The organism is Streptomyces sp. NBC_01622 (assembly GCF_045209635.1).
Classification (GTDB): Bacteria; Actinomycetota; Actinomycetes; order Streptomycetales; family Streptomycetaceae; genus Streptomyces.
The window spans coordinates 1,821,500-2,050,480 of record NZ_CP109293.1; the positions used below are offsets into that span (position 1 = coordinate 1,821,500).

General features: G+C 70.6%; 198 protein-coding genes, 3 tRNA genes, 5 pseudogenes and 1 riboswitch (2 of these 207 only partly in view). Of the genes and pseudogenes, 85 read left to right on the top strand and 121 right to left on the bottom strand.

Annotated elements, in window-relative coordinates:
* Positions 1-1,093, bottom strand: the 5' portion of a protein-coding gene (locus tag OH768_RS08435; RefSeq protein ID WP_406451616.1) for an MBL fold metallo-hydrolase. The gene continues 116 nt to the left of window position 1, outside the view; 1,093 of the gene's 1,209 nt are visible here — the first part of the coding sequence; its start codon is at positions 1,091-1,093; its stop codon lies off the left edge, out of view.
* Between the two features lie 255 nt (positions 1,094-1,348).
* On the opposite strand from OH768_RS08435, the gene OH768_RS08440 reads away from it, so the two are divergent.
* Positions 1,349-2,527 (top strand): Glu/Leu/Phe/Val dehydrogenase dimerization domain-containing protein, encoded by a 1,179-nt coding sequence (locus OH768_RS08440; RefSeq protein WP_406451618.1) that lies wholly within the window; start codon positions 1,349-1,351, stop codon positions 2,525-2,527.
* A gap of 44 nt (positions 2,528-2,571) precedes the next feature.
* Positions 2,572-3,186, top strand: a complete 615-nt coding sequence (locus OH768_RS08445; RefSeq protein WP_406451620.1) for a TetR/AcrR family transcriptional regulator — start codon at positions 2,572-2,574, stop codon at positions 3,184-3,186.
* Positions 3,187-3,288: 102 nt separating this feature from the next.
* Here the strand turns inward: OH768_RS08445 and OH768_RS08450 are convergent, their stop codons facing one another.
* The 4 genes from OH768_RS08450 to OH768_RS08465 form a co-directional block, all read right to left on the bottom strand.
* Complete coding sequence (locus OH768_RS08450) at positions 3,289-4,074, bottom strand: SGNH/GDSL hydrolase family protein (RefSeq protein ID WP_406465189.1); 786 nt, start codon at positions 4,072-4,074, stop codon at positions 3,289-3,291.
* Between the two features lie 189 nt (positions 4,075-4,263).
* A complete protein-coding gene (locus tag OH768_RS08455) occupies positions 4,264-5,181 on the bottom strand; it encodes a peptidoglycan DD-metalloendopeptidase family protein (protein ID WP_406451622.1) in 918 nt (305 codons plus the stop codon).
* Positions 5,182-5,185: 4 nt separating this feature from the next.
* Positions 5,186-5,348: riboswitch (cyclic di-AMP (ydaO/yuaA leader) on the bottom strand.
* Between the two features lie 301 nt (positions 5,349-5,649).
* Positions 5,650-7,722 (bottom strand): alpha-galactosidase, encoded by a 2,073-nt coding sequence (locus OH768_RS08460; RefSeq protein WP_406451624.1) that lies wholly within the window; start codon positions 7,720-7,722, stop codon positions 5,650-5,652.
* A gap of 121 nt (positions 7,723-7,843) precedes the next feature.
* Positions 7,844-11,005 carry an AfsR/SARP family transcriptional regulator gene (locus OH768_RS08465; protein ID WP_406451626.1) on the bottom strand — a complete coding sequence of 1,054 codons (3,162 nt, stop codon included), beginning with the start codon at positions 11,003-11,005 and terminating at the stop codon, positions 7,844-7,846.
* A 140-nt stretch (positions 11,006-11,145) separates the two neighbouring features.
* On the opposite strand from OH768_RS08465, the gene OH768_RS08470 reads away from it, so the two are divergent.
* The 3 genes from OH768_RS08470 (at position 11,146) to OH768_RS08480 (ending at position 12,905) form a co-directional block, all read left to right on the top strand.
* Entirely contained in the window at positions 11,146-11,439 is a 294-nt protein-coding gene (locus tag OH768_RS08470) for a winged helix-turn-helix transcriptional regulator (RefSeq protein WP_019069679.1), read from the top strand.
* A 123-nt stretch (positions 11,440-11,562) separates the two neighbouring features.
* A complete protein-coding gene (locus OH768_RS08475; protein ID WP_406451628.1) occupies positions 11,563-12,591 on the top strand; it encodes a zinc-binding alcohol dehydrogenase family protein in 1,029 nt (342 codons plus the stop codon).
* A gap of 95 nt (positions 12,592-12,686) precedes the next feature.
* Complete coding sequence (locus OH768_RS08480) at positions 12,687-12,905, top strand: hypothetical protein (protein WP_406451630.1); 219 nt, start codon at positions 12,687-12,689, stop codon at positions 12,903-12,905.
* 70 nt (positions 12,906-12,975) lie between these two features.
* Here OH768_RS08480 and OH768_RS08485 read toward each other — a convergent pair whose 3' ends face one another.
* The 6 genes from OH768_RS08485 to OH768_RS08510 form a co-directional block, all read right to left on the bottom strand.
* Positions 12,976-13,239 carry a hypothetical protein gene (locus OH768_RS08485; RefSeq protein WP_406451632.1) on the bottom strand — a complete coding sequence of 88 codons (264 nt, stop codon included), beginning with the start codon at positions 13,237-13,239 and terminating at the stop codon, positions 12,976-12,978.
* Positions 13,240-13,274: 35 nt separating this feature from the next.
* A complete protein-coding gene (locus tag OH768_RS08490; RefSeq protein ID WP_406451634.1) occupies positions 13,275-13,904 on the bottom strand; it encodes a catalase in 630 nt (209 codons plus the stop codon).
* 193 nt (positions 13,905-14,097) lie between these two features.
* Positions 14,098-14,673, bottom strand: a complete 576-nt coding sequence (locus tag OH768_RS08495) for a sigma-70 family RNA polymerase sigma factor (RefSeq protein WP_406451636.1) — start codon at positions 14,671-14,673, stop codon at positions 14,098-14,100.
* Positions 14,674-14,850: 177 nt separating this feature from the next.
* On the bottom strand, positions 14,851-15,117 hold the full coding sequence (locus OH768_RS08500; RefSeq protein ID WP_406451638.1) for a hypothetical protein: 267 nt from the start codon (positions 15,115-15,117) through the stop codon (positions 14,851-14,853).
* 48 nt (positions 15,118-15,165) lie between these two features.
* Positions 15,166-16,560 (bottom strand): FAD-binding oxidoreductase, encoded by a 1,395-nt coding sequence (locus OH768_RS08505; RefSeq protein WP_406451640.1) that lies wholly within the window; start codon positions 16,558-16,560, stop codon positions 15,166-15,168.
* 152 nt (positions 16,561-16,712) lie between these two features.
* The gene (locus OH768_RS08510) at positions 16,713-19,826 is read right to left on the bottom strand and encodes an AfsR/SARP family transcriptional regulator (protein WP_406451642.1); all 3,114 of its coding nucleotides are present in this window, start codon (positions 19,824-19,826) and stop codon (positions 16,713-16,715) included.
* Between the two features lie 137 nt (positions 19,827-19,963).
* Here OH768_RS08510 and OH768_RS08515 point away from each other — a divergent pair, with 137 nt between their 5' ends.
* The 3 genes from OH768_RS08515 to OH768_RS08525 all read left to right on the top strand — a co-directional run bounded on the left by OH768_RS08515 (position 19,964) and on the right by OH768_RS08525 (position 22,097).
* The gene (locus tag OH768_RS08515) at positions 19,964-20,260 is read left to right on the top strand and encodes a Dabb family protein (RefSeq protein ID WP_406451644.1); all 297 of its coding nucleotides are present in this window, start codon (positions 19,964-19,966) and stop codon (positions 20,258-20,260) included.
* 110 nt (positions 20,261-20,370) lie between these two features.
* Positions 20,371-21,165, top strand: a complete 795-nt coding sequence (locus tag OH768_RS08520) for an SDR family NAD(P)-dependent oxidoreductase (RefSeq protein ID WP_406451646.1) — start codon at positions 20,371-20,373, stop codon at positions 21,163-21,165.
* Positions 21,166-21,299: 134 nt separating this feature from the next.
* Positions 21,300-22,097 (top strand): tyrosine-protein phosphatase, encoded by a 798-nt coding sequence (locus OH768_RS08525; protein ID WP_406451648.1) that lies wholly within the window; start codon positions 21,300-21,302, stop codon positions 22,095-22,097.
* Positions 22,098-22,115: 18 nt separating this feature from the next.
* Here the strand turns inward: OH768_RS08525 and OH768_RS08530 are convergent, their stop codons facing one another.
* The 20 genes from OH768_RS08530 to OH768_RS08625 form a co-directional block, all read right to left on the bottom strand.
* A complete protein-coding gene (locus tag OH768_RS08530; RefSeq protein ID WP_019069690.1) occupies positions 22,116-22,241 on the bottom strand; it encodes a DUF6126 family protein in 126 nt (41 codons plus the stop codon).
* Complete coding sequence (locus OH768_RS08535) at positions 22,238-22,870, bottom strand: helix-turn-helix domain-containing protein (RefSeq protein WP_406451651.1); 633 nt, start codon at positions 22,868-22,870, stop codon at positions 22,238-22,240. The genes OH768_RS08530 and OH768_RS08535 overlap by 4 nt, the downstream gene beginning before the upstream one ends.
* A gap of 74 nt (positions 22,871-22,944) precedes the next feature.
* Positions 22,945-24,330 carry an aspartate aminotransferase family protein gene (locus tag OH768_RS08540; protein WP_406451653.1) on the bottom strand — a complete coding sequence of 462 codons (1,386 nt, stop codon included), beginning with the start codon at positions 24,328-24,330 and terminating at the stop codon, positions 22,945-22,947.
* The gene (gene dxs / locus OH768_RS08545) at positions 24,327-26,234 is read right to left on the bottom strand and encodes a 1-deoxy-D-xylulose-5-phosphate synthase (RefSeq protein WP_406451655.1); all 1,908 of its coding nucleotides are present in this window, start codon (positions 26,232-26,234) and stop codon (positions 24,327-24,329) included. Before dxs ends, OH768_RS08540 begins: the two co-directional genes overlap by 4 nt.
* A gap of 26 nt (positions 26,235-26,260) precedes the next feature.
* The gene (ispG, locus tag OH768_RS08550; protein ID WP_406451657.1) at positions 26,261-27,418 is read right to left on the bottom strand and encodes a flavodoxin-dependent (E)-4-hydroxy-3-methylbut-2-enyl-diphosphate synthase; all 1,158 of its coding nucleotides are present in this window, start codon (positions 27,416-27,418) and stop codon (positions 26,261-26,263) included.
* A 4-nt stretch (positions 27,419-27,422) separates the two neighbouring features.
* A complete protein-coding gene (gene hpnH, locus OH768_RS08555) occupies positions 27,423-28,445 on the bottom strand; it encodes an adenosyl-hopene transferase HpnH (protein ID WP_019069695.1) in 1,023 nt (340 codons plus the stop codon).
* A 5-nt stretch (positions 28,446-28,450) separates the two neighbouring features.
* Entirely contained in the window at positions 28,451-29,092 is a 642-nt protein-coding gene (locus tag OH768_RS08560) for a 1-hydroxy-2-methyl-2-butenyl 4-diphosphate reductase (protein WP_406451659.1), read from the bottom strand.
* On the bottom strand, positions 29,092-31,107 hold the full coding sequence (shc, locus tag OH768_RS08565; RefSeq protein ID WP_406451661.1) for a squalene--hopene cyclase: 2,016 nt from the start codon (positions 31,105-31,107) through the stop codon (positions 29,092-29,094). The genes OH768_RS08560 and shc overlap by 1 nt, the downstream gene beginning before the upstream one ends.
* Positions 31,108-31,219: 112 nt before the next feature.
* Positions 31,220-32,353, bottom strand: a complete 1,134-nt coding sequence (locus OH768_RS08570; RefSeq protein WP_406451663.1) for a polyprenyl synthetase family protein — start codon at positions 32,351-32,353, stop codon at positions 31,220-31,222.
* On the bottom strand, positions 32,353-33,786 hold the full coding sequence (gene hpnE / locus OH768_RS08575; protein ID WP_406451665.1) for a hydroxysqualene dehydroxylase HpnE: 1,434 nt from the start codon (positions 33,784-33,786) through the stop codon (positions 32,353-32,355). The genes OH768_RS08570 and hpnE overlap by 1 nt, the downstream gene beginning before the upstream one ends.
* Positions 33,783-33,923: a DUF6380 family protein gene (locus OH768_RS08580; protein WP_388104255.1), complete on the bottom strand. Its 141-nt coding sequence runs from the start codon at positions 33,921-33,923 to the stop codon at positions 33,783-33,785. Before OH768_RS08580 ends, hpnE begins: the two co-directional genes overlap by 4 nt.
* Positions 33,923-34,873 (bottom strand): presqualene diphosphate synthase HpnD, encoded by a 951-nt coding sequence (hpnD, locus tag OH768_RS08585; protein ID WP_406451667.1) that lies wholly within the window; start codon positions 34,871-34,873, stop codon positions 33,923-33,925. The genes OH768_RS08580 and hpnD overlap by 1 nt, the downstream gene beginning before the upstream one ends.
* Positions 34,870-35,772, bottom strand: a complete 903-nt coding sequence (gene hpnC / locus OH768_RS08590; protein ID WP_406451669.1) for a squalene synthase HpnC — start codon at positions 35,770-35,772, stop codon at positions 34,870-34,872. The genes hpnD and hpnC overlap by 4 nt, the downstream gene beginning before the upstream one ends.
* A 386-nt stretch (positions 35,773-36,158) precedes the next feature.
* Positions 36,159-36,965 (bottom strand): ABC transporter ATP-binding protein, encoded by an 807-nt coding sequence (locus OH768_RS08595; RefSeq protein WP_406451671.1) that lies wholly within the window; start codon positions 36,963-36,965, stop codon positions 36,159-36,161.
* On the bottom strand, positions 36,958-37,887 hold the full coding sequence (locus tag OH768_RS08600) for an ABC transporter permease (protein WP_400971548.1): 930 nt from the start codon (positions 37,885-37,887) through the stop codon (positions 36,958-36,960). Before OH768_RS08600 ends, OH768_RS08595 begins: the two co-directional genes overlap by 8 nt.
* Positions 37,888-38,037: 150 nt before the next feature.
* Positions 38,038-38,910, bottom strand: a complete 873-nt coding sequence (locus tag OH768_RS08605; protein WP_406465192.1) for a glycosyltransferase family 2 protein — start codon at positions 38,908-38,910, stop codon at positions 38,038-38,040.
* Between the two features lie 5 nt (positions 38,911-38,915).
* Entirely contained in the window at positions 38,916-39,695 is a 780-nt protein-coding gene (locus OH768_RS08610; RefSeq protein WP_078532484.1) for a CDP-alcohol phosphatidyltransferase family protein, read from the bottom strand.
* On the bottom strand, positions 39,673-40,734 hold the full coding sequence (locus OH768_RS08615) for an iron-containing alcohol dehydrogenase family protein (protein WP_406451674.1): 1,062 nt from the start codon (positions 40,732-40,734) through the stop codon (positions 39,673-39,675). Before OH768_RS08615 ends, OH768_RS08610 begins: the two co-directional genes overlap by 23 nt.
* Entirely contained in the window at positions 40,722-41,474 is a 753-nt protein-coding gene (locus OH768_RS08620; RefSeq protein ID WP_406451676.1) for a sugar phosphate nucleotidyltransferase, read from the bottom strand. The genes OH768_RS08615 and OH768_RS08620 overlap by 13 nt, the downstream gene beginning before the upstream one ends.
* Positions 41,471-43,264, bottom strand: a complete 1,794-nt coding sequence (locus tag OH768_RS08625; RefSeq protein WP_406451678.1) for a DUF5941 domain-containing protein — start codon at positions 43,262-43,264, stop codon at positions 41,471-41,473. Before OH768_RS08625 ends, OH768_RS08620 begins: the two co-directional genes overlap by 4 nt.
* Positions 43,265-43,702: 438 nt before the next feature.
* On the opposite strand from OH768_RS08625, the pseudogene OH768_RS08630 reads away from it, so the two are divergent.
* Positions 43,703-44,531 (top strand): annotated as a pseudogene (locus tag OH768_RS08630) (cation diffusion facilitator family transporter).
* Between the two features lie 200 nt (positions 44,532-44,731).
* Positions 44,732-45,325, top strand: a complete 594-nt coding sequence (gene idi / locus OH768_RS08635; RefSeq protein ID WP_406451680.1) for an isopentenyl-diphosphate Delta-isomerase — start codon at positions 44,732-44,734, stop codon at positions 45,323-45,325.
* 9 nt (positions 45,326-45,334) lie between these two features.
* Here the strand turns inward: idi and OH768_RS08640 are convergent, their stop codons facing one another.
* Positions 45,335-45,847 (bottom strand): ATP-binding protein, encoded by a 513-nt coding sequence (locus OH768_RS08640; RefSeq protein WP_406465194.1) that lies wholly within the window; start codon positions 45,845-45,847, stop codon positions 45,335-45,337.
* A 204-nt stretch (positions 45,848-46,051) separates the two neighbouring features.
* Here OH768_RS08640 and OH768_RS08645 point away from each other — a divergent pair, with 204 nt between their 5' ends.
* Positions 46,052-46,795 carry an enoyl-CoA hydratase/isomerase family protein gene (locus OH768_RS08645; RefSeq protein ID WP_406451682.1) on the top strand — a complete coding sequence of 248 codons (744 nt, stop codon included), beginning with the start codon at positions 46,052-46,054 and terminating at the stop codon, positions 46,793-46,795.
* Here the strand turns inward: OH768_RS08645 and OH768_RS08650 are convergent.
* Positions 46,788-47,423 (bottom strand): DJ-1/PfpI family protein, encoded by a 636-nt coding sequence (locus OH768_RS08650; RefSeq protein ID WP_406451684.1) that lies wholly within the window; start codon positions 47,421-47,423, stop codon positions 46,788-46,790. The two genes, OH768_RS08645 and OH768_RS08650, sit on opposite strands and share 8 nt — an antisense overlap.
* Positions 47,424-47,442: 19 nt before the next feature.
* The gene (locus tag OH768_RS08655) at positions 47,443-48,399 is read right to left on the bottom strand and encodes a GlxA family transcriptional regulator (protein WP_406451686.1); all 957 of its coding nucleotides are present in this window, start codon (positions 48,397-48,399) and stop codon (positions 47,443-47,445) included.
* Between the two features lie 113 nt (positions 48,400-48,512).
* On the opposite strand from OH768_RS08655, the gene OH768_RS08660 reads away from it, so the two are divergent.
* Positions 48,513-49,382 (top strand): SCO6745 family protein, encoded by an 870-nt coding sequence (locus tag OH768_RS08660; protein WP_406451688.1) that lies wholly within the window; start codon positions 48,513-48,515, stop codon positions 49,380-49,382.
* A gap of 68 nt (positions 49,383-49,450) precedes the next feature.
* Here OH768_RS08660 and OH768_RS08665 read toward each other — a convergent pair whose 3' ends face one another.
* A complete protein-coding gene (locus OH768_RS08665; RefSeq protein WP_406451690.1) occupies positions 49,451-50,185 on the bottom strand; it encodes a DUF6585 family protein in 735 nt (244 codons plus the stop codon).
* Between the two features lie 198 nt (positions 50,186-50,383).
* Between OH768_RS08665 and OH768_RS08670 the strand changes: the two genes are divergently transcribed.
* Together OH768_RS08670 and OH768_RS08675 are read left to right on the top strand one after the other, a co-directional pair.
* A complete protein-coding gene (locus tag OH768_RS08670) occupies positions 50,384-52,771 on the top strand; it encodes a Tex family protein (RefSeq protein ID WP_406451692.1) in 2,388 nt (795 codons plus the stop codon).
* A 135-nt stretch (positions 52,772-52,906) separates the two neighbouring features.
* Complete coding sequence (locus OH768_RS08675) at positions 52,907-53,518, top strand: DinB family protein (RefSeq protein WP_406451693.1); 612 nt, start codon at positions 52,907-52,909, stop codon at positions 53,516-53,518.
* A gap of 64 nt (positions 53,519-53,582) precedes the next feature.
* Here OH768_RS08675 and OH768_RS08680 read toward each other — a convergent pair whose 3' ends face one another.
* Both OH768_RS08680 and OH768_RS08685 read right to left on the bottom strand, forming a co-directional pair.
* Positions 53,583-55,226 carry an ABC-F family ATP-binding cassette domain-containing protein gene (locus tag OH768_RS08680; RefSeq protein WP_406451695.1) on the bottom strand — a complete coding sequence of 548 codons (1,644 nt, stop codon included), beginning with the start codon at positions 55,224-55,226 and terminating at the stop codon, positions 53,583-53,585.
* Between the two features lie 48 nt (positions 55,227-55,274).
* Positions 55,275-56,300 carry an oxidoreductase gene (locus OH768_RS08685; protein ID WP_406465196.1) on the bottom strand — a complete coding sequence of 342 codons (1,026 nt, stop codon included), beginning with the start codon at positions 56,298-56,300 and terminating at the stop codon, positions 55,275-55,277.
* 84 nt (positions 56,301-56,384) lie between these two features.
* Here OH768_RS08685 and OH768_RS08690 point away from each other — a divergent pair, with 84 nt between their 5' ends.
* Positions 56,385-57,344, top strand: a complete 960-nt coding sequence (locus OH768_RS08690) for an FAD-dependent oxidoreductase (protein WP_406451697.1) — start codon at positions 56,385-56,387, stop codon at positions 57,342-57,344.
* Positions 57,345-57,607: 263 nt separating this feature from the next.
* Here the strand turns inward: OH768_RS08690 and OH768_RS08695 are convergent, their stop codons facing one another.
* The gene (locus OH768_RS08695) at positions 57,608-59,560 is read right to left on the bottom strand and encodes a Xaa-Pro dipeptidyl-peptidase (protein WP_406451699.1); all 1,953 of its coding nucleotides are present in this window, start codon (positions 59,558-59,560) and stop codon (positions 57,608-57,610) included.
* A gap of 221 nt (positions 59,561-59,781) precedes the next feature.
* On the opposite strand from OH768_RS08695, the gene OH768_RS08700 reads away from it, so the two are divergent.
* A complete protein-coding gene (locus tag OH768_RS08700) occupies positions 59,782-61,269 on the top strand; it encodes a M1 family metallopeptidase (protein WP_406451701.1) in 1,488 nt (495 codons plus the stop codon).
* Positions 61,270-61,363: 94 nt separating this feature from the next.
* On the opposite strand, the gene OH768_RS08705 is transcribed toward OH768_RS08700, so the two are convergent.
* Together OH768_RS08705 and OH768_RS08710 are read right to left on the bottom strand one after the other, a co-directional pair.
* The gene (locus tag OH768_RS08705; RefSeq protein ID WP_406451702.1) at positions 61,364-62,275 is read right to left on the bottom strand and encodes a PfkB family carbohydrate kinase; all 912 of its coding nucleotides are present in this window, start codon (positions 62,273-62,275) and stop codon (positions 61,364-61,366) included.
* 72 nt (positions 62,276-62,347) lie between these two features.
* Positions 62,348-62,827 carry an Appr-1-p processing protein gene (locus tag OH768_RS08710; protein WP_406451704.1) on the bottom strand — a complete coding sequence of 160 codons (480 nt, stop codon included), beginning with the start codon at positions 62,825-62,827 and terminating at the stop codon, positions 62,348-62,350.
* A gap of 80 nt (positions 62,828-62,907) precedes the next feature.
* Here OH768_RS08710 and OH768_RS08715 point away from each other — a divergent pair, with 80 nt between their 5' ends.
* Positions 62,908-63,621: a MerR family transcriptional regulator gene (locus tag OH768_RS08715; protein WP_406451706.1), complete on the top strand. Its 714-nt coding sequence runs from the start codon at positions 62,908-62,910 to the stop codon at positions 63,619-63,621.
* On the opposite strand, the gene OH768_RS08720 is transcribed toward OH768_RS08715, so the two are convergent.
* Entirely contained in the window at positions 63,598-64,323 is a 726-nt protein-coding gene (locus OH768_RS08720) for an SDR family NAD(P)-dependent oxidoreductase (protein WP_406451708.1), read from the bottom strand. The two genes, OH768_RS08715 and OH768_RS08720, sit on opposite strands and share 24 nt — an antisense overlap.
* Positions 64,324-64,458: 135 nt before the next feature.
* On the opposite strand from OH768_RS08720, the gene OH768_RS08725 reads away from it, so the two are divergent.
* The 3 genes from OH768_RS08725 to OH768_RS08735 all read left to right on the top strand — a co-directional run bounded on the left by OH768_RS08725 (position 64,459) and on the right by OH768_RS08735 (position 68,171).
* Positions 64,459-65,508, top strand: a complete 1,050-nt coding sequence (locus OH768_RS08725; protein ID WP_406451710.1) for an ABC transporter permease — start codon at positions 64,459-64,461, stop codon at positions 65,506-65,508.
* An 82-nt stretch (positions 65,509-65,590) separates the two neighbouring features.
* Positions 65,591-66,655: a sugar ABC transporter substrate-binding protein gene (locus OH768_RS08730; RefSeq protein ID WP_406451712.1), complete on the top strand. Its 1,065-nt coding sequence runs from the start codon at positions 65,591-65,593 to the stop codon at positions 66,653-66,655.
* Position 66,656: 1 nt separating this feature from the next.
* Positions 66,657-68,171, top strand: coding sequence for a sugar ABC transporter ATP-binding protein (locus OH768_RS08735; protein WP_406451714.1), 1,515 nt, complete (start codon positions 66,657-66,659; stop codon positions 68,169-68,171).
* On the opposite strand, the gene OH768_RS08740 is transcribed toward OH768_RS08735, so the two are convergent.
* The 6 genes and pseudogenes from OH768_RS08740 to OH768_RS08765 form a co-directional block, all read right to left on the bottom strand.
* Positions 68,163-68,903, bottom strand: a complete 741-nt coding sequence (locus OH768_RS08740) for an IclR family transcriptional regulator (protein ID WP_406451716.1) — start codon at positions 68,901-68,903, stop codon at positions 68,163-68,165. The genes OH768_RS08735 and OH768_RS08740 overlap by 9 nt on opposite strands.
* Before the next feature lie 80 nt (positions 68,904-68,983).
* On the bottom strand, positions 68,984-70,615 hold the full coding sequence (locus OH768_RS08745) for a thiamine pyrophosphate-binding protein (protein ID WP_406451718.1): 1,632 nt from the start codon (positions 70,613-70,615) through the stop codon (positions 68,984-68,986).
* Positions 70,616-70,720: 105 nt separating this feature from the next.
* Complete coding sequence (locus OH768_RS08750; RefSeq protein ID WP_406451720.1) at positions 70,721-72,898, bottom strand: 3-hydroxyacyl-CoA dehydrogenase NAD-binding domain-containing protein; 2,178 nt, start codon at positions 72,896-72,898, stop codon at positions 70,721-70,723.
* 40 nt (positions 72,899-72,938) lie between these two features.
* Positions 72,939-74,153 carry an acetyl-CoA C-acetyltransferase gene (locus OH768_RS08755; RefSeq protein ID WP_406451722.1) on the bottom strand — a complete coding sequence of 405 codons (1,215 nt, stop codon included), beginning with the start codon at positions 74,151-74,153 and terminating at the stop codon, positions 72,939-72,941.
* 11 nt (positions 74,154-74,164) lie between these two features.
* Complete coding sequence (locus tag OH768_RS08760; RefSeq protein ID WP_406451724.1) at positions 74,165-75,346, bottom strand: CaiB/BaiF CoA transferase family protein; 1,182 nt, start codon at positions 75,344-75,346, stop codon at positions 74,165-74,167.
* Between the two features lie 136 nt (positions 75,347-75,482).
* Positions 75,483-75,897 (bottom strand): annotated as a pseudogene (locus OH768_RS08765) (MmcQ/YjbR family DNA-binding protein).
* Positions 75,898-75,987: 90 nt separating this feature from the next.
* On the opposite strand from OH768_RS08765, the gene OH768_RS08770 reads away from it, so the two are divergent.
* Both OH768_RS08770 and OH768_RS08775 read left to right on the top strand, forming a co-directional pair.
* On the top strand, positions 75,988-77,166 hold the full coding sequence (locus OH768_RS08770; protein WP_406451726.1) for a saccharopine dehydrogenase family protein: 1,179 nt from the start codon (positions 75,988-75,990) through the stop codon (positions 77,164-77,166).
* Positions 77,167-77,312: 146 nt separating this feature from the next.
* Positions 77,313-77,528, top strand: a complete 216-nt coding sequence (locus tag OH768_RS08775; protein ID WP_359613688.1) for a hypothetical protein — start codon at positions 77,313-77,315, stop codon at positions 77,526-77,528.
* Between the two features lie 218 nt (positions 77,529-77,746).
* Here OH768_RS08775 and mmpA read toward each other — a convergent pair whose 3' ends face one another.
* The 3 genes from mmpA to OH768_RS08790 form a co-directional block, all read right to left on the bottom strand.
* Positions 77,747-77,884: a morphogenic membrane protein MmpA gene (mmpA, locus tag OH768_RS08780; RefSeq protein ID WP_200709604.1), complete on the bottom strand. Its 138-nt coding sequence runs from the start codon at positions 77,882-77,884 to the stop codon at positions 77,747-77,749.
* A gap of 86 nt (positions 77,885-77,970) precedes the next feature.
* On the bottom strand, positions 77,971-78,660 hold the full coding sequence (locus OH768_RS08785) for an endonuclease V (RefSeq protein ID WP_406451729.1): 690 nt from the start codon (positions 78,658-78,660) through the stop codon (positions 77,971-77,973).
* A gap of 55 nt (positions 78,661-78,715) precedes the next feature.
* The gene (locus tag OH768_RS08790) at positions 78,716-79,810 is read right to left on the bottom strand and encodes a WD40/YVTN/BNR-like repeat-containing protein (protein ID WP_406451730.1); all 1,095 of its coding nucleotides are present in this window, start codon (positions 79,808-79,810) and stop codon (positions 78,716-78,718) included.
* A gap of 243 nt (positions 79,811-80,053) precedes the next feature.
* Here OH768_RS08790 and OH768_RS08795 point away from each other — a divergent pair, with 243 nt between their 5' ends.
* Positions 80,054-80,470, top strand: coding sequence for an SsgA family sporulation/cell division regulator (locus tag OH768_RS08795; protein ID WP_406451732.1), 417 nt, complete (start codon positions 80,054-80,056; stop codon positions 80,468-80,470).
* A gap of 10 nt (positions 80,471-80,480) precedes the next feature.
* Here the strand turns inward: OH768_RS08795 and OH768_RS08800 are convergent, their stop codons facing one another.
* Positions 80,481-81,305: an isocitrate lyase/phosphoenolpyruvate mutase family protein gene (locus OH768_RS08800; protein WP_406451734.1), complete on the bottom strand. Its 825-nt coding sequence runs from the start codon at positions 81,303-81,305 to the stop codon at positions 80,481-80,483.
* Positions 81,306-81,643: 338 nt separating this feature from the next.
* On the opposite strand from OH768_RS08800, the gene OH768_RS08805 reads away from it, so the two are divergent.
* From OH768_RS08805 to OH768_RS08820, 4 genes are all read left to right on the top strand, one after another.
* Positions 81,644-83,266: an ABC-F family ATP-binding cassette domain-containing protein gene (locus OH768_RS08805; protein ID WP_406451736.1), complete on the top strand. Its 1,623-nt coding sequence runs from the start codon at positions 81,644-81,646 to the stop codon at positions 83,264-83,266.
* Positions 83,267-83,400: 134 nt separating this feature from the next.
* On the top strand, positions 83,401-84,177 hold the full coding sequence (gene ddaH, locus OH768_RS08810) for a dimethylargininase (protein ID WP_406451738.1): 777 nt from the start codon (positions 83,401-83,403) through the stop codon (positions 84,175-84,177).
* Between the two features lie 214 nt (positions 84,178-84,391).
* A complete protein-coding gene (locus tag OH768_RS08815) occupies positions 84,392-85,366 on the top strand; it encodes an acyl-ACP desaturase (RefSeq protein WP_406451740.1) in 975 nt (324 codons plus the stop codon).
* Positions 85,367-85,435: 69 nt separating this feature from the next.
* The gene (locus OH768_RS08820; protein ID WP_406451742.1) at positions 85,436-86,284 is read left to right on the top strand and encodes a hypothetical protein; all 849 of its coding nucleotides are present in this window, start codon (positions 85,436-85,438) and stop codon (positions 86,282-86,284) included.
* 4 nt (positions 86,285-86,288) lie between these two features.
* On the opposite strand, the gene OH768_RS08825 is transcribed toward OH768_RS08820, so the two are convergent.
* A tRNA-Trp gene (locus tag OH768_RS08825) sits at positions 86,289-86,364 on the bottom strand.
* 91 nt (positions 86,365-86,455) lie between these two features.
* Between OH768_RS08825 and OH768_RS08830 the strand changes: the two genes are divergently transcribed.
* Together OH768_RS08830 and OH768_RS08835 are read left to right on the top strand one after the other, a co-directional pair.
* Positions 86,456-87,859, top strand: a complete 1,404-nt coding sequence (locus OH768_RS08830) for a DUF2201 family putative metallopeptidase (protein WP_406451744.1) — start codon at positions 86,456-86,458, stop codon at positions 87,857-87,859.
* The gene (locus OH768_RS08835; protein WP_406451746.1) at positions 87,860-89,686 is read left to right on the top strand and encodes an AAA family ATPase; all 1,827 of its coding nucleotides are present in this window, start codon (positions 87,860-87,862) and stop codon (positions 89,684-89,686) included.
* Here OH768_RS08835 and OH768_RS08840 read toward each other — a convergent pair.
* Positions 89,664-89,945 carry a hypothetical protein gene (locus OH768_RS08840; protein WP_406451748.1) on the bottom strand — a complete coding sequence of 94 codons (282 nt, stop codon included), beginning with the start codon at positions 89,943-89,945 and terminating at the stop codon, positions 89,664-89,666. The two genes, OH768_RS08835 and OH768_RS08840, sit on opposite strands and share 23 nt — an antisense overlap.
* Positions 89,946-89,958: 13 nt before the next feature.
* Here OH768_RS08840 and OH768_RS08845 point away from each other — a divergent pair, with 13 nt between their 5' ends.
* Positions 89,959-90,906, top strand: coding sequence for a hypothetical protein (locus OH768_RS08845; protein ID WP_406451750.1), 948 nt, complete (start codon positions 89,959-89,961; stop codon positions 90,904-90,906).
* Here the strand turns inward: OH768_RS08845 and OH768_RS08850 are convergent.
* From OH768_RS08850 to OH768_RS08865, 4 genes are all read right to left on the bottom strand, one after another.
* A complete protein-coding gene (locus OH768_RS08850; protein WP_406451752.1) occupies positions 90,885-92,237 on the bottom strand; it encodes an SDR family NAD(P)-dependent oxidoreductase in 1,353 nt (450 codons plus the stop codon). The genes OH768_RS08845 and OH768_RS08850 overlap by 22 nt on opposite strands.
* A gap of 30 nt (positions 92,238-92,267) precedes the next feature.
* A tRNA-Glu gene (locus tag OH768_RS08855) sits at positions 92,268-92,339 on the bottom strand.
* A 10-nt stretch (positions 92,340-92,349) separates the two neighbouring features.
* A tRNA-Ala gene (locus OH768_RS08860) sits at positions 92,350-92,421 on the bottom strand.
* A gap of 64 nt (positions 92,422-92,485) precedes the next feature.
* The gene (locus OH768_RS08865) at positions 92,486-92,731 is read right to left on the bottom strand and encodes a WhiB family transcriptional regulator (RefSeq protein WP_019069752.1); all 246 of its coding nucleotides are present in this window, start codon (positions 92,729-92,731) and stop codon (positions 92,486-92,488) included.
* Positions 92,732-93,019: 288 nt separating this feature from the next.
* On the opposite strand from OH768_RS08865, the gene OH768_RS08870 reads away from it, so the two are divergent.
* Positions 93,020-93,811 carry a VOC family protein gene (locus OH768_RS08870; RefSeq protein WP_406451754.1) on the top strand — a complete coding sequence of 264 codons (792 nt, stop codon included), beginning with the start codon at positions 93,020-93,022 and terminating at the stop codon, positions 93,809-93,811.
* A 22-nt stretch (positions 93,812-93,833) separates the two neighbouring features.
* Here the strand turns inward: OH768_RS08870 and OH768_RS08875 are convergent, their stop codons facing one another.
* The 3 genes from OH768_RS08875 to ligD form a co-directional block, all read right to left on the bottom strand.
* Positions 93,834-94,880 (bottom strand): LacI family DNA-binding transcriptional regulator, encoded by a 1,047-nt coding sequence (locus OH768_RS08875; protein ID WP_406451756.1) that lies wholly within the window; start codon positions 94,878-94,880, stop codon positions 93,834-93,836.
* A gap of 89 nt (positions 94,881-94,969) precedes the next feature.
* Positions 94,970-95,887, bottom strand: a complete 918-nt coding sequence (locus tag OH768_RS08880; RefSeq protein WP_406451758.1) for an ornithine cyclodeaminase family protein — start codon at positions 95,885-95,887, stop codon at positions 94,970-94,972.
* A 4-nt stretch (positions 95,888-95,891) separates the two neighbouring features.
* Positions 95,892-96,914 carry a non-homologous end-joining DNA ligase gene (gene ligD, locus OH768_RS08885; RefSeq protein ID WP_406451760.1) on the bottom strand — a complete coding sequence of 341 codons (1,023 nt, stop codon included), beginning with the start codon at positions 96,912-96,914 and terminating at the stop codon, positions 95,892-95,894.
* Between the two features lie 75 nt (positions 96,915-96,989).
* Here ligD and OH768_RS08890 point away from each other — a divergent pair, with 75 nt between their 5' ends.
* Together OH768_RS08890 and OH768_RS08895 are read left to right on the top strand one after the other, a co-directional pair.
* The gene (locus OH768_RS08890) at positions 96,990-98,060 is read left to right on the top strand and encodes an ATP-dependent DNA ligase (protein ID WP_406451762.1); all 1,071 of its coding nucleotides are present in this window, start codon (positions 96,990-96,992) and stop codon (positions 98,058-98,060) included.
* Positions 98,061-98,186: 126 nt separating this feature from the next.
* On the top strand, positions 98,187-99,191 hold the full coding sequence (locus tag OH768_RS08895) for a DUF3048 domain-containing protein (RefSeq protein WP_406451764.1): 1,005 nt from the start codon (positions 98,187-98,189) through the stop codon (positions 99,189-99,191).
* 17 nt (positions 99,192-99,208) lie between these two features.
* Here the strand turns inward: OH768_RS08895 and OH768_RS08900 are convergent, their stop codons facing one another.
* Entirely contained in the window at positions 99,209-99,673 is a 465-nt protein-coding gene (locus OH768_RS08900; protein ID WP_406451766.1) for a MarR family winged helix-turn-helix transcriptional regulator, read from the bottom strand.
* 234 nt (positions 99,674-99,907) lie between these two features.
* Here OH768_RS08900 and OH768_RS08905 point away from each other — a divergent pair, with 234 nt between their 5' ends.
* From OH768_RS08905 to pcaD, 7 genes are read left to right on the top strand one after another with little or no spacing between them, the layout of a single operon-like run.
* The gene (locus tag OH768_RS08905; protein ID WP_406451768.1) at positions 99,908-100,663 is read left to right on the top strand and encodes a CoA transferase subunit A; all 756 of its coding nucleotides are present in this window, start codon (positions 99,908-99,910) and stop codon (positions 100,661-100,663) included.
* Positions 100,663-101,307, top strand: a complete 645-nt coding sequence (locus OH768_RS08910; RefSeq protein ID WP_406451770.1) for a CoA transferase subunit B — start codon at positions 100,663-100,665, stop codon at positions 101,305-101,307. The genes OH768_RS08905 and OH768_RS08910 overlap by 1 nt, the downstream gene beginning before the upstream one ends.
* Positions 101,304-102,545 carry a thiolase family protein gene (locus OH768_RS08915; protein WP_406451772.1) on the top strand — a complete coding sequence of 414 codons (1,242 nt, stop codon included), beginning with the start codon at positions 101,304-101,306 and terminating at the stop codon, positions 102,543-102,545. Before OH768_RS08910 ends, OH768_RS08915 begins: the two co-directional genes overlap by 4 nt.
* 8 nt (positions 102,546-102,553) lie before the next feature.
* A complete protein-coding gene (pcaH, locus tag OH768_RS08920) occupies positions 102,554-103,327 on the top strand; it encodes a protocatechuate 3,4-dioxygenase subunit beta (protein ID WP_406451774.1) in 774 nt (257 codons plus the stop codon).
* Positions 103,328-103,333: 6 nt separating this feature from the next.
* Complete coding sequence (pcaG, locus tag OH768_RS08925; RefSeq protein WP_406451776.1) at positions 103,334-103,939, top strand: protocatechuate 3,4-dioxygenase subunit alpha; 606 nt, start codon at positions 103,334-103,336, stop codon at positions 103,937-103,939.
* Positions 103,936-105,270: a 3-carboxy-cis,cis-muconate cycloisomerase gene (gene pcaB, locus OH768_RS08930; protein WP_406451778.1), complete on the top strand. Its 1,335-nt coding sequence runs from the start codon at positions 103,936-103,938 to the stop codon at positions 105,268-105,270. The genes pcaG and pcaB overlap by 4 nt, the downstream gene beginning before the upstream one ends.
* On the top strand, positions 105,267-106,385 hold the full coding sequence (gene pcaD, locus OH768_RS08935) for a 3-oxoadipate enol-lactonase (protein WP_406451780.1): 1,119 nt from the start codon (positions 105,267-105,269) through the stop codon (positions 106,383-106,385). Before pcaB ends, pcaD begins: the two co-directional genes overlap by 4 nt.
* Positions 106,386-106,563: 178 nt before the next feature.
* Here pcaD and OH768_RS08940 read toward each other — a convergent pair whose 3' ends face one another.
* Positions 106,564-109,251: an ATP-binding protein gene (locus tag OH768_RS08940; protein ID WP_406451782.1), complete on the bottom strand. Its 2,688-nt coding sequence runs from the start codon at positions 109,249-109,251 to the stop codon at positions 106,564-106,566.
* Positions 109,252-109,581: 330 nt separating this feature from the next.
* On the opposite strand from OH768_RS08940, the gene OH768_RS08945 reads away from it, so the two are divergent.
* Positions 109,582-110,583, top strand: a complete 1,002-nt coding sequence (locus tag OH768_RS08945) for a DUF2510 domain-containing protein (RefSeq protein WP_406451784.1) — start codon at positions 109,582-109,584, stop codon at positions 110,581-110,583.
* 143 nt (positions 110,584-110,726) lie between these two features.
* Here the strand turns inward: OH768_RS08945 and OH768_RS08950 are convergent, their stop codons facing one another.
* Positions 110,727-111,350 (bottom strand): TetR/AcrR family transcriptional regulator C-terminal ligand-binding domain-containing protein, encoded by a 624-nt coding sequence (locus OH768_RS08950; protein WP_406451786.1) that lies wholly within the window; start codon positions 111,348-111,350, stop codon positions 110,727-110,729.
* Between the two features lie 224 nt (positions 111,351-111,574).
* Here OH768_RS08950 and OH768_RS08955 point away from each other — a divergent pair, with 224 nt between their 5' ends.
* Both OH768_RS08955 and OH768_RS08960 read left to right on the top strand, forming a co-directional pair.
* The gene (locus tag OH768_RS08955; protein ID WP_406451788.1) at positions 111,575-112,372 is read left to right on the top strand and encodes a phosphatase PAP2 family protein; all 798 of its coding nucleotides are present in this window, start codon (positions 111,575-111,577) and stop codon (positions 112,370-112,372) included.
* Entirely contained in the window at positions 112,369-113,334 is a 966-nt protein-coding gene (locus tag OH768_RS08960) for a hypothetical protein (RefSeq protein ID WP_406451790.1), read from the top strand. The genes OH768_RS08955 and OH768_RS08960 overlap by 4 nt, the downstream gene beginning before the upstream one ends.
* 6 nt (positions 113,335-113,340) lie before the next feature.
* Here the strand turns inward: OH768_RS08960 and OH768_RS08965 are convergent, their stop codons facing one another.
* The 5 genes and pseudogenes from OH768_RS08965 to OH768_RS08985 all read right to left on the bottom strand — a co-directional run bounded on the left by OH768_RS08965 (position 113,341) and on the right by OH768_RS08985 (position 118,612).
* Positions 113,341-114,159, bottom strand: a complete 819-nt coding sequence (locus OH768_RS08965; RefSeq protein WP_406451792.1) for a phospholipid scramblase-related protein — start codon at positions 114,157-114,159, stop codon at positions 113,341-113,343.
* Positions 114,160-114,211: 52 nt separating this feature from the next.
* Positions 114,212-116,266, bottom strand: coding sequence for a phosphocholine-specific phospholipase C (locus OH768_RS08970; RefSeq protein WP_406451794.1), 2,055 nt, complete (start codon positions 116,264-116,266; stop codon positions 114,212-114,214).
* Between the two features lie 144 nt (positions 116,267-116,410).
* Positions 116,411-117,582, bottom strand: a pseudogene (locus OH768_RS08975) (ABC transporter permease).
* The gene (locus OH768_RS08980; RefSeq protein ID WP_406465197.1) at positions 117,579-118,328 is read right to left on the bottom strand and encodes an ABC transporter ATP-binding protein; all 750 of its coding nucleotides are present in this window, start codon (positions 118,326-118,328) and stop codon (positions 117,579-117,581) included. The pseudogene OH768_RS08975 and the gene OH768_RS08980 overlap by 4 nt, the downstream one beginning before the upstream one ends.
* 35 nt (positions 118,329-118,363) lie before the next feature.
* Positions 118,364-118,612, bottom strand: coding sequence for a hypothetical protein (locus OH768_RS08985; protein WP_406451796.1), 249 nt, complete (start codon positions 118,610-118,612; stop codon positions 118,364-118,366).
* Positions 118,613-118,807: 195 nt separating this feature from the next.
* Here OH768_RS08985 and OH768_RS08990 point away from each other — a divergent pair, with 195 nt between their 5' ends.
* Together OH768_RS08990 and OH768_RS08995 are read left to right on the top strand one after the other, a co-directional pair.
* Positions 118,808-119,506, top strand: a complete 699-nt coding sequence (locus OH768_RS08990) for a response regulator transcription factor (protein ID WP_406451798.1) — start codon at positions 118,808-118,810, stop codon at positions 119,504-119,506.
* Positions 119,496-121,316 (top strand): sensor histidine kinase, encoded by a 1,821-nt coding sequence (locus OH768_RS08995; protein ID WP_406451800.1) that lies wholly within the window; start codon positions 119,496-119,498, stop codon positions 121,314-121,316. The genes OH768_RS08990 and OH768_RS08995 overlap by 11 nt, the downstream gene beginning before the upstream one ends.
* Before the next feature lie 4 nt (positions 121,317-121,320).
* Here the strand turns inward: OH768_RS08995 and OH768_RS09000 are convergent, their stop codons facing one another.
* From OH768_RS09000 to OH768_RS09010, 3 genes are all read right to left on the bottom strand, one after another.
* Positions 121,321-122,385, bottom strand: coding sequence for an NAD(+)/NADH kinase (locus tag OH768_RS09000; protein ID WP_406451802.1), 1,065 nt, complete (start codon positions 122,383-122,385; stop codon positions 121,321-121,323).
* A 21-nt stretch (positions 122,386-122,406) separates the two neighbouring features.
* Positions 122,407-123,378 carry an NADP-dependent oxidoreductase gene (locus OH768_RS09005; RefSeq protein ID WP_406451804.1) on the bottom strand — a complete coding sequence of 324 codons (972 nt, stop codon included), beginning with the start codon at positions 123,376-123,378 and terminating at the stop codon, positions 122,407-122,409.
* 167 nt (positions 123,379-123,545) lie between these two features.
* Positions 123,546-124,394, bottom strand: coding sequence for a helix-turn-helix transcriptional regulator (locus tag OH768_RS09010; protein ID WP_406451806.1), 849 nt, complete (start codon positions 124,392-124,394; stop codon positions 123,546-123,548).
* A gap of 194 nt (positions 124,395-124,588) precedes the next feature.
* Between OH768_RS09010 and OH768_RS09015 the strand changes: the two genes are divergently transcribed.
* A complete protein-coding gene (locus OH768_RS09015) occupies positions 124,589-125,467 on the top strand; it encodes a helix-turn-helix transcriptional regulator (RefSeq protein ID WP_406451808.1) in 879 nt (292 codons plus the stop codon).
* Positions 125,468-125,493: 26 nt separating this feature from the next.
* Here OH768_RS09015 and OH768_RS09020 read toward each other — a convergent pair whose 3' ends face one another.
* A complete protein-coding gene (locus OH768_RS09020; protein ID WP_406451810.1) occupies positions 125,494-125,958 on the bottom strand; it encodes a MarR family winged helix-turn-helix transcriptional regulator in 465 nt (154 codons plus the stop codon).
* A 174-nt stretch (positions 125,959-126,132) separates the two neighbouring features.
* Between OH768_RS09020 and OH768_RS09025 the strand changes: the two genes are divergently transcribed.
* The 3 genes from OH768_RS09025 (at position 126,133) to OH768_RS09035 (ending at position 128,528) form a co-directional block, all read left to right on the top strand.
* A complete protein-coding gene (locus tag OH768_RS09025; protein WP_406451812.1) occupies positions 126,133-126,972 on the top strand; it encodes an SDR family NAD(P)-dependent oxidoreductase in 840 nt (279 codons plus the stop codon).
* 76 nt (positions 126,973-127,048) lie between these two features.
* The gene (locus tag OH768_RS09030) at positions 127,049-127,831 is read left to right on the top strand and encodes an SDR family oxidoreductase (protein WP_406451814.1); all 783 of its coding nucleotides are present in this window, start codon (positions 127,049-127,051) and stop codon (positions 127,829-127,831) included.
* A gap of 145 nt (positions 127,832-127,976) precedes the next feature.
* Positions 127,977-128,528, top strand: coding sequence for a dinucleotide-binding protein (locus tag OH768_RS09035; RefSeq protein ID WP_406451816.1), 552 nt, complete (start codon positions 127,977-127,979; stop codon positions 128,526-128,528).
* 24 nt (positions 128,529-128,552) lie between these two features.
* On the opposite strand, the gene OH768_RS09040 is transcribed toward OH768_RS09035, so the two are convergent.
* A complete protein-coding gene (locus tag OH768_RS09040; protein ID WP_406451818.1) occupies positions 128,553-129,392 on the bottom strand; it encodes a GntR family transcriptional regulator in 840 nt (279 codons plus the stop codon).
* Between the two features lie 302 nt (positions 129,393-129,694).
* Here OH768_RS09040 and OH768_RS09045 point away from each other — a divergent pair.
* From OH768_RS09045 to OH768_RS09075, 7 genes and pseudogenes are all read left to right on the top strand, one after another.
* Positions 129,695-130,309, top strand: a pseudogene (locus tag OH768_RS09045) (carbohydrate ABC transporter permease); the annotation flags it as partial.
* Between the two features lie 55 nt (positions 130,310-130,364).
* Positions 130,365-131,897, top strand: a complete 1,533-nt coding sequence (locus OH768_RS09050; protein WP_406451820.1) for a beta-N-acetylhexosaminidase — start codon at positions 130,365-130,367, stop codon at positions 131,895-131,897.
* Between the two features lie 63 nt (positions 131,898-131,960).
* Positions 131,961-133,400 carry a cellulose binding domain-containing protein gene (locus OH768_RS09055; RefSeq protein WP_406451822.1) on the top strand — a complete coding sequence of 480 codons (1,440 nt, stop codon included), beginning with the start codon at positions 131,961-131,963 and terminating at the stop codon, positions 133,398-133,400.
* A 76-nt stretch (positions 133,401-133,476) separates the two neighbouring features.
* Entirely contained in the window at positions 133,477-134,142 is a 666-nt protein-coding gene (locus tag OH768_RS09060; RefSeq protein ID WP_406451824.1) for a winged helix-turn-helix domain-containing protein, read from the top strand.
* Positions 134,139-135,431, top strand: coding sequence for a sensor histidine kinase (locus OH768_RS09065; protein WP_406451826.1), 1,293 nt, complete (start codon positions 134,139-134,141; stop codon positions 135,429-135,431). Before OH768_RS09060 ends, OH768_RS09065 begins: the two co-directional genes overlap by 4 nt.
* A complete protein-coding gene (locus tag OH768_RS09070; protein WP_406451828.1) occupies positions 135,428-137,353 on the top strand; it encodes a glycoside hydrolase family 9 protein in 1,926 nt (641 codons plus the stop codon). Before OH768_RS09065 ends, OH768_RS09070 begins: the two co-directional genes overlap by 4 nt.
* Positions 137,354-137,425: 72 nt before the next feature.
* Complete coding sequence (locus tag OH768_RS09075; protein WP_406451830.1) at positions 137,426-137,761, top strand: hypothetical protein; 336 nt, start codon at positions 137,426-137,428, stop codon at positions 137,759-137,761.
* 55 nt (positions 137,762-137,816) lie between these two features.
* Here the strand turns inward: OH768_RS09075 and OH768_RS09080 are convergent, their stop codons facing one another.
* Positions 137,817-140,699: an MGH1-like glycoside hydrolase domain-containing protein gene (locus OH768_RS09080; protein ID WP_406451832.1), complete on the bottom strand. Its 2,883-nt coding sequence runs from the start codon at positions 140,697-140,699 to the stop codon at positions 137,817-137,819.
* Between the two features lie 340 nt (positions 140,700-141,039).
* Here OH768_RS09080 and OH768_RS09085 point away from each other — a divergent pair, with 340 nt between their 5' ends.
* Both OH768_RS09085 and OH768_RS09090 read left to right on the top strand, forming a co-directional pair.
* Positions 141,040-142,902: a glycoside hydrolase family 76 protein gene (locus OH768_RS09085; protein ID WP_406451834.1), complete on the top strand. Its 1,863-nt coding sequence runs from the start codon at positions 141,040-141,042 to the stop codon at positions 142,900-142,902.
* Positions 142,903-143,009: 107 nt separating this feature from the next.
* The gene (locus OH768_RS09090) at positions 143,010-143,780 is read left to right on the top strand and encodes an Atu4866 domain-containing protein (protein WP_406451836.1); all 771 of its coding nucleotides are present in this window, start codon (positions 143,010-143,012) and stop codon (positions 143,778-143,780) included.
* A 4-nt stretch (positions 143,781-143,784) separates the two neighbouring features.
* Here the strand turns inward: OH768_RS09090 and OH768_RS09095 are convergent, their stop codons facing one another.
* Genes OH768_RS09095 through OH768_RS09115 form a run of 5 tightly spaced genes read right to left on the bottom strand, consistent with a single transcriptional unit; the run spans position 143,785 to position 149,252 of the window.
* A complete protein-coding gene (locus OH768_RS09095; protein ID WP_406451838.1) occupies positions 143,785-144,780 on the bottom strand; it encodes an N-acetylglucosamine kinase in 996 nt (331 codons plus the stop codon).
* Positions 144,780-146,027 (bottom strand): 6-phospho-beta-glucosidase, encoded by a 1,248-nt coding sequence (locus OH768_RS09100; protein WP_406451840.1) that lies wholly within the window; start codon positions 146,025-146,027, stop codon positions 144,780-144,782. The genes OH768_RS09095 and OH768_RS09100 overlap by 1 nt, the downstream gene beginning before the upstream one ends.
* Positions 146,024-146,926 carry a carbohydrate ABC transporter permease gene (locus tag OH768_RS09105; protein WP_406451842.1) on the bottom strand — a complete coding sequence of 301 codons (903 nt, stop codon included), beginning with the start codon at positions 146,924-146,926 and terminating at the stop codon, positions 146,024-146,026. The genes OH768_RS09100 and OH768_RS09105 overlap by 4 nt, the downstream gene beginning before the upstream one ends.
* Positions 146,923-147,873 (bottom strand): carbohydrate ABC transporter permease, encoded by a 951-nt coding sequence (locus OH768_RS09110; RefSeq protein ID WP_406465198.1) that lies wholly within the window; start codon positions 147,871-147,873, stop codon positions 146,923-146,925. Before OH768_RS09110 ends, OH768_RS09105 begins: the two co-directional genes overlap by 4 nt.
* A gap of 5 nt (positions 147,874-147,878) precedes the next feature.
* Positions 147,879-149,252 carry an ABC transporter substrate-binding protein gene (locus OH768_RS09115; protein ID WP_406451844.1) on the bottom strand — a complete coding sequence of 458 codons (1,374 nt, stop codon included), beginning with the start codon at positions 149,250-149,252 and terminating at the stop codon, positions 147,879-147,881.
* 135 nt (positions 149,253-149,387) lie between these two features.
* Between OH768_RS09115 and OH768_RS09120 the strand changes: the two genes are divergently transcribed.
* Together OH768_RS09120 and OH768_RS09125 are read left to right on the top strand one after the other, a co-directional pair.
* Positions 149,388-150,215 (top strand): GntR family transcriptional regulator, encoded by an 828-nt coding sequence (locus OH768_RS09120; protein ID WP_359613630.1) that lies wholly within the window; start codon positions 149,388-149,390, stop codon positions 150,213-150,215.
* An 86-nt stretch (positions 150,216-150,301) separates the two neighbouring features.
* Positions 150,302-151,375: a glycosyl hydrolase family 18 protein gene (locus tag OH768_RS09125; RefSeq protein ID WP_406451846.1), complete on the top strand. Its 1,074-nt coding sequence runs from the start codon at positions 150,302-150,304 to the stop codon at positions 151,373-151,375.
* Positions 151,376-151,432: 57 nt separating this feature from the next.
* Here OH768_RS09125 and OH768_RS09130 read toward each other — a convergent pair whose 3' ends face one another.
* The 5 genes from OH768_RS09130 to OH768_RS09150 form a co-directional block, all read right to left on the bottom strand.
* The gene (locus tag OH768_RS09130; RefSeq protein ID WP_406451848.1) at positions 151,433-152,809 is read right to left on the bottom strand and encodes an amidohydrolase family protein; all 1,377 of its coding nucleotides are present in this window, start codon (positions 152,807-152,809) and stop codon (positions 151,433-151,435) included.
* 56 nt (positions 152,810-152,865) lie between these two features.
* A complete protein-coding gene (locus tag OH768_RS09135; protein WP_406451850.1) occupies positions 152,866-154,413 on the bottom strand; it encodes a Na+/H+ antiporter in 1,548 nt (515 codons plus the stop codon).
* Positions 154,414-154,425: 12 nt separating this feature from the next.
* Complete coding sequence (locus OH768_RS09140; protein WP_406451852.1) at positions 154,426-154,674, bottom strand: Atu4866 domain-containing protein; 249 nt, start codon at positions 154,672-154,674, stop codon at positions 154,426-154,428.
* Between the two features lie 69 nt (positions 154,675-154,743).
* Positions 154,744-156,366 carry an MFS transporter gene (locus tag OH768_RS09145; RefSeq protein ID WP_406451854.1) on the bottom strand — a complete coding sequence of 541 codons (1,623 nt, stop codon included), beginning with the start codon at positions 156,364-156,366 and terminating at the stop codon, positions 154,744-154,746.
* 80 nt (positions 156,367-156,446) lie between these two features.
* Entirely contained in the window at positions 156,447-158,360 is a 1,914-nt protein-coding gene (locus OH768_RS09150; protein WP_406465200.1) for an amidohydrolase, read from the bottom strand.
* A gap of 130 nt (positions 158,361-158,490) precedes the next feature.
* On the opposite strand from OH768_RS09150, the gene OH768_RS09155 reads away from it, so the two are divergent.
* From OH768_RS09155 to OH768_RS09175, 5 genes are all read left to right on the top strand, one after another.
* Entirely contained in the window at positions 158,491-159,435 is a 945-nt protein-coding gene (locus OH768_RS09155) for a LysR family transcriptional regulator (protein ID WP_406451856.1), read from the top strand.
* Positions 159,436-159,539: 104 nt separating this feature from the next.
* Complete coding sequence (locus OH768_RS09160) at positions 159,540-160,277, top strand: YoaK family protein (RefSeq protein WP_406451858.1); 738 nt, start codon at positions 159,540-159,542, stop codon at positions 160,275-160,277.
* Complete coding sequence (locus OH768_RS09165) at positions 160,274-161,044, top strand: MIP/aquaporin family protein (protein WP_406451860.1); 771 nt, start codon at positions 160,274-160,276, stop codon at positions 161,042-161,044. The genes OH768_RS09160 and OH768_RS09165 overlap by 4 nt, the downstream gene beginning before the upstream one ends.
* Before the next feature lie 381 nt (positions 161,045-161,425).
* A complete protein-coding gene (locus OH768_RS09170; protein WP_406451862.1) occupies positions 161,426-162,154 on the top strand; it encodes an NAD(P)H-dependent oxidoreductase in 729 nt (242 codons plus the stop codon).
* A gap of 394 nt (positions 162,155-162,548) precedes the next feature.
* The gene (locus tag OH768_RS09175; protein WP_406451864.1) at positions 162,549-163,853 is read left to right on the top strand and encodes a chloride channel protein; all 1,305 of its coding nucleotides are present in this window, start codon (positions 162,549-162,551) and stop codon (positions 163,851-163,853) included.
* Here OH768_RS09175 and OH768_RS09180 read toward each other — a convergent pair.
* From OH768_RS09180 to OH768_RS09200, 5 genes are all read right to left on the bottom strand, one after another.
* Complete coding sequence (locus OH768_RS09180; protein ID WP_406451866.1) at positions 163,804-165,621, bottom strand: glycoside hydrolase family 15 protein; 1,818 nt, start codon at positions 165,619-165,621, stop codon at positions 163,804-163,806. The genes OH768_RS09175 and OH768_RS09180 overlap by 50 nt on opposite strands.
* Positions 165,622-165,646: 25 nt before the next feature.
* Positions 165,647-167,065, bottom strand: coding sequence for a DUF2252 domain-containing protein (locus tag OH768_RS09185; RefSeq protein ID WP_406451868.1), 1,419 nt, complete (start codon positions 167,063-167,065; stop codon positions 165,647-165,649).
* Positions 167,062-168,648, bottom strand: coding sequence for a GMC oxidoreductase (locus OH768_RS09190; RefSeq protein ID WP_406451870.1), 1,587 nt, complete (start codon positions 168,646-168,648; stop codon positions 167,062-167,064). Before OH768_RS09190 ends, OH768_RS09185 begins: the two co-directional genes overlap by 4 nt.
* 100 nt (positions 168,649-168,748) lie before the next feature.
* On the bottom strand, positions 168,749-169,642 hold the full coding sequence (locus OH768_RS09195) for a YhjD/YihY/BrkB family envelope integrity protein (protein WP_406451872.1): 894 nt from the start codon (positions 169,640-169,642) through the stop codon (positions 168,749-168,751).
* A gap of 849 nt (positions 169,643-170,491) precedes the next feature.
* Positions 170,492-171,424 carry a cyclase family protein gene (locus tag OH768_RS09200; protein WP_406451874.1) on the bottom strand — a complete coding sequence of 311 codons (933 nt, stop codon included), beginning with the start codon at positions 171,422-171,424 and terminating at the stop codon, positions 170,492-170,494.
* A gap of 129 nt (positions 171,425-171,553) precedes the next feature.
* Between OH768_RS09200 and OH768_RS09205 the strand changes: the two genes are divergently transcribed.
* Positions 171,554-172,492, top strand: a complete 939-nt coding sequence (locus OH768_RS09205; RefSeq protein WP_406451876.1) for a DUF389 domain-containing protein — start codon at positions 171,554-171,556, stop codon at positions 172,490-172,492.
* 129 nt (positions 172,493-172,621) lie between these two features.
* On the opposite strand, the gene OH768_RS09210 is transcribed toward OH768_RS09205, so the two are convergent.
* The gene (locus tag OH768_RS09210) at positions 172,622-173,785 is read right to left on the bottom strand and encodes a hypothetical protein (protein ID WP_406451878.1); all 1,164 of its coding nucleotides are present in this window, start codon (positions 173,783-173,785) and stop codon (positions 172,622-172,624) included.
* Positions 173,786-174,073: 288 nt separating this feature from the next.
* Between OH768_RS09210 and OH768_RS09215 the strand changes: the two are divergent.
* Together OH768_RS09215 and OH768_RS09220 are read left to right on the top strand one after the other, a co-directional pair.
* Positions 174,074-174,372, top strand: a pseudogene (locus tag OH768_RS09215) (DUF6325 family protein).
* 440 nt (positions 174,373-174,812) lie between these two features.
* Positions 174,813-175,022 (top strand): hypothetical protein, encoded by a 210-nt coding sequence (locus OH768_RS09220; RefSeq protein WP_406451880.1) that lies wholly within the window; start codon positions 174,813-174,815, stop codon positions 175,020-175,022.
* Positions 175,023-175,214: 192 nt separating this feature from the next.
* On the opposite strand, the gene OH768_RS09225 is transcribed toward OH768_RS09220, so the two are convergent.
* The 5 genes from OH768_RS09225 to OH768_RS09245 all read right to left on the bottom strand — a co-directional run bounded on the left by OH768_RS09225 (position 175,215) and on the right by OH768_RS09245 (position 179,787).
* Complete coding sequence (locus tag OH768_RS09225) at positions 175,215-175,757, bottom strand: gluconokinase (RefSeq protein WP_406451882.1); 543 nt, start codon at positions 175,755-175,757, stop codon at positions 175,215-175,217.
* 17 nt (positions 175,758-175,774) lie between these two features.
* Positions 175,775-176,824: a cytochrome d ubiquinol oxidase subunit II gene (locus tag OH768_RS09230; RefSeq protein ID WP_406451884.1), complete on the bottom strand. Its 1,050-nt coding sequence runs from the start codon at positions 176,822-176,824 to the stop codon at positions 175,775-175,777.
* A complete protein-coding gene (locus OH768_RS09235) occupies positions 176,821-178,293 on the bottom strand; it encodes a cytochrome ubiquinol oxidase subunit I (RefSeq protein ID WP_406451886.1) in 1,473 nt (490 codons plus the stop codon). Before OH768_RS09235 ends, OH768_RS09230 begins: the two co-directional genes overlap by 4 nt.
* A gap of 44 nt (positions 178,294-178,337) precedes the next feature.
* Positions 178,338-179,177: an SDR family oxidoreductase gene (locus OH768_RS09240; RefSeq protein ID WP_406451888.1), complete on the bottom strand. Its 840-nt coding sequence runs from the start codon at positions 179,175-179,177 to the stop codon at positions 178,338-178,340.
* Positions 179,178-179,361: 184 nt separating this feature from the next.
* Entirely contained in the window at positions 179,362-179,787 is a 426-nt protein-coding gene (locus OH768_RS09245) for a hypothetical protein (protein WP_406451890.1), read from the bottom strand.
* 242 nt (positions 179,788-180,029) lie between these two features.
* Here OH768_RS09245 and OH768_RS09250 point away from each other — a divergent pair, with 242 nt between their 5' ends.
* The 3 genes from OH768_RS09250 to OH768_RS09260 all read left to right on the top strand — a co-directional run bounded on the left by OH768_RS09250 (position 180,030) and on the right by OH768_RS09260 (position 180,762).
* Positions 180,030-180,305: an SHOCT domain-containing protein gene (locus OH768_RS09250; protein ID WP_406451892.1), complete on the top strand. Its 276-nt coding sequence runs from the start codon at positions 180,030-180,032 to the stop codon at positions 180,303-180,305.
* A gap of 95 nt (positions 180,306-180,400) precedes the next feature.
* A complete protein-coding gene (locus OH768_RS09255) occupies positions 180,401-180,562 on the top strand; it encodes a hypothetical protein (RefSeq protein WP_406451894.1) in 162 nt (53 codons plus the stop codon).
* A gap of 17 nt (positions 180,563-180,579) precedes the next feature.
* Positions 180,580-180,762 (top strand): hypothetical protein, encoded by a 183-nt coding sequence (locus OH768_RS09260; RefSeq protein WP_406451896.1) that lies wholly within the window; start codon positions 180,580-180,582, stop codon positions 180,760-180,762.
* Between the two features lie 35 nt (positions 180,763-180,797).
* Here OH768_RS09260 and OH768_RS09265 read toward each other — a convergent pair whose 3' ends face one another.
* Together OH768_RS09265 and OH768_RS09270 are read right to left on the bottom strand one after the other, a co-directional pair.
* Positions 180,798-181,013: a hypothetical protein gene (locus OH768_RS09265; protein ID WP_406451898.1), complete on the bottom strand. Its 216-nt coding sequence runs from the start codon at positions 181,011-181,013 to the stop codon at positions 180,798-180,800.
* On the bottom strand, positions 181,010-181,294 hold the full coding sequence (locus OH768_RS09270; protein ID WP_406451900.1) for a hypothetical protein: 285 nt from the start codon (positions 181,292-181,294) through the stop codon (positions 181,010-181,012). The genes OH768_RS09265 and OH768_RS09270 overlap by 4 nt, the downstream gene beginning before the upstream one ends.
* A 211-nt stretch (positions 181,295-181,505) precedes the next feature.
* Here OH768_RS09270 and OH768_RS09275 point away from each other — a divergent pair, with 211 nt between their 5' ends.
* A complete protein-coding gene (locus OH768_RS09275; protein ID WP_406451902.1) occupies positions 181,506-183,572 on the top strand; it encodes a SpoIIE family protein phosphatase in 2,067 nt (688 codons plus the stop codon).
* 116 nt (positions 183,573-183,688) lie between these two features.
* Complete coding sequence (locus OH768_RS09280) at positions 183,689-183,943, top strand: EF-hand domain-containing protein (RefSeq protein ID WP_406451904.1); 255 nt, start codon at positions 183,689-183,691, stop codon at positions 183,941-183,943.
* 23 nt (positions 183,944-183,966) lie between these two features.
* On the opposite strand, the gene OH768_RS09285 is transcribed toward OH768_RS09280, so the two are convergent.
* A complete protein-coding gene (locus OH768_RS09285) occupies positions 183,967-184,764 on the bottom strand; it encodes a VOC family protein (protein WP_406451906.1) in 798 nt (265 codons plus the stop codon).
* Positions 184,765-185,638: 874 nt separating this feature from the next.
* Here OH768_RS09285 and OH768_RS09290 point away from each other — a divergent pair.
* Together OH768_RS09290 and OH768_RS09295 are read left to right on the top strand one after the other, a co-directional pair.
* A complete protein-coding gene (locus tag OH768_RS09290; protein WP_406451908.1) occupies positions 185,639-186,307 on the top strand; it encodes a hypothetical protein in 669 nt (222 codons plus the stop codon).
* 995 nt (positions 186,308-187,302) lie between these two features.
* Positions 187,303-187,779, top strand: coding sequence for a tautomerase enzyme (locus OH768_RS09295; RefSeq protein WP_406451910.1), 477 nt, complete (start codon positions 187,303-187,305; stop codon positions 187,777-187,779).
* Between the two features lie 28 nt (positions 187,780-187,807).
* On the opposite strand, the gene OH768_RS09300 is transcribed toward OH768_RS09295, so the two are convergent.
* The gene (locus OH768_RS09300; RefSeq protein WP_406451912.1) at positions 187,808-188,398 is read right to left on the bottom strand and encodes a TetR/AcrR family transcriptional regulator; all 591 of its coding nucleotides are present in this window, start codon (positions 188,396-188,398) and stop codon (positions 187,808-187,810) included.
* 113 nt (positions 188,399-188,511) lie between these two features.
* Between OH768_RS09300 and OH768_RS09305 the strand changes: the two genes are divergently transcribed.
* The 5 genes from OH768_RS09305 to OH768_RS09325 all read left to right on the top strand — a co-directional run bounded on the left by OH768_RS09305 (position 188,512) and on the right by OH768_RS09325 (position 192,509).
* Positions 188,512-188,943 carry a 4-oxalocrotonate tautomerase family protein gene (locus tag OH768_RS09305; RefSeq protein ID WP_406451914.1) on the top strand — a complete coding sequence of 144 codons (432 nt, stop codon included), beginning with the start codon at positions 188,512-188,514 and terminating at the stop codon, positions 188,941-188,943.
* Positions 188,936-189,946 carry a zinc-binding dehydrogenase gene (locus tag OH768_RS09310; protein ID WP_406451916.1) on the top strand — a complete coding sequence of 337 codons (1,011 nt, stop codon included), beginning with the start codon at positions 188,936-188,938 and terminating at the stop codon, positions 189,944-189,946. The genes OH768_RS09305 and OH768_RS09310 overlap by 8 nt, the downstream gene beginning before the upstream one ends.
* Before the next feature lie 43 nt (positions 189,947-189,989).
* Positions 189,990-190,673 carry a PaaI family thioesterase gene (locus tag OH768_RS09315; RefSeq protein ID WP_406451918.1) on the top strand — a complete coding sequence of 228 codons (684 nt, stop codon included), beginning with the start codon at positions 189,990-189,992 and terminating at the stop codon, positions 190,671-190,673.
* 191 nt (positions 190,674-190,864) lie between these two features.
* Positions 190,865-191,020, top strand: coding sequence for a hypothetical protein (locus OH768_RS09320; protein WP_406465825.1), 156 nt, complete (start codon positions 190,865-190,867; stop codon positions 191,018-191,020).
* Between the two features lie 19 nt (positions 191,021-191,039).
* The gene (locus OH768_RS09325) at positions 191,040-192,509 is read left to right on the top strand and encodes a CocE/NonD family hydrolase (protein WP_406465202.1); all 1,470 of its coding nucleotides are present in this window, start codon (positions 191,040-191,042) and stop codon (positions 192,507-192,509) included.
* A gap of 42 nt (positions 192,510-192,551) precedes the next feature.
* Here OH768_RS09325 and OH768_RS09330 read toward each other — a convergent pair whose 3' ends face one another.
* The 7 genes from OH768_RS09330 to OH768_RS09360 all read right to left on the bottom strand — a co-directional run bounded on the left by OH768_RS09330 (position 192,552) and on the right by OH768_RS09360 (position 201,373).
* Complete coding sequence (locus OH768_RS09330; protein ID WP_406451920.1) at positions 192,552-193,190, bottom strand: DUF6518 family protein; 639 nt, start codon at positions 193,188-193,190, stop codon at positions 192,552-192,554.
* Between the two features lie 172 nt (positions 193,191-193,362).
* Positions 193,363-195,153, bottom strand: a complete 1,791-nt coding sequence (locus tag OH768_RS09335; protein WP_406451922.1) for an RICIN domain-containing protein — start codon at positions 195,151-195,153, stop codon at positions 193,363-193,365.
* 132 nt (positions 195,154-195,285) lie between these two features.
* The gene (locus OH768_RS09340; RefSeq protein ID WP_406451924.1) at positions 195,286-197,049 is read right to left on the bottom strand and encodes an amylo-alpha-1,6-glucosidase; all 1,764 of its coding nucleotides are present in this window, start codon (positions 197,047-197,049) and stop codon (positions 195,286-195,288) included.
* Between the two features lie 84 nt (positions 197,050-197,133).
* A complete protein-coding gene (locus OH768_RS09345) occupies positions 197,134-197,973 on the bottom strand; it encodes a carbohydrate ABC transporter permease (RefSeq protein WP_406451926.1) in 840 nt (279 codons plus the stop codon).
* The gene (locus OH768_RS09350) at positions 197,970-198,941 is read right to left on the bottom strand and encodes a carbohydrate ABC transporter permease (RefSeq protein WP_406451928.1); all 972 of its coding nucleotides are present in this window, start codon (positions 198,939-198,941) and stop codon (positions 197,970-197,972) included. The genes OH768_RS09345 and OH768_RS09350 overlap by 4 nt, the downstream gene beginning before the upstream one ends.
* A 20-nt stretch (positions 198,942-198,961) precedes the next feature.
* Positions 198,962-200,209 (bottom strand): extracellular solute-binding protein, encoded by a 1,248-nt coding sequence (locus tag OH768_RS09355; protein ID WP_406451930.1) that lies wholly within the window; start codon positions 200,207-200,209, stop codon positions 198,962-198,964.
* 132 nt (positions 200,210-200,341) lie between these two features.
* On the bottom strand, positions 200,342-201,373 hold the full coding sequence (locus OH768_RS09360) for a LacI family DNA-binding transcriptional regulator (RefSeq protein WP_406451932.1): 1,032 nt from the start codon (positions 201,371-201,373) through the stop codon (positions 200,342-200,344).
* 299 nt (positions 201,374-201,672) lie between these two features.
* Here OH768_RS09360 and OH768_RS09365 point away from each other — a divergent pair, with 299 nt between their 5' ends.
* Positions 201,673-204,342, top strand: coding sequence for a cellulosome protein (locus tag OH768_RS09365; protein WP_406451934.1), 2,670 nt, complete (start codon positions 201,673-201,675; stop codon positions 204,340-204,342).
* Between the two features lie 72 nt (positions 204,343-204,414).
* Here OH768_RS09365 and OH768_RS09370 read toward each other — a convergent pair whose 3' ends face one another.
* On the bottom strand, positions 204,415-205,257 hold the full coding sequence (locus OH768_RS09370) for a dienelactone hydrolase family protein (protein ID WP_406465204.1): 843 nt from the start codon (positions 205,255-205,257) through the stop codon (positions 204,415-204,417).
* Positions 205,258-205,306: 49 nt separating this feature from the next.
* On the bottom strand, positions 205,307-205,960 hold the full coding sequence (locus OH768_RS09375) for a Tat pathway signal sequence domain protein (protein WP_406451936.1): 654 nt from the start codon (positions 205,958-205,960) through the stop codon (positions 205,307-205,309).
* Between the two features lie 301 nt (positions 205,961-206,261).
* Here OH768_RS09375 and OH768_RS09380 point away from each other — a divergent pair, with 301 nt between their 5' ends.
* Positions 206,262-206,963 (top strand): TetR/AcrR family transcriptional regulator, encoded by a 702-nt coding sequence (locus tag OH768_RS09380; RefSeq protein ID WP_406451938.1) that lies wholly within the window; start codon positions 206,262-206,264, stop codon positions 206,961-206,963.
* A gap of 31 nt (positions 206,964-206,994) precedes the next feature.
* Here OH768_RS09380 and OH768_RS09385 read toward each other — a convergent pair whose 3' ends face one another.
* From OH768_RS09385 to OH768_RS09445, 13 genes are all read right to left on the bottom strand, one after another.
* The gene (locus tag OH768_RS09385) at positions 206,995-207,771 is read right to left on the bottom strand and encodes an endo alpha-1,4 polygalactosaminidase (RefSeq protein WP_406451940.1); all 777 of its coding nucleotides are present in this window, start codon (positions 207,769-207,771) and stop codon (positions 206,995-206,997) included.
* Complete coding sequence (locus OH768_RS09390) at positions 207,768-208,430, bottom strand: spherulation-specific family 4 protein (RefSeq protein WP_406451942.1); 663 nt, start codon at positions 208,428-208,430, stop codon at positions 207,768-207,770. Before OH768_RS09390 ends, OH768_RS09385 begins: the two co-directional genes overlap by 4 nt.
* The gene (locus tag OH768_RS09395; RefSeq protein WP_406451944.1) at positions 208,427-209,326 is read right to left on the bottom strand and encodes an NAD-dependent epimerase/dehydratase family protein; all 900 of its coding nucleotides are present in this window, start codon (positions 209,324-209,326) and stop codon (positions 208,427-208,429) included. Before OH768_RS09395 ends, OH768_RS09390 begins: the two co-directional genes overlap by 4 nt.
* Positions 209,327-209,333: 7 nt before the next feature.
* Positions 209,334-210,047, bottom strand: a complete 714-nt coding sequence (locus OH768_RS09400; protein ID WP_405946450.1) for an NDP-sugar synthase — start codon at positions 210,045-210,047, stop codon at positions 209,334-209,336.
* 52 nt (positions 210,048-210,099) lie between these two features.
* Positions 210,100-211,101, bottom strand: coding sequence for a GDP-mannose 4,6-dehydratase (locus tag OH768_RS09405; protein ID WP_406451946.1), 1,002 nt, complete (start codon positions 211,099-211,101; stop codon positions 210,100-210,102).
* Positions 211,102-211,172: 71 nt separating this feature from the next.
* Positions 211,173-212,591 carry a hypothetical protein gene (locus tag OH768_RS09410; RefSeq protein ID WP_406451948.1) on the bottom strand — a complete coding sequence of 473 codons (1,419 nt, stop codon included), beginning with the start codon at positions 212,589-212,591 and terminating at the stop codon, positions 211,173-211,175.
* On the bottom strand, positions 212,588-214,090 hold the full coding sequence (gene pelF / locus OH768_RS09415; protein ID WP_406451950.1) for a GT4 family glycosyltransferase PelF: 1,503 nt from the start codon (positions 214,088-214,090) through the stop codon (positions 212,588-212,590). The genes OH768_RS09410 and pelF overlap by 4 nt, the downstream gene beginning before the upstream one ends.
* 87 nt (positions 214,091-214,177) lie before the next feature.
* Positions 214,178-216,304 (bottom strand): hypothetical protein, encoded by a 2,127-nt coding sequence (locus OH768_RS09420; protein ID WP_406451952.1) that lies wholly within the window; start codon positions 216,302-216,304, stop codon positions 214,178-214,180.
* Positions 216,305-216,813: 509 nt separating this feature from the next.
* Positions 216,814-218,052, bottom strand: a complete 1,239-nt coding sequence (locus OH768_RS09425) for a PucR family transcriptional regulator (protein WP_406451954.1) — start codon at positions 218,050-218,052, stop codon at positions 216,814-216,816.
* A 131-nt stretch (positions 218,053-218,183) separates the two neighbouring features.
* Complete coding sequence (locus tag OH768_RS09430; RefSeq protein WP_406451956.1) at positions 218,184-219,185, bottom strand: alpha/beta hydrolase; 1,002 nt, start codon at positions 219,183-219,185, stop codon at positions 218,184-218,186.
* A gap of 42 nt (positions 219,186-219,227) precedes the next feature.
* On the bottom strand, positions 219,228-223,295 hold the full coding sequence (locus OH768_RS09435) for a beta-ketoacyl synthase N-terminal-like domain-containing protein (RefSeq protein WP_406451958.1): 4,068 nt from the start codon (positions 223,293-223,295) through the stop codon (positions 219,228-219,230).
* Entirely contained in the window at positions 223,292-225,094 is a 1,803-nt protein-coding gene (locus OH768_RS09440) for a fatty acyl-AMP ligase (protein WP_406451960.1), read from the bottom strand. Before OH768_RS09440 ends, OH768_RS09435 begins: the two co-directional genes overlap by 4 nt.
* A 66-nt stretch (positions 225,095-225,160) precedes the next feature.
* A complete protein-coding gene (locus tag OH768_RS09445) occupies positions 225,161-226,780 on the bottom strand; it encodes an acyl-CoA carboxylase subunit beta (protein WP_406451962.1) in 1,620 nt (539 codons plus the stop codon).
* Positions 226,781-227,686: 906 nt separating this feature from the next.
* Between OH768_RS09445 and OH768_RS09450 the strand changes: the two genes are divergently transcribed.
* The 3 genes in view from OH768_RS09450 to OH768_RS09460 are tightly spaced (each overlapping or abutting the next) and all read left to right on the top strand, a layout consistent with a single transcriptional unit that may run on beyond the window.
* Complete coding sequence (locus tag OH768_RS09450) at positions 227,687-228,751, top strand: Rieske 2Fe-2S domain-containing protein (protein ID WP_406451964.1); 1,065 nt, start codon at positions 227,687-227,689, stop codon at positions 228,749-228,751.
* Positions 228,748-228,927, top strand: coding sequence for a hypothetical protein (locus OH768_RS09455; protein ID WP_406451966.1), 180 nt, complete (start codon positions 228,748-228,750; stop codon positions 228,925-228,927). The genes OH768_RS09450 and OH768_RS09455 overlap by 4 nt, the downstream gene beginning before the upstream one ends.
* On the top strand, positions 228,924-228,981 hold the 5' end (the start) of the coding sequence (locus OH768_RS09460; RefSeq protein WP_406451968.1) for a PDR/VanB family oxidoreductase. 956 nt of this gene lie beyond the right edge of the window; only the first 58 of its 1,014 coding nucleotides appear in the window; the start codon lies at positions 228,924-228,926; the stop codon falls past the right edge of the window. Before OH768_RS09455 ends, OH768_RS09460 begins: the two co-directional genes overlap by 4 nt.

Genomic DNA, 228,981 nt, shown 5'->3' on the forward strand with positions numbered 1-228,981 from the left:
GCCACCAACGGTCCGTCGTCAGCTCGGCGCCCGGCTCGAAGGGCTCGCCCGGCCTCGGGGTGGCCACCGCCTGGCCCGCCGCTTCGGCCGCGTCCGCGGTCCACTCGCCGGGCTCGGCCCACGCGTGCAGCGCCAGGTTGAACGTGCCCCAGTGGATGGGCAGCAGCACTCCGTGCGCCTGCCCGCCCTGGAGGTCGAGGTGGGCGCGCATGCCCTCCTCGGGCGTCATGTGGATGTCGGGCCAGAACTCGCTGTAGGCGCCGATCTGGATCATCGTGGCGTCGAACGGGCCGTGCGCCGCGCCGATGTCCTTGAAGCCCTCGAAGTAACCGGTGTCACCGCTGTGGTAGATCCGGTGCTCGTCACCGGCGACGACCCAGGAGGCCCAGAGCGTGTGCTGGGTGTTGCGCAGGCCCCGGCCGCAGAAGTGGCGGGCCGGGGTCGCGGTCAGGGTGAGGCCGCCGACCCTGGTCTCCTCGTTCCAGTCCAGCTCGCGCAGCCGGTCCGGGGAGACACCCCAGTGCTCCAGGTGGGCACCGACGCCCAGCGGCACGGCGAACAGGGTGTCCGTGTCGGCCAGCGCCTTGATCGAGGGCATGTCCAGGTGGTCGTAGTGGTCGTGCGAGATGACCACGACGTCGACGGGACCGAGGGCGGCCAGCGGCAGGGGCACCGGGTGCAGCCGCTTGGGGCCGGCGAACGGGAACGGGGAGCAGCGCTCGCCCCAGACCGGGTCGAAGAGGACCCGGTGGCCGTCGATCTCCGCCAGCACGCTGGAGTGGCCCATCCACGTCAGGCGCAGCCCGGTGGCGGCCGGCCTGGCCAGGTCGGCGAGGGTGGTGGCGTGCACGGGCAGCGTGCCGTCGGGGGCACGGCGGACCCGCGCCTCCTTGTCCAGGTAGGCCTTGCCCATCTCGCGCATCGTGCCGCCGGACGGGCGGACGTTCGTGTTGCCCCCGGGGTTCTGGAAGACCCCGTTCTTGAAGTGGGGCGATCTGCGGATGCGCGCCAGGCGCTCGCCGCTCGGGTCCGCGCCGAAGGCCGCGGGCTGCAGCGCGCGGAGCCCGGAGCTCAGGGTACGGATTCCGGTCACGGTGCCTCCAGGTGGAGTCGGTCAGGCTTTCCATTATGGTCGACCCCTGTGACAACGCCGGTGCATCGGCTTCGCGGGGCCGTCATTCCAAGGAAAGACCAAAGTTCCGGTCCCGGGGTCGACGCCGCGGGGTGGAATTCGATCTTCCGTTGACAGGACACGGCCCCACTTCCGATACTGACTCGCCGTTCAGTACCAGCCGCCCGGTACACGCTTCAGCACTCGTCCTGCCGGCCGACGCCGCGAGGAGTCCGTATGACCGCCCCCTTGATGTCGCTCACCTGGACCGACCACGTCACCGGACGCCAGGGCTTCCTGGTCGTCGACCGGCTGGTGCGCGGGGTGTCCAGCGGCGGGCTGCGGATGCGGCCGGGCTGCACCCTCGACGAGGTGGCGGGGCTCGCCCGCGGCATGACCATGAAGGAGGCGCTGCACTACGACCCGGCGGGCCGTTACATCCCGCTGGGCGGCGCCAAGGGCGGCATCGACTGCGACCCCCAGGACCCGGTGTCGTACGGCCTCCTCGTGCGGTATCTGCGGGCCATGCGGCCGTACGTCGAGAGTTTCTGGACGACGGGTGAGGACCTCGGGCTCAGCCAGGACCTGGTGGACCGGGCCGCCGCGGAGGCGGGGCTCGTGTCGTCGATCCAGGCCGTGTATCCGCTGCTCGACGACGAGGCCGCGGCGCGGCGGCGGCTCGCGGACGCGTTCGCGGTCGAGGTGGACGGCATCGGTCTCGACGAGCTGGTCGGCGGCTGCGGGGTCGCCGAGTCGGCGCTCGCGGCGCTGGACCGGGCGGGCGTGCCGTACGCGGGGACGCGGGTCGCCGTGCAGGGTCTGGGCACCATGGGCGGGGCCACGGCACGGTTCCTCACGCGCGCGGGGCTGACGGTGGTGGCCGTCGCCGACGTCAAGGGGACGATCGCCAACCCGGCCGGACTCGACGTGGACGCGCTGCTCGCGGCGCGGGACGCGTACGGCACCGTGGACCGGTCCGTGCTGCGCTCCGGCGACCGCGAACTCCCGGGCGGGGACTGGCTGTCCGTCGAGGCGGAGGTGCTGGTTCCGGCGGCGGTGTCGTACGCGGTCGACACCGTGAACCAGGGGGCGGTCACCGCTCGCTGGATCGTCGAGGCGGCCAACATGCCGGTACTGCCGGAGGCGGAGGAACTGCTCTCCGCGCGCGGGGTCGTCGTACTGCCGGACGTGGTCGTGAACTCCGGGACGAACGCCTGGTGGTGGTGGACCCTGTTCGGCGACATCGGTGCGGACGCGGACGAGGCGTTCGCCCACACCCGGCGTTCGATGCGCGCCCTGATCGAGCTGATGCTGGCCCGCGCGGAGGCCGACGGCACGACACCGCGCGCCGCCGCGCACGCCATCGTCGCCGACCGGCTGCCGGTCATCGCGGAGCGGTTCGGCTGGTACCGGTGAGGCACGGGGCAACAGCTTCGCGGGCCACGGAATAAGGTGGCCGGGTGGCGAGAGTGCGGTTGGGTGTGGCGGAGCGGCGTGCGGAGTTGCTGCGGGCCGCGGTCGAGCAGATCGAGGCGCGGGGTGTGGCGGCGGTCAGGATCGCCGATGTGGCCTCGGCGCTCGGGGTGAGCAACGCGCTGGTGCTCTATCACTTCTCGACCAAGGAGAAGCTGGTCGCCGCCGCGTTCGCTCATGCCGCCGAGGACGATCTCGCGCATCTGCGCAAGCTGCTCGGCCGGCGGACGACCGCGCTGCGCCGGCTGCGTGCGGCGGTGCGCTGGTACGCGCCGACCGGGCAGGCCAAGGGGTGGCGGCTGTGGATCGAGGGCTGGGCGGCGGCGCTGCGCGAACCCGCCCTGCTGGAGGTCACGCGCGATCTCGACCGGCAGTGGAAGCAGGCGCTCGCGGAGGTCGTCGCCGAGGGGGTGATCGCGGGCGAGTTCCACTGCGCGGACCCGAACGCCGCGGCCCTGCGCCTCACGGCTCTCCTGGACGGTCTGGCCGTACAGATGACGGCGTACGCGGGCGCGGTGTCGCGGACGCGGGCCCTGGAGTGGGTCGACGAGGCGCTCGCGCGGGAACTCGGCCTGGAGCGGGCGGCGTTGACCGCTCCCTGAAACGGGCGGTACCGGACGGAGTTCTCCGGCATCGGGGAACGGCCCGCGGTCGCTCTCACACCCCGGGCACGTCCTCCTCGGCGCGTCGCTCCCGTCGTTCCGTCAAGCGACCGACTCGATCCGCATCTTGATGTCGTCGGGCGACAGCGCGCCCTTGGCCTCCACGTGGTCGCCCGAGGACTCGCCGCGCAGTCGGCGTCCGATCCACGGCACCAGGTACTCGCGCGCCCAGTGCACGTCGTCGCGGCGGATGTCGAGCGTGCCGCGCGGCGGAAGCGGCGGCCAGGGCTGGTCCGGGTCGGCCGGGACCTCGACGCCGAGGACCTGACCGGCGCGGAGCGCCACGCGCGTGTGGCCCTCGGGAGAGAGGTGGAGCCGGTCGCCGTCCCAGGCCCGGCGGTCCTGGACCGTCTTCAGAGACCACAGGTCGAGCACCGGGCAGCCGTAGCGGTCGGCGATGGCACGCACATGCCCGTTGTAGGTGGCGATCTTGCCGCGCAGATGCTTGAGCACCGGCACACCACGGGTGTCGAAGCCGGTCGTCACCAGGACGGTGCCGACGGCGGAGGTGAGGTCGGCGACCGCGCGTTCGAAGCGCTCGGCCACCTCGTCGGGGTCGGTGCCGGGACGGATGATGTCGTTGCCGCCCGCGCAGAAGGAGACCAGGTCGGGGCCGATCTCCTTGGCCCGGGTGAGCTGGTCGGCCACGATCTGGTCGAGCAGTTTCCCGCGCACGGCGAGGTTGGTGTACTCGAAGTCGCCCTCGGGCCGCCGGTCCGCGAGCAGTACCGCGAACCGGTCGGCCCAGCCGACCATCGCCCCGTCGGGCCCGGGGTCGCCGACGCCCTCGGTGAAGCTGTCCCCCACCGCCACGTACGACCCGATCACTGATCTGTTGCCACTCTTCGAATCGTTAGCCACGGCAACCATAGTTCACCCTGGTGTGTGACCTACGCGATCGTAATATGGGGTTGACGGACGGTGAGATAAGCCACTTGTAAAGGGTTGTCCAAAGTCGGAATAAGCCCCTGGTCAGGGGCGTTGACCCCGGGAACTGCCCTGCACCGGGCCCTGATGTCAGCCGACGGTGACGCCGTGCGAGCGGAGGTAGGCGACCGGGTCCACGTCCGAGCCGTAGTACGGAGTGGTCCGGATCTCGAAGTGCAGGTGCGGGCCGGTCACATTGCCGGTCGCGCCGGAAAGGCCGATCTGCTGACCCTCGGTCACGGTCTGGCCGGCCGAGACGGACAGCTGCGACATGTGGGCGTACTGCGAGTACTCGCCGTCCGCATGCCGGATGACGACCTCGTTGCCGTAGGCGCCGTCGTAGGCCGCCGAGACGACCGTACCTGCGGCGACCGCCTTGACGGTGGTGCCGGTCGGGACGACGAAGTCGACGCCCGTGTGATAGCCGCTGGACCACATGCTGCCCGCGACGTGGTAGCCGGTACCGATGGTGCCGCCGGTCACGGGGAGGGTGTAGCCGCTGGAGGTGCTGGTGGTGTCGGCGCTCTGGGTGGCGGTCGTCTTCTTCGAAGAGGAGGACGAAGTGGACGAAGTGCCGGACGACTTGGCCGTGCTCGCCCCGGTGTCCGTGCTCGTGCTCGTCGTGGCCTTCTTGCCGAGGGAGAGCTTGAGGCCCGGGTGGATCAGCGAGGGGTCGGCGCCGATGGCCTCGCGGTTGTCCTGGTAGATCTTCTTCCAACCGCCGGTGACGTCCTGGTCCTCGGCGATCTTCGCGAGCCAGTCGCCCGCCTTCACCGAATACGTCTTGACGCCTTCGGTCTTGGCGGTCGCCGCCTTCTGCGTCACCGTCTTCTCAGTTGCCGGAACCGATTGAACGGCCTTTTCCGGAGCGGAAGTCGAAGTGGCCGCATGGGCGCCGGTGGCCCCCATGAGCGGAAGGGCGAGCGCGGCACCGCCGGTTCCGGCTAGGGCTATCGAGCGGGTGAGGCGCTGGGACTTGGGACGGCGGTGCTTACCCTTCGCGGGCATGACGAATTCCTCTCCGGCGCCTGCGGGGTGAGCTGTCGGGTGCGGGCTGGAGATGCCCGGCCGCGCGCTGGGCGCGGCTTTACCCCAAGCCCGTTCCGGAGACCGGAACAGGCGTCCTACCTGTGGGTCCCCCGCTCCTGCCGCATACGGGTGGGTGTGTGCGGAGTCCGGTCGGCGGCAGGATTGGGCGTCCGTCCGGATTGGTGGCGAACGTAAGCGAGGAAGACGCAAAGGGACAAGCAGGAGGTTCCACGGTTTTGTGTTTCTTGTGATCTCCTGTGGGAATTCACAGTCACCCTGCGTGAATTCCCACCCGACTTCGCCCTCAATTCCCCTGGAAAAGCATGTCAATTACGTGAACATGACGAGCGACGTACGGTCACGGATATGACGCTGCTCACGTACAACCCCTCAGCTTCCCTTATTCCAGAGCGAGTTGTAACGAAGGCTGCAATTCGGACAGAAGGCTCAGATGCGACGCAGCCGGAGAACCGTCGCATCGAGGTCACCCCGCAGCCCGGTCCGCAGCCCGTGGTGCAACAGGACAGCGCCTCGGTGGACTTCGCCCGTTTCGAGGCATTCGTACGACGCCGCCGGGTCGAGTCCGCGCAGCCGGAGCGCCGGTACCGGCTCGCCGTAGTGCTGCGCCTGGAGCAGGGCGAGGACGACGCTCTCGTCGCCGCGCGTGTACTGCACGGCGCTCAGTCCGCCGGTCGGCGGGCGCAGCCGGTGGAGGTCGCCGTGCTGCACGAGCGGCCGGATCTCCTTGTAGAGGCCGATCCACTCGCGGGCCTCGGCTAGTTCCTCCTCGGTCCACTCCGAGAGGTCGCCGCCCACGCCGAGCACCCCGGCCATGGCACTCACGAACCGGAAGCGCAGGCTGCTGACCCGGTCGTTGAGCTGGGTGTTCGGGCTGTCGGTGACCCAGGCGGCCATCACGCGCGCGGGGTGGATCTGGCTGAAGCCGTGCTGGATGGCGAGCCGGTCGAGCGGGTCGGTGTTGTCCGAGGTCCACACCTGGTCCGTACGGCTGAGGATGCCGAGGTCGATCCGGCCGCCGCCGCCCGAGCAGGACTCGAAGGCCACACCGGGGTGGGCCTCCCGCAGCCGGTCCAACAGGGCGTACAACGCGCGCACATGGTCGACCCAGAGGCGCTGCGGATAGGCGTCGCCGGGCCAGCCCGCGTCGGTGAAGCAGCGGTTGAAGTCCCACTTCACATAGTCGATGGGGGCGCTGGAGAGGAGGCCGTCGAGCTGCTCCCAGAGATACTCCTGGACGTCCTCGCGGGCGAGGTTGAGGACGAGCTGATTGCGGAACTCCGTCCGCTTTCGCCCCTCCTGGTACTGCACCCAGTCCGGGTGGGCGCGGTAGAGGTCGCTGTCCGGGTTGATCATCTCGGGCTCGACCCAGATGCCGAACTGCATGCCCAGTGAGTGGACGCGGTCGGCGAGCGGCTTGAGGCCGGCGGGGAAGCGGTCCGGGTTGGGGGTCCAGTCGCCGAGTCCGGCACGGTCGCTGGTGCGGGCGCCGAACCAGCCGTCGTCGACCACGAACAGCTCGACGCCGGCCGCCGCCGCACGCTGCGCGAGCACCTCCTGCTGCTCCTCGGAGATGTCGAACTGCGTGGCCTCCCAGGAGTTGTAGAGCACCGGCCGGTCCCGGTCGGCGTCCGGGATGACGTACGTCCGCTGGTAGTCGTGCCAGGTGCGGCTGGCGCCGCCGAAGCCGGCGTCGCTCCACAGGGCCGCGAAGAGGGGTGTCGTGAAGGACTCCCCGGCCGCGAGGCTCAGCAGCCCGGACTCGTCGTACCCGACGCCGCCGGTGATCTGCACGCGCGCGTCCGGGAGTTGGGCCACGGCGATCCGCCAGGACCCCGACCAGCCGAGGGCGCAGCCGTAGACCTCACCGCGTTCCTCGGTCGCGTCGGTGTCGAGCGCGACCCAGGGGAGGTACTGGTGTCCGGTGTGGCCGCGGCGGCTGCCGATGACCTTCTCACCGTAGGTGAGGGGGGAGCGCACCAGCCGTGACTCGGCGGCCCAGCGTCCGTGCACGTGCGACAGCTGCCACTCCTCCCGGTCGGGCAGCGTCCAGGTGGCGGAGTCGGCGCGCAGCAGCTCCAGCGGCTCGGACCCGTCGTTGTCGAGGACCGTCCAGCGCTCCACGACGTCGCCGCGCGTCCGGTAGTGCAGGGTGATCGCCAGTCCCGCGTCGCGGAAGCGGAGCCGCAGCTCGTCGCCGTCCGTTTCGTAGCGGTCGAAGGTCCACTCGGTGCCGCGCCGCTCCGGCGTGCGCACCGACAGGGCGGGCCGGACGAAGCGGGGGCCGCCCTCGACCGGGTACTCCTCGCGTCCGTCGAGCGGGGACTCGAAGGAGGAGCCGGCGGGGAGCGGACGGGCGGCGAGTTCCTCGGCGTCGGCGAGCGCGATACGGGGACCCCAGTGGAGATGGAGCAGTTCGTCGCGCTCGGTGAGATGGACGGCGTAACTGCTCGTGGGTCCGGACAGCACCCACGTACGGCCGTTCTCGGCGGTCTCCAGCATCAAGTCCCTCACAGATTCGAACAAGTCCACTCAAGCGCCAACATCATCAATGGTGCGGGACCTGCGGGGCAACGCCTGTGGAGAACTCATAACCTGTGGAAACCCGTGTCACGCGTCCGGGTCAGCGATGCCGGCCCGGTCCGGTCAGCACTCCGCTGAAGCCGGCCAGGACGGAGGGGTCGGCGGCGAGCCAGGCCCGTACCCGGTCCGCCCCGTGCCCGTCGGCCGGACCGGACCGGAAACAGGTGTCCAGGGTGTCGAGCAGGGCGCCGACCGCTCGGCGGGCCAGTGGCTCGCGCACCCGGTCGTGGGCCTTGGCGGCGCGGTCCCTCCACAGCCGTGTCTCGTCGGCCGCCGAGGGGGTGGGCGGGCCGAAGGCCGCGACGACCACCAGGCCCAGGGCGGACATCGCCCTGCGGTCGAGCGGTGCCGTGGGGCTGTCCCAGACGCCGGCGAAGATCGTCCGGGCCTCCGTGAAGCGGTCTCCGTGGAAGGCGAGTGCGCCGCGCAGGATGGCCGCGGCGGCGCGCAGGTCGTCCGCGCCCAGTTCGTCGGCGAGCCGTGCCACCTCCGCGAGCCGGTGTTCGGCCGTCGCGATCGCGCCCTCCCCGATGTCCAGGCAGACGATCCGCAGCGCGGTGTAGGCGTAGAGCGCACGTGCTCCGATGGAGCGCAGGAGATGGACCGCTTCGGTCCAGTGCGCGCGGGCCCGGTCGCGGAAGCCGCCGCTCTCGTCCGCGTCGCCGCAGAGCACGAGGGAGAACGCCCGCGCGTAGGCGTCGCCCGCGGCGCGCGCCGCCGCGACGGCGGTCCGGCCGTGGGTGCGGGCGCCGTCGATGTCGCCGCGCTGGAGGCAGTACGTCGTCCAGTTGGTCTGGAGGACCGCCCGGTCCCAGTGGAAGGCGGTGCCCGCGATGCCGTTCTCGGCCCGTACGAAGAGTTCCTCCACGTCGTCGTGGCGCCCGCTCAGCATGGCGTGGAACGGTTCGTGACAGGCTCCCAGGACGGCGAGGTCGGGGTTCTTCGCCCGTCGGCACGTCACCTGGTACTGGTCGATGAAGAGGCCGGCCTCGGCGTGCCGGCCGACGACGTGACTGAGCCAGACGAGCCAGGTGAGCGCGCGGAAGAGCGCCAGCTCGTCCTCCTCGGTGGGCTCTACGACGTCGTAGGCCCGCAGGCTGCGCCGGAGGCGGTCGATGCCTTCCTCCTCCCGGCCGCTGATGGTCCAGTAGTAGGCCCGTTCCGCTTCCAGGCCCAGTGCCTCGGCCGTTCTCGCCCGGGCCATCAGGAGGTCGGAGGCCGCCCTGACGTTGGCGGATTCCGCGGTGTGCCGGCTGATCCACTCCCCCTGGTCGCCGGGCGCGATGCCGGCGGCGCTGTCGTGCACGAAGCGCAGGGCCCACGCCATGAAGCGTTCCTCCGCCTCGGCCTCCCGGCCTTCGGCCCGGAGCCGGTCCAGCGCGTACTCGCGGACCGTCTCCAGCATCCGCAGCCGGCTCCCGTCGGGCGTCGGGACGGTGAACAGGAGGGATTTGTCGACCAGTTGGGCCAGCACCCGCAGGGTCTCGTGACGGTCCGCCCCTGGGCGGGAGAGCGCCGTCTCCGCCGTGTCGAGGGAGCAACCGCCTACGTACAGGGCGAGTTCGGTCAGCACCCGCTGCTCGGTGGTGTCCAGGAGGGCGTAGCTCCAGTCGAGGACGGCGCGCAGGGTGCGGTGCCGGGCGGGCGCGGTGCGCCGGCCCTTGGCCAGCAGGGTGAAGCGGTTGTCGAGGCGGCGTTCGATCTCGGGCACGGGCAGCAACCGCATGTGTGCGGCGGCGAGTTCGACCGCGAGCGGCAGGCCGTCGAGTCTGCGGCACAGTGAACGGATGTCGTCCAGCTCCGGTCCCTCCGCGCTGAAATTCGGGTCGATCATGAGGGCCCGGGTGCCGAACAGGTCGGCGGCCTCGCCGTCGGACATCGGCGCCAGCGGGAACAGCCGCTCACCCGCGACGGCCAGCGGCGCCCTGCTGGTGGCCAGGACGGTCAGCGCGGGGCACCGGCCGAGCAGGACCGCCACGAGCGGGGCGACCGTGTCGAGCAGGTGCTCGCAGTTGTCGAGCACGAGCAGAGCCTGACGCTCCGTCAGAAGCGAGATGAGCCGGTGCACATAGTCGTGCGGCGACTGGTCGGGCCGTACCGAGGCGTCCGACAGACCCAGCACCGCGGCGATCGCCGGAAGGACACCCGTGCCGTCCGCCGCGGCCAGGTCGACCCACCACATGGCGTCGTACGAGGACGTCAGCGCCGCACAAGTCTCCAGCACCAGGCGCGTCTTGCCGACCCCACCGGGCCCTACGACGGTCACCAGCCGCTCCCGCTCCAGGGCCGCCCGCAACCCGTCGAGGTCCGCCCCACGGCCGACGAACGGGCCGAGGGGATGGTCGGGCCCGCCCCGGCCGGGCGCCGGACGGGAGTCGGCGGGTACCGGGAACAGTCGTACGGCGTTCGTGGCCGCCGCCCCGGGAGACCGGTCGCGGGCGAGCAACTCCTCGTACAGGGACCGCAGTTCCGGGGAGGGGTCGACGCCCAGCTCGGAGCGGAGCAGTCGGCGGCCCGCCTCGTAGACGTCCAGGGCCTCGGCGTGGCGCCCGCCGCGGTGGAGGGCGAGCATCAGGCGTGCCCGGGACCGTTCGCGCAGGGGTGCGGCGGAGACAAGTGCCGTGAGTTCGGGGACCAGTTCGGCGGCGCGGCCGAGTTCGAGACCGGCGGCGGCCGCGTCCTCCCGTGCGCCCAGGCGCAGTTCCTCCAGACGCAGCCGCTCGGCGTCGAAGACCCGCCCCTTCAGATCGTCCAGGGCGCGGCCCCGCCACAGCTCAAGTCCCCGCCGCAGAGCGCCTTCCGCCTCCCGGTACGCGCCCGCCGCCAGGTGCGCGCGCCCCTCCTGGACCGTCGCCTCGAACCGGACCGTGTCGAGTTCGTCCTCCGGCGCCGGCACCAACTGGTATCCCCCGTAACGGGATTGGAGGCGCCGGTCCCCGCCGTGCGCCGCGAGTGCCGCGCGCAGCTTCGTCATCTGGACCTGGAGCGCGTTGACGGGGTCCTTCGCCCCGCGCTCCTCCCACAGTTCATCGATGAGTGTGTCGCGGTGCACCACCGCTCCCCCGGCGAGCAGGAGCCGGGCGACGATCGCGCGGGAGACGGCACCCGGCAGAGCGACGGCACCGCTCGCGTCGGCCAGTTCCAGGCGGCCGAGGAGTCGGAAGTGGATGCCGTCGTCGTTCATGTCTCGACCTTCGTGCACGTCGGCCACCGTACGGAAGCGGTGCCGGTTACCCGCAAGGGTTGCTGGTACCCGCTGGGTACCATCGCTGGATGACGAAGACATCGGGCCTCTGCGACGACCCCAAGAGCGTCTATCTTGCCGCCTGCCCCTGCCGCGACATGCTGGACCTGCTCGCCAACAAGTGGAGCGCCCTCGCCCTGGGCGCCCTGGAGGACGGCCCGCAGCGCTTCGGCGCGCTGCGCTCCCGGCTCCAGGGCGTGAGCCCCAAGGTTCTCACCCAGACGTTGCGCCGCCTGGAGGACTACGGTCTGGTCGACCGCCGGATCTACGCCGAGGTGCCGCCCCGGGTCGAGTACAGCCTGACCCCGCTCGGCCTGGACGCCTGCGCGCCGCTCGCCCATCTGCGAACCTGGGTGGAGCAGAACATCGACCGTTTTCCTGACGCCGCCTGACCTGAGCTGGATACTTCCCGATGGGAAGTAGAATCCCTTGATGGTTACTACCTCCCGATGGATACCTTTCGGAGTGTGGCCGCGGCCCTCCACCGGCCACCGCACGAATCGAGGAGATCCATGATGAGCGTGACCCCGAAGACGATGCCCGCCGTCGGCTACCTCAAGAGCCTGCCGATCGACGACGACGAGAGCCTGCTGGACCTCGAACTGCCCGTCCCGCAGCCAGGTCCGCACGATCTGCTGGTCCGGGTCGAGGCGATCGCCGTCAACCCGGTGGACTACAAGGTCCGGCAGGGCAACGACCCGGGCGGCGAGCCCAAGGTGCTGGGCTGGGACGCCGCCGGCACGGTCGTCGCGGTCGGCGACCGGGTGGAGCTGTTCGACGTCGGCGACGAGGTCTTCTACGCCGGCGCGATCGACCGGCCGGGCACCAACTCGCGCTTCCACACCGTCGACGAGCGCATCGTCGGCCGCAAGCCCACCACGCTCTCCTTCGCCGAGGCGGCGGCGCTGCCGCTGACCTCGCTCACCGCCTGGGAGGGCCTGTTCGAACGTCTGGGTCTGCGGCAGAGTCCGGAACAGACCGGCACGCTGCTGGTGACCGCGGCGGCGGGCGGGGTCGGGGCCATGGTGGCCCAGCTGGCCCGGGCCCTCACCGGCCTCACCGTGATCGGTACCGCCTCCCGCCCGGAGACCGTGGAGTTCGCCCGACGTATGGGCGTGACACATGTGGTCGACCACCATCACCCCCTGCCCGCGCAGGTGACTGGGGTGGCGCCCGGCGGGGTGGACCACATCTTCGGCACGGCCGGTACGGACCGGAACCTCGCCGCGTACGCCGAGATCCTCAAGCCGTTCGGCGGGCTGCTCGCCATCGACGACTTCGGTGCCGTGGAGATCGGCCTGCTGAAGTCGAAGAGCATCTCCTTCCACTGGGAGCTCATGTTCACCCGCTCCCTGTACCGGACCCCGGACCAGGCGGCGCAGCACCACATCCTCGGCGAGATCGCCCGGCTGGTGGACGCGGGCAGCCTGCGGACCACGGCCACCCGGGATCTCGGCACGATCAACGCCGCCCATCTGCGCGAGGCGCACCGCATCCTGGAATCCGGCGCCGCCATAGGCAAGGTGACGCTCACCGGATTCTGATCCGGGTGTGAACCTCCTCCTCCCTCGTCCCGTTTACCAAGCGGAAGAGGAAAAGGCTTTCTCGTAACCATGGAGAGGTGACGAGCATGCGGGTCATGAGGTTCACGCCGGAGCAGCGCATCGACCACCTGCTCCGCTGGGCAGCGGAATGGAACGGGCCGCGACGGGGCCGAAGTATGTGGGCCTACTCGCTCAGCCTGGGCGGCTCTCACGCCCTGCTGAACGACTGGGTCAACAACGAGCGGCTCATGGATCTCCTCACCTCCGAGGAGAGGAGATCCATAAATGAGGCACGTAAGCGGGCGAGACAATAGCCTTCCCCAGCATTCCGAAGAGCGGCCGATACCGGATGTCTCCGGTGCCGACCGCTCTTCTCCGTCCTGTTCAGCGATTCCGCCTGCGCCGACGGTAGGACTCGGCGTACGCCTGGGCTCTGAAGGCGAGCACCGGGTCGTCGGAGAGCTCCGTCCCGGCGGTGACCCGGGTGGGGTCGAAGCGCTGCGCGGCCCAGTAGTCCTGGTCGTCGACCGGCGCGATGAGTTCCAGGCGTCCGGCGGTGATCCCCTCGCGCTGTTCCGGCCAGGCGACGGCGGGGTCGTGCGTCGGATCGTCCTCCTCGGCCGGCTGGACCTGGAGCGTGAACGCCACCGGGCCCTGCCCGAGGCGCTGGTGGAGTTCCTCGGTCAGGTACTGGTCCGGCCGGCCGCCTCCTCGGCGGTCAGTTCCGCGCGGCCAGCCTCCGGCTCCCAGCGGTAGCGCACCGGCTGCCTGTTGCCCGCCGCGTCGGTCCGGACGAACGCGTGGATCGCCCAGTAGGCGGCGGTGCCGTAGCCGACCGGCACCGGTGGGCGCTGGGTGACGGCCTCGGCGAGGTGCGGATGGGCGGCGACGTAGGCCTGCACCCTGCTCAGGTCGGGCTCCCCGGTGGCGGGGTCCGGCCGCAGCGCCTCGGTCAGTTCGAGGAACTGCCCCGGGGTGGAGGCGACGAACAGCGGCACCGTCATGGCGACGAGGTCGGTGTCGCCGCCGTCCGGCAGCTGGAACCGTACCGCCGTCCCGCGGGCCACCGGCACGTTGTCGCGCGAGCGCGGATTTCCCTCCGAGTTCGAGAACCGCACGACGACGGGGGTCGGCGGGCCCTGGAGATGGGCCGCCGTGGTGGGACCCGCCGCGTCGCCGGTCGGGGTGAATGTCGCCTTGCAGCAGACGCCCCGTGCGCCGGAACGGCGGTGTCCCGGATACCGGCCGTGCATGCGTTCCATGCTGTCGACGACCTGCTGGGCGGTGGGCAGGGCTCCGGGGCTGCTCGACATTTCGTTCCTCCACGACGGAAGTGTGGTGCCGCGAACGCGGTGCCTGAGCGCCGCCGGGGTCCGGACGGGACGGCGGCCCCGAGGGCGTCGGGCGTGCCGGCTCGGACGAGCCGTTCGCCGGGCCCGTCAAATTCGGTACACGAGGAGGGCCGCAGAAACGGTTCACGCGTCTGAGGCACACGCCCGGCACCGCCTAGGGGGTGTAGCCCCGCTCCGCCAGCGCGGCCCGAAGTGCCTTGAGGGCCAGGTGTGTCCGGGACTTGACCGTGCCCGGCGGGATGCCCAGCATGCTCGCCGTGCGGGCCACGGACTGGTCCAGGAACTCGACGTGGACGAGGATCTCGCGATGCTGCAGCGTCAGGTCCGCCAGCGCCTCGCGCACGATCTTCCTGGTGAGCGCGGGGTCCATGTGTTCCGGACCGGGCAGGTCCTGCAGCGCGGTGTCGACCGTCTCCGGAGGGCGGGCCTGCCGGGCGCGGTAGCCGTCGATGACGAGGTTGCGGACCACGGTGACGAGCCAGGGCCGGATGCCCTCGGCCCCGGGGTCGAGGATGTCGGCGTGCTGCCAGGCGCGCAGGACCGCTTCCTGGACCAGGTCCTGGGCCTGGTGGCCGTCGCCCCGGAGCAGTCCGGTGGCCACTCTCAGCAGATACGCGCCGTGCTTGTCGTAGACGGCGCGGATGAACGCCTCGTCCCGTTCCCGGTCACGCGTACCGCCGTCCGGACGGGTCGGCCGTATGACCCGGATCGCTGCGCCGTGTTGCCTCATTGCCACGTTCCCCCAGTGCGCCGTGGGTCCTGCGCGGCGCACCAATTCGTTGAAAGCTGAACGGGGAAACCTTGGGAGGGGCCTCTTGCCGGCCGCTTGATGTCCGCTTTCCTCGCCCGCGCCCCTGAGGACAGGCGCGGGAAAGGAAGCGGACAGTGAGCACGCGCGCGTGCCGGGTCACTGCGGGCGGGGTACGGGCGGGTCCTCGGCCAGGGTGGCCCGGACCGCCGCCTCCCGCAGTTCGGCCAGTTTTCCGGACCAGTCGCCCACCAGCTCCTCGTCGGGCAGCAGCCGGACGGCGGCGAGCGCGGTGCGGATCTCGTCCACCTCACCCGCGCAGCCCGGGCACGCCCGCACATGGCCGCCGACGCGTACGGTCTCTCCGGGATCGAGGGCCGCCATGGCGTAGGCGGCCAGTTCGGTTGTCTCCTGCTCGCATGTCACCGCGGTCTCCAGCCTGCCGACGCCGTCCGTCCCTCCCTCGGCCGTGGTCTATTCCGGGGTGACGGTGTGGTTGTTGACCCGGAAGAGGTTCCGTGGGTCGTACTGCCGCTTCAGGCGGCGCAGCCGGGCCAGGTCGGCGTCGGTGAACAGGTTCTCCGCCCGGTCGTCACGGCCGGCGAAGTTCGTGTACGTGAGCCCCGTGGACCACGGGCGCAGCCGCTCGACCATGCCGCCCAGCATCGCCGTGCCGGCCTCGACGACCTCCGGCGGGCCGACCGTCGCTCCCCACACGTTGAACACCGCGTCCCGCGCGGCGACGGGGCTCGCCGCGGCCGGCCGGGCCGCCAGCGCCCCGCCGAGATGCCTCAGCTCCAGGACCGTGACAAGACCGCCGGCGGCCACCTGGGCGCTCTCCACGAGCGAGTCGACGGCGGCGGCCGGCAACTCGGCCAGCAGGGCGCCCTGTTCCTCGTACGGGAAGGGTTCCGCCGGGTCGGTGTGCACCAGGGCGTACGAGGCGTAGGGGTGCCGGGCGACCGTGTCGAGGATCCCCGCGCCGATGGCCCGGAAGGGGGCGATAAGCTTCTCGGCCTCCTCGTCGGTGCCGAGGTGGGTCACCCGGACGTGGGCGAGGAACCGGCCGCGCAGCGGTTCGGGCACCTGCGGGACCGGCGGGAAGTTCAGCAGCGCCACCGAGCAGGTGAAGGTGTCGGGCGCGTCCCGGACCACCTCGGGGAAGGCCCGGATCACGGCCTCCACATCCTCGGCGGGGAAGTAGATGCCGCCGCCGTAGAAAGAGGTCACGGGGAAGAGCCCGATCTCCAGTGCGGTCACCACACCGAAGTTGCTGCGTCCGCCGCGCAGGGCCCAGAAGAGGTCGGGTTCGTGCTCCGGCGTCACGCGGCGCAGTGTGCCGTCGGGCGTGACCACCTCGATCGCCACGACATGGTCGGCGGCCCAGCCGTAGGACCTGCCCAGGAAGGGGCTGAGTCCGCCGCCGAGGGTGAAGCCCACGACTCCCACGTCCGGGCTGGATCCGTTCAGCGGTGCGAGCCCTTCCGCCTGGGCGGGTCCTACGACGTCCGACCACCGCGCGCCCGCGGCCACGCGGGCCACCCCGCGCTCGATATCGATGTCGACCGTGCGCATCGCACCCGTCGTGACAAGCAGGAAGCCGTCCTCGGCCAGGAACGGCTGGTGTCCGGTGGCCATCACCCCGACGGGCAGGTCGTACCGGGCGGCGAAGGCGACGGCGGTCCGCACATCGGCGGCGCCGCCGGCCGCGACGACTATGAGGGGCCGCTGCCGCGACCGGAGGTTGAACCCCGCGATCGCCGCCTCGTAGCCCTCGTCGCCCGGGACGAACACGGATCCCTCGATCCGGCCGGCCAGTTCGGCGACGGCCTCTTCGCCGACAACGGTCCGGCCCTGGTACTCGGTCATGCTGCTGTGCCTTTCGTCGGAGCGGCGGCCACCCGGAAAGCAGGCGGAAACGGCTCCCCGACGCGACCGGGTGCCGTCCGATGGCTGCTACGGCGCACACCCCGAAGAGGTTCACGGCCGGCGCGGGCCGTGTCGGCGAGAGCTCGGGGCGGTCAGCAGAAGGCGGCGAGTACCGAGGGGCCGCCGGCGAGCCAGGCGCGCACCTGGTCCGTGCCGCCCTGCCCGCTCGCCCCGGACCGGTGGTGGGCGTCGAGCCGGTCCAGCAGTACGCCCACCGCGTGCCGGGCCGGCGGCTCCAGCAGTCCGCCCTGGATCCGGCGGACCCGGTCGGTCCAGGTCCGCGCGGCGGCGGGGTCCGGCGGGCCGAACGTCGCCAGGACCGCGAGTCCGACGGCCGAGACCGCTCTGCGGTCGGCCGGTGCCGCCGGACAGTGCCAGACCCCGTCGAAGATCGTCGCCGCGTCCGCGAAACGGCCGTCGTGGAAGGCCAGCACTCCGCGCAGGTTGGCCACGGCCGCCTGGAGGTCGTCCGCGCCGAGTTCGTCCGCGAGCCTGCTCACGTCCACGAGCCGCTGTTCGGCGGTGGCGCACTCCCCCTCGGCGATGTCCTGGCAGGCCAGTCTGAGCACGGTGTACGCCCAGCGGGTACGCGCCCCGACGGCTCGCAGGATGCGGGCCGCCTCGGTCCACTGCTCCCGGGCCCGGGCGCGGAGGCCGTCGCTCTCGTCCGCGTCGCCGCAGAGGGTGAGGGAGAAGACCCGGGCGAAGTCGTCCTCGGCCGCGCGGGAAGCCGCCACGGCGAGCAGACCGTGCCGGCGGGCCCCCTCGACGTCCCCGCGCCGCAGGCAGTAGGTCGACCAGTTCGTCTGCAGGACCGCCCGGTCCCAGTGAAATTCCGTGTCCGCCACGGCGGCCTCCGCCACGGCGAACCGTTCCTCCACGTCGTCGCGCCCGTCGAGCATCGCGTGCAGCGCGTCGTAGCACAGGCCCAGGACGGCGAGGTCGGGGTTCTTCGCGTGCTGCCAGGCCGCTGTGTGCCGTTCGCCGTAGGAACGGGCTTCCGTGTGGTGTCCGGCGACATGGTTGAGCCAGGTGAGCCAGGCGATGGTGTAGAAGAGCGCCCACTCGTCGTCCCCGGTGGGCTCCGTGGTCCGCCGGCCGGCCGCGGCGTCGTAGGCGAGCAGGGTGCGGTGGAGGCGGTCGATGCCCTCTTCCTCCCGGCCGCCGATGAACCAGAAGTAGCCCAGCCGCGCTTCCAGCAGCAGGGCCTCTGCCTCCCTGGACCTGGCCGTCATCAGGTCCGACGCGGCCCGGATGTTGGCGGACTCCTCGGTGATCCGGCGGGCCCACTCCTTCTGGGCGGGGGACGAGATGCCGGCGCTGCCGTCGCGGACGAAATGGGTTGCCCAGGCCATGAGGCGTTCCTCGGCGTCCGGTGCCCGGCCTTCCTCCCGGAGCCGGGCGAGGGCGTACTCGCGGACCGTCTCCAGCATCCGCAGCCGGGTACCGTCGGGGGTGGTGAACGGGACAACGAGGGACTTGTCGACCAACTGGGCCAGTACGTGCAGCAGTTCGGCGCCGTCGGCACCGTGCAGGGCGGCGGCGGATTCCACCATGTCGAGGGAACAGCCGCCGACGTAGAGGGACAGTTCTGTGAACAGCCGCTGCTCGGCGGTGTCGAGGAGGGCGTAGCTCCAGTCGAGGACGGCGCGCAGGGTGCGGTGTCTGGCCGGTGCGGTGCGCTCCCCCTTGGTCAGCAGGGCGAAGCGGTTGTCCAGGCGGGCCTCGATCTGCCGGACGGACAGCAACCGGACGTGCGCGGCGGCGAGTTCGACCGCCAGCGGCAGCCCGTCGAGCCTGCGGCACAGGGAGCGGATGTCGCACAGCGCCGCCTCGTCCGGGGCGAAGGACGGGTCGATCATGGCGGCGCGGGCACCGAACAGGTCGGCGGCCTCCTCGTCCGCCATCGGCGCCAGCGGGTACAGCACCTCGGCCGGGACCTCCAGCGGTGCCCTGCTGGTGGCCAGCACGGTCAGCGCGGGGCACCTGCCGAGCAGCGTCGCCACGAGCGGGGCGACGGCGTCGAGCAGGTGCTCGCAGTTGTCGAGCACGAGCACCGCCTGACGGACCGTCAGGAACGAGGTGATCCGGTGCACGTAGTCGTGCGGCGGCTGGTCCGGCCGGACGGACATGTCGGAGAGCCCGAGCCCGGCGGCGATCACGGCGAGCGCGTTCGCGTCGTCGGCGGGGGCCAGGTCGACCCACCAGACGGTGCCCCGGGAGGGCTGGAGGAGCGCGCACACCTCCAGTGCCAGCCGCGTCTTGCCGACGCCGCCGGGTCCCAGCACGGTCACCAGCCGCTCGCGGTCGACGACCTCCCGCAGCGCGCCGAGCTCCTTGTGCCTGCCGACGAACGGGCCGAGCGGCCGGATCGGACCGCCTTCACCGGCTGGCGGCCTGACGTCCGTACGCAGCGAGGCCAGCGCGGACGGGCAGCCGGACGCGGCGGTCGGCCCTTGGAGCGCCGGGTCCTGGCGGATCAGCGCGCTGTGCAGGGAGCGCAGCTCCGACGAGGGCACGGCACCGAGCTCGGACCGCAGCAGCAGACGGCCCGTCTCGTAGATCTCCAGTGCCTCCGCGGTCCGCCCGCAGCGGTGCAGCGCGAGCATGAGGCGGGCCCGGGACCGCTCGCGCAGCGGTGCGAGGGACACCAGGGCCGTCAGCTCGGGGACCAGCTCCCGCACGCGGCCGAGTGCGAGACCGGCGGTGGCCACGTCCTCAAGGGCGCCCAGCCGCAGCTCCTCGAGACGGGTCCGCTCGGCTTCGAAGACCCGGCCCTCCAGGCCGTCCAGGGCGCGGCCCCGCCACATCGCCAGCGCCGACCGCAGCTCGCCCTCGGCCTTCTCGTACTCCTCCGCCGCCAGATGCTCACGCCCCGCCCGGACCTCCGCCTCGAAAGCGGTTGCGTCGATCTCGTCGTCCGGCCCCAGAACGATCCGGTAGCCGCCGTGCCCGAACAGCAGGCGGGTGTCCTCGCCGCCGGCCGTGAGCGCGGACCGCAGCTTGGCCATCTGGACCTGGAGCGCGTTGACCGGATCCTTGGCCCCGCGTTCCTCCCACAGCTCCTCGATGAGAGTGTCGCGCCGTACGACGGCCCCGTGGGCGAGCAGCAGCCGCCCCACGATCGCCCGGGAGACGGCGCCGGGCAGGGCGATCGCGCCGTTGCCGTTCACCAACTCCGGGCGGCCGAGCAGTCGAAAGAGCATGGCGGTCATTCTGCCGTCGGCGGCCGACTGCGCCGAAAGGGCTTGTCGGCGCGTCGCTCCGGGAGGTGAACCGAGTCCTCGGACACCGCGTAGACGTCCACGTCCACCGAAACGCGACACCCACGGCAGGAGCGGAAATGATCCGGAACCTCGTCTTCTTCAAGCTGAACGACGGTCTCACACGCGAATCCCCGGAGGTCGTGGAGGGATTCGAGCTCGTGCGGAACCTGGAGCGGGACATCCCCGAGATCCGGCAGTGGGAAGTGGGGTGGCACGCGTTCGACGAGACCCCCGTCTCGTACGACTTCGCCCTGAACAGCCTCTTCGACGACACCGCCGCCTTCCAGCGGTACTTCAACCACCCCGCGCACCTGGCCGCCATCGCCCACTGGATGGAATACGCGACCTGGGTAGTCGTCGACATGCACGTCTAGCGGCTCGGGCAGCGGCCGAAGTGGCAGGCCGGTCGCCCTGCCGCCAGGCTGACGGCAGACGCACCGGCACGCGGGACGGACAGACGGACGCACGGAGGGACTGGTTCCACATGCAGATCGACCTGACGGGACGCACCGCGCTGGTGACGGGTTCGACCCAGGGCATCGGCGCGGCGATCGCCGCCGGACTCGCGCGCTCGGGCGCCCGGGTGGGGGTGAACGGCCGCACCGAACAGCGGGTCGCGGAGGGCGTGGCACGGCTGGCGGCGGAGGTGCCCGGCGGCGCCTTCGTTCCCGTGGCGGCCGACGTGACGAACGAGGAGGGTGCCGCGCGCGTCCTGGAGGCGCTGCCGGAGGTGGACGTCCTCGTCAACAACCTCGGTGTGTTCGGCGCCGCCGACCCGCTGGAGATCAGCGACGAGGAGTGGCGCCGCTATTTCGAGGTGAACGTGCTGGCCGCCGTACGGCTGATCCGTATGTACCTGCCGGGTATGACCGGGCGCGGCTGGGGCCGGATCCAGAACATCGCCAGCGACTCGGCGATCGTCATCCCGGCCGAGATGATCCACTACGGCATGTCCAAGACCGCGCTCCTGGCCGTCGGGCGCGGTTTCGCGAAGCAGGCGGCGGGCACGGGCGTGACGGTCAACTCGGTCATCGCGGGCCCCACGCACACGGGCGGCGTCGAGGACTTCGTCTACGAACTGGTCGACCGCGAGCTGCCGTGGGACGAGGCGCAGCGCGAGTTCATGCGGAAGCACCGGCCGCAGTCCCTGCTGCAACGGCTGATCGAGCCCGAGGAGATCGCCAACATGGTCGTCTACCTCAGCTCCGACCAGGCCTCGGCCACCACGGGCGGTGCGCTGCGGGTCGACGGGGGTTACGTCGACTCGATCCTGCCCTGACGACCGGATCCCACCCCTCGGAAGAGACCCAGGTCAGGGCCCCGAAGGCATCCCGGGCCGCAGCACGTATGTCGTATCGTCGACAGGGTGCCCGCCGGTGAGCCGCGCCGTCGGGCCGAGTGGGAGGAGCCCTCGTGACGCAGCAGATTCCGTCGACCGAGCCGGAGTTGTCCGGAGTGCGTAATTTCCGGGACGTGGGCGGGCTTCCGACGGTGGACGGACGGCGGGTGCAGCACGGCGTGCTGTTCCGCAGCGGGCATCTCGCGCACGCGACCGAGGAGGACGCCGCGTTCCTCGCCTCGCTGGGCCTGCACACGGTCTTCGACTTCCGCAACGCGTCGGACCAGAAGCTGGAGGGCCCCGACGTCGAGCTGCCCGGCGTGCGCAATGTGAACCTGCCGCTGAGCGACCCGGCGGACGGCTCCGAGTTCTGGAAGATGGTCCGCGACGGCGAGATGGAGCAGCTGCGCGAGATCCTCGGCGACGACAAGGGCGCTAACCGCATGATCGCCTCGTACCGCACGATCGTCACCCAGCGCACCGCCGAGCACTCCCAGGTGCTGCACGCGCTCGCCGAGGACAGTGTTCCCGCGCTGATGCACTGCGCGGCGGGCAAGGACCGCGCGGGCCTGTCCATAGCCGTGACGCTGCTCGCCCTGGGTGTGGAGCGCGAGGCGATCGTCGCCGACTACCTGGAGTCGAACGCCAAGCACCGCCGCTACAAGGTGCGCCGCAGCGCCTCTTCCGCCGCGGCCTACTCGCCCGAGGTGATGGAACTCCTCAGCCCCCTCTTCGACGCCCGCGCCGAGTACCTGACGGCGGCCTTCGACACCGTCGAGGAGACCTGGGGCGGCGTGGACGCCTATCTGGAACAGGGGTTGGGGATCACCCCGGAGATCCGTGAGCGGCTGCGCGAGCGACTGCTCGACTGAACTCGCGCCCGCGGCGGGCTACTTGGCACCCACGGAGAACAACAGGTAGATGAAGGCCGCGAAGAGGTGGCCGACGGCGATGTAGATGAGAAGCCGTACCCACAGGGCACGGGGGAACCTGTCCTCGATGTTGTTGCCGCTCATGGTGTGTCTCCGGTGATCGGGCCCAGGCACAGGGTGGCCGTGGGGCTCTGCAGCAGGGTGTGGACGAAGAGCACCTCGACACCGTCCTCGTCGGCGGCGGCGAGGCGGTGCGGGGTGAGCGAGTCGAAGTGGGCGCTGTCGCCCGGCGCGAGGAGGTGCGCGGTGTCGCCGAGCCGCAGCCGCAGTCGCCCCGTGAGGACGTACAGCCATTCCTCGCCGGGGTGCACGCGCACGATGTCGCCCTGGGAGCCGTGCGGGATACGGACGCGCAGCGACTGCATCCCGCGGCCGGGGGCGCCCGCCTGCCAGTACGTCCAGCCGCCCGCCCGGGTCGGTTCCATGTCGGCGGCGCGTACGACGGCTTCCCGGTCGGTGACCGTCTCGCCGAGCAGGTCGGAGACTGTCGTACCGTAGATGCGGGCGAGCGCGAGCAGCATCGGCAGCGAGGGCTGGCGCTGCCCGGTCTCCAGGCGGGAGAGATGGGCGGGCGAGAGTCCGGCCGAGCGGGCGGCGGCCTCCAGGGTGAGGGAGGCGCGGCGGCGCAGGGCGCGGAGCTGGGGTGCGACGGTGGCCGGCAGGTCGTCGGCCGGTCCGGCCGGCGGTTCCGGCTCGGTCTCGGAGGAGCTCATGCCCTCCATTCAGCCGCAGACGTGCCTCTGCGGCAAATTTCTTGCCACAGAGGCAAAAGCCCGGTGTCGACGGCTCAGCGGTTGGCGACCGCCTGCTTCACGAGCGTCCTGCTGAAGTCCCACATCAGCCCGCCACCGCTGTGCGCGTCGTCCATCACGGCCGTGAACGCCTCGACGAACCGGTCCACCTCGCGCTCTCCGACGACCAGCGGCGGGATCAGCTTGATCACCTCCAGGTGGTCGCCGGACACCTGGGTCAGGATGCGGTGCCGCTGGAGCAGCGGTACGACCACCATCTGCGCGAACAGCCCCTTGCGCGCGGCCTGCAGCATGGTCCAACGGCTGCGCAGCTTCAGCGACTTGGGCTTCCCGAACTCGATGCCGATCATCAGGCCCCGGCCGCGTACGTCGGCGAGCAGTTCGTACTTGTCGACCAGCGCGGCGAGCCGGGACCTCAACTGGTCCCCCGTGGCACGGGCGTTGGCCACGATCTGCTCGTTCTCCATGACGGACAGCACCGCGAGCCCTGCCGCCATGGCCTGGGCGTTGGACCCGAAGCTCGCCGAGTGGACCAGCACGCGGTCCATGGACGAGTAGACCTTCTTGAAGATCCAGTCCTTGCCGAGGGTGGCGCCGACCGGCACATAGCCGCCGGACAGCGCCTTGGCCACACACACCAGGTCCGGTTCTACGCCGTCCTCGTGCTGGTAGGCGTAGAAGTCGCCGGTGCGGCCGAGACCGGTCTGCACCTCGTCGGCGATGAGCAACGCCTTGTGCCGGCGCAGGAGTTCCTGCGCCGAGCGCAGATAACCGGGCGGCGCCTCGTGCACACCCTTGCCCTGGATCGGCTCCACGACGAGGGCGGCGACGTCGCCCTTCTTCAACTCCCGTGCCAGGGCGTCGAGATCACCGAGCGGTACCGCGGTGTCGGGCAGCAGCGGGGCGAAGCCGTCCCGGAAGCCGTCCTCGCCGTTGACCGAGAGCGAGCCGGTGGTCAGGCCGTGGAAAGCGTGGTCGCAGTACAGGACGCGGGGTTTCCCGGTGGCGTACCGGGCGAACTTGAGCGCGGTCTCCACCGCCTCCGTACCGCTGTTGCCGAAGAACACCCGGTCCAGGTGCGGGCTGTGGGTGAGCAGCTTCTCGGCGAGCAGGCCCGGCAGCGGCTGGCAGTCGAAGCGGGTGAGGTCGGCGAGCTGGGCGTCGAGGACGTCGTGCAGCGCCTTGCGGACGACGGGGTGGTGGCGGCCCAGGCCCATCACCCCGAACCCGGCGAGCATGTCCAGGTAGTCGTTGCCGTCCGCGTCCCAGAAGTAGGCGCCCTCGCCCCGCTCGTAGACCTTGTCGAAGCCGATGGTGTGCAGCATGCGCGGGAGCTGGTGGTTGAGGTACTTGGTGTGCAGCTCGTAGCGCTCGGCTCCGCGCTCGGCCAAGAGCGCGGTGAGGTCGAACTCCTTGGTCATTCGGGTTTCTCCTTGGCTGCGTGGCCGGCCGTGTCCTTGACCGCCAGGCTTGCGCTGATCCGTCCGGCGACCTCGACGGGTGTGAGGCCGATGTCGGCGAGCACCTCGCCGCGTTTGGCGTGCGCGAGGAACTGCTCCGGGATGCCGAACCGCCGTACGGGGACGTCGACTTCGGCGTCCCCCAGGGCCAGCGCCACGGCGGCGCCGACGCCGGAGGCACGGCTGTTGTCCTCGACGACGGCCACGAGGCGGTGTTCGGCGGCGAGGCCGGGCAGCGCCGGGTCGACGGGTTTGACCCAACGGGGGTCCACGACCGTGCAGTTGATGCCGCGGGCTTCGAGGAGTTCGGCGGCCTGGAGGCAGACGGGCGCCATCACTCCTACGGCGACGAGCAGCACCTCGGGCATCCCCGCGCCCCGGTGCAGGACGTCGAGGCCGCCCACCCGGTCGATCGCGGGGATCTCCGGTCCGACCGACTCCTTCGGGAAGCGGATGAGGGTCGGCGCGTCGTCGACGGCGACCGCTTCCCGCAGCTGGGCGCGGAGTTGGTCGGCGTCGCGCGGGGCGGCGATCCTCAGGCCCGGCACGACCTGGAGGATGGACATGTCCCACATGCCGTTGTGTGACGCTCCGTCAACTCCGGTCACTCCGGCGCGGTCCAGTACGAACGTCACCCCGCAGCGGTGCAGTGCCACGTCCATCAGGAGCTGGTCGAAGGCGCGGTTGAGGAAGGTGGCGTAGACGGCGACGACGGGATGCAGTCCGCCCGTCGCGAGGCCCGCCGCCGAAACGGCCGCGTGCTGTTCGGCTATGCCGACGTCCCACACGCGGTCGGGGAACTTCGCGGCGAACTTGCCGAGGCCGACCGGGTGCAGCATGGCCGCCGTGATGGCCACGATGTCGTCCCGCTCCTCCCCGATGCGCAGGATCTCGTCGCCGAACACACTGGTCCAGGGAGGGCCGTTGGAGGGCACGAGGGGCTCGCAGGTGAGCGGGTCCATCACGCCGACGGTATGGAAGTGGTCCTCCTCGTGGGCGAGAGCGGGTTCGTAGCCGCGCCCCTTCTCCGTGAGGCAGTGGACGAGGACCGGGCCGTGGAAGCGTTTCGCGCGGCGCAGCGCGGACTCGACGGCGCCGATGTCGTGTCCGTCGATCGGGCCGACGTACTTCAGGCCCAGGTCCTCGAACATGCCCTGCGGGGCGAACGCGTCCTTGAAGCCCTTCTTCGCGCCGTGCAGCGACTCGTAGACGGTGTTGCCGACGACCGGGGTGCGCAGCAGGACGTCCTTGCCCCAGGCGAGGACCTTCTCGTAGCTGTCGGTCGTGCGCAGGGTCGCCAGATGGTTGGCGAGGCCGCCGATCGTGGGCGAGTAGGAGCGCTCGTTGTCGTTGACGACGATGATCAGCGGCCGGTCCTTGGCGGCGGCGATGTTGTTCAGCGCCTCCCAGGCCATGCCGCCGGTGAGCGCGCCGTCGCCGATGACCGCGACGACGTGGCCCTTCTCGCCCTGCACCTGGCGGGCCTTGGCGAGGCCGTCGGCCCAGCCGAGCGCGGTGGAGGCGTGGCTGTTCTCGACGATGTCGTGCTCGGACTCCTCGCGCGAGGGGTAGCCGGACAGGCCGCCCTTGCCGCGCAGTTTCGAGAAGTCCTGACGACCCGTCAGGAGCTTGTGCACATAGCTCTGGTGGCCGGTGTCCCAGACGATGCGGTCGACCGGTGACTCGAAGACCCGGTGGAGCGCGATGGTCAGTTCCACCACGCCCAGGTTGGGCCCGAGGTGGCCGCCGGTCCTGGCCACCGCGTGCACCAGGAACTCCCTTATTTCTTCGGACAGTTCACCGAGTTCCGCCTCGGACAGCGCCTTCAGGTCGCGTGGTTGACGGATGCTCTCCAGAATCGTCACGTCGGGCCCCCTTCGGTCCGTGCTGATCAGCTCACGGTGACGGCCGGCTCCCCCGCCGCGACGCCGTCCTGCTCCATCTGCTCGGCGATCTTCATCGCCTCCTCGATGAGGGTCTCCACGATCTTCGACTCGGGCACGGTCTTGATGACCTCGCCCTTGACGAAGATCTGCCCCTTGCCGTTGCCGGAGGCGACGCCGAGGTCCGCCTCCCGCGCCTCGCCGGGTCCGTTGACGACGCAGCCCATGACCGCGACCCGCAACGGGACCTCCATGCCTTCCAGGCCCGCCGTGACCTCGTCGGCGAGCTTGTAGACGTCCACCTGGGCGCGCCCGCAGGACGGGCACGACACGATCTCCAGCCGGCGGGGCTTGAGGTTCAGCGACTCCAGGATCTGGAGGCCCACCTTGACCTCCTCCACCGGCGGGGCGGACAGCGACACCCGGATCGTGTCGCCGATACCCTCGCTGAGCAGCGCCCCGAAGGCGACCGCCGACTTGATCGTGCCCTGGAAGGCGGGCCCGGCCTCCGTGACCCCGAGGTGCAGCGGATAGTCGCTCTGCGCGGCCAGCAGCCGGTAGGCGTTGACCATCACCACGGGGTCGTTGTGCTTCACGGAGATCTTGATGTCGCTGAAGCCGTGCTCCTCGAAGAGCGACGCCTCCCACAGGGCCGACTCGACGAGCGCCTCGGGCGTCGCCCTGCCGTACTTCTGGAGCAGACGGCGGTCCAGGGAACCGGCGTTGACCCCGATGCGGATCGGCGTGCCGTGGTCCCTGGCGGCCCGCGCGATCTCCTTGACCTTGTCGTCGAACTGCTTGATGTTGCCGGGATTGACGCGAACCGCCGCGCAGCCGGCCTCGATCGCGGCGAACACGTACTTCGGCTGGAAGTGGATGTCGGCGATCACCGGGATCTGCGACTTGCGCGCGATGGTCGCCAGCGCGTCCGCGTCGTCCTGCGTGGGGCAGGCGACGCGGACGATCTGGCAGCCGGACGCGGTCAGCTCGGCGATCTGCTGCAGGGTGGCGCCGATGTCCGACGTACGGGTCGTGGTCATCGACTGGACCGACACGGGGGCCCCGCCCCCGACCGCCACCGGCCCGACCTGGATGCGTCGCGACACACGTCGCTCGGCGATCGGCCGGACCGGCATCTCGGGGACGCCCAGGGCTACGGCGGTCATGACCTCAGTCGCGGTTTCCGGCGACGGTCTCGCGCATGGCCCGCAGGGACTCCTTGAGGGAGCCCATGGTGGCGAGGACGGCGGTGGGCTCGTAGCCGCAGTGCGCCATGCAGTTGGCGCAGCGCGGGTCCTTGCCGCGGCCGTACTTGTCCCAGTCGGTCTCCTCGATCAGCTCCCGGTACGTGGGCACGTACCCGTCGCTCATCAGGTAGCAGGGGCGCTGCCAGCCGAAGAGCGAGTAGTTCGGGATCGCCCAGGCCGTGCACGGGAAGTCGACCTTGCCCTCCAGGAAGTCCAGGAAGAGCGGGGAGTGGTTGAGCCGCCACTTCCTGCGGTTGCCGCCCGCGAAGGCCTTCTTGAACAGCTCGTGGGTCTGCGCGACACCGAGGAAGTGCTCCTGGTCGGGCGCCTTCTCGTAGGCGTAGGCGGGCGAGATCATCATCTCGTCGACCTTGATGTCGTCGTTGAGGAAGTTCAGGACCTCGATGATGGTCTGCGGGGTGTCGGTGTTGAAGAAGGTGGAGTTGGTGGTGACCCGGAAGCCGCGCTTCTTGGCCTCCTTCATCGCCTCCACCGCCTCGTCGAACACCCCCTCCTTCGCGACGGACTCGTCGTGCCGCTCGCGCAGCCCGTCGATGTGCACCGCGAAGGCGAAGTACGGGGAGGGCTTGAACTTGTCGAGCTTCTTGCGCAGCAGCATGGCGTTGGTGCAGAGGAAGACGTACTTCTTCTTCGCCACCAACTGCCGCACGATCTCGTCGATCTGAGGGTGCATCAGGGGCTCGCCGCCCGCGATGGACACCATCGGCGCACCGGATTCGAGCACCGCCCCGACGGCCTGCGCCACCGGCATGCGCTGCTTGAGCACGCCCGCCGGGTGCTGGATCTTGCCGCAGCCCTCGCACTTCAGATTGCACGCGAAGAGAGGTTCCAGCTCCACGATCAGGGGGAACTTGTCCCGCTTGCGGAGCTTCTGTTCTGCCAAGTATGTAGCGACCTTGATTGTCTGGCGCAGCGGCATGGCCATCTGGCTCACCTCCGAGGGAGCAGCAAAGAACGGTGCCATTCGAAAAAAGCGGGAAGAACGGAACGAAGAACGCGGAAAGCTGATATTCCACCGCGCACCGTGCCGATCCGGACGAGTTCATGTTCAGGAGCGTCCACGACCACCCGTACGGCCGCAACCGGGCGCGCGCCCGTGCGCACGGCGCTCAGCAGCGTGGCCGCCGACTCCATGTCGACCGCGATTGCGCCGGTCGCGAACAGATCCGACCGTTCCTGACCGCGGACGACATGATCGGAGCCGGTGAGGGGGCCGGTGTGGACGGTGCGTCCGGGCAGGGCCCGCACCAGTTCCTTGACGAGCAGTTCGGTGGCGACGCACGGAACGGTTCCGCGCGGGTCCCGGGTCTCCTCGGCGACCACCAGGTCGCCGGGGTGCATCCCGGGGGCGAGTCCGGCGCAGAAGCCCGTGGCCAGTACGGCGGCCTCGGACAGCGCCGGGTCGGCGAGGCGCCGGGTGACGGCCTGTTCGGCCGCCTCGGGCCCCATGCCCGTCCGCAGGACGGTGACCGGCCCGCCGGCGCCGGAGCGGTCGCGGGTGCGCAGGGCGAGGTGCTCGATGCCGAGCGCGCAGGCGATCAACAGCGGCGGAGCGGCGGGCTGGGTGCTCATCAGCCCCCCTTGGTCTGGGAGACGGCCGGAGAAACGGTCCGGGTGAACGGTTCTCCGTGCACATAGCGCCCGAGCGCGGTGAGCGGGAAGACCTGCCGGTAGAGGTGGTAGTTGATGGAGAAGTCCCACGGGAAGCCGGTGCCGGTGAAGTAGGGCTCGTCCCAGGAGCCGTCCTCCCGCTGGGTGGTCGCGAGCCATTCGATGCCGCGCTCGACGGCCTTGGAGTCCTTCTCCCCGGCCGCCAGCAGGGCCATCAGCGCCCAGGCCGTCTGCGAGGCGGTCGAGGCGCCCCGGCCGCTCCACTCCTTGGCGTACTTGTAGGAGCGCAGGTCCTCGCCCCAGCCGCCGTCGTCGTTCTGCACGGTCTCCAGCCAGGTCACCGCGCGCCGGATCGCCGGGTGCGAGCCGGGAAGCCCGGCCGCGGCGAGGGCGGGCACCACGGACCCTGTGCCGTATACGTAGTTGACGCCCCAGCGCCCGAACCACGAGCCGTCCGGCTCCTGTTCGGCGAGCAGCCACTCGATGCCGCGCCGGGTGCGCGGGTCGTGGGCGAGGCCCTCGACGGCGAGCATCTCGACGACGTGCGCGGTGACGTCCGCCGACGGCGGGTCGATGACCTCGCCGAAGTCGCAGAACGGCAGCCGGTTGGGGAACGGGCTGGTGTTGTCGACGTCGAAGGCCCCCCAACCGCCGTTCTTCGACTGCATTCCGAGGTTCCAGCGGACTCCGCGTCCGACGGCCCGGTCGACGCGTTCCGGGTCGTGATGTCTGACCCGGCGCAGCGCGAGCACGACCTCGGCCGTGTCGTCGATGTCGGGGTAGTTGTCGTTGTGGAACTCGAACGCCCATCCGCCGGGCGGCAGTTGGGGCCTTTTGACCGCCCAGTCGCCGGGGCGGACGATCTCCTCCCCGAGCATCCAGTCGGCCGCCTTGACCAGTTGGGGGTGGTCGGCGGGCACGCCCGCGTCGGCAAGGGCGATGGTCGCGAGGCAGGTGTCCCACACCGGGGACTGGCAGGCCTCGATCATCCGGGCCCCGTCCTCGCGCCAGATCGCGAACCGGTCCAGCGACTCAAGTCCCGCGCGCATCACGGGGTGTTCCAGGTCGTAGCCCAGCAGGTGCAGGGCGATCACCGAGTACACGGCCGGCGGCTGGATGCCGCCCCAGCAGCCGTCGTTCTCCTGCCGCTCGATGATCCAGCGCGCCGCCGTGTTCATCGCGGACCTGCGCAGCTTGCGCGGGGCGACCTTGCGGTAGAGGTGCAGCGCCTTGTCGAGCCGCTGGAAGGCGCCGTCCCAACTCGCCACCTTGGCAAGGGGCTTGACCGGGTTCGGGTTGTTCGCGTCGGTGTGGAGTTCATCGAGCGGGAAGGGTGCGGGCCGTACCGGCCGCTTCGCGGAGACGACGGTGAGCGGCACGATGGTCTGCCGGGCCCAGCATCCGAAGTCGTAGATGTTGAGCGGCACCCAGGTGGGGAAGTAGATGAGTTCCGGCGGGAGTTCGGGCAGGTCGTCCCACTTCCACCAGCCGAACAGGGCGAGCCAGATCCGGGTGAAGACCCGGGCCGAGGCGATGCCGCCCCGCTCGCGGACCCACGCGGACGCCTTCGCCATGTGCGGGGCGTCCGGCGCGTCACCGGCCAGCCGGAGGGCGACGTACGCCTCGATGGTGGTGGAGAGTTCGCCGGGCCCGCCGTAGAAGCTGGCCCAGGTGCCGTCCTCGCGCTGCTCGCCGCGGATGAAGAGTGCGGCGGCCCGGGTGGTCGACTCGTCGCGGATACCCAGGAACTGACGGAGCAACAGATCTTCGGCATCCATCGTGACGTTCGTGTCGAGGTCGCCCTTCCACCAGCCCTGGGCGTCCTGCTGCGAGAGCAGGAAGTCGGTGGCGCGTTGTACGGCGAGCGCGGCGGCGCCGTGCACCCCGGCCGCCACGGGGGTGTTGATGTCGGTTTCGCTGGCCGCGGCAACACGGGGCCGCATGGCCCCGGTGCTTCCGTCGGTCGTCGCTGTCATGGCTTCCCCTTCGTGCAGTGGCATGTCTCTGCTGTGGGTCCGCCGTCGGCCGGTACTCGTTCGTTCGCAGCACCGGCCGGCGACTACGCGAGGGCTATTCGACCGATAGTGATCATCTCTTTCGTACGACGACGAAGTCGGCGAGTGCAGTGAACTGCGCCCGAACCCGGTCGGGCATGGTGATGGCGTCCAGGACCTCGATGGCGATGGTGTGCTGACGGCGTGCCTCTTCGGCGGTCCACTCGCGGCCGCCGGCCTCCTCGATGAGCGCGGCGCGGGCCGCGAACTCCTCCTCGGAGAAGTTCTCGAAGTCGCTGCTCTTGGCGTCGGCGGCGAGGATCTCGCCGAGCCGCTCGGAGGCAGGTCCGCCCGCCGCGAGCGCCGCCACCACGGGCAGGGACTTCTTGCGCTGGCGCAGATCGCTCCAGGTCTGCTTCCCGGTGGACTCCGGGTCGCCCCAGATGCCGAGGAGGTCGTCGACGGCCTGGAAGGCCAGGCCGAGGTGGTGGCCGTACTTCTCCAGGACGTCGGCGGTGCGGTCGTCCGCACCGCCGAGCACGGCCCCGATGGAGGAGGCGCAGGCGAGCAGGGCGCCGGTCTTGTTGCCCTCCATCTCCAGGCACTCCTCGACGCTGACGCGGTCGCGGTGCTCGTAGGAGATGTCCTGCGCCTGGCCGTCGATGAGGGCGCGGGTCGCGGTGGTGAGGCGGCGGGTGGCACGGCCGGCCTCGACGGTGCCGAGTTCCAGCAGGACCTCGTTGGCGAGCGCGAACAGGGCGTCGCCGACCAGGATGGCCTGCGCGGGGCCGTGCACCTTCCACACGGTGTCGCGGTGCCGGCGCTGTTCGTCGCCGTCCATCAGGTCGTCGTGCAGCAGCGAGAAGTTGTGGACCAGCTCGACGGCGACGGCACCCGGGATGCCGACCTCGGGCGCGGCACCGGTGACCTCGGCGGAGAGCACGGCGAGCGCGGGGCGTACGGCCTTGCCGCCGTCGCCTGCGGCCGGGTTGCCCTCGGCGTCGATCCAGCCGAAGTGGTAGGCGGAGACGGTGTCCATGGGCGGTGCCAGGCGGTCCACGGCGGCCCGCAGTACCGGTGCGGCAAGGGTCCGGCCGCGCTCCAGGAGCGCGGACACGTCCACCGCGGTCCTCGCAGCGGCCGTCTCGGCCGGGGGCACAGTGGGCACAGTCTCTCCTCTTGTCGCGGTACCGGGGGTGCGGGGGCCTGCCGTATGCCGATCGAGCATCAGGCCGCCTCCTCGAACTCGAAGAGTTGTCGGGGGCGGGGCCGGCCCAGGGCAGCGAGCGCGGCGTCCGCGGCACTCACACCACTGCGGACCGCACTTTCCATGGTCGCGGGCCACCCTGTGGCGGTCCACGCTCCGGCCAGGTACAGGCCGGGGGCCTTGGTGCGGGCGCCGGGCCGCAGCCGTCCGACGCCGGGGGCGGGAGCGAACGTCGCCGTGCGCTCCCTGGTCACGAAGAAGTCCCTCACCTCGGCGCCGCGCGCACCGGGCAGCAGCCGCTCCAGCTCGGGAAGGTAGCGCTCGCGCAGTACGGCGACGGTCTCGTCGATCTCGTCGTGCGCGGCGGACTGGGACAGCGCCAGGTACTGGCCGTCCTTCAGCCCGGACGCCCCGGTCCGGTCGAACACCCACTGCACGGGGCTGCCCAGCGCCGCGAAGAAGGGCCGGGCGAGCACCTTGCGGTCGTAGACGACGTGGACGTTGAGGATCGGCGCGGTGTCGATGGCGAGCAGCTGCTCAGGGGCGTCGAGGGCACCGCCGGGCAGCAGATCGTGGGCCTCGCGCTGCGGTACGGCGAGGACGACGGCGTCGGCCCCGATGCTCTCGCCGGGAACCTGAACGCTCCAACGCCCGTTCTCCTCAGTGGAGATGGAGGTGACGCGTGTACGGACTTCGGTGCGCACGCCCGCGGAGTCGAGCGCCTTGCGGGCCAGCCGGTCGTGCAGTTCGCCCAGCGGCACGTGGGCCCAGCCGATGTCGGCCGCGCCCGGGTCGGAGAGCAGACCGGTCTTGAACACCATCGCGGCCAGCGCCAGCGAGGAATCGCCGGCCACCGCGTTGAGGGTGGCGACCCCCACCAGGTCCCACAGTGCCTCGACGGCGCGCGCGGACTGACCGTGCGCGGCCAGCCAGCTGCCGAAGTCCTGTGTGTCCAGGGCCGGATCGTTGAGGTCGAGCCCCTTGAGCGCGAGAGCGGCACGGCCTACTTTGACGCGCTCGGCGAGCGAGAGATGCGGGTAGGTGGCGAGGCTGCGCCCGAGATGCAGAGGTACGGGCAACGCGTCGCGCCGGAGTCTGCCGAGTCTGCGTCCCTCGGGGCGGTTCGCGTCGAGTACGGGCACGTCGAGACGATCCTGCAGCGGAGACAGCGCCGCGCCCTCGATACGGTCGAGGAACCAGCGGTAGGCGGTGCAGCAGCGCAGATACACGTGCTGTCCGTTGTCGACGGTGAGGTCGCCGCGCTGGAAGGAGAAGGCGAGCCCGCCCAGGCGCGGGCGGCCTTCGAGCAGGGTGACGCGGACTCCGGCGTCGGCGAGCGCGAGCGCGGTGGTGATGCCGGCCAGTCCGCCGCCGACCACGACGGCATGCCGTCCGGCCCCTCCCGTCGATGGATCCGAGGGCAGCCCGTCGCCGCCCTGCGTCCCGTCGCTCATCGTGCACTCCCCCCTGTGCGCCCACCGTGGTGCGCGAACCCTCCATGGCAGGTCGTCGCAGTCAGGGACGCCACCGCGCACCGGAGGGTTGCGTGCCGCATTTCTCCGGTGACATCACCTTGGCCCACTTTGTCCATCAGGTGCGCCTCCTGAGGGTCCTGCGCGTGACGTGGCGGGTGTCCAGTCCGGACAGGCCGCGCACGGCGACGTAGGCCTTCTCGCGGCCGGGCAGTGAGACCCGGCCGCGCAGCACGGCCTCCGGCTCGCGCTCGATGCGGTCCAGGAGGCGGCGGTAGATGCCCGCCATCGCGGCGACACAGGCGCCGCTGCGGCGGTCGAGCATGGGGAGCAGCCGGTAGCCCTCGGCAAAAAGAGTGCGGGCCCGCCGCACCTCGAAGTGCACGAGACCCGCGAAGTCGGAGCCGTCCGGCGGGGTCGGCCCGTTGAACCCGGCCGAGCAGCCGAATTTCGCGAGGTCGTCGGCGGGCAGATAGGTACGGCCGCCCTCGGCGTCCTCGCGGACGTCTCTCAGGATGTTGGTGAGCTGGAGCGCGAGCCCCAGCGTGTCGGCGTACTCCGAGGCGCGTTCGGAGCCGCGCGCCCCCGCCTCCGTGCCGAACACGCCGAGCGAAAGCCGCCCGATGGCGCCCGCGACACACCGGCAGTAGACCTTCAGGTCGTCCCAGGTCTCGTAGGTCTCGCCCTGGACGTCCATCAGGACGCCGTCGATCAGCTCGTCCAGGCCGCCGAGCGGGATCGGGAAGGCCTCGGCCGCGTGCGCGAGGGCGACCGCGACCGGGTCGGTGTCGTCCTCCTCGACCTTGCCCTCGCGGACCCGGGTCAGCAGCGCCCGGGTGTCCTCCAGCCGCGCCGACTTCACCTCGGTCGCCAGCGTGCCGTCGCCGATGTCGTCGACACGCCGTGAGAACGCGTACAGCGCCGACATGGCGCGGCGCTTGGGCGTGGGCAACAGTCTGATGCCGTACGCGAAATTGCGCGCCTGTTGTCCGGTGACGGCCTCGCAGTAGCTGTAGGCGGCGAGTACCGGCGCGGACATGTGCGGTGCAGACTCCACGGTCCGGATCACCCCTCTCCTCGCAGAGTCACGCCCACCTCACGCAGCAACTGGATCTTGCCGGGTTTGGGCGGGCCGGGAAGTACGTCGTACTCGGCGGCGACGATCGCTCGGATCGCCGCCCGTCCCCCCGCCACGAACCCCGCGAGCAGCAGCTTCAGTCTGCCGTGGACGCTACCCACCAGGGGGGCGCCTTCATTCAGGAGATCCCGGGCGCGTTCTGCTTCGTATGCAACCAGTGCGCGCACCGATGCGCCCGCGGAGGGCGTGGCGAGATCCGCTTCCTGGACGTGAAAGCGCTTCATGTCCTGGGCGGGCAGGTAGATGCGGTCGCGGCCGAGGTCCTCGGTCACGTCCTGAAGGTGTTCGACGATCTGCAGTGCGGTGCAGATCGCGTCGGAGAGCCGGACCCGCTCGGGGGTCTCGGTGCCGGTGACGCCGAGGACGAGGCGGCCGACCGGGTTTGCGGAGAGTTCACAGTAGGCAAGGAGATCGTCGTAGGTCTCGTAGCGCGTGACGAGCTGGTCCTGGCGGTTCGCCGCGATCAGGCCGAGGAAGGGCTCCGGGGTGAGCGCGCACCGGCGGACGGTCGGCTGGAGGCGGCGCAGCAGGGGGTGGCCCGGGGTGCCGTCGAAGACGCGGTGCAGATCGGCCTCGAAGGCGTCCAGGAGGGCGAGGCGGTCCTCCGCGTCCTCGGGCGACACGCCGAGCAGCCTGGCGTCGGCGCCACCGGGGGCGAGGTCGCCGTCGCCGATGTCGTCGACGAGGCGGGCGAATCCGTAGACCGCCATGAGGTCGGTGCGCCACGCCCTGGGCAGGAAGAAAGGCGCCACGGGGAAGTTCTCGCCCGCGGCCTTGTCGAGTGTGCCGCGCTCCGGATCACCGGTGGCGGCGGTGCCGCTTCGCGTCACCGCTCGCTGCCAGAGGCGGGGACGGCACGTGCTTCGGCGAGCTGGGGAGTTTCCGTAGCCATTGCCGTCACATCTCCCGTTCTACACTGCCGACCCAATACAGACTATTTCGGACACGCCGCCCAGTCGTCGGCACGGTGACCCTCATTTGGGTGTCGCGCATTATCGCCCCACTTGCCGCTATTCGGCACCGGTACAGCTTACGTTGTACAACGCGGCGAGCTTCCTCGGGGTGTCCTGCACATCACAACAACACACCGATTGGTGTCAAGATTCCTTGGGCCGGGCCGAGTTGACGTTTCCTTTGCAGACGCGGGGCCCCGCCGGAGCAGTTCCGGCGGGGCCCTGGGAAGCGTTCCGGGCTTTTGTGCCCATATGCGAGTGGACTACTTGCCGGTGAACTTCTCGTACTCCTTGAGGACCTCTTCGGTCGGCCCGTCCATCCGCAGTTCGCCGCGTTCCAGCCACAGCACCCGGTCGCAGGTGTCGCGGATCGACTTGTTGTTGTGGCTGACCAGGAACACCGTGCCCGCGGACTTGCGCAGTTCACGGATGCGCTGCTCGGAGCGGACCTGGAACTTGCGGTCGCCGGTGGCCAGCGCCTCGTCGATCATCAGGACGTCGTGGTCCTTGGCGGCGGCGATGGAGAAGCGCAGCCGGGCCGCCATTCCGGAGGAATAGGTGCGCATGGGAAGGGTGATGAAGTCGCCCTTCTCGTTGATCCCGGAGAAGTCGACGATCTCCTGGTAGCGCTCCCTGACCTGTTCGCGGCTCATGCCCATGGCGAGTCCGCCCAGGATGACGTTCCGCTCGCCGGTGAGGTCGTTCATCAGGGCCGCGTTCACGCCCAGCAGCGAGGGCTGGCCGTTGGTGTAGACCCGGCCGCTCTCGGCCGGGAGCAGGCCGGCGATGGCGCGCAGCAGGGTCGACTTGCCGGAGCCGTTGGAGCCGATCAGGCCGACGGCCTCGCCCCGGTAGGCCACGAAGGAGACGCCCTTGACGGCGTGCACCTTGCGCACCCCGCGCTCCTCGCCTCGCTTGACTATGCGGCTGAGGGCTGCGGTGGCGCTGCCCTTGCCGGTCTTGGCGCCGTGCACGCGGTAGACGATGTGCAGTTCGTCCGCGACGACGGTGGGGATCAGCGACCCCGGCGCCTGGTCCACCGGGTTCTGCTCGACGCTGGGCTCAGCCACGGCCGTACCTCTCCTCCGCCTGCCAGAAGTACACGAAGCCGCCGGCGAACAGGACCACGGCCCAGAAGGTCGCGATGGCCCAGACGTGCGGCGGAAGGTTCGAGGAGCCGTAGCCGTCGATGAGCGCGAAGCGCATCAGGTCCATGTAGATGGCGGCCGGGTTCACCTGGAGCAGGCGGACGAAGACCTCGGAGCGGCCCTCCATCATCTTGCTGATGGAGAACATGACGCCGGACGTGTACATCCAGGTGCGCAGGATGAACGGCATCAGCTGGGCGAGGTCCGGGGTCTTGGCGCCCATCCGCGCCACGATCAGCGCGAGCCCGGTGTTGAAGAGGAACTGCAGCAGCAGGACGGGGAGGATCAGCAGCCACGACAGGCTCGGGTAGCTGCCGAACCCGATCACGATGAGGAACAGCACGGTCATCGAGAACAGCAGCTGCTGGAGCTGCTGGAGCGCGAAGGAGATCGGCAGCGAGGCGCGCGGGAAGTGCAGCGCGCGCACCAGGCCGAGGTTGCCGGAGATCGCGCGGACGCCCGCCATGATCGAGCTCTGCGTGAAGGTGAACACGAACACGCCGGTGACCAGGAACGGGATGTACACGTCCCGCGACATACCCCGGCTGGCCTTCAGGATGACGCCGAAGATGAAGAAGTAGACGGCCGCGTTCAGCAGCGGGGTGGCCACCTGCCAGAGCTGGCCGAGCTTCGCCTGGCTGTACTGGGCCGTCAGCTTCGCCTGGGAGAAGGCCAGGATGAAGTGACGTCGTCCCCAGAGCTGGCGGACGTAGTCGACGAGTCCGGGGCGGGCGCCGCTCACGGTCAGCCCGTATTTGGCGGCGAGCTGCGGCGCCGTGAGGCCTTCGTCGGGCGACGGGCGCGGGCTCACCGCGACTCCGCCGTCATGCGTTGTCTCACTCAAGGGTGGAAGCCTTCATGTTCGGATGCGTCTTACGATCGTCTTGTGTTCGTCTTACGGAATTGTGCTACAGGACGGGACACGTATCCGCCGCCGGACACGGTTCACGGGGCGTCCGCGCGCCGAGCGCGCGGTCACGCACCGCCGAGCCTGTCAGATCACGGGGGGTCGACCCAGTCGGGTCAGCCGCCACACCGTACGCCACTTCATGGGCCTGCGCGGTCCGCACGGAGTGGTCCAGCCCTCCTTGAAGCCGCCGAACCAGGCCTGCAGGGCCGGGCGCGAGGGGCGGCGCAGGAGGGTGAGCAGCAGCCACACCCCGAGGTAGACGGGGACCAGGGGTGCGGGGAGGTTCCGGCGGGCCAGCCAGACCCGGTTGCGGGCGACCATGCGGTGGTAGACCGCGTGCCGCGAGGGCGCCGTGGTCGGGTGGTACAGCACCATGTCGGACCGGTAGTCGATCATCCAGCCGGCGTCCAGGGCCCGCCAGGCGAGGTCCGTCTCCTCGTGGGCGTAGAAGAACTCGTCCGGGAGTCCGCCGACGTCGGCGAAGACCTTCGTGCGGACGGCGTTGGCGCCGCCGAGGAAGGTGGTGACCCGGGAGGAGCGCATCGGGTCGGAGGCGCGCAGCCGGGGGACGTGGCGGCGCTGGGTGACGCCGGTGCCCGGGTCGGCTATGCGGAAACTGATGATGCCGAGCCGGGGGTCGGCGGCGAAAGCCTGGCGGCACAGCTCGGCGGTGTCGTGCTGGGCGAGGAGCCCGTCGTCGTCGAGGAACATCACTATGTCGACATCTCGACCGCACGGCCCGAAGGCCTCCAGGCCGAGGTTGCGCCCGCCGGGAATGCCGAGGTTCTCGGGCAGCTCTATGGTCCGGACACCGTCCGGTACGTCCGGGACGGGCGAGCCGTTGCCGACCACGACCGCCTCGACCCGGTCGCCGTCCTGCTTGGCGACCGAGTCGAGCAGGGCACGGAGTTCGTCGGGCCGGTTGCCCATGGTGATGATCACCGCGCCGACCTTCATGCCGCTCACTTCAGCCTGCTCGACGCGAGGATCGACACCAGGTGCAGCAGGGTCTGGAGCAGCGCGATGCCGGCGAGTACGGCGACGCCGAGCCGCGAGTAGAAGAGGTCGCCGCGGACCTGGTCCACGATCGCGAGGACCAGGATCAGCAGGGACGCCTCGATGCCGAGGATCAGCCGGTGGAACTTGAAGGCTGCGGCGGCCCGGCGGGCCAGCGCCATCCCGGAGGACCTCATCTCGGCCGCGGACTCCTGCACCGGTGCCTTGCCGGTCTGGTGGCGAGCGACGCCGACCAGGTCGGTCTCGGCCTTGATCAGGATCGCGCCGAGCGCGGCCAGCGTCCCGAGGAAGGCCCACAGCCAGTCGATACGGCCGCTGCCCCACAGGTCGGCGGCGCGCAGCCCGAAGCCGACGAGCACGGCGGCGTCGGTGAGGTAGGCGCCGACCCGGTCGAGGTAGACGCCTGCAAGGGAGTACTGCTTGCGCCAGCGGGCGATCTCGCCGTCGACGCAGTCCAGCAGCAGATACATCTGGACGCACACCACGCCCAGCACGGCGCCCGTGATCCCCGGCACCAGCAGCGCCGGGGCGGCGAGGACGCCGAAGACGGTCATCAGGTACGTGAGCTGGTTGGGCGAGACCCTGGTGTTCACCAGGTAGCGGTCCACCCGCAGGGACACCTCACGCATGTAGAGGCGTCCCATCCAGTGCTCACCGCTGCGCCGGTCCTTCACCCCTGCGGGGTGGACGACGGGACGGAGTTCAGCTACCGATGGCCTTGACATAGTCGGCGTAGATGTCCTTGATCTGGTCGGTTTTCAGGTCGAGGTGTTCGAGGATCGTGTAGCGGCCGGGGCGGGTCTCCGGAGCGAACTCCACGGCGCGGACGAACTCGTCCACCGTGAAGCCGATCTCCTCCGGCAGCACCGGCAGTCCGTGCCGGCGCAGCACCTCGGCCATGTACGCCGATTCCTCGTGGGCTCCGCGCAGGTACATCGCGAAGGCCGCGCCCAGTCCGCACTGCTCGCCGTGGGCGGCGGCGCGTTTGGGGAAGAGCAGGTCGAAGGCGTGGTTGATCTCGTGGCAGGAGCCGGAGGCGGGACGTGAGTCGCCCGAGATCGACATCGCGACGCCGGTGAGGACCAGTGCCTCGGCGAGCACCTGGAGAAAGGCGCCGTCCCCGATGCCGCCGGGGTGTCGGAGCACCGCCTCGCCGGCCTGACGGGCCATGGCGGCGGCGAGGCCGTCGATCTTCTCGCCGTTGACGCGGTTGGACAGTTCCCAGTCCGCGATCGAGTTGATGTTGGAGATCGCGTCGCCGATGCCCGCCCGCACGAAGCGCGCTGGTGCCTCACGGACGACGTCCAGGTCGATGACGACGCCGATCGGGTTCGGCACACCGTAGGAGCCGCGGCCCGCGTCGTTGTCGAGGGTGGCGACCGGTGAGCACAGGCCGTCGTGCGCGAGGTTCGTCGGTACGGCGACCAGCGGCAGGCCGATGCGCGCCGCGGCGAACTTGGCGCAGTCGATGATCTTGCCGCCGCCGAGGCCCACGACCGCGTCGTAGTGACCGGCCTTCATGTCGCCGGCCAGCCGGATCGCGTCGTCGAGGGTGCCGCCGCCGACCTCGTACCAGGTGGCGCCGGGCAGGCTCGGTTCGATGCGTTCGCGCAGCCTGGCGCCGGAGCCGCCGCTGACCGCGACGGCGAGTCGGCCGGAGTGCGAGATGCGCTGGTCGGCGAGGACACAGGCCAGGTCGTCGAGGGCACCCGGGCGGATGTCGACGACGACGGGCGAGGGAATCAGCCGGGTCAGTACAGGCACGCGATCTCCCGCCCCTTGGCCAGATCGGCGTGGTTGTCGATCTCGACCCACTTGACGTCGCCGATCGGGGCCACGTCGATCCGGAAGCCGCGGTTGACGAGTTCCTGGTAGCCGTGCTCGTAGAACTGCTGCGGGTCGGTCTCCCACACGGTCTTGAGCGCGTCGGCCAGTTCGGGGGTGGCGTCGCCCTCGATGAGGGTGACGCCGATGTACTCGCCGGTGGCCTCGGCGGGGTCCATCAGCTTGGTGATCTTCGTCATGCCCTTGGCGGGATCGACGACGACCTTCATCTCCTCGTCCGCGAGGGACTTGACGGTGTCGAGGGCGAGGATGATCCGCTTGCCCTCGCCGCGCGCCGCGAGCAGCGTCTTCTCCACGGACACCGGGTGGACGGTGTCGCCGTTGGCGAGGATCACGCCGTCCTTGAGGGCGTCACGACCGCACCACAGGGAGTAGGCGTTGTTCCACTCCTCGGCCTTGTCGTTGTCGATGAGGGTGAGCTTGAGGCCGTACTTCGCCTCAAGGGCAGCCTTGCGCTCGTACACGGCTTCCTTGCGGTAGCCGACGATGATCGCGACCTCGGTCAGACCGATCTCGGCGAAGTTGCCGAGCGTCAGGTCCAGAACCGTGGGTTCGCCCTCTATGCCCGCGGGCCCCACCGGCACCAGCGCCTTGGGAAGGCTGTCGGTGTAGGGGCGCAGACGCCGTCCGGCGCCGGCCGCCAGCACGAGGCCGATCATGCGGGTTCTCCTTCATCGTGTACGGCGGGCGCCCCTGCGGACACCCAGAAGCGGATGCTCTCGAAGAGCACCAGCAGGGCCACGGCCACGGCGAGGACCGTGAGCGCGACCGTGAACTGCGACGCGGTGAGCACGGCGGCGAGAACGGTGACGAGCAGCGTCCGCCCTTCGTGCCCCCCTATGGCCCGCACCAGCCAGGCCGGGGACGCCCCGGCGTTGCCGCGAATGCGGTACACCGTGTCGTAGTGATGGTAGGCGACTGCCGCCACCAGGCCGAAAGCCGCAGGAAGCGCTCCGTTTACCTCCGCTTCAGCCGCAAGGATGAGGACGGTGCAGTATTCGGCCGCCCGGAAGAGCGGGGGGACCAGCCAGTCGAGGGAGCCCTTGAGGGGGCGGGCGACGGCGAGCGGGGACTGGAGCACGTAGAAGACGGCACCCAGGACCGGCACCCAGCTTCCGTATCCGCCGAACCAGGCCGCCAGGAGGACGACCGCCGTGCCGACCAGCGCGGTGTAGGCCGGTGCCCGCAGGGACACCCGGCGCGCGATGCGCGTCAGCCCCTGAGCCAGCGGCCCGCTGTCCGCCAGGTCCGCCAGCGCCTGCGCCGCCCGGTCCGTCCGCCGTGCCTTCCGGGTCAGCGAGCGCAGCACCCGGCCCGCCGTCGTGTACGTCGCCGCGAAGGCGCAGCCGACGAGGAGGACGTAGAAGGTGATCCGGGGGGTCGTCACGGCCGTGAGGACGGCGATCATCGCCCATCGTTCGCCGATGGGCAGGACTATCATCCGGCGCACCCAGACCGTCCAGCCGACGCTGTCGAGCTTGTCGGAGAGGGCGGCGGTGGGGCTGGTGTTGGCGGTGGCGTCGTGGTTGGCCTCGTTGAAGGAGAAGTCCACGACGTGCCGGCAGGTCTGCAGGATCATCGCGCCGAGCGCGAGCGCCCATACGTCGTCGCCGCCGCGGGCCGCTCCCAGCGCGAGGCCCGCGTAGTAGGCGTACTCCTTGGCGCGGTCGAAGGTGGCGTCGAGCCAGGCGCCGAGGGTGGAGTACTGCAGGGAGTAGCGGGCGAGCTGGCCGTCGGTGCAGTCCAGGACGAAGGACGCGATGAGCAGGACGCCGGCCGCGACGAACCCGGCGCGGGTGCCGGTGGCCGCGCAGCCCGCCGCGATGAGCGCGGTGAGGAGGGACGCGGTGGTGACCTGGTTCGGGGTGAGGCCGCGGCGGGCGCACCAGCGGGCGAGGTAGCGCGAGTACGGGCTGATGAAGTGGGTGGTGAAGAAGCCGTCGCGGGACTTCACGGCCGACTTCAGGCGTACGGCCTCGTCGTCGACGGCGGCCACCGCCTGCCGTGCCTCGTTGCTGGCCTGCGGGTCCGCGGGAACCGTGGCGACGAGGCTGCCCAGCTCGGGGCGGTGCACGTCGGAGCCTTCGGCGTCGAGGACGGTGACGATGCGGTCGGCGAGGTTGTCGAGGAGGGTCGTGCCGCCGCCCGCCGAGTTCTCCCGGGCCATCGCGCGGGTCAGGGCCTGGCGGCCGGCCGGCTGCGCGGTGACGGCGCCCGGCACCGCGGCGAGCGGGAAGCGGGGGTCGGTGAGGCCGAGGCGGAGCGCGTGCAGGTGGCCCACGAAGCGGGCGTCCACGACGGCGACGCGACGGTCACCGGGAACGGCCGACAGAAGCGTCTCCGCCTCGGTGGCGTCGGCGGCGATCCGGACGTCGAAGCCGAGCGAGCGCAGGTCGTCCTCGATCGACGATCCGGGGACCGGCTGACCGGTGAGGATGGCGGTCGACAACCGAACTCACTCCCTGGTGCCGACGCGTGGGCGCCGGTCATGTGCATGGTGGTGGCGCCCCTTGGGTGGCACCCGGGCGGCATGTCGGCAGAGGCTATCGGATGCTCTCAAGCCCGTGTTCACCGGCCGTTCATGGGCTGATCAACAGGGTCTGCAGGTACCTCCGCCGAGATCATCATCAGGGATTCGGGCCCCGGCCCACAAACCGCACCTGCCAGAGCGGGCATCGCCGGACATTCCGCGGAGCCCATGACGGCGGTCCACGCGTGCGGCCGCCGTCATGGGCCGTGTTCCACCCCCTCCCGCAGGCACTCCGCGCCAACCCGACCTGGGCACGACCACGGGCGTTCCCCTGCGCACGGCACTCCCGTCACCGGTACGGCCGCCGCCGCGTACCGGGGCAGGCTGCGCGTCGCGCTGGGGATCACGCTCACCGTGATGGCGGTCGAGGTGGTCGGCGGGCTGCTCGCGGACTCCCTCGCGCTCATCGCGGACGCGGCCCACATGGCGACGGACGCACTCGGGCTCGGCATGGCGCTGCTCGCGATCCACTTCGCCGACCGCCCGGCGGCCGACAACCGCACCTTCGGCTACGCCCGCGCGGAGATCCTCGCCGCGCTCGCCAACTGTCTGCTGCTGCTCGGCGTCGGCGGATACGTCCTGTACGAGGCGGTCCAGCGGTTCGTCGTGCCCGCCGACACCAAGGGCGGGCCGACCGTCGTGTTCGGTCTGATCGGCCTGGTCGCGAACATGATCTCCCTCACGCTGCTGGTGCGCGGCCAGAAGGAGAGCCTCAATGTGCGCGGCGCGTTCCTGGAGGTGGCCGCCGACTCGCTGGGCTCCCTCGCGGTGATCGTCTCGGCCGTGGTGATCCTGACCACGGGATGGCAGGGCGGCCGACCCGATCGCCTCGCTCGTCATCGGCCTGATGATCGTGCCGCGCACGCTGAAGCTGCTGCGCGAGACCCTCGACGCACTGCTGGAGTCGGCGCCCAAGGACGTCGACATGCGGGAGGTGCGCGCCCATATCCTGGCCCTGGACGGTGTCGAGGACACCCACGATCTGCACGCCTGGACGATCACCTCAGGCATGCCGGTGCTCTCCGCGCACGTGGTCGTCGGCTCGGAGGTGCTGAACGCCATCGGCAACGAGAAGGTGCTCCACGAACTCCAGGGCTGCCTCGGCGACCACTTCGACGTGGAGCACTGCACCTTCCAGCTGGAGCCCGGCGGGTACGCGGAGCACGAGGCGAGGCTCTGTCATTGACGGCTGACAGAAGCCGACGGAATCGGAGGGAAATCGACCAGGCCGGACGGAACGCAACCGTCCGACGCACACCCGTGTCCACACTCCCGTGACCCCACCCCCGGACGGTTCCCACGTCGCCGCGCCGGGCACGATGAACTGCCGGGAGTGCCGGATTCGTACGGCAGACTTGGCTTTGAAGACCGATGTGAAGGATGGGTATGCCGATCACACCTGCCACCACGACGCACAGCTCGTCGAACGGCACCGCTGAAGCGATCCTGCTCGAACTGGTCGACGAGAACGGCGTGACGATCGGCACCGCGGAGAAGCTCTCCGCCCACCAGCCACCGGGGCGGCTGCACCGCGCCTTCTCCGTCTTCCTCTTCGACGAGCAGGGTCGGCTGCTGCTCCAGCAGCGGGCGCTCGGCAAGTACCACTCCCCCGGTGTCTGGTCCAACACCTGCTGCGGTCACCCCTACCCGGGCGAGGCGCCCTTCGCGGCGGCGGCCCGGCGGACCTACGAGGAGCTCGGGGTGTCGCCGTCGCTGCTCGCCGAGGCGGGCACGGTGCGCTACAACCACCCGGACCCGGTCTCGGGCCTGGTGGAGCAGGAGTACAACCACCTCTTCGTCGGCATGCTGCAGTCCCCGCTGCGGCCGGACCCGGAGGAGGTGGGCACGACCGCGTTCGTGAGCCCCGCCGAGCTGGCGGAGCGGCACGCGAAGGACACCTTCTCGTCCTGGTTCATGACGGTGCTGGACGCGGCCCGTCCGGCGGTCCGCGAGCTGACGGGCCCGTCCGCGGGCTGGTGACCGCCCGGCCTACGGCACCCGCGCGGCGGTGAGCGGCAGCGCGGCCCAGATCACCTTGCCGCCGCTCGCCGTGTGCTCGACGTCGCAGACACCGCCCGCCTCCCGGGTCACCTCGCGCACCAGCAGCAGTCCCCGGCCACCGGTCTCGTCGTGGTCGGCCACCAGGGCGGTCGGGCGGTAGGGGTGGTTGTCCTCGACGGACACCCGCACCCACTCGGCGCCCACGGCGACCTCCACCGCGAGTATCGGCGACAGCAGCGCCGCGTGCTTGACCCCGTTGGTGACCAGCTCGGAGACGATCAGCAACAGCCCCTGCAGCAGGTCTTCCGTCAGGGGCACGCCCTGACGGAAGAGCAGGTCCCGTACAGCGTGTCGCGCCTGCGGGACGGAGGCGTCGACGGCGGAGGCGGTGAACCGCCAGACTCCCTCGTACGGCAGCGGACCCGGCGGGGCGGGGGCCGGGGGATCGTCCCCGACGCCGCCTTCTGGGCGGGGGTCTGACCCACGCCCATCGTTCTCCATCGTCCGGTCGCCACCCTTGCGCTCGATTGTCACCACCCGACGAGTGTTGGCAACGACCCGCTCCACCCCCTACGACTGAACAGAAGTCAGCAGTTTTCGGGTGTATTACGACCACTTCCGCCCGGCACGGTCGCGTGTCGGACCGCTCGTGTTCCGATCATGCCAACTTCGCGAACTCTTCCGGTTGTACGTAGCATCCGGCGCATGGAGCCCCGACTGCTGCACGATGTCACCGACTCGGTCGCCACCGTCGTCGTCCACCATCCCGGCAAGCGCAACGCGATGACGGCCGCCATGTGGCGCGCGCTGCCGCCGCTGCTCGACACCCTGGCCGCCGATCCGGCCGTACGGGCACTGGTGCTGACCGGTGAGGGCGGGACGTTCTGCGCCGGGGCCGACATCTCCACGCTGCGGGAGTCGGCGGGTGAGGCGCAGGGGCTAGCGGTGCTCGCGGAGGAGGCGCTCGCGGCGTTCCCGAAGCCGACACTGGCCGCGATCCGGGGTCACTGTGTGGGCGGCGGCGCGCAGTTGGCGGCGGCCTGCGATCTTCGGTTCGCGGAGCAGGGGGCGCTGTTCGGGGTGACTCCGGCGAAGCTCGGGATCGTGTATCCGGCGTCCTCCACCCGGCGGTTGGTGTCGCTGGTGGGGCCGGGGGCCGCCAAGTACCTGCTGTTCTCGGGTGAGTTGGTCGACGCGGAGCGGGCGCTGCGCACCGGGTTTCTCGACGAGCTGCTGCCCGAGGGCGAACTCGCCAAGCGGCTCGCGGAGTTCACCCGGGTGCTGGCCGCCCGCTCGCGGCTGACGCAGGCCGCGGCGAAGGAGTTCGCCAACGGGCGTACGGACAGGGACGGTCACTGGGCCGAGCAGGCACGCGGCAGCGACGACACCGCGGAGGGCGTCGCCGCGTTCCTGGAACGCCGCGAGCCGCGGTTCACCTGGACTACTTGAGGAGGAAGCGGCTCTTGGCCCGGATCTTCTCGACGAGGTGCGCAGGCGCCTTCTCCGGGGAGCCCGCGTCGTAAGGCGGCTGCGGGTCGTACTCGATCGCCAGCTGTACGGCCTGGGCGTGTTCGTCGCCGGCGATCCGGCCGAGCAGAGTCAGGCCCATGTCGATGCCGGAGGAGACACCGGCCGCGGTGACGTACTTGCCGTCGGTCACCACGCGTTCCCCCGTGGGCTCGACGCCGAACCGCTCCAACTGCTCCAGGGCCAGCCAGTGCGAGGTCGCGCGCCGGCCGTCCAGGAGCCCCGCGGCGGCCAGCAGCAGGGAGCCGGTGCACACCGAGGTCGTCCAGGTGCTGGTCGCGTCGGCAGTGCGCAGCCAGTCCAGGAGGGTCTCGTTCTCCATCTGCGGGGTCTGGCCGGGGCCGCCCGGGACGACCACGATGTCAGGGCTCGGCACCTCGGCCAGAGTCCTGTCGGCGACGAGCGCCAGATTCCCGCTCTCGTTGCGGACAGGGCCTGTCTCCTCGGCGACGAAGACGGTCTCCGCGTCGGGGAGACGGCCGAGGGTTTCGTAGGGGCCGACGGCGTCGAGAGCGGTGAAGCGGTCGAAGAGGACGATGGCGATTTGCATCGGGGGCCTTTCGAGACGGTCAGTGGGCGGGTGTGGCCGGGCGGAAGCGGCGCCGGTATTCCGCCGGGGCCGTGCCCAGGGATTTGAGGAAGGCGCGGCGCATGGCCTCCGGGGTGCCGTAGCCGCTGGCGCGGGAGATCTCCTCGATGCCGTCGGCGGCGTCCTCCAGGAGGCGTCGGGCGTGTTCGAGGCGGACGCGGTCGACGTAGCGGCCGGGGGTCATGCCGGTCTCGGCCCGGAAGGCGCGGGCGAAGTGGCGGGGCGAGAGGCGGGCGCGGGCGGCCAGGGACTCAACGCCCAGTTCGTCGCCTGGGTGCTCGGAGATCCACTGCTGGACCTCGCGGAGGGGTTCCCGGCAGGCCGTCTGGGCGGCGAGCTGGGCACTGAACTGGGCCTGGTTCCCGGGCCGACGAAGGAAGACGACCAGGTGGCGGGCGATGGTCAGTGCCGCGTCCCGGCCGAGGTCCTCCTCGACCAGCGCGAGTGCGAGATCGATGCCCGAGGTGACGCCGGCCGAGGTGGAGACAGGTCCGTCGCGGACATAGATGGGGTCGGGTTCGACCGTCACGGCGGGATGGTCACGGGCGAGCTCCGCACAGTACGCCCAGTGCGTGGTGGCCCGCCGGCCGTCCAGCAGGCCCGCCTGGGCGAGCACGATCGCTCCGGTGCACACGGACACCAGGCGCTCGGCGCGCGGCCCGTGCTCGCGCAGCCAGTCGGTCAGCCGCGGGTCCGGACCCCGAGCGCCCGGGCCGCCGGGGACGAGAAGGGTGTGCGGGGCGGGCGCGTCGGCGAGGGTCGAGTCCGGTACGACGGTCAGGCCGCTGGAGGTGCGTACCGGGCCGCCGTCCAGGGAGGCCGTACGGATGCGGTAGGTCCCCGGTGCCAGCTTCTCGGCGCCCGTGAAGACCTCCAGCGGGCCGGTGACGTCGAGGCTCTGCACATCGTCGAAGAGGACCACCAGAACGGTTCGCATAGCGCCGATTCTTCGCGCTCCGCGTGGTGGCCGCAATGACGAGTACCCCACCTTTCCTGCCATCCGATGCCCGCCGCTGGAGCGCGTACCGACCAGTCGGTAACGTGACCGTCATGACTACTGCCGCCGTCGACCCCCGTGCCGGGCGCCGCTGCCACAACGCGCTCAACTCCCTGCACGCCACGCTCTACTTCTCGCCCGACCTGGGGAGGGAACTGGCGGAGCTCGGAGTCACGGACTCCAGGGCCGTCAACTTCGCCGCACGGGCGGCGGCGCTGGGACGGGTCGGGCCCGGCGTGGTGGCGGCGACCTTCTACAACTACAAGTACGAACTCGTGGCCCGGCATGTCCCCGCCGTGTGGGAGACCGTCTCCCCGGAGCAGGCCCTTCAGGCACGCGCGCGTGCCGTCGACGCGACCCTGCGCCGTCTGCTGGACGACGTCGTCGTCGAGTCGGCGGAGATGGCGGAGGCCGCGCGGCTGGCGCTGCAGGCCACCGAGGCGTGCACGCGCGCCGCGCGTCCCCTGTACGCCGCGCATGCCGATCTGCCGGTCCCCGAGGAGCCGCACCTCGCGTACTTCCACGCCGCCACCCTGCTGCGCGAGCACCGCGGCGACGGTCACCTGGCCGTCCTGATGTCCGCCGAACTCGACGGCCTGGAGGCCGTGGTGTCCCACACCGCGACCGGCAAGGGCATGACCCCGAAGTGGGTGTTCGGCACGCGCGGCTGGAGCCAGGAGGAGTGGGACGCCGCCGCGGGACGGCTGCGGGAGCGCGGACTGCTCGACGGGGACGGCGAGTTGACCGAGGCGGGCGTCGCACTGCGCGCCGGGATCGAGACGGAGACCGACCGGCTGGACCGGGCACCGTACGAGCACCTGGGCGCCGAAGGGGTCGTACGGCTGACCGAGCTGGCGACCGGGTTCGCCCGGCGCGCACTCGCCGCCGGGGCGTTCCCGGGGAATCTGCTCGGCAAGAGCTAGCCGGCGAACTGCCGCGGGACGTCACAGCGGCGGTGCAGGTGCTCCCGCCGAGCGGCGCGAGGGACGGCTCACGAGCTGCGGTACTTGTCCACCATGGCCAGGAACACCTGAAGATTCGGGACGCTCTTGGCCATGGCGCGGGCCCAGAAGGCCGATTCGCCGGGCTTCGTCACCGCGACGGCGCCGCCGCCGAGCTTGACCTGCCCCACCTGGGTCCAGGGCAGCACCTGCTTGCGGTGCGCGACACCGGCGGTGGAGAGGTCGAACTCTCCGAAGTCCAGGACTTCGCCTGCCAGGAACGCCTGCTGCGCGGTGGCGCCCTGGGCCAGCAGTACCGCTCTCTGCATGGCCGGGGCCCAAGTGCGGGGCTTTTCGTAGAAGTTGGTGACCGTCACGCTCGCCCCCGGGCTCGTCGCCACGCAGGTGTACAGGATCGGCCCCGGTATGCCGTTGATGATCTTCTGCACCTGCTCCTCGTAGAGCCTGATCCGGTCCCACCGCACGGCCACCGTGCCGGCACCCGTCTCCTGGTCGGCGATCATGCCGTGCTCGAACAGGTGCAGCCGCTTGGCCGCCTGTCGGGGGTTGAAGTCCGGGGTGCGGCGGAGCGCTGTGTAGTAGAAGATCACGGCCGGCACCACGAAAAGGCAGAACAGCATCGCGAGCGTCAGGTAGAACGACGACTTCACGAACCACCCGAACCGCTGGGGTTTGAAGGTGGCGAGCAGCGTACCCAGTTCGTGTTGTGCCGCCAGTTCGGCGACGGCAGGGGACGGGGGTGCCAAGGGGACTGTCGCGGGCATGAGCCTCAACTTCGCTGGGAATGGTGTCAGTTGGCTGTTGCCTGCTCATACCAGGCGATACCCGCAGCCTCTCCTATCTCTGCTCCCACCGTCCAGAAGATCACCGAAAATCGGCTCCGGGACGGCGCCCTGATCCCCGAGTGTCGGTGCCACCTGCCACAATTGCCGCGCAACCTCAGTGGAGAAGGCGGTACGGGCGTGACGACACCCCTCGTAGGGTCCATCGAAGGCAGGATCGCCGAGGAGCTCGGCGTACGGGAGCGGCAGGTGAAGGCCGCCGTCGAGCTGCTCGACGGCGGTTCGACGGTGCCCTTCATCGCCCGCTACCGCAAGGAAGCGACCGAGATGCTCGACGACGCGCAGCTGCGCACGCTCGAGGAGCGGCTGCGGTATCTGCGGGAGCTGGAGGAGCGGCGGACCGCGATCCTCGAATCGGTGCGCGAGCAGGGCAAGCTGACCGAGGAGCTGGAGGCGCAGATCCGGGGCGCCGAGACCAAGGCGCGCCTCGAGGACATCTACCTGCCCTTCAAGCCCAAGCGGCGCACCAAGGCGCAGATCGCGCGCGAGGCGGGGCTCGAGCCGCTCGCGGAGGGCCTGTTGGGCGACCCGTCCGTGGAGCCGCTGGCCGCTGCCGCCGCGTTCGTCGACGCCGACAAGGGTGTCGCCGATCCGCAGGCCGCTCTGGACGGCGCGCGGGCGATCCTCACCGAGCGGTTCTCGGAGGACGCCGACCTGATCGGCGAGCTGCGCGAGCGGATGTGGGTGCGCGGACGGCTCGCGGCGAAGGTGCGGGAGGGCAAGGAGGAGGCGGGCGCCAAGTTCGCCGACTACTTCGACTTCTCGGAGCCGTTCACCGCACTGCCCTCGCACCGCATCCTCGCGATGCTGCGCGGCGAGAAGGAGGACGTCCTCGATCTCGTACTGGAGCCCGAGGAAGCCACCGAGGGGCCTTCCTCCTACGAGGGGATGGTCGCCCACCGGTTCCAGATCCTCGACCGGGGCCGTCCCGGCGACAAGTGGCTTCAGGACACCGTCCGTTGGGCCTGGCGCACCCGCATCCTGGTGCACGTCGGCATCGACCTCAGACTGCGGCTGCGTACGGCGGCCGAGGACGAGGCGGTCAACGTGTTCGCCTCGAACCTGCGCGACCTGCTGCTCGCCGCTCCGGCCGGCACCCGCGCGACACTGGGCCTGGACCCCGGTTTCCGTACGGGCGTGAAGGTGGCCGTCGTCGACGCGACCGGCAAGGTCGTCGCCACGGACGTCATCTACCCGCACGTCCCGGCCAACAAGTGGGACGAGGCGCTCGCCAAGCTGGCCCGCCTCTCCGCACAGCACTCGGTCGACCTGATCGCGATCGGCAACGGCACGGCGTCCCGCGAGACCGACAAGCTCGCCGGTGAACTCATCACCAGGCACCCGGAGTTGAAGCTCACCAAGGTGATGGTGTCCGAGGCCGGCGCGTCCGTGTACTCGGCGTCCGCGTTCGCCTCGCAGGAACTGCCCGACATGGACGTGTCGCTGCGCGGCGCCGTCTCCATCGCGCGCCGACTCCAGGACCCCCTCGCGGAGTTGGTGAAGATCGACCCCAAGTCGATCGGTGTCGGCCAGTACCAGCACGACCTCTCCGAGGTGAAGCTGTCGCGTTCGCTGGACGCCGTGGTCGAGGACTGTGTGAACGGCGTCGGCGTGGACGTCAACACGGCCTCCGCGCCGCTCCTTTCGCGCGTGTCCGGCATCACCTCCGGCCTCGCCGAGAACATCGTGTCGCACCGCGACACCAACGGCCCCTTCACCTCGCGCACCCAGCTGAAGAACGTCGCCCGGCTCGGCCCGAAGGCCTACGAGCAGTGCGCGGGCTTCCTGCGCATCCGTGGTGGCGACGACCCGCTCGACGCGTCCAGCGTGCACCCCGAGGCGTATCCGGTCGTACGGCGGATGGTGAAGACGGCGGGCAGCGAGGTGGCGTCGCTGATCGGCAACACGGGGGTGCTGCGTTCGCTGAAGCCGACGGAGTTCGTGGACGAGAAGTTCGGTCTGCCGACGGTGACCGACATCCTGAAAGAGCTGGAGAAGCCGGGGCGCGACCCGCGGCCCGCGTTCAAGACGGCCACGTTCAAGGACGGCGTGGAGAAGATCTCCGACCTGGCGCCCGGGATGGTCCTGGAGGGGGTCGTCACGAACGTGGCCGCGTTCGGGGCGTTCATCGATGTCGGTGTCCACCAGGACGGGCTGGCACACGTCTCCGCGCTGTCGAAGACGTTCGTCAAGGACCCGCGGGACGTGGTGAAGCCGGGGGACATCGTCAAGGTGAAGGTGCTTGATGTCGACATTCCGCGGAAGCGGATCTCGTTGACTCTGCGGCTGGACGACTCGGCGGAGGCGCAGGCCTCCGGCGGGGAGCGGCGACCGCAGGGTGGGGGCGGCGAGCGTCGGCAGCGGGGCGGGCGTCCGCCTCAGCAGCGCCAGCAGCAGGGCGGCGGTTCTGGTTCGCGCCAGGCGGCTCCGCCGCCGGCCAACAGTGCGATGGCCGATGCTCTGCGCAAGGCCGGGCTGCTGGACCCGGGGAAGAAGGGCAAGCGCTGACGGCTGCGCCGGGCAGGTCGTGGGGAAACTGCGGGTCCGTTGTGGCTGGTCGCGCAGTTCCCCGCGCCCCTGAGGGGTGGGTGCTCAGCGGGGAAAACAGGTGGACGTGGATCATGTTTCCGACAGACTGGGCGCATGATCGCCCCCGACTTCAAAGCGGACCTCCGCGTCATCCTTCAGGACAGCCGTGACACGCTCCTCTGGAAGCTCGATGGGCTCTCGGAGTACGACATCCGGCGGCCCATGACGCCGACCGGCACCAATCTGCTGGGGCTGGTCAAGCATCTGGCCGGGGCCGAGGCGTTCTATTTCGGGACGGTCTTCGGACGGCCGGGTGACGCGCCGGAGTCGTGGATCGCGGGTGACGCCGAGCCCAACGCGGATCTGTGGGCGAGGCCCGATGAGACGCGTGAGCAGATCGTCGGGGACTACCGGCGGATATGTGCGCACTCGGACGCGACGATCGAGGAACTGCCCCTGGACGCGGTCGGCCGCATACCCGGTGAGCGCGGGAGCGAAATCACCCTGCACCGCACGCTCGCCCACATGATCTACGAGACGTCCCGGCACGCAGGCCACGCCGACGTCGTACGGGAACTCGTCGACGGAGCGGTGGGCCAGCGGGCCGGGGGCGACAACATGGCTCCCGGCGACGCGAGTTGGTGGGCCGAGCACCGGGAAAGGGTGGAGCGCGCCGCAAAAGAGGCCGAAGGTCAGCGCCCTGAAGGGGCGCGGGGCTGTGTCTGATGGCGGCTCCGCCGCGGGGCGCGACCAGCCCCCACCGCCCCGCAGTGAACGAACCACCCGAACCTCACCGCTGCTCAGTCACCTTCCCGTCCGCCACCTCCAGTCGCCGAGTCACCTGCACCGCGTCCAACATCCGCCGGTCATGAGTGACCAACAACAGCGTGCCCTCATACGCATCCAGCGCCGACTCCAACTGCTCAATGGCCGGCAGGTCGAGGTGGTTCGTCGGCTCGTCCAGAACCAGGAGGTTCACCCCACGGCCCTGGAGCAACGCCAGCGCCGAACGGGTGCGCTCACCCGGTGACAAGGTCCCGGCCGGACGCATCACATGGTTCGCCTTGAGCCCGAACTTGGCGAGCAGCGTGCGGACTTCGGCCGGTTCGGTGTCCGGCACCGCCGCGCAGAACGCGTCGAGCAGGGACTCCGTGCCGTGGAACAGCCGGCGGGCCTGGTCGACCTCGCCCACCAGGACACCCGAGCCGAGCGAAGCCTGCCCCGCGTCCAAGGGGATACGGCCGAGCAGCGCAGCGAGAAGCGTCGACTTGCCCGCGCCGTTCGCGCCGGTCACCGCGACCCGGTCCGCCCAGTCGATCTGGAGGGACACCGGGCCGAAGGTGAAGTCGCCGCGTCGTACCTCGGCGTCCCGCAGGGTCGCGACGACCGCGCCCGAGCGGGGCGCGGAGGCGATCTCCATGCGCAGCTCCCACTCCTTGCGGGGCTCCTCGACGACGTCGAGGCGTTCGATCATGCGCTGGGTCTGCCGGGCCTTCGCGGCCTGCTTCTCGCTGGCCTCGCTGCGGAACTTGCGGCCGATCTTGTCGTTGTCGTTGTTCGCCTTGCGGCGGGCGTTCTTGACGCCCTTGTCCATCCAGCCGCGCTGCATCTGGGCACGGTCCTGGAGCGCGGAGCGCTTGTCGGCGTACTCCTCGAAGTCGTCGCGGGCGTGCCGGCGGCCCACCTCCCGCTCCTCCAGGTAGGCCTCGTAGCCGCCGCCGTAGAGGTTGATCTGGTTCTGGGCCAGGTCGAGTTCGAGGACCTTGGTGACCGTGCGGGTGAGGAACTCGCGGTCGTGCGAGACGACGACCGTGCCGGCGCGGAGGCCGGAGACGAAGCGTTCGAGGCGTTCCAGGCCGTCGAGGTCCAGGTCGTTGGTGGGCTCGTCGAGGAGGAACACGTCGTAACGCGACAGAAGGAGGGAGGCCAGGCCCGCTCTCGCCGCCTGGCCGCCGGACAGGGATGTCATCGGCTGGTCGAGGTCGACGGTGAGGCCGAGGGTGTCGACGATCTCCTCGGCGCGTTCGTCGAGGTCGGCACCGCCGAGGTCGAGCCAGCGCTCCAGGCTCGTCGAGTAGGCGTCGTCGGCGCCGGGTGCGCCGTCGACCAGTGCCTGGGTGGCCTCGTCCATCGTGCGCTGGGCCTCGGCCACGCCGGTGCGGCGGGCCAGGAACTCGCGCACGCTCTCGCCCGGGCGCCGCTCCGGCTCCTGCGGGAGATGTCCTACGGTCGCGGCCGGCGGGGAGAGGCGCAGCTCGCCCTCCTCCGGTGCGAGGAGTCCGGCGAGCATCCTCAGGAGGGTGGACTTGCCGGCGCCGTTGGCACCGACAAGGCCGATCACGTCGCCGGGGGCGACGACGAGGTCGAGCCCGGAGAAGAGGGCGCGGTCGCCGTGTCCGGCGGCGAGATTCTTGGCGACGAGAGTGGCAGTCATCAGACCGCCGATCCTAATCGGTCCCTTTGCCCGCTCGCGCCGCGGTTTTCAGCGCGCCATCGGCTCCACCAGCACACTCCCCGTGGTGCGGGCCACGACGAAGGACTCGCCCTTCACGGCTTTCGCGTCGAGGGCGATGCGGTGGCGGCCGGGTTCCAGGACGCCGTCGAAGACGACCTGGGTGTGGCTGCGGTAGAGGCGGTCGAGCCGGTACGCGGTGACGCGCACCCGGCAGGGGGAGGTGACCTCGATGCCCGCCTCGCCGTCGGCTGTGACCAGGCGGATCAGCCGGTGCTGCTCGGCCGGGCGGCGGTCCAGGGCGCGTTCGATCTGGGCGACGAGGAGCGGGACGATGGGGGCGAGTCCGTCGACGTACGCCACCTCCACCCCGGCGCGGTCGAAGGCGGCCCGTACGGCGGCGCGCTCCTCCTGGGTGACGGCGCGGCCGAAGGCGACGGCGCCGTAGCCGCGGAGTTCGTCGGCGGGGACGTGGGTCGCGTCGCCGGTGATCTCGGCGCCGATGCCGATGGCGCGGAGGGCGGCGGCGAGCTTGTTGAGGACGGCGACTCGGGCGCCGATGAGGAGGACGCGGCGTTTGGCGGCCGGGGGTTCGGTGCCGTCGATGAGGGAGTCGAGGGCCGTGCGGTACTCGGTGCCGGCGAAGCGGAAGGGCCCTATGCCGTGGTAGCCGTTGCGCTCCAGGTCGGCGTGTTCGTCGGTCTGCCAGGCGAAGTCGCGCCAGATGTAGTCGGTGCCGTCCCGCTCGATGACGGCGGTGACGGCGCCGCAGGCCAGGTCCGCGCACTCGGGGCAACCGTAGATGATGTGGCGTCCGCCCTCCAGGGGTGGGTCGGTCTCCAGGAGGAGGCTGCGGACCTGGGCAGTGAAGATCGCGGGCGGGACGTCGGAGGCGAGCGGGGAGACGGCGTCCAGGTCGGCGAGCTGGAAGAGCAGCGGGCGGCCGTCGACGAGGAAGTCGACGAAGTCGCGGTGCACCTGGTAGCCGCCGTCCGCGAGGACTTCACCGGCGCGCATCGCCGGTGCCAGGCCGAAGGCCGCGTACGCGGCGGACATCGCGTGTTCGGCAGACATGCTGTGAGTATCCCCAGCACGATGCCGGTGTGAGCACGGCATGGTGTATTCCGCTACCGTCCGCGCATGGAGAGCGGTGTGAGTGGCGAAGTCATCGTGGTCGGCGGGGGCGTCATCGGGCTGACGACGGCCGTCGTCCTGGCCGAGAGCGGTGCCCGGGTCCGGGTGTGGACGCGCGAGACCGTCGAGCTGACGACCTCGGCCGTCGCGGGCGCGCTGTGGTGGCCGTACCGGATCGAGCCGGAGGCGCTCGTCGGTAAGTGGGCGCTCCAATCGCTTGGCGTGTACGAGGAGTTGGCGGCGCGGCCCGAGGAGACGGGCGTACGCATGGTCGACGGTGTACAGGGCGGGACGCGGCTGGACGAGCTGGGGCCGTGGGCGCGTCGGGTGCCGGGGCTGCGCGAGGCTCGGGCCGGGGAGTACGCGGGCGGCGGGCTGTGGGCACGGCTGCCGCTGATCGACATGTCGACCCATCTGCCGTGGCTTCGGGAGCGGTTCCTGCGGGCGGGCGGGACCGTGGAGGAGGCGTCGGTGACGGACCTCACCGAGGTACCGGCGCCCGTCGTGGTCAACTGCACCGGGCTGGACTCCCTTGACCTGGTGCCCGACCGTTCGATGCGGCCGGTGCGCGGTCAGCTGGTCGTGGTGGAGAACCCGGGGATCACTACCTGGTTCACGTCGGTCGACCACTCGGCGGACACGTCCACGTACTTCTTCCCGCAGCCGGGCGGACTGATCCTGGGCGGTACGGCCGAGGACGGCGCCTGGTCGATGACGCCCGATCCCGCGACCGCCGAGGCGATCATCGCCCGCTGCGCGGCGGTCCGGCCGGAGATCGCCGACGCCCGGGTCCTGGAGCACCGGGTGGGCTTGCGGCCGACCCGGCCCGCGGTGCGGCTGGAGCGTCAAGTGCTGCGGGGCGGGCGGGTGTTGGTGCACAACTACGGTCACGGCGGGGCGGGGATCACGGTGGCGTGGGGGTGCGCGGAGGAGGCCGCGGAGTTGGCGCGGCTGCGGCTGGGCTGAGCCTCGGAGGCTTCGGCGGCCGATGTGTCCAGCGCGGGCGGCGGCGCGCGCTGGGCGGTGCCGGTGTGCCCGGAGCGGGCGCCGAGCGAGATCCGCGACCGGCTTGCCCGACGGGGGCGCGCGGCGAGGTGCGCGGCCGGCGTGTCCGAGGCGGACGCCCAGAGACCTGCGGCCCGGAGCGGACGCACAGCGAGACCCGCGGCCCGCGTGCCCGGAGCGGGCGGCGGAGCGTGTTCGCGCCGCTGCCCGCTCCGGGTAGGTGATCAGTTGCCCGGTACCCGCTGGGCGGCCGGACGGGGTGTCCGTACACCGTCGGGGGTCGTGGCCGTGGGTGCCGTGGACCTGGCTCCCGCCGTGGCCTTCGCGAACGCCGACGCGCCGCCGACGAGCGGGAGTTGGGCCGAGGTGCGGGACAGGGTCAGGGTGAGGGTCGGGGTGGTGGACGGCGGGTCGATGAGGTCCTTGTCCGTGCCCGCGACGATCAGGGCGAGGCGGTGCCCGGCCGGGACGACGTGGTCGGTCGCCGCCAGGTCGAGAGTGATCGTGTACGCCTTGCCCGGGGTGAGCGGTACGCCCTTCGTGGCGGAGGCGTAGTTGCCGAGGTCGGCCCAGCCGCGGCTGAAGACGTTGTAGTCGACTGCCGTGGTCTTGGCCTGGGTTGCCAGGAAGCAGGCGCTGTCACCCGCCGTGTTCTCGCCCCAGCAGGTGCGGTTCGTGAGCGTGGTGATGCCTTCCGCCGAGTCGGCGTAGTCGCGGATGGTGTCGGGGCCCAGGTCGACCAGGACGGCGGAGAGATGGGCCGTGGCGGTGGTGGGTGTCGCCGTGATCGTCACCTTCGAGGAACCCGAAAGACGAAGGTCCTTCTTGAGCGGCCCGGTGACGAAACCGGCCTTGTCCGCCGTCGACTTGTCGATCGCGGCGGCCCAGTCGGTCTCGCTCTCCTGCGGGTTGTCGGTGAACGTCTCGGTTCCGGTGCCCTTGCCGAGGCCGAGCGTGCCGACGCCCGCCTGGGCGCCCTGCCCGGGGTGGAGGGTCGTGGTCGCGGTGCCGCTCGGCGGCCAGGTCTTCGACGTCTCCCACTGGTCGGGGTGGCGTTCGACGTCGGCCATCGGCCGGCGGTCGATTCCGTTGTCGTAGCCGAGAAGTTCGTGGTCGAACCAGCGGTGCAGGGTGTCCACCCAGGCGTCGCGGCGGTAGTCGAAGGGGTCGACGTGGCCGGTCTGGGAGAGCCAGATCTTGCGCTCGACGCCGTTCTTGGCGAGGGCGTCCCACCACTGGCCGAAGTTCTTGGTGCGGACGTTGAGGTCCTGCAGACCGTGCACGAGGAAGACGCTGGCCTTGACCTTGCTCGCGTCCTTCACGTAGTCGCGTTCGGTCCAGAACGGCGTCCAGTCACCGGTGCGCGGGGCCCCGTCGACGATCTTCTGCTGGACGGCGGCGCACTTGGCCTGCGCGTCGGGGCTGTCGACGTAGCCGGAGAGCCAGTCGGGGCCGGAGTCGTAGAGGGGGGCGCCCTTGGCGAAGTAGTAGTCGTACCAGGAGGAGATGGCGCTGATCGGGACGATCGTCTTCAGGCCTTTGACGCCGGTGGCGGCGACGCCGTTGGCGATGGTGCCGTCCCAGCTCTTGCCGATCATTCCGGTCTTGCCGTTGGTCCAGCTCGCGGTGGCGCGGGCGGTTCCGGTGCGTGTGGTGTACGCCTTGGCGCGTCCGTTCAGCCAGTCGACGACGGCCTTCGCGGACTGGATGTCGGAGCGGCCGCCGACATCGACGCAGCCGTCGGAGCGGTTGGTGCCGGCGAGGTCGACGCCGACGAAGGCGTAGCCGCGGGGCACGAAGTAGTTGTCGTAGAACAGCGGCATCTGGACAACGTTGCCGCCGGCGTCGTAGGTCTTCAGCTGGCTCTCGTTGCCGCGTCCGCAGCAGGAGTAGTACGGGCTGGCGTCCATGATGACGGGGACTTTGCGGCCCTCGCGGGCGGGTTCGCTCGGCCGGACGATGTCGACGGCGACGCGGTCCGGCTTCCCGTCGCCGTCGCCGTCGAGTCCGGTGTCCACCCAGACGGCCTCGCGGACCGCGTTCGCGTAGGAGTAGACGGGTTGGCTTTCCTGCGGGGCGCTCTGGGCCACTGCCGGGGTGAGGAAAGTGGCCAGGAGGGCGGCGGTCGCCGCCGTCGCGAGCGATCTCCAGATCGTGAAGCGCGTGCGTTTCGGCATGCGCGGACGGTACATCGGTCAACTCCCGTGCTGGAAGAGGCACTCGGAGTCATGTCGGCCGAATGGCGATCGTGTGACAGGAGGTGCCGTGGACAGACATGGGAGCACAGGGACTGAATAGCCTTTGAACAGACGGACCGAGTGGACCTTACGGCTCTTCGACCTTCGTGGACCCCCACGGCTCTTCGGCTTCCCGCGGAGCCCTACGACTTGGAGTTCTCGTGCACCGCAGAATCATCGCGCCGGGAGCGCTCGCGGCGGCCTCCCTGCTGCTGGCGATCCCGGCATCGGCGGCCGGCTACTCCCCCGGCGCTCCGGGTATCGGCGACCCCTACTACCCGGCCTACGGCAACGGCGGATACGACGTCTCGCACTACGACCTCAGGCTTCAGTACCAGCCCGCGACGGATGAGCTGGCGGGTACGGCCACCATCCTCGCCAGGACCACGCAGGATCTCTCGCGGTTCAATCTGGACTTCCTCCTCGACGCGAGCGAGGTGCGGGTCAACGGCGTGAAGGCGACCTTCGCGACCTCGGGCCAGCACGAGCTGGAGATCACCCCGAAGACCCCGCTGCCGACGGGCACACCGATCACGGTCGTGGTCCGCTACAGCGGGGTGCCGTCCACGAAGAGCGCGTACGGCTTCAACACCTGGCACCGCACCCCGGACGGCGCGGTCGCGGCGGACGAACCCGAGTCGGCGTGGTGGTGGTTCCCCAGCAACGACCACCCGAGCGACAAGGCGACCTACGACGTGTCGGTGGCCGTGCCGAACGGCACCCAGGCGATCTCCAACGGCACACTCCAGTCGACGAGTTCACAGCTCGGCTGGACTCGCTACAACTGGCGGGAGAACAAGCCGCAGGCGACCTATCTGGCCACGCTCGCCGTCGGCAGGTTCGACATCACGACCAGCACCTCGGAGGGCGGGGTCCCGGTCATCAACGCCTACAGCAAGGACCTCGGCGACAACGACGGGTCCGCGCGGGCGAGTGTGGAGCGGACCGGGGAGATCGTCGACTGGCTCAGCGGCTACTTCGGTCCGTATCCCTTCAGTTCGGCCGGCGGGTATGTGCCCAACACGACCACCGGGTACGCGCTGGAGACGCAGACGCGCGTCTACTACAGCCAGAAGCAGTTCGCGAACGGTGCCAACACCTCTGTCGTCGTACACGAGTTGGCCCACCAGTGGTACGGCGACGACGTGTCGCTGAAGGGCTGGAAGGACATCTGGATCAACGAGGGCTTCGCGCGGTACGCGCAGTGGCTGTGGTCCGAGCACGAGGGCGAGGGCACGACGCAGCAACTCGCCGAATACGTGTACGCCTTGCACCCGGCGGACGACGCGTTCTGGACGATCGCGCCCGGTGACCCGGGTCCGGACAACCAGTTCGAGCTTCCGGTCTACGACCGGGGTGCGCTGGCCATCCAGGCGTTGCGCAACGAGGTCGGCGACGACGCGTTCTTCGCGATCGTGAAGGGCTGGCCGAAGGAGCACGCGTACGGCAACGCGTCCGTCCAGGACTTCCAGAAGTACGCCGAGCAGGTGTCGGGGAAGTCGTTGTCGGCGCTCTTCGACACGTGGCTGTTCCAGCCGACGAAGCCGGCGGCGCCTGCCGCGCGGACCGCTTCCATCGCGAAGGCGGCTGTGGCTCCGGTGCAGCCGAAGTCCTGGAAGAAGATCGAGGCTACGAACGACGTGCACTGAGCGTCTGCCGGGTTCGGTGGGATGGGGACTGCGGGGCGGTTGTGGCTGGTTGCGCCCACGCGGCGGAGCCGCAAGTTGATACAGCCCCGCGCCCCTAAAGGGGCGCTGTCCCTGCTCGCGCCAGGAGGTCGCCGCGGCCTATCGCCCCCGTCCCCGTCGAAGGCACCGTGCAGGCGTGCGCGCCCGCGATCGTGCCGTACAGGGCGGCGCGTTGTGGTGTCTCCCGGTTGAGCCAGCCGTACAGGAACGCGGCGGCGAAGGCGTCGCCCGCGCCGTTCGAGTCGATCAGTGGGGACGGCGGGGTGACCGGCGGGATGTGGGTCACCTCGTCGTCGGCCAGCAGGTACGCGCCCTTCGCTCCGGCCGTGGCGACGACCAGTTCGGCGCGGCCGTGCTCGGCGATGGCGCGCATGGTGCGCGCGGGGTCGCCGGTCAGCGCGGTGGTGGACAGGAAGACGATGTCCGCCGCGAGGGCGAACTCCGCCTGGTACGGGTTCTTGCCGTCCCAGTTGTGCAGGTCCGTCGAGATCGTCACTCCGGCCTCGCGCAGGGTGGGCAGCGCGTGGGCGCAGGGCTGGGTGATGGAGACGTGGGCGTGGCGGCTCGCCTCGGCGAGGGCGCGGACCGCGGGTTCGGGCAGGCGGTCGTCGGGGTGGGCGCGGGTCGAGTCGTAGAGAGAGAGGCGGCGGCCGTCGGGGCCCACGAGGTTGACCGCGCGCTTGGTGCCGGCGGTCCCGGGGACTTCGGTGAGCGGGATGGCCTGGTCGCGGTGGAACGCGCGGACCAGGTCGCCCTCGGGGTCGGCGCCGAGCAGGTCGAGGTGGTGGGTGCGCAGGCCCAGCGCGCTCAGGCCGAGGGCCACGAAGTCGCCGGTCTGGCCGGCGCGGGTGGTGATGCCGGGGTCGATCAGGTAGCTGTCGGCGTACGGGAGCGGCAGTTCGGGGACGTGGACGATGGTGTCCACGCCGGCGCCGCCCAGGACGAGGACGTCGATGTCACGGCTCATGATCACGGCCTTCCCTGTAGTTGCGCAAGATTCTGCAACTCCTTTCAGTCCGGGGCAAGTTGGTTCGGCGGCTCAGTCCTCGTGGTCGTACACCGTCACCGCGATCCCCCGCCGCACGAGCCGCTCGGTGACGAGTGGTTCGACCCTTGACCACTTGCCGCCCGCGAGGCCGCACCCGATGCGGGGCATGTGCACGGACGCGCCGAGCTCCGCCGCGCGGTCGGCCAGCAGGGCCAGGGCCGTGTCGATCGCCTCGTAGCGCACGGGGACGCCCTTGCTGCCCGTGCGGGTCCCCCGCCGGCCGATCATGTTGGCCACCCACACATGGCGCTCGACCCGTACGAACTGGACGGCGCCCAGCCCGAAGTCGTTGGCCGCGCGGGCGCGGTGCCAGGCCCGGTACTCCTTCTCCGGCTCCGGCCAGCGGCGCGACACGGCCGGCACGAAGCCCTTTCCCCAGCCCCCGATGTCGTTGCAGACATGCGCGATCACCTTGACGCCCTTGACCGACGGAACGGTCGCGTCACCCCGGACATAGTTGATCTCCCCCATGCCACCCACCGTAGACGGCACCACTGACAACGGCCTTCCGGTGGTTTCACAGCGTTGGTGAGACAGCGATACTGCTGCGCATGACGACCGACACCGGGGAGCCGACGCTCACGATCGACGAACTGGCCGCGCGGGCCGGCACCACGGTCCGCACGGTCCGGTTCTACGGCACCAAGGGCCTGCTGCCGCCGCCGGTGATCGGGGCCCGGCGGGTCGGGCACTACGGGCAGGAGCATCTGGCGCGGCTGGCGCTGATCGAGGAGTTGCAGCACCAGGGGATGACGCTGGCGGCGATCGAGCGGTATGTGGGGCAACTGCCGCCGGACCTCAGCGCGCACGACCTCGCGATCCACCGCGCGGTGGTGGCGTCCTGGGCGCCGGACGGCACGGAGACCCTGGACCGGCGGGAGCTGGAGCGGCGGGCGGGCCGGACGCTGACCGAGGAGGACGTGGAACGGCTCGTCGCGATGGACGTGGTCCGGGTCGACGGTGCCGCGTACCGCGTCGACGCCGGTCTGCTGCGGCTCGGGGTGCGGTTGCTCGACGTACCGCTGTCGCAGGAGGCGATCCTCGCCGCGCGCAACGTACTGATCGAGCATTCCCGCGCTGCGGCCCACGAGTTGTCACAGGTGTTCCGCGAGGAGGTCTCCCAACGTGCCGCACAGGATGTGAAGTCGCTGTCCGCGCACATGCAGCCCCTCGTCGTGCAAGCCCTGCTGACGGCCTTTCAGCGGTCGCTGCGGGAGGAACTTCAGCAGTGGCTCGGCGCCTCACAAGTAGGCGGATCCTCCTGACACGTTGAGGGTCTGCCCGGTCAGGAACCCGCTGCCCTCGTCGACCACGTACAGCAGGGTCGACACCAGGTCGGACGGCTGCTGGGTGCGCGGCACCACCTGCTGGCCGCGGACGTGCTCGAAGCCGCCGTCCGCGCCGACCGTCCGCTCGGCGGTCGCGGTGCGCACCATGCTGGGCGCGATCGCGTTGACGGTGATGTCGTAGGGCCCGAGCGCCGCCGCGAGCGAGCGGGTGAAGCCGATCAGGCCCATCTTCGAGGCGACGTAAGGGACCATCGTGGGCGGTGCGGTGAGGACGGCCGCCGAGACGATGTTGACGACCCGGCCCCGGCCGGCGGCCTTCAGATACGGCAGGACCGCGCGGGTCAGCAGGAACGGCGCCTCCAGGTTGAGGCGCATGACCCGGCGCCACTCCTCGGGGGTGGTCTCCTCGAAGGGGCGGGACGGGTAGACGCCGGCGTTGTTGACCAGGACGTGCAGGGTGCCGAATTGGCCGATGAGGCGGTCCAAGGCCCGCTGGATCTGGGCCTCGTCGGTGACGTCGCCGATCAACTCCACGTAGTCCAGGACCCTTTCGGCGGTCTCCGGCTGCGGAACGAGATCGAGTCCGGCGACCCGGTAACCGCGCCCGGCGAGCGCGACGGCGAACTCCTGCCCGAGGCCCTGTGCCGCTCCGGTCACCAGGGCGGTACGCGTCTCCATGGGGCGAGTGTGACGATCCGTCAGGCGCCCGGCAAGAGCGCATTTCACTCCCTGAAACGCCCTGGTTGCCGCTCACGCCCGGCGGGCCCACCCTGCGTGACGACCCCAGCACCAGCCGTACGGGAGCCGTGCCCGATGACCGAGACCGAGCGTGCCGTGGACGACGCCGAGCGCGCCCGTGAACAGGGCGGCGGGCAGGGCCTGTTGGGGCCCCTCAGGCGCCGGTCGACGCCGTTCCCGCGCCGGTGGGTCCGGGACGAGTTCGGTGTGCTGCTCGTGCTGGGGCTGCTGATCGCCGGGATCGGCATCCCCTACCCGGACTTCCTGGACACGAACAACCTCCTGTCCACCGCCCACAACTCCGTCTACATCTCGCTCATGGCGTGCGGGATGGTCTTCGCGCTGTCGATGCGCGAGGTCGACCTGTCGGTCGGCGGCAGCTACGCGATGTGCCTGGTCGTCGGGGCGCTGCTGGTGCGGGACGGCACCCCGCCCTGGCTGGCGGTGCCGGTGATGCTGGTCACCGGGATCGTGCTGGGGGTGTTCAACGCGCTGGTGACGACGCTGCTGGCGCTGCCGTCGTTCATCGTCACGCTGGGCACGCTGATGCTGTTCCGGGGTGTCGGGCTGGCGCTCGCGGACGGCAAGCAGATCACCGATCTCCCGCTGGACGACTCGTTCTTCACGGTCGCGGGCGGTGATCCGGGCGGGGTGCCGTTCGCCCTGTGGGTGCTGCTCGCCGTGATCGTCGTGCTGGCCGTCGTACTGTCCCGGACCCGTTTCGGGGCCCGGGTGCGGGCGATCGGGTCCAACCCCGACGCCGCCGCCTTCAGCGGCATCCCGGTCGTCCGCACCCGTGTCCAGGCGCTGGCCCTGTCCGGCCTGACCACGGCCTGCGCCGCCGCGCTGGCCCTCGCCTTCTACGGCGCCGGTGACCCGACTCTGGGCCAGGGCTACGAGTTGCAGGCGATCGCCGCGTGCATCATCGGCGGCACTCCGCTGGCCGGGGGCCGCGGCTCGGTGGTCGGTGCGGTGGCCGGGGCGATGATCCTTTCGGTCGTCGCCTCCGGCCTGGTGTTCTTCGAAGTACCCATCAACTGGACGTCGTTCGCGACCGGCGGGGTGATCCTCGTCGCCGTCGCGGCCGACAGCGCGCTGCGCCGCACCGGACGCCGTCGCAAGTGAGGTCCCCCGTCCGCCAAGTCGCCCTGGCCCAAGCCCCTCTCCGCTCCAAGTCCCCCTGTGGTCCAGCCTTTTGGAGGCCGTGATGCACCCCCGTTCGCGTACGTGGTCCGCGGCGCTCGGCGCCCTGGTCCTGCTGGCCGCCGCAGGCTGCGGCAGCGGTGGCTCCGGTGGCAGCGGCGGCCGGCTGAAGATGGGGATCTCGGTCGCCAACATCTCCCTGAACTTCGCCCATGAGATGGTGCTCGGTGCGCAGAGCGCGGCGAGCCACGCGGGGAAGGTCGACTTCAAGGCCGTAGGACCGCCCAACACGGACGGCCCGGCGGAGGTCCAGCTGTTCCAGAACCTCACCGCGGTCGCGAAGGACGGCATCGTCCTGGAGAACCTCGACCCGCCGATCTTCACCCGGCCCGCCGCCCGCGCCGTCGGCCAGGGCATCCCGATCGTGGCCCTGGACACCTCCCCCACCGACGGCAGCAAGGTGAACTTCTATGTGGGGAACGACAATTACGCGCTCGGTGAGCTGATGGCGAAGGAGGCGCTGAAGCGGCTGGGCGCCAACCCGAAGGGCCAGGTCGTGATCGGTGTGCCCAACCCGGGGACGCCGGTGCTCGACAACCGGGCCAAGGGCATCTCCGACACGTTCACGAAGGAGGCGCCCGGCGTCAAGGTCCTCGGCCCGTTCCAGACGTACAGCGACCCCGGACAGAACTACAGCTCCTGGTCGGCGCAGGTGAACGCGCACCCGGACGCGCTCGCCTTCCTCGGCGTCGGTGACGCGGACAGCTACAACCTCGCCAAGATCAAGAAGGCCGAGCACGGCACGTGGCTGACGGCCGGCTTCGACGTCGACCCGAAGACCCTGGAGGCGGTGAAGGACGGCTCCAACTTCGTGACCATCGACCCGCAGCACTTCCTGAAGGGCTATCTGTCCACGGCGATGCTGATCGAGGCCGTGCGCCACAAGAAGGGGAAGCTGCCGGACGGTTGGTTCCTGTCCCCCGGCGGGGTCGTCGACTCGTCCGACATCGACGAGATCATCGCCCGGCAGAAGTCGGCGCAGGCGGCCTACGACTGGTACAAACCGACGATCGACAAGCTGCTCGGCGACGAGGCGGCCAACCTGAAGCCGCTGAAGGACGCGCGCTGACATGGTCCACGACGACATGCTCGTGGCGGAGGGACTGGTCAAGTCCTACGGCGGTGTACGGGCGTTGGACGGCGCGTCGATCCGGCTGCGCGGCGGCGAGGTGCACGCGCTGGTCGGTGAGAACGGCGCCGGGAAGTCGACGCTGGTGCGCATCCTGTCGGGGACGCTGGGCGCGGGCGGCGGGACGGTGCGGTCGGCCAAGGACACCCGGATCGCCGTCGTCTCCCAGGAGTTGAGCCTCTTCCCGGATCTCACCGTCCGCGAGAACCTCTTCCCGCAGCACCCGCCCCTGCGCCTGGGCCTGTTGGACCGGCGCGCCATGGACCGGGCGGCCCGGCCGGTCCTCGCGGAACTCGGGCTCGACGTGGACCCGCGCACCGAACTGGGTGAACTGTCGCTGGCCGACCAGCAGTTGACGGAGATCGCGCGCGCTCTGCTGCGCCGCCCGGGGCTCCTGATCCTCGACGAGCCCACGTCGGCGCTGCCGGCCGCGGCCGTCGACCGCCTCGAACGTGTGCTGCGCACGCTGACCGACCGGGGCATCGCCGTCCTGTACGTCTCCCACTTCCTGGACGAGGTGATGCGCTTCGCACGGCGGGTGACGGTCCTGCGGGACGGGCGGGTCGTCCTGGCGGGTGTGGAGCGGGCCGAGGTCGACGTGCCGGAGCTGGTGTCGGCGATGCTGGGCGGCCGGCCGGAGCAACCGCCGCGCCGGGCAAGGGCGTTGGCGGACCGGCCGCCGCCCGTGGTGCTCTCCGGGGTGACCGTGCCGGGGCGGCTGGCCGATGTGACGTTCACCGTGCGGGCGGGTGAGGTGGTCGGGGTCGCGGGGCTGCAAGGGGCGGGCCATCTCGACGCGTTGGCGGTGGTGTGCGGGCGTACGGCGGTCGCCGGGGGCCGGGTGGACGTCGGCGGCCGGGGACTGCCGCGCTCACTGCGGGGCGCGGTGCGCGCGGGTGTCGCCTTCGTGCCGAGCGACCGCAAACGGTACGGGCTGATGGTGGACCGTACGGTGTGGGAGAACACCACGGCGGTCAGCTGGCTGGCCCTCGGCCGGGGCGGGATCGCCCCCGCCCGCTCCGAACTCGTACGCCGCACCGCCGAGTTGACCGAACGGCTGCGGCTGCGCGGCGGGCCCTACGACATGGTCGCCCGGCTGTCCGGCGGCAACCAGCAGAAGGTCGTCTTCGCCAAGTGGCTGGCGACCGAGCCGAAGATCGTCGTCCTGGACGATCCGACCCGGGGTGTCGACGTCGGCGTGCGCGCCGAAATGCACCGCATCGTCGGCGAGTTGACGGCGGGCGGCGCGGCCGTCCTGATCGCCTCGACCGACCTCGCGGAGCTGACGGAGGTGTGCGACCGGGTGCTGGTGTTCGTGCGCGGGAAGGTCACCGAGGAGGTGCGCGGGGAGCAGTTGACCGAGCACGGGCTGGCGGTGGCCGTGCAGCGGAGCGAGGTGACGGCGTCACGGCGGGAAGGGGCGGCGGCACGGCCGGAGGACGCGGCGTCAGGCTGACAGGCTCCGCGTGATCGCCCGCGCCGCCGCGCACAGCCGGGCCCCGATGCGGTCCACGTCCAGGCGGCGGGTGCCGCCGGTGACGGAGATCGCGGCGATCGGGCGGGAGCCGCGGTCGGCGGCGTAGACGGGGGCCGCGACCGCCGAGATGCCGATCTCGGCCTCCTCCAGGTTGACGCCGTAGCCGCGGGCCCGGGTGAGGGCGAGGTCACGGGCGAGCTGGCCGGGGAGGACCAGGGTGCGCGGGGTGAGGCGGGGCAGGGTGCGGCGGGGCGGGCGGGGGTCCTGGGCGAGGAACACCTTGCCGGTGGCGGTGCAGTGGGCCGGGAGCCGGCCGCCGGTGCGGGAGACGATCGGGGTGGCGCGGCGGCCGGTGATCTTCTCCAGGAAGAGGGTGTCGGTGCCGTCAGGGACGGCCAGGTGCACGTTCTCGTGGGTCGCCTCGTGCAGGTCGCCCAGGTAGGGCAGCGCCACGTCCCGCAACTCCCGTACGGACGGCGAGGATTGACCGAGGACGAAGAGGGCGAGCCCGATGCGGTAGCTGCCGTCCGCCATGCGCTCGACCAGGCCGAGACGGACCAGTTCGCCGATCAGCCGGTGTGCCGTCGGTTTGGGCAGGCCCGTGCGCACGGCCAGTTCGGCGAGGGAGAGCGCGGTCCCGGCGTCGCCGCAGGCGCGGAGCAGCAACACTCCGCGTGCGAGCACCGACTTCGGCAACTGCCCGTCCGTCATGGACCGATGGTGGTCGCTTGCGCGCACGGGTGACAAGGTGCGGGTCACGGTGAGTCGCGACCGCAATCGAAGCGGTATCTCTACGAGGTGCGCAGCGGTACGTCGACGAGCATCGGGCGGGTCAACTCGCCGACCCCGCCCACCAGTTCACGCAGGTGGTCCGCGCTGTCCGCCCGGACCGCGTCGACCCCGAAGAAGCGCGCGGCCTGGGTGAAGTCCAGGGCGCCGAGTTCGGTGCCGGGGCAACTGCCGCTGCCGCCCATCGTCTTGTAAGCGTCCTGGAGGGTGCGGTAGCTGCCGTTGCCCATCACCACGAACAGCACCGGCACCTGCTGCCGCGCCGCGCTCCACAGTCCCTGGAGTCCGAAGAGCGCGCAGCCGTCCCCGAGGACCGAGACGACCGGTCGGCCGGGGTCGGCGAGCGAGCGGCCGACGGCGGCGCCGATGCCCCAGCCGAGGCCGCCGCCGACGGTGTGGGTATAGCTGCCGGGCCGGTCCAGGCGTAGCAGCCGGCGGAGCAACAGGCCGACAGTGATGGCCTCTTCGACGACCACGGCGTCCGGCGGCAGGCCACGTGCGACGGCGTGGGCGGCGGCCCAGGGGGCGAGGGGTGCCGTCGAGTAGGCGGCGCGGGCGGCGGACTCGGCGCGGGCCCGTTCGGCGGTGTGCCGTTCGCCGGCGCGCAGGACGCGGGCCTTCGCGGTGTGGTCGGGGACCTGTTCGCGCAGCAGCTCGGCGAGCCGACGGAGCGAGGGTGCGAGCGCGCCGACCAGGCCCGCGTCGGCGGGGAAGTTGCGGCCGATCTCGTCGGCGTCCGAGTCGAGCTGGACGACGGTGATGCCGGGCGGCAGGGCGGGCCCGGGGCTGAAGTGGTGGGGGGTGAAGGCGTGGGCGCCGACGATCAGGACGGTGTCGTAGGGCGCGAGGGCGGCCCGGATCGCGTCGTGGCGGGGTGGCAGCATCCCGGCGTAAAGCGGGTGTGTGGCAGGGAAGTTGAGGCAGTCGGCCATCGGTTGATGGTGGACGGTCGCGCCGCAGGCCTCGGCCGTGCGGACGAGTGCGGCCACCGCGTCCTCGCGGCCCACTCCGTCCCCGGCGACGATCGCGGGACGGGCGGCGGCGCCGAGCAGTACGGCGGCCCGGTCGAGTCCGGCGGCGGGGCCCGGCCGGGGCGGTGCGGTGCGGGCGGGGACCTCGACCTCGGTGTCCTCGGTCAGCAGGTCCATGGGGAGGGACAGGAACACCGGCCCGGCGGGCGGCCGCCTGGCCTGCGCGAAGGCGCGGCGCAGGGCGAGGGGCAGGTCGCGGGCGTGCTGGATGTCGTAGGTCGCCTTCGCCGCGGGCCGGGCGAGGCCGAGGAGGTCGCCGGAGAGCATGGGGTCCTGCTGGAGGTGGCGGCGGTCCTGCTGGCCGGCCGTGACGACGAGCGGGGTGCGTGAACGGCGGGCGTTGAGCAGGCCGATGAGACCGTTGGCGAGTCCGGCGGCGATGTGCAGGCTGACGAAGGCGGGGCGGCCGGTGCCGCGCGCGTAGCCGTCGGCCATGGAGACGACTGCGCCCTCGTGGACGCCGAGGACGTACTCGGGGGCGTCCTCGGCCTCCGACAGGGCGGCGAGGAAGGGGAGTTCAGTGGTGCCGGGGTTGCCGAAGATCCGGTCCACGCCCTCGCCGCGCAGGATGTCGAGGAGGGCGAGGGCGGGACGGTGACCCATGGGGGCTCCTCGGGGGACGGGACCGGTGACCGGTTCGCAGGTCAGCGTCGGGGTCCCGTCCCCGCGAGGCAAGGGCAGCGTGTCGCTCAGCGATACGTCGACACGTCAGCGCGCGTCGGTGAACCGCTCGCCCTTCTCGGCCTTCTCCACGAGCAGCGCGGGCGGGGTGAACCGCTCCCCGTAGCGCTCGGCGAGCGCACGCGCGCGTGCCACGAAGCCGGGCAGACCGCCCTCGTAGCCGTTGACGTACTGCAGGACGCCACCGGTCCAACCCGGGAAGCCGATCCCGAAGATGGACCCGATGTTGGCGTCCGCGACGGACGTCAGGACGCCCTCCTCAAGGAGCTTGACCGTGTCGAGCGCCTCGGAGAAGAGCATGCGTTCCTGCATGTCTTCGAAGGGGATCTCGGCGCCCTCGCGGGTGAAGTGCTCGCGCAGGCCCGGCCAGAGCCCGGCGCGCTTGCCGTCGTCGTCGTAGTCGTAGAAGCCCGCGCCGCCGCCGCGCCCGGTGCGGCCGAACTCGTCGACCATGCGGTCGATGACGGCCTCGGCGGGGTGCCCCGGCCAGGTACCGCCAGCTTCTTCGACGGCCCGCTTGGACTCGTTGCGGATCTTGCGCGGGAGGGTGAGCGTCAACTCGTCCATCAGGGAGAGGACCTTGGCCGGGTAACCGGCCTGTGCGGCGGCCTGCTCGATGGACGCGGGCTCGATGCCCTCGCCGACCATCGCGACGCCCTCGTTGATGAACTGCCCGATCACGCGTGAGGTGAAGAAGCCGCGCGAGTCGTTGACGACGATCGGTGTCTTCTTGATCTGCCGGACCAGGTCGAAGGCGCGCGCGAGGGCCTCGTCTCCGGTGTGCCCGCCCTTGATGATCTCGACGAGGGGCATCTTGTCGACGGGCGAGAAGAAGTGCAGCCCGATGAAGTCGGCCTGGCGCTCGACTCCTTCGGCGAGGGCGGTGATGGGGAGGGTGGAGGTGTTGGAGCAGAGCAGCGCGTCGGGCTCGACGATGTGCTGGATCTCCTGGAACACCTTGTGCTTGAGCGAGGTGTCCTCGAAGACGGCCTCGATCACCGCGTCGCAGCCCGCGAGTTGCTGCGGGTCGGCGGTGGCGGTGATGCGGGCGAGCAGCGCGTCCGCCTTCTCCTGGGTGCTGCGACCGCGGGAGACGGCCTTGGCGCACAGCTTCTCGGAGTAGGCCTTGCCCTTGGCCGCCGCCTCCGGAGTGACGTCCTTCAGGACGACGTCGATGCCCGCGCGGGCGCACGAGTAGGCGATGCCGGCGCCCATCATCCCGGCGCCGAGGACGGCGACCTTGCGGACGGGTCGCGATTCGATGCCCTTGGGGCGGTTGGCGCCGGAGTTGACGGCCTGGAGGTCGAAGAAGAACGCCTGGATCATGTTCTTCGAGGTCTGCCCGGCCGCCAGTTCGACGAAGTAGCGGGCCTCGATGAGCTGGGCGGTCTCGAAGTCGACCTGGGAGCCCTCGACGGCGGCGGCGAGGATGTTGCGCGGTGCCGGGTAGGGGGCGCCGTTGGTCTGCTTGCGCAGGCTGGCGGGGAAGGCGGGCAGGTTGGCGGCGAACTTGGGGTTCGCCGGGGTGCCGCCCGGGATGCGGTAGCCGGGCTTGTCCCACGGCTGCTGCGACTGCGGGTTGGCGTCGATGAAGGCGCGGGCCTTGGCGATCAACTCGTCCGGCGTGGCGGCCACTTCGTGGATGAGGCCGTTGTCCAGAGCGCGCTGCGGGCTGTACTGGGTGCCCTGGAGCAGCACCTTCAGCAGGGCGTCGGTGATGCCCAGCAGGCGTACCGTGCGGACGACTCCGCCGCCTCCGGGGAGCAGACCGAGGGTGACCTCCGGACAGCCGATCTTCGCCCCGGGGGCATCGAGGGCGACGCGGTGGTGGCAGGCCAGGGCGAGTTCGTAACCGCCGCCCAGGGCGGCCCCGTTGAGCGCGGCGACGACCGGCTTGCCGAGGGTCTCGATGCGGCGCAGGTTGCGCTTGATGGCGAGGCCGCCGTCGAGCAGTTCCTGGGCGGTGTCCGGGGTGACGCGGATCAGGTCGCGCAGGTCGCCGCCCGCGAAGAAGGTCTTCTTGGCGGACGTGAAGATGATGCCCCGGATGGACTCCTGCTCGGCTTCGAGGCGGTCGGTGATCGCGGCGAGGGAGTCGCGGAAGGCCGCGTTCATGGTGTTCGCGGACTGGTCGGGGTCGTCGAGGACGAGGGTGACGACGCCGGTGTCGTCCTGTTCCCAGCGGATGGTGGTGCTCTCGGTCATGAGGGGTTCTCCGTAGAAGTCTCTGCTGCCGCTGGGGTGTTCAGACGCGCTCGACGATCGTGGCGATGCCCATGCCGCCGCCGACGCACAGCGTGGCGAGGCCGTAGCGCTTGTCCTGGCGCTCCAGTTCGTCGACGAGTGTGCCGAGGATGATCGCGCCGGTGGCGCCGAGCGGGTGGCCGAGCGCGATGGCGCCGCCGTTGACGTTGACCTTGTCCAGGGACAGGCCCATGTCCCGCACGAAGCGCAGGACGACCGCGGCGAACGCCTCGTTGATCTCGACGAGGTCGATGTCGTCGATGGTCAGCCCGGCCTTGGCGAGGGCCTTTCGGGTGGCGGGTGCGGGCCCGGTGAGCATGATGGTCGGCTCGGAGCCGGAGACGGCGGCGGAGACGATCCGCGCGCGCGGGGTGAGGCCGTAGCGCTCGCCGACCTCCTTCGAGCCGATCGCGACGAGCGAGGCGCCGTCGACGATGCCGGAGGAGTTGCCCGCGTGGTGGACGTGGTCGATCTTCTCCACCCAGTGGTACTTCTGCAGGGCCACGGCGTCGAAGCCGCCCAGTTCGCCGATGTCCGCGAAGGACGGCTTGAGCCGGGCGAGGGAGTCGGCGGTGGTACCGGGGCGCAGGTGTTCGTCGTGGTCGAGGACGACAAGCCCGCTGCGGTCCTTCACCGGCACCACGGACCGCTCGAAGCGGCCCTCCTTCCACGCGGTGGCCGCGCGCTCCTGCGAGAGGGCGGCGTACTCGTCCACGTCGCGCCGCGAGAATCCCTCGATCGTGGCGATCAGGTCGGCGCCGATGCCCTGGGGCACGAAGTTGACGGCGAGGTTCGTCATCGGGTCGTTGAACCAGGCGCCGCCGTCCGAGGCCATCGGCACCCGGGACATCGACTCGACGCCGCCGGCGAGGAGGAGGTCCTCCCAGCCCGAACGCACCTTGGCGGCGGCCATGTTGACGGCCTCCAGACCCGAGGCACAGAAGCGGTTCTCCTGTACGCCGGCCACCGTGTCCGGGAGTCCGGCGGCCACGGCGGCGATCCGGGCGATGTCGGAGCCCTGGTCGCCGACCGGGCCGACGACACCGAGCACGATGTCGTCGATCGCGGCCGGGTCCAGGTCCGGGAAGCGGTCGCGGATCTCGTGGATGAGTCCGACGACCAGGTCGATGGGCTTCGTGCCGTGCAGGGATCCGTTCGCCTTGCCGCGCCCGCGCGGGGTGCGGATCGCGTCGTAGACATACGCTTCGGTGCTCACTGCCAAGCCTTTCACTGAGGGTTTTCGAGGACGTGTCGAGGTGTTCCCCGACCGGAGTCCTCAACGACGTCGGCAAGCAGGGGGATGTCCCAGTCGCGGGCCACGTCCGAGGTGTCGGCGCCCGGCAGGGCGGGCCCGCCGCGCACCGAGGTGGGCGTTTCGGAGAACCGGGGTGCGGGGGCGGGCTGGGTGATCCCGCCGTGCTCGGTGAAGGTCCCGCGCGCGGCGAGATGCGGATGCTTCGGGGCCTCACGGAGCGACAGCACGGGCGCCACGCACGCGTCCGTGCCCTCGAAGACGACGGTCCACTCGTCTCGCGTACGGCTCCGGAAGCGGGCCGCGACCGCCTCGCGCAGCTCGCCCCAACGGGTCCGGTCCCGGCGGGCGTCGGCGAAGTCCGCGAGGCCGAGGAGGCGTACGAACTCGTCGTAGAACCGGGGCTCCAGGGCGCCCACCGCCATGTGCTTGCCGTCTGCGGTCTCGTAGGTGCCGTAGTACGGGCAGCCGCCGTCGAGGAGGTTGGCGGCGCGCCGGTCCTGCCAGCCGCCGGCGGCGAGCATGCCGTGGATCATCGCGGAGAGGTGGGCGGTGCCGTCGACGATGGCGGCGTCGACGACCTGGCCGGTGCCGGTCACGCGCGCGTGGTGCAGTGCGGCGAGGACGCCCACGACGAGGTAGAGCGAGCCGCCCGCGTAGTCGCCGAGCAGGTTGGCGGGGGCGGGCGGGGGCTCTCCCGGGCTGCCGATCATGCCGAGGGTCCCGGTCAGCGCGATGTACGCGATGTCGTGCCCGGCGCGGTCGGCCAGGGGGCCGTCCTGGCCCCAGCCGGTCATGCGGCCGTAGACGAGCTTGGGGTTGCGGGCGTGGCAGGCCTCGGGGCCGACGCCGAGGCGTTCGGTGACGCCGGGGCGGTTGCCCTCGATGAGGATGTCGGCGCGTTCGACCAGGTCGAGGACGCGCGCGGGGCCGTCGGGTGCCTTCAGGTCGACGAGGACCGAGCGTTTGTTGCGGTTGGTGATGTCGTGTTCGGGGGCGACGCCGAGTCCGGGGCCGCCGGGCCGGTCGACGCGGACGACATCGGCGCCGAGGTCGGCGAGGAGCATGGCCGCGAAGGGGCCGGGGCCGATCCCGGCCAGCTCGACCACGCGCACGCCGGAGAGCGGGCCGTGCCCGGGCGTCGTTGTCGCTGTCATCCAGCCCCCAGCTGTGACACAACTGATGTAACACCGATGATGCTAAGAACGTCCGCTCGACACAAGACCTGGGCGAGCAAGCGCTTAGCCAAGTTACCGCCGTCGACCGTGACCAGCCACGACCGCGCACGGCCGGTCAGCGACCACCATCCGCGTCCAGCTCGGCTATGAGTCGCTTGGGGGCGATCGCGCGGTAGCTCTCCTCCACCCAGTCGCACAGCAGCTCGGCGGCGGGGGCACCCTGCTCGGCGAGCGGTATCCGCACCCAGCCGGCCTTGCCGAGGCCGTAGCCGGCGGGCTCGGCGCCAGGTGAGGTGAGCGCGTGGGTGTGGGCGGTCTCGTCCGTGAGCTTGACCGTGAGGGCCAACGGATAGCTGCCGTCGTCGACACCGAGGAAGACGAACACCTTCTTGTTGACCTTCGCGACGCTCTCACCCCAGGGGCAGTATCGATATGCGGCTCCGCCGCGCGGCCTCGCCCGCGCCCGGCAGCCCGAGGGCGAACTCACGTACTTTCGCCCATTTCTTCAGGGCGTTCCTGGGCACGGCCACCTGATACCTCCGGGCTCGTCGTCGGGCTCCGCACTCTTCACGCTAGCCTCAGCCACCGACAGCGGCGCGGGCTGCGGGACCAGGAGTGTCATGAGCAGGCTGAACAGGACGGACCGTCCCTACGACATCGTGCTCTTCGGAGCCACGGGCTTCGTCGGCGCGCTCACCGCGGAGTACCTCGCCGCGCACGCGCCCGAGGGCCTGCGCTGGGCGATCGCCGGCCGCGACGAGCTGAAACTGAAGCGGCTGCGCGAACGACTGCCCGGCGGCACGGCGGTGGGCGTCCTGCGCGCCGACGTGTCCGACCCGGCCTCCCTGCGCGAACTCGCCGAGCACGCGCGCGTGGTGGCCACCACGGTCGGCCCCTATGTGACCTACGGCGAGGATCTCGTCGCCGCCTGCGCGGACACCGGCGCCGACTATCTCGACCTCAGCGGCGAGCCGGAGTTCGTCGACCTGACGTACGTCCGTCACGACGCACGCGCGCGTGAGACCGGCGCCCGCTTGGTGCACGCGGCCGGCTTCGACTCGATCCCGCACGACCTGGGGGCGTACTTCACCGTCCAGCAGCTGCCGGAAGGGGTGCCCCTCACGGTGGACGGCTTCGTGACCGCCGACGCGATGTTCTCCGGCGGTACGTTCGCCACGGCACTGACCCAACTCGGGCGCGGCCGACAGGTGCTGGCCGCCGCCCGGGACCGGCGACGCCACGAACCGCGCCTGGTGGGACGCCGGGCCACCGCGCCCGCCGGGGCACCGCGGTTCGCCGGGGAGGTCGGCTCCTGGGCGGTGCCCTTGCCGACCATCGACCCGCAGATCGTTCAACGATCCGCGAAGGCCCTGGACCGCTACGGCCCCGACTTCCGCTACCGCCACTACGCGGCCGTACGACACCTCCCCGTGGCGCTCGGCGGTGTCACGGCGGTCGGCGCCCTGGCCACCGCCGCTCAACTCCCGCCCGCCCGCCGCTGGTTGTCCGACCGCCTCAAGCCCGGCGACGGACCGAGCCCGGAGAAGCGCGCGAAGAGCTGGTTCTCCGTGAAGTTCGTGGGCGAGGGCGGCGGCCGACGCGTCTTCACCGAGGTCTCGGGCGGCGACCCCGGCTACGACGAGACGGCGAAGATGTTCGCGGAAGCGGCCCTCTCCCTCGCCCTCGACGAACTCCCGCCCACCGCGGGCCAGGTGACGACGGCGACCGCGATGGGCAACGCCCTCATCGAGCGACTGCGCGCCGCGGGCATCGTGTTCCGGGTGGCGGCGACGCGGTGAGCGTGTCGGCTCCCCATGTCACGATGGGCGTCATGGAGACGCCGAACACCGACTGGATCACCGTCGCGGCCTACGAGAACGTGCCCGGCCGCCTCACGCCGTGGGCGGCCACGCGCGCTTGACTGCGTGAGCGCGGCATCGACTGGATGCCCTTCGCCCAGGACGAGTTGAGCTGGGGTCTCGCCTGCGGCATCGGGCCGGACGGCCACTGGCACGGCTGGTTCGACGTCCGGGTGCGCGCCGACGCGCTGCAACGCCTCGGACTGCATCCGGACCAGCCCACCGCCGAGGCTGTCGGCCCGTCCCCGCCGGGCTGGTGGCACGCCGACGCGGAGCGTCGGGCCGTCAACCAGCCCCGCTGATCGGGGAGTTCGGAAGGCCCCTCGGGATGGGCTATAGTTGATCACGAGCCGGTCGCCGGAACACCCGGAGTCTGGTTACGCGTTGGTGGTCCAAGGAAAGACGTCCCGCTTCCTGCGGGGAGATGCAGGTGCAAGGCCTGCCCGGCGCTCAAGTCCGAGCCCCACACCGGTTGTTGCGGTGCGGGGCTCGTGTGTTTCCCCCCGCACGCTCGCCGGGCTCACGGCCACAGCGTGTAGATCATCCCGCCGATCCAGGCGAGGCCCGCCGCCACGGACAGGACGAGCGCGATCGTCACGGCGCGCTCGATCGGCTGGCTCGGGTGGGCAACGGGCTTCGGGGAACGGTGAGTTGTCATGCGGCACAGCCTGCCGATCACCCCGGCGCGGCCACATCCGTACAAGTACTCAGAACAGGTACTCAGAAACGACTCGCCTCACATGCTCAGGCGGTCGCCTCCCGCAGGGCCCGCCGGCACAGCGCGTCCGCCCTGCGGGTCGTCTCCGGGAGGCGGTACTCCGGGGTCAACGCGAGGGTGTGGGCACAGGCGTTGTCCAGGGTCACCCGGTGACCGACGGAGACGAAGACCGGCTTCACGCCGTCGCGGGTGCGCAGCGCGCGGCCGACCTCGTCGGCGTCCGCACGGAGCGGGGAGGCGGAGCCGCGCGGGACGCCGGGGTCGTCGTAGGTGAAGGTGAAGGGGTTCTTCGCGACGCCGATCGTGGGCAGGCCGGTGAGGACGCCGAGGTGGCTGGCGAGGCCGAAGCGGCGCGGGTGGGCCAGGCCGTAGCCGTCGCACACGACCAGGCCCGGCGGGCATGGGAGGGCGTCCAACGCGGCCAGCACCGTGGGGATTTCACGAAAGGCGAGCAGGCCCGGCACGTACGGGAAGGAGACCGAGCCAACGGCGGTGGCCTCGGCGACGACCGTGAGGTCCGCCGCGTCCAGCACGACCGCCGCTGCCACCACCACGTCCCGCTCGTCGTCGTAGGCGACGTCAACTCCCGTGACGTGCCCGGTCCTTGGCGGCGGTCCCGGTTCGTCTGTCACCACCCGCTGCCGCAACTCGTCCTGGACGGCGCGGGCCTGCTCCTCGGTCGCGGGCCAGCCCGCGGGAATGCGTACGGTCGTCATGGTGGTGCCGAGCGTACGGGGATCTTCTGCGCCAGGGCGCGCCACCCAGGAACCGTCAGTCCTCCAGCCGCGCCACGCGCCCCTTCTCCCCCGCCGCCCAGCAGCCCAGGTCCGCCGCGCAGTCCACGGTGTCGTACGAGCCGGTGTCGACCGTCTTCCAGGTGCGGCCCGCGTCGGTCGTGACGTCCGTGCCGGTGGGGCCGACCGCGAGGGCGGTGGAGCGGCTGTGGGGCAGCCAGGTGGTGCCGGAGCGGTAGGCGGGCGGCGGGGTGGTGGCGGGAGCCCAGGTGCGGCCACCGTCGCCGGTGACGGCCGCCGCCAGCGGTGACGGCTGGTCGGCGTTGTAGTCGCCGCCGACCGCGAGGCCGTGCGTACGGTCGCGGAAGGCGAGCGCGAAGACCCCGCGCGCGGGGTCGCCGGCCGGGATCGGTGTGCCGGTCGCCGTCCAGGTGAGGCCGCGGTCGGCGGAGTGCAGGACACGCGCGCGTGCACCCCCGCCGGTGGCCAGCCACACGTCCCGGGGCCCGGAGCTCACCAGGCACTGGCCGCTGGCCGCGAAACCCGCCTCGCCGTCGAGCGCGGCCGGCATCCCGGCGTCGGGCAGCACCTTCCAGGAACGGCCGCCGTCGCCGGTCGACAGGATGCGGAACTTCCCGTCCACCGGGTCGCTCATCGCGAGGCCGTGGCGGCTGTCGAAGAAGGTCATGCAGTCGTAGAAGGCGTTCGCGTCGGTGTTGCGGAAGGACTCGGTCCAGGTCGTCCCGCCGTCGTCGGTGCGGTAGACACGGGACGCCTCACCTTCGCCGATCGCCAGCACCACCGCGCGCCGCGCGTCGAACGCCTCGATGTCCCGGAACTGCAGGTCTGCCGCACCCGGTGGCGAGACGTTCCGCCAGCTCGCACCGCCGTCGGTGGTACGCAGCACGGTGCCCGCGGTGCCGGCCACCCACGCGGTGTTCCGGCTGACCGCCGACAGTCCCCGGAAACGCACACCGGCGGCCCCGCTGTCCTTGAGCTCCCAGTGCGGAGCCCGGTGCGCTGTCTCCCGTGCCTGCGCAGGTACGGCGGTCAGCACGGCCAGCGCCGTCGCGCACATCACCCCGGCCGCCGCCCTGCGGTACGTACGTCCCACCCGTCGCGTGTTCCCCATGCGCCTCATGGCGGGCGAAGCTAGCCCACTCCCCGGAGGCCGTCCAGATGGCCCCCGCCCGCCTTGGGCACATATGGGCGGCGGTGACAGAGGTCACTAGAAATTGGTGTGCACGGATTGGCTCGTTCCGGCGTCTCTTCCAGTGCGGACCCATCCACTCGGGGGTCCGTTCCGGAGCCTTTTCGGGAGTCCGTCCGGCCGTCACCGCAGTCCCGCACCGCCGTCACACAAGGGAGCAAGGCGTTGTCCATCGTCATCGAGCAGCCCGTAGAGGCCCGTCTCGTCGCCGCCGCACCGCGGATGCCGAGCATTCCCGCCACCCTGCACTACGACCGACGCGACCCCTTCGCCGTCCGGATGACCTTCCCGGCTCCGGCCACCCTGGAGGGCGTCGAGGTCTGCTGGACCTTCGCCCGCGAACTCCTGTCGGCCGGCCTGCACGGCGCCGAGGGCCACGGCGACGTCCGTGTGCGGCCCTACGGCTTCGACCGCACCGTCCTGGAGTTCCACGCCCCCGAGGGCACCGCCGTCGTGCATGTCCGCTCGACCGAGATCCGCCGCTTCCTGCGGGCCACCGGCGAGCTGGTGCCCGCCGGTCTCGAACACCTCCAGCTCGACCTGGACCACGACCTCGCCGAGCTGATGCGGGACGCCTGCTGAGCCAACACCCCTACCCCAGCAGCGAGTTCAGCTCGCCGTAGCCAAGGCCTCCCGCCACCGCGCCGTAGGTACCCGTGTCCAGCAGCTCCCGCGCGGCACGGCGGACCACGGCGTAGGCGGCCAGGGCGACGCTGGAGCCCGCGCTCACCCGGGCGACGCCCAGCGCGGCCAGTTCGGCGACCGGCGGTGCGCCGGGGCCGACCAGCACATTGAGCGGACCGTCGATCCCGTCGGCGAGTTCCTTGACCGTTCCCGGTTCGACGGCCCCGGGGACGAAGATCCCGTCCGCGCCCGCGGCCCGGAAGGCGGCAGCCCGCTCCAGGGTCGCGTCCACTCCCCCGGCGCCGCGCAGAAACGTGTCAATGCGCGCGTTGACGAACAGCGGCACCCCCTCCGCGTCGGCGGCCTCCCGCGCGGCGGCGATCCGCTCGGCCTGCTCCGCGACCGGGCGCAGGACGCCCTCGCCGCCGTAGAGCGCGTCCTCGATGTTCACTCCCACCGCGCCCGCCGCGAGCACCGCGCGGACCGTGTCGGCGACGCCCGCCGGGTCCTTCGCGAAGCCGCTCTCGATGTCGGCGCTCACCGGTACGGCCACGGTCGAGGTGACGCGGGCGACCGCCTCCAGGGCCCGGTCCCGGTCCAGCCGGTCGCCGTCCGGGACGCCCAGGGCCCAGGCGAGGCCCGCGCTGGTGGTCGCCACGGCGGCGGCGCCCGCGTCCTCGACGAGGCGGGCGCTGGCGGCGTCCCAAGCGTTCGGCAGGACGAGCGGACGCCCCGGCACATGCAGCGCGCGGAAGGCCAGCGCCCGGTCACGGAGAATGTTCTGGTTCGTCATACGGCCTACTCAAGCAGCCGCGAGCGCCCGTCGGCTGGCAGGAATCCGACATCGATGTGCCTGCCAGGGGCGCCGATTCAATTGCGTTGACAGGCGACAGCGGCCCTCCGTAGCGTTTCCCCCGGTCCTGTTGCCGTCGATTGGAGAAGGACGTTGCTCGTCTGAGGTTCTGAGACACCGCGTCACACACCCCTGAGGTGTGTCCGTCGTGTTCGACCTCGGCGTCCGAGCCGTCCTCCGGAACAGGGCCTTCTCTCTGCCCTCCGGGACCAGCCTCCCGCCCCGCGGTGTCTCGCAACGCGTCTGCCCTGACCGCATCGAGCAACCGCGAGGCCCGCATGAGTTCTTCCGTCACCTGTACGTCCCTCTCCTTCGCCTGGTCCGACGGCACCCCCGTCCTCGAAGACCTCGACGTCGCCTTCGGCCCCGGCAGGACCGGGCTCGTCGGCGTCAACGGATCAGGGAAATCAACCCTGTTGAAGCTGATCGCGGGCGAACTCACCCCGCTCGACGGCACCGTGCGGGTCGCGGGCGAGGTCGGCTACCTCCCGCAGAACGTCACGCTCGACACCGCCCTGCGCGTCGACGAGACCCTCGGCATCGCCGCGCGCCGGGCCGCCCTGCACGCCATCGAGGCCGGTGACGCGGCCGAGGAGCACTTCGAGACGCTCGGCGACGACTGGGACGTAGAGGAGCGTGCCCTCGCCACACTCGGCGAACTCGGGCTGGGACACATCGACTTGGACCGCACCGTCGGCGAGGTGTCCGGCGGCGAGTCGGTCCTGCTGCGGCTGGCCGCGCTGCTGCTCGGCAGGCCGGACGTCCTGCTCCTCGACGAACCGACGAACAACCTCGACCTGTACGCGCGCAAGCGGCTGTACGCGGCCGTCGCGTCCTGGCCGGGAGTGATGATCGTGGTCAGCCACGACCGCGAACTCCTGGACCTCGTCGACCAGATCGCCGATCTGCGCTCCGGCCAGATCACCTGGTACGGCGGCAACTTCTCCGCCTACGAGGAGGCCCTCGCCACCGAACAGGACGCGGCCGAACGGATGGTGCGCGTCGCCGAGGCCGACTTCCGCAAACAGAAACGCGAACTGATCGACGCCCAGGTCAAGTTGGCCCACCGCAGGCGGTACGGGCAGAAGATGTACGACCAGAAGCGCGAGCCGAAGATCGTCATGCAGGCGCGCAGGCGGTCGGCGCAGGAGTCCGCGGGCAAGCACCGCATCCTGCACGAGGAGCGGCTCACCGAGGCGAAAGAACGGCTCGACGAGGCGGTGGAGGCCGTACGGGACGACGACGAGATCCGCGTCGACCTGCCGTACACGGCGGTACCGCCGGGCCGTACGGTCCTGACCCTCCTGGACCTCGAACTCGCCTACGGCGCGCGGGTGGCCGGTGGGCTCGATCTGCGCGGACCGGAGCGGATCGCGCTGATCGGGCGCAACGGCGCGGGCAAGACGACGCTGCTGCGCACGATCGCCGGGGAGCTGGCGCCGGTGTCGGGCGAGGCGACGGCGCATGTCCCGCTGCGCTTCCTGCCGCAGCGGCTCGACGTCCTCGACGACGAGCTGACCGTGGCCGAGAACGTGGCCCGGTTCGCGCCGGCCGCCACCAACAACCGGGTCCGGGCCCGGCTCGCCCGCTTCCTGTTCCGGGGCGCCCGCGCCGACCAGAAGGCGGCGACCCTGTCCGGCGGCGAACGCTTCCGGGCCGCGCTGGCCGCGCTGATGCTGGCGGAGCCCGCCCCGCAGCTGCTGATGCTGGACGAGCCGACGAACAACCTCGACATGGCGAGTGTGCGGCAGCTCACCACGGCGCTGGAGTCCTACGAGGGCGCGCTGATCGTGGCCGGTCACGACCTGCCGTTCCTGGAGTCCATCGGCGTCACCCGCTGGCTGCTGTTGGACGGGGAACTGCGGACGATCACGCCGGAGGAGGTGGAGCACCTGGTGTAGGACAGCGCGGCGCATCTCAGGAGGGCCACAGCCTCACGGCAGGGGTTTTGTCGGCACGGACGGGTGACGCATGATGGCCAACCGGTGCCGCGTTGCCGGCACCGAAACGATCCTGCCGATACGGAGTCCCGCTCGTGCCCAGCCACAAGGCCCTCGTCCGCCGCCCCAGCCCGCGCCTGGCCGAAGGGCTGGTCACGCACATCGAGCGGGAGAAGGTCGACGTCGAGCAAGCCGTCGAGCAGTGGGAGGCGTACGTACAGACGCTGCGCACGCACGGCTGGGAGACGATCGAGGTGGAGCCCGCCGACGACTTCCCCGACTCCGTGTTCGTCGAGGACACGGTCGTCATGTACAAGAACGTGGCGCTGATCACCCGGCCCGGCGCCGACTCCCGGCGCGAGGAGACCGGCGGGGTCGAGGAGGCGGTGGCCAGGCTCGGCTGCTCGGTGAACTGGGTCTGGGAACCGGGCACCCTGGAGGGCGGCGACGTCCTCAAGATCGACGACACGATCTACGTCGGCCGGGGCGGGCGTACGAACGCGGCCGGTGTGCAGCAGCTGCGGGCCGTGTTCGAGCCGCTCGGGGCGCGCGTGGTCGCCGTACCCGTGAGCAAGGTGCTGCATCTGAAGTCGGCGGTCACCGCGCTGCCCGACGGGACCGTGCTCGGGCACATCCCCAAGGTGGACCGGCCCTCGCTGTTTCCGCGCTTCCTGTCGGTGCCCGAGGAGGCCGGCGCGCATGTGGTGCTGCTCGGCGGCGACAAGGTGCTGATGGCGGCGAGCGCGCCCAAGACGGCCGATCTGCTGGCCGACCTCGGCCTGGAGCCGGTCGTGGTGGACATCAGTGAGTTCGAGAAACTCGAAGGCTGCGTGACGTGCCTCTCGGTCAGGCTCCGGGATCTGTACGCCTGACCGGGTGAACGGGCCATCCGTTCGGCGCCGGGACCTGCGGTCCTGGCGCTGTTCGGGATTCCCCGGCGACACTCCCGAACAGCGATCTTTACAGCACTCTTAACCTACGGTCTCGTAACCTACGGTTTCGTAGCCTACGATTCCGTAAGTTGCACAGACCCCGGCACCGCTCGCCGGTTTGTTCAGATTTGCACCACGTCCCCCTGGAGTCCCCGTGACGATCACTTCCCCGCACCTCGGCAGCCCCGCAGTCTGGACCGACGCCAAGCTGCTGTACGCGTTGGAGGAAGTCGTCGAGACGGAACTCGACCGGCACCTCAAGGTCACCAAGGACTGGATGCCGCACGAGTACGTGCCCTGGAGCGACGGCCGCAACTTCCCCGGCTTCTTCGAGGACGGCGAGGCCTGGGACAAGGAGCAGTCCAAGGTCACCGAGATCGGCCGCATCGCCCTCGTGGTGAACCTCCTCACCGAGGACAACCTCCCCAGCTACCACCACGAGATCGCCTCCCTGTTCGGCCGCGACGGCGCCTGGGGCACCTGGGTGCACCGCTGGACGGCAGAGGAGGGCCGGCACGGCATCGTCATGCGGGACTACCTGCTCGCCTCCCGCGCGGTCGACCCGGACAAGCTCGAAGCGTTCCGCATGCAGCACATGAGCGAGGGCTTCGAGTCGGACAACCGGCACTCGATGCTGCACTCCGTGGCCTACGTCGCCTTCCAGGAGCTGGCCACGCGCGTCTCGCACCGCAACACCGGCCACCAGTCGGGCGACCCGGTCTGCGACCGCATGCTGGCCCGCATCGCGACCGACGAGAACCTCCACATGGTCTTCTACCGCAACCTCCTGAAGGCCGCGTTCGAGCTCGCCCCCGACCTCACCATGCAGGCCGTGCGCGACGTCCTCGTCAACTTCCGGATGCCCGGTCACGGCATGCCCGGCTTCGAGCGGTTCGCCGCCCAGATGGCCATCGGCGAGGTCTACAACCTGCGCATCCACCACGACGACGTCATCCAGCCCGTGCTGCGCTTCCTGAAGGTCATGGAGATCGACGGTCTCGGCCCCGAGGGACAGCAGGCGCAGGAGGAGATCGGCCTCTACATGGGCGGTCTCGACTCCGAGGCCGCCAAGTTCGACGAGAAGCTGGCCATCCGCAAGGCCCGCATGGCGGCCCGCGCGAGCGCCTGACCGGCCTCGGACCGTCCGTTGATCCATTTACCGGTGCGGGACGCGCCCCCGCTGCGGCATCATGCCGCCATGCGTGACAACAGCACGTCGGGGGCGGCGGTCGGCTTTCTGCTGAACCTGATCGACAGCGAGGACGCCGAGCGGATACGGCGGCGGATCGGCCTGCCGGAGCCGGCGGGACAGGCAACTCTCGAAGCCCGGCACAACGCTCCGCTCTGGTCCTGGACCAGGACGGCGGTGCCCGCCTCCGTGCTGCTGTGGGTTCTGGAGCAGGACGATCCGGAACGGAACCAGTGGGTCTGGCGGCACAGATCGGCGGACAACGCGATGCGGCGTGCCATCGCACGGGGTGTGCCGTTCGGTCCCGACCGTGAAGCGCTGTTGACCGTTGTCGACGGGCTGGGCCCGGAGCTGGAACCGCCGGTCCCCGCGAGCTTCACCCGATTCGGCCTGATCGGCGCCCTGCGCGAGGGCACCTCCATGCAGGCCGCGCGAACGGCCGCGTCGATGGTGCTTGGGCGCTCCGGCTGGCAGGCGGTCACCGAGGCGGACCGGGATCGCCCACTGCCCGGCTACGCGCGCTGGGCGCTGTCGATCCGGCCGGACTGCCCGCCCGCGCTGCGCGCGCAGTTCGGCACGCACCGCAAGTTCACCCACCGGGTCGAGCAGGCCGGAGTGCTGGACGGCCCCGCCGACTACGCGACCGCCTGGGCCCCCGCGTCGCACGTCCTGAAAGTGCTGTCCACAGGGCAACTGATGTTCCCCGCGCGCGTGGCCGAGGCCGAGGACGCCCTACGACCGCTCGTGCGCGACCACTTGGCCGACCGCGAGGACGCCTGGGCGGTGCTGGCGCAGCTCATCGACACGTTCCAGGGGAACGCGGCGGAGCTGGTGGTGACGGCGGGCGCGATCGCCTGAGCCGGGCGGGGCGGCTGGATTCGAACCAGCGTGCCCCGGTTCTGGAGACCGGTGCGCCTGCCTCTGCGCTACGACCCCGCCCTTGGGGCCAGAGCGTAATGCCTTGGCCCGATGTCAGTGGGGCCTGGTACCAATGAGCCATCGGGGGAACTGCGGCGCGGGGGGCGCGGGATGGCGTACGGGGAGCGGGGTCGGCGTACCCCTGTGGTCGATCTGGCCGACCGCAGGGCGCTGGAGCGGTACCGGCCGGCTGAGGCGTCGACGGTCGCCGAGGCGCGGCGGCTGAAGGAGGCCGCACTGCTGGACTTCGGCCTGACCGAGTCGGCGGTGGCGTCCTGGCTGTACGCGAAGTGCCATCACCAGATCCCGACCACGGCGGTGGACACCGCGGCCGTGGTCGCCTCCGGCGACGGCTCCTGTCTGCTGCTCTTCAACCCGGACTTCTTCGTCCGACTCGGCCTGGACGGCGTGAAGTTCGTCCTCTTCCACGAGGCCCGCCACCTGGTGCAGCGGCACCTGTTCGCCGACCCCGAGCTGCGCGAGGACCCGGTGTTCGAGCTGGCCGCCGAGGTCTCCATCAACCATGTCGCCCTGGTCCGGCTCGGCCGCCCCGGCCTGCCCCTGCTGGACGGCCGCCCGACGGGCATCGACCCACGGCGGATCCACGGCTTGTACCAGGACGACCTCACCGCGCAGGGCCTGGAGCCCATCCCCTACGAGGAGTTCGTCGCCACCGACATGAAGGTCTACGGCGAGCTGAAGCGCATGGCGCATCCTCCTGTCCCGGGGCGGCGGCTGTGCGCGCACCTGGTGGACGGTGGTGTACCGGCCGACCAGGAGACGGTGGACGCGGTGGTGTCGTCCGCGCTGCTGAACTCCCTGCTGGCGGCGCGGCGCGGACACGCGGGCGCGGAGCGGGAGTTGCTCGACCTGATGGGTCGTACGGAGGACGGTTCCGCGCGGGCCGCCCGGATCTGGGGGAACCTCGGCGCGGGCGTCCTGCGCGGCGAGACGGCACGCACGCGTGCGGTCCACTGGTGGCAGCGCTGGCTGGTCGACGTCCTCGGCTCGAAGCTGCGCGACGGCGAGCGGCTGGTGTACCCGAAGAAGCGCGGCGCCCTGCTCGCGGCCCTCGGCCAGGACCCGATGCTCTCGCGCCGCGGCCCGGTCCGTGACAAGGTCCTGGTCATCGCCTATGACACCTCGGGCTCGATGCCCCAGCACGTGATCACCTGGCTCACCGAACTCGTCGGCCGGATCGACGGAGTCGAGGCCCACTGGCTGTCGTTCGACGCCGTTGTGATGCCGTTCGTACCGGGCGAGCGGGTCTACGGCGGTGGCGGCACGAGTTTCCAGGTGGTCGCGGACTACGTGGAGGGGCGCACGGAGGTGAACGGCCGCCGGTTCGACGTCACTCCGGACGCGGTCGTGATGCTCACCGACGGGTACGCGCCGCCGATCGCACCCGCCGAGCCGGACAAGTGGATCTGGCTGATCACCGAGGGCGGCAGCGAGTGGCCCGAGACGCACACCCCGGCGATGGACTGCCATCGCGTCACGACAGGATCGCGGTAAATGAGCACGGAGACAGGGCAGTTGACGGCAGCCGAGGGCAAGCGCGACCGGCGTGAGCTGTCGCGTCTGGAGTCCTTCATCGACGCGCTGATCGACCTGGGGCAGACCGGGCAGATCTTCGGCGAGCACGGCATCGGCAAGACGGCGACGTTCTTCTCCCACATCGGCCGCGCGCACCCGGGCACCGCGCTGGTGTACGTCCCGGCGGCGAACCTGACGCCGGACGACCTGCTGATCAACGCGCCGGTGCGGGACCCGCACACCGGTGAACTGGTGCTGCGGCAGCTGGTGATGAGCCAGTTGAAGCCGGGCACGCCGTTCGTGCTGCTGATCGACGACTCGCTGCAGGCGGGCGACACGGTCCAGTCGCAGCTGATGCAGATCGCCTGCAACTGGACGCTCGGTGAGCACGATCTGCGGGCGCTGGGCTGCGTCGGTGTCTTCCTCACGGACAACGAGTCGCTGTCCGAGACCTCGGCCCGGCGCGGCGACCTCGCGCTCCTCGACCGCATGGTCACGATGCGGATCACGGCGAACGACACGTCCTGGCGTCGGCATCTCGCCGCCAAGTACCGCCCCTGGGACCTGATTCCGGTGTTCGCCGTGTGGGCGTCGCTCTCCCCCGCGCTGCGCGAGCTGCTGTCCCCGCGCACGCTGGACCATGTCCTGGCCAACGCGAAGGAGGGCTTCCCGCTCCGCTGGGGCCTGCCCCTGATCGACGGCGAGCGGCTGCGGCTGGCCGAGCCGGGCCCCGACGGAAAACCCGGCCAGAACCGCACGGCGGAGATCCTCGACCGCCTCGCCCAGGCCCTCGGCGTGCCCAACCCGGCCACGATTCCGGACCCGGTACGGCAGGTGGTGCGGGCCGCGCTGCGCAACCGCTGGACGGTGCTGCTGCAAGGTCCGCCCGGCTGCGGCAAGACGGAGCTGGTCCGGGAGACGGTCCGCGCGGGCCTGGGCCGGGAGCCGCTGTACTTCTCGCTGCCGGTGACGAACGTCGAGGACCTGTGCGCGCCGATCCCGTCGCCGGGCGGCACCCTGGACAACCTGCTGGCCGCGAACTTCACCGGGCCGGACCCGAAGGCGATCGTGTGGGACGAGTACAACCGCCCCAAGGACAAGGCCGCGTTCGCCAGGCTCATGGAGATCACCCAGGAGTGGTCCCTCGCCGGCCGGCGCATCGAGAACCTGCGGGCGCAGATCGCCGTCCAGAACCCGCCGTACCACCTCGGCCGCAAGCTGCTGGTCTCGCGCAACAACATCGCCCAGGCGACCCGGTTCACGGCCTCGCTGACGGTGGAGCCCGAGGACATCCCCGCCAACGAGTGGCTGCTCGCGCGGTACGGCGCGGACGCCGAGACGGTGCTGGAGTGGTGGAAGCACGACATCGACGACGACGGCCGCGCCTGGATCACCAAGCGCACCCTGGAGCGGCTCATCAAGCTGCACCGCAAGGGGTTGCCGCTGGAGATGGCGACGGTCTATCTCGGCGACGGCGAGTACGCGCCCGTGCCGCTCACCGCCCTGATCGACCGCTTCAAGGGCCGCCCGGTGACCGGCCTGCGCGAACTGGCCCGGGACGCGGACCACTGGGAGGCCCGGCTGCGCCGCGCCGCCGAGCACACCGACGAGGGCGGCGACGACAGCGACGTGGTCCACCAGATCCTCGCCAACGCGGAGTTGTCGCAGCTGAAGAAGCACCGCGCGGCGGTGGCCCGCATGGTGGCCCTGCTCCCGGCGAAGCTCCGGGCCACGTATCTGGTGGGGGCGTCGGTACAGCAACAGCGGTTCTGGACCGACATATTCACCGGGATGGCGCGTCGCTGACCCCGTGCTCGGCCTCTCCCGGCCGTGCCGTGCGGTGCACGCTGCGTACGGCGGCCACGTCGGGGGCGGGCGCCGGTGCCGGGAGGTGGGCGGTGAGGGTCTCCAGGCGGCGCTTGACGCTGGCGGCGATGCCCTGGCCGAGGACGAAGCGGGTGGGGGTGAGCGCGCGGGGTGCCGTGTCGAGGAGGCGGTGGGCCTCGCGGCTGCGCATCCCGGTGTGGGACAGGACGAGGTGGGTGAGGCGGTGCTCGGCGGCCACGAGCGTGTGGGCGATGGGTCTCGGCGGCGGACAGATCGACGTGGTTGTCGGCCGCGCCCAGCACCGCCGCCGCCCGGACCCGGCCGAGGTCCAGCAGGGCGACCCCGGCCGCGGTGGCCGCCGTCACCAGCCGTGCCGCGGCCCGCGGACCGATGCCGTTGCTGGCGACGGACAGCCGCGCGAGTCGTCCGTACGGTGCCTGTTCCAGGGCGTCGGCCAGCTGGAGGGCGCCCTCGTCGCCCAACCGGGCGGCGGATACGTAGAGTTCGTCGATCGCGCCCTCGGCGAGGACGGCGGCGAGGGGTGTCGCGCCGTCCGCACCGAGCGGGTTGCCGCCGATGAAGACGCGTTCGATGCGCCGCCCATCTCCGGCAGCGGCGAGCAGCGCATCGGCGAGGACGGTCACGCCCTCGGGGTCGAGCCCGGTCTGCACGAGGTCCAGCGTGCGCAACGACCGCGCGGACTCGATGAGTTCGGCCGCCGCCCGCCCACCGCCGCTGCCCAGCGGATTGCGCTTGAGCCACACCCCGGTCACGACCTGCGGCGAGGCACGCAACTGGTCGGCGATCCGGCAGGCACCGCCGGCCGTGATCCCGTTGCAGCCCAGGTAGAGCGTCTCGACCTCACCGCTCCCACCGGCCACGACCTCGGCACCCTCGTCACCGAGCCCGTCCGTACCGAGCAGCAAGTGCCGTACGGGCGAAGGACCTTGGGCCAGTGCCTCGGCGACGCGGGCGGCGCCCTCCGCACCCAGGCCCTGCTTGCACAGATCGAGCCGCCCGTCCGGCAGCGCCGTTCCCACGACGAAGTCCAGCCGCTCCCCGGCCGGCCGCCCGGCCCGCAACCAGTCGAGCAGCGGCCCGAGTTCGGCGACCGGACGCGGCGGGACGTAAACCACCCCGGCGAAGCCGACCGCGCCCGTGTCCTCCCTGTCCCCGCTCACCACGCCGCCTCCCGATAGTCCTTGAGGAACACCCCGGACACCGGGTCCCCCGACTCACCGCGCACGATCGGGTCGTAGACGCGGGCCGCGCCGTCCACGATGTCCAGCGGTGTGCGGAAGCCGGCCCCGGCCATGCGGCTCTTCTTGGGGGCGGGGTTCTCGTCGGTGATCCAGCCCGTGTCGACGGCGCACATGTGGACGCCCCGTTCGGCGAGTTCGGCGGCGCTGGTGCGGGTGAGCATGTTGAGCGCGGCCTTGGCCATGTTGGTGTGCGGGTGTCCGGCCGTCTTGTTGCGGACGGCGAACCGGCCCTCTACGGCGGTCACGTTGACGACGTACCGGCGCGGACGCGGCGAGGCGAGCAGCAGGGGCAGCAGCCGGTCGCAGAGCAGGGCGGGGGCGAGGGCATTGACGAGCTGGGTCTCCAGGACCTCGGCCGGGTCCAGGGCGCCGAGCCGTGCCGACCAGGAGTTCTCCGGGGAAGGGTCGGGCAGCAGTCCGGCCTCGTCGGCCTCGCGGAGGACGACGGGCAGCGCCGAGGCCCCGTCCGCGAGCATCCGCATCGGTGTGAACCCCGGTGCCTGCCGGGCCCCTTCGGGCAGTGCGTCGCGCTCCCCTGCGGCCAGCAGGGAGTACGACTGCGGGGACCGCCGTACGGTCTGCGCGGCGTTGTTGACGAGGATGTCGAGCGGTTCGCCGGTCTGCCTCAACTCCTCGCACAGGCCGAGGACCTGGCGCGGGTCGCGGAGGTCCACGGCGAGCACTCTCAGCCGATCGAGCCACTTCTCGCTGCCGGACTCCGCACGGAACCGGCGTACGGTGTCATGCGGGAACCGCGAGGTGACCTGCACCTCCGCGCCGTCCCGCAGCATCATCAGGGCCAGCTGGAAACCGATCTTCACCCGCCCGCCGGTGAGCAGCACCCGGCGCCCGCTCAGATCCGTACTCAGCGCACGGCGGGCGGTGTTGTCGGCGGCGCACTCGGGGCAGAGCCGGTGGTAGAACGAATCCACCTGTCGATAGGGGGACTTGCAGACATAGCAACCGCGCGGCTTGCGGTAGACACCACCGGCATCCCCATGAACCGTCTCGCCCGTCGCGCGCAGCGCGGCGTCCTCACGGCGGTCCGCCGCGCCCGTCGCCGTCGCGGCCATCGCCGCGGCGTCGGCCGCGGACACGTCGGCGCCGCGCGCCTTGCGGCGCCGCAGCCGCCCGTCCCGGGCGAAGGACGCGGCGACCTGCTCCGCGCGCAACCGCACCGGATCGTCGACGGGCAACTCCCGCAGCCTGCCCACCGCGTGGTGGAAGGCCGCGAGTTCCGCCTCGGTGATCCCGCCCTCGTCGGTCATCGGTTCCCGCCCCGGCCGTGCTCCGAAAGTGGGCCCCGGCCGGATTCGAACCGGCGTGACCGCCCTGAGAAGGCGGCGAGTCTGCCTCTGCTCTACAGGGCCCCCGAACGCAGCCCGGGGATCGGATTCGAACCGATGTGATCGTCTTGCCAAGACGTGCGCCTGCCTCTGCGCTACGCCCGGGTGCGCCCCCGGATCCTAGCCGCACTCCCCCGAGCGAGAGACATCGGTAAACGCCCCGGTCCCGGTCAGCGCGAGGAGCGCCTGAGCTCCAGGCGCTCCTTCTCCGAGAGGCCGCCCCACACGCCGAAGCGTTCGTCGTTGTCGAGGGCGTACTCCAGGCAGACGGAGCGGATGGGGCACATGCCGCAGATGCGTTTGGCCTCCCGGACGGAGCTGCCGGGCTCGGGGAAGAAGAAGTCCGCCCCGGTCTGCGCGCACAACGCCTCCTGCTGCCAGTCCAGGTCGGGCGCGGTGATCGTGTCGATGTGCATGCCCAGGAGCGTGCCGTGCGGTGAAAAACGTTCGATCAACGCGGGATCAACGCCGCGCTCCGAGGCCTCCGGCCACCCCGATGGTGGCGCCGCGCCGGAACCGGCGCACGGCGGCGCGCGGAACCGGAGGAAAACACGGAGAACTTCTGCGGTCACCGAGGGTGAACAAAACGGTCGAGCCGACTCACCACGCCACACCGGCAGCGATTGTCAGTGGGCGGTGCAAGACTCGGCAGTGCAGAGAACGGGCCCCCTCAAGTACGGGACCCTTCAATGAGGAGGGCAAAGATGCTCACCACTCGTTTCGTCAACGGCGCTCCCAACTGGCTTGACGTCGGCTCACCCGACATCGACGGCGCCATCTCCTTCTACGGCGGTCTCTTCGGCTGGGAGTTCCAGTCCGCGGGACCCGAGGCCGGCGGCTACGGCTTCTTCCAACTGGACGGCAGGACGGTCGCCGGCGGCATGCCGCTGCCCCCGGAGCACGACTCGTCCGCGTGGACCGTGTACTTCCAGAGCCCGGACGCGGAGGCCACGGCCAAGACGGTGGAACAGGCGCACGGAGCGGTCCTGTTCCAGCCGATGGACGTGATGGGCGAGGGGCACATGGCGGTCCTCAGGGACCCGGCGGGCGCCGCGTTCGGCATCTGGCAGCCGGGCCGGACCAAGGGTGTCGACGTGGCGGGCGACCCGGGTTCGCTGACCTGGGTGGAGCTGTACACACCGGACGTCGCCGCGGCTGCCGCTTTCTACCACTCCTCGCTCGGCCTGGAGACCTCGGCCGCCCCCATGCCCGGCGGTGACTACACCTGTCTCAACCCGGCGGGTGCCGGTGAGGAGGCGATGTTCGGCGGTGTCGTCCCGCTCGACTTCGACGCGACCGGGGCGGCCTCGGGGGCGTACTGGCTGGCCTACTTCGAGGTCGCCGACGTGGACGCCACCGTGGCCAAGGCGCTGGAGACCGGCGGCAAGGTCACCGTGCCCGCCGCCACCATGGAGGGCGTCGGCCGCATGGCCCAGCTCACCGACCCGCACGGCGCCCGCTTCGCCATCATCAGGAGCGAGCCGCCGCAGAGCTGACGGAGCGACCCCGGGGGCAGGCCTACGCGGAGGCGCGGCGGACCAATGTGGTCGGCAGGATCACACTGGACGGCGCGCCTCCGACGCCCTCGCTGGTGGCCCGGCGGTCGAGGCCGCGCAGCAGCAGGCGGGCCATCAGCCGGCCCATCTCCTCTATGTCCTGACGGACCGTCGTGAGCGGCGGCTCGGTCTGCTCGGCGACCGGCAGCATGTCGTCGAAGCCGATCACGGCCACGTCCTCGGGCACCCGCAGCCCCTCCTCGCGCAGCACCTTCAGGGCACCGTAGGCGGTGAGGTCGTTGGCGGCGAACACGGCGTCCACGTCGGGGCAGCGGTCGAGCAGTTCCCGCATGGCGCGCTCACCGCCGCCGGGCGTGAAGTCGCTCTCGACGATCAGCCGGGGGTCGACGTCGACCATGACGTCCCGGAACCCGTCGAGCCGGTCCACCGCGGACGTCTGGTCGAGCGCGCCGGTGATGTGCGCGATCCGGGTGCGGCCGAGCCCGACGAGATGCCGTACGGCCTCGCGGGCACCGCCCCGGTTGTCGCAGTCGACGTACACGGTGGGCCCGGACGCGCGGGTCCCCTCGCTCCAGCAGGGCCGGCCGCCGAACACCGTGGGGACACCGGCCCGTTGGATCAGTCCGGGCAGCGGGTCGTCGAGGTGGAGGGAGAAGACGAGCGCGCCGTCCACATGTCCGCCGGCGAGGTAGCGGCCGACGCGGGCGTGGTCGGCGCGGCCCTCCGTGAGGAGCAGTACGAGCTGGGAGTCGTGGGCGGTCAACTCCTTGCTGATGCCCCGGAGTTGCATGGCGAAGAAGGGGTCGGCGAAGACCCGGGTCTCCGGTTCGGCGATCACCACGGCGATGGCGTCGTGCCGCCTGGTCACCAGGCTGCGGGCGGCCTGGTTGGGGACGTAGCCGAGTTCCTCGACGGCCTGCCGGACCCGTTCGACGAGCGATTCCCGCACCCCGTCCCCGCCGTTGACCACCCGGGACACGGTGGCCCGCGACACCCCCGCCCGCGCGGCCACGGCCTCCAGCGTGGGTCGCGGTGCTGTCTCGGTCACTTCTGGACCCCTCCTCGATGCTGCGGATCAGGATAGCCGCGGGCGAAGCAGACGGTGAGAGCGCTCCCAACCCGACGGGATCCCCTTGCTCATCCCGGCAGATTCACCCGCCGTCCGACCCCGTCCCGCTCCGCCCGCTCGTAGGCCGGCCAGGCAAGTGCCAGGTCCTGCCAGGGCAGGCCGACGGGAGCGTAGACGGAACGGATGGTGGCGTCGGCCCGGCCCGGGTGGGTGCCGCGGAGTACGTCCCCGAGTGTGGTGTCGATGTCCGGTGAGGCCAACGCGCCTACTGCCGCGACCAGTTGGCGGTCGTCCACGACGACCAGCGCCGCGTCGAGCAGATCGGCGGCCAGTTCCCGCTTGCCGGGCTCGTCGGCGCCCAGGCTCGTGAGGTGCTGTCCCTCCCGGGTGTCCGCGAGGGTCAGCGGCGGGGTGCGGGACCAGGTCGCGAGGAGCACGATGTCGGCGGCCGAGGCGATCTCCGTCGCCGAGCCCAGCACCTTGCCGCCGCGCTGTACGGCGAACTCGGTCGCGCGGTCGAAGTCCGTGTCGTGGACGAGGAGTTGACCGTACGGCCGCAGGACGTCCAGCCCCCGGAGCATCAGCTCGGTCTGCGCACCGGTGCCGATCACCCCCACCACCGCGTCCTCCGCCGGGTCCGCCAGAACGTGGGTGCCCAGTGCCGCCGCCAGTCCGGTCCGCCACGCGGTCACCGTCGCCGAGTCGAGGAGGGCCAGCAACTCCCCGTTCGCAGCGCTGCGCAGGCAGATCACGCCCCTCGACACGGGCTGTGCGTCTGGGGACTTGGCGTCGACCTTCACCGTGTAGGCCTCGATGCCGGGGAGGACGGCGGTGGCGGTACCGGGGAACGGCGGGTCGGTGCGCAACCGTTGGCCCGGGACCGCCATCGCAGTCCCCATGGCGAGGAAGCCGTCGCGCAGCGCGGCGAGGCAGGCCGCGGGCTCCAGGAGGGCGTCGAGGTCCCTTCGCGTCAGCAGGCGGGTCATCCGTTCAGGATCCCTCGGGATCCTTCTTCGCGCGGCTCGGCTGCACCCGCTTGGGCTCCCCCGGCATCTTCGGGTACTCCGGCGGGTACGGCAGATCGCCGAGTCCGTGGTCGTGTTCGTCGCGGCGGGCCAGTTCGAGGAGGGCGTCGAGGGAGTAGCGGTGGTCGTCCATGTCGGCGTGCACGTCGCCGAGTCGGGCGAAACGGGCCGGCATGGTCGCGAGGTCGAAGTCGCGGGGGTGCGCCGTGCCGACCTCGTCCCAGCGCAGGGGGGCCGAGACCGGGGCGTGCGGGCGGGGCCGTACGGAATAGGCGGAGGCGATGGTGCGGTCGCGGGCGGTCTGGTTGTAGTCGACGAAGATGCGTTCGCCGCGCTCCTCCTTCCACCACCTGATCGTCACCTGCTCGGGCATCCGGCGTTCCAGTTCGCGGCCGACGGCGATGGCCGCGCGGCGGACCTGGGTGAAGGTCCAGTTGGGTTCGATCGGCACGAAGACGTGCAGGCCGCGTCCGCCGGAGGTCTTGGGGAAGCCCTTCAGCCCGCCGAACTCGTCGAGTACGGCGCGGAGTTCGTGGGCCGCGCGCACGGCGTCGTCGTAGTCGGTGCCGGGCTGCGGGTCGAGGTCGATGCGGAGTTCGTCGGGGCTGTCGACGTCGTCGCGGCGCACGGGCCAGGGGTGGAAGGTGAGCGTGCCGTACTGGGCGGCCCACAGGACGGCGGCCTCCTCGGTGGGGCACATCTCGTCGGCGCTGCGTCCGCTGGGGAAGGTGATGTGGGCGGTCGGGATCCAGTCGGGCATGTTCTTCGGCGCCCGTTTCTGGAAGAAGTTCTCGCCCTCGACCCCGTCCGGGTAGCGCTCCAGGGTGGTGGGGCGGTTGCGCAGGGCGCGCAGGATTCCGGGGCCGACCGCGATGTAGTAGCGGGCGAGGTCCAGCTTGGTGAAGCCGCGCTCCGGGAAGAAGATCTTGTCGGGACTGGACAGCCGTACGGTCCGGCCGCCCGCCTCCAGTTCCACCGCTTCGCCCATGCGAGCCACGGTAGGCCCGCCGTCCGAACATTGCATACCGGGCGACAAGCGGCGTACAAGCGCAGAATCGGAATCATGGATCTGCCGGTGATGCCGCCCGTGAAGCCCATGCTCGCCAAGTCGGTGGCGAGGATTCCGCCGGGCATGCACTACGAGGCGAAGTGGGACGGCTTCCGGGCGATCGTGTTCCGCGACGGCGTCGAGGTCGAGTTGGGCAGCCGTACCGGAAAGCCGTTGACCAGGTATTTTCCCGAGCTGGTCGAGGCGCTGAAGGAGCGGGTGCCGGAACGCTGCGTACTGGACGGCGAGATCGTGATCGCGCGGGAGGGGCGGCTCGACTTCGACGCGCTGACCGAGCGCATCCACCCGGCCGAGTCGCGGGTGCGGACGCTGGCCGAGCGGACCCCGGCCTCCTTCGTCGCCTTCGACCTGCTGGCCCTGGCCGACGAATCGCTCGTGGACGTACCGCTCGCCGACCGCAGGGCGCTCCTCGCCCGGGCGCTGTCGGCCGCGACCGCGCCCGTGCATCTGGCGCCCGCGACCACCGACATCGAGGTGGCGCAACGGTGGTTCGAGCAGTACGAGGGGGCCGGGCTCGACGGAGTCGTGGCGAAGCCGCTGGATCTGCGCTACCGCCAGGACGAGCGCGCCATGTTCAAGATCAAGCACGAGCGGACGGCGGACGTGGTGGTCGCCGGCTACCGCCTCCACAAGAGCGGACCCGTGGTGGGTTCACTCCTGCTCGGCCTCTACGACGGCCACGGCACCCTGCAGCACGTGGGCGTGTCGGCCGCCTTCACCATGAAGCGGCGCGCCGAGCTGATCGGGGAGCTGGAGCCGCTGCGCATGGACGATCCCGCGGGGCATCCGTGGGCGGCCTGGGCGGAGGAGGCCGCCCACGAGAGCGCCCGGCTGCCGGGGGCACCGAGCCGCTGGTCGGGCAAGAAGGACCTCTCCTGGGTGCCGCTGCGGCCGGAGCGGGTGGCCGAGGTGGCGTACGACCACATGGAGAACGGTGCGCGCTTCCGGCACACGGCCCGCTTCCGCCGCTGGCGCCCGGACCGGACACCCGAGAGCTGCACCTACGCACAGCTGGAGGAACCGGTCCGCTACGACCTCGGGGAGATCCTCGGCCCGCCGGACTGACTTCTTCCGGATCTTCCGGTGGGCCGAGCCGCCCATTCGACGCGCACAAACACAACCGAGCGGGTATGGCCACCAATGAACTTATAAGCGCACAATCGAAAACACAGACTGGTGGCAACGGTGGGCATGGGACAGAAGGCGCCCCGGCGTCGCGGCGCGAGACGAGCGGCGCTGCTGGCCGCCACGATGACGGCCTCCCTCTCGGTGGGCTGCACGGCGCATCACGGCGGCACCGTCGACGACGGACGCGGACGGACCCAGTCCCCCACCCAGAGCCCTACCCAGAGCCCGAGCTCGGGCGGCACGGTCGCCCCCGCCGCCGGCCCGGTGCTCGCGGTGAAGATCGACAACGTGCCCGCGGCCCGACCGCAGACGGGCCTGGACTCGGCGGACGTCGTCTACGCCGAGCAGGTCGAGGGCGGACTGAGCCGGCTGATGGCGGTGTTCGCCACCAAGCTGCCCAAGTCCGTCGGACCGGTGCGCAGCGCCCGCGTGTCCGACCTGGAGCTGCTGCGCCAGTTCGACGACCCGACGCTCGCCTTCTCCGGGGCACAGCACAAGCTGCTGCCGCTGATCGCCAAGGCGCCGCTGCGGTCCGCGTCGCCCTACGAGGTGGCGAGCGCCTACTACCGGCGTGTCGACAAGTCCGCCCCGCACAACCTCTATCTGCACCCGGACAAGCTGCTCTCGTCCGCCCCCGGCGCGGCGGCCCTGACCACCGGTTTCCACTACGGCGCGGCCCCCGCGGGCGGCAAGGCCACCGCCTCCCGCACCGTGCGCTATCCGGCGGCCCGCTTCACCTTCACCTGGTCCGGGTCGCAGCACCGCTGGCTGGTCACCGAGGACGGCACGCCCACCGTGACGACCGCCGGCAAGCGGCTGGCCCCGGCGACGGTCGTGATCCAGTACGTGCAGATCCGCAAGTCCGTCTACCACGACGTCCTCGGCAACAACACGCCGTACACCTCGACCGTCGGCTCCGGGAAGGCGGACGTGCTGCGGGACGGCCGTACCTTCGGCGTCGACTGGAAGCGGCCGGAGGCGACGGGCGGAACGGAGTTCACCACCTCCGACGGCACGCCCGTGAACTTCGCCAAGGGCCAGGTCTGGGTGGTGTTCGCGAAGGCCTGACAGCGATGGCCCGAGGGTCAGCGGTGGGCGGCGAGGGGCTCCATGGGGTTGCGGAGTCCCTCGGCCGCGTCCGAGACGCGTTGGATGAGGTCGAGGAAGACTCCCTGTTCCTCGGCGGAGAGGGGGGCCAGGAAGACCTGGTTCATCCGGGCCGTGCGCACGGCGAGCTTGCGGTGCACGCGCCGGCCGTCGTCGGTGAGGCAGAGCAGGAAACGGCGGCCGTCGCGCGCGTCACGTACCTTGTCGAGGAGACCGCGGCAGCTCAGCCGGCCGATCACCTCGGCGACGGTCGACCGGTCGAGGCCCACCCGCTCGCCCACGGTGCGCTGGTCGAGCCCCGGTTCGGCGACGAGCGCGTTGAGCACCGCGAACTGCGGCGAGGTGATCTCCTCGGAGACCATCGTGTTCCACAGCAGGTAGTGCGCCTGCTGGAGCCGCCGGGCGAGGTGCCCGGGGTGGATGGTGAGGTCCACCGCGCCCATGTGCCCTCCCGAAGTCATATTCGTCCGTGCACTGAACGATACCCGGGGGCCCCGGGGCCGAGTCCAGGCCTGTGCACGGAGCCGACCTGGGGCTTCTCCCAGGCCTTGACGCGAGAGCCCCGCAGTGGCAGCGTGAAGGAAACTTCACCGAAATGCTCAGTGCCCTGACGAACTGCGGCGATCTTGACCGCATGGACTGCTGACCGGGCGCTCGGACGGGACGGAGCTTCACGGATGGACAAGGTGGTCGCCACAGCCCTGGAGGCAGTGGCCGATGTGCCGGACGGAGCGACCCTGGCCGTCGGCGGCTTCGGGCTGAGCGGTGTACCGAACGTGCTGATCCAGGCGCTGTACGAGCGCGGGGTCGGCTCGCTGGGCGTGGTCTCCAACAACTGCGGGGCGCTGGAGTCGGGCCTCGCCGTACTGCTGGCCGCCGGCCGGATCGCCCGCGTGACCGGCTCCTACATCGGCGCCAACAAGGAGTTCGCCCGCCAGTACCTGTCAGGGGAACTGGAGGTCGAGCTGATCCCGCAGGGCACCCTGGCGGAGCGGCTGCGCGCCGGCGGGGCGGGCATCCCCGCCTTCTACACCCCGGCGGGCGTCGGCACCCAGGTCGCCGAGGGCGGACTGCCCTGGCGCTACGACGGCTCGGGCGGCGTCTCCCTCGCCTCGCCGCCGAAGGAGGTGCGGGACTTCGACGGCACCGAGTACGTGCTGGAGCGCGGCATCCGCACCGACTTCGCCCTGGTGCGGGCCGCGAGGGGCGACCGGCACGGAAACCTGGTCTTCAACAAGTCCACCCGCAACTTCAACCCCCTCGCCGCCATGGCGGGCAGGGTGACGATCGCCGAGGTCGAGGAGCTGGTGGAGCCCGGCGCGATCGACCCGGACGCGGTGCACCTGCCGGGGATCTTCGTGCAGCGCGTGGTGGCTCTCACCCCCGAACAGGCCGCCGACAAGCGGATCGAGCAGCGGACGGTGAGCAGCTGATGGCCTGGACACGGGAAGAGATGGCGGCCCGCGCGGCGCGCGAACTCGAAGACGGGCAGTACGTCAATCTCGGCATCGGACTGCCGACCCTGATCCCCAACTACCTCCCCCCGGGCGTCGAGGTGATCCTCGAATCCGAGAACGGCATCCTCGGCACCGGCCCGTATCCGACCGAGGAGCAGGTCGACCCGGATCTGATCAACGCCGGCAAGGAGACCGTGACGGTCCTGCCCGGCGCCTCCTTCTTCGACTCCGCGCTCTCCTTCGGGATGATCCGGGGCGGTCACATAGACGTCGCCGTGCTGGGCGCGATGCAGGTGTCGGCCGGCGGCGACCTCGCGAACTGGGCGATCCCCGGCAAGCTGATCACCGGGATCGGCGGGGCGATGGACCTCGTCCACGGCGCCCGCACGGTCATCGTCGTGATGACCCACGTGGCCAAGGACGGCTCCCCGAAGATCCTCAAGGAGTGCGCGCTGCCCCTCACCGGCAAGGCGTGCGTGAACCGGGTCATCACCGATCTCGGCGTGCTCGACGTGACGCCCGAGGGGCTGGTGCTGACCGAGACCGCGCCCGGCGTGACCGTCGAGGAGATCGTCGCCAGGACCGACGCCGAACTCACCATCACGGAGGGACTGCTGTGAACACCGTCTACATCGTCGACGCCGTCCGCACCCCGTTCGGCAAGTACAGCGGAGGTCTCGCCGCCGTCCGCCCCGACGACCTGGCGGCCCACGCCATCCGCGAACTCCTCGCCCGCACCCCGGACTTGGACCCCGCCCGCATCGAGGACGTCTACTTCGGCAACGCCAACGGCGCCGGCGAGGAGAACCGCGACGTGGCCCGCATGGCCGGCCTCCTCGCGGGCCTGCCCACCTCCGTGCCGGGCGTGACCGTCAACCGACTCTGCGCCTCCGGACTTGAGGCGGTCGTCCAGGCGGCCCGCGCCATCGCCGTCGGGGACGCCTCCATCGCCGTCGCGGGCGGGGTGGAGTCGATGACCCGGGCACCGTACGTCCTGCCCAAGTCGGACCGCCCCTTCCCGGCCGGGCACACCGAGCTGTACTCGACCACGCTCGGCTGGCGCATGGTCAACCCGGCCATGAACCCACAGTGGACCATCCCGCTCGGCGAGAGCGCGGAGCTGATCGCCGACAAGCACAAGATCAGCCGCGAGCAGCAGGACGAGTTCGCGCTCGCCAGCCACCGGAAGGCGGCCGACGCGCAGGCCGCGGGCCTCTTCGACGGCGAGATCGCCGCCGTCCCGGTCCCGCAGCGCAAGGGCGACCCGGTCGCCTTCACCGCCGACGAATGCGTACGGCCGGACGCCTCCCTGACGGCGATGGCCAGGCTCAAGCCGTCGTTCCGCACGGGGAGCGAAGCGAGAGGGGGGTCCCCCCGGCCGGAGGCTGGGGGAGGGACGGTCACGGCCGGCAACGCCTCGCCGCTCAACGACGGTGCCGCCGCCCTGCTGCTGACCGACGAGGAGGGCCTCAGGGTCACCGGCCGTCAGCCCCTCGCCCGGGTCTCTGCGACCGGCGTGCACGCGCTCGACCCGGACTACTTCGGACTCGCCCCCGTCGAGGCCGTGAACCGCGCACTCGCCAAGGCGGGCAAGGGATTTGACGATCTGTCAGTCCTCGAACTCAACGAGGCATTCGCGGCCCAGGTCCTCGGATGCGTCGCCGAATGGCCCGAGTTCGACCTGGCGATCCTCAACCCCCAGGGCGGCGCCATCGCCCTCGGCCACCCCCTCGGCGCCTCCGGCGCCCGGCTCGCCGGCACGGTCGCCCACCAACTCGCCCGCAAGGGCTCGGGAGTCGGTGTCGCCACCCTCTGCATCGGCGTGGGCCAGGGCCTGGCCCTCGTCCTCGAACGGTAGGAACCCCCATGGCTCTCACCCAGCACGACATCGACCTCGAAATAGCGGCCGAGCACGCGACGTACGAGAAGCGGGTCGCGGACGGCGCGCCGGTCGAGCACCATCCGCGCCGTGACTACGCCCCGTACCGCTCCTCGCTGCTGCGCCACCCGAAACAGCCGCCGGTCACCATCGACGTGTCGAAGGACCCGGAGCTGGTGGAACTCGCCTCCCCCGCCTTCGGCGAACGGGACATCACCGAGATCGACAACGACCTGACGCGGCAGCACAACGGGGAGCCGATCGGGGAGCGGATCACCGTCTCCGGACGGCTGTTGGACCGCGACGGCCGGCCGGTCCGGGGACAGCTGGTGGAGATCTGGCAGGCGAACTCGGCCGGCCGCTACGCGCACCAGCGCGAGCAGCACGACGCCCCGCTCGACCCCAACTTCACCGGTGTCGGGCGCACATTGACCGACGACGCGGGCAACTACCGCTTCACCACGATCCAGCCGGGCCCCTACCCCTGGCGCAACCACGTCAACGCCTGGCGCCCGGCGCACATCCACTTCTCGATGTTCGGCACGGCGTTCACCCAGCGGCTCGTGACGCAGATGTACTTCCCGAGCGATCCGCTGTTCCCCTACGACCCGATCATCCAGTCGGTGACGGACGACGCGGCCCGGCAGCGCCTCGTCGCGACCTACGACCACAGCCTGTCCGTGCCCGAGTTCTCCATGGGCTACCACTGGGACATCGTGCTCGACGGCCCGCAGGCCACCTGGATCGAAGAAGGATGCTGACCCGCCATGACGAAGATCGACACGAGCCGCCCGGAGTCCGTGCCGCCGACCCCGTCGCACACGGTCGGCCCCTTCTACGGCTACGCGCTGCCGTTCCCCGGCGGCGGCGACATCGCGCCGGTCGGGCACCCGGACACGATCACCGTCCAGGGGTACGTCTACGACGGCGAGGGCAGCCCGCTGCCGGACGCCTTCGTGGAGCTGTGGGGTCCGGACCCCGAGGGCAACGTGTCCACGACCGACGGCTCGATCCGGCGCGACCCGGCCAGCGGCGGCTATCTCGGCCGCAACGGCGTGGAGTTCACCGGCTGGGGCCGCATCCAGACGGACGCCAACGGCCACTGGTACGCGCGGACACTGCGGCCCGGCGCACGCGGTCGGAACGCCCCGTACCTCAGCGCGTGCGTCTTCGCGCGCGGGCTGCTGGTGCACCTCTTCACCCGCATCTACCTCCCGGGCGACGAGGCCGCGCTCGCGGCGGACCCGCTGCTGTCCGGGCTGGACCCGGCGCGGCGCGACACGCTGATCGCCCAGGACGACGGCCGGGGCACCTACCGTTTCGACATCCGCCTTCAAGGCGAAGGCGAGACGGTCTTCCTGGAGTTCCAGTGACTTTTGCCGACCCGTCGGACACCGGCCTGCTCGCCCCCGGGTGGACCGGCTCCCCCGCCGCGTCCGCCACCAGCGACACCGCGTATCTACGAGCCCTGCTCGACGCGGAGGCCGCGCTCACCCGCGCCCAGGCCGCGCTGGGGCTCGCCCCCGCCGGGGCGGCGACGGCGGTGACGGCCGCGGCCGACGTGGACCACTTCGACGTACGGTCCCTCGCGGAGCGCGCCCGCGGCGGCGGCAACCCGGTGATCCCCCTGGTCGCCGATGTGACGAAGGCGGTCGGCGCGGAGTACGGCCCCTACGTCCACCGGGGCGCGACCAGCCAGGACATCATGGACACCGCGACGATGCTGGTCGCCGCCCGCACCCTGGACCTGGTCCTGGCCGACCTCGCCCGCACGGAGCACGCCCTCTCCCGGCTCGCCGCCGACCACCGCGACACCGCGCTGCCGGGCCGCACGCTCACCCAGCACGCCGTACCGACGACCTTCGGGCTGAAGGCCGCCGGGTGGCGCTCGCTGGTGCTCGACGCGCGGGACCGGTTGCGGGTCGTACGGGACGGGCTGCCCGTCCAACTCGGGGGTGCGGCAGGCACGTTGGCCGCCTTCACGGCGTACGGCGCCGAGGACCCGCTCGCTCTGCCGGACGCGTACGCCCGTGAACTCGGCCTGGCCGCACCGCTGTTGCCCTGGCACACGCTGCGGACGCCGATCGCCGACCTGGCCGGGTGCCTGGCCTTCGCGGCGGGGGCGCTGGGCAAGTTCGCCGCCGATGTGCTCGTCCTGGGCCGCACCGAGATCGCCGAGGTCTCGGAGGGCGGCGGCGGGGGTTCGTCGGCCATGCCGCACAAGGCGAATCCCGTACGGTCCACGCTCATCGCCGCCGCCGCGCGGCAGGCACCGCAGCTCGCGGCCGTCCTCTACGGCTCGCTGGTCGCCGAGGACGAGCGGCCGGCAGGGGCCTGGCACGCCGAGTGGGAGCCCTTGCGCGCATTGCTGCGGCTGACCGGCGGTGCGGCGCGCGATGGAGCCGAACTGGCCGAGGGGCTGCGGGTGCACCCGGAGGTGATGCGTGAACACCTCGGTCTCACCCATGGGTTGATCGTCTCCGAGCGGCTGTCCGCCGAGCTGGCGCCGCTGCTCGGCCGGGCCCGGGCGAAGGAGCTGCTCACGGAGGTCGCCCGGCGGACGTACGCGGAGGACCGTCCGTTGGCCGAACTGCTCGCCGAGGAGCCCGAGTTGAAGGACCTCGACCTCTCCGCACCCACCGACCCCGCCCGCTACACGGGTTCCGCCGGAGCCCTCACCGACCGTGCGCTGGAGCGACGTTGACCGAGAAGCTGCTCAACTTCCGTGCCGAGGGGCCCGCTTCCGCTCCCCCGCTGCTGCTCGGGCCCTCGCTGGGCACGTCGTACGCCCTGTGGGACAAGGTCGCGCCCGAACTGTCCATCACCCACCGGGTGATCCGCTGGGACCTGCCGGGACACGGTGGTTCGGCACCGGATCTGATCGGCCCCGGGGCGACCGTCGGCGACCTCGCCGACCTGGTGCTCGCGCTCGCCGACTCGCTCGGGATCGGACAATTCGCCTACGCGGGCGTGTCGTTGGGCGGTGCGGTCGGTCTGCATCTCGCCGTGGATCACCCGGAGCGGGTGTCGTCGCTCGCCGTCATCTGTTCCTCGGCACACTTCAACGGGGCGAAGCCGTGGGAGGAACGAGCCGCGCGAGTACGGAGCGAGGGGCTGGACTGGCTGGCCGAGAACGCCGGCTCCCGTTGGTTCACACCGGGGTTCACCGTGCCGGAGCTGGTGGCCGACCAGCGGGCCGCCGACCCGGCCGCGTACGCCGCGTGCTGTGACGCGCTGGCCGCGTACGACCTCCGTGAGCGGCTCCCCGAAATCGGCGCGCGCACGCTGGCGATCGCCGGCCGCGAGGACCCGGCGACCCCGCCGGCGCATCTGCGGGAGATCGCCGACGCGGTACCGGGCGCGGCCCTCGTCGAGATCCCGGGTGCCTCGCATCTGGCGCCCGCGCAGTGCCCGGAGGCCGTCCTCACCGCGCTGCGCGCGCATCTGGACGGGGGCGCCAGGCGGGGGATGGCGGTACGGCGTGAGGTGCTCGGCGACGAGCACGTGGACCGGGCGCAGGCCCGCCAGACCCCCTTCACCGCCCGCTACCAGGACTTCATCTCGCGGTACGCGTGGGGGGAGATCTGGACCGACACCACGTTGTCGCGGCGCGAGCGGAGCATGATCACGCTTACCGCGTTGATCGCGCATGGGCACTACGACGAGTTGGCCATGCATGTCCGGGCGGCTCGGCGCAATGGGCTCACGGCGGAGCAGATCGGCGCGGTGCTGTTGCAGAGTGCGGTGTATTGCGGGGTGCCTGCGGCGAACTCGGCGTTTGCCGTGGCGCAGCGGGTGTTGGAGGAAGACGGCGACTAAGGGGGTGTGGAGTGGCGTTGTCAGTCGGCTGCGGCTGCGTCGTGGCTGGTCGCGCAGTTCCCCGCGCCCCTTAAAAGCACAGGCCAGCCCATGTCCTTCAGGGGCGCGGGGCTGTATCCATCAGCGGCTCCGCCGCGGGGCGCGACCAGCCCCCACCGGCCCGCGGCCGGACAACGACTCACCGCAACCCCCTCCCCGTCTCCAACACCTCCCGCGCCTGCGTCGCCAAGGCGTCCGCGCCGCACGAACGTGCCAGCGTCAGGCCCCTGTTGAGTTCGGACACCGAGCGCGCGGCGATGCCGTACTCGACGCGCGCCGCCGCGTGTTCGTACTGGCAGGGCGAGGACTCCAGGTACGCGACAGCCTGCGCAGCAAGCCGTACCGCGCGCTGGCCGGTCTCCAGTGCGGCGGCGCAGCGCAGGGCCTCGCCGATGGCGGTGTCCGTGCCGAAGCGTTCGGCCCTGCGGCGGGCGTCGGAGGCGAGCTGGACGGCGCGGGTCGGGTCCTCGACGGCGAGCGCCCGGGCGAGGTCGACGGCCCACGGGACCAGGACCGGGTTGTGGTGGCTGCGTACGCTCGCCGCCTTCGCGGCCTGCTCCAGTTCGTTGATGCCGTCCTTGGTCCGGCCGACGGCGATCAGCAGCCGGCCGCGCACACAGCGGGGGTCGGGCAGCACGATGGTGGACGGGTACGGCGGTGCGAAGCCGTACTGTTCGGCGATCGCCCACGCCTCCTCGACATGGCCGCGGGCGAGCAGCGTGTCGACCAGGTTGCAGGTCGCCGACCAGTACAGGGGCAGTCCGCGGCCGACCCGCTCGGCCAGCCGCAGGGACTCGCGCAGCGAGATCTCCGCCTCCCGGAGCCGGCCGCGCCTGCGGAGGCCGAGGCCGAGATAGGCGTGCGCCAGGGAGAGGTGGCCGCCGCTCCAGCCGGCCGTCTCGTAGGCGCGCAGCGCTTCGTTGTACAGGCTCTCCGCGCGGTCCAGGCGGTCCGTGTAGGCGTAGGCGCTGGCCAGCATCATGAGGATCTCGAGGCCCCACTCGGTGTCGGTCCAGCCCAGGCCGGGGGCGAGCCGTCCGTTGACGAGGGCGCGGTCGCACACCTCGACGACCTCCTCGGCGTTCTCGCCGTGGGTCATGGCGTCGAAGCCGCGCAGGATGAGCAGGGCGCGCTCGGAGTTGTCGCGGCCGGTGCAGGTGGCCGCGAGTTCGGCGAGCCGCTCGGAGCGTCCCGGGGAGGTGCCCTCGCCCGCGTGGAGACCCTCCCACATGTACTGCACGGCCTGCAGCCGCATCCGGGCGGTGCCCGGTTCGTGCCGGGCGGCCTCCGCCTCGACGGTGCGGACGGCCTCCTCCAGCTGGTCGTTGTGGAGCAGGGCCTGGGAGAGCCGGAAGACGGCGTCCACGCGCGCGTGGCCGTCGAGGCCCGGCATGGCCAGGGCGCTCTGGATGTGGCCGATGGTGGTGGCGGGCGCGGTGAGCAGGGTGGCGCAGCCCAGTTCGTAGAGCACGCTCGCGTGGGTCTCGGCGAGCGGTGGCTCCACCAGGGCGCGTTCCAGACAGCGGCGGGCGGCGTCGGGGGCGCCGATGGAGAGGTGCTCCCTGGCGGCCTCGCGCAGCTGCTCGACGAGTTCCTGGTCCTCCTCCGGGTGCACCTGGAGGAGATGCCGCGAGGCGGCCGCGGCACCGCGGCCGGAGTCGGTGACGACCTGGGCGGCGATGCCGTGCATGGCCGTACGCCAGCCGCCCGGGATGGAGTCGTAGACGGCGCTGGCGATCAGCGGGTGGACGAACTCCAGCTCGCCGACGTCGGCTTGGGACGCGGCGGGGTCGGGGGCCGTGAGGATACGTTCGCTGCGCAGCAGCTCGGCGCAGCGGTCCGCCTCGTCACTGGTGATGGTGGCGAGCCGGGCGACCAGCTTCACGGAGATGCCGGTGCCGAGGATGGCGGCGGCCCAGGCGAACCGGGTGGCCTCGGTGCCGAGGCCGTCCAAGCGGGCGACGAGACCGCCGCCGCGCGAGGAGCGGTTCAGGGCGCGCAGTTCGGCGGCCGAGGCCTCGACCGGGTCGAGTTGGCTGTCCTGCACCACCTTGGCGAGGAGTTCGACGGTCTCGTAAGGGTTGCCGCCGGTGACCGCCCACACCTCGCGGCAGAACGCGTCGTCGGCGTGCGGGCCGACGGTGGCGCGGGTGAGGCCGGCGGTCGCCCTCGGGGTCAGGGCGCTCAGCTGGGCGACGGGGTGGCCGGTGAGGGCGGCGATCGCGTCCAGATACCGGCCGCGCTCGCCGGTGACCTCGCCGGGCCTGCGGGCGACCACGACGAGGACGGACAGGTCGTCGAGGCGCTCGGCGAACGCGGCGAGCCAGCGCAGGGTCTCCTGGTCGGCCCAGTGGGCGTCGTCGATCAGCAGGACGAGGGGCCACTCGCGTTTGGCGAGTCTGCGTACGGCGGCGACCAGGCCGTCGCACACGCCCTGCGGGTCGGCCTGCCGTTCTCCGGGTTCGGCGATGCCGAGGGCGGGGCCCGCGATGTCGTACCAGTCGCCGAGGTACTCGCGCGCCTCCTCGGGCATCAGCGAGAGCAGAGCTGGCTGGAGCAGCTGCCGTACGACGTTGAAGGGGACGGACTTGAGGGTCTCGCCGCCGCGGGCCTGCCAGACCACGCAGTTGCGCTCCTCGGCGATGCGGCGGGTCTCCGCCAGGAGCGCGGTCTTCCCGAATCCCGCCTCGCCCCGGACGACCAGCAGACTGCCCGAGGACGACTGGTCCACGCACAGGGCGTCGATCGCCTCCACAACGCCGGCGACCTCTTCGTCGCGCTCCCACAGGGAGGCCGAGGTGGCCTCCGGAGGCCGGTCCTCCGTCATCCCGATTCCTCCCCGAGTAGGCCGAACGACGTACAGACCTCGAGCGTAGCCGTCCGGCTGCCGCAGCGGAGGGCGGTCCGGGCAGCTGTTGCCGTATCGGGTGACGGCGGGGTGCGTGGGCATGACGAACACTCAGAAGGCGTCGGAATAAAGCCACTTCGATCAATCACGTAACAGCGTGACCAGGCGTGCCGCACTGTCCGCCGACGGCGCCGGACGCGGCACGCGCGGCAGGTGACGGCCGGGCTCGCGATCGTCGGCGGCGCCGGTGACGCCATTGCGGCCGGATCCTCTCATCCCGCTTTCACCGACGCCTCATACGGTAGGGACATGACGCAGGTGACTCCCCCCGGGTGGTACCCCGATCCCGGGCAGACGAATGACGGTCCCGCCACCGAGCGCTGGTGGGACGGCAAGGTATGGACGGACCGGACCCGCCCGGCCGGATCGGCCGCCGAATGGGGTGCCCCGACCGAGCCGCCGTTCCCCGGCGCGTACCCGGCCTATCCCGCACAGCCCCCGGCCGCACCGCGCCGCAATCTGCGCACCGGCATAGCCGTGGCGGTGGCCGTCGCGGTCCTGACAGCCATCGGTGTCGGCGCCTACGCGCTGTCCGGCAACGACAGCGGCAACGGCAACCAGGCCGGCACGCAGCAGGCGCCGAACGGACAGGGCGGCACGGGCGGTTCCGGCGGCACGGGCGGGCAGGGCGATCCCTTCGGCGGGTCCGGCGGGACGGGTGGTTCCGGTGGGACGGGTGGTGCGACACCGGCGCCCAGCCAGTCCGCGCAGCCGAAGGTCAAGGCCGGCGGCACGGTGACCGACTCGCTCGACGGCATCAGCTTCACCGTGCCGTCCGACTGGTACGGCCAGGTCATCGAGGCCGGCGCATCGGTCACGTCGAACACGTCCTACAAGTGCCCCGGCAACACCGCCCAGACCTGCACCGACGGCGGGGCGTACTCGGCGCCCGCGATCGTCCTGGGCACGAAGGGCACCACGGCCGAGGCGGTCGCGAAGGCGGACATCGCCGCCAACGCCAAGGAGTCCTACGGCGGTACGACCTACGGCAGCATCACCTCGCACCAGGTACTCGCCTCCAAGGCCGTCACCGTCGCCGGACAGAAGGGCTACCTGGTGCGCTGGAAGGCGGTCACCAGCAAGGGCGCGGACGGCTATGTCGAGTCGCTCGCGTTCCCCTCGCCCGCGAGCACAGGCCAGATCGTCGTGGTCCGGTTCGGCGTCGACGTGGGCCAGAAGGAGTCCGTCATCGACGAGATCACCGCCGGCATCAAGGTGGCCTCGGGCGGCGGCGACGGCACGACGATCTGACCTCCCGCACACAGTCGGCCGGGTGGGGCGCCTCTCCGCTCAAGAGGAACCCCACCCGGCCGGGGGGTGCGCGCCGCCCCCGTCCCCACGGTGCGGCGCGACCAGGTCACCGTCCAGTCATCCCATGGACGGCGGCCTGATCCTCAGGGCGACCCGGACAGGCCCAGTGCGGGCAGCACCGCGGCCTCCACGAATCTGACGAGGTAGTCGGGGTCGGCGTAGCAGCCCTCCAGGACGGGGCGGGCCCGCAGGACGCCGAAGATCTGGGCGGGGACGTAGGGCAGCGCCGGGTGGTCCGCCGCGATCTCGCCGCGTTCCACACCGCGGCGCAGGATGTCCTCCAGCGCGGTGATCTCGGGGTGGACGAGCGCCTCACGGAGTGCCTGGGCGAGTTCGCTGTCCTGGGTGACGGCGTGGCCGAGGGCCGAGACCAGTTTGGTGTCCTTCGCCGACCAGGCGCCCGCGGCCCGCGCGGCCTGGCGCAGGTCCTCCGCGAGGGAGCCGGTGTCGATGCCGGTGAAGTGCGCCCTACGGTTGGCGCGCAGCGCGGCGGCGACGAACTGGGGCTTGGTCCCCCACTGCCGGTACAGCGTGGACTTGCTGCACCGGGTGCTGCTGGCGACGCCCTCCATGCTGACGGAGTCGTAGCCGCATTCTCTTATCTGTTCGAGCACGGCGTCGAAGAACTCCCGCTCACGCTCGGGCGTGATCTTGGAGCGGCGCGAGGCGGCGACCGTGTCCGGTGCGTCCTCAGCCTGCGACGTCATGGCTCTTCTCCTCACTCGGCCCGCGGACTCCGGGTCCGCTCTCCAGTGTGTCTCGTTTCGCTATCGATACGCCAGTGTACCGGCACTCCACCGTATCGGTACCATCTCGTATCGGTACACTGGCGTATCGGAACGGACTCGTACCGATGAGTTCGGTCCGCCGGAAGGGTCACAAGCCCTGCCAGCACCACCACACGCACCACCGTCAGCGAAGGGGCCGGGGGATGAATGCCCGCACCGAGCCTGCAGAGAAGGGGACCAGCGCGATAGCGCGGCCCCCGCTCGTCCGTGAGCTCCTGCTCGTCGCAGGGCTCTTCCTCGTCTACAAGTTCGGCCGCCAGCTGGCGACGGGCCACACCGGTGAGGCACTGCACAACGCCCGCCACGTGTGGGACCTGGAACGGACCCTGCGCCTCCCGAACGAGGGCTCGGTGCAGTCGGTGCTGCTGCACAACGACACCCTCGTGCACCTCGCGAACACCTTCTACGCGACCGTCCACTTCCCGGCCACCGTGGCCTTCCTGGTCTGGCTGTACCTGCGACGCCCGGCGCACTACGTCTGGGCCCGCCGGGTCCTGGCGACTCTCACCTCGGCCGCCCTGGTCCTGCCCTTCGTGTTCCCGCTGGCGCCCCCGCGCATGCTGGCCGCGACGGGCCTGGTCGACACCGCCAGGGTCTACGGCCCCTCGGTGTACGGCCCGCCGACCAGCGACCACCTCTCGAACCAGTTCGCGGCGATGCCCTCGCTGCACTTCGGCTGGGCGCTGATGGTCGCGATCGGCCTGATCGTCGCGACCCGCTCACGCCGACGCTGGCTGTGGCTGCTGCATCCGCTGGTCACCCTGATCGTGATCGTGGGCACGGCGAACCACTACTGGCTCGACGCGATCGTGGCCACCGCGATGCTCGGCATCGCCCTCGCGCTGATCCACCCGCCGCACCCCACGACGACCACGGCCGGGCGCGCTCAGCCCGGGCTCGCCCCCGAGAAGCAGCCGGTTCTCGTCGGAGCAGGCCGATGAACGCCACCCTCGTCGCCGTCGTCCTGTCCCTCTTCTCGGCCGTCGCCTACGCGGCCGCGGCCGTGGCACAGGAACGGCTGGCGTCCCGCAACTCCGACGCGGGCACGCTGCGGCTGCTCGCCACCGGCGCCTGGTGGGGGACGGTCGTCCTGAACGCGGGGGCCGCGCTGCTGCACGTCGTGGCCCTCAAGTACGGTCCGCTGACCGTCGTCCAGCCCCTGGGCGCGCTGACCCTCGTCGCCGCCGTCCCGATGGGCGCGCGGGTGGCCGGGCGCCGGGTCAGCGCGAGCGAATGGCGGGGCACCGCGCTCACGCTGCTCGGCCTGTCGGCCCTGCTGGTCACGGCGTCCGGGCCCCGGCCCGACCAAGTCCTCACCGTTCCGCAGGCGTTGGCGGTCGCGGGCGCGACGTCCGCGCTGATCGGCCTGCTGGCCCGGCGCGGCGCGAAGCCCGGTCTACGGCACGCCTCGGCGTCCGGTGTCGCCTCGGGTGTCGCCTCCGCGCTCACGCAGACCGTGACGGTCGCGGCGACCGACCGCTCGGGCCCGCTGCTGAGCATGCAGGTGGTCGGAGTCGCCCTGCTGGTCGCGGTGTTCGCGGCGGGCGGGCTGCTGCTGTCGCAGACCGCCTACCGGGGCGGCCTCGGTGCCCCGCTCGCGGTGGTGACCCTGGCGAACCCGCTGGCCGCCGCCGCGATCGGCTTGGCCCTGCTCGGCGAACGCCTCCAGGGCGGCGCGGCCGGCATCCTCCTCGCGCTGGCGGGGGCCGCACTCGCGTCGTGGGGTGTGGTGCTGCTGACCCGGGTGACCCCGGTCGTGCCGCTGCCGAACGAGTACGGCGACCACGATCATCCCGTGGCCGCCGTCCTGGCGCTGGAGCCCGAATCGGCCTCCCTGGAACCGGCGTTGATGCCCCGGCAGCCGAACCGACGGTCCGAGCCGGGGCACCTCACCGCGCTGTGACCGGGGTCAGCCGAGGCCCCGCGAGTCCTGCTTGAGGGCGGTGTCGACGGTCAGCGCCGTCGCCACCACCAGGCTCAGCAGCGGCTCGGGCAGCTGGTAGTGGATCTGCAGGACGTAGTTGTCCGCGGTGGTGAACATCGTCTTGGCGAGGCCTTCCCAGGTCTTGGTGATCCGGGCGACCTCGTTGTCCGCGTGGTCGACGATCGCGAAGTTCCACGCCCGCCAGTTCTCCGCCTTGATCGCGCCGATCTGCCGGCCGTTGGCGGTCAGCGCGAAGTTGATCTTCCCGATCATGTTCTGCTGCACGATCTCGCCCACCGGCGAGCCGTCCGGACGGGACACGATCACCCGGGACTTCATGATCTTCGCGGGCCGGGTCAGCACCAACTGCGGCTGCCCGTGCGCGTCCCGGATCTCCAGCCGGTGCGTCATGAACTGGTCGAGGCTGGAGACGAAGCGCAGCGCCTTCTTCAGCGTGCTCTGGCCTATCTCGGTGACCGTGCCTATCAGATTGCCGTTCTGATCCATGACCTTGTACTCGTTGGTCAGCTCGATCAGCTTGGCCTTCTGGTTCACCACGAGCACCGGCTCGCTGAACAGGCTGCCGCCGCCGGGGCCGCCCCCGGCGACCCCGGCCTGCGTCTGCACCTGACGCTGGACCCGCGGGTCCGGCCCCGCCTGCTGCTGCGGCACGGCCTGCGGCTGCGCCTGCTGGTCCACGTTGGTGTGCTCGGTCCACTTCGCGCCGTCCCAGTACCGGAGGGTCTGGGGCGCTCCGTGCGGATCCGGGTACCAGCCTGCAGGTGTGTTCGAATGCGTGGTCACCGGGGCACATTACCGCGAGTGCCCCGGAATGCAACCGGCTCTACGGCAGTGCTCACACCCGCCCGATCGCCGGATCGCTGACCCCCGCACGGCCGTTCTCGACATGTCCGGCGAATCGCCGCAGGAAGCCCGCGTCGCCGTCGGAGGTGACCGTCAGGTCGTACCACCGCTTGCTCGCGCCGAGGTCGAAGGTGTGCCGGACGGTGGCGCCCGCCCGCACCTTCACGGTCAGGGTCTTGCCGCCGTAGCCGTTGACGACCCTCAACTGCACAGTGCCGGAGCCCTTGTTGGTGAAGGTCAGCTCTACGTCGTCGCCGCAGTCGCGGGCGGTGACCTCGGGTCCGGCGCTCTTGCCGGGGCCCTTGAAGACGCGCAGGAAGCCGTTCGGGCCGTGCACGGTCAGGTCGTGGGAGCCGCCCGAGTAGGCCGAGTTCCAGGTGTCCGAGACGGTCTTGCCGGCCTCGGTGGTGTAACTCCAGGGCCCGTCCGTGCGGTTGCCGGAGGTGACCAGGAAGTTGGCGCCGGCCTTCGCGCCGGAGGCGAAGGCGAGCGTGAACTTCCCGCCCGCCGTGTCCGCCGAACCGTCCACCACGGACGCGTACTTGAGCGGCCGGGCCGGGCGCAGTCCGCGCTCCTGCTTCGGCAGCACGGGGTTGGCGGGCGGGGTCGGCACGTAGTCGGGGTGGCGGTTGTTGTCCGGCGGCTGGTAGCCGTCGGTGTCCGGGAGCGGGACCCGCTTGGTGTCCTTGTGGGAGAAGTCGAAGGCGGTGGTCAGGTCGCCGCAGATCGCGCGCCGCCAGGGCGAGATGTTGGGCTCGTGGACGCCGAAGCGGCGCTCCATGAAGCGGATGACCGAGGTGTGGTCGAAGGTCTCCGAGCAGACGTAACCGCCCTTGCTCCAGGGCGAGACGACGATCATCGGGACCCGCTGGCCGAGGCCGTAGGGACCGGCCGGGTGGCTGGCGTCGCCCTTGAAGAGGTCGGGGCCGACGTCCACGGTCGACTTGCCCTGCGCGGCGGAGCCCGGCGCGAACGGCGGCACCAGGTGGTCGAAGAAGCCGTCGTTCTCGTCGTAGGTGATGAACAGGGCCGTCTTCGCCCACACCTTGGGGTCGGAGGTCAGCGCGTCCAGGACCTGGGAGACGTACCAGGCGCCGTAGTTCGCGGGCCAGTTGGGGTGCTCGGTGAAGGCCTCGGGGGCGACGATCCAGGAGATCTTCGGCAGCTTGCCGCCCTTGACGTCGGCCTTCAACTGGTCGAAGAAGCCCTCGCCCTTGGTGGCGTCGGTGCCGGTGCGGGCCTTGTCGTAGAGCGGGTCGCCGGGCTGGGCGTTCTGGAACTGCTTGAAGTAGAGCAGCGAGTTGTCGCCGTAGTTGCCGCGGTACGCGTCCTGGATCCAGCCCCAGCCGCCGGCCGCGTCGAGGCCGTCGCCGACGTCCTGGTAGATCTTCCAGGAGACACCGGCCTTTTCGAGGCGCTCGGGGTACGTCGTCCAGCCGTAGCCGGCTTCGTCGTTGCCGAGGACGGGGCCGCCGCCGGTGCCGTCGTTGCCGGTGTAACCCGTCCACAGGTAGTAGCGGTTGGGGTCCGTGGAGCCGATGAACGAACAGTGGTACGCGTCGCAGATGGTGAAGGAGTCGGCGAGCGCGTAGTGGAACGGGATGTCCTCGCGGGTCAGGTACGCCATCGTCGTGGAGCCCTTGGACGGCACCCACTTGTCGTACTTGCCGCCGTCGAACGCGGCGTGCCCGTCGTTCCAGCCGTGCGGGAGGTCCTGGATGAACTGCAGGCCCAGGTCGTCCGCCTCGGGGCGGAACGGCAGGATGTCCTTCGTGCCGTCCGACTGGTACCAGACCGGTTTGCCGTCCTGCCGGGTCACGACCGGACGCGGGTCGCCGAAGCCCCGTACGCCTCTGAGCGAGCCGAAGTAGTGGTCGAAGGACCGGTTCTCCTGCATCAGGACGACGATGTGCTCGACGTCCTCGATGCTTCCGGAACGATGGTTCGCGGGGAGCGCGGCGGCACGCTCGATGCTGTTCGACAGCGCGGTGAAAGCCGTGGTGGCACCCGCGAGTTGGAGAAAGCGACGCCGGTTGACTTCGGACATGGGTGAGGCACCTCTCATCCTGACGCGCGGCCGGCCGGAACATGGCGAAATGCGCGCGGTGCGAGTGTTCCAAGAGCAACAAACGTCAGGGAAGGGTCTGGTGGCGCCCATGTGAAACTCGTCCGTACGTGCGGGGGCGGGTCGTCACGTGGTCGCGAGGGCCTCCGTCGGGGTGAGGCGGGAGGCCCTGATGGAGGGGTAGACACCGGCGGCCATGCCGATCAGGACGGCGCCGCCGAAGCCGCCCGCCACCGCCGGCAGCGGGATCACCGGCGGCCGGCCCTGGTAGGCGGCGTAGCCGACGGTCGCCAGGATGCCGAGGACGGTTCCGGCCAGCCCGCCGAGGCAGGACAGCGCCACCGGCTCGGTGAGGAACTGGCCGCGGCTCTGGCCCTTGTTGGCGCCCAGTGCCCGCCGCAGGCCGATCTCCTTGCGGCGTTCGAGGACCGAGATGACCATGGTGTTGGCCACGCCGATCCCGCCCACCAGGAGGGCCACTCCGGCCAGGCCGAGGAAGAGCGCGGAGAACGTCGTCCGGGTGGCGCGTTTCGCGGCGAGGGCGTCGGAGGGACGGCTGACCTGCACCATGCCGGGGAGTTCGGGGTAGATGGTCGGGGCGAGCACATTGCGGACGGCGTCGATGCCGTCCTCCCTGGCCTTGACGTAGATGACGGTCGGGTGTCCGGTGAAGCCCAGCTGGGTGCGCGCGGCGTCCCAGCCGACGAGGACCGCGCGGTCGATGTCGGGCGAGAGCGGGGTCCGCGCGAGGACGCCGATGACCGTGGACCAGCGGTGGTCGGTGTAGATCTGCGGGGCCGGCCTGCCCGGCACCACCTTGGCGATGCCCATCCGGGTGGCGGCCACCGAGCCGAGGACCGCCGTGGGAAACCGCTCGGTGCTCGCGCCGAGGAAACGCCCCGACTGGACCTCGGCGTTGATCGCCCGCAGCAGGTTGGTCCTGCTGGCCAGGAAGCCAGCCCCGCGTAGTCGTCGGCGTCGACACGGTCGTTGCGGAACACCTCAGCATGGGTGTTGGCGACGGCGCCGGCCACGGTGACCGGCCCGATCCGGCGGACCATGTCCACTGACTGCGGCGGGAGTTGGACCGGTGGTGTCTGGCTGGACGCCGGGATCCCGGTCACCACGATCACCGTGGCGATGCCGATCGAGATGCCCAGCGCGGACAGCGCCGCCCGCATCCGGCGGGTGTGGATGCCGAGCAGCCCCAGGCGCAGGATGTCCAGCGGAGCCAGCCGTACCGGCCTGGTGTCGGCGACGGCCATGGCGGCGGTCGGCTTCGGTGCGGTGGTGGTCATGACCGGCGTTCCCCATGGATGTCGGTGAAGGTGTCCCTGCGGATGGCGAGGGTGTCGTCGGTGAGTTCGGCCATGTCGATGGCCTGGGTGTTCTCGCCGAAGTCGTCACCGCGGACGTCGGCGACGAGCCGGCCGTCGAGGATCTCCGCCCTGCGGGGCAGCCGCCGGGCGATGTCCCGGTCGTGGGTGATGATCGCGATGGTGGTGCCCTCGTCGTTCAGGGTGGTCAACAGCTCCAGTACGGCACGGCCGTTGGCGGTGTCCAGGGCGCCGGTGGGCTCGTCCGCGAGGACCGGGGCCGGGCGGTTGACCAACGCGCGGGCGATGGCGACCCGTTGGCGTTCGCCGCCGGAGAGCTGGTTCGGCAGATGCCCGGCGCGGCGCGCCAGACCGACCCGGGCCAGTGCCTCCCGGGCCGGCGGAGCGCGCTGTCGGCGCGGAACTCCCGTGTAGAGCAGGCCTGTTGCGACGTTCCCGGCGGCGGTCAGTCCGTCGGTGAGATGGAACTGCTGGAACACGAAGCCGAGTTGGCGTCCGCGCAGCGCGGAGAGCATGCGGTCGGAGAGGGTCGCGACGTCGTGGCCGCCGATCTCCACGGTGCCGCTGGTCGGCCGGTCCAGGGTGCCCATGATGTGCAGCAGGGTCGACTTGCCGGACCCGGACGGGCCGACGACGGCGAGGAGTTCGCCCTCCTCGATGGCGAGCGAGACACCGTCCAGGGCCTTCACCCCGCCGGGGTGCTCCATGCCCGCGTCGATCACGGCCAGTACCGGTCGACTCTTCACAAGGTGGTCTCCACCTTCATCCCGGCCGTGACACCGGCGCCGCTGATCTCGACCAGCCCCTTGGCGAACATCCCGGTCCTCACCGCGATCAGCCGGCCGCCGGGCAGTTGGACGGCGTAGCCGCCCTCGCTCAGCGCCAGCAGCGCGCCGACCGGTACGGCGAGCACACCCCTGTGGCTCTCCGAGGTGAACGCCACCTGCACCGGGGCCGAGGTCAGCTTCCGGACCGCCCCGGTGTCGGGCACCGAGACGGTGACCGTGAGCTGCGCGGGGGGCCGAACCGCCGGTGTCGCCCTGGGAGTTGTCGGCGGTGGTGGAGCCGACCACGTCGATGGGTGAGTTTCGACATGGCGGCACCACGGCCGGAGCTTATGAAGATCCTGTCAGGCCACCGTCAGACTCCTGTCTGATGTCGCGGCGGCGACCTTAGGGTGAGCGGCGTGAACGCATATGTCCTGGTGGCCGAGGACGACGTCAAACAGGCCGAGGTGATCCGCCGCTACCTCGAACGCGAGGGCCACTCCGCGCTCGTCGTCCACGACGGGCGCGCGGCGATCGACGCGGTGCGGCGCCGGCAGCCGGACCTGCTCGTCCTCGACGTCATGATGCCGCTCGTCGACGGTCTGGACGTGTGCCGGGTGCTGCGCCGGGAGTGCGAGGTGCCCGTGCTGATGCTGACCGCGCGCAGCACCGAGGAGGATCTGCTGCTCGGCCTCGACCTGGGCGCCGACGACTACATGACGAAGCCGTACAGCCCCCGCGAGCTGATGGCCCGCATCCGCACCCTGCTGCGGCGCACCCGGGCCGCGGTCGCGGTGGACGATCCGGTGATCCGGATCGGCGCACTCGCCGTCGACCCGGTCCGCCGTACCGTCGGCCTCGACGGACGCCAAGTGGTGTGCACGCCCGGGGAGTTCGAGATCCTCGCGGCGATGGCCGCCGAACCGGAACGGGTCTTCAGCCGCCGCCAACTACTCGCCCTGACAAGGGGGTTCGACCGTTACATCACCGAACGGACCATCGACGTGCACATCCTCAACCTGCGCAAGAAGATAGAAGCCGTCCCCCGCCGACCCGCCTATCTGCAGACCGTGTACGGCGTCGGCTACAAGCTCGTCGACGGCAGCCGTGCGCGCTGAACCGGAGTCGGAGGCCAAGGGAGGCGGCGGGACGAGGCCCAGGACCCGCGTCCGGGCCAAAGTGCCCCTGCGCAGAAGCCTGTTGGTCCGCCTGCTGGCCACCTCCGTGATGATCGCCGTCTGTTCGGTCGCGGCCACCGCCTGGCTGGCGGCGCGCACCACGAGCAGCGCCATCCAGCAGGAACAGGGCCAACTCCTGTCCTCCGACACCCAGATCTACGACACCCTGGTCGGCTACGCCGCCACGCACCGGGACTGGACCGGCGTCGCTCCCACCCTGCGCCGTCTCGCCGGGCGCACCGGACGCCGGATCACCCTGACGACGCAGAGCCACCGCCCGCTCGCCACCTCGGCCGCCTCGGTCGCCACCCTTCCCACCAGGGCGTCGGCGGTCGTGGACCCCCTGCACACCGACGCGGCCCTGCTGCCCGGCACCGCGACGGACCGCATCGACCCGCGTGCCGTCGGCCCGTACCGGCTGACCGCGGCCGAGCGGAAGTCGCTGCACATCATGGCGGAGAAGATCCTCTCCTGCGTGGGAGGCCCCACCGGTGTCGGCACCCTCGTCGAGGCGCCGAGCGGCCGGACCTCCATCAGGTTCCCCGACTCCGTCCTGGGCGGGTCCGCCAGGGACTACGGATGCGGCGTCGACCAGCTCGCCACTCCCGTCCGGACCGAGATCGGGCCGCTCAACCGGCTCAACACCCTGGTCAACGACTGCCTGGAGCACCAGAACCAGCAGGCCTTGAAGGTCGGCATCGACTTCGTCGTCCGGACGAAGACCGGCGCCCAGGCCAGCCAGACCTGTCTGGACACCGCCCGCCGCGACCAGCTCACCTCCTATGTGGCACCGGCCGCGCTGCTGTACGTCACCACCCCGGCCGGTTCGGCCGCCGCGCCCGGCTTCCGCTTCACCTCCGCCAACACCGCACGTCTCGCCGGGGTCGCCGGTCTGGTGCTGCTGGTCACCGTGGCCGTCACCGTCGTCGTCGGCACCCGGCTGGTGCGGCCGCTGCGCGCGCTGGCCGACGCGGCCCGCCGTCCCGTGGAGGAACACCAGCGGGTGCCGGTGACGACCAACGACGAGATCGGCTATCTCGCCGCCGCGTTCAACGACCTCTCCCAGCGCCGCGAACGCGTGGAGGGCCAGCGCAAGGCGATGGTCAGCGATGTCGCCCATGAACTGCGCACTCCGCTGAGCACCATCCGCGGCTGGCTGGAGGCCGTCCAGGACGGCATCGCCATCTCCGACCAGGCCCTCGTCGACTCCCTGCTCGAAGAGGCGCTGCTGCTCCAGCACATCGTCGACGATCTGCAGGACCTCGCGGAGGCCGACGCCGGCCAGCTGCGCGTCCACCCCGAACCGCTGCGCGTGCGCGACCTCCTCGACCATGTCGCCACCGCCCACCAGGCCCGCGCCGACACCGCGACCGTCTCCCTCACCACCCGCGTCGACGGCGATCCCGAACTGTCGGGCGATCCCGTACGGCTGCGGCAGGTGGTCGGCAACCTGGTGTCCAACGCGCTACGGCACACCCCTGCCGGCGGCAGTGTCACCCTGCGGGCCCGCAGGGTCGGGGACCAGGTGACGATCGAGGTCGCCGACACCGGTACCGGTATCCCGGCCGAGGATCTGCCGAGGGTCTTCGACCGGTTCTGGCGGGCCGAGAAGTCCCGCAGCCGCCGCACCGGCGGCAGCGGTCTCGGCCTCGCCATCGTCCGCCGGCTCACGGAGGCGCACGGCGGGACGGTGACGGTGACCAGCACGGTAGACGCCGGCACGGTCTTCACCGTCCGCCTGCCGGTGTGAGCCCTCAGCGCGCGGTGGTCGGCGGGGGCAGGCGCAGTCCCGCGAGGTCCGGCGGGACCGGGGTGTCCGGGCGGAAGAAGGGGGCCGCGGGGCCGTCCTGGGCGGTGGCGGGGGCGTCGGTGAGCCGGAACCGGTCGCGCAGCCGGCCGTAGAAGTCGGTGGGGCGCAGGCGGATGAGGCGGACCCGCTGGGGGGCGCGGAAGACGCCGATCCAGTCGCCGGGGTCCAGGACGCCGCGGAGTTGGCCGTCGACGCTGACGGCGGCCTGTCCGGAGTGGGGCAGCACGCGCAGACCGACCGGTTCGTCGGGGGCGACGACGACGCTGCGGTCGAAGGTCATGTGCGGGGCGATGGGGGTGAAGACGAGGGCGTCCATGTGGGGCGAGAGGACGGGTCCGCCGGCGGCGAAGCTGTAGGCCGTGGACCCGGTGGGGGTGGCGACGGCCAGGGCGTCGGCCGAGTAGCTCGCCAGCAGCCCGCCTGCCAGGTAGACACCGACACTGACCTGCCGGTCGCGGGCGAGTTTCTCCAGGACGACGTCGTTGAGGGCGATGACGTCCAGCGCGCAGCCCCATCCGCCGCCCTCCGTGGTCTCGGGCCGGACCTGCGGCGGCGGCAGCATCGGACCGCGGCCGTAGCGCAGCAGGGCCTCCATCTCCGGCGGGATGTCCAGGGGCCGGGAGGCGCGCATGGTCAGCGTCATGCGTTCCTCCACCACGGCCCGCCCCTCGTGCACGGCGTCGAGGGCGTCACCGATGTCGCAGGCCGGGACCTCGGTGAGGAAGCCGACCTTGCCGAGGTCGACGCCGAGGACGCCGGCTCCGCTCTTGACGGCGATGCGGGCCCCGCGCAGGAAGGTGCCGTCGCCGCCGAGGGTGACGACGAGGTCGGGCCTGCCCGCGGCTTCGGACTCCTCGCGTCCGGCGCGGCGGTGCTGGTCCTTGGCCCAGACGTCGATCTCCGTGCAGCGGACGCCGTGTGCCTCGCTCCACGCGTGCACGGCGCGCGCCGCGTCCCGGGCGGTCGCCCGTCCCTGGTGGACGACGAGGCCGATACGGCGTACGGGCATGGGGTCCTCCGTGAAGTGGGGTCAGGCGTCAGGGGTGCGGAGTTCGTCGGCGAGGGCGGCGCGTTCGTCCGGCGGGACCAGGCCGAGCACGATCTTCCCGCGGGTGTGGCGCCGCTGCACCTGCCGGTAGGCCTCCTGGACCTGTTCCAGCGGATACACCTCGCTGAAGTGGACGGTGAGCAGTCCCTTGGAGACCAGTTCGGCGAGTTCGGCGACCAGTTGAGGGGTGAACACGTCCTCCTGGGCACGGCTGCGCACCCCGTGACGGGCGACGGCGCGGCCGTCGGCGAGGGTGTTGATCCGCTGCGGGGCCACACCCAGTTCGACGGCGATGTCGACGTTGCCCTGTCCGAAGGTGTCGACGAACGCGTCGATGCCGTCGGGTGCCGCGGCCCGCAGCCGGTCGGCGAGGCCGGGTCCGTGCTCGACGGGGACGACGCCGAGCGAGCGCAGGAAGTCGGCGTTGTGCGGTCCGGCGGTGCCGATGACCTGCGCGCCGCGCAGCCGGGCCAGCTGGACGGCGAGGGAGCCGACCCCGCCGGCCGCGCCGGACACGACGACGGTGTCCCCTGCGGTCGGTGCTACGGCGTCCACGGCGGCCCAGGCCGTCACGCCCACCGCCGACAGCGGTGCGGCGGCCTCCCAGTCGATGTCGGCGGGCTTGGGGGCGAGCAGCGCGGCGGGCGAGACGACGTAGTCGGCCTGCGCCCTGCGCGGAAGGTAGCCGATGACCTCGTCGCCGAGGGTGAAGTCGGCGACGCCCGGGCCGAGTTCGGCGACCAGACCGGCGAAGTCGTTGCCCTGGCCCTCGGGGAAGTCGGCGGGCCACCTGTCCGCGAAGACGCCCTGCCGGATGCCGGCCTCCCCGGGGTTGACCCCGGCGACGACCACCCGGACGAGCACCTCCTTGGGGCCCGGCCGCGGGCGCGACACCTGGACGACCTCCAGCACCTCCGGGCCGCCGTAGCGGGAGAACTTCACTGCTCGGGGCATGGCCAGGTCTCCTGATGTCGGTGGCCTACAGAAGGTACTGCCACTTGGTCATGCGGTCCTTGAGGTCGACGGTCGGGCCGTCGCCCTGAAGGGGCGCGGGGCTGAATCGACATGCGGATCGGCATTCCCGGCAACGTCCTCGCTCGGGCAGGCCGGTCCCGGCCCGGTCACAGGTGTGCGGTCGCCCCGGCCTTCTTCGGCTCGGTGGCCAGGGCTCGCAGTGTCTCGAAGGCCGCCGCGGTGGGGCTCGCGGGTTCGGCCTGGTAGACGACGAGTTGCTGGTGCGGGGCGCCGTTGACGGTGAAGGCCGCGAACGCGATGTGCAGGTCGCCGACGTCCGGATGCTTGAGGTGCTTGCCCTCCTGGGACTTGGACTTGACGTCGTGCAGCTGCCAGAGAGCGGTGAACTCCTCGCTCGCGTCGGAGAGTTCGGCTACCACCTCGGCGATCCGGGCCGATTCGGGATCGTGTCCGTAGGCGGCCCTGAGCTCGGCGACGCAGGAGTGCGCGGCCCGCTCCCACTCCTGGTAGAACTCGCGCCCGGCCGGGTCGACGAACACATTGCGGGCGAGGTTGTCGAAGGCGTCGAACCCGCTGTGCAGCGCCGTGGCAAGGGAGTTGACCGCGAGGATGTCGAGGGCCGGGCCGAGGACGAAGGCGGGGGTGTGCTCCCAGCCGTCCATCAACTGCAGGAGCTGCGCGCTGACTTCGGCCTCGCTCCGGCCGTGCGGGCGCTGCGAGGGCGCGAGGCAGAGGCGGTTGAGATGGTCGGCGGACTCCGCGTCCAGCTTCAGCGCCTGCGCCACGGCTTCCAGCACCTGCGGGGACGGGCTGTTCTCGCGTCCCTGCTCCAGCCTGATGTAGTAGTCGGAGCTGACTCCGGCGAGCAGCGCGACTTCCTCCCTCCGCAGTCCCGGCACCCGGCGGCGCCCGTACTCGGGCAGACCGACGTCCTGGGGCTTGAGGGCCTCGCGGCGGGCCCGGAGGAAATCACCCAAAGGGGTCCCATTGCTCATGCGGCAAGACTAAGTGTTTTCCGTTCGATGAGAAGGCCCGGTCGTCCACGACTGCACCAGGTTCCACATGCTTCACACACAGTGATTCGCGGCCCGGCCGGCCCGTCCTGACACCCGGGGAGCCGCGGTCCTGGGTGCGACGCACCCACCGTCGACCGAACTTCTCGGGGCGCTTTCCGCCTAGCCTCGACGGTATGGACAACGACACGCGCCCCGACCCGGTGGAAGGACTGGGTCGCTTCCTCCGCTCCCGCAGGGAACGCGTCAGCCCCGCCGACGCGGGACTGCCCGGCTCCGGCCGTCGCAGGGTGCCAGGGCTGCGGCGCGACGAGGTCGCGGCGCTCGCGGGGGTCAGCGCCGGCTACTACAGCCGGCTGGAGCAGGGCCGTGAACTCAGCCCCTCGGTACGGGTGTTGGAGGCGATGGCCCGTGCACTGCGGCTCGGGGACGAGGACCGGCGGGAGCTGTTCCGCCTTGCGCGGCCCACGGCCCGGCGCACCAGGCCGGCGGTGCGGGTCGAGCGGGTCCGCCCGCATCTGCGGCAGCTGATCGAGAGCTGGACCAGGACACCGGCCTTCATCGTCGGCCACGCCCAGGACCTGCTGGCCACGAACGCCCTGACCGACGCCCTCTACGGCGACTTCGCCCAGCAGGACAACGTGCTGCGTATGCTGTTCCTGGACCCGGCGGCGAAGACCTTCTACCGGAACGCGGAGCGGGCCAAGGACCGCGCGGTCGCCGACCTCCAGCAGACCGCCGCGAGCACCCCCGAGGATCCCCGCATCCTGGAGCTCGTCGGTGAACTGTCGGTGCGCAGCGGCGAGTTCCGCTCGCTGTGGGCCCGTGAGTACGCCCGGGTCCCGCCGTACGAGGTGAAGCGGATGCGGCATTCCGTCGTGGGCGAACTGGAGTTGCGGCACGAGGCACTCAACATCCGCAGTGCGCCGGGGCAGCAGCTCATCATTCTCCAGGCGGAGCCGGACTCCCCCTCGGCGGACGCCCTGGCCCTGCTCGGGTCGCTCAGCGCGCCCGAGGTGCCGCACCAGCAGAATCCGGCGCGGGACGCCCAGTAGAAGCACGGCCCTTTGCCGCGTCGGCTTTACCGGGAATCCTGCTCGACAGCGTCCAGTATTCGGTCCAGAACATCGCCGAAAAGGCACACCTCGTCAGGTGTCAGCGGATCGAAAACCAGCCGCCGCACATTTTCCGCATGCGCGGGCGCGGCGGCCTCGATCGCCTCCCGGCCCTTTCGCGTGAGCCGCACCATGGAGCCGCGCGCGTCGTCGGCGCAGGCCTCGCGGGTGACCAGCCCGCGCTTCTCCATGCGGCTGATCTGGTGGGACAGCCGGCTCCGCTCCCAGTCCACCTCGGCACCGAGCTCCCGTGCCCGCAGCACACCGTCGGCGGACTCCGACAGGGGCGCCAGGAGCGCGTAGTCCGCCGCCGAGAGGCCGGAATCGCGCTGCAGCTGCTGGTCCTGGGCCCGTTGCAGGGTGCGGCGCAGCGTCCGGTACTTCGCCCAGACCTCGGCCTGGTCGGGGGTGAGCCATCGGGGTTCGGGCATGCCGTCACCGTACCAGCTTGTTGACATGTCACCGACTTCGCGGTCCGGTGCCCGTTCCTGGGTGTGGGACTCCCAGGAAAACCGCTGCCTTCATAGCTCCCCGACGGAGGGACAGACTCATTTACGTCAACAGGAAATCCCCCACGAGGGGAAGCGACGAAAGAGGTTTTCCCCATGGCTACATGGTTTGTCACCGGCGCCTCCCGTGGAATCGGCGCGGAAATCGCCCGGGCCGCGCTGGCAGGCGGTAACAATGTCGTGGTCGCCGTACGGAATCCGGAGCGGGTGTCCGACGACCTGAAGAAGTCGGACAACGTGTTCACCGTCGCCCTGGACGTCACGGACAACGACAGCATCCCGCAGGCGGTCGAGGCCGCCGTGGAGCGCTTCGGCGGTATCGACGTCCTGGTCAACAACGCCGGCCGCGGGCTGCTCGGCGCGCTGGAGGAGATCACCGACGCGGAGGCCCGCTCACTGTTCGACCTCAATGTGTTCGGCCTGATCAACGTCACCCGCGCCGTCCTGCCCGTGATGCGCGAGCAGGGTTCCGGCAAGCTGGTCCACATCGGTTCCCGCTCGGGCTTCGAGGGCGAGCCCGGCGTCAGCCTGTACTGCGCCTCGAAGTTCGCGGTCGCGGGGATCAGCGAGGCGCTCTCCGCCGAGATGGCGCCGTTCGGCATCCAGTCGATGGTGGTCGAACCGGGCGTGTTCCGCACCGACTTCCTCGACGCGAGCTCGCTCTCGGTGGCCGCGAACCGTATCGCCGACTACGACGACACCCCCGCCCACGTGACGCTGGACTGGATCGACCGGGCCAACCACGCCCAGCTCGGCGACCCCGTGCGCGGCGCCGCGCTCATCGTCGAGGTCACCGGCACCGAGAAGCTGCCCACGCACCTCTACCTCGGCCGCGACACCCTGGAGCGGCTGGAGGTCAAGTACCGGCAGGTGCAGGACGACCTGGCCCCGTGGCGCGAGAAGTCGGCGGCCACCGCACACGACGACGTCGCCTGACACACCCTCAAACACCGTTCCCAGCACGCTTCCCAGCCCCCCACACACCTTCCCGCACAGAGATCGAGGTCTTGTGATGTCCGCTTCCGCCCTGCTCACCGGTACCCCGCTGGCCGGCCGCGTCGCCGTCGTCTCCGGCGCCTCCAGCGGCATGGGTGCCGTCACCGCCGAACGTCTCGCCGAACTCGGCGCCACCGTCGTGGTGTTGGCCCGCCGCAAGGAGCGGCTGGACAGTCTGGTCAAGAACATCGAGGCGGCCGGCGGCACCGCGCTCGCCCTGGCCGTGGACGTCACCGACCGGGCCGCCGTCCAGAGCGCCGCCGATCGGGTCGCCGAGCGCTTCGGCAAGGCCGACCTGGTGTTCAACAACGCCGGAGTGCAACTCATCTCCGGTATCGAGGAGTTGAAGGTCGACGACTGGCAGCGTCAGATCGACCTCAACATCAGCGGGCTGATGAACGTGATCGCCGCGTTCCTCCCCCACCTGACGGAGTCCGCAGCCGCCGGCAGGCCGGCCGACCTGATCAACACCTCGTCGATCGCGGCCACCCGCATCCTGACGAAGTTCTCGGTCTACTCCGGCACCAAGGCCTACATCAGCCACCTCACCCGGCTGCTGCGGACCGAGCTCGGCCCGAAGATGGTCCGCGTGGCCACCATCGAGCCCGGCATGGTCGACACCGAACTCCCCGACCACGTCACGGATGCCGACGCGTCGAAGCTGATGGCCGACCTCATCCACGACATCGACGTCCTGCAGAGCGCCGACATCGCCGAGACCGTCGCCTTCATGGCCGCTGTGCCGCGCCACGTCAACCTCACCGAGATCACCATCCTGCCCACCGCGCAGGCCATCTGAGCTCCGTCCCGCCGGGGCGGGGGAGGAACAGCCGGGTGCTGTCCCTCCCCCGCCCCGGCGGCATTGGTTGACACGACAACAAGTGTGGTGTTTTGTTGACACGTCAACGAGGACAGTGAAACTCCCAGCAACCGGAGGGCCCGACATGAACATCACGGTGATCGGACGAGGACACGTCGGCGGCGGCCTGGCCCGGCTCTGGGAGAAGGCAGGACACCAGGTCAGGACGCTGGGCCGGGACGGCGGTGACGCCTCGGACGCGGACGTCGTGGTCGTCGCCGTCCCCGGCGGCCTCATCGCCGAGGCGCTCGCCGGCGTCACCGGGCTGAACGGCCAGGTGACCGTCGACGCGACGAACCTCTACGGCGACCGCGACGAGTCCTTCCCCTCGCTCGCGCACCAGGTCAAGTCGATCGTCGGCGGCCCGACCGCGAAGTCCTTCAACACGGTCTTCGCCTCGGCGTACGACCAGGTCGGCACGCAGCGCGTCACGCCGAGCAACCTCTACGCCGCCGAGCCCGCCGCGAAGGACATCACCGCGCGGCTCATCACCCACGCCGGCTTCGATCCGCTCTACGTCGGCGACCTCACCCCGGGGGCCCGACTCCTGGAGGACAGCTCCGGCCTGACCCGCGCACTGGCGGGCCAGCTCGACGGACCGTTCTTCTACCGGTACGGCCGCCCCGGCGAGCTGTAGAACCACCTTCCGCCCGGCGGCAGTTCACGCCCCCGACTGGATGTCCCCCCGCGTGGACGACGCGATGGTGTCGCGGTGGGCGAAGTCACCCGGGGGGATGCCGGGGTGGTGGCCGAAGGGGGCCGAGGGGGCCGCGACCGCGGGGCCGAGGGTGAGGCGGGAGACGATGCGGTAGCGGTCGCCGCGGTAGATCGAGTGGACGTACTCGACGGGCCGGCCTGTCGTGTCCGAGGTGAGGCGTTCGAAGAGCAGGGCCGGGGAGAGCTCGGGGACGTCGAGGAGTTCGGCCTCGGCCTTGGTGACGACCGTCGGCTCGATGGCCTGGACCGCCTCCTGGACGTGCACGCCGTGCTGTTCCCGCAGGTGTTCGTAGAGGTCGCCGGCCTCCAACTCCTGTGCGGACAGGGTGGGTACGAGATCGGCCCTGATGTGCAGGTGCTCGATGGCCATCGGGGCGCCGTCGACCTGCCGCAGCCGCGCGACGTACACGATCTCGGCGGCGGGCGACAGCCGCAGCCTGCGCCCCACCCGGGCGCCGGCCGGGATGGTGGTGAACTCCAGCAGCCGGCTCGACCAGGTCCCGGAGGCCTGCGGCGCCGTCATGGTCTGCTCACCGGAGACGAGTTCCTGGGTGATCTTCTCGGGCGCCACGAACATGCCGCGCCCGTGCTCCCGCACCAGCAGCCCCGCGGCGACGAGTTCGTCGACCGCTGCGCGCAAGGTCGGCCGGGACACGCCGAGTTGGGCGCAGAGGGCGCGCTCGGAGGGGATCGGGTCCCCCGGGTGCTGCGACTCGACGAGGTCGAGGATGAAGTCGCGGACCCGCTCCCGTTTGAGTATCGCCCCTGGCGCGTCGGCCTTCATGTCGCACTCCCTCGTACGCGGATTCCCCGGCCGACCGGTTGACCAGTTGACCAGCGATTGCCCCGCAGTTCGCCCTCTTGACCGGGGAAGTGTAACCACCATCGGGTGGTGATCATCCGGCTCTCGGGCGATATCCACGCCAAATCCCCTAGCAACAGAGGGGGTTGACGCCCGCATTGGTCTATGCCACCTTCATCCCCACATCGAGAGGTGAGCTGTCCAGTGGGCTTCACTGGTCAGGTGGTCAGTTCATGTCCTCCAGGGGTGAACCGTGCAGCTCCGTATGTTCGCCGGCCTGTCGCGTCCTCGTCACGCTGAGCGCGGTCCTGCTCGCCCTCGTCATCGCGCTCGGCTCGGCCTACGCGGTCGCCCGGATGAGGTGGAAGGGGCGCCGGCAGTTCATGCTGATGGTGTTCATCGCGCAGATGGCGCCCTGGGAGTCACTGATCATCCCGGTGTACATCATCTCCCGGGACACCGACATGCTGGACCGGCTGCCGACGCTGACGCTCGTCTACTTCATGATGACGCTGCCGTTCACGATCATCGTGCTGCGCGGTTTCATCGGCACGATCCCTCCGGAGCTGGAGGAGTCCGCGCAGGTCGACGGCTGCACCCGGTTCGGCGCGTTCCGGCGCATCGCGTTCCCGCTGCTCGCACCGGGTCTGATGGCCACCTCGCTGTTCGGCTACATCACGGCCTGGAACGAGTTCACCTACGCCAACTTCCTGATCATCAAGCAGCAGGACCACCGCACGCTGCCCGTGTGGCTGTCCTCGTTCCAGAACGTCTTCGGCACCGACTGGGGCGCCACCATGGCGGCTTCGACTCTCTTCGCGGCACCGGCACTTGTGATCTTCCTGCTGCTCCAGCGCCATGTCACCTCCGGCTTCGCGGCCGGCGCGGTCAAGGGCTGACCCTCCGCACCACACCCACACCCACACCCACACGCCCCCGTCCCGGAGACGATCCATGCCCGCACAGCGTTCCGTGCTCTCCCTCGTCCCCCGACCCACCAAGTCCGCGCTCCGGCCGGGGCACTTCACGCTCGACGCCGACACCTCGCTGCGTATCGGCGCGGGCGCCGAACCGGCCGCGGACCTGCTGCGCACCCTGCTCGCCCCCGCCACCGGACTCCCCCTGGAGGCCTCCCCCGACGGGCAGTTGACCCTGACCCTCGACGCCGGCCTGGCCGGTCTCGGCGACGAGGGCTACGGGCTCACCGTCGCCCCGCACGCCGTCCTGCTGCGCGCCGCACACCTCACCGGGCTGCTGCGCGGAATCCAGACGATCCGTCAACTCCTGCCCCCGCAGGCCCTGTCGCCGCGTCCGCAGCGCGACGCGGAGTGGCTGCTGCCCTGCGTCGAGATCACCGACCTCCCCCGGCACCCCTGGCGCGGCGCGATGCTCGACGTGGCCCGGCACTTCCAGCCCGTCTCCTATCTCCGCCGGTACGTCGATCTGCTGGCCCTGCACAAGATCGGCGTGTTCCATCTCCACCTCACGGACGACCAGGGCTGGCGCATGCCGGTGGCCGCCTATCCCAAGCTCACCGAGATCGGCGGCCACCGCGCCGAGTCCCAACAGGGCCCCGCCGGAAGCGACTTGTACGACGGCGTCCCGCACGGTGGGTCCTACACCCGGGCCGAACTCGCCGGCCTGGTCGACTACGCCGCCGCCCGCGGGGTGACCGTCATGCCGGAGATAGAGATGCCCGGGCATGTGCGGGCCGCCCTGGCCGCCTATCCCGAGCTGGGCAACCACCCGGAACGCAGCCTCGACGTCTGGACCCGCTGGGGCGTGTGCGACACCGTCCTCGGCGTCCACGACGAGGTCCTCGACTTCTGCCGTACCGTCTTCGACGAGGTCATGGACGTCTTCCCCTCGCCGTACATCCATGTGGGCGGCGAGGAGTGCCCCACCGCCGAGTGGACGCACAGTGCCGCCGCGCGTGAACGGGCGGTGGCACAGGGCCTGTCGAGTCCCGCAGCGCTGCACGGCTGGTTCCTCGGGCGGATCGGCGAGTTCCTCGTGCGGCACGGGCGGCGCCCGGTCGGCTGGGCCGAGACCGGTGCCGAACTGCCCCTGGACTTCACGGTGATGACCTGGCGCGACGCGGCGCACACCTTGACGGCGGCCCGGCGCGGCCACCAGGTGGTGAGCGCGTACCACCGGGCGACCTACCTCGACTACGCCCAGTCCGAGGACCCGCGCGAGCCCCCGGCCCAGCCGGGCAAGGTCGTCGATCTGCGGACCGTGCACTCCCACGACCCCGTCCCCGAGGACGCGGAGCGGAGCGCCGCCGACCAAGTCCTGGGCACCCAGGCCCAGTTGTGGACCGAGTTCGTCACGGCACCCGAGCGTATCGAGTACCTCACCTATCCCCGCCTGTGCGCTCTGGCCGACCGCGCGTGGAGCGGCCCGACCGACTGGGACGACTTCCGCGCCCGGCTCGACGGGCACACGGCCCGGCTCGACGCGCTCGACGTCCAGTACCACCCCTGACCCGTCCAGTACCGCCCTTGCTGTCCCGTTCCGGAACCACCCCACCTTCTGGAGAGGCACGACATGAGACACGACACGAGGTTCGCGAAGACCAGGCTGCGCGCCGCCGCGTCCGCCGCCGTAGCGGTGGCCCTGGGCGCCGCCGCGCTCACCGCCATGCCGTCCACCGCCAGCGCGGCCGGCGACGGACTCAGCGTCCAGTACCGCACCAGCGCCACGGGTGCCACCGCCGACCAGTCCGAGCCCTGGTTCAAGGTGAAGAACACCGGCTCCACCACAGTGCAGTTGGCGAACGTCAAGCTCCGCTACTACTTCAAGGCGGACTCGGCGAGCGCGAGTTACCGCTTCGCGTGTTCCTGGGCGGTCAAGGGCTGCGCCAACATCACGGGCACCTTCGGCACCCTCGCCAACCCGACGGCCACGGCGGACCGTTACCTGGAGATCGGCTTCACCTCCGGCGCCGGCACCCTCGCGCCGGGCACCGACACCAGTGACATGCAGCTGCGCTTCTACCAGTCGACATGGCAGACCCTGAACCAGAGCGACGACTACTCCTTCGGCGCCTCACAGACGTCGTACGCCGACTGGTCCAAGGTCACGGCACAGCTGTCCGGTACCACCCTGTGGGGCACGGCCCCCGCCGGCAACGACCCGACGAACCCGCCCACCGACCCGCCCACCGATCCCCCGGCCACCGGCGCCACCCTCTTCGACGACTTCAACTACAGCGCCTCCAACGACCCGAAGATCGCCGCGCACGGCTGGAGCGTCCGCTCGACCTCCGGCGGGCCCGGTGTCTCCGGCGCCACCTGGGCGCCCGAGAACGTCACCTTCGCCAGCACCAGCGGCAACTCCGTGATGAACCTGGAGACCTCGACCTCGGGCACCGGCGAGAGCACCAAGCAGACCGAAGTCGTCACCAACACAAGGAAGTTCAAGAACGGCACCTACGCGGCCCGGGTCAAGTTCAACGACGCGCCCAAGTACGGGCCGGACGGCGACCACCTCGTGCAGACCTTCTTCACCATCAACGACCTCACGGCACCGATGGCGGACGACTACTCCGAGTACGACTTCGAGTACCTGCCCAACGGCGGCTGGGGAGAGTCGTCCAACATCCTCTACACGACGTCCTGGGAGACCTACCAGGCCGACCCCTGGGTGGCGGTCAACCAGCACACCGAGGGCCGGCAGAGCTACAACGGCTGGCACGACCTCGTGCTGACCATCGACAACAACAACATCAAGTACTACATCGACGGCCAGCTCTTCGGCACCCATGACGCCGCGTACCTCCCGGAGCGGCCGATGTCGATCAACTTCAACCAGTGGCTGATCGACTTCGGCGGCCTCACCAGCTCCACCGCGCGCGCCTACGACGAGCAGGTCGACTACGTCCTGCACGTCAAGGACCAGGTCCTCACCCCGGCGCAGGTCGCCGCGAAGGTGGCGGCCTACCGGGGCGCGGGCACCACGTTCGAGGACACCGTGCCCAGCAGTTGAGCACGGAACGCGGTGGGGCGCGCACTCGGTGTACGGGATCCAAGTGCGCGCCCCGCCGTCGCCTAAGCTCCGGGCCATGCGCGTAATGGTCTTGGAGGACGATCTTGAGCTGGGGCCCGTCGTCGCAGATCGGCTGCGGGGTGCGGGGTTCGCGGTGGACCTCGCGCGGACGCTGGCCGAGGCCGACCTCAAGCTGTCCGTGAATCGCTACGACTGTGTCGTGGCCGACCGCTCGGTCCCGGACGGCGACTCCCTCACGCTGCTGGCCGCGCGGCGCCGGGCGGGATCGGTGCTGCCCTTCCTGCTGCTGACCGCGCTGGACGCGGTGAGCGACCGGGTGGCCGGCTTCGAGCACGGGGCGGACGACTACCTGGTGAAGCCGTTCGCCTTCGCCGAACTCGTCGTACGGGTAAGGGCGTTGTGCCGCAGGGAGCAGCCCGCGCGGCCCTCGCTGCTGCGGGCGGGCGACCTGGAGGTCGATCTGCCGCGCCGCCGGGTGACCCGGGCCGGAGTGCTGCTCAGCCTGTCGGCCAAGGAGTTCGCGGTGCTGGAACTGCTGATGCTGCGGGCGGGCGAGGTCGTCACGCGCAGCGAGCTGATCGAGAGCTGCTGGGACGAGGCGAGCGAGCCGATGTCCAATGTGGTGGACGTCCTGATCGGGCAGTTGCGCAGACGGCTCGGGCCGCCCGACCCGATCGGGACGGTGCGCGGTGTCGGCTACCGCCTGGGCGGCGAGGCGTGAAGCGCCAGGCCGAGGCCCCATCGCCTGCGGTGGCCCGGCTGCGGCGCACCCGCCGGCTGATGACGCTGCTGTTCGCGTCGACGACGGCGGCCTGTCTCGTCGTACTCGCCGTCGTCGCCGTCCGGATCGACGCCGCCTCCCGCCGCTCCGGCCTCGACCACGAGGTGGGCAGCCGCGCGGCGGGGCTGTCGCGGGCGGTCTGGTTCGACGCGGGAGTGCTGCACCTGGAGCCGCTGCGCGAGGACGAACTCGCCCAGGGCGCACAGGCGTTGGCCGTACTGCAGGCCGCGCCCGGGAAGCCGCCGACGCTGCGGAACGTCGTACCCGGACGCTCCTCGCTGCCTGCTCAGGACCGTCTTGACGAGGTCTGGCGGAGGGTGCTGGACGAGCAGGAAACCGTCCTCGACAGCGCGCCGTCGGCCACCGGCGGGCGGCTGCGGTGGGCGGCGGCGCCGGTCTGGGACGGCGACCGGATCGGTGCGGCCGTACTGGTCGGCACTGAGCTGGCGCGCAGCGAGCGCGACCACGACCTCCTGGTGCGCTGGCTGGCGCTGGGCTGCACGGCGCTGGTGTGCTGCGCGGCGGCCGTCGGGCATCTGCTGTCCGGGCGGGCCATGCGTCCCGCCCTGCGCGGTCTTGACCAGCAGGAACAGTTCCTGGCCGAGGCCGCGCACGAGCTGCGCACCCCGCTGGCGACCCTGCGGCTCACCGTCGAGCGCGGCGGCTCGTCCGACGAGGCGCTACGACTGGTGGACCGGCTGAGCCGGCTGGTCACCGGGCTGCTCGCCAGGGCCCGGCTGGAGTCCGGCGCCCAGCGGGTCGAGCTGGTGCCGCTGCGCCTGGACCAGCTGGTGGAGACCACGGTCGAGGAGCTGCCGGACCACGACAGCGTCACGGTGACCGCCGAACCGGTGGTGGTACTCGGCGATCCGGACCTGCTTGCGCAGGCCGTACGGAACCTGGTGGAGAACGCCCAGCGGTACGGCGGCCCGGCCGGGTCGCCGGTGGAGGTCACCGTCGCGCCGGGGCTGGTCACGGTCCGCGACCACGGGCCGGGGGTTCCCCTCTCCGACCGGGAACGCGTGTTCGCCCGCGGTGTCACCGGAGCCGGTCAGGGCACCGGAGCCGGCCTCGCCATCGTCCGCTGGGTCGCCGGTCTGCATCACGGCACGGCCCGCCTCTCGGACGCTCCCGGCGGCGGCCTGCTCGCCGAACTCCGGCTGCCGGCGGACCCGGCCCGGGCGTCCTCATCCTCATCTCATGAAGGCCTCGGCACCGTGGGCGCATGAACGCACTGCGCAGCCCCGTACTCCTGGTCACCGGCGCCGCCACGGCCCTCGGCGCCGTACTCGTCGCCGTCAACGTGTACGACACGACGGCCGCACCGCCCGCTGCCGAGGCGGTCGTCCGGGTCGACCAGGCCGGCTATGTGCGCGGCGAGACGAAGCAGGCCTACGTCATGGGACCCGTGAAAGCGCTCGCGGGGGCGCGCTTCAAGGTCGTCGACGCGGAGGACAAGGTGGTCACGGCGGGCCGGCTGGGTGCCGTCACCGGTCACTGGAACGCCAAGTACCCGTCCGTGCGCACTGTCGACCTCTCCGCGGTGAACACCCCCGGGACCTACCGCATCGTCCTTTCCGGCACCGCCGCCGGCCGCTCCCCCGCCTTCCGGATCGCCGACGCGAGCGAGCTGATGACCCCGCTCGTCCGGGACAACGTCCGCTTCCTCCAGGCCCAGCGCGACGGCGCCGACGTACTGCCCGGGATCCTCAAGCACGGCCCGTCCCATCTGGCCGACGAGCACGCGACCGTCTACGCCGACCCGCACTACGACGAGGCGGGTGAGGAACTGCTCGACGAGCGGCTGACCCCGACCGGTGACACGGTCGACGCCTCGGGCGGCTGGTTCGACGCGGGCGACTTCCTGAAGTTCACCGGCACCACCTCCTATTCGACCGCCGAACTCCTGCTTGCCGAACGGGACTTGCCGGCCATGCCGGCGCTGTCCGCCGAGGCCGACCACGGTCTGTCCTGGCTGGACCGGATGTGGGACGGCGACAGCGGGACGCTCTACGCCCAGGTCGGCATCGGCGCGGGCAACGACAACGTGCGCACTGATCACGACGTGTGGCGGCTGCCGGAGGCCGACGACCGGCTCGATGTGTCGCCCGGCGACCCGGACTACACGATCAAGCACCGGCCGGTGTTCCGGGCCAACGCGCCGGGCGAGCCGATCACGCCGAGTCTGGCGGGACGGGTCGCGGCGGTGTTCGCCCTCGCCGCGCAGCGCACGGCCGACTCCGACCCGGACCAGGCGCGGGAGTGGCTGGAGAAGGCCGCCGCCGTCTACGAGCAGGCCGACACCGACCCCGACCCCGACAAGCCGCTCGTCACCGCCTTCCCCAGCGGCTTCTACCCCGAGGACTCCTGGCAGGACGACCTGGAGTTCGCCGGTGCCGAACTTGCGCTGGCCGCTCGGGAGTTGGGTGACGACCGGGAGGGCGACTGGACGGCCGACGCGGCCCACTGGGCCCGGGCCTACCTGGACTCCGACGTCAAGGGCACCCTCAACGTCGCGGACGTCAGCGCCCTCGCCCATGTCGACCTGACCACCGCCCTGGACGGCGACCGCAGCAACGGCGTCGGGGCCGAGGACCTCTACAAGGACCTGCGCCGCCAGCTGGAGGACGGGGTCGAGCGCGCCGGGCACGATCCGTTCGGCGCGGGCGCGGTCTACGACGACTTCGACGCCGTACCGCACACGTTCGGCCTGGTGGCCACCGCTCAGCTGTACGCCAGGGCGACCGGTGACACCCGCTTCGCGGCCTTCGCCGGGCGGCAGCGGGGCTGGGCGCTCGGCGCCAACCCGTGGGGCACCAGCTTCATGATCGGCGCGGGTGAGGTCTACCCGCACTGCCCGGAACACCAGTTGGCCAACCTCCGCGGCAGCCACGACGGGAAGGGCGCGATCCTGCGCGGAGCGGTGGTCAACGGCCCCAACGCGGCGGAGAAACTGGCCGACTTGAACGGCTTCCCGACCATGAAGAAGTGCACCGCCGGCCCGCCGACCGGAGCCTGGACCGACTTCGACGGCAAGGGCTCACGGTACGTGGACGATGTGGGCGCCTGGCAGACGGTGGAGCCCTCGCTCGACTTCACCACGACGGCCCTGCTGGCCTTCGCCCTGACGGCGCAGGACAAGAACAGGTGACCGGGTCCCTGAGTCTCTGAGTCTGCTCAAGTCGCTTGGCGGGCACGGGACATGACGGCCAGTCTGTCCCCCATGACAGGAATCACGGAACTGGGCAAGAAGAACACCTTCGTGCTGACCGTCCGGGACGCGGACGTGATCGCGGCGGCCCTGCGTCAGGCACTGGCCGGGGCCTCGCCCGAGGAGCGCCCCGGCCTGGAACGCGCCGCCGCGCTCGTCGACTCCACCGCAGCCGCCGACGAAGGCCGGCTGCGGGCTCGTTGGGTCCGGTCCCGGCTGACCGCGGCCGGCTTCGCCGGGGACCTCGCCTCGGTCGCAGCCGTGCGGGCACTGCGGCAGGCGGAACCGGGGCTGAGCCTGTTGGCGGCGGTGCAGCTCCAGAAGGAGGCGGTGGCGCATCCGGAGTGATCCGGCAGCCCCCGGACACGCGGGGAGACGGGGGCCGCCGGACGCGTCGGGCCGCTCAGGACGTGAGGTAGCAGGACTTGCTCACGTTCGGGAGCGGGTCGGAACCGAAGGCCGCCGTCGTGCAGCTCGTACCGCCGCTGAAGGTCTTGTAGAGGAAGCGGCCCCGGGCGCCGTAGGCGACGGTCTGCTGTCCGCTGAAGCCACAAGTGCCGCCTTCCGCCGAGCAGTTGGTGGCATAGCCGACCGGGCCGCCGGTGGCGGTGTAACAGGCCTTCGACTCACCGGAGATGGGGTCGCCGAACGTGGCGTCGGTGCACGCGGTGTCGCCGGTGGCGGTGGCCGTGGTGAACGCTCCGTAGGCGCCGTACATCACCGGCTGTCCCGCCACCGCCGCACACGTCCCGTTCTGGTCGGCGCACTTGGTCCAGCCGCCGGCCGGGGCGCCGGCGGGCGGCAGATAGCAGGACTTGGCGACACCGTCGATGGGATCACCGAAGTGGGCGTTGGAGCAGTCGACGGAGCCGTTGGTGACCTGGTGGACGAAGTTGCCGTTGGCTCCGTAGGCGACGTCGCGGTTGTAGCCCGGCACGGAGCAGGTGCCGCCCTCGGCCGCGCAGGCGGTGTATCCGGGCGGGCCGCCCGCGTCGGCGACGTAGCAGGACTTGGCGAGGTTCGCGGCCGGGTCGCCGCCGAAGGAGTCGTTGGAGCAGGCGGTGCTGCTCGTCACGGTCTTGTACGTGTACGTCCCGGCGCCGTAGGCCACCGAGCGGGTCCCGCTGAAGGAGCAGGTGCCGCCCTCGCCCGCGCACCGGGTGTAGCCCGCGCGCAGGGTGCCGGTGCCGGGTTCGGCGGGCGGTGCCGGGTTGCCGAGGCCGGTGGCGGACACCGTGTAGCTGCCGGGGGCGACGCCGGTGAGGTAGACGTAGGTGTCGTCCTGGCTGCCGCCGGTGATGCCGGAGGTGGGCGTGAAGGAGCCGTTGCTCCAGACGGTCGCGCCGTTCACGGTCACGGTGATGTTGCCGCCGAGCTTCGGGACGCCGATCCGGCCGGTGCTGCCGGACGGGCTGGAGAGGGTGGCCGAGTAGGTGCCGGCCGACGGGTTGCGGGACCAGGAGGCGTTGATCGCGCCCTGGGGCGTGGTGATGCGGCCCTGGGCACTGGTCAGGTCGCCGGGGTGCGGGACGAAGCGGTAGGCGCCGGTGGACGACTCGGGCGCGGTGCCGAGCACGTCGAAGGTGAGCGTGGAGGTGGGCGCGGTGGACCAGCCGTGGGCCAGGCTCATGAACGAACCGCCGTAGGCGAGGCCGCCGTCGGACTGGATGCCCTCCCAGAACGTGCTCTTGGTGCCGATGTCGCTGTCGAGCATGTGGCCCCAGGTGCGGCGGATCTGGTCCAGGGCCGTGTAGTCGTCGTTGGCGGTGAAGCGCGCGTTCAGCTCCATGCCGCCGGCGAACGGCGAGACGTTGCCGCCCCACTCGGGCGTGGTCGGGCCGTAGATGCCCCAGTTGTTGCCGAGCCCCGCGATGATGCTCTTCGACTTGGCCGTGGAGTCGCTCAACCCGTACCAGACGGCGAGGGAGTTGCCGTCCTGCGGGTACAGGCCGCTGGTCGGGTTGTCCTTGTACATGCCCTTGGAGGCGTCCCACAGCCGGGAGTTGGCCGCGGCCTTGATGGCGTCGGCCTTGCTGTTCCAGCTCGCGGTGAGCGCGCTGTCGCCCTCGACCGCGGCGAGGGTCGCGCCGCCCCTGAGGGCGCCGTACAGCAGGGCGTTGGCGGAGATGTTCTCGCCGCCCTGGCCGACCCGGGCCCAGTCCTGGGTGCGGGTCACGTTGAGCAGGTTGTTGCCGTCGATCTTGTTGGTGATGAAGGCCATCCCCCGCTTGTAGTTGGACCATTCGGAGTCCAGCCACGACCGGTCGCCGGTGTACGTGTAGTACGTGGACGTCCCCAGCAGCGTCCAGGTGTGGTAAGTGTCCGAGCCGGTGAGGTTGAACGGCGGCCCGGACCACGGGATCTCACCCGCTGACGACTGCGCGTTGTACATCGTGGTGAGCGCGTTGCGGGTCGAGGTGAGGTCGTTGGAGTACGCGTACTGCGTGGGGACGGCGATGCCCATGTCGCCGGGCCACACCGTACGGTCGCGCTTCGCCCCGTCGACCAGCACGGAGTCGCCCACACCGACGGTGGCGCTGTTGTCCCAGGCCGAGGAGGGCGGCGGCCAGGCCCGGCCCTGGTTGGAGGCGATCGTGTTCAACTGCACGGTGTAGGCCCCGGCGTACCAGATGCGGTTGAGCAACTCGTCGCTGGAGGTGAAGTAGTTGGCGTAGTCGGCCGGGTTGCTCTTCCCCGGTGCCGCCGTGAAGTTGAGGCTGACGCCGGTGAGGTCCACCCAGCCCGAGCTGTCCAGGAAGACCGTCAAGTAGCGGAAGCCACCCCGGAGTTGCGCGGTGGGCACGGTGTAGGTGCCGTTGGCAGAGGGGGTGGTGTAGAGGGCGCCGTCCTCGCCGTCGCGGCCACTGCTGCGGTCGCTGTTGTTGCCCACGTACAGGGACGACTCGCTGAAGGCCAGGCCGACGCGCTGGCCGCTGGAGCTGGTGCTGCCGAATGACAACGTTACCAAGCCGCCGACCTCCTTCCCGAAGTCGAGCGTGACGGCCGACTGCGAGCCGGAGATCCGGGTCGCCTGCCCGTTCAGGACGTTCGTCGGGTTCGCGACGCTGCCGGAGGTGCGGTAGACGGCGGTCGGCTTGAGGGTGCGCGAGGTCGGCGAGTAGTTCACGGCGTCAAGTGCCGCCTTGGGGGCGGGCGTTGCGGCCGTCGGTGCCGCCCCGGCGGACAAAGCCGGGGTCACGGCCAGCGCGGCGGCCACCACCACGGTGAGCCCGACTAGGCGCCCTGGTCTGGGCTTTCGGTTCAGCGCTGGCCTGCGACGGCGCATGAGTGCCTCCCGGATCGGTGGGGGAACCAGCCGCTCAACTGGACAACCAGGCTTATGAATCGATTCAAGTCGATCGATCACCGAAGCCTGGAACTGGAGGAGCGACGGGTGCGCGAGATGACTCGCCGAAGTTCGCACCGATGATGGGCGCCGGGAGAGCGGGTGTCAACCCATCACGACAGCCTTCAACTCCCGGGTAAAAAGCGCACCTTAGGACATTGACAGGGCCGCACCAAGCCGGTTCACTGCGTCGAGTACGGGTAGAGGTATGGACCTTTGATCCAGAGCTGAATCCATTCACACCCGGCGTCCCCCATCGTGAAATCGAGGCGAGTTTCCGGTGTCCCTACATGGCTTCGACATCGTTGTCAGACCACGGTTCCTCAGCTTTCTCCTGACGGCCGCCCTCGCGCTCGCGGCGCTCGTCCCGGCCGCGACGCAGGCGTCCGCAGCGACCCAGGTGTGCGTCCTGGCCTGTGACACGCTGGACCCTTCGCAGGCCAGGCAGGAAACGTTTCCAGTGCCGGACAAGACTGTCAACGGCCGGCGTGTGCAGCTCCATGTGTCCGACGCGGACGACATGGCGTGGGCCAGTATCGACAACGGCTCGACCGGTGACGCGGTCTGGCTGGACCGGTCCTGGGACGGCGGCGCCACCTGGGACGGGCTGCTCGGCAAGGCGAGCATCCCGAGCACCTGGACCGGCACCCGCACGCTGATGTACAACATCACCGACCCGCGCAACCACAAGCGCGGCCTGGTCCGGGCCTGCGGCGACGCGGCCGGCGTGGGCTGCACGAACTGGGTCTATCCCACCGTCTGCGACACCCTCTGCGACGGCACGAGCGCGGGCCAGGCGGCGGGCGACGACCAGCCGGTGCCGTCAACCACCCTGTACGGCCGCACGATCCGGCTGCACGTGGACCAGAAGAACTCCATCGCCTGGGCGAGCATCGACACGGGCGGCGCCGGTGACGAGATCTGGCTGGACCGGTCCTGGGACGGCGGCGCGACCTGGCCGGACGGCTCCTCCCTCGGCCGTACCAGCACCCCGTCCGGGGCCACCACCACCCGCACCACGATGTACGCCACCCGCGATCCGCGCGGTCTCCTCTACGGCGGCGCGGTCCGCGCCTGCGGCCGGGAGGCGAGCCACAACGAGGGCAGCTGCACCGCGTGGTACCGGCCCGTGCCCAGCAGGGCACGCGCGGCGGCGGACGCGCTGATGACGTCGTACGACCCCTACAACGGCTGGTGGCCCAGCAGTTGGTGGAACTCGGCGGCCACCCTCACCTCCGTCATCGACTTCGCGAAGACCACCGGCACGCACGACTACGACTGGATCATCGCCCGCACCTTCGACCAGAACAAGGGCGTCTTCCCGGCCGGGACGCGGAGTTCGGACGCGATCGAGGGGGACTTCATCAGCCGGTCCATCGACGACTCGGGCTGGTGGGCGATCGCGTGGATCGACGCCTACGACTACACGCACGACGCGCGCTATCTCAACGAGGCCGTCACCATCGCCAATTACGTGCAGCAGTACTGGGACACCGGCACCTGCGGCGGCGGTGTGTGGTGGGACCGGGAGAAGACCTACAAGAACGCGGTGACCAACGGGCAGTACCTGTGGCTGACCACCGCGCTGCACCAGCGGATCCCGGGTGACACCGTCTGGCTGCAGCGGGCGAAGACGTCGGCCGACTGGTACAAGGCCAGCGGGATGATCAACTCCTCGGGTCTGGTGAACGACGGGCTGTCCTCGTCCTGCGCCAACAACGGCTCCACCGTGTGGAGTTACAACCAGGGGCTGGCCATCGGCGCCTTCACCGAACTGTGGAGGACGACCGGGGACAGTTCGCTGCTGACCACCGCGAAGACCCTGGCGAACGCCGCGATCAGCAGCTCGCAGCTGACCGTCGGCGGGGTGCTCACCGAGTCCTGCGACGTCGGCTCGGCGTCCTGCGACGACAACCAGAAGCAGTTCAAGGGCATCTTCATGCGGAACTTCGCCGACCTCGCGAACGCGACCGGCTCCAGCACCTACCGCGCCTACCTCCAGAAACAGGCCGACACCCTGTGGGCGCAGGACCGGTCCAACCTCAACGCGCTCGGCGAACGCTGGGCCGGCACCAGCCCGAACCAGACCGACTGGCGCACGCAGGCCAGTGCGCTCGGGGCGCTGACGGCCGCCGCGGGCTGAGCGGTCGCAGGGTGGGTGCGGGACACCTGGGGTAACGGCGGCCTGGTTGCGCTGCTTGAGCGCAACCAGGCTTGCCGTGAAGCAGCCACCCACCCGAGGAGCAGACGATGAGCACCACCCACACGGACACCGTGACCTGGAACGGGCCGGCCTTCGACGAGATCGTCACGAACGACGCGGGCCGTCCCGTCCTGTTCACCAACGCCCGGGTCCTGACCATGGACCCGCTGATCGGCCCCCTGACCGGTGCCGATGTCCTGCTCGTCGGCGCCCTGCTCGTGGGCGTCGGCCCGGGCATCGTCACGGCGGCGCAGGACGACAACGCCATCGTCGTCGACTGCACCGGCATGACGGTGGTGCCGGCCGTCGTGGACACGGTCGCCCTGGCCGGCGGGCGCGGGCACCGCGCCGAGTACGTCGCGACGCTCACGCCCGGGAACTCGGGCGACCTGCTCGTCGTACCCGATGAACTCGCCCCCGACGTGGCGGGTGCGATGGCCACGCTGCTGACCCGACCGGAGGAGGTCCGCGCGCTCGTGGCAAACGGCAAGCCGGTCCTCTGGGCCGGGACCGACGCCCCCGGCCGCCCCACCGCGCCCGAGGCGGGCATCCCGGCCGCCCAGGACCTGACCGCCAGTCCTCGCGTCGGCGTCTGGATCGACGAGAACGACTTCCTGCACCAGGAGTTGACCGCCGACGGCCGCTACGACGAGACCCGCGGTGGCCGCCCGCACGCCTACGAGGGCCGCTACTGGATCGACGGCGACCGTATCGACTACCTGGACGACCTCGGCTTCTGGGCCTTCGGCGAGTTCCGGGGCGACGAGCTGCACCACGCGGGGTACGCGATGCGGCTCGGGCCGCGCTCCCGGTCGTAGCGGATCACCGGGTGCCGCTCCCCCGGAACCCGGCGCGGAGTCGGGACTCCGCCCCCGGGTCCGCTCGCGGGTGGAGGTCCAGGGCCGCCAACGCGGCGCCGAGCAACGGCGGTTGGGTGCATACCACCGGGCGGACGCCCGGTACGGCCTCGGTGAGTCTGCGTTCGACGTCGTCGAGGAGGGCGCGGTGGCCGGCGGCCAACACGCTGCCGCCCAGCACCACTTCGGGGTCCGGGAGGTGGGTGAGTTGGAGTCGGCACAGGACCGTCAGGGCCATTCTCGCTATCTCCGCCGCGAGTCGTTCGACCAGTCCGGTCGCGATCTCGTCGCCGTCGTCGCGGGCCGCGAAGACCGCGGGGCAGAGTTCGCTCAGGCGGAGTGCAGGGAGGTCGCCGCTGTGCAGGGCGGCGGTGACGTCGGCGACCGTGGCAAGGCCGAAGTGCTCGGTCACCGCGGCCCGCAGCGCGGTCGGTTCGCCCCGGCCGTCCTCCGCCCTGGCCGCGTGCCACAGTGCCGAGGTGCCCATGTCGATGCCGCCGCCCCAGTCCCCGGAGATCCGGCCGAGCGCGGCGAAGCCGGTGGTACGGCCGTCGGGGGCGACGCCGACGCAGTTGATGCCGGTGCCGCAGACCACACCGACGCCCCAGGGCCGGCCGGCCCCGGCGCGCAGGACGGCGTAGGAGTCGTTGTCGACGCGCTGGGTGACGGCCCAGCGGCGGACGCCGACGGCCTCGCGCAGCGCCTTGACCTCGTGCGGCAGATCGGCGCCGGCGAGGAAGGCCGTGATGCCGTCCACCACGGTGTCGGCCCCGACACCCGCCTCGGCCATGGCCTCGGCGCGCAAGGCGGCCAGTACGTCCATGGCCGCGTCGACACCCACCGCCTGCGGGCGGAATCCGCCGCCCCGGGCGCGGCCCAGGATCGTACCGTCCGTGGTCAGTACGGCGATGTCGGTCTTGGAGTTGCCGCCGTCGACGGCCAGCAGCAGACCTGAACTCATCAGGCCCACCACAGGTGTTCGCGATTGGCGGCGACGAGCTTCGCCGCCAACTCCTCGGCGACCGAGACCTGTCCGATCAGGGGGTGCGCGAGCAGCGCGGTCGCGACCCGGTCGACCCCGCCGCGCAGGGCGGCTTCCAGGGCGAGTTCCTCGTACGCCGTCACATGCGCGATGAGTCCGGCGAACAGCGGCTCTACGGCGGTGACGGGCAAGGGAGTCGCGCCGTGCGCGCCGATGCGGGAGGGGACCTCGATGACGGCGTCGTCTGGGAGGAAGGGCAGGGTGCCGTTGTTGCGGACGTTGGCGACGCGGACGTCGCCGGTGTCGGTGGTGAGGGCGTGGACCAGCTGGATGGCGGCCTCGGAGTAGTAGGCGCCGCCGCGCTTGTCGAGAAGGGCTGGCTTCTCGGTGAGGGCCGGGTCCGTGTACATCTTCAGCAAGTCGCCCTCCATGGCGGCGACTTGCTCGGCACGGGAGGGTTCGGTGAGCTGTTCGCGGAGGACCTCGTCGTGGGCGTAGTAGTAGCGCAGGTAGTAGGAGGGGACGACGCCGAGGCGGCGGACCACGTCGAGGGGCATGCGCAGCCGGTCGGCGAGGGCCTGGCCGTGTTCGTCGAGGAGGCGCGGCAGGACGTCGACGCCGTCGAGCCGTACGCTCCGTTCCCAGGTCAGGTGGTTGAGGCCGACATGGTCCAGGGTGATCCGCTCGTGGTCGACGCCGAGCCAGTCGGCGAAGGTGCGCTGGAAGCCGATGGCGACGTTGCACAGGCCGACCGCCTTGTGGCCGGCGTCGAGGAGGGCGCGGGTGACGATGCCGACCGGGTTGGTGAAGTCGACGATCCAGGCGTTCGGGGCGCGCCGGGCGACCCGTTCGGCGAGGTCGAGGACGACGGGTACGGTGCGCAGCGCCTTGGCCAACCCCCCTGCGCCGGTGGTCTCCTGACCGATGCAGCCGCACTCGTGCGGGAGGGTCTCGTCGATGTGCCGGGCGGCCTGGCCGCCGATGCGGAGCTGGAAGAGGACGGCGTCGGTGCCGTCGATGCCGGCGTCCGGGTCGGCGGTGGTGGTGATCTTCGCGGGGCTGCCCTGGCGGGCCAGGATGCGGCGGGCGAACGGGGCGACGACGTCGAGGCGTTCGGGGTCGGGGTCGACGAGGGCGATCTCGGTGACGGGCAGTCCCAACCGGGCGAATCCGTCGACCAGTTCGGGGGTGTACGTGGATCCGCCGCCGACAACGGTGATCTTCAACCTTTGACTCCTGTCAGTGTGACGCCCTCGATGAAGGCCTTTTGCGCGAAGAAGAAGACGATGATCACCGGCGCCATCGCGATGAGGGTCGCGGCCATGGTGAGGTTCCACTGCACCGCGTGGGAGGTCTTGAAGGTGGCCAGGCCCAGGGCCAGGGTCCAGTGGGCGGGCGTCTCGCCGGTGTAGATGAGGGGTCCGTAGTAGTCGTTCCAGGCGTTGAAGAAGGAGAACAGGCCGACCGCGACGAGCGCGGGGCGCATCATCGGCAGCACCACCCGGGTGAGGACCCGGAGTTCGCCGCAGCCGTCGATGCGGGCCGCGTTGAGGTAGTCCTCGGGGACGGTGAGCAGGAACTGGCGCAGCAGGAACACCGAGAAGGCGTCACCGAACAGGGAGGGGAGGACCAACGGCCAGATGGTGCCGGTGAGATGGAGCCTGGCCCACATCAAGTACATGGGGATGACGAGGACTTGGGGCGGCAGCATCATCATGGTGATGACGCAGAGGAAGGCGGTGTTGCGGCCCTTGAAGCGGAGCCTGGCCAGCGCGTAGGCGATGGGGACGCTGGAGATCAGGGTGACGGCGGTCGCGGCGACCGCGTAGACCACGGTGTTGACCAGCCAGGTGCCGACCGGTGCGGTGGCGAAGACGGTGCGGTAGTTGGACCACTGCCAGTGGTGGGGCCACAGGCTGGTGGTGAGGGACTGGCCGTCGGTCATCACCGATGTGAGGAAGATGAACACGATGGGGCCGATGAAGGCGCAGGCCAGGCCGACGGCGACGGCGTGTTCGGCGATCCAGACCAGCTTGCGGCGCCGGCTCGCCCGGCCGCGTGCGGCCTGGTGGGGTGATGCGGCGCGGGTCTGCGGGGCGGGGGCCGGGGCGTAGGTGGTCGTCATCGCGGTGCCTCCTCGATGTCGAAGCCGGAGGCGCGGCGGAGCAGGACGACGGTGAAGGCCATCGCCACCACGAAGAGCACCACGGCCAGCGCGCAGGCGTAGCCCGCGTGGAACTGGTTGAAGCCGGCGATGTAGAGCTGCTGCGGGAAGGTGAGGGTGGAGCCGTCCGGATAGCCGGGCGCGGGCTGGATGTTGCCGTTGGCGACCTGTGAGGCGACCATCGCCTGGGTGAAGTACTGGAGTCCGGCGATCACCCCGGTGACGGTCGCGAACAGCACGACCGGTGAGATCGTCGGCAGGGTGACGTAGCGGAAGCGGTGCCAGGAGCCGGCGCCGTCCAGTTCGGCGGCCTCGTACAGTTCGGCGGGGACCTCCAGCAGGGCCGCCAGGAAGATGACCATCATGGTGCCGCTGCCCCACAGGGCGAGCAGGGTCAGGGCGGGTTTGGACCAGCCGGGCGAGTTGAACCACAGCGGTCCGTGGATGCCGAGCAGGCCCAGGATCCGGTTCACGGGGCCGGAGTTGGGGTTGAACATGCAGACGAAGGCGACGGTCGCGGCGACCGGCGGGGCCAGCGCGGGCAGGTAGAACAGGGTGCGGAACAGGCTCGCCCCGGCCTTGAGCCGGGCGGTGACCATGGCCACGCCGAGGGCGAAGAGCACCTGCGCCGGCACCATGACGGCCACCAGCCAGCCGGTGTTGCGGATCGCGTGCCAGATCAGCGGGTCGCCGTCCAGCAGATAGCGGTAGTTGCGCAGCCCGACGAAGCGGGCCGGGGAGATCATGTTGGAGTTGGTGAAGGACAGCCAGACCGTCATCACCAGGGGGTAGACCAGGAAGACGGCGAAGCCGACCAGGCCGGGTGCGAGGAAGAGCAGGACGCGCAGCCGGTTGCGGCGCAGCCGGGCCCTCAACGGCGCCGGGGTGAGCTGGAGTTGGGCGGCCATGACGGTCACTGCCCCAGCTTGAGCGCGGCGTTGTTCTGCTTGTCGACGGCGGTGAGACCGGCCTTCAGGTCGGGTACGGAGCCGCTCTGCCACTTCTCCACGAAGTGACCGAAGTTGGTGAGGTAGGCGCCGCCGTCGGGGCTCGCCGGTGTCGTGGTGGTGAGCGGGTTCTTGAACACCTGGAGGAACGGCGCGAAGTTCGGGTCCTTGGAGAGTCCCAGCGCGGGCGAGTCGAGCGCGGCCTTGGTGGTTGGGACGTTGCCGATGGCGTCGGCCAGGGTGGTCAGCGCGTCGGTGTCGGTGGTGAGGAATTTGATCAACTTCCAGGCGGCGCCCGGGTGTTTGGCGCCGCGAGGCATGCCGATCACGTTGCCGCCGACGTAACCGGCGCCGTACAGCTGGGACTTGCCGTCGGCGGCGGGCATCACCGCGGTGCCGTAGTCGATGTCCGCCTTGTCGTTCTTGATGAACGAGTTGCGCCACTCGCCGTCGACCATCATGGCCAGTCTGCCGGTCTCGAAGGCGTTCTGGGCGGAGAACTCGTCGCCCATTCCGGCCTTGAAGGTGACGAGTTTCTTCGCGCCGAACCAGTCGACCAGGCTCTTCTGCCAGGTCAGTGCCTGGGCGAAGGCGGGATCGCCGCCGACGTTGGACTGGCCGTCGGCGGTGAGCCACTTCCCGCCCCAGCTGGGGACCAGGTGTTCGGTGAGCATCCCGTAGACGCCGAGGTAGGGCATGAACCCTGCGGTCCTGATCGAGCCGTCCGCGTTGAAGGTGGTCAACTTCTTGGTGTCCGCCGCCAGTTCGGACATGGTCTTGGGCGGGGAGGTTATCCCGGCCTTGGCGAACAGCTTCTTGTTGTAGTACAGGCCGAAGGTGTCGGCGAGCCAGGGCATGGTGCAGCGCTTGCCGCCGAACGCGGTGTACGACTGGACGGCCTTCGGGATCTGGGACATGTCGACGTGGTCGGCCTTGATGTCCGGGTCGAGGTCCTGGAACGCGCCGCTGGAACACCAGCCGCCGACGTTCGCGGCGTTGAACGAGGACGCCACGTCGGGCGCGGTGCCGCCGCGGATGGCCTGGTTGACCTTGTCGTCGGTCTGGGCGGCGACGGCCTTGACCGTGATGTAGGGGTACTTCTTGTGGAACTTGGCGAGCACGGCGTTCACCGAGGCGGTCTCGTGCGGGGAGCTGAGACCGTGCCAGAAGGTGATGGTGACGGGCGTGGTGTCGTCGGCGCCGGTGTCCGCCTTCGACGCGGCGCCGCCGGTGGTGCATGCTGCGGCCAGCAGGGCCGTGGCCGCGAGCAGCGACGCGGCGACGGTACGGCGGGGGCGGTGGGCGGTGCGGGTGACGGGTCCACCACGGGACTCGGACATGGGACCTCCGGCAAATTCGCTTACCACTTATTGACCAGTGGGCACATGTTGGGGCACCATTTGGGGGCTGTCAAGCAAGCATTTCGGAAGTAACCCGTCGGGAAGATGAACCACTGGTAAGGAAAGTTGGTAGGAATGGTCAGCGGTGAGAGCCGTTGGGAGAAGCGCGAACGCATCCGCACCCACCTCCTCGATCTGATCGAGGAGACCGGGACCGGCCGCCCCCTCCCGGGCGAACGGCAGCTGTGCGAGGAACTCGGGGTCTCCCGCCCCACGTTGCGCGCGGTGGTCGACGACTTCGTCCGTGACGGCCTGCTGGTGCGGGAGCACGGGCGCGGTGTGTTCGTCGCCCGGGCCAAGGTCGCCCAGCACCTCGGCGGCTCCCCCGGGCAGCCGCAGACGCTGGGGGTCGGCGGTGTGGACGGCACCTGGGCCAGCCGCACCCTGGACTTCAAGACCGTCGCCGCGGGCCCCCGGATCGGCCGCCGGCTGGGCATCGCGCCCAGCGAGCAGATCCTGCGGATCCTCCGGCTGCGGACGGTGGACGGCGACCCGATGTGTGTGGAGACGCTGCATGTGCCGCACGCGCTGGTGCCCGGTCTGACCGCCCGCGACCTGGAGACCGACTCCTTCTACCGGCTGCTCGGCCGTCGCTACCAGATCCTGCTGGCCGATGCCGCGCAGAGCATCGAACCGACCGTGGTCGACGAGTGGGAGGCCGAACTCCTCGGCGTGTCCGTGCACACCCCCGCCCTGCTGTTCGAACGGGCGGCCAGGGACGCCGAGGGCCGGGTGGTCGAGTTCACCCGCTCCGTCTACCGGGGTGACCGCTACCGCATCTTCACCAGGCTGTCGCTGGCCGGCCGTCCCGACGGCGGACGCGTCGTCGACGGCTCCTGGTCGGCCGCCACCACCGTCCCGGGTGCCGACACCCTGGCCTTCGACCCCTACTGGAGCAACTAGCCGCTCCTGTCCCCCAGTTCACCGCGCCGGCCCCCCGGCCGACGCGGCGATCCCGCACGCCCCTCCCCACCCCGAAAGGACCGCTCATGTTGCGTCACGCACTCACCGTGACCGGCGTCGTGGCCTCCACGGTCACCACGCTGCTCGCCTGTACGGCCTCGGTCCCGGCCGGCGCCAGCCCCTCCGCCACCTCGGGCGTCCAGCTCCAGACCTGGCTGTACCCCGGCTCGACGGGCGACTCCACCTGCACCGCGAAGAGCGAGTACGCCGACGACAGGGTGAAGAACGGCGCCCTCAACCCCGAGTACTGGTCGGTCGGCAGCAACGGCTCGGTCACCCTGGAGACCACCGCCAACGGCACCTGCAACACCTACAGCGCGGCCAACGTCGCCGACCTCAAGGCGCACTCGGCCTACCAGTACCCGACGCTCTCCGGCATGACCACCGCCGACGTCCACGCCCTGGTCAGCAGCAACGCCAAGCGCACGGCGGCCGTCTCCAAGGTCACCTCCCTCGTCAGCGACGCCGGGCTCAGCGGCGTCGACGTCGACCTGGAGGACTACTGGTCCTGGAGCACCGCCGACTTCACCAACTACAAGACGTTCCTGGGGCAGTTGGCGACCGCCCTGCACGCCAAGGGCAAGCGCCTCCAGGTCGACGCACCGGCGATGACGGAGGACGCCGCCTTCTACGACTACGCAGCGGTGGCCGCCACCGGCGTGGACGACGTGGTGATCATGGCGTACGACGAGGAGTTCGACACCGCCGCCGGTGCCCGCTGCCTGCCCATCAGCCCCTACGACTGGCTGAAGAAGGTCACCAAGTACGCGCAGAGCAAGATCCCCGACCCGGGCCGCCTGATCATCGGTGTGCCCTCCTACGGCTACAGCGCGCCCGACCCCTGCGACCTCAACTCCGTGACGGGCAACATCCAGTTCAGCGACATGAAGAAGAGCCCCGGTTTCTCCAGCAACCCGGCCACCGTGGAGAGCCGCCGGGACGCGTCCTCGGGCGAGATCCGCTGGACCTCCGGCGGTGTCCTCTACGACTACGTCGACAGCGTCGCCATGGACCGCAAGCTCGCTGTCCTCAAGGGCCTCGGCGTCACCAAGGTCTCGGTGTGGTCGCTGGGCGGCGGGAACCCCTGGTTCTCCAACTGACCCGAGCACACGGACGGGGCGCTCCCGGGCTCGGCCCAGGGGCGCCCCGAACTCCCGTCAGGCGACAGGGGTGTTGACGACGTGGTCGCGGGACGCGTCGACCTCGGCGCGCAGGGCGGTCAGGTCCACGTCCAGGACCTGACCGTCCCACTTGCGCGGCTGCCCGTCGACGAACACAGCCGTGATGTTGCGGGCGTCGGAGCCCAACACCAGTGTGCCGATGGGGTCGTTGAGGGGCATGTTGTTGAGGTCCTCGGCCCGGACCACCAGCAGGTCGGCCTTCTTGCCGACGGTCAGGGAGCCGGTGACGTCGCCGAGCCCGTTGGTCCGGGCGCCCTGGAGGGTGGCGAAGTCGAGGACGTCGCGCGTGGTGATGCGGGAGAGCTCGCCGCCGGTGCCGTAGGCGGCGTTGACCGCGCGCATCCGCTGGATGGCGAGCAGGGCCCGCATCTGGGTGAACAGGTCGCTGGCGAGGGCTACTTCGACGTCGATGCTCAGGCCGGGGCGGATGCCGACGGCGAGTGCCTCGTCCACGGCGGGGATCGCGGTCTCCAGACCGATCTGCGCGTCCGAGGTGGGGGCCAGCGCGACCGTGGTGCCCGTCTCCCCCATCGCCTTCCATGCCTCGGCGGTCAGCCCCGTGGCGTGGATCAGGGTGACGTCGGGGCCGAGGATGCCGTGCTCGGCCCAGGACAGCACGGCCCGTGAGGACGCCTCGCCGAAGACCGCGTCGACGCTCACGCCGATGCCCAGGTCGGCTGCGGTGCGGGCGAGTTCGGGGCCGTAGGCGAGGGCGGGTCCGGCGATCTCGTCGGTGGCCAGGGTCGCCAGGCGGAGGGTGAGGAGTTGGTCGTCGCCGCTGAAGTACCGGTCCTTGAGGCGGGTCAGGTCGGCCGGCCACTGGCGGTCCCAGTCCCCGAAGTGCGGTCCCATGGAGGCGTGGACGCCGCGGATACCGGTGTCGCGGAGGGCCTCGATCGCCGCCTCGGAGTGTTCGCGGGTACGGGAGTTGTGCGAGAAGTCGAGCATGGTGGTGATGCCGCTGTCGAGCGCGGTGAGCGCCGCGAGTCTGGTGCCGATGTACATGTCCTCGGGCCGGTAGACAGTGGCGTACCCGGCGAGCGTGGTCATCACATAGCCGCCGAGGTCGTCGACGTCGGGCATGATCCGGCGCAACTGCGCCTCCCAGGCGTGCCGGTGGGTGTCGACGAAGCCGGGGGCCAGGATGGTACCGGAGGCGTCGACGACCACCGCTCCGTCCGCGCTCAGGTCCGGCCCGATCGCGGCGACGGTGTCGCCCTCGACGAGCAAGTCGCCCTGGAGTGTGCCGAGTTCGGGGTCCATCGTGACGATGGTCGCGCCGGTGAAGAGGATGCGGCGGGCGGGGTCGGCGGACTGGCGGCGGAGTTGGGCGAGAGTGTCGCGAGTGTTCATGAAGGTTCCCCTTTCAAGAGGGTCGAGGCGGTGGCGAGTTGGCTCAGAGAGGCGGTTCAGTGCCTGCCCAGCCGGACTTCCTCCACGTCGAGGACTTCCTGCACGCTGCGCAGGACGATGTCGTCGATCCGGCCGCTGTCCCGCAGGTCGGTGAGGGTGTCCCGTTTGACCTGGAGCAGGGCGAGTCGGAGGTGGAGCAGGCTCTCGCGGCGGTGCGCGGAGTCGGGTGCGGGGGCGGTGCGCTCCTCGATGTCCTGGACCATGCGCGCGGTGTCCTCCTCGGGCACCCCGAACCGCTCCGCCAGCTCCGGCAGGGCGTCGAGCGCGGCGCTGCTCAACCGGCAGCGGGCCAGGGTGAGTTCGGCGCTCTTGTCCACGTCGGCCGGGAAGCGGGCCCGGCGGACCATGACCGGCAGGGTGGGGCCCAGCAGGGTGAGGGTGACGACGATGACGACCGTGGTGATGAACACGACGGCGTCGCGCTGCCCGACGGCATGTCCTTCGGCAGTCGTCGCGGGCACGGTCAGTGCGGCGGCCAGCGAGATCGCGCCGCGCATCCCGGCCCAGGCCAGCGGCAGCCGTTGCGGGGCGGTGATCCGGCGGTCCCGTTGCTGGGGGCGCCGGTCGAGGAGCCGTACCAGATAGGGCACCGAGTAGAACCAGAGCAGCCGGGTGCCGAGCACCGCCACGCTCACGGCCAGGCCGGCGGTCGTCGCCTGCAGCAGCGAGACGGAGGTCAACGCCCTTACGGCGGCGGGCAGTTGGATGCCGACAAGGACGAACAGGGCGCCGTTGAGCAGATAACTGGCCACCTCCCAGAAGGCGACGGCCTGGACACGGGCCTCGGAGCCGATGACCCGCGGCCCGAACCAGGCGGACACCAGACCGCAGACGACGACCGCCAACACACCGGAGACATGCAGGAGTTCGGCGGGGAGGTAGGCGAGGAAGGGAGTCGCGACGCTCAGGACACTGTGCAGCAGCGGCTCGGGAAGCCTACGCCTGACCTGGATCAGCAGCAGGGCGATAGCGGCGCCGATCAGGATGCCGCCCGCGTAGGAGGTGACGAACGCGAGCGCCGTGCCCGACCAGGAGAAGGGGTGCTCGTCGGTGACGACGTCGATGGTCACGGCCAGCAGGACCAGTGCGGTCCCGTCGTTGAGGAGGCTCTCGGTGCGCAGCACGGTCAGGATGCGGCGCGGCATGGCCCGGGCCACCGCCGCGACGGCCGCCGCGTCCGTCGGGGCGAGCACGGCTCCGAGGACGAAGGCGATCGGCCAGCCGTAGCCCAGCGCGTGGGCCACGGCGGCGACCGCGACGGCGGTGGCCAGCACCAGACCGGTGGACTGGAGCGCGATGCTGCGGAAGTTGCTGCGGATCTCCCGCACCGAGGAGGTCAGCGCCTCCCAGTACAGCAGCGCGGGCAGGAAGAGGAACAGGACGACGTCCGGGGACAGCGCGAACGACGCGAAGGACGGGGTCAGCCCCACGAGAACGCCCGCGCCGAGCAGCAACAGGGGCTCGCTCAGGCCGGTGCGCCGCGACAGCAAGCCCATCAGGAGGACTGCGACCGCGACGACGACGATCAGTTCGAGGCTGTCCATGGCCGTAGCGGATTACGCGCGGTACAGGACGAGGTGCTCGTGGAAGAGCACGCCGTCGCGGACGTCACCGGTGGCGGTGAAGCCGGTGTCGTCGACGTAGTCGATGTGGTTGCCGGTGACGGTGTAGCTGCCGGTGTAGGCGCTCTGCCGGTTGCCCCGGGCCTCGTCGTAGCGGCCGTTCGGGAGGAGTTCCTGCCGGATGTGGCCGTCGGCGGTGACCCACATGCCGGCGAAGGGGTGCGGTGCTGCGTTCGTGTTCATGGCTCCACGGTCGCGTTCCCGCACCGGGCTAACCAGGCCACGCCTCTCCTGGGTGTACGGCACCCACCCTCAATGGACCGGTCCTACGACGGAGGCGTCGAAGGCGTGCGTCACCTCGGGGGCGGTGCCGGGCAGGAGCAGGGCGCGGGCCTTGTCCTCGAAGGAGCGGTCGGTGGTGGTGAGGCGGTTGTGGTGCTGGGCGAGGTGTTCGGCCCAGGAGCCGACGAGATAGTTCTCGATGAACCGGCCGGGTTCGTTGCCGTCCTGGAAGAGGCCCCAGGTGAGCGCGCCGGTCCGGCGTCGGGAGCGGGCGACGTTGTCCATGGCCTCGACGAACGCGGGACCGTCGTCCGGTGCGACGCGGTAGACGACGGAGACCAGCACCGGGCCGTCGGAGGGACCGGGCACGAAGACCAGCGGCGGGGTGGGCCAGTGGTCGGAGAGGGTGGGATCGATGCCCTCCATGCCGTAGAGCCGCCAGCGGCGGAGGGTGAGGGCGCTCAGCAGCATGACGGCGGTGCCGATGAGGAGGGCGGTGTTCAGGCCCAGCCATTGGACCAGGGCGCCCCACACGGGGGCCGCGACGGCCTGTCCGCCCTGGAAGACCAGCAGGTAGACGGCGAGTCCGCGGGCCCGGACCCAGCCGGGGAGCCGGGTCTGCACCGCCGCGTTGAGGGTGGACAGGACGCCGATCCAGGCGACTCCGGCGGGCAGCAGGACGAGGACCGCGAGCCAGGTGGCGTGCACGGTGGCAAGGACCAGCAGGACGAGGGCGAACACGACGGCACCGGCGGCCAGGATGCCGTTGATGCCGAGGCGTTCGCGCAGCCACGGAAGTGCGAACGCGCCGCCCACCGCGCCGAACCCGACCGCGCCGAGCAGCAGGCCGTAACCGCCCGACCCCATCCCGAGCGAGTCGGCGGCGATCAGAGGCAGCAGGGACCACAGTGCCGCCGCGCCGGGGATGAACAGGGCGGTGCGCAGCAGGACGCGCCGGATGCCTGGAGCGTTCCAAACGTAGCGTCGGCCCGCGTACAGCGCGGTCAGCAGCCGTTCGCGCTCGGCGGCGGGGACGGTCGTCCTCGGGCGGTGCCACACCAGCAGTACGGCGGCGATCCCGAGGAACGACAGCGCGTTGAAGCCGAACACCCACCCCGCGCCGGCCGCCGCGACCACGACACCGCCGAGCGCCGGACCGACCGCCCGCGCGAGGTTCATGTTCACCGCACCCAGCGCGGACGCCTGCCCCAACTGCTCCCGCTCCACCAGCTCCGGCTGGATGGCCTGCCACGACGGCCCCATGAGAGCGGTACCGCAGCCGAGGAGGAAGGTAAGTGCGAGCAGTGGTACGGCGGACAGCGCATCCGCGAAGGCGAGCGCGGTCAGCACCGCCGACACGGCGAACATCGCGAGCTGCGCGACCAGCAGCAGCCCCCGCCGGTCGAACCGGTCGGCGAGGACGCCCGAGGGCAGCGCCAGCAGCACGATCGGCAGACTCGACGCCGTCTGCACCAGGGTGACCATGGTCGCCCCGTGCCCGAGCAGCAGCCACTGGGCGCCGACCGTCTGCATCCAGGTGCCGATGTTCGACACGAACTGGGCGATCCACAGGGCCCGGAACACGGGGCGGGCCAACGGTGCCCAGGCCGAGGCGGATCGCGCGGTGCCCCCGGTCGTCGTACTGGCGCTCATGGTGCTGCTCCCGGGGCGAGGTCGGGCGGTCGAGAGAGGTGACCGGTCGAGAAAGAAGGTACGCCGGTCGCGCCTGCCGGTCAGAAGCAGCCGTCCAGCGGGTCGAGCGCACCGCCCAACTGATGCGGTACGTGCGGTACATGGTCGAAGTCGCCGCGCCGCTCGCGCCAGGCGCGCTGCTCCTCGGAGTCGGTGGCCGCGTCGGTCAGGGCACGGGCCTGCCGTGCGCCCGAGCCGTCGGCCTGTCGTACGCTCGTCGCCGCCTGGAAGCCGCCGAAGCGGGCGACCGGGCTCCACGCGGGGCTGATCTCCGGCAGCGGGGCGGCGATGTTCTCGTAGTCCCCCGCCGCGTGCACGACCTTGCCGCCCGCCACGGTCACCAGGGCCTCGATGCGGTCGATGTCCTCGTCGGCGACGGAGAAGTAGTCGGCGGACAGGATCGCCAGGTCGCCGTACTTGCCCTCGGTGATGGTGCCCTTGACGTCGGACTCGCCGGTGAGGTGGGCGCCCGCGCTGGTGTACATCTCCAGGGCGGTGGAACGGTCCACGCGGTTCTCGACCGGGTAGAGCAGCGTGTCGCCGATGGTGCGGCCGGTGACCAGCCAGGACAGGGAGAGCCAGGGGTTGTAGCTGGAGACGCGGGTGGCGTCGGTGCCGGCGGCGACCAGCAGGCCGGTGTCGCGCATGGCGCGGATCGGGGGTGCGGTCGCGGCACGCTCGGCGCCGTAGCGGTCGATGAACGCCTTGCCCTGGAACATCATGCGGTTCTGGACGGAGACGGCGCCGCCGAGGGCCTTGATCCGGTCCAGACTCTCCTGGCTGACGGTCTCGGCGTGGTCGAACAGCCAGCGCGTACCGGCCGGGAAGGCGCCGTCCGCGGCGATCTTCTCGAAGACGTCGAGGTCCTGGCGGATGGTCTCGTCGTAGGTGGCGTGGAGGCGGAAACCCCAGCCGTTGTCGAGGAGCAGCCGGGCCGCCGCCTCCAGGTCCTGGCTTGCGCGGGCGGTGAGTTGGGGGCGTGGTTCGGCGAAGTTCTCGAAGTCGGCCGGGGACCAGGCGAGGTTCTCGCCGGCGCCGTTGCAGCGCAGCCACTCGTCGCCGTCGCCGGGGCTGACCATGCCGATCCAGCGGCGCAGGTCGTCGAGTTCCTGCCCGGCGGTCTGCGGGAAGAGGTGGTAGGCGATACGGACCGTGAGTTCGCCGCGCTCGGCGAGTTCGGTGACGGCCGCGTAGTTGTCGGGGAAGTTCTGGAAGCCGCCGGCGGCGTCGATGGCGCTGGTGATGCCGAAGCGGTTCAGTTCGCGCAAGTAGTGGCGGGTGGAGCCGAGTTGGTCCTCGGGGGCGAGGATCGGGCCCTTGGCGAGGGTGGCGTAGAGCAGTCCGGCGGCGGGGGCGGCGAGCAGGACGCCGGTGGGGTTGCCCGCGAAGTCGCGGACGATCTCACCGCCGGGCGGATTCGGCGAGTCACGCGTGAATCCGACGGCCTCCAGCGCGGCCCGGTTGAGGATCGCCGACTGGTACAAGTGCAGGACGAACACAGGGGTGTCGGGCGCCGCGGCGTTCAGCTCGGAGACCGTCGGCAGCCGCTTCTCCGCGAACTGCTCGCCGGTCCAGCCGCCAACCACCCGCACCCACTGGCCTGTTGGCGTGCGCTCGGCCTGCTCGCGGAGCATCCGCAGCGCGGTGCGCAAGGACCGTACGCCGTCCCAGCGCAGTTCGAGGAGGTAGTTCAACCCGCCCCGGATGACGTGCAGATGAGAGTCGTTGAGACCGGGGATCACCCGTCGGCCGAGGGCGTCCACGACGCGGGTGTCCGGGCCGATGTGCGGGGCCACGGTCGCGTCGTCGCCCACGGCGCTGAAGACACCGCCGGTGATGGCGACGGCGGAGGCCGCCGGGCGGGCGGGGTCTCCGGTGTGGATGCGACCGTTGCGGACGACGAGTTGCGCGGGGTGCCGGACCCCGTCGTAGGGGCGTATGCCGCCCACGGGCATGGTGCTGCTGGACACGTCGGCTCCTGAGAGGTCGGTCGGCTGGTGGCGTCTCGACGCTAGGTTTGCGAGGATGGATCGGTCCAACACATGGTTCTGCTCGAATCGATCGGTCAAAGGGATGGATGGGGCCATGGACCTGCGTCACCTGAGGTATTTCCTCGCTGTCGCCGAGACCCGCAACTTCACGCAGGCGGCGGCCAGTTGCTACGTCGCGCAGTCCGCCCTGAGCCAGCAGATCGCCCGGCTGGAGAAGGACGTGGGCGCCCGGCTGTTCAGCCGCACCAGCCGTTCCGTACGGCTCACGGCCGCCGGGGAACTCCTCGAACCGCTGGCCCGTCGCGTCCTCGCCGACGTCGACAACGCCCAGGCGGCCCTCGATGCCCTGTCCGGGCTGCGGCGCGGGCGGCTGCGCCTCGGACTGGTCCAGACCCGGGCCTCCTCGGTCGACCTGGTCGAGGTGATGGCCGACTACCACGCCCGCTACCCGGGCATCGACTTCCATGTGACCAACGCGCCCAGCGCGCAGATGGCGGCGTCGGTCCTGGCCGGTGACCTGGACATCGCGGTCGTAGGCCTTGGACCGCGCCAAGTCCCGGAAGGGCTCGACCACTTGGTGCTGGCCGTCGACCCGCTGATGCTGATCGTGCCGGCCGATCACGCCCTGGCCGACCGCGACACCGTCGACCTGGCGGATCTGCCGGAGAGCCATCAGCTCATCCAGTTCACCCGGGGCAGCGGGCTGCGCCGCCAGGTGGAGGCGGCCTTCGCGCGCGCCGGGGTGGAACCCGGCCAGCACTTCCAGGTCGGCCAGATCCACGACATGATCCGGCTGGCCGCGCGGGGCATCGGCGTGACGGTCGTACCGCGCTCGTCCGTGTTCACCGACTCCGTGCCGGGCTCCGACCCCCAGGACTCCCTGCCGTACGGCGCCCGCGCGCTCCGGGTCGCGGACGAGGCGGCCGTCCACACCATCTGCGCGGTCCACGACAGCAAGCGGCTGGCGCCGGCCGCCGCCGCGTTCCTCGAGGTGGTGGAGCGGCACGCGGTCAACGCCCGGGGCGATCAATCGCCCTGACAGATCGCTGCGTCCGCATCCATATGTTGGACGGAACGCTCCCGTGGGGCGAGGCTCGTAGAGAGCCGGGAGACCGGGAGACCTCCAGCGATGGGAGCACTGCCATGTCCGCCGTACTGCGGGACGCGTGGGCCACGGTCGTCCCCGACATGAAGGACCGGCACGGCCCCCTCCCTCCCCTGATGCTCGCGCTCACGGTGGTGACCGGGCTCGTGGACGCCTTCAGCTATCTCGTCCTGGGCCATGTCTTCGTCGCGAACATGACCGGCAACGTCGTCTTCTCCGGCTTCGCGATCGCCGGCGCGGCCGGTTTCTCACTGGCCGCGTCCCTCGCCGCGCTGGCCGCGTTCGCCGCCGGCGCCCTGCTCGGCGGCCGGCTCGCCCACGGGGCGGGCGCCCACCGGGGGCGGGTCCTGCACCTGGCGCTGCTGCTGGAGACGACCCTGGTCCTGGCGGCGTACGTCGTGGCACAGACCACCGACACCGCGCACGTGAGCACAGCGGTCCAATACACCTTGATCGCGCTCCTCGGCCTGGCGATGGGCGTGCAGAACGCCACCGCCCGTGCCCTGGCCGTACCCGATCTGACCACGACCGTGCTGACGCTCACCATCACCGGAGTGGCGGCGGACAGCCGGCTCGCGGGCGGCAAGGGCAGCAAGGTGGGCCGGCGGCTGCTGTCGGCGGCGGCGATGTTCGCGGGCGGTCTGGCCGGTGCCGTGGCGGTCGAGCACGGCGGCCGGGCGCTGCCCCTGCTGTTCGCCGCGCTGCTGCTGGTGGCGGCCTCCGTCACCGCGTTCGTACTGACCCGCTCCGACGCCTCGTGGACGAAGCCGCTGTGACCGGGAACCGGCGCACGCTGCACTCGGCCCTCCTCGAACTCGCCCTGACCGCGGTCATGTTGTTCGTCGTGGCCACCACGGTCCGCTGGCTGCTGGGCACCCTCGACCCGGCGGCGGGCGGCTGGTGGAACGTTCCAGAGCGCCGGCTCCTCGCCGTGGCCCCGCTCTCCGGCTACACGGTCACCGCCGTCATGCTCTCCCCCTGGGGCAGGGTGACCGGCGGCCACATCAACCCGGCGATCACCCTCGCGATGTGGCGCTACGGCCGCACACCGGGCCGCGATGTCGCGCCGTTCATCGCCGGACAACTGGTCGGTTCGCTGCTCGGCATCGCGGCCGGACGACTGGTCTGGGGGCCGGTGTTCGCCTCCCCCGCCGTGGACTTCGCCGTCATCAGGCCCGCCCCCGGCTGGAGTTGGGCCGCCGTCGCCGTGATCGAGGCCGCCACGATGTTCGTCATCGTCGCCGTCGCCGGAGTCGCCGTCGCCAGCCGCCGACTCGGCCCGTTCACCCCCTGGGCGGTCGGCACGATGATCACCGCCCAGATCATCGCCTTCGGCACCCTGTCCGGCGGAATCGCCAACCCTGCACGGGAGTTCGGCCCGGCGCTGCTCTCGGGAGACCTCTCCCTCCTGCCGGCCTACCTCCTCGCCCCGCCGCTCGGCGCGCTCGCGGCGACGGTCGTGGTCAACCGGATCTACACCCGCCGTCGCACCCCCGCACGGACACCGGCCGACCGCGCACCGGCCCCGGCTCCGCACCCGTAGACGTACGCCTTCCGCGAGACGGAAGACCCATTGCCGCGCCGCGCCCCCCGTCCCGAAGACGTGGCCACCACCACAGACGGAAGCCGCAACGATGCCGCACATGACCGCCTTCGCCAGGAACCAGTGGTACAGCTAGCGCATCTTTCTGACCTGCGCTTGTGTGGGGGCGATGAGGCTGTGACCTGCTAGGACGGGTTGCAGAGGCGAGCGGAGGCAGTCAGAGGAAATCGCTCTGATTCGACCCCGGTTCGACCCGGGCCACTCAGAGGCAGTCAGAGGCAGCGACCTCTGCAACTAGCCTCTGAGGGGCTTGAGTTGGCCGATGTGGATCACGGGTGTGCGGCTCTGGCGGTGCTCTGACTCGACCTCGGTCGAGCTGCGATGGGGACGCCTGCACCTGATCACCGGCTTCCTCTCCCTTACCCTCGCGGAAGCCATCGAGACGGTCACCTCGGCGGACGGCCTGACTGCCGTAATTCCGGTCTTCTCGGCGTCGTGCCGCGACCCTTCAAGTCGTTCCTCGACGTCATCGGCAACGACGCCCTCACCGGAAAGCCTGTACTGGCCACGGCGACCGCCGGTACGGCCCGCCACTCGCTCGCCCTGAAACACGCACTGCGTCCGCTCTTGGCCTACCTGCCCGCGATCGTCGTACCCACAGCGGTGTACGCGGGCCGCGAGGACTGGGGCGGCAACGGTGTCCGCTCACGGTCACGCTCCCCAACCGGATTGCGCGGCCGGCGAGTTGGCTGGCCTGCTGCACGGGCGAGCCGGTTCCGCCGCCCGGACGACGGCGGACGACGTCACCGTCGTACCGTTCGCGGCGCAGCACCAATGCGCGCCGACACCGCACGCCACCGTGCCCGCCTGCTGGCAGCCGCGGCCGGACCGGTAGCCAAGGACGGTGTCAAACACGTCACCGCGGACGCGGTCGCCCGCGCCGCCCCGATGGGCAAGGGGCAGATGCGAGGTGGTCCCTCCAGCGCAGCCGACAGCAGAGGCGCTGAGCCCGGCAGTCGGCTCCCTGTCCCAAGATCCGGACTATACGCGGGCCAACTCCGCCCCTCTGACCTCAGGATCGACTGTTTTCGCAGGTCAACGAGGTGTTGAGCTTATACCACCAGCAGACCAAGGATCTTCTGGTGTCGTACTCGCCGAAGAAGCTCGGCTTCTTCTAGACAGCGGCAAAGGGCACCTGATCTGGGCAACACGGAATCCCGTCGTATCTCCGCCAACTCGTGGCTCGTCGGCGCGGCGGGCGACAACCCGGAGCGCTGCTCGGCGACCTGGCCGGGATGTCGGGTCGGCGCGTCCACCCGGAGGGTTTCCGTTCGATGCCGCGTGGCTCTCAGCGGCGTCAGGCGACCTGGTGCGTAATCTCACGCTGTCGTCAGCCGAATCGTCTCCCAGCCGAATCAGGAGAAGACCCATCGCCGAGCCGAAGCCCGAGGATGCTGGGACCGCTCCGGGAAAACAGCCCAAAGAGGCCGACCAGTTGAGGGAGATGCTGCGTCGGCCCGAGTATCGGCGGGCGCTGGTGTTCTGCGGCCTGATCGGCATCCCGGTGTCGTTGCTCGCGTTCTGGTTTCTCGTTCTGCTCCAGGAGCTGGAGAACCTGATCTGGGTGGACTGGCCGCACGATCTCGGGTGGAGCGATCCGCCATGGTGGTGGCCGCTTCCCCTGGCTCTGGTGTCGGGTGCGGTCGTCGCCCTGGTCGTCCTGCGTTTCCCCGGCAGGGGCGGGCACATTCCGGCGGGGGGCCTGCATGCCGGAGGGGCCTCGAAGGCGGCTGTTCCCGGAGTGGCCGTCGCCGCGCTGGCCAGCCTGCCGCTGGGCGCCGCGCTCGGGCCCGAGGCGCCCCTGATCGCGATCGGCGGTGGTCTGGCGCTGGTTTTCCGGGATCTCGTACGGGCCCCCGCGACCGATGCGAGCACGGCACTGCTCGGTGCTGCCGGCGCCGCGGCTGCCATCTCCGCGATCTTCGGCAGTCCGCTGGTCGCTGCAGTGCTGCTGATGGAAGTGGCCGGAGTCGGTGGGCCGCAGTTGTTCGCGGTGATGCTCCCCGCCCTGCTCTCCAGTGGAGTCGGCGCCATCGTCTTCACCGGCTTCGGCCACTGGACCGGACTAAATGCGGAGAGTCTCGACATCGGGCTGCCCGCTCCGCCCCTCCTCGACGTCGGCGACGTGGCGTGGTCGACGCTGATGGCGCTCGCCATCGGGGCAGCCATCCACGGGATCATGGTGGGCGGACGGATCGCGGCGCGCTTCGTGTCCGCGCATCCGTTGCGGAACACGGTGCTCTGCGCACTCGGTGCGGCCGGCTGCGCGGCGCTCTACGCCGTCATCACCGGCCGTTCGCCGTCCGAGGTGACGCTGTCCGGCCAGACCACCCTGTCGCGACTCGCCGCCGATCCCCACGCGTGGTCGGTCGGCAGTCTGGTGGCGGTCCTGGTGTTCAAGGGTGTCGCGTACACGCTCTGCCTGGGAAGCCTTCGTGGCGGGCCGACCTTCCCCTCACTGTTCCTCGGTGGTGCGGTCGGGGTCCTGCTCTCACCGCTGCCCGGGCTCGGCGTCGTACCGGGTATGGCGGCGGGTATGGCGGCCGCATCCGCCGCCGCGCTCCGGCTGCCCGTCAGCTGTGTGGTGCTGGTCGTCCTCATGGTGGGCAACTCGGAGACCGTCCCCGTGATCGTGCTCGCCACGGTGGTGTCGTTCGTGACCACGGAGTTGCTGCCGCAGGGGCCGGGGATCCCGCCGTTCAGCGCGAGAACCGGTCGAGCGCCTCGTCCAGCGTCGTTGCGGCCATGATGAGGGAGAGATGGGTGAACGCCTGGGGGAAGTTGCCGAGTTGCTCACCGCTGGGGCCGATCTCCTCGGCGAACAGGCCGACGTGGTTCGCGTACGTCTGCATCTTCTCGAAGGTGTAGCGGGCCTGCGGGAGCCGCCCCGCGCGGGCGAGGGCGTCGACGTACAGGAACGTGCACAGGCTGAACGTGCCTTCGGAGCCGCGCAGTCCGTCGGGGGAGGCCTGGGGGTCGTACCGGTAGACGAGGCTGTCGGAGACGAGGACACGCTCCATGGCGTCCAGAGTGTTGAGCCAGCCGGGGCTGCGGGGTGGCACGAATCCCACCCGGGGGGCCAGCAGCAGGGAGGCGTCCAGGACGTCGCCGCCGTAGTGCTGGACCATGGCGTGTTCCTTCTCGTTCCAGCCGTGTTCCATGACCTGTTCGAAGATTTCGTCGCGGGCCTGTGTCCAGCGCACGGTGTCGGCCGGCCTGCTGAACTCGGCCGCCAGCTTCAGAGCGCGGTCGAAGGCGGTCCAGCACATCACCCGGCTGTAGGTGAAGTCCTTGCGTCCGCCCCGGGTCTCCCAGATGCCCTCATCGGGCCGGTCCCAGGAGTCGGCGAGCCAGTCGAGGGTGCGGGTCAGGCTCTTCCACCCGTGGTAGCCCGCCTGTTCGCCGATCTTGCGGCCCTCGGCCAGGGCGTAGAGGGCCTCGCCGTAGATGTCGAGCTGCAGTTGGTCGGAGGCGGCGTTGCCGACCCGGACCGGGTAGGAGCCGCGGTAGCCCTCGAAGTGGTCCAGGATCTCCTCGGTCAGATGCGGGTCGCCGTCGACCCGGTACATGATCTGGAGGGGTTCGCCGTCCGGGCCTTCGCGCGCGCCCAGACGGTCGGCGAGCCAGTGGGTGAAGCTGGTCGCCTCTTCGACGTAGCCGAGGTCGAGCAGGGCCCGCACCGAGAGGGAGCCGTCCCGGACCCAGGTGTACCGGTAGTCCCAGTTGCGCTCGCCGCCGACCTGCTCGGGCAGTCCCATGGTGGCGGCGGCGACCGGCGCGCCGCTGGGGGCGTAGGTGAGGAGCTTGAGGGTGATCGCCGAGCGGTGCACCATCTCCGTCCAGCGGCCGTGGTAGTTCGAGGTGCGCACCCACTTCTGCCAGAAGTCGATGTTTTTCCAGAGCTCTTCGGTGATCCCTTCGGTAGTGGGTGGCGGCGGCGCCTCCCCGTCCTGCGCGCACACCGTGAACACCACGGCCGCCGCCTCGCCGTCATGGAGGGTGATGCTGCCCCGGACGTCCTGCCCGTCCCGTTCGAGCGGGATGCTGCCCTGGAGGTAGGCGGTCGTGCCCGGGGCCCGGAACGTCGCCGTGTCGGCCGTCACGTCGAGTTCGTGGGTGGCCCGCGCGTAGTCGAACCGCGGCCGGCATTCGAGGCCGAAGCGTACGGTGCCGCGCACCGAGCGTACGACGCGCACCAGTTGGTGCCGGTCGGTCGCCGTCGAGCCCGTTAGCACCGGCATGTGATCGACGACCTCGCCGACTCCGTCGGGTGACATGAAGCGGGTCACCACGATGGCCGTGTCCGGGTAGTAGAGCTGCTTCCAGGTGCCCTCTGGACGCTCGGGCGCGAGGCGGAAATAGCCGCCGCCGTCGTGGTCGAGCAGAGAGGCGAAGACGCTGGGCGAGTCGAAGCGCGGTGCCGCGAACCAGTCGATCACACCCTGGGACGACACCAGGGCCGCGGTCTGCAGATCCCCGACGAGCCCGTGGTCGGCGATGGGCGGGTAGCGATCCATGAAGGTCTCCTTGCCGGTCTCCTGGTCAGGCTGCTTCAGCCACCACCCGCCCTGTACGGACGGCGTCGACGAGTGCCTGGTGGTCCTTCTCGTTCTGGTCGGCGTAGTGCTCGGCGAAGGTCACCAGCGCGCGGTCGAAGGAGTCGCCTCCGCCCAGATACGCGGCGATGGCGATCCGGTCGCCCGACCTCGCGTGCGCGCGGGCCAGCGTGGCGCCGCACAGCTCGCCGAAGGTCCGCATTCCGGCCGGCACCATCGCCTCGGGTTCGGCGATGCCCTTCCAGTCCCGCAACTGCCGTACGTAGAAGTCACGTCGGCGACCGTCGATCCCGTCGACCGTCTCCCAGCCGAGGAAGATGTCGCTGGTGGCCTGCATGAGCCGCTGCCCGGAGACCACACGCTCGCCCTGCGTCCCGTAGGCGCTGGCGCCGGCGAAGGGCGCCAGCACCGACTGGTCGGCCTCCTTGGCCTGCAGGAGCAGCGGATCCTTGTCGTCCCGGCCGAGCAGGAGCACGATCCAGCAGCGCGTGCCCACGCTGCCGACCCCGACCACCTTGCGGGCCATGTCGGTCACCCGGTACTGCTCCAGCAGGGACCGCCGGTCCGACGGCAGAGTGCGGCCGTACCGTTCGATCAGCCGGTGGATCTCCTGCTCCATCGCCTCGCGTTCGACGCCCTGGAGCAGATCCTGCAGCGGCGTGATCAGCGGCGGAACGGCGGCGATGCGGGCCTGCCCGTCGACGATGTGGGTGAGCTTGCCGAATGCCTGGAGACTGTCCCGGCTGCGCGCCTTGGTCACCGCCTGCGACCAGCGGTCGCGGGCCCGTGCGCTCAGCTCCGGGCCGAAGTGCTCCCGCACCCACGCCTCGTCGAACTGGGCGTACCACACGTCGAGGTTGCCCATCTTGGCGAAGCGCCGCATCCACTCGCGGTAGGACCCCACCGTCGCCCGTACGATGCCGGCCCGCTCCTTGTCGCTGAAGTCGTTCGCCCGGCCCGCGATGACGAAACTCGCGGACAGGCGCTTCACGTCCCACTCCCATGGGCCGGGCAACGTCTCGTCGAAGTCGTTGATGTCGAACATCATGCGGCGCTCGGGCGAGGCCAGCAGCCGGAAGTTCAGCAGGTGCGCGTCCCCGCACAACTGCGCCCTGATCCCGGACCGGGGAGTGTCGGCGAGATCCCCGGCCATGATGGCCGCGGCCCCGCGGTAGAAGCGGAACGGTGACTCGGTCATCCGCCCGTAGCGGATCGGTACGAGTTCGGGAACCCGCGTCGCCGACTGCGCCTCGATGATGTCCACCGGGTCGGGCCGTTTCACCGTGGGAGCGAACTCGGCGTGGCTGGAGCGAGGTACGGATTCCCGGGCGTTCTTGCCCAGCGCGGCACGCTCCTGAGGTGTGCGGTGGCGGATGTCACTGTCGTCCGGGTGGTTGGAGGTCATTGCAGTCTCTCCGCGATGTGGTCGCCGACGCGCAGGGCGTTGGCGATGGCGGTCAACGAGGGGTTGACCGCTCCGATACTCGGAAAGAAGCTCGTGTCGACGACGTAGAGGTTGTCGAGGTCGTGGGCCTTGCAGTTGACGTCCAGCGCGGAGCTTTCGGGGTCGTGGCCGAAGCGGACCGTGCCCGCCTGATGCGCGGTGGCACCGATGGGCATGCCCTTGTGCAGGTAGATGCTGTGCGACAGCAGGTGGTGCTCGTGCATGCCCAAGTGGCCGAGCATGCTTTGCAGTTTGTGCCGCAGGCGCTTCAGCCCGGCGATGTTGTTCTTCTCGTCGAGGGCCAGGTGGATGCCGCCGTCCCGGTCCAGGGTGACGCGGTTCTCGGCGACGGGCAGATCCTCTCCGCACAGCCAGAAGTCGACCGCGTGGTGGGCGAGCACCTCGAAGGGCATGTCGGGAGCGACGGCCCCGGCCCAACGGGGCGCTTCGCCGTGGATCTGCTCGGAGTCGGACTTGCCCAGCATCTGGATGCCGCCGAGGGGGTAGTCCCAGTCGTCGGACCCCAGATACCAGTCGTGCAGTGCCAGGGTCTTCTGGAACTTGGTGTCGTTGGGTTCCTTGGACACGGCCATCAGGGCCAGGTTGTTGTGGCGCATATAGTGCCTGCCCACCACGTCCGAGCTGTTGCCCAGGCCCTGCGGATGCCGGTCGTTGGCCGAACGCAGCAGCAGGACGGCCGAGTTGACCGCTCCACAGGCGACGACCACGATGTCGGCGCTGAACTCCACGGTGGAAGGGTCCCCGTCACCCACCGTTGCGATGACCGAGGTGACACTGCGGCCAGTCGCATCCGTGTCGAGGCGACGCACGTCCGCGTGGGTGACCATCTCGACGTTGGCGTGTGCGAGGGCGGGGTCGACGCAGATGACCTGCGCGTCGGACTTCGCGCCGACCAGGCAGGGAAAGCCGTCGACCCGGTCGCAGCGGATGCAGGCGCTGGTGTGCGTGGCCCGTCCCCGGTCGTCCTGGGTGAGGTTCACCCCGATCGGAAGGTGGAAGGGGTGCAGCCCCTGCTTCTCCAGATCGTGGCTCAGCTGCTGGATGCGCGGCTCGTGCTGGACCGGCGGGTGGGCGTACTGGGCGCTGGTGGGGCCCTCCGTCGGGTCCTCGCCGTGCCGGCCGTGGACGAGGTAGAGGTGTTCGGCCTGCGTGTAGTACGGCTCCAGTTCCTCGTAACTCAGTGGCCAGGCCGGGGAGACGCCGTCGTGGTGCCGGAGTTCGCCGAAGTCCTCGGGGCGCATACGGAAAAGCGCGGCGCCGTAGAACTTGGTGTTGCCGCCCACGTAGTAATTGACCTCGGGTGGGAACTGGTTTCCGTTCTTGTCGTACCAGAACTCCGGAGCGCGGTATTTCCCTTTGACGAAGACGGCGGTGGATTCCCAGTTGTCGCGTTCGCGGGGCAGATAGTCTCCGCGTTCGAGAAGGAGGATCCGTTTTCCGCTGGGAGCCAGCCGGTGGGCGATGGTGCCACCGCCCGCACCGGTGCCGATGATGATGACGTCGTAGTGTCGTTCGTCGGTCATGCCGGCCACCGTCCTCGGAGCATGCTCCGGTCCGCCGGGTGAAGGGAACGTCTGGTCCAACTACCAACGTATCCCCGGGTGATATTTCCGGCGACTTGGACTAATCGGGTGAACCGAAACGCCGGGACACCGCGGGTTCCCGGGCGATGACCGCGCCGGCGGTGATGCAGAGGGCCACCACCACGCAGAGTCCGATCAGCCACGACAACACGGTGAAGACCGCGCCGAGCGATCCGTACCGGTCCAGGCTGCGGTTGAGCGCGGTGGGCACGTACAGCTTCGCGATCACCGCCAGTGCGGTCATGGCCACCCCGGTGAGGACCGCCCCGGGCAGCAGGGGCATCCAGGGGACGCGCGCGGCCAGCAGCAGGTGCTGGGTCCACCACCACACGCCCACCTGTACGGCCAGCAGGAGCGGCAGGCCCAGCCACAGCCCCACGCCGAATCCGTCCCGCAGCGGCCCCTGCAGAGCGACGACGACAATCCAGACCGCGATCCACACGGGCCATCTCCAGGCGGCGACCCGGGCGCCCGCACTCGGCATCCGCCAGGCCCGTTGGCACAGCCGCTGCATCGCACGGCTGCAGGCGGTGGCGGAGAGCAGCACCATCAGCGCGCTCACCACCCCGGTGCTCTGCTGCAGAGTGGCGGGATCTGCCTGGTAGACCTTCTTCAGCTGCTGGTCGGCGGAGCCGCTGATGCCGAGAACGTCGTGCACCGAAGTGATGATCTGGTTGCGCACCCCTTGCGGAGCGAAGGAGGCGACCAGGAAGAGCAGGGGGACGGCGGTCAGGAATGCCTGGGCCGCCAGCCGCGTCGCGGAGTCCAGCAGGTTCACCGCGATCAGGTGGGAGGCGAGGCGGGTGATCACCGGGAACCGCTCCTCGGCGGTGCTCCGCAGCCGCAGCAGCCGGACCCGCAGCTCCGCCGCCCGGGCACGCCAACGGCTCGTCCCGCCGTCCGTGGGCGGGCCGGATTCTCTGCCTGCGCGCATGCTGCTCCCGAGGTCGCCTCCGGGCGCCACGCCCCGAGGCATGACGGCCTCACCAGAGTGTCGCCCGGGGCGGCCGACAGGGCCTGCGGCGCGAACGCCGATGTGCCGTACGGGTGAGGAGACCGCCGGTGGCGTTTCGGCGGGCATCGCGGATTTGTGAACGCGTGCCAGGGCGGTGACGATCAGACCATGGGCGATTGCTGCGCCGTAGCGAGGCTCGCGAGGCCGGGCGGGGGCAGCAATGGTTCTTGATCTGGTTCTCATCGGCCTGGCGATCACCCTGGACCCGCTGCCGGTCACCGCATTCGTCCTGGTGCTGTCGGCGCGGGGCGGGATCTGGAAGGGCCTGTCCTTTGTCCTCGCGTGGCTGGCCGGCTTCGTCGCGGCCGCCAAACTGGCCATCGGCGTCGGGCTCGTCTGGTACGCGGACCACGCCCGCCGCAGAAGGGGCAAGAGGCAGAAGTCCCCCGGGCCGATGTCACGACTCGACCGGATCTCCCCGTGGACGGCGGCCGGGCTGGCCCTGCTGCTCCAGCAGTGGGGGATGGTGGCCGCCGGCGCCGCCACCGTGGTGGAGGCCGACCTCTCCCATGCCGCCGGGTACGCGGCCTTGATGGGCTACTGCCTGCCGGCCACCTCCAGCCTGCTGGCCGGAGATCTACGCGACCTTCGCCCCCGAGTCGGCCCGGGTGCGGCTCGGGAGGCTGCGTACGTGGCTGGAGGACCATCAGGACCAGGCGATCGTGAGTCTGTCACTGCTGCTGGGGCTGTACCTGGTCGGCAAGAGCATCTACCAGCTGACCGGCTGAGCCGTGGGACGCCGGACGATCACTCGTCCGCCATCAGCCGTCACAGGATCGCGAGGGGATTGACCGGCGAGCCGGTGGCCGCCGGCAGCCGGAGAGGGGCGATCACACAAAGGAACGACCAGCGGGCTTCTTGCACGCAGATGGGCGCGAGGTCCTCGAACCGCAGATAGTCGAGCAGATGCAGTCCCATCGCGTGGACGGCGAGCACATGCACCGGGAACGCAACTCCCTCCACCGGGCTGGGGGCCGTGTCGCTGTTGCCGTCACTGCCGAGTACGGCCACCTCCCGCTCGGCCAGGAACTCCATGGCGGTCGGATGGAGTCCGGCACGGGCATCGGCCACATCCCAGGGGCCGAGCTCCTCACGGCGTCGGCGGTGTCCGACCCGTACGAGGAGAATGTCGCCCCGGCCGACCCGGACCCCCTGCCGTGCTTCGGCGGCGGCGAGGTCCTCGGCTCTCACGTTCGCTCCGGGTTCGAGCCAGCGGACACCGTGCAGCCGGGGGATGTCGAGGAGGACGCCGCGTCCGACGATGCCGTCGCGGGCCAGGTCGACGGAGAGGGCGCTCGCTCCGTCCGGCGACAGGGCGCCCGCCGCCGGTACACCGCCGTGCAGGGTGCCGTCGTAGATGACATGGCACAGCGCGTCGAGGTGACTGTCCACATCACCGTGGATGTCCATGGCGAAGCGGTCCCGCGCGAATTCGAGGCCCTGCGCCGCTGGTTCGGCGTCGGGCGGAGCAGTGAGCCAGTGCTCGGCCGGAGCGGCGTCGTCAGGCCCGGTACGGGTGTTCACGGGGGCGGCAAGCGACACCGTACGTCCCGACCGCACCTCGCGGACGGCCGCCAGCACCTGCTCCCCGGTGATCGTGTCCAGGGCGCCCCGGTGAGTGGCGCCGCCGGGAGCCGTGCCGCGCAGGTGGCGGTGGAGCGACCGGAAGTCGGCCTCGCTCAGCTCGTCGGGCGTTCGCATACCCCCACCCTCCGGCAGGCGCCGGATTCCGGCACACCGAGTTGCCGGGCTCAGGAACCGCCGCGTTAATGGATGGGCGCCCCGGTCGGGGCCGTAGCCGCCGCATCGAACCGATCCGCGGAGGTCCGGATGGACATGATCCATGTCCGCGCGGTGTGCCCGCCGGACCTCACGGAACGCACCATGGCCCTGCTGAGCGCCGAGCCGTGCGTCCTGAACCTGCTCCTGCAGACAGGCAGCGTACGCAAGCCCGAGGGCGACGCCATAGAGTGCGACGTGCTGACCGGAGCCGCGAACGAGGTGCTGCGCGGTCTGCGGGACCTCGGACTGGAACACCGTGGCTCCCTCGTCCTCGATCCGGTGGACACGGTCTTCTCGGATCGTGCGGTCAAGGCCGGGGCCGAGGAGCTCGGGGCCCGGCTGCGCGCGCCGGTGTGGGAGCAGGTGGAGGCGCGGATCCGGGCGGAGGGCAGATACCCGCCGAGCTTCTACCTCTTCCTGGTCATCGCCGGACTCATCGGCGCGGTGGGCATCATCACCAACTCCCAGATCCTCATCGTCGCGGCCATGGTGGTCGGACCCGAGTACGGGGCCATCACCAGCATCGCGCTCGGAATCGACCACCGCGCCCGGCCGAGAATCGAGCAGGGCCTCGTGGCGCTGCTCGTGGGCTTCCTGATGGCCGTTGCCGCGACCCTCCTCTTCGCCCTCCTCGTCCGGGGCTTCGGACTGCAGCCGAGGGCCTTCGAGCTGGGGCTGAGGCCCGTCTCAAATCTGATCAACACCCCTAACTTCTTCTCGGCCACGGTGGCGGTGCTGGCCGGGGTCGTCGGCATCGTCTCGCTTGCCGAGGCCCGGACGAGCGCACTGCTCGGCGTCTTCATCTCGGTGACCACGATTCCGGCGGCGGCGGACATCGGCGTCTCGTCGGCGTTCGGCAGCTGGGACGAGGCCTGGGGTTCCCTGCTGCAACTGCTGCTCAACATCGGCGTACTGATCGTGGTCGGGACCGGCACACTCAAGTGCCAGCGGGCGATCTGGCGCCGGGTGAGCGCACGCTGGCGCTAAGCGCTCCGCCGCCTGTGTCGATGTGCGGCTCCGCCGCGGGGCCGCGATGTGCCGTCGGTCCCCTGCGGCGCCGTCGCGGCTGGTCGCTCCCCCAAGTTCTCGACTTCACCGGACCTGCTCAGCGGGCGGTCAGGCCGAGGGCGTAGGAGCAGTGTCGCTGTCGCTGCCCGTGTCCAGGAACTCGCGGATCGCCAAGGCGACCAGCACGATCACCACCGTCCACACCACGACCGCTGTGGGCGGGTAGCTCCAGGTGAGCAGCACGATCGCGGCGACCAGGAGGATCACCCTGCCGATCCACTGCTTGTAGCGGTGCACGAACCGGCCGACCGCGCCCAGCCGGAGCCCCGCCGACACGGCGACGTCGCGCAGAGCGCCGATACCCCTGCCACAGCCCGTACGGACCAGGACGGCGGCGCGGGACGGACCCGTGAGGAAGGCGCCGATGGCCGTCACGAGAGCGAGCGCACCGACCGCCCGCACGCCGGCGCGCAGAAACTTGACCAGCGAGTCGAACACCGCGCCGGCAGCGGCCTCGGACGCCCCGGCAGGCAGATGGTTGAGATAGACCGTCCGTAGGAGGCTGAGCGTGATGCCGAGCAACAACATGGCGGCGAACACCCCCAGAGCGGCCCCGACCAGGGCCCGGCGACGGTGGACAGCCAGGTAGACACCCGCGGCGGCGATCAGTACGGCGATGATGGGGAGCCAGCTGCCGATGATTTCCAGCACCCTCAGATACCACTTGATCTTGCCGACGTCCTTGGACGCGAAGACCACGAACTCCGTGTGAACGGTCGAGATCCGAGCGGCCTGCTGGAAGCCGGCACTGACCAGTCGGTCCTTGACCTGGGCCACGATCGGTCCCACGTCAATGGCGACCTGACCGTCCTTGACGGACACCGCACCGTCCGCCTTGCCCGTGAGGGCCTTGTCCACGGCGTTGTGGGCCGCGCGGTTCGCGTTCACCCAGACCTTGTCGAAGGCTTCGCTGGAGACCACCCGCTCCACGGTGCCGCTGACCAGGCTCTTCAGCCCGCTCCTGTTCGGTCCGTCCAGATTGCCGATCAGCTTGGCCGCCTTCGGCTGGACACCCTTCTGCTTCGCCGCCTGTTCCAGTTGATTGACCAGCCCGTCCACGTCGACCTGTGCCAGGACCGCGTTGGTCACGCGCTTGGTGACCGCCTTCTGCACGTCCGGGTTGCTCGCCAGCGGCCCCACGGTGGCGACGTAGCGGTCGGTGTCCCGCACGATGCTGTTGGCCCAGACCGAGACGACGGCGAGCAGGGACAAGAGCGAGGCGAAGAGAATGAGCAGGAACGATCCCGTCGACCGGAGCCTGCTCGCCGCCGGGCGGGCCTGCGGAGTGATCGTCCGAGTCTGGTGGGGGCACGCTACTGGTCATGGCCCCAGGAGATCCGTACGGATCCGATCCGGCGGCCTGGAGGGGCCCGGCGGGGTGAACGCCGTACCGAGGTGCGGCGACTCCTGTCCGATGCTGCAATGCAACGCGGAAACCCGGGGGGATGCCCGCTGCCGTGACCACCCAGGGGTGAAGCCGTGAACGACGAATTCGTCGAAATGGGACCGATCGACTATGTGGTCGTCGAGTTTCCCGGTAACCGAATGACCGGTGAGGGCTTTCCGCTGCTGGTGCGTCCTCCGGCCTGCTGGGCCAGGACGACATCGAGGAGGCGGGGGCCGCCCTGAAGCCCGGCAATGCGGCCGGAATCCTGATCTACGAGAACCTGTGGGCCGCGCCCTTCGCCACCGCGCTGCGACGCGGCGGTGCGCAGCTGGTCGCGTCCGGGCGGATCCCTGTACCGACAGTCGTGGCCGCGCTGGACGCAACGGAACCCGGGCGTCCGCCGACGAGGTAGAGACTCGGCCACTGCGGGTCAGCCGGCCGGGCTCGGTGACGTGTCCTCGTCCGCGCGGGCATCTCCATCTCAGCGACCGTCAGCCCCCACTCCCTGCGGCACGTGCTGCTGCCGACACTGGGGCTCGTGGCGGTCCTCCTCCTCGTGACCCGGCCCCTGGTGGCGGCCGTGTCGGCGCTGCGGACCGATCTGACAGCCGGGGAAACGGGCTTCCCGGGATGGATGGCGCCGCGCGGCATCGTGGCCGCGGCCACCGCCTCGACATTCTCGGCCACGCTCGTCGACAAGGGAATCGGAGGCGCCGCGAAGATCCTGCCGGCCACATTCGCGGTGATCGTCGCCACGGTCATGCTGTACGGGCTGAGCGCGGCGCCCGTGGCGAGACGGTTGGGCGTGGTGCGCTCGGCGCGCTCCAGACCGTTGCTCGTGGGCGGTGATCCATGGGTGGTCGATCTGGGCGGGCCCTGCGGTCGGCGGGACTGGACGTGGTCATGTGGGCGGGGCGCGAGGCAGAGCGCGACAGCATCCGCGCCGCCGGGATCGACCTCGCCCCCGGGGAGCTGTTCGCCGCGGCCACCGGGGCCGAGAACCCGGGCGTCATCGCCCCCCACGCAGGCGGTCAGGTGCTCTTCGATCCGGACCTGACCTGACCCGAACCGGCTCGCCGCCGCGCGCGGGGCGCCTGTGTCGTGACGCGTCGCGTCGCGTCGATGGCGCCCTTCCGGCCGGGCACCGGATGCTGTTCCTGGTACGGGGTGACGGCCGGCTCCTCCCCTTCACCCCTGGCGGCGGCCCGACGCCTCGGCCGGGAGACGTCGCCGTACTCCTCAGGGCCTGACCCCTCAACTGCCTGTGCGCTCGCCGCAGTGCGCGACGGCGGCCCGCACCCGGCTGAGATGCGCCGGAAGATCGACGGTGGCGTCCAGGGTCATACCCGGCTCGTCCGGTTCCAGCGCCTCCAGCGTCGCGAACTGCGAGTCGACCAGCCCGGCGGGCATGAAGTGACCGGTGCGCCGGGACACCCGGTCCCATGCGGTATCCCGGTCCAGGGCGAGGTACAGACACCAGAGCCGTCCGCCCGCGGCCGACCGAAGCTCGTCGCGGTAGGCGCGCTTGAGGGCCGAACAGGCGATGACCAGCCCCTCGCGGGCCTTGGCGGACTGACGGATGCGCTCGGCGAGGGCACGCAACCAGGGCTTGCGGTCAGCGTCGTCCAGGGCGTGGCCGACGCTCATCTTCACGATGTTCGCTGCCGGATGGAAGTCGTCGCCCTCGACGAACGGCACTCCGAGCTGCTCGGCGACTGCCTTGCCGACGGTGGTCTTCCCGGAACCCGACACACCCAGGACCACCACGATCGGCGGCCCGTTCGCGGCGCCGGTCACAGGTTCCCGGGTCCCGGTCACGGACTCTCGGGCTCGCGTCCGGCCGCCGTCTGCCGCAGGTCCGCCGCGGTGAGGGGCTGGAGGGCCCCGCGGGTGTCGAGCCGGTAGAGCAGGACGAGGGGCGGTCCTACGAGCACCACCGCGACGATCGTGACCAGCATCAGCCAGCGCAGCGTCGTGGATGCGCCGGCCGCCTGGGACACGGTAAGCGACGTGGGGATGAGATAGGGACGCTGGGCCAGCCCCCACGCCACGACGACGAGGGCAACGCTGCCGACCGCCGTGACCCTCGCCCATCCCGTCGCCGCGCGGTACAGCAGCCCGGCGGTTGCCAACGCGCTGACGGCGGCCATGAGGACGAGGGCGAGACCGATTCCACTGGTCAGCCCGTCATAGACATAGCGGGCGTCGTCGTGGGTCACGGCGAGGCCGACGACCGCCAGGACAGCGATGACGCCGAGGCTGCACCAGGCCCGCAACCGGAAGTAGCCGACGAGGTCGGGGGTGTCGAAGCGGCGGGCGTCGGCGGTGAGGAACACCGCTCCGAGGAACGCGGTAGCGGCGATGGTCAGCAGCCCGGCGATCACGGACGTCCCGTTGGACCACGCGTCGGCGGACGCCTCCGTGCCGGGAGCCACCCGGCCCGTGGCGAGACCCCCGACTGCCGCTCCGAGGAAGAAGGGCGTCAGGAGTGAGGAGACGGCGAAGACGGCGCCGTAGACCCTGCGGCGGGCGAGACTCCGGGTGGGCTTGCGCAGGGCGAACCCGGCGCCGCGCAGCACGAGTCCGACGGCCGCGAGCGCCAACGGGAGCCACATGGCCGAGAAGAGGGTCTGGAACAGGACCGGGAAGCCGGTCCACATGATGACCAGGACGAAGATGAGCCAGACGTTGTTGGTCTCCCAGACGGGTTCCATGGAGTGGTCGATGAGCCACCTGGGGCGTCTGCCCCGGGCGGCTCCGCCCGCCACGAGGTCCCAGAATCCGGCACCGTAGTCCGTGCCGCCGGCACACGCGTAGGCGGCCACCGCGGCCAGCAGCACCCAGGCGACGACGTCCTCGATCATTCGTCTCCCCCGCTCCTGCCCGTGTCCCTTTCCCTGCCTCCGGTCGTGGACAACAGGCGAGGCCCGTAAGGGGTGTCGCCCTCCAGATCCCCGGCCGCGGCTCCCGCGAGAGCGCCCTCGTCGGCCAGCCGCCACCGGCGGCTCATCTTCACAAGGACGGCGAGAAAGGAGCCCAGGACGAGTACGTACACCACCACGACGACGCCGAACATCGCCCAGAGAGACGCGGCACGGGTGCCGGTGACCGCCTGCGAGACCCGCATGTTCTGGTAGACGATCCAGGGCTGCCTGCCCACCTCGGTGGTGATCCAGCCGCACTCCACGGTCAGCAGGCAGGCGGCGCCGGCCACCGCGGCGCACCGGAAGAACCACCGTGACCTGGGCAGGTCACGGCGGCGCAGCCAGCACCATCCGTACCAGAGCGCGAGCAGGATGAGCAGGCTTCCGATGGTCACCATGATGTCGAACGCCCAATGCGCGATGGTGGCCTGAGTGGCCGTCGGCCGGTCGCTCGCGGGGACCGAGGACAGGCCCGTGACCTTGGTGTCGGCGCTGAATCCGGCCAGGATCGAGTCCAGTTGGGGGATTTTGATCCCGCCGGAGATCGACCCGTCCGGATGCATGCGTCCGAACATGTACTCCGGCACGTGGGTGTCGGTCTTCCAGACGATCTCGCTGGCCGCGAACTTGATCGGCTGCTTGTGGAAGACGGAGCGCGCGATCGAGTCGCCGAGCATGAACTGCACGGGGGTGAGGATCGCGGCGACAGTGAACGGCACGGTGAAGCCGAGCCGGTGATAGCGGTCCCGGCGGCCCCGCAGCAGGCCGACCGCGTACACCCCAGCGACGACATACCCGGCGGTCAGGATCACACCGACCACGAAGTGCCAGTACTCCGGACCGAGCATCGGCGTGAAGACCGCCTTGCGCACGTCGACGTCCACGGGGTTGCCGGACGAGTCGAGCGTGAATCCGCGCGGGGTGTTCATCCAGGCGTTCGCGGCCACGATGCCGAACGCCCCCATCAGGGCGGCCAGCGGCAGCGGCAGGCCCAGCCAGAAGTGCGTCCACGGCTTGAGCCTGCGCCAGCCGTACAGATAGATCGCGATGAGGATCGCTTCGAGGAAGAACGCCCACGCCTCGACCCCGAAGCCGAGCCCGAAGACATCGCCCCACCGGCCCATCATCCCCGGCCACAACAGGCCGAATTCGAAGGACAGGACCGTGCCGGTGACGATGCCGATGGCGAACTGGACGGCCATGACCGCCGACCAGCGCCGCGCGAGCAGCAGGGCGACGGCGTCGCCCTTGCGCAGCCCGCGGTAGTGCATCAGGAGGGTGATGGCGGGCAGCGCCACTCCGAAGGGTACGAGCAGGATGTGGGAGGCCAGGGTGAAGGCCATCAGTTCCCGGGCCGGCAGAAGCTGTGGCGGCCCGTCCGCCAGAAAGTGGTCGATCGCGCTGTTCACATGGTCCTCGGTGGCTCGTACCGGATGGCTGAGGGCAGCGGGCCTCAGCCGCCCGTTGCGAAACCGGGGAACAGCGTCATTCCGCCGTCCACGTAGATCGTGGTCCCTACGACGTAGTCGAAGACGTCTGAGGCCACAGCGGCCACCACGTTGGCGATGTCGTCCGGGTCGCCGACGCGGTGGTAGGGGACGAGCCGGAGAAGATCGGCTTCGGCTTCGGGGGTGTCCCAGGCGCTGCGGTTGATGGGCGTGCGAATCGCTCCGGGGGCAACGGCGTTCACCCGGATCCGGTACGGCGCGAGTTCCTGCGCGAGGGTCGCCATGAGCATCTGCACCCCGCCCTTGGACGCCGCGTAGTTCACATGGCCCGTCCAGGGGATGATCTGGTGGACCGAACTCATACAGATGATTTTCCCGGCGGAGCGGGAGACCTCCGGGACGACGCCTCGTCGCATGAACTCCTTGGCCGCCTCGCGCGCGCACAGGAACTGTCCGGTCAGATTGACGTCCAGTACCTTGTGCCACTGAGCCATGGTCATGTCGGTGAGAGGGGCATCGCGCTGGAGTCCCGCGTTCGCCACCAGGACGTCGATGGTCCCGAATTCCTTGACCATGCGGGACACCATGTCGACGACCTGGTCCTCCTGCGACACGTCCGCCTCGTGCGCGTAGGCGCGGACGCCGAACCCCTCGATCTCGCGCACCACCTCTTTCGCGGCGTCCTCACCGGACACGTAATTCACCACGACATCGGCGCCGAACCGCCCCATACTGATCGCCGTTGCCTTGCCGATGCCGGAATTCGCCCCCGTCACCAGCACCTTCTGCCCCTTCAGGAGCGGGTAGGCGAAGGGCTGGCGACCATCACTTCCATTGGTTTCCACTCATGTCTCCCTGTGGTGCCGTCGCGGACATTCGAAGCATTCCGCCCCACAACGAAAACACTGGTGGATCAGTACCGCTCGTCAGCGCGTCCTTCGTCAGCCGGTCGGGGTGACGGGCCGGGCCGAACGGCCCAATGCCCGCATGCCGGGTCGCTCCGCACGGCGTGATCGGCCGGGACCTGTCCTAGTCGGTGCGGGGCTCCCGGCTCGTTCCGAAGCACAGCGCCCAGATGACGAAGGCATCCACGGCGATCAGTACGATCGCCCAGAGGGGGTAGTACGGCAGCCACATGAAGTTGGCGATCATCGACAGGCCCGCGAGGGCGACACCGATCACGCGCGCCCACAGCGCTCCAGTGAACAGGGCGACACCCGCGAGCACGACGAGGACACCGAGGACAAGGTGGATCCAGCCCCAGCTCGTCAGATTGAAGTTGTAGGCGTAGTTGCGAGTCGTGACGAAGACGTCGTCCTCGGCGATGGCGGCGATTCCTTCGAAAATCGCCATCGTTCCGCCGAAGATCATCATGACCCCAGCGAAGGCGGTCCATCCAGACGCCCACACTCCAGTGCCGCCGGTTCGGTGTTGGCGCATTCCCGCTGTAGTCATTTTCAGAATCCTCCAACGTAGACCTCGCCACCGGCCTTTGACCGGCCAGTGACCCGTATTTTCAGCTTGCCACGAGAATCACCGACCGGCAGAACATCGGCAGGCGCACAGGCAGGCCCCAGGTCGATGTGCGGCGGAATTCATAAGGTGGTCCAATAGAAGGGGCCGGTGCATCGAGAATTGCGCCCCGGCCAGGAAATCGTTGTTTATTTCTCACAGCGAGTGCGAGAAAGGAAACCGCCGTGTCAGGTCTCCTCCGCGGGGTTGCCCGCACAGCCGTAGTGGCCGGAACGGCGACCGCCGTCTCGAACCGCGTGTCACGCCGTCAGCAGGGGCGATGGGCCCAGCAGGAGCCTCAACAGGCGCCACCGCAGCCGGCGCCGTCCGCCACGCCACCGCCGGCCGACAACATGAACAGCAAAATGGATCAGCTGAAGCAACTCGGCGAACTGAAGACCCAGGGTGTCCTCACTGAGGCCGAGTTCGAGGAGCAGAAGCGCAAGATCCTCGGCTCCTGACCGGTGACCTGCGGCGTCATCGTGGTGACGCTCGTGGCGCAGGCCTCGCCCTGCCGGGCGTGGTGCGCTGGGCCAGGCTCCCCCATGACACGTCGGTGGAGGAGGAGCGTTTCCTCGCCGAGACCACGGCCACCGAACAAAGGCTCAAGGCCCTGCCCGAAATCGCGGCCGACCTGGGCAGCGCGCCGGAGGTCGTCGAACGGCTGCGGCAGGAATACGAGACTCGTCTGATGGTCGTGCGCGCCGGCGGCGGCTAAGCCGACGACGAGGTGGTGTGGCGGCACGACCGGCAATACGCGTCCTGCGCCTCGCCCTCCTCGCCCTCCTCGCCCGCAAACACGCCACGGTCGTCCGCCTCCGCGACGAAGACCGCATCGACGACAGCGTCCTGCGTCAGGTTCAGGCACGCATCGACCTCGAAGAGATACGGCTGTCACGCCGCGAAGTGATCAAGTAACCCGTGCGGCGAACCGCGTGCGACACCTTCCGCCGTCACGAGCGCGGTACGAGCCGGAGCGTGGACCAGCGCCCCTGCTCCGTGAGCACGCGGTCGACGACGTCCGTGTACGCCCCGCACTTCTCGCGGTGCGCGGCATCGGCCCGGACCAGTCCGAAGTGTCCGCCTCCTCGAAGGTCACCCGCTTGCGCACCCCGCCCGAGCCGATCCCGGCCCTGCCCGCAGGTCGACGTCGACGGCCCGGCCGTCACGGTGCCGCACCGGGGATCAGCCCGTTCCATCCCTTTCCGGTGCGGCACCGCTCCGCCACGCCGGCCACCCGCGCCGGGTCCCCGGGCATCGCCATCAGACGCGCGGCGGAGCCGCCGGCCACCGCGGACGCCGGGTGGCCGGGCAGTGCTTCGGCGCCGCGCGTCCAGCCGACCACGACGCCCTTGGCGGACACGACCGCCGCCGCGTCGGTGGACGCGTCGAGGAGATCGCGCGGTCCGGCGGGCGTCGGCCCGTCGGACGCTTCTCGCGCAGGATCCATGGGTGCCATCCGGGTGCCGTCGTCCACCCGACCATGTTCCTGCTTGTCCGCCCGATCTGCATGGCCTCGGCGGGCACCCCGCCGAGGCCGGCAACCCTTCCGCCCGCCCCGGACCGGAGGGAGCATGGAGGTGTCGCTGGTCGGCGCCCAGGTGTGCCGCGACGCCGGCATGGGTCGCCGGATCCCGCGGAACGGTGGAGGTGGTTCCGGGATGACAGCCGAATCCTTCCAGCCCGAAGGCGATGTGCACGGCGTCGAGTCGCCCCCGCCGACCGGACTGCTGGATGTCCTGAGCGTGGCCGCGATGGTTGTCGACGCCGACGGACGCATCGTGTTCTGGACCCCGCAGGCCGAGGAGCTGTTCGGGTACACCGCACAAGAGGTACTCGGCAAGTACGCGGCCCGGTCGCTCATCGACCCCGAGCACCTGAAGGCGGTGGTCAGACTGTTCACGGAGGTGCTGGAGACCGGCCGGAGCTGGGCAGGCGCCTTCCCCGTCCGACACAAGGACGGCAGCAGCCGTCTGATGGAGTTCCGCAACATGCGGCTCCAGGACGATCTCGGGGACGTCTACGCCCTGGGCATCGCGGCCGACCACACGCTGCTCCAGCGCGTCGAGACCGATCTGGCCCTGTGCGAGCGGCTGATCAACCAGTCCCCGATCGGCCTGGCCCTGCTCGACCCCGACCTGCGGTATCTCCTGGTCAACCCGGCGCTGGAGCGTATCGACGGCCTCCCCGCCGGGGACCACGTGGGCCGTGGCCTCAGGGAGACGCTGCCCCTCCCCGACGTCGACACCATCGAGTCCGCGCTGCGTCAGGTGCTCACCACCGGCACTCCGCTGCTCGACCAGTACCACGTCGGCCGCCCTCCGGCCGACCCCGACCACGAACACGCCTGGTCGCTCTCCTTCTACCGCCTGGAGGATCCCGGCGGGCGGGTCCTGGGCGCTGCCACCTCGGTCGTCGACGTCACCGAACGGCACCGCGCGGCCGCCGAGGCCGACCGGGCCCGGCGTCGCCTCGCCCTCATCGCCGACGCCTCCGTGCGCGTCGGCACCACGCTGGAGGTGGAGGAGACCGCCCGTGAACTGGCCGAGATCTCCGTCCCCCAGCTCGCCGACGTGGTCGCCGTGGACGTCCTCGACTCGGCCCTCGCCCTGCGCCGCTCGCGCAGACCGGACAACGGCCGGGAGCTCTTCCGCGCCCTCGCGCTCAAAGCCGCCCACCCGACCGTGGCACTGCGCGCCGCCGACCCTCCCGGTGGCCTCGCGGCCTACGACGGGGACCGCCTGGTCACGCTGTGCGTGCACACCGGCCGACCCGTCCTGGTGCGCCACGTCGGCGACGAGGATCTGCCGCGCATCGCCCGGGACGCCGAGGCCGGCTCGCTGCTGGCCCGCGCCGGCGTCCACTCGTACCTCGCCGTGCCGCTGATCGCCCACGGCGAGGTGCTCGGCGCCCTCGACCTCAAGCGCACCCGCAACCCGCTCCCGTTCGACGAGGACGATGTCGTCCTCGCAAGCGAGCTGGCCGGCCGCGCGGCCGTGGCCATCGACAACGCCCGCTGGTTCCAGAGCGTGCGCAACACCGCCCTCACCCTGCAGCGCAGCCTGCTGCCGGACCACCCGCCCGAGTACGCGGGGCTCGAACTCGCCTCCCGCTACCAGCCCGCCCAGGCCACCAGCGAGGTCGGCGGCGACTGGTACGACGTCATCCCCCTGAGCGAGGGCAAGATCGCCCTGGTCGTGGGCGACGTCATGGGCAACGGCATCGACGCCGCCGCCACCATGGGGCGGCTACGCACCGCCACCTGCGCCTACGCGGACCTCGACCTCGCCCCCGACGCCGTGCTCCAGCACCTCGACAAGATCACCTGCGACCTGGAGCACTACATCGTCACCTGCCTCTACGCGGTGTACGACCCGCGCACGCGGCTGTGCGTCATCGCCAATGCCGGACACATGCCGCCCGCAGTGTCCGGCCCCGGCCGCGCCCCCGAGCTGCTCGACCTGCCCACCAACGCCCCGCTCGGCGTCGGCGGCATCCTCTTCGAGACCACCACGGCCCGTCTCGACCCCGGCGAGCTGCTGGTCCTGTACACCGACGGGCTCGTCGAGACCCGGCACCACTCCATCGACGACCGTCTGGACGTCCTTCTCAGCTTCCTCGACGAACCCCTCCGACCCCTGGAGGAAACCTGCGACCTCCTGCTCTACGGCCTGCGCCACCCCGACGACCACGACGACGTCGCCCTCCTCGTCGCCCGGGCCCAGTAGGGAACCGGGGCGACGGAAGAGGCGTTTTCGTCCATGAGTTCGCGCGTTCGCGTCTTCGTGAGTTCGTGCGCGAGGCAGGCCGGCCTGCCCGCCGGTGAAAGGAACTGGGGGACACGATGAGTGACAAGGCCCGCAAGCTGTTCGAGGCGCTCGACCTCGACCACAACGGGACCCTGACCCGCCAAGAGGTGATCATCGCCTTGCGGACGAAGGGCCCGACGCTCGCCGCGTCGGGGGATCTGCCCGTCTGGGCTCTGGGAGACGCCGACGCCTCCTCCGCCCTGTTCGACGCCGCCGACCAGAACGGGGACGCGGTACTGACCCTGGAGGAGTTCGCAGCCGTGGTGGACCGCCGTTTCGGCTGGCACTGACACCAGGAGGTTCGGCTACGGGTTCAGCTCTGCGCCGGGGTGAGCACCACGAAGTCCGCGTTCGACGGATCGAGGCAGACGGCCAGCCTGCCCACCCCCTCCGCGTCCGCCGGTCCCATCTGCACACTGCCGCCGTTCCCGGTGACCTTGGCGACGGCGTCGTCGCAGTCGGCGACCGCGAAGACCGGGTGCCAGTACGGTCGTCCGTTCGCGAGTGAGAGGTCCTTGGAGGCGACCTCCATGAGGCCGCCGTGCATGCGGTCCTCGGGGAGCCCGGCCGGGGTGATGAGGGTGTACGTTCCCCCGCCGCCCGGCAGCGGCATGTCGCTGAACTGCCAGCCGAAGACACCGCCGTAGAACTCCTTCGCGGCCGCGGCATCGCTCGTGTACAGCTCGGTCCAGGACAACGAGCCCGGCTTGTCCACCAGCTCGGCCCCCTTGTTCTTCCCCGGCTGCCAAACGGCGAACTGGCCCCCCAACGGGTCGCTGTACTGCGCCATCCGGCCCCAGTCGTCGAGGCTCATGGGCGCCACCCGCACGGTGCCGCCGAGGCGCTCCACGGCCTGTGTCGTGGCGTCCGCGTCGGTGACGCTGTGGTAGATCATCCAGGCCGAGCGCGCGCCCTCCTCAGTGAGCTTGCCCAGCCCGGCGACGGTCTTGCCGTCCTTCCGGAACATCCCGCCTTCCATCTCCTCGCCCTCGCCCATGGACTCGTAGTCCCAGCCGAGCACGGCGCCGTAGAAGGCCGCGGCGGCCCGGACGTCAGAGGCGCCCAGGTCGAGCCAGCAAGGAGAACCAGGAGCGAAGTCAGTGGTGATCACGGCGATGCCCTTTCGCGGATTTTGTACTAATCCAGCCTGACACCGAGTCCTGACACGCGCTCGTCGGGCCGCTCCGCCGAGGCGGACTGAACGTCACGCTGGAGGTGAACAGCACCCATCCCCGATTCCCGCCCGCCCCGCGGCAAGATCCGGACCCCGCTCGGGCCAATGCCTCGCCGATGTCGGCGAAAGCAGTCGTCTTCGCTGGTCAACTGCGCTTCCTCCCGTGCACCACCAGCAGACCAAGAATCCGCTCGCGTACACCCTTCAAGGCCACAGCCTCAGCAATCGGTCTCGCACTGCCTGCCATCACGCCCTCTCACCCCGCTCCTGACCTGCAACTACGCGCCGGAGAGGCGAAAGAACGGCAAATTCGACCCGGATTCGACTCCACGGCCTCTCAACGCGGAAACGATCAAGATTGATCTGCGGCGATACAACTTATGCCGGCGTACTGCCAGGAACCAGTGGTACAGCTAGCGCATCTTTCTGACGTGCGCTTGTGTGGGGGCGATGAGGCTGTGACCTGCTAGGACGGGTTGCAGAGGCGAGCGGAGGCAGTCAGAGGAAATCGCTCTGATTCGACCCCGGGTCGCTCAGAGGCAGTCAGAGGCAGCGACCTCTGCAACTAGCCTCTGAGGGGCTTGAGTTGGCCGATGTGGATCACGGGTGTGCGGCTCTGGCGGTGCTCTGACTCGACCTCGGTCGAGCTGCGATGGGGACGCCCGCCTCCGCTCGGGGTCAGGCATACGAATGCCACCAGGACGGCAATCCTGGAAGCATTCACTGGCACCGATTGGAGGTCGGTCCCGGACACCACCCGTGGTTTAAGCGGGCCCAGGTGGCGTCCACGTCTTTGCGAGACGACCCCACCGTGCCCGACAGCACCCACCACACGAACCTCCAGCAGCGGCACTCTCACCCGTCCGACCCCTCGGGCCTCTCTCACCTGCCCTCGGCGGCAGCCGATCTCGTCCTCCTCGGGGACCTCACCGGCCGCTACGCCACAGGCAGTTACAGCAGGCTCGCCTCCGACGGCCGAAGCCTGGCCCTGCGTGAGGAGCGCCAGGGCGCGGCCGAGCACGGACACCGGATCACCGCGGCCATCGCCTGCCACGTGGCCCCCATCGGCGGCACCGTCGACCATCTGACACAGCTCCTGCTGCACCCGGATCATGAGGGCGGCAGGCACGCCCACAACATCGCACTGCGCTCCGGGCAGTCGCGTGCCCTGGACTACATCCGCCGGGTGTGGGCCAGCGCCTCGGAAGCGGTCAGCACCACCAGGGCGCTGGACTCCCGGCACGACGCGTACGAGGTTCTCGCCGCGCTGCGCGACCGCATCGAGACAACGCCCTGGCGCGGGGAGCGGGGACGCACCGCCCTGCGGGTCCTGCGGGCGCACCTGAACTTCGCCGAGACCGCGGGCGGCCTCCTGCACCACGCCAGCGAACGGCAGACCGCCGAAGAAGCCGGCATCTCCCGCACGACATTGCGGGCCGTCTACGAAAGTGTCCTCAAGCCACAGGGCTGGCTGACGTAGGCGCGCACGATGCTGGCAGCCTCGGCCGCGGTCACCTCTCTCTTCCACGTTGCCATCGAGGCGTGAGCATCGCAGTACAGGGTGATGCGGTGCACCCCGTGTACGTACTCGGTGCGGTAGGCGAGTAGCCGGTGCCGGCAACGACGACCGTGCCGCTCGACCTCCTCCAGGTGGTCGAGGACGACGTCGAGGTGGAAGCGTCTCGGAAGAGTGTGCCCTTCGCGGCACCCGCGGAATCTCAGCAGGTGCTGGGCACTGTCGTTGCGACGGAGGAAGGCCACGCCCTTGCCCTCGAAGGTGTTACAGCTCGGGCAGACCGGTCATTCTCCGAACTACCACCTTGCCCCACAGGGATGGCGAGACATTCGCAGCTGAAGAGCCGGGAAGATTCACTGCATGAGTGCATCCATAGCGTTCAACCTGCAAGCCCTAGGCACTTCACCGCATCTGTAAGTCAGCCCAACTGAAGCCCCAAGAAGAGCTTGGGCCGCCCCGCTTCCGGCAAATACGTGGCAACATCGAGCATCCACCCCAGAAGATCCGGGCAAAAATGCCGGTCAGGGCACCTAGAGATCCAAAGCGCATGGCCGCCCGTTCACACAGCTGAAGAACGGGCGTCCTCCAGTGGCTCCCCCTCCTCCTCTCTTCCGCCTGCGGCTCGAAACCGTAGCGAGAGGAAGAGGCCGCCGGCCATCTCGGTCGATCATGTTCGCGCTTGGCCGCGGGCAGGTCATGAACTCGGACCGGTCCGAACATCCTGATCGGCGATCAGTGTCCTCGCCCCAGCGGACTGTCGGCGACGGCCGAAAAGTAACCGCGGCAAGATTTCTGTGACACCCAGCCCCCATCCAGCCGGAACCGTGCGAGGAATGACACAGGAGAGGACGAACAGCCTCGCGGGCACCACGATCCAAACGCACCCCTACCGCAGGTATGACATCCGTTATAGGCCAGGTGCAGGTTGCCCCCTATAACGATCGTCATAGGAGGCACTCGTGACCGTCATCACCGTAAACACCCCGAAGGGGCGCCTGAGCCTTGGGGAACGCAGGGCGCTGGCCGAGACGTTGACGGACGCGGTGCTCGTGCCCGAGGTCGGCCAGTTCGCGCCGGCCGCGCGGGTGGGGTTCCAGGTGCACTTCATGGAGCGCGAGCCGGACATGATGGCCCTCGGCGGCCGCCTGCTTGCGGACACCGGTCCGGGGCTCGACGTCATGGTGATCGACGTGGCGGTCATGGACGGGGACTGGCGACGGGAGGTCCGGGCCGAGGTCATCGAGCGCATCCTGGCCGCGATGGCCGAGGCCTGCGGGCTGCCGGAGCCGTCACCGGCCTGGTGGGTCAACTTCCGGGTCATCGGCGAGGGCAGTTGGGGCTCCAGCGGCGCAGTTCTCTCCGTCCTCTCCCTTCTCGACAGCGGCGTGTTCACCGAGGAGAAGATCAAGGCGATCCGCACGGCGCTCGGCGCCTGAGCCCGAACGCCCCGCGCCCTGCGGACCCTCAGGCTCGACGGGTGAGCGCGTCGTCGATCAGCGCTTCGAGCTGCTGCGCCACCTGATCCAGCGGCTTCATGCTGCGCTTGGCTCGACTCATGGCGATGGCACCCTCGACGGACGCCACGATCAGGGCCGCCAGCCCCGGAGCCTGGTCGCGGTCGGCGCCGTGTTCCCGTAGCGCCTCGGTGAGCAGCCGCTCCCAGTCCTCGAACGCGTCGGCCGCCGCGGCGAGCGCCGGCGGGATCTCGTCGGCCGGGGGCTCCTCGACGGAGACCGCCAGCACGGGACAGCCGGCGCGGAAGTCGCTCTCGACGACGATGCCACGCCACAGGGCGAGAAAGGCGCGCAGCCCGGCGACCGGTCCCGCGTCCAGTTCCTTGCGCAGGAGACGAGCGACGGCCGTACCCGCGTACCGCACCGCCTCGGTGACCAACTGCTGCTTTCCCTCGGGGAAGTAGTGGTACGTCGAGCCGAGCGGGGCCTTGGCGTGTTTGGCCAGGTCCCGGATGCTCGTGGCGTTCAGGCCGCGCCTGCTGATCATGTCGGCCGCACCGGCCACGATGCGGTCACGCGACGGCGCGCTGGATCCGGCCACGGCGATGCCCCTCACTGGATGTCTCTGGATATAACACTCGTCATAGTCTAGCGTGAGCCCCGGATATAACGACTGTCATAGACCGCGTGTGCAGCGCAAAGGGAGATTTCGACATGCCGATGATCAGGCTCACCGTCCCGCCCGGTTCGCTGACCGACGAGGGCCGCAGGACCGTCCAGCGCGACCTGGCCACCGTCCTGCTTCGCTGGGAGGGAGCGCCCGACACCGCGTTCTTCCGCGCCCAGGCGTGGAGTTACCTCGTCGAACTCCCCGAAGGCTCGCAGACAACCGCGGAGGACGAGGAGCCCCGCTTCCTCGTGGACGTCACCGTCCCGCAGGGCGCGCTGTCGGAGCGTCGGAAGGCGGGCCTGGTCGAGGACGCGACGAAGACGGTGCTGGGCGCCGCCGACCTGTCCCAGGACGAGGCGCTGCGCGTGTGGGTGCTGGTGCACGAGCAGGCCGAAGGCACCTGGGGCGCGGGCGGCTCCGTCATCCGCTACGCCGACCTCGTCGCCCTCGCGAAGGGGCAGCGCTCCGATGCGTGAACTGACCTACGTCGCGAAGCGCACCGTCGAATGGCGCGAGGCGCCCGACCCGAAGCTCCGGTCCGACCAGGAGGCGATCGTCGCTCCGGTCGCCGCCACCTCCTGCGACGTCGACTCCGCGATCCTGGCCGGGCACGGCTTCATCGACCCGCCGTTCGCCCTCGGCCACGAGTGCGTAGCCCGGGTCGTCGACATCGGCGACGCGGTGACGGCCGTGTCCCCCGGCGATCTGGTGGTCGTCCCCTGGTCCATCAACTGCGGCACCTGCGACCACTGCCGCGCCGGACTCACCGCCCACTGCACGGCCGTACCGCACATGGCGATGTACGGCGCGCCGATCGGCGGCAGTTGGGGCGGTCTCTTCTCCGACCTGATCCGGGTGCCGTACGCGGAGGCCATGTTGGTGCCGCTGCCCGAGGGCCTCAACCCGGTCGCGATGGCCTCGGCCAGCGACAACTGGTCCCTGTCCTGGCGCCTGGTGGCACCCCATCTCAAGAACAAGCCCGGCGCCCGTGTCCTGGTCGTCGCCCGCGGCAGCATCGGCCTGTACGTGTGCGACATCGCCCGCGCGCTCGGCGCCTCCGATGTCCTCTACGTCGACCCGGACCCCGAACACCGCGAACTGGCCCGCAGTTACGGCGCCGCCACGGCCGAGACGCTGGAGCCGGTCCGGCACGGCTTCGACATCGCCGTAGAGGCGACCGGCCGCGTCGAGCAGCTCGCCCTGGCCGTCAAGTCCCTTGCCCCGGAGGGTATTTGCGAGTCCGCCGGCAACCACTTCCGGCCCGGCGAACTGCCCCTGCTCGACATGTATCTCACCGGCGTCACCCTGCGCATCGCCCGCGACAACGTCCGCAACCACATTCCCGACGCCCTCGAACTGGCCGCCTCGGGCAAGGTCGACCCGGCACGGGTCGTCTCCCACGTCCTCGACTGGGAACAGCTCCCCGACGAACTGCCCGAGAGGCGCCTCAAGCCCGTCTTCGTCCGCGCCGACGGCTGACCGCGTCGCGACCACGGCCACAACACCCCGACCGAGAAACTTGATGAACGCAATACCGACCGAATCCCCGGCGACGACCCACGACACAGCAGGCACGACAGGAGCGGAACTGGACCTCCAACGGGAGGCCATTGCCGCTCTCGGCTACGAACTGCGGGCCCTCGTGGACGCGACCGTACGCACCGCGGCCCCGATCGAGGTCCTGCACCGGATCACTGACGAAGTCCGCCTCCTCAGGGGGCAGTTGACAGGTCGGCGACGTACCCGGGCGGAGATCCCGGCCACCGACGAGTTCCCCGGAGAGATACGGATGTACAGCCCCGTGACGGGAGCCGGGAGCCCTCTCGCTCCGCCCATGCAGGTGACCGCGGACAGCGGAGGCGCCGTCGGCCGCTGCACCCTGGGTATCGCCCACGAAGGACCGCCCGGTTACGGGCACGGCGGCATGAGCGCCATGCTGCTGGACGAACTCATGGGCCGGGCCTGCATCGCCGCCGGACTGCCCGGCATGACGGTCTCCCTCCAGGTACGCTACCGCCGGCCCGTCCCGCTGGAGACGCCCCTGTGGGTCCACGCCCGGGTCACGGGCGCCGAGGGCCGCAAGGTCTTCGTGGCCGGATCGATCAGCACCGAGGAGGACCCGTCGGCCGCCGTGGTCACCGCGGACGGTGTCTTCGTCACGCCCGATCCCGACCGCACCCGCGCCCTGTTCCCTGACCTGCGTTGAGCGCCGCCCATGACACGGAGCACTGGCCGGCATCCGACCTGGGGAGCGACCTGTCAGTTCTGCGCAGGCGGTCCGGGCTCGGTCGTGACAATCTGCCTGATTGACGGCACGCAACCTGCTGATCCGCCTGCCCCCTCGTTCTTCGCCCCACCAGCCCCATTCGAAACAGCGCGAACGACAAGGCCTCCCCCATGCACCTCAACAGCCACATCACCCAGTACCTCCAGAAGCTCCCCCCGCCGCAGACCCGGGACCTGGCTGTCGAGCGCGATCTGCCCGTGCCCATGCGGGACGGGGCCGTCCTCCTGGCCGACCGCTGGAGTCCGGAGTCCGGAGTCCGGTGGTGACGGCCTGCCGATCGCACTGATCCGTACTCCGTACGGCCGAGCGGGCACGCTCGCACTGGGGGCGGCCAAGCCGCTGGTCGAGCGTGGCTTCCAGGCGGTGATCGTGAGCACACGGGCCACCTTCGGCTCTGACGGCCCGCCCAACCCCTTCCTGTGCGAGCGCGAGGACGGTCTGGACACCCTGGACTGGGTGGTCAAGCAACCGTGGGCCGGTGAGTCGATCGTCCTGGTCGGCGCCAGTTACGTCGGCTACACGCAGTGGTCGGTGGCGGACGCCGTGCCGCCGCAGGTCAAGGCGATGGTTCCGGTGGTGTCCAACGCCACCTTCAGCATGGCCTTCAACCGCAAGGAAGGCTTCGCTCTGGAGACCCCGTTCACCTGGGGCGTCCAGGTCGAACGGCAGGAGCGCCGGTTCGCCAACGTACGCAACGCGCTGGAGGAGCGGGAGATCCTGCGCGCCATGCGCACGCTGCCGCTGAGCCAGGCCGACGTCGGCCTTCTGGGCCATCGCAACGAGTACTTCCAGAACGTTCTCGACCACGACGGCGACGGCCCGTTCTGGCAGGCGGCCGACCACGTCGACAAGGTCGCCGACATCACCGTCCCGGCGAGTCTGGTCGGCGGCTGGTACGACCTGTTCCTGCCCGACCAGCTGCGCGACTTCAAGACCCTGCACGAGACCGGCCAGGGCACCCGTCCGCACCGGGTCACGATCGGTCCCTGGGCGCACTGGGCGATGGCGATGGCGATGGACGGTCTGGCCACCCGCGAGGCACTGGAGTGGGGCCTGGCCTTCGCCAAGGGCGAAACACCTCCGGAGCGCGCTCCGGTACAGCTGATCGTCATGGGCGAGGACAAGTGGCGCGACTTCCCCGCCTGGCCGCCTCCCGGATACAAGCCGCAGCACTTCCACCTCCAGCCCGGCGGCTCCCTGGCCACCGGCCTCCCCGCAGACTCGACACCGGACGACTACCACTACGACCCGGCCGACCCCACCCCCGCCGTCGGCGGTGTACGCATGTGGACCCTTCAGAAGTACGGCCGTGTGAACAACGCCGAGCTGGAGGCCCGCCCCGACGTCCTCGCCTACACAACTCCCGCCCTGGACAAGGACATCGAGGTCATCGGCGAGGTGAGCGCCGAGATCTTCTTCCGCTCCAGCCTGCCGTACGCCGATGTGTTCGTGCGCCTGTGTGACGTAGACGAGAAGGGGCGCTCGACGAACGTCTGCGACGGCCTGATCAGCCTCACCGACGCCGACGAGAGGACGTGCGCGACAGTCCAACTGTGGCCGACGGCCTACCGTTTCAAGCGCGGTCACCGCATCCGGGTCCAGGTCTCCAGCGGCGCCTTCCCCCGCTTTAACCGTAATCCCGGCACCGGCGAACCCAGCGCCACCGCCGTCACGCTCCGCGCGGCCACCCAGCAGGTCTTCCACGACCCGGAGCATCCGTCCACAATCGTGCTGCCGGTCCGGCAGGTCTCTTGAAGAAGCACGGCTCGTTGTGAGTCCGGTGGCCGGCCGCCGGACTCACAACGAGCCCAGCAGGCCGTTGAGGATGCCCTCCTCGGCGAGGTAGAAGGCGAGACCACTCAGGGGAGCGAGTACGGAGCACAGCCAGTAGCGGTGCACTCCGGCTCGCGCCAGATAGACGGTCAGGAGAAGGGTGAGCAGCGCGCCGACGCCAAGGAAGACGGCAGCCTCTCCCCAGTAGTGGAGGGTCCACCCCAGCCAGAGCCCCTCCCCCAGCACCACCATCGCGATGACCGCCCCGGCCACAGCCCGTACATCCCCCCGCCCGCGCCGTACCGTCCATCCGGCCCACCCCAGCAGCGGTCCTCCGGTCAGCCCCGCCACCGACCACACCGCGGCGGTTCCGAGCCCTCCGGCCCCGAAGGTGTCCTCGAGTGCGGACGCCGTGTAGTAGCCCGCGCAGGTGGTGAGCATCATCAACGCGCCATCCCAGAGGGCGAGTTGCCGGGCACGGATCAGTGCACCGGCCACGGCGGTCCAGATGATCCAGGTGGACACCGAGTTGGTCGCCCGCTCCAGCAGGGGTGACATCCCGTGCAGGCCGTACGTCGCCCAGCCGAGCAGCAACCCGAAGGCCGCGGTCGCAGCGAGGACGGTGACGGGGGCGTCGCGACGGGACGCGGTCGTGGTCGTCATGGCCGATCACTATACACATGACGTATACGTTCAGTTTATAGTCGCCGAACCGGTGGCGAGTGCGACTCGAAGGAGGTGCCGTCGCGCAGTATGGCGGATCAGGATCCGCTCCGCTCGAACGATGCGGAGAGGCATGTGTATCGCCCCTCCGCATCGTCATCCGTGGCGGCGGTCAGTTCTTGCCGAGCAGCCGCCAGATCTGGTTCTTCTTGGTGCTCAGTACGCTCGCCGCGTCACAGGTCCACTGGTGGACCAGCGCGCCGGCGGTGGTCGAGACGCCGGTGACGTCGACGCACTTGCCGCTGTGGACGGCGACGAGTTGGTAGTCGTGGCTGTTGCCGAGCGCGGTGACGGGGTTGAGGGTGAACTGCTGGTTGGTGGCGCCGTTGCAGGTGTACTGGATGACGGCGGCACCGTCGGCGGTGGAGGCGCCCGAGACGTCCAGGCACTTGCCGCTCAGCTCGTCGACCACGGTGTACGTGTTGGTCGTGCCGCTCACCGGCTTGAGGTCGAGCATCTGCTGGTAGCCGCCCTCGCAGTAGTACTGCTGGTACTGCGTGCCGTTGGCGGTACTGACACCCGTGTCGTCCAAGCACTGGCCGCTGTTCTGGCTGACGGCGACCGTGGAAATGGTGGTGTTGGACGGGGGCAGCAGCGTGACGGTGTAGCCGTCCTTGGCGTTCGTCCACGGAAGGCTCACCGAGGCGGCGTTGCCGCTGACCGTGAGGGTGGTGTCGGCGATGGTCTCAGGGCCGGTCACGGCGGCCCCGCTGTTGTACGGGATGCGCTGGACGACGGCGCGGACCTGACTGTTCGTCACGATGGACGTGGTGTTGAGCCCGGTCAGATTGACGGTGACGGTGCCGGTGTTGCCGCTGCTGCCGAGCAACACCTTTGCGTTGCCTGCCGAGTTGTCCTTGGTGGCCAGTCCGTCAGTACCCGTACCGGCGGTGAGCTTGACGATGTTGCCGGTCTGGGAGCCGTAGTAGCGGTACATGAACCACTCGCCGAGCGGCAGGTATTGGCCCGCGCTGTTCTTGGTGAGCAGGTTGGCCTCGTTGTCGTGCAGCGCGGTGCCGGAGGCCCAGTTGCCGCGCAGGCCGTCGGCGCCGGCGCGTTCCAGGCGGCCGATGAACCAGGCGCCGCCGCCCGGGGACTGCATGGACAGGGTGGCGTACTCGTTGATCTGGTAGGCACGAGTGTTGGTCAACCCGGCTGCGGAGAGGGTGGAGTTGGCGCGGCCGACGTCGGTGGCGGGGTCACCGGGTTCGTCGTGCCAGCTGTAGATGTCGGGGGCGACGTTGTTCGCCTTGACGTAGGTCAGGTACGTCGTCCACCAAGTGTTGGAGGAGTTGGGCTGGCCCGCGATGCTGGGGCCGACGATGAGCTGGGCGGGGAAGGCAGCGCGCACCTTGGCGTAGAAGCGCGACCACATGGCCAGGTACTGCGTCTGCGACGCGCCCCAGAAGCCGCTGCCGTCGGGCTCGTTCCACAGGTCCCACTGGACCGTCATATTGTTGGCCTTGACGTCACTGACGAGCTGAGTGACGAAAGCGTCGAACTGGGTCCAGTCACCGTTGTCACCGGGCCAGCCCTGACTGGTGGTGCCGTCGGCGCCCCACAGGTCGTGCGGGAGCAGGACGAAGGTGCCGCCGAGGGCGGCGGTCCGCTTGTACTGGGCGAGAGTTGAGGCCCAGCGCGTCTGGTAGTCGGCGAGGCTGGTGGCGTAGCCGCCGCTGTTGAGCTGGGCGCCCCCGGCTCGCATGAAGTGCCACTTGATGTCGGTGAAGAAGTGGTCCTGCGGCAGCGAACCGTCCGGGGTCATCCCGTAGATCATCCCGGAGGCGTGGTACGTGGGGGCGCCTCCTGCGGTGGAGAAGTCGACGGTGACGGAGGTGTCGGCGGCGTGGGCCGTGGTCGCGGGGAGCGTGAGGGCCGCGAAGGAGGCAAGGATCGCCGCCACAACGGCGGTCCTGCGGCCTCTCGGAGCGGCTGGTCTGCCGGTGCGTCCGGCTGGGGAAAGGAATCGAGGTATGCGCATGTGCGGGTCTCCCGAAAGGGGTGCTTCCTGGGCGCGGCTCGCCCAGGGGGTCTGTCAGCCGACGGCCTCCGCGGCCTCCGCGGCCTCGGCGCGCCTCAGCTCGTGGGCCTCGGCGAGGAGCAGGTAACTGCTGGCGGTCCAGGTGTAGGCGCGGTCGCGCAGGCCCGCGCCGGTGAGGGCGTCGAAGTTCTCCGCGAAGCCCGAGGTCTCGCACAACGCCCGGAAGCGGGCGCTGATCTGGTCCGCGAGACGGTCGTGCCCGGCGCGGCGCAGGCCGTCCTCGATCAGGACGGTGGACGGGGCCCAGATGGGGCCGCGCCAGTAGCCGTCGTCCAAGTAGTGCGGTGAGGTGGGCAGTTCGGTGGCGAGGCCGTGCGCGGTGAGGTGGGCCTCGATGCGTTCGGCCAGCGCGTCGCCGATGTGCTCGGGCAGGTGCTCGCCGAGCACCACGGGCATCAGGTCGAGCAGGCTGGAGCTGGTCCAGGTGGCCCCGCTGTGTGCCGAGCGGGCGACGAACCGGTCGCCGGTCCACAGCTCGTCGAGCAGTGCAGCCTGCGTCGCGTCGGCTGTCCGGGTCCACCTGTGCGTGTCGTCGAGCAGCCCCAACTCAGCTGCCAGTACGGCGAGTTCGCGCAGTTGCAGGATGAGGAAGGCGGCCAGGTCGGCACTGACGATCACACGCTCGGGGTCGAAGGTGGTGGCGTTGTCCCAGCCGCTGTCGTTGCCGTGCTGGTAGTGCGGGAGGGCGGCTCCGGGTGCGCGCCGCATGGTGAGCCAGAAGTCCGTCCAGCGGGCCAGCCGGTCGTAGACCTCGGTCAACTCGGCCTCGCCGAGCGGCTCTTGCAGTCGTCTGCGCAGGTGGCGCAGGGCCCAGCCGTGGATGGGGGGCTTCACGAAGTTGTAGAGGATCTCCGAGTGGGTCACCGAGTCGGGCAGCGCGCCGGTCTCGTCCTGGTGGTCGAAGGGCAGCGAAAACTGGTCCAGGGCGAGCCTGGGCGAACCGGGCGCCAGGGCAAGGGCGTTGAAGCAGTGGTCCCAGCTCCACACCTTGTCCATCCAGTGCTTCGACATCAGCACAGCGGGCCGGGTGACGAAGCCGCGCGGCCGGACGGTCGCCGACCACAGCACGTAGGCGGCGAGTTCCGCGGCAGACGTCCTGGACGAGCGCCACGGTGCGACGGTGTCGACGAAAGAGGCGAAGGCGCCGTGCGCGGCGTCCACGACCTGGCCGAAGGACGCCGAGGACGTGTACGGGCGGCGCGCGGTCTCATACTCCTCGACCGCGACCTCCCAGACCGCGCCGGCCTCGGCGCCGATCGTGACACCTCGCGCGGCGCTGCCCAGGCTCTGTGTCCCGGAAGCCTCGGTCACGGTCCCGGACAGCACGGTGACGCGGTAGCGCCGCCCGGTCTCGTACGAGGTGAACACATAGGCCCCGGTGCCGGGTTCGGGGTAGAAGTAGGTGCCACTGAACGGGGTCAGCGTGGCCGCCGCCGCGCTGATGTGCAGGCCCAGCCCGTCACCGCGCAGCCGTACGGTGTCCGGCGACTCGTAGGCGAGATCGACGCGGCCATCAGCACCGACCCAGCTGAGCAGGCTCGGTGTCGCGTGCGGCCCGGTGTCGGCGCGGTCGCCGGTGGTCGTGTCGAGCGGTACCAGACGCAGCACGGCGTGCATGCCGTTCTGGTGCGAGACGAGGTGCAGGTCTTCGGCGTACGTCTTCTCCGCCACCACGGGTGACATGCCGAACCATGACCCGCAAGTACTGAACGGAATGTCGTGGACGGAGAAGGCCGGGCCGGACGGGGCGGCGGTCATGCAGCGTGACTCGTTTCTGGAGCAGGGGTGATCGGCACGTGGGCAGGGGTGATCGGCACACGGGCGAGCGGGAATCAGGGGACGTCAGTCCTTGACGGCGCCGGCGGTCACGCCGGCGGCGACGTAGCGCTGGGCGAGGACGAGGATCACCGTGGCGGGCAGTGAGGCCACGACGGCGGTGGCCATGATGGCGTTCCACTGTTGGTTGTTGTTGCCGATGTAGTGGTAAATGCCGAGGGTGATCGGCTCGTGCGTGCCGCCGTTGGCGAGGGTGCTGGCGAAGACGAAGTCGGACCAGGACCACAAGAACGCGAACAGGGACACCGTGACGATGGAGTTGCGGCTCATGGGCAGCACGATCGACCGGAAGGCGCGCATCGGGCCGGCGCCGTCCATCTGTGCGGCCTGGAGCAGTTCGCCGGGGATGCCGGACATGAACGCGGTGAAGATCAGCACGGCGAACGGCACGGCCAGCGTGGAGTCCGCGACGATCAGGCCGGGGACCGACTGGAGCAGGCCGAGGCTGAGGTAGATGGCGTAGAAGCCCATCGCCATGATGATGCCGGGGATCATCTGGGCGACCAGGAAGAGGAAACTGAGCACGGCGCCGCCACGGGGGCGGAGCTTGGCCAGGGCGTAGCCGGCCGGTGCGGCCAGGGCGACTGTCAGTACGACCGTGCCCAGACCGATGACGAGGCTGGTGCCGAGGTAGGGCAACTGCTGGTCCAGGACGGCTCGGTAGCCCGCCAGCGTGCCGTGCAGGGGGATCAGGTCCGGTGGGCTCTTTCGCATGTCCTGGTCGCGGGTGAAGGACACGTTGAGCATCCAGTAGACCGGGAAGAGCATCACCGCGGTGAACAGGACGCCGATGGCCGTCTGCCACCAAGTGCGGTTGGCGCGTCGGTTGATGACAGTGCCGCTCATGACAGTGCCTGCTTCCGCTGGACCCGGACGTAGACCAGGCCGAACACCAGGGCGGCGACCACCAGCAGGTTTCCTACGGCCGCTCCCGGGCCGAAGGCCGGCAGGAGGTTGCCGAAGCCGAGCTGGTAGGACCAGGTGGCGAAGGTGGTGGAGGAGTCGGCCGGGCCGCCCTTGGTCATGATCCAGATGATGTCGAAGACCTTGAGTGTGTAGACGAGGCCGAGGAGGAGGGTGATCGCGGACACCGGGCGCAGCAGCGGGAAAGTGATCCGCCAGAACCGTTGCCAGGCGTTCGCCCCGTCGAGGGCGGCGGCCTCGTAGAGGCTCGCGGGGATGGACTGGAGGCCGCTGTGGAGGACCACCAGGTTGAACGGGACGCCGATCCAGATGTTCGCGATGATCACCGAGGCGAGGGACCAGCCCGGTGCGGTCAGCCAGTTGACCGGTCCGATGCCGACGGCGTGCAGGACGGCGTTGACGACACCGGAGTCGCTGTTGAGCATCCACGACCAGGTGGACGCCGACACGATCAGCGGGAGCAGCCACGGCACCAGGAAGAGGGCCCGCAGGGTCGCGGAGAGCCGGAAGCGCTGGTTGAAGAAGACCGCGAGGGCCAGGCCGATGGCGTATTGGAAGACCAGACACACGGTGGTGAAGACCACGGTGTGGAGCAGGGCCGGGGCGAAGGTCGGATCGTCCAGGACCGTGCGGTAGTTGGCGAAGCCCGTGAAGGGTGCGTCGCCCTGGACGAAGGACCGGACCGTGTAGTTGCGCAGGCTCAGGTCGATGTTGCGGTAGAGGGGATAGGCGTAGAAAAGGACGAGGTAGAGGGTCACCGGGGTGAGGAAGCCCCAGGCGGCCCACTGCTGGGAGGTGGGGCGGCGCCGTGCCCGGGGCGGTGCGGTGGGGGCCGCACCGCTGTGGTGGCGCACGGGCCGTCGGTGTGGCACTTGGGTCATGTGGCTCATCAACTGGCCCTGGTCTCTGGTTACTTGACGGCCGACTGGGCGGCGGACAGCGCGTCCTTCGGCGACTTCGAACCGCTGAGCGCGGACTGGACCGCCTTCCACAACTGCTCCGAGATCTTCGGGTACTTGGTGCCCAGGTCGTCGCTGGTGCGTCCCTTGGCCGCCTTGACCGCGTCGACCCAGGGCTTCAACTCGGCGTTCGCGGCGACCTGTTTGTCCTGGACCTCGGTGGTGGGAGCGACGTAGGACAGTGTGGTGTCGGTGTTGAGGAGGTTGTCGGTGCTGGTCAGGCAGGTCACGATCTTCTGTGATGTCGCGTAGCGGTCGGTCTTGCCCTGGACCGGGATGGTGACGAACTCGCCGCCGGTCGGGGCCGCCGCGTTGCCGCCGTCGGCGGCCGGAACGGGAACGACCCCGTACTCGAAGCCGGCCTTCTTGGCGTTGGCGAGCTGCCAGGTGCCGTTCTCGCTGAACGCGTAGTCGCCGGTCGCGAACTCCTGCCAACTGGTCGTCTGGGTGTTGTTGAGGACCGAGTTCGGGGCGTAGCCGTCCTTCAGCCAGTCCTTCCACAGCGTCAGCGCGGAGACCGCCTTGTCGGAGTCGAGCGCTGTCAGCTCGGCACCCGAGCCCCAGAACCAGGGCAGGAACTGGAAGGTACCCTCCTCCGTGCCGATCGCGGAGAACGTGATGCCCTTCTTGCCGGCCTTCTTGACCTTCGCGAGCGCGGCGGTCAGCGACTTCCAGTCCTTGACCGAGGCGATGTCCACGCCGGCCTGCTTCAGCACCGCCTTGTTGTAGTAGAGGGCGAGGGTGTTGGCGCCGATCGGCGTGCCGTAGGTCTTGCCGCCCGTCTGTCCGGCGGCGAGGAGGTTGGGGTTCACCTTCGAGGTGTCCAGCTTGTTGTCCTCGGTGGTGGTGAGGACGCCGGCCTCGGCCAGGGTCGAAACCACCGGGTTGTCGACGATGAGGACGTCGGCGGAGTTGTCCTGCTGGGCGGCCAGCAGTGCCTTGTTCGCCAGGTCGCTGGTGTCGAACGCGGTCCGCTTGATCTTCACTCCGGCCTTGGCGCCGCAGGTGTCGAGCAGCTTCGCCCACGCGGAGCTCTTGTCGAACTGCGGGTACGGGTCCGAGATCGTGTAGGTCCCGCTGTCCGCCGCCTTGGTGCCGGTGCTGCCCGAACCGGAGGAACAGGCGGTGGCGGTGCCGGCGACGGCGAGGACCGTCACGGTCGCGGCGGCGAGGCGAAGTCGTCTGAGGGAGCTGTGCATTGCGCGTTCCTTCGTTTTTGGCACGGCTGTGCCGAGGGCGGGTGACGAGGGGGGAAGCGGGCATGCCGAACAGCCACGGTGAGGGGGGTACGCCCGTGGACCGCGATCAGAAGGTGGTGTCGGGGGTCGAGGTCAGCGCGCCTCGGTGGACGGCGTACCGGTGCCGGGCCCCGTGCTGGCACGGAGCGAGATCGGCGGTGCGAGCAGGTGGTGCCGGGGCGGCGCGTCGGGCTGGTCGATCCGCTCGACGAGGAGATCGACGGCGTGTCGGCCCATCTCCTCCGCCGGTACGTCCGCCGCGGTGAGCTGCGGGGTCACCGTCTCCGCCCACCTGGCTGCCACAACTCCGGCGACGGAGAAGTCGCGCGGTACATGACGGCCGGCCTGGGCCAGTCCGCGGTACAGGCCGCCGAGCGCGGCCTCGTTGAGGGTGACCAGGGCCGTGGTGGCCGGGTCGTCGTGCAGGATCTGTTCCAGACACGCCTGGCCGGACGCGGCGTCGTCCCCGCAGCAGTACGTCCGGACGGTGAGCCCGCGTTCGGCCGCGGCCTTGGTGAAGCCGTCGAGCCCGCGGTGGGCGGACTCGTATCCGGCCCGCAGCAGTTGCTCGGGCCGGTTGACGAAGGCGACCCTGCGGTGGCCGAGATCCGCGAGGTGATGGACGCACGCCGCCGCCAGCGCGGTGTGGTCCAGGCCGACCCACCAGGTGCCCTCGGGGTGCGCGGTCCGGCCGATGGCGACGGAGGGGAAGCCGAGGGCGGCCAGGTGATCGACCCGGTCGTCCTCCAGTCTGATCTCCATCAGGATCGCGCCGTCGACCCGCCGCTCCCCCAGCATCCGCTGGAACGAACGGTCGCTGTCGACACCGCTGGGAGACAGCAGTACGTCGTAGTCGTGGGCGGCGGCCGCCTCCACCACGCTGCCGATGAAGTCGAGTTGCATCCCGGTGTAGTGGTTGCCTGCCGGCGGGAAGACCAGGCCGATCGTGTTGGTCCGGCCGTTGGCCAGGGCGCGGGCGCTGGCGTTGGGCCGGTAGCCCAGCTCGTCGATGACGCGCTGGATCTTCCGGCGGGTCTCCTCCGACACCGGGCGCTTACCGCTCAGCGCGACGGACACAGTGCTCCGCGAGACACCGGCTCGCCGGGCGATCTCACCGATGTTCACGGGCACTCCTAGGTCGAACCGGTTCGATGTTGCTAGAGCGCGACCACCGGTCATCGAACCGGTTCGCGTGAAGTGAAGGTAGGAACAACCCCGGCGGCTGTCAACACCTCTCACCACACCTCTCGTAACTCCCCTGGAATCCAGGGGTGAGCTGACACGACTCCCTGCGCCAGAGGTATTGCCGCCGGATTTCCGCGGTGCTAGCTTCCCGGCCCAGCACTATCGAACCGGTTCGACAACGCTCGTCCGGTGTCCGCACCCGCATGGAAACCACGGAGACCACAGTGCGACGAAGACGAATGAGAACGACGAGAGCCGGCGCCGCGGTGGCGGCCATCCTCGCCACCCTGCTCGCCGCCCCTTCCGTCGGCACCGCTCACGCGGCGGACACGGAACGACTCGTCATCGATACGGCCGCCGACACCGGCGCCTTCCATGGCGGCGCCGCCGGCTCCCTGTACGGGATCTACGGCGACGGAGCACCCAGCCGCAACCTCATCGAGGGCATGCACCTGCAGACCGTGTCCACCAAAGCGCAGGACGGCCCCCAGCACCCCGGGGCGGACGCACTGGAGGTCCTACCGCCGTTCGTCGACTCGGGCGGCAAGGACGTCTACATCTACATGACCGACATCTACCGCGGGTTCCCGTACCAGTGGCCGGGCACGACCGGCCCCGAGCGGCTCGCGGACTTCAAGGCGAAGATCAAGAAGCAGGTCGACCAGGTCAAGACGATGGGCGACTACAAGGACCACGTCGTCTACGTCCCCTTCAACGAGCCCGAGGGGAACATGTTCGGCTCGGGCGCGTGGAGCTACAACAACGTGTCCTGGCTCAACGACCCGCAGTACTTCTTCGCGGCCTGGAAAGAGGTCTACCACCTCATCAAGGACGAGGACCCGGACGCCCGGATCGCGGGCCCGAACACCTCCGTCCTCTACGACCAGGTCAAGGGCTTCCTGCAGTACGCCAAGGCCAACGACGTCGTCCCGGACGTGATGACCTGGCACGAGTTGTCGTCGCCTGCCGCGGTCCGTACGAACGTGACCAAGTACCGGCAGTGGGAGAAGGACGCGGGGATCGGCCCACTGCCGATCAACGTCAACGAGTACGGCCACAACTACCACCTCTCCGTGCCCGGCCAGGTCGTCCAGTGGGTCTCCGCCATCGAGGAGTCCAAGATCGACGCCGACCTGGCCTACTGGAACATCGACGGCAACCTCAACGACTCTGCCGTCGACGCCAACCGGGGCAACGGCCAGTGGTGGCTGTTCAACGCCTACGGCCAGATGTCCGGGCACACCGTGCAGGTGACCGCCCCGCACCCCAATCAGCAGTACACCCTCCAGGGCGTGGCGACGGTCGACCCGAAGAAGAAGCAGTCCCGGGTGCTGTTCGGTGGCAAGAGCGGAGACGCGGACGTCGTCCTCAAGAACATCGACCCCGAGCTGTTCGGCAGGACGGTGCACGCCACCGTGCAGGAGATCCCGTGGACCGGGCAGATCGGCGACTCTGCGCAGCCGCTGCGGCTCGCGGACCAGGAGGTCGCCGTGAGCGAGGACGGCTCGGTGACCCTGCCGATGACCGGCATGAACGAGATGTCCGCCTACCAGGTCATCCTCTCCCCCGGCGGCCACGGCGGGACATCGGCTCAACCTTCGGTCAGTTGGCGGGGGACGTACGAGGCGGAGAACGCCACCTACACCGGCAAGGGTTACTCCAAGAACGGGCCCGAGGGCACACCCTCGAACGTGGGCGGGTTCGCAACCTCCGGCACCTACAACGTGGGCGGTCTGCGTACCGGTTCCGACGGTGTACTGGCCTTCGACGTCGACGTCCCGAAGGACGGCACGTACGACCTCAGCGTCTTCGCCAACTCCTACAACCTGTACGGCCTGGTGCAGGAGCAGGGCCCCACCAACGTCTTCCTCCGTGTCGACGGCGCGGACCCGCAGGAGCTGCTCCTGCCGCTTGGCTACAAGTGGGTGGTCTGGGGACACACCGACACGACCGTGCAGCTGACCGCCGGCCGGCACCGGATCACGCTGGCGGCGCAGGACGCGGACCTGGGCGTCACCAAGGGCGACGCGATCATCGACAAGATCGACCTGTCCCTGCGCGACAAGAACGTGACCGACCCCGCGATCTACGAGGCCGAGTACGCCACTCTCACCGGAACCCGGCCGCAGTACACGTACCGGGGCGCCTCCGGACCGGGCGCCGTACCGCTGTCCAAGGGCGCGTCCGCGACCTTCTGGGTCTACTCCCCCACCGACAGTGAGGCGACCCTCTCACTCGACCAACTAGGTGGCGGCCGGGCGGAGTTGTCCGTCAACGGCGAGAAGCTGGGTGTTGCGGCAGGCCACGGAAAGAAGGGCACCGACGTGGTGCGGGCGTTCCTGTCCGGTGGTATCAACAAGGTCACCGTCACCGGCGCCTCCCACGGCCTCGTACTGGACCGGCTGCGGGTCTCACCCGCCGGCGGCTCGTCGGCGACGAAGGTGTACCAGGCCGAGGACGGCACGCCGAGCGGGGCCGCCAAGGTCACCGACGCGTACACCTTCGCCGACGGCGGCAAGGCGGTCACCGGTATCGGAGACGGCAAGGCCAACGCCCTCACCGTCGACGTCTTCGCCAAGCGGGCCGGACGGCACGCGGTAACCATCCGCTACTCCAACGCCGAGCAGGCACCGGCCACGCACTACAACCCCGATCCGATCACCCGCCACGCCGACCTCTCAGTCAACGGCGGACCGGCGAAGCGGGTGCTGTTCCCGACCACCTTCCACTTCAACGCCTTCCGGGAGTTGACCGTCCCGGTGACGCTGAAGAAGGGAACCAATCAACTCACCTTCACAGCCGAAGAGTTGCCCGACTTCGACGGCGACACCTACAACCCGTACGACCAACGGTCCCCGTACGCACCGGTGATCGACCAAATCGCGGTCACCCCTCTGTCGGAGAGGTAATCGCTGGAGACATGCGGGCGCGGCAGGCACGGGTAGCCGTCGGGGCCCGTGCCTGCCGCGCTCCCTGCGGGGTTACATCGGGCAGGTGTTCATGAAGGCCACGGTGTTGGCGTCGTTGGGAGTTGGGCAGATGAACTGGTCGTAGCGGGTGTCGTTGTCGACGAAGCGTTTGAGCCAGACGATGCTGTACTCGGCGACCGTGGTGTTCGGGCTGGCGAAGGTGAAGTGGTCGGCGTTCCTGAGCTCGATGAACGCCTTGTCGTGGTCGTTCGTCAGGGCGTTGTAGGCGGGCAGGGTGAAGGTGTCGACCGGGGCGACGGTGTCCCCGTCGGCGCCGAAGATCATGGTGGGCACGGTGATCTGGTCGCCGACGTTGACGATGTCCCAGGGCGCCAGCGCGATGGCCGCCTTGAGCGAGGGGGTGCTCGCCGCGCTCTCCAGCGTGCCGCCGCCGCCCATCGACCAGCCCATCACGGCTGTCCGGGTGGGGTCGATCTCGTTCTTCACCGCGCTCTTGGTCGTCAAGTAGCTGAGCGCGGCGAGCTGTTGGTTGCTGCGGTCGGTCGGGAAGTCCCACAGCGCGTTGCTGTCCAGGGTCATCACCACGAAGCCCTGGGAGGCGAGCCGGGGCCCGTACCAGGCGATCTCCGCCTGCGGGGCGACGAAGCCCGGCATGATGACGACGGCGCCGAAGGTGCCCTGGCTGGTGTCGGTGGGGAAATAGATGGTGCCGTTGTTGAAGCCCGAGCCGCTGCCCGACGGGACGACGACCGAGGCGACGGTGAACGGCCCGGTCTCGGCGGTGACGCTGGCCTGTGTCGGGGCCGGGCCGCGCTGGTAGGGGTTGCCGGCTGCGGCCTGGGCGGGGGCGATGAAGGCGAGGGCGATCGAGGCGACGATCGCGAGGATCGCCATGAGCGCTCGGGGGCGGAGCAGTTTCACGGAAGTCCTCCCGGACGCGCTGTCAGTTGACGTAGATGGCGGGGGCGCCGCTGACACTGCTGTCGACCACGGGGGCGTAGGTGGCCGTGAAGTAGCCGTTGCCCGCGCACAGCACCGAGCCGGAGAACTTGGTGAACGCCTGGTTGGTGAAGGCCAGGCTGGTGGCGCTGTTGGAACTCACCGCGGAGAGGCTGGGCGCCCGGTAGACGCAGGTGATGGAGCCCAGCAGGGTGGAGAGCACCACCGTGGTCTGGATCGTGCTGCCCGAGGCCGGGGTCACTGTGACGGTGCCGTCGGAGGAGGCGGCGGTGCTGTAGGGCAGGTTGTTGACGGTGATGCTCCGCACCCCGGTGACGCCGAGGACGTTGCTCGTGCAGCCGCTGAAGGTCTGGGCGGTCGCGGACTCGGTGGCGGTGCCCGGGGCGGCGGGGTTGTCCGTCACCGTGGCGGAGAGCGTCGAACCGGTGCAGGTGATGCCGGATGTGCCGCCGCTGCTGGTGGCGAGGGTGGCATTGGTGCCGCTCGCCAGCGAGGCGGTGAGTACGTCGCCGACGGAGACGGCGGTGCCGGCGGCGCTGCCGTAGGTGAGCACGGCGCTGTCCGCCGCGGCAGTGGTGGCGGGGAGGAAGGCCAGGGCCGCCAGGGCGGCGAGGGCGGAAGCGGTGTATCTGCGCATGCGGGGTCCTCAGACATGGAAGTGGGTGGCGAGGACGGGTCGCTGCCCCCGGCTCGGGGGTGAAGGCTGCGATCCGCGCAGGGCGGTTCCCCGACTGCGGGAACCACCGGACCGGTGCGCGTCCCCGACCTGACGTCGGGGACGCGAAGGCACTTGTTGGCGGCCTTGCGGGTGCGTGACACTGACGGCTCCGGCGGCGTCCCGCCGCAGGTCCGCGCAAGAAGAAAACCTGTGAGAGTTGTAAACCTGACGGGTATTCAAGTCAATACAATGCGCGGAAGTTCGCGAGGAAGGACGTGGAATGGCGACAGGCCCGTCGGTGCCGCCCCCGCTCGTGCTGCCCGGTACCCGCATGGCACGCGACCCGGAGCGCTCGCTGCGGCGAGGGCCCCGCCGCACCTCCCCCGAGGTGGTCGCCGCCAACCAGCGCGACCGGCTGCTCGACGGCTTCGTGCGCACCGTCGCCCAGGTCGGCTACGCACACACCCGGGTCAGCGACATCTGCCAGGCCGCGGGCGTCACCAGGCCGGTCTTCTACGACCTCTTCAAGGGCAAGGAGGACGCCTTCCTCGCCGCGCACCGGTACGGCACGACCATGGTCATCGGCGCCATGGAGGAGGCCCACGCCAAGGCCCCGGACTGGCCGAGCGCGGTGCGTGCCGGGCTCGGCGCGCTGCTCGGCATACTCGCCGACGCGCCCGCGTTCGCAGTCATGGCCATCGTGGAGATCGATGCGGTCGGCCCCGCCGGATGGGAGGCGCGCGAGGCGCTCCTGACCCGCTTCCGGGACTTCTTCACCGACCTACCGAAGACAGAACTCCCCATCCCCACCGAGGAGTTGATCGACACGGTGGTCGGCGGGGTGTACTCCGCGATCTACCGCCGGATCGCCGCCGACCGGACCACAGAGTTGCCGGGCCTGCTGCCCGGCCTGACCTACTCCGTGCTGGCCCCGTTCCTCGGCCCGGAACGCGCCGCCGCCCGCCTGACCCCGGACGCCTGATCCGAGGAACCTGTTCGCTTTCGCACCCGCTTCAGCACGGCTTGCGCCACACCCCGAGCTCCAGTTTCTTCTGCATCGACGACAGTTTCAGCCGCCGCGACTCGGCGCAGAAACGGCCCGTCGGCACGGCGTACTCGACATGGAACACCGCCTTGTCGGCTGCGATGAACGGGATGAGGTCAGCACACTCGTGGTACTGGGCGCACTCCTCGTTGACCGCGAAGTCGAAGTCGGGCAGGAGCTGGTGGATCTGCGGGAGGTCGTTCTTCAGGCCTACGGACAGGCCGAGTTCGTGCGCGATCGACGCGATCATCCGGTTGTAGCGGAGCTGGTCGGCGGCGGTGAGCGGGAAACCGGTGTCGTTGTTGTAGCCCTCCACCAGGTCCGGTTCCACCGCGTCGAAGCCCTTGTCGCGGCACATGTCGAACCGCCGCTCCATGATCGGCCGAAGTACGGACAACTCGCGGATGTCCAGCCAGCGTTCGCCCGCCCAGCCGTTCTCCTTGCCGAGCACAGAGCGGGGGAAGGCGGCCTTGTCGGGCCGGAAGTTCTCCCACGCGCCGACGTTGACGTAACAGATGACCTTGCGGCCGTCGCGGTGCAGCCGGGCCACGTCCGCCGCCGTGTTCTCGAAGCCGTCGATGTCGTAGACGGGCACGTCCACCGACGGGTCCACCCTGCTGTCGAGCTGCCACTGCCAGGCCAGCCCGGGTTGGGGCTGCCAGCGGTTCCCTTCCGGCTCCGCGCCGGAACAGCCCGCCAGTGCCAGGGTCAGCGCCAGCAGAATCGCTCGTGCCGTGTGCTTCATCGATCCGTTCCGGTCAGTGCGGGCGTCAACTCGGCCCAGGGGTTGGGTAGTTCGCCGGTCACAGGGCCGCTGACCCCGGCGCCCCGCTCACGCGCGGTGCGCACCGCGAGCGGCACCAGCACCTCGGGGACGCCGTAGACGAGATGGCACAGTCGCTCGGGCGGCAGGCGCATGGCCCATGAGGGGCGGCTGAACACCGAGACATACGTCGACCAGTGACCCTCGAAGGTGACGGTCAGGTCGGCCAGCCGGGCGTAGCCGCGCGCGGGATACATCCCGGGGTTGAGGACCACCGTCCCCGCGCCCAGTTTGCGCAGCGTTCGCACCAGCCGTCGGCAGCGGGGCAGCGCGTGCCGCGTCGCCGTCACCCGGTCGAGGAAGCAGCCGTCGACCCCGTACCACTCCTGGTGCCGGCGCAGGTCCACCGCGACCTCGGCCTGTGCGCGCAGCCCGTAGTCGGTGTCGACGTAGCCGAGCAGCCGCGCGCCTGCCCCCCTGAGCGCCGCGGCCGCCGCGGTGAACGCGGGGTCGGGCCGCTCGCCGGGCCCGTTCGCGGGGTTGAGGATCACGCCGTACGTGCGCCCGGCCGCCTGGATCAACCGGTGCCAGGCACCCGGGTCTTCGGCGGGGTGCACATACAGCGGAACAAGCAGGCTCACGGTGAGCCGTCGGCTTCCCACAGGGCGGCGAGCGCCTCGTCGAGGGTGTGGAGGGGGCGCCAGCCCAGCGCCTCCTCAGCGGCGCCGATCGCGGAACACTGCCACGACACCTCTCCCGAGCGGACCGAGCTACCGCTCCCCGCGTTCCCTTCGATACGGCCCCGGAAACCGGCCAACTCCGCCAGGCCGTGCACGAGTTCGCGCACCGGGACGGCCCGGCCGGAGCCGATGTTCAGCACCGGTAACAGCGGTTTGGGTGCGGTGACCGCGAATTCGACCGCCCACGCCACATCGCGTACGTCCACGAAGTCGCGGTGGGCGGAGAGGTCGCCGAGCCGTAGTACCGCGTCGGGGCCGCGGCCGGCCTGCCGCAACAGCGCGGTGATACGGCCCGGCAGACCGGCGGTCGGCGCTCCGGGACCCACCGGGTTGCCGACCCGCAGCACCACCGAGTCGAGGCCGGACGAGGTGACCACGGCCGTGCCCGCCAGTTTGGTCGCCCCGTACGGGCCGACCGGGCGGGTCGCCGCGGACTCCGTCACCGGGTTGTCCGGCTCGCCCGGCCCGTACTCGGCGGCCGAGCCGAGGTGTACCAGCCGGGCCGCCGGGGCCGCGTCCCGCAGCGCGGCGCACAGTACCGCCGGGCCACGGGTGTTGAGCTCGGCGAGGGTCACCGCGTCGCCGCCGGTCGCGCCCACGCAGTTGACCACCGCGTCGGGCGCGACCGAGGCCAGGGTCTTGGCCAGCTCCTCCGGACGGACGGAGGCGAGGTCGACCTGATGGTCCGCGTCGGGTGAGCGGCCGGCCCGGAGGACCCGCGCACCCCGCAGGGTGCGCAGGCGTTCGGCGACATGGGCTCCGAGATAGCCGGTGGCGCCCAGAACGAGGATGCGCATGGGGTGCTCAAGCCCCCTTGAGGAGATGGGACTTGCGGGACGTGAACTCGGCGTTGGCCCGGTCGTAGTCGTCCGGGCGCCCGATGTCGAGCCAGTAGCCCCCGAAGTCGTAGGCGTGCGGCTGGTTCTGATCCCGTATCAGGTCCAGGACCAGCTCGTCGAAGCCCAGCGGCAGCCCGGGTGTGTAGCCGTCCAGGGTGTCGCGGGAGACGCCGTAGACGCCCATGGAGACGCGGTAGTCGATGCTCGGCTTCTCGGTGAAGGCGGTCACCCTCGACAGGTCGGTGGTCAGCACCCCGAAGTCGATGTGCACCTTGCGGGCGTACGTGGCGATGGTCAGCGGTGCCCCGGACTCCTCGTGCGTGTGCAGCATGTCCGCGTAGTCGAGGTCGGTCAGGACGTCGCCGTTCATCACGAGGAACGTCTCCGGCAGCTTCTCGCGCAAGGTGAGCAGCGGGCCCAGGGTGCCCAACGGGCTTTCCTCGGTGGCGTAGTCGATGTCCATGCCCCAGGCGGAGCCGGAGCCGACGTAGGCGCGGATGATCTCGCCCAAGTGGCCGATGGCGATGGTGACATGGGTGAAGCCGGCCGTTGCCAACTGGCGCAGCACGATCTCCAGGATGGCGTGCTGGTCGCCGATGGGGACGAGCGGCTTGGGCAGCGCCGTGGTGTACGGCCGCAGCCGGACACCCTTGCCTCCCGCCAGAATCACCGCATGCATGGGACTCCTCCTTCGTGAGATTGGTGGGGTTCGTGAGGGCGGTGCCGACGGGTCAGATGTTGTAGATGCCGGTCTTGTACCGGGCGAGGTTGGCCGGGTCGCGGAAGAACTCCACGGTGTGCGCAAGCCCTTCCTCCAGGGTGTGCGCGGGCTGCCAGCCGGTCGCGGCGGTGAGCCGGCTCGCGTCCGCGACCAGCCGCATCACCTCCGAACTGGCGGGCCTGATGCGCACGGTGTCCTCGCGCATGTCGAGCGCGGTGTCCATCACCTTGCCGATCAGCGCGACCAGGTCACCGACCGAGATCTCCTCGCCGGTACCGGAGTTGAAGGTGCGGCCCACCACCTGCTCGGCGGGTGCGGTGCCGACGGCCAGGAACGCCCGCGCGGTGTCCTTGACGTAGGTGAAGTCCCGGGTGGGGCGCAGGTCACCGAGGGTGATCGTCCGTTCCCCGGCAGCCACTTGGCCGATGACGGTGGGGATGACGGCCCGCATCGACTGGCGCGGCCCGAAGGTGTTGAAGGGCCGCAGTGTCACCACGGGCGTCGCGAAGCTCGCGTGGTAACTGTCGGCCAGCCGGTCGCCGCCCGCCTTCGAAGCGGCGTACGGGGACTGGGTGTTGATGGGGTGATACTCGGTGATCGGCACCGTCTGGGCGGTGCCGTAGGTCTCGCTGGTGGAGGTGTGCACCAGCCGGGGCGTGCCCAACGCGCGCACGGCTTCCAGCACGTTGAGGGTGCCGGTGACGTTGGTGTCCACGTAACTGTGCGGCGCCTGGTAGGAGTACGGGATCGCGATCAGCGCGGCCAAGTGGTAGGCGGTGTCGGCGCCTTCGAGGAGACCGCGGACCGAGCCCGGGTCGCGGACGTCACCGAGGACGATCTCCACCTGGTCGAGGACGTCCGGGTGCAGGGTCTCCAACCAGCCGTAGGAGGAGAAGGAGTTGTACTGGGCCATGGCTCGTACCCGGTGCCCGGAGGCGACCAGCGCCTCGGTGAGATGGGAGCCAATGAACCCCTCGGCTCCGGTGACGGCGGCGAGTGGTGCGGAGGTCAACTCTGTTGTCCTTCCGATGAGTTGATGTGTGTGTGGGGGGTGGAACGGCGAACGGGTGTGGCGCGGGCCGCCTACGCGTGGGGCGCGGGACGGCCGAGCAGCCACAGCACGGACACCGACAGACACAGCGCGGCGGCTGCGCTGCACAGGGTGAGCGCGGCGACCGGGCCCGGCGACAGGTCGAAGAGCGTCACCGCCCCGGCGCCTCCCGCCGCGGTGAGAGAGACGAGCGCCGACAACCAGGCCGCCCCGAACGCCTGGAGCAGCAGGGCGGTCCACAGGGCTGCCCCGAGCGCGAGCAGCGCGACCGGTCCGACGCCGGTGAGCAAGGCCGCCGGCCACAGCGGCAGCAGATAGCCGAGCAGACAGAGCGTCAGGTTGTCGGCCGTGCGCAGCAGGAACCCGCCCGGTGTCGTGGCGGCGCGCAGCGCGGCCACCGACAGACCTCGGTAGCGGTACAGCAGCCACTCCGCGGGCCCCATGCTGACAGTCAGCACGATCACCGCGTACGGCTCCTGGCGCGCCTCCAGCAGCACCAGCACCCCGGCCGCCAGACCGAACAGGCCGTACGACAGGGAGGACAGCACGCGCGGCCGGGCCGCGCCTGGCACGGCGGGAGTTGCGAGGGGTTCCCTGAGTGCCCAGACGGTCGCGAAGAACGTGGCCACCACGGTCAGCGTCGGCAGTTCGGCCCTCACGATGTCGCCCGGCTCCCACCAGGGCAGTACGGCGGCCCCGGCGATCAGCGGGGAGAGCGCGGCCAGCAGCAGCCACTCCCGGGCCAGTACCAGTAGCACCCCGGCCGCCGCCAGATACAGCGACTGCGCTGCCGCCGCGAGGAGCAGCGGCCCGCTGTGGGCGAGCGGTGCGGCCGCCGCGGTGGCCACCAGTGCTCCGAGGGGCGCACCGGCCAAGAGGGTACGGGCTCCTTCCCGCCGTCCGGTCGCCAACCGGAGGTGGGCGCGGTGCCCGAGCGCCTGACCCCACGCCCAGGAGACCAGCCCCGCCACGATCAGCGCGGAGGCGTGCCCCCTCGCGTTCCACAGCGGTGCGGTGAGCAGGTACGCGAGGCCCGGCAGGGCGAACAGCACCCCCCGCAGCAGACAGCGCACGGTGTCCGGACGCCACGGGTCGGACGCCGGGGCCGGTTCCGGGAAGGTCCGCGGCACCTGCTCGTACAGCGCGGCGGCGAGCGAGAACAGGTTGGGATGGCCGTACCGTTCCCTGACCATCGGCGCCGTCAGGCCCTCCGCCTCCAGGAGAGCGGCCACCTCGTACGGGTGGACGGCGGGTCCGACCCGGTCGGCGAGTTCGGCGGCGAGCCAGCTGACCGCCTCCTGGTCGGGACCGTGCCAGGGCAGCCTGATGGTGAGCGTGGAGTCGTTGACGGCCCAGCGCGGCCGACGGCGTGGCGGATGGATGTCCGAGAGCCGCAGCATCAGCGTGTCCTGCTGGGAACCGTTGGGTTCCAGGGACATCGGCCCGCTCATCCGGCGACCGCGACGAAGTGCTCCGCCGGGACCGGTATGCGCTCGGACTCCCTTTGCAACGTGGGTAGTTCGCGATAGATGGCGCGGAAGGTGTCGATGGTGTGGCGCAGCGTGAACCGCTCGATGACCCGTAGCCGTGCCGCCTCGCCCATCGACCGGCGCCGCTCCGGGTCGCCCAGCAGTTCCAGCGCCGCCGCGGCCATCGACGCGGGATCGCGCGGCGGCACCACGAATCCGGTGTCGCCGACCGCCTCCCGTACTCCGCCCACATCGGTGGAGACGGTCGCCCGCCCGCACGACATGGCCTCGATCAGGGTGAACGGGAAGCCCTCGCTGATGCTGGACAGCATCACGACATTGCCGGCCGCGTAGGCGTCCCGGATGTCGTCGACGCGGCCCTCGAAGGTGACGGCGTCGGCGTGCCCGAGTGCGGCGGCCAGCGCCTCGCAGCGCTCCCGGTACGCCTCGCCGCCGCGCGGTGTACCGCCGAACAACCGCAGCCGGGTGTGCGGGAGTTGGGCCCGTACCAGCGCGAAGGCGCGGATCAGGGTCTCCAGGTCCTTGATCGGGTCGACCCGGCCGGCCCAGCTGAGAGTGAGTCCCTGCGGCTCGGGTCCGGCGGGGGGAAACGCCGTCGGGTCCACGCCGTTGTAGACCGTGCGGATCGACTCCGGTGCCGCGCCGCCCTGTTCCTCCCACACCCGGTTGTAGCGGTTGCCGGGGGTGATCAGGGCGGCCTGACGGTAGCTCTCCTGTGCCAGAAGGCGGAAGAAGCCGAGCACGACCGCCTTCACCGGCCAGCGGTAGGGCGCGATGCGGTAGCCCAGGTAACGCTCGCGCAGGTAGACGCCGTGCTCGGTCAGCAGCAGGGGCACTCCATGCTGGTCGAGTGCCGCGAGGCCCGGCAGGGTGGCGAGACCTCCGCTGACCGCATGCGTGACACCGGTGCGTGGGAGCGGTACGGCCAGTGGGCGCAGGGCGTGTTCCAGGAGGGAGGTCGCGGTGAGCGCGTCGTGCAGGCTCGGGGCGGCCTCGCGGACGGCCAGTCCCGGCCGGTTCCACACCGAGGTGAGGATCGCGATCGCCTTGTCGCCGCGCAGGAAGGGACTGAGTGTCCGGCCCGTTGCCGCCCGGGCCAGCGCGTAGAGGGCGCGCGGGAAGCGGGCCTCGGCGCGCGGGTCGAGCAGGGCGGTGAGGAACTCCTCGTAGGCGTCGCCCAGTTGGGCGCGGGCACTCCACCGGGGCTCACGGCCCGCGGGCGGGTCGCCCCACATGGGGACCGACAGGACCCGCGAGACATGCGTGGGCAGCTCCCAGACGAGCGGTTCGCGTCCGCTGCCGGTGACGGCGATGACGTCGAAGTCGATCTCGGGCATGCCCTGGACGAGTTGGTCGCACCAGACGCTCACACCGCCGTGGCTGTGCGGGTAGGTGCCTTCGGTGAGCAGGGTGACGCGTACCCCGCTGCTGGGGCGTCGCGCGTCGTAGGGAACGTACATCGATGGGCTCCACGGCCGAGGTGTGGGGGTGGTTCCCGCCCGGTGCGCCCCCGGGGGGGCAGCGCACCGGGCGGTCCTGTACGCGGTTCAGTTGGCCGCGGTGTCCGCGACCTGCTCGGTGACGTCCGCGGGGACGCGGGTGGCCGGGGCGGGCTTCGTCGCCGTGAGACTCCCGGTGGAGGCGACGGCGGCCGTGGCCGTGGCGGAGGCCGGGAGAGTGAGCGTGACCGGGAGGCCGTTGGAGATGTTCCAGCCGGAGAGCCTGCCCGCGTACGGGGTACCGACGGTGACGCCGCCCGCAGTGGTCCCGACCGGCGCGGAGCCGTTGACCGCGAGCCCGAACGGCGCCTGGATGGTGACCGCGTTGCCGATGCGGTAGGCGGTCACCTGGCCGGCCTTGAGTGCGGTCTGCCAGGCGGCCCTGCGCTGGAGTTCGATGCCGATGTCCTCCATCCGCAGGTTCACCAAGGGGGTGTTGTCCGCGAACAGGGCCCGGTAGCCGTCGACGACACCGTTGAGGACCGGGTAGGCGAGGCGGTCCTCGGTGAGGTTCGACTGGTGGATGAAGTGCGGCTTGGGGTCGCCCGAGAGCACGTGCCCGAGCACGGCGCGGGTCTCCAGCGGCACGATGTAACTGGTGTACCCGGTGGCCGTGTTGAGGGGTGCCGGCAGGCAGGTGCTGGTGGCCGGGTTGTCCTCGCAGATGCCGCTGCCGCCCTGGGCGCGCTTGGTGTAGATCCAGTTGTACTCGTCGACCTGTTCGGCGGCGCGGCCCGCGTTGTAGAAGACGTTGACGGGGTAGCGCGGGACGGTGAGGGCGGGGCCGAGCTGACGCTGGGCGGGCTCACGGGAGTTGTCCGAGCCGAGCGAGGTGATGCCGTTCAGGCTGAGGGCGAGGGACAGGTTGGGGTTGTCGACCGGCTGCTGCGGCAGCACCTTCATGCCGGAGTGCTCGCCGGTGACCAACTCCTTGGTGTTCAGCGGGAGTCCGTTGGCCTGGCCCCAGGTGCGGTTGGTGGCGATCTCGGTGGAGATGTCGGCCGTGCTGACCCACTTGACGGCGGTGCCCACGGTGTCGCACTTCCAGGGCACCACCGTGATGTTCTGCACACAGCCCAGGAAGGCGTGGGTGTAGGTGTGGTTGATCCAGCGGAACTGGGTCTTCCTGGCGAGGAGCGCGTCGGCCAGGAGGTCCACGTTGTTGTTGTCGGCCCGCTGGTCGACGGTGCCGACCGCGTTGTAGGCCAGGTCGAGGGTGATGCCCTGCCGGGTCTGCCAGTCGGTGGCGAAGGTGACGTCCGCGGGGACCATGCGGATCGGGTCCGGGGTGGCGTTCTGGTTGGTGCAGTCGACGTCGCCGGGCGTGCAGTTGAGGGTGCTGTTCCAGCGGTCGTCGGACGCGAACACGTCGTCCACGTGCACGGCGAAGTAGTTGCGGGTGGCGCCGAGATGGACCCCGCCGGTCATCCACTCCACGATGCCGCGGGCCAGCAGCCGGAACTGCTGCTGGAACTGGTTGTAGACGAAGGTGACGACGAGTTCACGCCGTCCGTCGTGCCGGTACTCGCCCACCAGCGAGCCCCGCGTCGCCTTCCCGGGGATCGCGGCGTCCACGTACGGCGTGAAGTCGGCGCCCGCCGCGGGGGTCGACAGGTAGGCGTAACTCTCGCTCACCGCAGGGTCGTTGTTCTCGAAGGGGACCGGGCCGTCGAGGTAGCCGAAGGGTCCCGCCTTGCCGGCGGTGGTCACCGTGGCCTGTACGCCGTCGACGGTGCCGGAGTAGCCGCCCTGGGCGGCGTCCTGCAGTCCGGCAGCCGGGCGGGCGTAGGTGTACGCGTCGACCTGGGGGATCGCGTACGTCTGCTCGTAGGCCGCGAGCGCCGCCATCTCGGCAGAACCGGCCACGAACGGGTTGTCGTTGGGCAGGACGACGGACTGGAACTTGGCGCGCGGTATGCCGAGCACGGTGTCCGCGAGGAAGGCCGCGTTGATGGTCGGCCGGCCGGCCGCGGTGAGGTCTATCTCGGTGTAGGGCGTGCCGGCGGTGTCGAGTTCCGCCGTGATGGCGTCGATCGCCGGTCCTCCGTCACTCACCACGAGAACCCGCAGGTCCACTCGGGGTACAGGGGCGGCGTGCGCCGTACCGGCGGGGAGGCCGAGCGCGGCGATGAGCGCGCCCGCCGTCAGTACGGCAGTGCGTGTGGTCCGCTTCATGCGGTGAAGTTCCCTCTCCGGGCATGGGGGGTGAGTACGGCTCTCGGGGAGCGGACGTACTCCCTCGCGGGACGCCGGCATCCCGCGAAGGGGCCGGCCGTAACCGCTTTCTGATGCGCCAATGTAGTGGAGAGTCTGTGCACCTCTTGTGTCCGTCTTGTGAACCGTGGCCGAAAATCGCGGGCGCCCAATGGATTGACCGGAAACCAATTCGGACGTTTTCACTTCAGGGGCGCCGATGGGGTGCGCTGAACGTGAGGGATTCGAATGCAGGTCAGCGGGCCATTCCACAGTCAGGCAACCCCGGCGAATCCGCTCACCGAATACCAATGGTCCATACCACAAAAGAGTGTCTGGAACCGGCTGCATATTAGTCTCAAACTCTCGCCGATCATGCCCTGAACAGCAGAAACGGCCCGTCAGATGAACCGACGGGCCGTCACGAGGGAATGCAGGAGTGGGGAGTGAAGTAGCCAAATTACTAAACCGGCACGCAATACGTGCGTTAGTCAGTGGCGTGACAAAGTCGAGCCCGGCTTTTGTTCGCCTGCGAGTAACGGGCGAGCTGATTCCGATGCGAAGGCGGAATTCGCCCGCAGGGCCAGTTCCAGTTCGAAACGGGTCTCTGAATCCTGCAGGGACTCGCCGAACAGTTTCTCCAACTGACGCATGCGATAACGCACCGTCTGCGGATGGATATGCAGTCGCAGGGCGGTGCTGTTGACACTGCTCTCACACTGCAGCCACGCCAATAACGTCTCCGCCAGCCGGTCGCGCTGCGGCGCCGGGATTCCGGCCAGCGGTGCCAGGACCCGGTGCGACAGCGCCCGGACCAACGGTTCGTCCGCGTAGAGGATCAGCGTCGCGAGGTGGTCGGCGCACCGGAGCACGCCCTCGCCCGGCAGGACACCGCGCCGCATGAGCGAGAGGGCTCGGGCGGCCAGGCGTAAGGAGTCCGCGGTCTGCGCGAGCGGGACCGTCGGCCCGACCGCGGCGGGCCGGCCCCGCAGCGCCGAGGCGAGAGCGTGTCCGCGCGAGGAGCCGGGCACGTCCGGGTCCGGGATGACGAGGCGCGCCGGGCGGGCGGTCATGTCGGCCAACACCGCGGTGGGCAGCAGTAGTTCGTCACCCTGCTGCTGCTCGGTGCCCCCCACCGCTATGACGGCGACCCGCTGCGGCAGGGGCCAGCTCGCGGTGCGGGCGAGTTCCGCGACGGCCTCCGCGGAGGCGGGTGGATCGGCGAACAGCAGGTCCAGCAGACGCATGCGGCGTCGTTGCAACTCGCCCGTGCTGCGCAGCTGAGCCTCGGTGTGGCCCTCGGTGGCCGCCTGCATGATCTCGTGCATATGGGTGAAGCCCGCGTCCGCGAGTGCGGCCACCTCACTCGAATCCAGCTCAAGCTCCTCGGCGGCTTTCATCATCCGCCGCCAGGCAGCCCGTCCACCGAGCCGGAGCGCGGCCTGGAGCACTTCGAGACCGCGCCCTTCGCCGGCTTCGCCACGCCCGATCGCCTGGTAGGTGTGGACGACGTGTCCCCCCTCCCGGCCGGTGTCGGCGATGCGGTCCACGAAGAGGGTCAGGGCCTGGCGGACTCCGGCTCTGATCGTCCGCACGTAGGCGTCGTCGGCCGGTCTTGTGTACTCGGGTACCTGAAGCTGTACCTCGCGCGCCACCTCCGCGGCTATGTCGTCGAGATGGGGGCGCAGAAATTCTGCCAGTCGCTGAGGAACGGCGACGAAAGGATCCATGTGGCGTGCTCCTACCGCTCGGTCAAGGCGGTCCGAACGATGACGATATCCCCGGCTGAACTCCGTTGCCCTGTCCGCGAGTTACAAGGTGGAGCTTCGATTTTGTCCGTGCGTGACAAACCCGGTACGGGTCAGGCCGGCAGCCCGAGTGCACCGGCGAGAACCGGCCACGAGGTGGCGAACTCCCGCTTCCAGTCGCTCCATTGGTGGCCGCCGCCCTGATACAGGTGCTGGGTGGACGGGACGCCCAGTTGCCCGAGTGCGGTGACGAAGCTCTGCGTGGAGGGTGCCACCAGACTTTCCAGGACCCCGGGCAGCAGAGAGCCGATGCCGCTGCTGATGAGCTGCGCAAGCGCGAGGATGGTGCCGAGCCCTCCGTTGAGACTGCCGCTGCCGACGGAGATGTAGAGCGCGGTGCCGCGCAGTGCGCTCGCGTGCGTCAGGGGGTTGAAGTCCTGCCAGGTGGCGGAGTTGAGCGTCGGGTCGCCCCACAGTGACAGGGGGTTGAGGCTCTCCCGTCCCACGATCGCCTCGATGATCGTCGGCATCGTCGTCGTGGTGGTGTCGGGGATGCCGCTGTACGACGCGGCGGCCACGAACGTTCCCGGGTGGCGGGCCGCGTGTGCCATGGCGCCGTATCCGCCGGTCGAGACCCCGGCGACGGCCTGCACGGTGGAGGCCCGGTACCCGGCGCGCAGGACCGCGGGCACTTCCTGGAGCTGGAAGGTCTCGTAGTCGAGGCCGGTCTGCCAGCGGGTGGGGATGCCGGTGGGCCCTCCGTCCGGCATGGCGACGATCAGGTCCCGGTTCGCGGTGAACGCCTCGATGTCGGTCTCGCGCGTCCACGAGTTGTAGTCGTCGTGCGCGCCGTGCAGCAGATAGAGCACCGGCCAAGTGCGGCTGGGCTGTGCGGCGTACGAGGTCGGCAGGATGATCCGTACGGGTGCGGTGCGGCCCAGTGCGGCGGAGGGAACGCCCAAGTCGTAGGTGCGGGACCCTAGTTGGGTGACGGTGACGTCGGCGGCCGAGGCTCTCCACGCCCCGGTGAGCACGCCCGCGACACCGAGCGCGGCGGCCTTGGCGACGGTGCGACGGGACAGACCTTGGCGGGGAACGGGTGGACGATCGGACATGGCGGGCGGCTCCTTGTGAAGTGACGTTGGGGAGCGTGGTGTTCAGCCGAGCATCCGGTTGAGGTGGTCGGCGATCGCCTGGGCGTGCGGCGGGTCGAGGAGCGACAGGTGGTGTCCGGGGATGCGCACGATCTCCAGGTCCGGGCACAGCTCGTCCCAGCCGAGGGCGTCGTCCGTGCGCTCGTACGCCGGGTCGCGCACCGTGTGCGGGGCGGGCTCGGTGGCGCGGTAGAGGATCACCCTCCCGTCGTAGGAGCGGGGGGTGTGTGCCTCGCCGGTCCGCAGGTCCAGGTAGGAGGCGCGCTGGTGACGGAGCGCGGCGGGCGGGATGTCCGCGACCGAACTCAGCGTCTCCAGTACCAGGTCGATGCGGCCCCGGTCGTCGAGATCGGCCAACTCCGAGTAGGGAAGGTCGAGTTGTACGTCAAAGGTGCGGGACGCGTACGCGGCGAATCCTTCGAAGTGCTCCCGCGCCACGTCCCATGCCGTCCGTCCGAGCGGTCGGGGCAGCGGACGTACGGCGTCGATGAGCACCACCGCCTCAGGGGGTGCGAATTCGGCGGCGAGCAGCCGGGCGGTCTCCTGGGCGACGAACCCGCCGAACGACCATCCACCGATCCAGTAGCGACCGTCGGGCCACGCCTTCCGGATCGCCTCCGCGCACAGCCTCGCCTTCTCGGCGACGGTGTCCGCCTCCTCGACACGGTCCAGCCCGTACACCGGCACGTCCGGTGCCAACAGCCCGGCAAGCGGCCGGTAGACGTCCGGGGTGCCGCCGGCCGCGTGGGCCAGGATCAGTGGAGGGCGGTCGCCTGCCGGGCGCAGCGCGCGCAGGGGGTACGGCACCCGTCGGCCGGCCCGGACGGACACGATCGCGGCGGGCGGGGGCCGGTCTGCCGACAGGTCGTGGTGCGCAACGCGAGCGATCGCGTCGGCGGCGGCCTGGACTGTGTCGGCCCGCATCAGGTCGCGAGTCGAGGGCGCGGCACCGAACTCGCGCTCGACGGCCGCGCGCAGGCGGACGACCATGAGCGAGTCGAGGCCGAGGTCGGTGAGCGGGGTGTCGGGGGTGATCCGCTCCGGCAAGTGGCCTGCGACGGCGGCGATTTGGCGGATGAGCCGCTCGGTGACCGTGCCTTCGACGGCCAACGGGACTGGCGCGGACGGCAGTTCAGGGAGTCCGCGCCCGCCGTCCGGGAGAGGCTGCTCGGCCGTCCACCAGTGGCGGGTGTGGCGCCAGGTCGGGAGGGGGACGTCGATGACCTCGCCGTGCGGGTGGAGGAGTCGGGTCGGGAGGGGGTGGCCCGCAGCGTGCAGGGCGGCCAGTTGGAGGCGGAAGGTGAGGGCTGGTTCGTTGCCTCTGCGCAGGGTGGGCAGGTGGAGGGCGTCGGGCAGGGTCTCGGCGAGGGCGTGCAGGAGCACGGGGTGCGGGGAGATCTCGATGAACGCGGTGTGCCCGTCGGCCGCGGCGGCGGCCAGCGCACCGGCGAGCCGGACCGGGCGGCGCAGGTTCTCCGCCCAGTGCCCGGCGTCGAAGACGCAGGGTCGGGTGGGGTCGTCGTGGACGGTGGAGTAGACGCGGACGGTGCCGCCGCTCCGGCCCCCGATCCCACCGAGGGCGGCGGTCAGTTCGGGCAGCAGCGGTTCGACCTGGGGCGAGTGCCCGGCGCCCCGGACGGGCATGGCGCGGGTTTCGTGGCCCTGTGCGGCCAGATGCTCGACGAACCGCGCGACGGCGGCTGCCTCGCCGGTGACGATCTTCTGTGCGGGCGACGAGTCCACGGCGAGGTGCACACCGGGGAACTCCCGCTCCAGGTTGCCGAGTTCGTCGTCGGTCAGGTCCACGACGGCCATCGATCCGCCGCTCAGTGTGGCGAGCAGCCGGGATCGTACGGCGATGACGTGGGCGCCCTCGGCGGGGTCGAGCGCCCCGGCGACGACTGCCGCCGCGACCTCGCCCATGGAGTGTCCGATGACGGCGGCGGGTTCGACGCCGTAGGAGCGCCAGAGTTCGGCGAGTGCCAACTGGGTTCCGTAGAGGAGGGGTTGGGTGGTCTCCACCTGTCGTAGGTCGTCGTCCGTGCAGTCGTCGAGCATTTCGTACAGGGAGATGCCGCACGCGGCCGCGAGCACCGGTTCGAGTTTCTCCACTGCGGCGGCGAACGCGGGCTCGCGAACGAGCAGTTGACGTCCCATCGCGGCCCATTGGGTGCCGTAGCCGGAGAAGACCCAGACCGGGCCGGGCCCGAGTCGGTCCCGGTCGCCGGTGCTGACGCGCGGGTGGGGGTGGCCGACCGCCAGCGCGCGCAGTGCGGTGGTGAGGGCGTCGCGGTCGTGGGCGACGACGGCCGCGCGGGCGGGGCCGCGGCCGGTGCGTCCGGCGAGTGTGCGTCCGATGTCCTGGAGTCGGGCGGCGCTGCCGGCGGGTGTGTCGAGCCAGTCGGCGAGTCCGGCGGCGGTGTCCCGGACCCGGGCCGGGTCGGCGTCGCTGAGCTGCAACAGACCTGCGGATCCATGGGTGTTGAGGGCGCGTTCGGCGGGCCGGGTGGGCTGCCACTCCTCCAGTACGGCGTGCGCGTTGGTGCCGCCGAAGCCGAAGGAGGAGACTCCGGCGGTCGCGGTGCCGCCGTAGCGGGGCCAGGGTTCGGGTTCGGTGACCACCCGCAGCCGCTCGTCGTCCAGAGCGGGCCGGTCGCAGTGCAACGAGCCGGGGATGATGCCGTGGTGGAGTGCGAGGACGGTTTTGACCAGCCCCGCGACTCCGGCGGCTGCCTCCAGGTGACCGAGGTTGCTCTTGACCGAGCCGAGGAGCAGGGGCTGGTCCGGGTGGCGGTCGCGGCCCAGGACGTCGGCCAGCGCACCCGCTTCGATGGGGTCGCCGAGGGGCGTGCCTGTGCCGTGCGCCTCGACGTAGTCCACGGTCGCCGGATCGAGGCCGGCTCGCGCGTAGGCCGCTTCCAGGAGAGCGCGTTGGGCCGTCGGGTTGGGTGCCATGAGGCCGTTGGAGCGGCCGTCGGAGTTGACGGTGGTGGCCGTGATGACCGCGAGGACCCTGTCGTCGTCGCGCAGCGCGTCGCTGAACCGCTTGAGCACCACTACGGCGCAGCCCTCGGCGCGGCCGATGCCGTCGGCGGACTGGGAGAACGGCTTGCACCGGCCGTCGGGCGCCAGGGCTCCGGCGCGGCCGAACGCGACGGTGACGGCAGGTGAGAGCAGCACATTGGCGCCGGCGGCGAGCGCCGTGTCGCATTCGCCGCCGCGCAATGCGGTGCAGGCCTGGTGGACGGCGACGAGCGAGGAGGAGCAGGCGGTGTCGACGGCGATGCTCGGGCCGCGCAGGTCGTACACGTAGCTGAGCCTGCCCGCCGAGACCGAGGTGGCGGCTCCTGTGGTCGCCCAGGGGTCGACGGTCGCCGGGTCGGCGCCGGTGAGGTGGCCGTAGTCGTGGGCCGAGACGCCGACGAAGACTCCGGTGGCGGTGCCCGCCAGGGACGCGGCGGGGATGGCCGCGTGGTCGAGGGCTTCCTGGGTGACCTCCAGCAGCATGCGCTGCTGCGGGTCCATCGCGTCGGCCTCGCGCGGGGAGATGTGGAAGAAGGTGGAGTCGAACCCGGTGAGAGTGGCGTCGTCGAGGTATCCGCCCCAGGTGTTGGCGTCCGGCGGGACCTGCATGGCGAAGTCCCGCCAGCGTCCCTCGGGCACCCGGCCTATGGCGTCGGCGCCCTCGACGAGCAGCCGCCAGTAGTCAGCGGGTCCTCGCACACCGCCGGGGAGGCGACAGCCGACGCCGACCACGGCGACCGGTTCGTCGTCGTCGACGGCGATCTCCCGGGGGACGAACGCGGTCTCCGGGACGGGCTCCAGGCTGTTACTGAGCAGAGCGACCAGACCGTCGACGGTCGACGTCTCCCACAGCAGGGTGGGGGGCAGTTCCCGGCCGAGTGCGTGGGAGAGCTCGGCGGCGATCACGACCGCGTCGCGGGAGGACATCCCCAGCTCGGCCAGCGGGCGGTCCACGGCGATATCCGCGCCGGGGACCCCGGACCAGTGGGCGATCCGTTCGAGGACCAGGCGCCGCAGGTCGGCGGAGTCGGCCGGGATCGCGCTCATTCCGTGCCTCGCTCGGCGCGCTCGTAGGCGCCGTCGAGGTAGCGGGCGCGGGTCAGCGTGCGGGAGATCTTGCCGCTGGAGGTCCGGGGCACTGTGCCGGGTGGGAGGAGCCGCACGTCGGCCAGTCGCAGGCCGTGCCGGGCGGAGACGGCCGCGCGCACGGCGGCGGCGACCTCCTTGGGGTCACGGGCCGGTGCGTCCAAACCGCGTACGTGCTCCGCGACGATCACGGCGCCCTCCGCCGCGATGGTGGCCCCGGCGCCGGGGACGTGCCCGGCGGGCACCGCGAAGGCCGCCAGGCGGTCGGGGCGTATCGCCAGGTGGGCGGCCTGTGCGGTGTTCTCGACGTCCTGCGGGTAGTGGTTGCGTCCGTCGACGATGATCAGGTCCTTCAGACGACCGGTGACCAGGAGCTGTCCGTCGAGCACCGTGCCGAGGTCGCCGGTGCGCAGCCAGTGGCCGGGAGCGTGCGCGAGCCGGGCCTGGAAGGTCTTGCGGGTCTGCGGACCGTGCTCCAGATAGCCACGCCCGATGTTGGGGCCCTGCACCCAGATCTCACCCACCTCTCCCGCGGGCAGCACGGTGGCGGTGACGGGGTCGACGATGCGTACCGCCTGGCCGACGGGTTCGCCGCAGGCGGCGAGCAGAACGGCGGCGGGGTCACCGGGCGGGACGGGCAGGGCCTTTCCGGCCGCCAGTGCCTCGCGGTCCAGGGCGTAGCGGCGCAACGGCTGTCCGGGCCGGTGCGCGCTGACGAAGACGGTGGCTTCGGCGAGACCGTAGGACGGGCAGTGGACGTCGGCCGGAAGGCCGTGTCCGGCGAAGGCGGCGCCGAAGCGATCGGCGGTTTCGGGCCGTACGGGTTCGCTGCCGTTGACGAGCGCGGCGATCCGGTCCAGCCGTAGCCCGGCCTTGTCCTCCTCAGTGACGACGGCCGCGCAGTAGTCGTACGCGAAGTTCGGTGCAGCGCTGAGGGCATTGGGGTGCTCGGACAGCAACTGCAGCCAGCGGGCGGGTCGTTGGAGGAAGGCGAGGGGATCCATCAGGACGGACAGCAGTCCGCGTACGACGGGAGTGGCGACGCTGAGCACCAGTCCCATGTCGTGGTAGAGCGGCAGCCAACCGACCATGGTGAGACGGCGGTCGTCGGCGCCGTACGCGGTGAGCGCCTGGCAGGCGTTGGCGACGACGTTCGCGTGCGAGATCTCGACCCCGGTGGGGAACCGGGTCGATCCGGAGCTGTATTGGAGGTAAGCGGTCGACTGCTCGTCCAGAGCGGGCGGTTGCCATGCGTCGGCCTGGTCGTCGGAGACGAAATCGGTGACGATCAGGCGGTGGCGCAGGCCGTGCGCGTCCAGGAAAGTGCCTACGGTCTCGGCCGCGGCGCTGGTGGTGAGTACCGCCGAGGGCCGCGCATCGTCCAGGACTCCGGCCAGGCGGTCGCCGTGTCCGGGCAGATCGGGGGTGAACATGGGTACGGCGACGGTGCCGGCGGTCAGCGCGGCGAGAAAGCCGATGACGTATTCGGTGCCCTGGGGACAGAGAACGGCGACGCGCTCGCCGGGAGCCACGGTGTCCGCGAGCCGGGCGGCGACCGCCCGGGTCCGTACGTCGACGCGCTGCCAGGTGAGGGTGCGGTGGCTGCCCCGTAACCCGGAGGAAGCGTGGTCGACGAAGGTGAACGCGGGGCGGATGGGGGCGTGTTGGGCCCAGTGTGCGAGGTAGGCGGGGAGCGTGGTCGGGCGGTCCGGTGCTGCTGAGGTTGTGCCGGGGGCGTGCGGAAGGGCGCGCGCGGGCATGGGGGAACTCCTCACGTCACAAGTGGTGTCCCCGTCCGGGGTGATGCGGTTACGGCTTCGCTTCACTCACAGCGGGATGTTGCCGTGCCGCCGCTCGGGGACGGCGGCACGTTTGGTGCGCAGCGTGTGCAGGGCCCGGGTGATGTGCGCCCGGGTGGTGCTCGGCGCGATGACCGCGTCGATGTAGCCGCGTGCGGCAGCCGCGTAGGGGGTGGCCCAGGCCGTCTCGTACTCCTCCACGAGCTTCGCCCTCAGGTCCGCCGCGGCCTGCTCGCCGACCGAGGCCGCCGCGGCGAGTTCGCGCCGGTGCAGGACGGTGACCGCGCCCTCGGACCCCATCACGGCGATCCTGGCGGTGGGCCAGGCGAGGTTGACGTCGGCTCCCAGGTGTTTGGAGCCCATGACGGCGTATCCGCCGCCGTAGGCCTTGCGGACCACGACGGTGACCTTGGGGACGGTGGCCTCGGCGTAGGCGTACAGCAGTTTGGCGCCGCGCCGGATGATCCCCGTCTGTTCTTGTTGAGTCCCCGAGAGGTAGCCGGGAACGTCGGCGAAGGTCAGCAGCGGGATGCCGAACGCGTCGCAGAAGCGGACGAAGCGAGCGGCCTTTTCGGAGGCGTCGATGTCGAGCGCGCCGGCACCGTGCAGGGGCTGGTTGGCGACGACTCCGACGGAACGGCCCTCGACCCGGGCCAGTGCGCAGAGGATGTTGGGCGCGAACAGCTCGTGCACCTGGAGCAGTTCACCGTCATCGACGACCGTACGCAGGATCTCGCGCATGTCGTACGCCGTCTCGGGCCGGTCGGGGATGAGACCGTCCAGGCGCAGGTCGTCGGGGGTGGGTTCGAGAGTGCGGGGTGTGAAGGCGTACTCGGGCGAACTGTCGCGGTTGTTCGCCGGAAGGTAGCCGAGCAGAACGCGGACGATGTCCAGGGCATCGTCCTCGTCCTCGGCGAGGAAGTGGGCGTTGCCGTTCCCAGAGTTGTTGGTGCGGGCGCCGCCCAACTCCTCGGCCGTCGTCCGCTCCCCGGTCACGGCTTCGATGACGTCCGGGCCGGTGACGAACATGTGCGAGGTGCCGTCGACCATGACGGTGAAGTCGGTGATGGCCGGCGAGTAGGCGGCACCGCCCGCGCACGGGCCCATGATCACGGAGATCTGCGGGATGACACCCGAGGCCTGGACGTTGCGCCGGGCCAGTTCGGCGTAGAGGGCGAGCGAGGCGACGCCCTCCTGGATGCGGGCGCCACCGGAGTCGTTGAGGCCGATGACCGGGCAGCCGATCTTCAGAGCGAGGTCCACCGTGCCGACGACCTTCTCCCCGCACGCCTCGCCCACGCTGCCGCCGTGGACAGTGGCGTCCTGCGCAAAGACACACACCTGACGCCCGCCGACGGTGCCGGAGCCGGTGACCACACCATCGCCGTACGCCGCGTCGTCGCTCCCGCTGCGGGCGCGTACCAACGCGCCGGTCTCGACGAAGGAACCCTGGTCCAGCAACCTCGCGACGCGTTCACGGGCCGTGAGCCGACCACGAGCCCTCTGCCGGGCGACGGCCGACGCGGAGCCACCCGCCAGGGCCTGCCGGTGCCGGACGGAGAGATCCGCGAGTCGTGCCGCCGTGCTTCGTACAGCGGGCGCAGTCTCAGGCGCAGACGATCCCAGGGTTTCCGCAGTCGAGGTCACAGCCACCTCCATCGGGGCTTGTGAGCATGGCAGTTGAGCGGGGTGCGGTCTTCCTTTCTGCCGCCAATGTGAAGTTGTTGAGTGACTGGGGGCCCGCGTTCATAGATGGACTACAAGCGGACGGCGGTGGTCACGTCTGGGGGTGTCGTGGATCAACGCCAGCTCCGTGATCTCGTGGTGAGGCCATGTGGTGAGTTCGGCGGGCTGGACCGTGTCTTCGGCGAATCGGTCGGGTGGCGGCAGATCTGGGATCTTCCGGTACTCACCCTCGCGGCGCCCCAGCTTGCCCTTCGCACCGCTCTCTCGACAGCCTTCCGTGCTACGGCCGAGCCGTCACCACGGCCGAGGGCCCGCCTCCGAGGACGGCGAACTCCACGACGGCCAGCGAAAGTTCCTCGATGCGCAGAGCCTCCAGTGCGGGTTCTGCACGGCCGACTTCATGATGGCGCGGCCGCTCTGAACGAAGGCCACAATCGCTCTCGCACTGCCTGCCATCACGCCCTCTCACCCCGCTCCTGACCTTCAACTACGCGCCGGAGAGGCGAAAGAACGGCAAATTCGACCCGGATTCGACCCCACGGCCTCTCAACGCGGAAACGATCAAGATTGATCTGCGGCGATACAACTTCTGCCGGTGTACTGCCAGTTCATGGCACAACAGTCGATAGAAAATGCCCAAAGCCGCCACATAACGCAAAGCGGAAGCGCCGAGGGAGACGCAACCCACCGACGGAAACGCTCAGCGAAGTCGCCGGCCCAGCGCACTCCTGATTTCACTCCCACAGACGAGCACCCGCCCTGAGCAGGCAGTTTCCCCAGCCCCTTCCGTGAGGCGGAAGAGGTATTGCGCTCCCGTGACGCTCTTCCGGACGATGTCGCCATCACCCAACGACGGGAGCCGCAGCCATGCCACACATGACGAGTTTCGCCAGGAACCAGTGGTACGTCGCCGCCTACAGCCACGAGGTCGGCCGTGACCTGCTCGGCCGGACGATCCTCGGCGAGCCGCTCGTCTTCTACCGCACCGAGGACGACGGCACCGCCGTGGCGCTGCACGACCGGTGTGTGCACCGCAGGTTCCCGCTCTCCGAGAGCCGGCTCGACGGGGACCGGATCGTGTGCGGGTACCACGGGTTCACGTACGACACGACGGGCAGCTGCGTGTACGTGCCGGGGCAGAAACGCATCCCCCGCACCGCCCGCGTCGCCTCGTACCCGGTGGTCGAGCAGGACGCGCTGGTCTGGGTGTGGATCGGCGACCCGGCCCTCGCCGATCCGCAGGTCATCCCCCGGGCCCCGCACCTCGCCTCCCCCGAGTGGGTCACCGTCAGCGGCATGGAGCCGATCGACGCCGACTACGGCCTCCTCGTCGACAACCTCCTCGACCTCTCCCACGAGACGTATCTGCACGGCGGTTACATCGGTTCCCCCGAGGTCGCCGAGACGCCGATCACCACGGAGGTGGACGAGGGCGCCGGTGTCGTACGGGTGAGCCGGCACATGGGCGACGCCGAGTGCCCGCCGTTCTACGCCAAGTCCACCGGCATACAGGGGCGGATCACCCGCTGGCAGGACATCGAGTACCACGCACCCTGCCTCTACCTCCTGCACAGCCGCATCGCCCCGGTCGGCGTGCTCCCCGAGGAGGACGGCAGCGACCCGAACGGCTTCCACACCGAGATCACCTACGCCATCACGCCCTCCTCCGACGGCAAGGTGTACGACTTCTGGGCGGTCTCGCGCGACTGGGCCACGGACGACGCCGAGGTCACCGAGTTCCTGCGGGGCAACAACCACACCGTGGTCATGCAGGACGTGGACGCGCTCAACCTCCTTCAGCGGACGCTGGGTTCGGAGCGCGCCGGCTATCAGGAGCTGAGCATCAACATCGACACCGGCGGTCTCGCCGCGCGCCGTATCCTCGCCCGGCTGGTCGAGGAGGGCGCCAAGCCGGTGGAGAAGGTCCAGTGACCGCTCCGACCGGCGAGGTCTACCGCATCGACTGGCTGCCGGGCACCGACATCCTGCACGGCACCTGCCACTGCGGCCGCGAGCACACGTCGCAGGATCCGATCGAGATGTGGGAGTGGATGCTCGCCCACCCCCGGGGCCACTCGGTCGACGAGCCGCAAGGAACAGGGTCATGACCGCGCACGAAGCCGAACTCGCCGTCGGGCATGGCGAGTTCGTAGCCGAGAACG

Coding starts and splice junctions, on each gene's coding strand:
- OH768_RS08440 (WP_406451618.1), top strand. CDS start 1,349: ATGACCGCCCCCTTGATGTCGCTCACCTGGACCGACCACGTCACCGGA.
- OH768_RS08455 (WP_406451622.1), bottom strand. CDS start 5,181: ATGCCCGCGAAGGGTAAGCACCGCCGTCCCAAGTCCCAGCGCCTCACC.
- OH768_RS08460 (WP_406451624.1), bottom strand. CDS start 7,722: ATGCTGGAGACCGCCGAGAACGGCCGTACGTGGGTGCTGTCCGGACCC.
- OH768_RS08470 (WP_019069679.1), top strand. CDS start 11,146: ATGCTGGACCTGCTCGCCAACAAGTGGAGCGCCCTCGCCCTGGGCGCC.
- OH768_RS08475 (WP_406451628.1), top strand. CDS start 11,563: ATGAGCGTGACCCCGAAGACGATGCCCGCCGTCGGCTACCTCAAGAGC.
- OH768_RS08480 (WP_406451630.1), top strand. CDS start 12,687: ATGAGGTTCACGCCGGAGCAGCGCATCGACCACCTGCTCCGCTGGGCA.
- OH768_RS08490 (WP_406451634.1), bottom strand. CDS start 13,904: ATGTCGAGCAGCCCCGGAGCCCTGCCCACCGCCCAGCAGGTCGTCGAC.
- OH768_RS08495 (WP_406451636.1), bottom strand. CDS start 14,673: ATGAGGCAACACGGCGCAGCGATCCGGGTCATACGGCCGACCCGTCCG.
- OH768_RS08505 (WP_406451640.1), bottom strand. CDS start 16,560: ATGACCGAGTACCAGGGCCGGACCGTTGTCGGCGAAGAGGCCGTCGCC.
- OH768_RS08510 (WP_406451642.1), bottom strand. CDS start 19,826: ATGCTCTTTCGACTGCTCGGCCGCCCGGAGTTGGTGAACGGCAACGGC.
- OH768_RS08515 (WP_406451644.1), top strand. CDS start 19,964: ATGATCCGGAACCTCGTCTTCTTCAAGCTGAACGACGGTCTCACACGC.
- OH768_RS08520 (WP_406451646.1), top strand. CDS start 20,371: ATGCAGATCGACCTGACGGGACGCACCGCGCTGGTGACGGGTTCGACC.
- OH768_RS08530 (WP_019069690.1), bottom strand. CDS start 22,241: ATGAGCGGCAACAACATCGAGGACAGGTTCCCCCGTGCCCTGTGGGTA.
- OH768_RS08535 (WP_406451651.1), bottom strand. CDS start 22,870: ATGAGCTCCTCCGAGACCGAGCCGGAACCGCCGGCCGGACCGGCCGAC.
- OH768_RS08540 (WP_406451653.1), bottom strand. CDS start 24,330: ATGACCAAGGAGTTCGACCTCACCGCGCTCTTGGCCGAGCGCGGAGCC.
- ispG (WP_406451657.1), bottom strand. CDS start 27,418: ATGACCGCCGTAGCCCTGGGCGTCCCCGAGATGCCGGTCCGGCCGATC.
- hpnH (WP_019069695.1), bottom strand. CDS start 28,445: ATGGCCATGCCGCTGCGCCAGACAATCAAGGTCGCTACATACTTGGCA.
- OH768_RS08560 (WP_406451659.1), bottom strand. CDS start 29,092: ATGAGCACCCAGCCCGCCGCTCCGCCGCTGTTGATCGCCTGCGCGCTC.
- shc (WP_406451661.1), bottom strand. CDS start 31,107: ATGACAGCGACGACCGACGGAAGCACCGGGGCCATGCGGCCCCGTGTT.
- OH768_RS08570 (WP_406451663.1), bottom strand. CDS start 32,353: ATGCTCGATCGGCATACGGCAGGCCCCCGCACCCCCGGTACCGCGACA.
- hpnE (WP_406451665.1), bottom strand. CDS start 33,786: ATGAGCGACGGGACGCAGGGCGGCGACGGGCTGCCCTCGGATCCATCG.
- OH768_RS08580 (WP_388104255.1), bottom strand. CDS start 33,923: ATGGACAAAGTGGGCCAAGGTGATGTCACCGGAGAAATGCGGCACGCA.
- OH768_RS08605 (WP_406465192.1), bottom strand. CDS start 38,910: ATGAAGGTCGGCGCGGTGATCATCACCATGGGCAACCGGCCCGACGAA.
- OH768_RS08610 (WP_078532484.1), bottom strand. CDS start 39,695: ATGTCAAGGCCATCGGTAGCTGAACTCCGTCCCGTCGTCCACCCCGCA.
- OH768_RS08620 (WP_406451676.1), bottom strand. CDS start 41,474: ATGATCGGCCTCGTGCTGGCGGCCGGCGCCGGACGGCGTCTGCGCCCC.
- idi (WP_406451680.1), top strand. CDS start 44,732: ATGCCGATCACACCTGCCACCACGACGCACAGCTCGTCGAACGGCACC.
- OH768_RS08640 (WP_406465194.1), bottom strand. CDS start 45,847: ATGGAGAACGATGGGCGTGGGTCAGACCCCCGCCCAGAAGGCGGCGTC.
- OH768_RS08645 (WP_406451682.1), top strand. CDS start 46,052: ATGGAGCCCCGACTGCTGCACGATGTCACCGACTCGGTCGCCACCGTC.
- OH768_RS08650 (WP_406451684.1), bottom strand. CDS start 47,423: ATGCAAATCGCCATCGTCCTCTTCGACCGCTTCACCGCTCTCGACGCC.
- OH768_RS08655 (WP_406451686.1), bottom strand. CDS start 48,399: ATGCGAACCGTTCTGGTGGTCCTCTTCGACGATGTGCAGAGCCTCGAC.
- OH768_RS08660 (WP_406451688.1), top strand. CDS start 48,513: ATGACTACTGCCGCCGTCGACCCCCGTGCCGGGCGCCGCTGCCACAAC.
- OH768_RS08665 (WP_406451690.1), bottom strand. CDS start 50,185: ATGCCCGCGACAGTCCCCTTGGCACCCCCGTCCCCTGCCGTCGCCGAA.
- OH768_RS08675 (WP_406451693.1), top strand. CDS start 52,907: ATGATCGCCCCCGACTTCAAAGCGGACCTCCGCGTCATCCTTCAGGAC.
- OH768_RS08680 (WP_406451695.1), bottom strand. CDS start 55,226: ATGACTGCCACTCTCGTCGCCAAGAATCTCGCCGCCGGACACGGCGAC.
- OH768_RS08685 (WP_406465196.1), bottom strand. CDS start 56,300: ATGTCCGCCGCGTACGCGGCCTTCGGCCTGGCACCGGCGATGCGCGCC.
- OH768_RS08690 (WP_406451697.1), top strand. CDS start 56,385: ATGGAGAGCGGTGTGAGTGGCGAAGTCATCGTGGTCGGCGGGGGCGTC.
- OH768_RS08695 (WP_406451699.1), bottom strand. CDS start 59,560: ATGCCGAAACGCACGCGCTTCACGATCTGGAGATCGCTCGCGACGGCG.
- OH768_RS08705 (WP_406451702.1), bottom strand. CDS start 62,275: ATGAGCCGTGACATCGACGTCCTCGTCCTGGGCGGCGCCGGCGTGGAC.
- OH768_RS08710 (WP_406451704.1), bottom strand. CDS start 62,827: ATGGGGGAGATCAACTATGTCCGGGGTGACGCGACCGTTCCGTCGGTC.
- OH768_RS08715 (WP_406451706.1), top strand. CDS start 62,908: ATGACGACCGACACCGGGGAGCCGACGCTCACGATCGACGAACTGGCC.
- OH768_RS08720 (WP_406451708.1), bottom strand. CDS start 64,323: ATGGAGACGCGTACCGCCCTGGTGACCGGAGCGGCACAGGGCCTCGGG.
- OH768_RS08725 (WP_406451710.1), top strand. CDS start 64,459: ATGACCGAGACCGAGCGTGCCGTGGACGACGCCGAGCGCGCCCGTGAA.
- OH768_RS08730 (WP_406451712.1), top strand. CDS start 65,591: ATGCACCCCCGTTCGCGTACGTGGTCCGCGGCGCTCGGCGCCCTGGTC.
- OH768_RS08735 (WP_406451714.1), top strand. CDS start 66,657: ATGGTCCACGACGACATGCTCGTGGCGGAGGGACTGGTCAAGTCCTAC.
- OH768_RS08740 (WP_406451716.1), bottom strand. CDS start 68,903: ATGACGGACGGGCAGTTGCCGAAGTCGGTGCTCGCACGCGGAGTGTTG.
- OH768_RS08745 (WP_406451718.1), bottom strand. CDS start 70,615: ATGGGTCACCGTCCCGCCCTCGCCCTCCTCGACATCCTGCGCGGCGAG.
- OH768_RS08750 (WP_406451720.1), bottom strand. CDS start 72,898: ATGACCGAGAGCACCACCATCCGCTGGGAACAGGACGACACCGGCGTC.
- OH768_RS08760 (WP_406451724.1), bottom strand. CDS start 75,346: ATGACAGCGACAACGACGCCCGGGCACGGCCCGCTCTCCGGCGTGCGC.
- OH768_RS08770 (WP_406451726.1), top strand. CDS start 75,988: ATGAGCAGGCTGAACAGGACGGACCGTCCCTACGACATCGTGCTCTTC.
- OH768_RS08775 (WP_359613688.1), top strand. CDS start 77,313: ATGCCCTTCGCCCAGGACGAGTTGAGCTGGGGTCTCGCCTGCGGCATC.
- mmpA (WP_200709604.1), bottom strand. CDS start 77,884: ATGACAACTCACCGTTCCCCGAAGCCCGTTGCCCACCCGAGCCAGCCG.
- OH768_RS08785 (WP_406451729.1), bottom strand. CDS start 78,660: ATGACGACCGTACGCATTCCCGCGGGCTGGCCCGCGACCGAGGAGCAG.
- OH768_RS08790 (WP_406451730.1), bottom strand. CDS start 79,810: ATGGGGAACACGCGACGGGTGGGACGTACGTACCGCAGGGCGGCGGCC.
- OH768_RS08800 (WP_406451734.1), bottom strand. CDS start 81,305: ATGACGAACCAGAACATTCTCCGTGACCGGGCGCTGGCCTTCCGCGCG.
- OH768_RS08805 (WP_406451736.1), top strand. CDS start 81,644: ATGAGTTCTTCCGTCACCTGTACGTCCCTCTCCTTCGCCTGGTCCGAC.
- OH768_RS08820 (WP_406451742.1), top strand. CDS start 85,436: ATGCGTGACAACAGCACGTCGGGGGCGGCGGTCGGCTTTCTGCTGAAC.
- OH768_RS08830 (WP_406451744.1), top strand. CDS start 86,456: ATGGCGTACGGGGAGCGGGGTCGGCGTACCCCTGTGGTCGATCTGGCC.
- OH768_RS08835 (WP_406451746.1), top strand. CDS start 87,860: ATGAGCACGGAGACAGGGCAGTTGACGGCAGCCGAGGGCAAGCGCGAC.
- OH768_RS08845 (WP_406451750.1), top strand. CDS start 89,959: ATGGGTCTCGGCGGCGGACAGATCGACGTGGTTGTCGGCCGCGCCCAG.
- OH768_RS08850 (WP_406451752.1), bottom strand. CDS start 92,237: ATGACCGACGAGGGCGGGATCACCGAGGCGGAACTCGCGGCCTTCCAC.
- OH768_RS08865 (WP_019069752.1), bottom strand. CDS start 92,731: ATGCACATCGACACGATCACCGCGCCCGACCTGGACTGGCAGCAGGAG.
- OH768_RS08870 (WP_406451754.1), top strand. CDS start 93,020: ATGCTCACCACTCGTTTCGTCAACGGCGCTCCCAACTGGCTTGACGTC.
- OH768_RS08880 (WP_406451758.1), bottom strand. CDS start 95,887: ATGACCCGCCTGCTGACGCGAAGGGACCTCGACGCCCTCCTGGAGCCC.
- ligD (WP_406451760.1), bottom strand. CDS start 96,914: ATGGGCGAAGCGGTGGAACTGGAGGCGGGCGGCCGGACCGTACGGCTG.
- OH768_RS08890 (WP_406451762.1), top strand. CDS start 96,990: ATGGATCTGCCGGTGATGCCGCCCGTGAAGCCCATGCTCGCCAAGTCG.
- OH768_RS08895 (WP_406451764.1), top strand. CDS start 98,187: ATGGGACAGAAGGCGCCCCGGCGTCGCGGCGCGAGACGAGCGGCGCTG.
- OH768_RS08900 (WP_406451766.1), bottom strand. CDS start 99,673: ATGGGCGCGGTGGACCTCACCATCCACCCCGGGCACCTCGCCCGGCGG.
- OH768_RS08905 (WP_406451768.1), top strand. CDS start 99,908: ATGGACAAGGTGGTCGCCACAGCCCTGGAGGCAGTGGCCGATGTGCCG.
- OH768_RS08910 (WP_406451770.1), top strand. CDS start 100,663: ATGGCCTGGACACGGGAAGAGATGGCGGCCCGCGCGGCGCGCGAACTC.
- pcaH (WP_406451774.1), top strand. CDS start 102,554: ATGGCTCTCACCCAGCACGACATCGACCTCGAAATAGCGGCCGAGCAC.
- pcaG (WP_406451776.1), top strand. CDS start 103,334: ATGACGAAGATCGACACGAGCCGCCCGGAGTCCGTGCCGCCGACCCCG.
- OH768_RS08940 (WP_406451782.1), bottom strand. CDS start 109,251: ATGACGGAGGACCGGCCTCCGGAGGCCACCTCGGCCTCCCTGTGGGAG.
- OH768_RS08945 (WP_406451784.1), top strand. CDS start 109,582: ATGACGCAGGTGACTCCCCCCGGGTGGTACCCCGATCCCGGGCAGACG.
- OH768_RS08950 (WP_406451786.1), bottom strand. CDS start 111,350: ATGACGTCGCAGGCTGAGGACGCACCGGACACGGTCGCCGCCTCGCGC.
- OH768_RS08955 (WP_406451788.1), top strand. CDS start 111,575: ATGAATGCCCGCACCGAGCCTGCAGAGAAGGGGACCAGCGCGATAGCG.
- OH768_RS08960 (WP_406451790.1), top strand. CDS start 112,369: ATGAACGCCACCCTCGTCGCCGTCGTCCTGTCCCTCTTCTCGGCCGTC.
- OH768_RS08970 (WP_406451794.1), bottom strand. CDS start 116,266: ATGTCCGAAGTCAACCGGCGTCGCTTTCTCCAACTCGCGGGTGCCACC.
- OH768_RS08980 (WP_406465197.1), bottom strand. CDS start 118,328: ATGGAGCACCCCGGCGGGGTGAAGGCCCTGGACGGTGTCTCGCTCGCC.
- OH768_RS09000 (WP_406451802.1), bottom strand. CDS start 122,385: ATGCCCGTACGCCGTATCGGCCTCGTCGTCCACCAGGGACGGGCGACC.
- OH768_RS09005 (WP_406451804.1), bottom strand. CDS start 123,378: ATGCCCCGAGCAGTGAAGTTCTCCCGCTACGGCGGCCCGGAGGTGCTG.
- OH768_RS09010 (WP_406451806.1), bottom strand. CDS start 124,394: ATGAGCAATGGGACCCCTTTGGGTGATTTCCTCCGGGCCCGCCGCGAG.
- OH768_RS09015 (WP_406451808.1), top strand. CDS start 124,589: ATGGACAACGACACGCGCCCCGACCCGGTGGAAGGACTGGGTCGCTTC.
- OH768_RS09020 (WP_406451810.1), bottom strand. CDS start 125,958: ATGCCCGAACCCCGATGGCTCACCCCCGACCAGGCCGAGGTCTGGGCG.
- OH768_RS09025 (WP_406451812.1), top strand. CDS start 126,133: ATGGCTACATGGTTTGTCACCGGCGCCTCCCGTGGAATCGGCGCGGAA.
- OH768_RS09030 (WP_406451814.1), top strand. CDS start 127,049: ATGTCCGCTTCCGCCCTGCTCACCGGTACCCCGCTGGCCGGCCGCGTC.
- OH768_RS09035 (WP_406451816.1), top strand. CDS start 127,977: ATGAACATCACGGTGATCGGACGAGGACACGTCGGCGGCGGCCTGGCC.
- OH768_RS09040 (WP_406451818.1), bottom strand. CDS start 129,392: ATGAAGGCCGACGCGCCAGGGGCGATACTCAAACGGGAGCGGGTCCGC.
- OH768_RS09050 (WP_406451820.1), top strand. CDS start 130,365: ATGCCCGCACAGCGTTCCGTGCTCTCCCTCGTCCCCCGACCCACCAAG.
- OH768_RS09055 (WP_406451822.1), top strand. CDS start 131,961: ATGAGACACGACACGAGGTTCGCGAAGACCAGGCTGCGCGCCGCCGCG.
- OH768_RS09060 (WP_406451824.1), top strand. CDS start 133,477: ATGCGCGTAATGGTCTTGGAGGACGATCTTGAGCTGGGGCCCGTCGTC.
- OH768_RS09070 (WP_406451828.1), top strand. CDS start 135,428: ATGAACGCACTGCGCAGCCCCGTACTCCTGGTCACCGGCGCCGCCACG.
- OH768_RS09075 (WP_406451830.1), top strand. CDS start 137,426: ATGACAGGAATCACGGAACTGGGCAAGAAGAACACCTTCGTGCTGACC.
- OH768_RS09080 (WP_406451832.1), bottom strand. CDS start 140,699: ATGCGCCGTCGCAGGCCAGCGCTGAACCGAAAGCCCAGACCAGGGCGC.
- OH768_RS09090 (WP_406451836.1), top strand. CDS start 143,010: ATGAGCACCACCCACACGGACACCGTGACCTGGAACGGGCCGGCCTTC.
- OH768_RS09095 (WP_406451838.1), bottom strand. CDS start 144,780: ATGAGTTCAGGTCTGCTGCTGGCCGTCGACGGCGGCAACTCCAAGACC.
- OH768_RS09105 (WP_406451842.1), bottom strand. CDS start 146,926: ATGACGACCACCTACGCCCCGGCCCCCGCCCCGCAGACCCGCGCCGCA.
- OH768_RS09110 (WP_406465198.1), bottom strand. CDS start 147,873: ATGGCCGCCCAACTCCAGCTCACCCCGGCGCCGTTGAGGGCCCGGCTG.
- OH768_RS09115 (WP_406451844.1), bottom strand. CDS start 149,252: ATGTCCGAGTCCCGTGGTGGACCCGTCACCCGCACCGCCCACCGCCCC.
- OH768_RS09120 (WP_359613630.1), top strand. CDS start 149,388: ATGGTCAGCGGTGAGAGCCGTTGGGAGAAGCGCGAACGCATCCGCACC.
- OH768_RS09125 (WP_406451846.1), top strand. CDS start 150,302: ATGTTGCGTCACGCACTCACCGTGACCGGCGTCGTGGCCTCCACGGTC.
- OH768_RS09130 (WP_406451848.1), bottom strand. CDS start 152,809: ATGAACACTCGCGACACTCTCGCCCAACTCCGCCGCCAGTCCGCCGAC.
- OH768_RS09135 (WP_406451850.1), bottom strand. CDS start 154,413: ATGGACAGCCTCGAACTGATCGTCGTCGTCGCGGTCGCAGTCCTCCTG.
- OH768_RS09140 (WP_406451852.1), bottom strand. CDS start 154,674: ATGAACACGAACGCAGCACCGCACCCCTTCGCCGGCATGTGGGTCACC.
- OH768_RS09145 (WP_406451854.1), bottom strand. CDS start 156,366: ATGAGCGCCAGTACGACGACCGGGGGCACCGCGCGATCCGCCTCGGCC.
- OH768_RS09150 (WP_406465200.1), bottom strand. CDS start 158,360: ATGCCCGTGGGCGGCATACGCCCCTACGACGGGGTCCGGCACCCCGCG.
- OH768_RS09155 (WP_406451856.1), top strand. CDS start 158,491: ATGGACCTGCGTCACCTGAGGTATTTCCTCGCTGTCGCCGAGACCCGC.
- OH768_RS09160 (WP_406451858.1), top strand. CDS start 159,540: ATGTCCGCCGTACTGCGGGACGCGTGGGCCACGGTCGTCCCCGACATG.
- OH768_RS09170 (WP_406451862.1), top strand. CDS start 161,426: ATGGGGACGCCTGCACCTGATCACCGGCTTCCTCTCCCTTACCCTCGC.
- OH768_RS09175 (WP_406451864.1), top strand. CDS start 162,549: ATGCTGCGTCGGCCCGAGTATCGGCGGGCGCTGGTGTTCTGCGGCCTG.
- OH768_RS09180 (WP_406451866.1), bottom strand. CDS start 165,621: ATGGATCGCTACCCGCCCATCGCCGACCACGGGCTCGTCGGGGATCTG.
- OH768_RS09185 (WP_406451868.1), bottom strand. CDS start 167,065: ATGACCTCCAACCACCCGGACGACAGTGACATCCGCCACCGCACACCT.
- OH768_RS09190 (WP_406451870.1), bottom strand. CDS start 168,648: ATGACCGACGAACGACACTACGACGTCATCATCATCGGCACCGGTGCG.
- OH768_RS09195 (WP_406451872.1), bottom strand. CDS start 169,642: ATGCGCGCAGGCAGAGAATCCGGCCCGCCCACGGACGGCGGGACGAGC.
- OH768_RS09200 (WP_406451874.1), bottom strand. CDS start 171,424: ATGCGAACGCCCGACGAGCTGAGCGAGGCCGACTTCCGGTCGCTCCAC.
- OH768_RS09205 (WP_406451876.1), top strand. CDS start 171,554: ATGGACATGATCCATGTCCGCGCGGTGTGCCCGCCGGACCTCACGGAA.
- OH768_RS09220 (WP_406451880.1), top strand. CDS start 174,813: ATGGGTGGTCGATCTGGGCGGGCCCTGCGGTCGGCGGGACTGGACGTG.
- OH768_RS09230 (WP_406451884.1), bottom strand. CDS start 176,824: ATGATCGAGGACGTCGTCGCCTGGGTGCTGCTGGCCGCGGTGGCCGCC.
- OH768_RS09245 (WP_406451890.1), bottom strand. CDS start 179,787: ATGACTACAGCGGGAATGCGCCAACACCGAACCGGCGGCACTGGAGTG.
- OH768_RS09270 (WP_406451900.1), bottom strand. CDS start 181,294: ATGGATCCTGCGCGAGAAGCGTCCGACGGGCCGACGCCCGCCGGACCG.
- OH768_RS09275 (WP_406451902.1), top strand. CDS start 181,506: ATGACAGCCGAATCCTTCCAGCCCGAAGGCGATGTGCACGGCGTCGAG.
- OH768_RS09280 (WP_406451904.1), top strand. CDS start 183,689: ATGAGTGACAAGGCCCGCAAGCTGTTCGAGGCGCTCGACCTCGACCAC.
- OH768_RS09305 (WP_406451914.1), top strand. CDS start 188,512: ATGCCGATGATCAGGCTCACCGTCCCGCCCGGTTCGCTGACCGACGAG.
- OH768_RS09310 (WP_406451916.1), top strand. CDS start 188,936: ATGCGTGAACTGACCTACGTCGCGAAGCGCACCGTCGAATGGCGCGAG.
- OH768_RS09315 (WP_406451918.1), top strand. CDS start 189,990: ATGAACGCAATACCGACCGAATCCCCGGCGACGACCCACGACACAGCA.
- OH768_RS09320 (WP_406465825.1), top strand. CDS start 190,865: ATGCACCTCAACAGCCACATCACCCAGTACCTCCAGAAGCTCCCCCCG.
- OH768_RS09330 (WP_406451920.1), bottom strand. CDS start 193,190: ATGACGACCACGACCGCGTCCCGTCGCGACGCCCCCGTCACCGTCCTC.
- OH768_RS09340 (WP_406451924.1), bottom strand. CDS start 197,049: ATGACCGCCGCCCCGTCCGGCCCGGCCTTCTCCGTCCACGACATTCCG.
- OH768_RS09345 (WP_406451926.1), bottom strand. CDS start 197,973: ATGAGCGGCACTGTCATCAACCGACGCGCCAACCGCACTTGGTGGCAG.
- OH768_RS09350 (WP_406451928.1), bottom strand. CDS start 198,941: ATGAGCCACATGACCCAAGTGCCACACCGACGGCCCGTGCGCCACCAC.
- OH768_RS09355 (WP_406451930.1), bottom strand. CDS start 200,209: ATGCACAGCTCCCTCAGACGACTTCGCCTCGCCGCCGCGACCGTGACG.
- OH768_RS09365 (WP_406451934.1), top strand. CDS start 201,673: ATGAGAACGACGAGAGCCGGCGCCGCGGTGGCGGCCATCCTCGCCACC.
- OH768_RS09370 (WP_406465204.1), bottom strand. CDS start 205,257: ATGGCGATCCTCGCGATCGTCGCCTCGATCGCCCTCGCCTTCATCGCC.
- OH768_RS09375 (WP_406451936.1), bottom strand. CDS start 205,960: ATGCGCAGATACACCGCTTCCGCCCTCGCCGCCCTGGCGGCCCTGGCC.
- OH768_RS09380 (WP_406451938.1), top strand. CDS start 206,262: ATGGCGACAGGCCCGTCGGTGCCGCCCCCGCTCGTGCTGCCCGGTACC.
- OH768_RS09385 (WP_406451940.1), bottom strand. CDS start 207,771: ATGAAGCACACGGCACGAGCGATTCTGCTGGCGCTGACCCTGGCACTG.
- OH768_RS09395 (WP_406451944.1), bottom strand. CDS start 209,326: ATGCGCATCCTCGTTCTGGGCGCCACCGGCTATCTCGGAGCCCATGTC.
- OH768_RS09400 (WP_405946450.1), bottom strand. CDS start 210,047: ATGCATGCGGTGATTCTGGCGGGAGGCAAGGGTGTCCGGCTGCGGCCG.
- OH768_RS09410 (WP_406451948.1), bottom strand. CDS start 212,591: ATGAGCGGGCCGATGTCCCTGGAACCCAACGGTTCCCAGCAGGACACG.
- pelF (WP_406451950.1), bottom strand. CDS start 214,090: ATGTACGTTCCCTACGACGCGCGACGCCCCAGCAGCGGGGTACGCGTC.
- OH768_RS09420 (WP_406451952.1), bottom strand. CDS start 216,304: ATGAAGCGGACCACACGCACTGCCGTACTGACGGCGGGCGCGCTCATC.
- OH768_RS09425 (WP_406451954.1), bottom strand. CDS start 218,052: ATGGATCCTTTCGTCGCCGTTCCTCAGCGACTGGCAGAATTTCTGCGC.
- OH768_RS09430 (WP_406451956.1), bottom strand. CDS start 219,185: ATGTCCGATCGTCCACCCGTTCCCCGCCAAGGTCTGTCCCGTCGCACC.
- OH768_RS09435 (WP_406451958.1), bottom strand. CDS start 223,295: ATGAGCGCGATCCCGGCCGACTCCGCCGACCTGCGGCGCCTGGTCCTC.
- OH768_RS09440 (WP_406451960.1), bottom strand. CDS start 225,094: ATGCCCGCGCGCGCCCTTCCGCACGCCCCCGGCACAACCTCAGCAGCA.
- OH768_RS09450 (WP_406451964.1), top strand. CDS start 227,687: ATGCCACACATGACGAGTTTCGCCAGGAACCAGTGGTACGTCGCCGCC.